The following is a 227,521-nucleotide window of genomic DNA, read 5'->3' on the forward strand; positions in this document are numbered from 1 at the left end:
AGCCGTCAGCGTGGTCTTGCCATGGTCGACGTGACCGATCGTGCCCACGTTGACGTGGGGCTTGGTACGGGTGAACTTACCTTTTGCCATTTTTCGACTCCGAAAAAAACGTTTTCAACGTATGCAGATGGGCTGCAATGCTGCATTTGCAACCCCCAAAAACTGGTGCCCTTTGCGGGAATCGGACCCGCGACCTCTCCCTTACCAAGGGAGTGCTCTACCACTGAGCCAAAAGGGCTTTTGTAACAAAGTTACGTATTCACATCGCCTCAACAACGAACCGAGTCTCTGGAGCGGGAGACGGGAATCGAACCCGCGTCATCAGCTTGGAAGGCTGGGGTTCTACCATTGAACTACTCCCGCATCGGGGGCACTTCAAGGCACCCAAAGCGCTAGATCCAATCGCTCTTAGAAACCAAATTCATCGCTGGTGGAGAGGGCTGGATTCGAACCAGCGTACTCGTAAGAGGGCAGATTTACAGTCTGCTGCCATTAACCACTCGGCCACCTCTCCGGCGAACCTCGAAATATAGCACGTTTTTGTGACTACTCAGAAATCCGTGCATCACAAAGATGCGGGAAAACTGCTCGAGGAGCGAATCCTCCGATTATCCAACAACTTCAGCCCTCGTTTCGCCGAGCCTCCCGCCAAGCACGCGCTTCTCCGAAATGTCCGCATCCGATGAACGGAACCGGCGGGCGCAACGCGGAAAGCGGCGACGGATGATTCGACATCAGCACCTTATGGCGCTCAATATCGATCAACGCACGCTTACTTTGGGCATGAGAACCCCATAGCATAAAAACAACAGGTTTCGCGCCGCCCGAAACATGGCGAATCACCGCATCCGTCAGCACTTCCCAGCCCTTGCCGGCGTGGCTGGCCGGCTGGGCTTCCTCGACCGTCAGGCAGGTGTTGAGCAGCAGCACGCCATGGGTCGCCCACTTCACGAGGCTGCCGCCCGGATTCGGGAACGGCGGCGGCGCTTCGCCGAGGTCGCGCTGCAACTCCTTGAAGATGTTGCGCAGCGACGGCGGCAGGGCCACGCCGGGCGCCACCGAGAACGCCAGCCCCTCCGCCTGCCCACGCCCGTGATACGGGTCCTGCCCCAGGATCACCACGCGCACGTCTTCAGGCGGCGTCAGTTCGAGCGCACGCAACGGCTGCGGCGGAAAGATCACCGCACCGGCATCGAGGCGTTCGCGCAGAAAGCCCTGCAGCTTCCCGCCCACAGCACTGCCGAAGAACTCGTCGACCAGCGGTTGCCAGCCCGGCGCCACCGGCCAGTCGGCAGGATCGCTGCTCGACAGCTGATCGGGCCGGCTCATTGGAACAACGCAGCGAGGGCCTCGCCGGGTTCCTTGGCGCGCATGAACGCCTCGCCGACCAGGAAGGCGTTGACGCCCGCCGCGCGCAATGTGGCCACGTCCTCGCGCGTGCCGATGCCCGACTCGGTCACCGGCAAGCGGTCCGAAGGCAGCTTCGGCAGCAGGTCGATGGTCGCCTGGATCGACACCTCGAAGTTGCGCAGGTTGCGGTTGTTCACGCCGATCAGCGCCGTCTTCAGCTTCAGCGCGCGGTCGAGCTCGGCCGCGTCGTGCACCTCCACCAGCACCGCCATGCCCAGGCCGCGTGCAATGGCTTCGTAGTCCTTCATCTGCGCGTCGTCGAGGCAGGCGGCGATCAGCAGGATCGCATCGGCGCCCATCGCGCGCGACTCGTACACCTGGTACGCATCGATGATGAAGTCCTTGCGCAGCACCGGCAGGTCGCACGACGCACGCGCCTGCTTCAGGTAGTCCACGCCGCCCTGGAAGAACTGCTTGTCGGTCAGCACCGAGAGGCAGGCCGCGCTGACGGTGCCGTCGCCCTCGGCATAGCTCTGCGCAATGTCGGCGGGAATGAAGTCTTCGCGCAGCACGCCCTTGCTCGGGCTGGCCTTCTTCACTTCGGCGATCACCGCGGCGTGGCCGGCGGCGATCTTGGCGCGCAGCGCGGCTTCGAAGTCGCGCGTCAGCACACGGCTTTCGGCGTCGAAGCGAACGGCTTCGAGCGGTGCGCGCTTCAGGGCCGCGGCCACTTCCTGGCGCTTGACGGCAACGATCTTGTCGAGGATGTCGGACATAACTTCTGGTGTTTCTTTTGCTTGGACTCAGACGGTGGAGGAGGCCTTGACCAGCTCCGCCAGCTTGGCTTTCGCGGCACCCGATGCGACGGCGCTGCGCGAGCGCTCCACGCCCGCCGCCACCGAGTCGACCACGTTGGCCGCATACAGCGCCGCGCCGGCGTTCAGCAGCACGATGTCGAGCGCCGGGCCGGCCTGATTGTCGAGCACCCCCAGCAGCATCGCCTTCGACTGCTCGGGCGTCTCCACGCGCAGCGTGCGGTTGCTCGACATCTGGAAGCCGAAGTCCTCGGGGTGCAGTTCGTACTCGCGGATCTCGCCGTCCTTCAGCTCGCCCACCATGGTGGCCGCGCCGAGCGAGATCTCGTCCATGCCGTCGCGCCCGTAGACCACCATCGCATGCTCGGCGCCAAGGCGCTGCAACGCACGTACCTGGATGCCCACGAGGTCGGCGTGGAACACGCCCATCAGGATGTTCGGCGCGCCGGCCGGGTTGGTCAGCGGGCCGAGGATGTTGAAGATCGTCTTGATGCCGAGTTCCTTGCGCACCGGCGCCACGTTCTTCATGGCCGGATGGTGGTTCGGCGCGAACATGAAGCCGATACCGCACTCTTCGATGGAGCGCGCGATCTGCTCGGGCTTCAGATTGATGTTGATGCCCAGCGACTCCAGCACGTCGGCACTGCCCGACTTGCTCGACACGCTGCGCCCGCCATGCTTGCTCACCTTGGCGCCCGCCGCGGCCGCGACGAACATCGAGCAGGTCGAGATGTTGAAGGTGTGCGAGCCGTCGCCACCGGTGCCGACGATGTCCACCAGGTGCGTGGTGTCCTTCACCGGCACCTTGGTCGACACCTCGCGCATCACCTGCGCGGCGGCGGTGATCTCGCCGATGGTTTCCTTCTTCACGCGCAGGCCGGTGATCAGCGCGGCCATCATCACCGGCGAGCACTCGCCGCTCATGATGAGGCGCACGATGTGCAGCATCTCGTCGTGGAAGACTTCGCGGTGTTCGATGGTGCGCTGCAGCGCTTCCTGGGGGGTGATCATGAGAGAGGTCTCCTCGAAAAGTGGATCAGCGGCCGATGCGAACGGCGGGCGCGTCGGTGAACGCGAGCTTGAGGCCGAAGCCGATGAAAAGAACGCCGGCTGCGCGGTCGAGCCAGTGCATGCCCTTGCGCACGGCGCCGCGCCGCGCCATCCATCCGGCGGCCAGGGCCCAGCCGACGTTGACGGGAATGGCGTTGAGGTTGAACAGCACACCCAGCAACACGAAGTACAGGGCCGTGTGATCGGTGCCGGCTGCGATGAACTGCGGCACGAAGGCCAGGAAGAACAGCGCGACCTTGGGGTTCAGCACATTGGTCCAGAAGCCGCCGAGAAAGATCGCCTGGAGGCTGCGCTCGCCGGCGGCCTCGCCCAAATCGGCGGGCGGCGCCGGTCGCGACAGCACCATGCGCACGCCCAGGTACAGCAGGTAGGCCGCGCCGATGTACTTGAGCACCGTGAAGGCCGCCGCCGACGTGGCCATCAGCGTGCCGACGCCGACCGCGGCCGCGAAGATGTGGACGAAGCAACCGGCCGTGATGCCCAGCCCCGCGACGATGCCGGCGCGCACGCCGCTGCGCAGCGAGTTCGTCACGACGTACAGCACGTCGGGCCCGGGCGTGAGGTTCAGCAGCCAGCCGGCGGCGATGAAAGCGAGCAGATGGGGAAGATCAGGCATCGCGTCCTCGCGGCGTTCAGGACTTGAAGAAGGCGCGGATCGCGGCAACAGCCCGATCGACGCCGGCGGCATCGACATCGAGGTGGGTCACGAAGCGCAGCCGGTACAGCCCGGTCGCCAGGATGCCCTGCTGGTTGAGGCTTGCGATCAGTTCCGAAGAACGCGCCTGCGCGGCGCCCGTGAGATCGGCGAACACGATGTTCGTGTGCGGCGCCTCGACCGTCAGGCCTTCGATGCCTTCGAGCCCCTGTGCCAGCCGCTGCGCGAGCGCGTGGTCGTCGGCCAGGCGATCGACGTGGTGATCGAGCGCATGCGACGCAGCCGCCGCCAGCAGGCCGGCCTGGCGCATGCCGCCGCCCGCCATCTTGCGGATGCGGTGCGCGCGCGCGATGAACTCGCGCGAACCCACCAGCGCCGAGCCGACCGGCGCGCCCAGGCCCTTGCTGAAGCACACCGACACGCTGTCGAAGCACTGCGCGATGCGGCGCGCTTCGGCGCGGATGTCGCTGCGCTTGTCCAGCGCCGCCTGCGCGGTGGCCGCATTGAAGAGGCGAGCCCCGTCCAGGTGCCGCTGCAGGCCCTTGCCCTTGGCCAGGTCGGTCGCGGCCTGCACGTACGCGAAAGGCAGCAGCTTGCCGCCCAGCGTGTTCTCCAGCGCGAGCAGGCGAGTGCGCGCAAAGTGCGCGTCGTCGGGCTTGATGGACGCCTCGATCTGCGCAAGCGGCAAGGTGCCGTCGGGCGCATGGTCCAGCGGCTGCGGCTGCACGCTGCCGAACACCGCCGCGCCGCCGCCTTCCCAGCGGTAGCTGTGCGCTTGCTGGCCGACGATGTACTCGTCGCCGCGCCCGCAGTGCGACAGGATCGCGCACAGGTTGCTCTGCGTGCCGGTGGGCACGAACATGGCGGCCTCGAAGCCCAGCATGGCCGCGATCTTTTCCTGCAGCGCGTTCACGCTCGGGTCGGTGCCGAAGACGTCGTCGCCCAGCGGCGCCGCCATCATGGCCTCGCGCATCGCGGGCGTGGGTTGCGTGACGGTGTCGCTGCGCAGGTCGACGAGGGAGAGGCGGTCGGTCATGGTGAGCTAGTCCAGGAAGTTCTTGAGCATGGCGTGGCCGTGCTCGGTGAGGATCGATTCGGGGTGGAACTGCACGCCTTCGATGCGCACGTCGTGCGCGAACCCGGTGTGCCGCACCCCCATGATCTCGCCGTCGTCGGTCCAGGCGGTGACAGCCAGGGCCTTGGGGCAGCTCTCGCGCTCGATCGAGAGCGAGTGGTAACGGTTGACGGTAAAGCGCTGCGGCAGGCCCGCGAACACGCCCTCCTGCGTGGTCGTGATCTCGCTGGTCTTGCCGTGCATGAGCTGTTGCGCGCGCACGATCTTGCCGCCGAAGGCCGCGCCGATGGCCTGGTGGCCGAGGCACACACCCAGGATGGGCAGCTTGCCCGCGAAGGCCTCGATGGCCGCCACCGACACGCCCGCCTCCGCCGGCGAGCACGGCCCCGGCGACACCACCAGCCGCGTGACGCCGGAGGCGATCAGCTCGCCGATCTGCGCCACCGTGATCTCGTCGTTGCGGTGCACCTGCACATCCGCACCCAGCTCGCCGAAGTACTGGACGATGTTGTAGGTGAAGCTGTCGTAGTTGTCGATCATCAGCAGTTTCATGGCTTGCTCACAATCCGGTGCACGCCCTTCACGACGGGGAACACGTTGAAGTTGATCAACAGGCCCAGCTTGAGGCCGGACAGCCGCAGCGCGGCCAGCACCTGCGCGCGGTGCAGGTCGGTCAGCACGTCGACCGCCTTGAGCTCGACGATGACCGACTGCTCGATCACGAAGCCCGCGCGGTATACCTCGCCCAGCGAGCGGCCCTTGTAGCTGGCCGACAGCGCCACGTCGCGCGTGAAGCCGATCTCGCGCTCGGCCAGCTCGATGGCCAGCGCCGCGGCGTAGGCTGCTTCGTCGAGCCCCGTGCCGAGCACGCGCTGCACTTCGACGGCCGCGCCGATGATCTCGTGCGAGAAGTCGTTCTGAATATCGGGTGCGGTGCTCATGTTCACTCCAGGCCTTCCTCGACCAGTTCGGCGGCACGCAGCAGCGCGCGCGCCTTGGCTTCTGTTTCCTTCCACTCCAGCTCGGGCACCGAGTCGGCCACCACGCCGGCCGCGGCCTGCACGTGCAGCATCTGGTCCTTCACGATGCCGGTGCGGATGGCAATGGCCACGTCCATGTCGCCCGCATAGCTGATGTAGCCGCAGGCGCCGCCGTAGATGCCGCGCTTGGTGGGCTCCAGCTGGTCGATGAGCTCCATCGCATGCACCTTGGGCGCACCGGTCAGCGTGCCGGCCGGGAAGGTGGCCTTCAGCACGTCGATGGCGGTCATGCCGTCCTTCAGCGTGCCTTCGACGTTGCTCACGATGTGCATCACGTGGCTGTAGCGCTCCACCGCGAAGGCCTCGGTCACCTTCACGGTGCCGGTCTTGGCGATGCGCCCGATGTCGTTGCGCGCCAGGTCGATCAGCATCACGTGCTCGGCGCGCTCCTTCGGGTCGCTGATGAGTTCCGCCTCGGCCGCCTTGTCGAGCTCGATCGACGCGCCGCGCGGGCGCGTGCCGGCCAGCGGGCGGATGGTGATCTTCTGCTCGCCGTCGCCCGTGTTCTCCTGGCGCACCAGGATCTCGGGCGAGGCGCCCACCACGTGGAAGTCGCCCAGGTTGTAGTAGTACATGTAGGGCGAGGGGTTCAGCGAACGCAGCGCGCGGTACAGCGACAGCGGCGACTCGGTGTAGCGCTTGCTGATGCGCTGGCCCACCTGCACCTGCATGAAGTCGCCCGCGGCAATCATTTCCTTGGCGCGCTCCACGGCCGCGAGGTAGTCGCCCTTGGCGAAGCTGCGCTCGGGCGGGTGCGCCTGCGTGGGCTTCACGATGGGCGCGCTCACCGAGTACTTGAGCTTGTCCTTCAGCTCGCGCAGGCGGCGCTTGCCCACGGCATAGGCCTCGGGCTGCTTCGGATCGGCATAGACGATGAGGTACAGCTTGCCCGACAGGTTGTCGATGACCGCCAGTTCCTCGCACTGCAGCAGCAGGATGTCGGGGCAGCGCAGCGTGTCGGGCGGGCAGCTGTGTTCGAGCTTGCGCTCGATGTGGCGCACGGTGTCGTAGCCGAAGTAGCCCGCAAGGCCGCCGCAGAACCGCGGCAGGCCCGGCCGCAGCGCGACCTTGAAGCGCTTCTGGTACTCGGCGACGAAGTCCAGCGGATTGCCCTTGTGGGTCTCGACGACGACGCCGTCGGTCACCACTTCGGTGGCGGCTTCGGCGCCGAAGCCCGAGGCACGCAGCAGCGTGCGGGCAGGCAGGCCGATGAAGCTGTAGCGCCCAAAGCGCTCGCCGCCCACCACCGATTCGAGCAGGAAGCTGTGCTTGCCGCCGCCCTGCGAATGGGCCAGCTTGAGGTAGAGGGAAAGGGGCGTCTCGAGGTCGGCAAAGGCCTCGGCCATCAGCGGAATACGGTTGTAGCCCTGGGCGCTGAGGCTCTTGAATTCAAGTTCGGTGATCACGGATTCGTTCTCCAATTGCCTGCCGGCGCTCCTTTGGCCGGTGGCAAGGTCATTCACGGGTGGTCCGGCGTCGGTGGGTGTGTCGACTCGGAACCTCGGGCGCACGGCGTGCGCCGTGCAATCAAACAGTCAGCGATGTATGGCGACGCCAGGGCCAGGCTCCCCGGCTGCCTTCACCTGTTTGAATGATGTGATGAACGAACATGGAGCGCGGAGTTTAGCCCACGAAAACGCCGAACGCGTGCAATACGGCTGCCAACGGCGTTCTTCAGGGTTCCCCCGATGGTCCGTGCGTAAAACGAAAAGATACATTCGCACGACCGTTCGCAAATTCCAAGGAGACACCCAGTGCCTGCTCTGCCCGCTCTATCGCTCTCGGCCGCGTGCGTCCGTCTCGGCCTCCTGGCCTGCCTCGCCACCGCCCTCGGCGCCTCCGCCGCGACCGTCGACGTGGCCGGCGTCAAGCTCGAAGACCGCATGGACCTGCGCGGCACCGCCTTGCAACTGAACGGCGCGGGCGTGCGCTACAAGGCCATCTTCAAGGTCTACACGGCCGGCCTGTACGTCGGCCAGAAGGTGTCGACACCCGAGGAAGCACTGGCCGCGCCGGGCCCCAAGCGCGTGGCGATCACGATGCTGCGCGACATCGACGCCAACGAGCTGGGCAAGCTCTTCACCAAGGGCGTGGAAGAAAACTCGCCCAAGAGCGAAATGCTCAACCTCATTCCCGGCCTGCTGCGCATGGGCCAGATGTTCGCCGACCAGAAGCAGCTGAAGACCGGCGACACCTTCACCATCGACTGGCTGCCGGGCACCGGCACGCTCATCACCGTGCGCGGCGTGCCGCAGCCCGACCCGGTGAAGGAACCGGCCTTCTTCAACGCGCTGCTGCGCATCTGGCTCGGACCGACCCCGGCCGACTGGAAACTGAAGGACGCGCTGCTGGGAAAGCAGTGAGCGCCTGAAAGCCCAGGCGGCCTGCGTCAGTCAGGCCAGTCAGGCCAGTCAGGCCAGTCAGGCCAGCTCGGCCAGCGAATCCACGAAGCCGTCCGCGTCCACCCCGCGCACCGGCTCGCCGTGGTTGTAGCCGTAGCTCACGAGCACCACCGGGCAGCCGGCCGCGCGCGCGGCACGCGCGTCGTTGCTGGAGTCGCCGATCATCAGCGTGCGCGCCGGTGACGTGCCCAGCGCCTCGCAGGTCTTCAGGAGCGGCAGCGGGTCGGGCTTCTTGCGCTCGAAGGCGTCGCCGCCGAACACGAATTCGAAGAAACCGTCGAGCCCCTTCGCGGCCAGCAGCGGCGTGGCGAACGAGCCCGGCTTGTTGGTGAGGCAGGCCAGCCGCAGGCCCCTCGCGCGCAACGCCTTCAGCCCCTCGGCCACGCCTGCATACACCGCGGAGTGCTGCCCGTTGATGGCCAGGTAGTGGTGCTGGTACCGCTCCCAGGCGCGGTCGAACAGCGCGCGGGTCTTTGCCTCGGCACCCGCGCCCTCCGACGGCGCCATCACGTGCACCAGCGCCGAATGAATCAGGTGCTCCGAGCCCTTGCCCACCATCAGCTCGATGGCGGCGGGCGCCACGGGCGGCAGCGCCAGGTCGCGCAGCATGCGGTTCAGGGCCTCGGCGAAGTCGCCGAGCGTGTCGACCATCGTGCCGTCGAGGTCGACGATGGCCGCGTCGAAGCGGGTGGGATCGAAGCTGAAAGAGGTCAAGACAAGCCTTCCGGAGAGATGCGCCGATTCTCCCGGAAGGCTCGCCCCCGCTCTCTCTTTCTGTCCTTCTCTCGTTCTCTCCTTCAGCGCCGCGCCACGTCCACCACCGCGGCCGCGAAGGCCTCCGGCGCTTCCTGCGGCAGGTTGTGCCCGATGCCGCCGCTGGCCAAACGGTGCTCGTACGGGCCCGAAAACTTCTTCGCGTAGGCGCTCGGTTCCGGGTGCGGCGCGCCGTTGGCGTCGCCTTCCAGCGTGATCGTCGGCACCGTGATCACCGGTGCCTTGGCCAGCCGGTTCTCCAACTCTTGGTACTTCGCCTCGCCCTCGGCCAGGCCCAGGCGCCAGCGGTAGTTGTGCACCGTGATGGCCACGTGGTCGGGGTTCTCGAACGCCACGGCGCTGCGGTCGAAGGTGGCGGCATCGAAGTTCCACTTCGGCGATGCGAGCTGCCAGATCAGCTTGGCGAAGTCGTGGCGGTTCTTCTCGTACCCGGCGCGGCCGCGCTCGGTCGCAAAGTAGTACTGGTACCACCACTGCAGCTCGGCTTGCGGCGGCAGCGGAACCTTGCCGGCCTCCTGGCTGCCGATGAGGTAGCCGCTGACCGACACCAGCGCCTTCACGCGCTGGGGCCACAGCGCCGCCATGATGCAGGCGGTGCGCGCGCCCCAGTCGCAGCCGGCGATGGTGGCGGTCTGGATCTTCAGCGCGTCCATCAGCGCGATCATGTCCACGGCAATCGCCGCCTGCTGGCCGTTGCGCGGGGTGTCGGCCGAAAGGAAGCGCGTGGCGCCGTAGCCGCGCAGGTACGGAACGATCACGCGAAAGCCCGCCGCGGCAAGCAGCGGCGCCACGTCGGCGTAGGTGTGGATGTCGTACGGCCAGCCGTGCAGCAGGATCACCGGCGCGCCGTCGGCGGGGCCGGCCTCGAAGTAGCCCACGTTGAGCACGCCGGCGTCGATGGTCTTCAGCGGCTCCAGGCGCTTGAGCGGGCCTGTGCTGCGAGTGCCGGTGGACTGGGCGAAGGCGGGAAGGACGGCGGCGAACTGAGCGGCCGCGACGCCGATGGCCGCGGTGCCGAGAAACGAGCGGCGGGGCATGTGGACTGGGGCAGACATGGGAGGCTCCTTGCGAATCGGGGGTGCGAGGTTGAAAGAGGGAAATCGATGCAGCCGCGAGCGACTGGCGGCCCGGATCTTCACGGCGGGGGTACGGATCGCGCCGGCGCACCGTATCGCTGTGTATCCGCGCGTACTTTTTCAACAATAAATTTCGTTCCGGCCCCTTCCGAGGGCCTTGCAACGCCCTTTTTGCCCTGTACGGCCGCCAATGTCGAAAACCCGCCGAAAACCGCGCCGGAAACTTTTGGCGACCTTTCGGACACTCACACCGGCTACCTGCCCCGCGCCAGCCGCCGGGCAGCCCTTCACCCGGCATTGCCCCGCAATGCACATTCACGAGGAACACTCCATGCGTCTGACGACGAAGGGCGGCTTCGCCCTGACCGCCATGATCGATGTCGCGCTGCGCGAGCGGGACGGCCCCGTGCCCCTGGCGTCGATCAGCAAGCGCCAGCACATCGCGCGCTCGTCGCTCGAGCTGCTTTTCAGCAAGCTGCGCCAGCACGCCCTCATCAAGGCCACGCGCGGCCCGGGCGGCGGCTACACGCTGACCCGCAAGGCCTCCGAGATCACCGTGGCGGACATCCTGGCCTCGGTGGACGGCCAGGCCCCGGCCGAGCCGGAAACCGAAACCAGAACCGAGGCCCCGGCCGTCGCGAAGGCGGCCCGGCGCGAAAGCACCGCCGAGATCGGCTGCTACTCCACCGAAGCCCTCTGGGCCTCCGCCAAGCACCACGTGATGGAGTTCCTCGGCTCCGTCACCCTGCAAAGCCTGGTCGACGACCAGCTGGCCAAGGGCGTGCGCGTCGACGAAGAGCCCGTGCGCAAGAAGGAACCGGCCCTGCGCCCGACCGCGAGCCTGCGCCATGTGAACGCGCCGAACTCGGTGTTCGCCTGGAACGGCGTGTTCGCCAAGCGCTGAAGCGCCCTCCCCCTCCCCCTCGCACCCGACTCAGCGCAGCGTCGCGTGCGGGTGCAGCGGATGCGCCAGCGTGTCCGCGATGAGCCTCAGCGCCTGGTCGCACTGCTCGCGCGACATCGGCCCGCCCAGGCAGATGCGCACCGCGTCGGGCGGGTCGCCGTCGGTGGAAAACGCGGCGCTGGCCACCACGCCCACGTTCTGCGTGCGCAGGTAAGAGGCGAACTCCACCGGGCTCCAGCCCGGCGTGAGCGGCAGCCATGCATGAAAGCCCTCGGGGTGCGCCTGCAGGCCGCTGTCGCCCAGGTAGCGCATGGCCAGCAGCTGGCGCGCCACCGACTCCGCGCGCACCGCCTGCAGCATGGCCTCGGTGGTGCCGTCTTCCACCCACAGCGTGGTCAGCGCATTGGTGATCGGCGAGGCCATCACCGTGGTCGCGCGCATCGCGCCGGCCAGCCGCTGCGACTGCACCACCGTCGGTGAACACACATAGGCGCTGCGCAGCCCCGCGCCGAAACACTTCGAGAAACCGCTCACGTAGTAGGTGAGCCCCGGCGCCAGCGTGGCCAGCGACGCGGGCGCCTGGCGCGGCAGCATGCCGTAGGCGTCGTCCTCGATGATCGGCACCGCGTAGCGCAGCGCCACGTCGGCCAGCGCCTCGCGCCGCGCCCGCGACACGGTGGCCGCCGTCGGGTTCAGCAGCGTCGGGTTGCAGTACAGCGCCTTGGGCTTGAGCGTCTTGCAGGCGTGCTCGAAGGCGTCGGCAATGGGCCCGTCGTCGTCCATCTGCAGCGCATGCAGCTGCACGCCCAGCTGCGCCGCGATGGCCTTCACGCCCGGGTAGGTGAGCGACTCCACGCACACCAGCTCGCCCGGGCGCGCCAGCTGCGAGAACAGCGCGGTCAGCACGGCATGGATGCCGGGGCACACCAGGATGCGGTCGACGCTCGCGTGGGGCACGAAGGGCCGCAACCACTGCATGGCCACCTCGCGGTCGTGCACGGTGCCGCCGAAGTCCTGGTAGCGCAGCAGGTCGTGAAAGTCGAGCTGCGCGAAGGCCCGGCTGGCGCTGTCGTGCAGCCGCGCCATCAGGTGCTCGTCGTCGGGCTCGGGCGGCATGTTCATCGTCATCTCGGCACCGCTGCCGCCGCGCAGCCGCAGGCTCGGGCTGCCCGAGCGAATGAAGGTGCCGGTGCCCGCGCGCGAGTCGATCAGCCCGCGCTTGCGCGCCTCGGCATAGCCGCGCGCCACGGTCGTGTAGTTCAGTTCCAGGTCGGTGGCCAGCTCGCGCAGCGTGGGCAGGCGGTCGCGCACGCCCAGGCGGCCGGTCTTGATGTCGTCGGCGATCAGGTCGGCCAGCAGCAGGTAGGCCGGCTTGGCGGTGGTGCGCAGCTGCTTGCGCCAGTGGGCGGTGATCGTGGTCATGAGGCGTTCCCGGCGAAGTTGATCGCATCCATTGATTGCATCGGCATGCCGATCAACACGCAGGAATCACGCCCGTGCCAGAGGGAGTGAATGCTTCGATCAGGTGCGATCAACGCCATTTATCGGGTGCATTGATCGCATGCCGCGTGCGTCGTCACGGTGCGAAACCGACGTGGCCGGCGACCTGCATGGCCGCGATTCCGGGTGCCCGAAGAATTTTTATCGCCACGCAGCCCGCACCGCTGCGCATTGATCGCGACTTGATCGCACGCCCGCCGCCCGGCGCTGGCACATCGCCTGCGAAGAGAAAGGCACGCAAGACCTGCGTACCCACCACCCCAACCGGAGTACCCCATGCCCAAAGTCACCCGCCCCCGCAACGAAAAAGGCGAGTTCCTTGTCGACTACGAAGAGAAGGTGTTCGAGGACGTCAAGGCCGAGCCCGGCGAGAAGGCGCTCGTCACCTTCCACACCGTGGCCTTCGAAGGCTCGATCGGCTTCGTCAACCTGCTGCAGGCCACGCGCCTGCGCCGCAAGGGCTACGAGACCTCCGTGCTGCTGTACGGCCCCGGCGTGACGCTGGGCGTGCAGCGCGGCTTTCCCACGCTGGGCGACGAGGCCTTCCCGGGCCACCAGAACTTCAACAAGCAGATCGTCAAGTTCATGGAAGAAGGCGGCAAGGTCTACGCCTGCCGCTTCGCGCTGCAGGCGCTGTACGGCCACGGCGAAGGCGCGCTGATCGAGGGCATCAAGCCGATCAACCCGCTCGACGTGCTGGACATCGTGCTGCTGCACAAGAAGGCCGGCGCCGTCATCCTCGACACCTGGACCCTGTAAGGCGGCACGAGCGATGGCTTCCCCACCCCGCATCGTGCGTGCCGCGGCGATCCAGATCGCGCCCGACTTCGACCGCCCCGACGGCACGCTCGAGCGGGTGTGCAGCGCCATCGACGAGGCCGCAGCCAAGGGCGCGCAGCTCGCGGTCTTCCCCGAGACCTTCGTGCCCTACTACCCCTACTTCAGCTTCGTGCTGCCGCCGGTGCTGCAGGGTGCGCCGCACCTGCGGCTGGCGGAGCGCGCGGTGGTGGTGCCCGGCCCCGTCACGCAGGCGGTGGCCGAGCGGGCCCGCGCGCGCCACATGGTGGTGGTGCTCGGCGTGAACGAGCGCGACCACGGCAGCCTCTACAACACGCAGCTGGTGTTCGACGCCGACGGCACGCTCGCGCTCAAGCGCCGCAAGATCACGCCCACGTACCACGAGCGCATGGTCTGGGGCATGGGCGACGGCGCGGGCCTGAAGGTGGTCGACACCGCCGTCGGCCGCGTCGGCGCGCTGGCCTGCTGGGAGCACTACAACCCGCTCGCGCGCTACGCCCTGATGGCGCAGCACGAAGAGATCCATTGCGCGCAGTTTCCCGGCTCGCTGGTCGGGCCGATCTTCGCGGAGCAGATGGAAGTGACCATCCGCCACCACGCGCTGGAGTCGGGCTGCTTCGTGGTGAACGCCACCGGCTGGCTCAGCGACGAGCAGATCCGCAGCGTCACGCCCGACGCCCAACTGCAGAAGGCGCTGCGCGGCGGCTGCCACACGGCCATCGTGTCGCCCGAGGGCAAGCACCTCGCGCCGCCGCTCACCGAGGGCGAAGGCATGGTAGTGGCCGACCTCGACATGGCACTCATCGCCAAGCGCAAGCGAATGATGGATTCGGTCGGCCACTACGCGCGGCCCGAACTGCTGTCGCTCGCCATCAACGACCGGCCGGCGCAGACCACCGTGCCGATGCACCTCACGCAACCCCACACCTCACCGCTTACACCACGGAGCACCGACCATGACCACCACGACAACGATGCCACCCGCGAGCCGGCAGCTGATGACCGAGCTCCAGTCCTTCGGGTTGCGGCTGGTTGACCCGTCGGCCGGTGTGTCGAGCCGGCGCGGCGGCGCGGGCCCGTCCGACCACAAGGCCGTGACGGTCGACGGCCACACGATCATGGTGCCGGTGCACACCTCCACCGCGTGGCACTCGCCCTTCACCGCCGAAGCGCCCGACGCGCACGGCATGAGCCGCGTGATGCGCGGCAGCATTCCCATTGCGAGCATCAGCTTTCCGAAGCAGCCGCGCTTCTACGCCATGCAGACCTTCGACGGCGTGCCCTACTCGCACATTGCCACGCTGCACGGCAGCGACGTGCTCGCCACCACCGTGCTGCAGACCTGCATCCGCTACGAGAGCCGCAAGAAGAGCTGCAAGTTCTGCGCAATCGGCCAGTCGCTCGCGGCCGGGCGCACCGTGGCGCGCAAGACGCCCGAGCAGCTGGCCGAGGTGGCGCGCGCCGCCGTGCTGCTCGACGGCGTGAAGCACATGGTGATGACCACCGGCACGCCCAACGCCACCGACCGCGGCGCGGCCGTGCTGTGCGAGAGCGCCTTCGCCATCAAGGCGGCGGTCGACATTCCCATCCAGGGCCAGTGCGAGCCGCCAGACGACGACCAGTGGTTCCACCGCATGAAGGCCGCCGGCATCGACACGCTGGGCATGCACCTGGAAGTGGTCACGCCCGAGCTGCGCGAACGCATCATGCCGGGCAAGGCCAGCGTGCCCGTGTCGCGCTACATGAGCGCCTTCGAGGCGGCCGTGGGCGTGTTCGGGCGCGGACAGGTCAGCACCTACATATTGGCCGGACTGGGCGACACGCGCGAAGCGATTCTGGACACCTGCGACCAGCTGCTGGCGCGCGGCGTGTACCCCTTCGTCGTGCCCTTCGTGCCGATCAGCGGCACGCCGCTCGAAGACCACCCCGCGCCCACGCCCGACTTCATGAAGTCGCTGCTGGCGCCGCTGGGCGAGCGCGTGGTGGCGGCGGGCCTGCGCTCGGCCGACATCAAGGCCGGCTGCGGCAAGTGCGGCGCCTGCTCGTCGCTGTCGATCTACGAAAAAGAAAGCGAAAGCTGACCATGCTGTGCATCGACGACCTCTGCGAAATGGCGGACGCCTACGCGCCCGTCGAATACCTGGTGCGCGAAGCCGCGCAACAGTGGGAGCGCGACGAAGCCATGGCGCTGCGCCGCGCGGTGTTCTGCATCGAGCAGGGCATCTTCGCGCGCGACGACCGCGATGCCATCGACGACCATGCCCGGCTGCTGGTGGCCATGTCGTGCAACGCCGGCATGCCCGACCAGGTGGTGGGCACGGTGCGCATCCACCGCGGCAAGGCAGAGGGCGAGTGGTGGGGGTCACGGCTGGCGGTGCACCCCGCGTTCCGCAGCCAGGGACACCTGGGCGCCACGCTGATCCGGCTGGCCGTGTCGCGCGCCAACGCGCTGGGCTGCGAGACCTTCCTGGCACAGGTGCAGATGCAGAACGTGCCGTTGTTCAGGAAGCTTGGCTGGCGGATGCTCGAAGAGACCCGCGTGCACGGCCGCCCGCACGCGCGCATGCAGGCCGACCTGGCCTGGTACCCGCCCTGCCACGACCCGGTGAGCGGCTTCGTCACGCGCGCGAAGGTGATGGCATGACCGATGCTCATGGCGTCCATGCCATTGCCGAAGCCCTGCGCGCCACACGCGGCTTCGCCCACAAGCGCGACATCAGCGACGTGGTGGCCGCGCTCGGCCGCTCGCTGCCCGGCGGCCATGCCGCGCTGGCGCAGGCCGTGCCCATCGGCGACGACTGCGCGGCCATTCCCGACGGCCACGGCGGCTACCTGCTGTTCGCCATCGAAGGGCTGGTGGAAGACTTCATCGTGCGCATGCCCTGGTTCGCCGGCTACTGCGGCGTGATGGTCAACGTGAGCGACATCTACGCCATGGGCGGGCGCCCCACAGCCGTGGTCGACGCGCTGTGGAGCAGCGGCATGAGCCCGGCCGACGACGTGTTGCGCGGCCTGGCCGAAGCCGCGGTGCGCTACGGCGTGCCCATCGTGGGCGGGCATAGCAACAACCGCAGCGAGCGGCCGCAGTTGGCCGTGGCCATCCTGGGCCATGCGCGGCGGCTGCTCACCAGCTTCGACGCGCAACCCGGCCACCTGCTCGTGATGGCGGCCGACCTTCGCGGCGCCTACGAGGAGCCCTTTCCGTACTGGAACGCCTCCACCCGCGCGCCCGCCGCGCGGCTGCGCGCCGACCTCGAGCTGCTGCCCTCGCTCGCCGAAGACGGCCTGTGCGGCGCCGGCAAGGACATCAGCATGGCCGGCGCCGTGGGCACGGCCCTGATGCTGCTCGAATGCTCGGGCGTGGGCGCGCGCATCGACCTCGACGCGCTGCCCAGGCCCGACGGCGTGCCGCTGATGCGCTGGCTCTCGTCGTTCCCCAGCTACGGCTTCGTGCTGAGCGTGGCGCCCGCGCAGGTGGCATCGGTGCTGGCGCGCTTCGCCGCGCGCGACATCGCCTGCGCCGTGGTCGGCGAGGTCGACGCCACGCGGCGGGTGCGCTTGCGCGCCAAGGGCGAAGAAGCGCTGCTGTGGGACTTCGGCAGCGACGCTTTCATCCAGCCGCCCGGCCTGCAACCGGAGGCCGCCCCATGCCTGTGACGCACTTCCGCGTGCGCTGGCCCGACGCCAGCGAAACCCGCTGCTACTCGCCCTCCAGCGTGGTGCGCGAACACCTCGTGCCCGGCGAGCCCTACGCCCTCGGCGAGTTCATGCGGCACGCGCGCGAGGCATTGGGCCTGGCCTCCGAACGCGTGCGCGCGAAGTACGGCTTTGCCTGCTCGCAGGCGATGGACCAGCTCGCGGAAATCGAACACATCGCTGCGCGCTTCGCGGAAACCGCGGACGCGCAGGTCACCGTCGTCGCCTTCGACTGACGCCCCCCACATCCAGAAGAGAGAAAGAAGGACCCCATGTCACACCCCTACGGCGGACGCAGCCACTACAGCGTCGTCATCGTCGGCGGCGGCCAGGCCGGCCTGTCGCTGAGCCACTGCCTGCAGCAGCGCGGCATCGACCACCTGGTGATCGAGAAGCGCAGCCTCGTGCACAGCTGGCGCACGCAGCGCTGGGACTCGTTCTGCCTCGTCACGCCCAACTGGCAGTGCCAGCTGCCGGGCTGGGGCTACACGGGCAACGATCCGCACGGCTTCATGGTGAAGGAGCAGATCAACGAATGGCTCGCGGGCTTCGTCGGCCATGTGAAGCCGCCGGCCATCGAGGGCGTGACGGTGGAGCGCGTCTCGCGCGCGCCAAGTGCCCCAAGTGCGCCAAGTGCGTCCGGTGCGTCCGGTGCGCCCGGTGCCGGCGAGCGCGACCGCTTCAACGTGCAGACCGACACCGGCCTCTACACCGCCGACCAGGTGGTGGTGGCCTCGGGCGGCTACCACCGCCCCATCGTGCCGCGCCTGGCCGAGAAGCTGCCCGCGCACGTGGCGCAGTTCCATTCGGCGCAGTACCGCAACGCGGCGCAGCTCCCCGAAGGCGCGGTGCTGGTGGTGGGCTGCGGCCAGTCGGGCGCGCAGATCGCCGAAGACCTGCACCTGGCCGGGCGCAAGGTGCACCTGGCCACGGGCCATGCGCCGCGCTGCGCGCGCTTCTACCGCGGCCGCGAAGTGGTCGACTGGCTGGCCGACATGAAGTACTACGACATGCCCGTCACCGAGCACCCGCTGCGCGAAGGCGTGCGCGACAACACCAACCACTACGTGACCGGCCGCGACGGCGGGCGCGACATCGACCTGCGTCGCTTCGCGCTCGAAGGCATGGCGTTGTATGGGCTGCTGAACGGGTTCGACAACGGCAACTTCGAGCTGCAGCCCAACCTGCGCGACAACCTCGATGCGGCGGACGACACCTACAACCGCATCAACAAGTCGATCGACCGGCACATTGCGGCGCAAGGCATCGAAGCGCCGCCGCCCTCGGTCTACACGCCGGTGTGGGAACCGCGGGAAGAACGCACGCGGCTCGACCTGGCTGCCGCGGGCATCACCAGCGTGGTGTGGTGCATCGGCTTCTCGCCGGACTTCGCGTGGGTCGATGCGCCGGTGTTCAACGGGCGCGGCGCGCCGGTGCACCTGCGCGGCGTGACGAACGAGCCGGGGCTCTACTTCCTGGGCCTGCCCTGGCTGCACACCTGGGGGTCGGGGCGCTTCTCGGGCGTGGCGCGCGACGCGGAGTTCCTGGCGCAAGCCATCGCGCAAAGAAAAGAGGGGTTGCGCAGCGCCAGCGATCTCGGGGACGGCGGCGATGGCGGCGATGGCGGCGACAGCGTCACGGCCGAACCGTTGCCGGCCCTGCGCGCCGCCTAGCCGCGGCAAGCGCGGCAGGCTTCGGGGCCTCGGGACTTCAGGCCTGCGCCTCGGTCAGCGCCTGCGCCGCCACCACCGCCTCGGTGCGATTGCGCACGTTCAGCGCACGGAAGATCGCGGCCAGGTGGATCTTCACGGTGCCTTCGCTGATGCCCAGGCTGCGCCCGATCAGCTTGTTGGGCTTGCCCTGCGACAGCAGCTGCAGCACCTCGACCTGGCGCTCGGTCAGCACGTTGCGCAGGTGCTCCAGCGTCTGGCCGCTACCCGAGCCACCGCCGCCGTTCCCGCCGCGCGCGAAGGCCTCGGTCGCCGCCTGCTGCGACACGCCGGCCACGATGCCCGGCGGCAGCGCCGTGAGCATCATCGGCGGCACGTACACGCCGCCGGCCAGCACCAGCCGCACGGCGGACAGCATCACCTCGGGTGAATAGGCCTTGGGAATGAAGCCCAGCACGCCGCGCTCGAGCGCGCTGCGCATGATGGCGGGGTCTTCGTAGCCCGACAGCACGATGACCGGTACCGCCGGATGGCGGCGGCGGATGTCGTCGATGTGGGCCTGCCCGTCGGCGCCGGGCATGTTCAGGTCGATCAGGGCCAGGTCGAGGTCGTCGGTTGCCCCGGCAAGCAATTCGTCGACGCTCATCGCCAGAACGAATTCGATGCCAGGCTCCAGCTCCGACAACTTGGCTTTGACCGCCTCGATGACGAGCCTGTGGTCGTCGGCGATCAGGATTTTCATGGCATTTTCCCGTGTCCCAGCATGCAGAGATCTTTGCAGACGCTGAAGATAACGGCGAATGCCCGGCGCAGCAAGACCGCCGGCCCTACCAACGGCATAGACCCCAAGCGGTATGGCGCACGGCGGCCCTTCGGGAAGAATGAACCACCACTCGAAGGAACCGGGGACATGGGCATGTGCCATCGCTGCAGACGCCGGTGCAAGGCATCCTTCGCAACGCACGACTGAGCGGGCCCGCCCATGGCCCATCTTTTCGACCACTTCTGCGCCCTCGTCTCGTTCGGCCTCGCGCTGGACGCGTCGATCGCGGCCGGCGCACCGATGCTCGCGCACGAGGCGGCCCAGCAGCAGGCGCGCCGGCTGCTGGACGGCGCGCGCGCCGCCGCCGACGCCGAGGGCACGCCCGCGGCGCAGGTCGAGTCGGCAGCCTTCGCCATGGTGGCGTGGATCGACGAGATCCTGGCGCGCCACCCGCGCGCCAACGGCACCCCGGCGCTGCAGGTGCAGCTCTTCAACTCGAACAACGCGCACAGCGAGTTCTTCCACCACCTCTCGGCCCTGGGCCCCGAGGACGACGATGTGCGCGAGGTCTACTGGCACGCGCTGGCGCTCGGCTTCAAGGGCCAGTACTACTTCGAGGAAGGCGACCAGGGCGAGCTCGGCAAGCTGAAGGACCTGCACGGCCAGCAGCTGCGGATGCGCCCGCTGCCGCTCGCCACGCTCGCGCAGGACCGCATCACGCCGCAACCCTACGGCGTGGCCGACCCGCGCGGCCCCAACGACACGCGCCGGCGCGACCGCACCCTGCTGCGCAGCAGCGCCGCGCTGGCGCTCACGCTGCCGCTGCTGTACCTGCTGTGGCTGTGGTCGACCGGCCCGCCGGCGGTGGCCACGGGCCTGGGCCAGCGCGTGGAGCAGCACCTGCAGAGCTTCGCCTGCGCCGACCTTTCCGCGGCGGTGGAGCCCGACGGCCGCACCCGCGTGAGCGGCTACGTCTCGGTGCCCGGCGACCTGCCGCGCGTGGAGCGCGAGGTGAGCGCCATGCCCGGCGTGCGCTCGCCGCGCTTCGACATCGGCCTGCGCGTGTGGCCGCATTGCGAGGTGTTCTCCATCCTCAAGCCCTACCAGGCACGCAACGTCGAGAAGGCCTACGGCCTCGACGTGGACGCGCCCTTTGCGCACGACGGCAAGCTGCGCGAGGGCGACACCGTGCGCGTGCAGGTGGTGGCGCCGCGTCACGACAGCTACATCTGGGTCGACTACTACACGGCCGACGGTTCCGTGATGCACCTCAACCCCGGCCCGGCGCCGCTCGCGCTGCGCGCCGGCCAGTCGCTGGAGCTGGGCCGCGACATTCCTTCGAGCTGGCTGGTGAGCCCGCCCTTCGGCAGCGTGCTGATCACGGTGCTGTCGGCGCCGATGCCGTTCAGCGAAACCTCCAACCGGCCGCCCTTCGAGCTGGCCTCGGCCTACCTGCTGCGCCTGCGCGAGGCGCTGGCGGCCAGCAAGAACAGCGAGCGGCTGATCGCCGACTTCGTGTTCTTCGAAACGACGCCGCGCTGACATGACCGCCCTGCTTTCCCCCGCCCACCGCTTCTGGCTGCTGCTGTCGCTGTGCGTGCTCGGCTTCGGCCTGCTGTACGCGGTGGTGCGCGACGCCGGCTGCGGCGCGCGCCGGCGCGGGCTGGTGCGGCGAATCGCGGCCATGGGCGCACCGCCGGCCGAGGCCGACCAGGCGGCGGTCGACGCCCTGCGCGACGGCATGTCGCAGGCGCAGCAGACCCTGCGCCGCACCTTGCGCTCGAAGTCCGCGGCCCTGGTGCCGTGGTTCCTCTTCTTCGGCGGCACGCAGGCCCGCGTGCCGGCGCTGCTGGCCACGGCACGCGGCGAGCGGGCGCCGGCCGGCGACGATGCCGGTGCGCATGCCGCCGCCTCGGGCGATCCGTTCGGCGGCGCCTGGTGGCACTGGTGGCTGACCGGCGCGGCCATGGCCGTGGAAACCCATCCGGGCCTGGCGGGCGACACCGGCGGCACGCCCGCCATGCGCGGGCTGTGGCTGCAGTCGCTGCTTGCGCTGGCCGAGCGGCGCAACCGCCTGCCGCTCAACGGCCTGGTGGTGTGCGTGGGCGCGCACGAGCTGCTGCACGACGACGCCACCGAGCTCCGGCCGAAGGCCGCGCGCCTGCGCCACCTGCTCGACGAGACCAGCGACACGCTGCGCCTGCAGCTGCCCACCTACCTGGTGGTGACCGGGCTGGAGCAACTCGCGGGCTATGCGGTGCTGCGCGGCGCACTCGCGCCCGAGGTGCTGGCACAGGCCATCGGCCACCGGTTGACCGACCCGTCGGCCTTCATCGAGACGCCGGCGGGCGCGCGCTTCGACGCGGTGTTCGAGCCCATCGTGCAGCAGCTCCACGGCCTGCGCATGGCGCTGCTGCGCGAGCAGCCCAGCGCGGCGGCGCGGCTGGCCGTTCATTCGTTCGTGGAAGACGTGCGCGCGCTGCAGCCGGGCCTGCGGCAGTTCGCCGAGGTGCTGTTCGAAAGCCACGGCAAGGGCACGCGCATGCCGCGCTGGCGCGGCCTCTACCTCACGGCCTCCGCGTCGCAGGCGCACGCAGACGATGCGGCCGACAGCGGCGGTGCCTTCGTGAGCGACCTGTTCGGTCACTTCCTGCCGGCCGACCAGCCGCTGGTGCGGCCGGGGCGGCCCTCTTCCGCCACGTCGAACACGCCAAGCACGCAACTCGCGCCGCTGTGACACGGGCTGGCAGGCGCTGGCAGACGCTGGCAGACGCGCGCCGCGCAGGCTACTTGCTGTCGATGCGGATCTGCCTGGCGCCGAAGGCCACATCGAGCGTGTGCGCCTTGCCCGTGGTCACGGGGCGCACCTCGCGCCAGCGCGCGCGGTCGAGGTCGCGAAACGCCGCCATCACGCCGATGGCCTTGGCGTCGGGCGGCAGGTTGAACTCGAGCTTCTTGCTCTCGCCGGGCCGCAGCAGCACTTCTTCGCGCTGCACGAGTTCGGCGCCGAGCGTGGCCTGGTCCTTCTCGAACAGCGAGAAGAAGTCGGCGCCCTCGAACGGACCGGGCGACTTCAGCGCGTACACGCGCACCGTGAGCGGCGAGGCGCGCCCGCGCGCGTCGGGGTTGGCGTCGGCGCCCGCCGTGAGGTTCACCGACACCGTGGTGACCACGGGCTTGGCCGCGCAGCCGGCGATCAGGAGACCCGCTGCAGCAAGGCCAAGAACGGCGATGCGGCGCCGCGTGGCAGCGCCAAGGAAGCCTTCATAGGACGAATGGTGTGTACCCAGCGTGCGCATGCTATTCCCTTCGTTGCATTGACCGGTTCAGGTGCTTCTTTGATTATCACCAGCCAACTCGAACAGGCAACATGCTGACCAACGAACTTGCAGCCACACTGCTCGCGCCCATCGGCGAGGCCTCGCCATGCGGGGACGATCTCGAATACGACGCGGACTTCACGGCCCTCGTCGCCGCTGCGCAAGGCAAGCCCGAGCAGCAGTTCGGCGACACCGTGATCCCCGCGGTCGAGCCCGAGTGGCGCGAGGTGGGCGAGCAGGCCGAATCGATCCTCCGGCGCAGCAAGGACGTGCGCGCCGCCGTGCTGCTGCTGCGCGCATCGGCACGCACGCAGGGCGTGATGGGCTTCGCCGCCGGGCTGCAGTTGCTCAACGGATTGCTCGACACGTTTTGGGAAGGCATACATCCAAAGCTCGATGCCGACGACGGCAACGACCCGACGATGCGCCTGAACGCGCTCGCGCCGCTGACCGACGAGGCCATGGGCCTGCGCGACCTGTACGAGGCGCAGGTCGGCATCGCGCGCGGCGTGGGCCCGATCCGCGTGCGCGACATCGCCATTGCGCACAACGCGCTCACGGCCGTCGGCGGCGAAGCCACCTATTCGATGGCGCAGGTGCACGGCGGCCTCGAGGCGATCCAGGCCGAGCGGCCCGAGGCCATCCAGGCCGCCGTCGGCATGCCCGCGCTGATCGACCGGTTGCACAAGCTCATCGTCGAGCGCACCGGCCGTGCCGATGCCGTCGACCTCGATCCGTTGCGTGCCATCGGCCGCGTGCTGCACAAGGCCAGCGCGGCGGCCAGCGGCGCACCGGCCGATGCAACCGCCGAAGCCGGTGACGACGCAGGCGCCGACGCGCAATCCGCAGGCACGTCCGGCGCGCGCCCCGCCGCGCTGCGCGGCGAGATCCAGAACCGCCAGGACGCCGTGCAGATGCTCGACCGCGTGATCCGCTACCTCGAGCAGGCCGAGCCGGGCAACCCCGCGCCGCTGCTGATCGAGCGCGCCAAGAAGCTCATCGGCGTGAGCTTCCTCGAGATCATGGCCAACCTCGCGCCCAACGCGATGGACACGATCGAGACGGTCACGGGCCGCCGCCCGTCCGAATAGCGCCCGCACCCTTTCCAGACCAACGCATCCGTTCGCCATCCACACCGCAAGGAGCACCCTCATGGCCAAGAGCAGTCAGAAATTCATCGCCCGCAACCGGGCGCCCCGGGTCCAGATCGAGTACGACGTGGAGCTCTACGGGGCCGAGAAGAAGGTGCAGCTGCCCTTCGTGATGGGCGTGCTGGCCGACCTGTCGGGCAAGCCGGCCGACCCGCTCGCAGCGGTGGCCGAGCGCAAGTTCCTGGAGATCGACGTCGACAACTTCGACTCGCGCATGAAGGCCATGAAGCCGCGCGCGGCGTTCGCGGTGGAGAACTCGCTCACCGGCGAAGGCGACCTGAAGGTCGAGCTCACCTTCGAGAACATGGAAGACTTTTCGCCCGCCGCCGTGGCCCGCAAGGTGGGCGCGCTCAACAAGCTGCTGGAAGCACGCACGCAGCTGTCGAACCTGGTGACCTACATGGACGGCAAGGGCGGCGCCGAAGAACTGCTGGCCAAGGTGCTCGAAGACCCGGCCCTGCTGCAGACGCTGGCCGCCAGCAAGAAGCCCGAGGACGGCAGCGCGCCGGCCGCCTGATCGCCAGATCGCCTGACCCCCATTCGCCTGAACCACCGGTACACGAGGAGTAACCCACCATGGCCGAAGCACTCGAACAGAGCGCGCTGAAAGATGTCGCGTACGCGGGCAGCGACTTTTCGTCGCTGCTGCAAAAGGAATTCAAGCCGCGCAGCGACGAAGCCAAGAGCGCCGTCGAAGCCGCGGTGCTCACACTGGCGCAGCAGGCGCTGAGCAACAGCACCGTCATCGGCAAGGACGTGACCAAGTCGATCCAGGCCATGATCGCCGCGATCGACGCCAAGCTCACCGACCAGGTGAACAAGATCATTCACCACCCCGACTACCAGAAGCTCGAGAGTGCATGGCGCGGCCTGCACTACATGGTGAACAACACCGAGACCGACGAGCACCTGAAGATCCGCGTGATGGACATCTCGAAGGTGGAACTGGCCAAGAACCTGAAGAAGTTCAAGGGCGCGGCCTGGGACCAGAGCCCGATGTTCAAGAAGATCTACGAGCAGGAGTACGGCCAGTTCGGCGGCGAGCCCTTCGGCGCGCTGGTGGGCGACTACCACTTCGACCAGAGCCCGCCCGATGTGGAACTGCTCGGCGAGATGGCCAAGATCGCGGCCTCTGCGCACGCGCCCTTCATCACCGGCGCCAGCCCCAACCTGATGCAGATGGAGTCGTGGCAGGAGCTCGCGAACCCGCGCGACCTGACCAAGATCTTCCTCACGCCCGAGTACGCCGGCTGGCGCTCGCTGCGCGAATCGGACGACGCCAAGTACCTGGGCCTGTGCATGCCGCGCTTCCTGGCGCGCACGCCCTACGGCGCCAACACCAACCCGGTGGAGGAGTTCGACTTCGAGGAAGACACCGCCGGCGCCGACCACGGCAAGTACGCCTGGGCCAACGCGGCCTACGCCATGGCCACCAACATCAACCGCTCGTACAAGCTGTACGGCTGGGGTTCGCGCATTCGCGGCATCGAGTCGGGCGGCGCGGTGGAGAACCTGCCGCTGCACACCTTCCCGAGCGACGACGGCGGCGTGGACCAGAAGTGCCCCACCGAGATCGCCATCAGCGACCGGCGCGAGGCCGAGCTGTCCAAGGCCGGGCTGCTGTCGCTCATCCACCGCAAGAACTCCGACTTCGCGGCCTTCATCGGCGCGCAGTCGCTGCACAAGCCGGCCGAGTACGACGACCCCGACGCCACGGCCAACGCCAACCTGGCCGCGCGCCTGCCCTACCTGTTCGCCTGCAACCGCTTTGCGCACTACCTGAAGTGCATCGTGCGCGACAAGGTCGGCAGCTTCAAGGAGCGCGAGGAAATGCAGCGCTGGCTCAACAAATGGATCATGAACTACGTGGACGGCGACCCCGTCAACTCGTCGGAGACCACCAAGGCGCAGAAGCCCCTGGCCGCCGCCGAGGTGGTGGTGGAAGAGGTCGAGGGCAACCCCGGCTACTACACCTCCAAGTTCTTCCTGCGCCCGCACTACCAGCTCGAAGGCCTCACGGTCTCGCTGCGGCTGGTGTCGAAGCTGCCGTCCGCCAAGGGCGGCAAGTAAGCGGCGTGCAGGCAGCCGGCAAGACAGCAGATTTTTTCGGAAGACATGCCGCGAATCCTTTGAAACCCGCGCGGCGTCTTCGTTCTAGAGACAGCCGGCGACAGGACGTCGCCCGGCACCCACAGGCAAGAGTCCGGGCAGGCCCGGAGCGCTTTTTCAACCACCCGGCCGCATCGCAAGGCCATCCAGGAGAAAGAACATGATCGACTGCCATTTCAAGATCGACGGCGTCAAGGGCGAAGCCGCGCACAAGGACCACAAGGACGAGATCGAGCTCATGAGCTGGAGCTGGAACGTGCACAACGCCACCTGCACGGTCGGCGGCGGTTCGTCGGTCGGCAAGGGCTCGCCCGGCATGGTCACCTTGACGAAGAAGTTCGACAGCTCCTCGCCCACGCTGGCCAAGGCCTGCGCCAACGGCAAGCACTTCGACAAGGCCACGCTCGTGATGGCCAAGTCGGGCGAAGGCCAGCAGACCTTCATGACCGTGACCTTCAAGGAAGTGCGCATTGCCGACTTCAACGTGAGCGCGGCGCAAGGCGGCGAAGTGCACGAGAGCGTGGCCGTGTCCTACGGTGACATCGAGATCGCCTACAAGCCGCAGAAGGCCGACGGCACCATGGGCGGCGACATCAAGTTCGGCTGGGACACGCGCTCGACCGAGACGCGCTGAACGCACGGTGGCAGCAGCCACCGCTGCGGCATCTTCACACCACCCGGGTCCCGGCGACGTGCCGGCCCGGACGTGGTGTGGAACCCGGCCCGCACAAAGAAGGCGGCGGTTCGCACACGGCCGGCGAGGCTCGCCGCCGTCGCTGCCCTCACCGCCTTCACCTTCTTCTGCTTCCCTGGCCTCAAGGAGAACACACCATGGCCGACATCTCGCCCGCCATCGCCACGCTGATGACCGTGCTGAAGGACGAGTTCCCCGGCGTCAAGCTGGACGCGGGCAACAACATCCAGCCCGGCACGCGGCACACCTCCGGCATCGCGCTGGACATCATGCTGAACTACAAGAAGGACGCCGACGCGCGCATCGGCCGGCGCATCATGGCCGGCCTGGTGAAGAACTTCGACGCCATGCAGTGGTCGGCGTTCATCTTCACCGTGCGCAACGCAACCACCAACTCCCCGGTGCACTTCTGGGTGCGCGGCGCCGACGGCACCGGCTACGGCGGGCGCAAGCTCGAGGCCGGCAAGTACACCGCCGACACCCGCCACGAAGACCACATCCACATCGACTGGGTGAACTTCAGCATGAAGAACACCGGCGCCACCTACGCCGTCAACCCGTACAGGCAACCGCCGTCGTCGCAGCTCACGGGCTTCGAGGCCGCGCTCAAGATCTTCCTGAAGACCGCGACCGACGCGCAGGTCGACACCATCCTGGACGGCATGTTCGCCAGCCTGCCCGTGAACGCCCCCAAGACACCCACGCCCGCATGGGCACGCGGATGGTGGCGCGTGCAGCAGGAAGGCCAGACCTACTACTACCTGATCGACGACACGAGCGGGGCGAGCTGGACCTACACGCGCCCCATGTCGCAGAACACGCCCATGAGCAACCGGCAGAACGGCGGCAGCTGCACCTTCGGCAACGCCGGCGACATGAAGATCAGCTGGGCGCCGCTCACCTCGAACGTGGGCACCGTCGAAACCTTCAAGGGCCCCGGCAATGCGTTGACCGGCAGCTCCAACCGCGGCGGCGCACTCAGCGCAGTAAAGGTCTGACCATGAGCAACACAGGCATGACGGCATTTTGCGGAACCGAGGGCTGCCGCACGTTCGACAGCCTCGGCAGTTCCGCCGGCACCGTGCTGGGGCTGAGCGCCGCGGTCGGTTCCGCCGCGCGCTGCCGCAACACGCCGGCCGACGTGCGCAAGGTGCAGACGGCGCTCAACCGTTTCACGCCCCTCGAAGGCGGCCCCAGCCCCGCGCTGGTGGTGGACGGCAAGTTCGGGCCGCTGACGCTGAAGGGCATCACCGGCTTCCAGAAAAAGCACTTCGGCCTCGAAGGCGCCGACGGCGTGGTCGACCCCGACAAGCGCACCGACAAGGCGCTGTGCACCGCCGCGGGCACCTACGCCGACCTGCCCGCCGAGATGCAGAAGCACCGCGCACGCGCGATGCACATCATCAACCTGGCGCGCATGTCGGTCGACCGCGCGCGCTACTTCAAGACCGGCAAGCCCAACACCTGGGGCATCGGCAAGTCCGACTGGGAAAAGGCCGCGAAGCACTTCCAGATCGACAAGTTCCCGGGGGCCAGCGGCTGGAGCACCGCGCTGGGCTTTGTCGACAGCATCTACCTCAACATGCAGACGGCGCTCGGCTACGTGCCGCGCGGGCTGGTGCTGGCAACGGACGAGCCGCTCGGCAGCAACGAAGGCGCCTACGCCTTCACTTTCTCCGGCGGCTACGACCTTTCGCAACGCAACCTGAAATGGAACGGCATGCCCCGCGGCAGCATCTACCTGTGCGCGCGCATGCAGAACCTCGACAGCGACGCTTTCTCCTATGTGCTGATCCACGAGACGGCGCACTACGTCGGCCCGGTCGCGGAGACGCAGAACAGCATCACCGACTACGGCTACGCGCACCGCAAGGACGGCAAATACCAGAAGCTGTTGCCCTGGCAGCGCACGCACAACGCCGATTGCTATGCGCAGCATGCCTTCGATGCGGCCGGCATCCCGTTCGACCTGAACGCGCACCTGCTGGTGAGCGCCTGACGCGCGGCACCTGACGCCCGCAGCGGGTGCCGGGGTTCAGTCGCCCGGCGCCGGCTCGGCCATCGGCTCCATCAGCCGTGTCGCGTCGGCGTCCTCGTCGATCACCCACAGCGTGAGCGCCGTGTAGTTGTCGTGGCCTGGCTTGGCGTTGGCCTTCACCTGCGCGTCGATCAACTCGGTCCACTGGCTGGGCGTGCGCGAGGCGTGCAGCGTGTCGATCAGGCGCTCGTCGCCCAGCGGCTCCCACACGCCGTCGCTGCACAGCAGCAGCACGTCGCCGGGCAGCAGGCGCATGCGGTCGGACACCGCGATGTCGGGCGCCTCCTCGATGGAGCCGAGCGCCGACAGCAGCATGTTGCGTTGCGGATGCAGCCGCGCGCCCTCTTCGTCGAGCATGCCGCCGGCCACCATCTGCTGCACCAGGCTGTGGTCGGTGGTGCGCGCCACGATGGCGCCGCCACGGAACAGGTAGGCGCGGCTGTCGCCGCTGTGCACCCAGGCCAGCGCCTGGCTCTCCAGGTCGATGGCCGCGAACACCACCGTCGAGCGCATGCCCGCGAGCTTGCCGCCTTCGGCCTGGCGCGCCACCACGTCGAGGTTGGCCTGCTCCACCAGCCGGCGCAGCGTGGGCTCGTCCAGCCCCGGCGCGGCCGAGAAGCCGCCCAGCATGCTGCTGCGCGCGGTGGCCGCGGCCACGTCGCCGCCGCCGTGGCCGCCCGCGCCGTCGGCCACCAGGCAGGCGACGTAGCGCTCGTCGTGCCAGTGGCCGTGCACGTCCTCGTTGTAGGTGCGGCCGCCCTGCCGGGAGAGCGTGACGATTTCGATTTCCAAGCGGGGTGCCTCTCGCGTGTGCAGGTGCTGCTGCTGTTGTTGCCGTCGTTGCCGTTCGGTGCGCCCGGGCCGTCTCAGGCGTCGGACTTCAGGCGCGCCATCTGCTCTTCGTAGGCCTGGAGAAAGGCCTTGCCGAAGAGGCTGTGGAAGTCGTCCTCCGCCTCGCTCGCGATGCCGCCGTACAGCGACACGAACTGGTCCCACAGCTTGGCCTTGCGGTTGGCGCTGAAGAGCGAGTCGAGCGCCGTCTTCGCGCTGATCTTCTTCTCCAGCTCCGCGGGCTCGAAGCGCGCGATGACATGGGCCAGCGCCGCGCGCATGCCCACCATCACGCCGAACTGGTGCGCGCGCAGGTCGTTGAAGGCGTCGCGCATCGCGGCCTCGGGCGGCATGAAGCCGCGCACGCCGGGCCCCAGCAGGTGCGCGAGCGCCACCTCCACCGTGGGCGAGAACTTCAGCGGGTTGTTGGCCTGCGCCGCGATCATCGTGACCTCGGCGCGCACCTCGCGCTTGAACTCCTGGCGCGTGAGCAGCAGCTGCAGCGTGCCTTCGGTGGCGCTGCGCAGCATCGCGCCGATGCGCTCCATCAGGCCGGGCGTGAGCATCTCGGGCGGCTGGTGCGTGCTGGCGAGGCCGCGCAGGAAGGCTGCGAGCAGCTCGTCGTCGGTGGCGGTGCGCTCGACGGGGGCGGCGCGCTGTACAGGCGCCGGCGCCGGTGGTGGCGCGTGGACCGGGGGGGCCGGAGGGGGCGACGGGGGCATCGGCTCGAGAGCGCGGCCGGAATTCTCGGGCCCGCTGATGCGGATCGGCTGGCCCGTCATGTCGTCGAAGTTCGGCAGCGGGGCAGCGGCCACGGGTGCGGGTGCGGGCGCCGGAGCGGGAGCAGCCGCGGGCACAGGTGCCGGTGGCGTCACGGCCTTCGGCGGCATGAAGCCGAACTGGTCGATCGGCAGGTGGTCGGAGCGCGGCGTCGGCGTGGCGGGCGCCGCGCGTTGCAGCGCGGCCAGCGGGTCGGCGTCGGAGGCCGTGTTGGGCTGCAGCAGCGGATCGGCCAGCGGCGACAGCGCGAGCGGGTCGCCGCCGATGCCGCCACCTGCGCTGTTGCCCATGCCGCCGAACAGCTCGTCGATGCCAGCCGCCTTGCCGTGCGCGGGCGCGCCCAGGTCGGAAAAGTCGTCGAGCGCGCCGAGCCCCGTCGCGGGCGCGGACGACGACGCGGGGCCGAGCAGGTCAGCGAACGGATCGATCTTCGCGGCTTGCGCGTTGCGCGAGCCGCTTTCCATCGGGTCGGGGAACAGCAGCGAATCGCGTTGCGCGGCGGCGGCAGGGGCCGAGGTCGGAGCGGAAGCCGGTGCGGCCGGCGGTGCGAGGCCCGCGAGCAGGTCGGCGAAGGGGTCGTCGCTCGGCGGCGCTGCCGCGGCCGCCCCGGTGGACATGCCCAGCACCGTGTTCGGAATGACCGGCGGCGAGGTCGACGCAGCCGCGGCGCCCGCGGCCTTGGCGCTCACCGTGAGCTCGAAGCTGCCGATGACCAGCCGCGCGCCGTCGCTCAGCGCGGCCTCCTTGCCCGAGCCCAGCGACACGCCGTTGCACTGCATCGGGTTGCTGCCGCGGTCGATGACGAAGTACTGCCCGTCGCGGCACAGCACCTGCGCGTGCACGCGCGACACCGTGCGGTCGGGGTCGTCGAGCACGAGCGTGTTGGTGTCGGCCCGCCCGATGGTGCCGCCCTGGGGCCCGAAGTCCGCGGCGATGGAATGCCCCGCCGGAGCGCCCTGCCGGGTGATGACAGCGATATGGATCATGAATCGGCCCCCGAAGGCTCTGTGCCTGAATGCGCCTGAACAGGCTCGCAAGGAGTATTCATTCCGTGGTGCATGTTGGCAATCTCGCCTTAAGAGGTATGCCATTGCAGCCAGGCGGCGACAGTGGTGAAGATGAGGGCGATGAGGAGCCAGGTGCGCGCCGCCGCATCCATCGCGCCGCGCCCGCGCATGCAGCGCCTGCCCGCCGCCACGAGGAAGGCGAGTGCGAGCGCGGCGAGAACGTACGTCGCGGCCATCGGCGGGCCTGCTTCATTCCTCGGACATCTGCACCAGCCAGCGCGCCTGCCGCCATGCGGGTGCGCCCGTCGGAAAGAGCTGCGTGCCGGGCCGCAGCAGGCACAGGTACGCCGCCGCCGCCGCGCGCTGGCGCTGGCAGCCCATGCGCAGCACCCGCAGGCAGTGCGGCCACGAAGGCGGCTGTCCCATGAAACAGCGCTCGCCGGCCGCGGGGTAGCGCGCGGCGTTGGCCTCCCACCAATGCAGCAGCCGGCCGGGGTCGGGCCACGGCAGGCCCTCGTCGTCGTCCATCGCGACGTCCGCGGCCTCGGGGTCGTCCGCGTCCGGAGCGCGCATGTCTTGCGACGGCTTGCACTCCAGGTCGTTCCAAGCCAGGTCGACCCCTGTGATGGTCGTGAAGGCTTCTCCCGCCAGCCGCGCGAGCGCGGGCTCGGCCATCTGTTCGGCGAGCCACGGCACGGCCTGCACGTCGCCCACGACACCCACCGCGCGGATCGCGTCACGCATGCCCCCGGGCTGCGCGGCCAGCGTGCGCAGCAGCGGCGCGGCGCGCGCCGCCCCCGCGAGCTTCAGCAGCAGTGCCAGCGCCTGCGTTCGATAAGGTCCGCCAGGCACGCGCGCCACCTCCAGCAGCGCGGGCACGGGCCTGTGGCGTTCACCCAGCAGCACCGCCGAACGTGCGGCCCAGAAGCGGCAAGCCGCGTCCTCGTCCTCGAGCGCGGCGATGCAGCCCGCCACCAGGTCCTGCCGGCCGCAGTCGCCCGCGGCCTGCAAGGCTTGCGCGCGCAGCAGCACACTGGCATCCGCCATCGCGTCGGCCAGCATGCCGCCCGGGTCGACGCGATGGAAGTCGCAGGCGGCAATCCCGATGGCGCGGCGCAGCGGCTCGCGCGACACCAGCAGGTCGCCGACGATGCCGCGCAGCGACTGCGCGGAGACCCAGCCCACCGCCAACGCCGCGGCCTCGCGCGCGTCCGCGACGGCCTCGGCCAGCGCCAGCACGTGCGCGATGCGGCGGTCGTCGCGGTTGTCGAGCGCGAGCGCGAACGAGGCGAACACCTCGCCGGGCCCCAGGTTCGCAAGCGCCTCGTCGGTGGCCTGGCGGCCGGCGTCGCCCGCCACGCCAAGCCCGTCGAGGTGCGCCGCCAGCCGGTCGTCGAGCCGGCGCAGATGGTGCAGCCTGACGTGCCCCGCGCGCACGAGAAAGAAGCGCTGGCCGCAGAGCAGGGCCGCTTCCTCCGCGTGGCGCGACACGACGGTTGGAATGGATGCGCAGACGAGCGGATCGGCCACGGCGTTCATGGGCGGCGCTCCCGGCTCCGTCGAAGGTTCGCCGTACGGCTCAGTCGGAAGTTCGCCATACGGCTCAGTCGAAGGTTCGCCATACCGCCCCGTCGAACGACGCCACGTGCGCGCGCCCCACCGACCACAGCACGCCTTCGGCCACCGAGAGGCTGTAGCAGGTGGCCGGCCCGGTGCCGCCGAAATCGACCGGCACCAGCACGTCGCGGTCGAGGGTGTAGAGCGCCGACATGGTCGCCACATAGAGCCGGTCCTGGAACCAGCACAGGTCCCACAGGTCGGCGGAGACCTCGTCCTGCCATGGCACCAGCGACCATGCATCGTGGCGGCCGCGCAGCATCACGCCGCCCTGCCCCGCCGCATAGACAAGGCCGTCGCCCGCGCAGCACACGGCCGTGAGGATCACGTTGGTGGGACTCGCGCGCTGCACCCACGCCGCGGCGTCGTACTGCCAGACCTCGCCGCCCCATCCCACGGCGTAGATCTCGTCCCTGGCGAAACCGTCGATGGCCTCGAAGCCGTACTTCTCCGTGTCGCCGGCGCGCGGCGCGCTGCGGTCCACCCATTGCCCGTCGAGCCGCTGGAACACCTGCCGTTTCATGCCGCAGGCGTACACGCGCCCGGCAATGTCGCGCGCGTTGCGGATCATCGCGGGCGGCGGCACGATCGCCTCCTCGCTCGAAGTGCCGCCCACGTAGGTCACGACATCGCCGTCCTCGCCGACGAGCACCACGCACTCCTCGGGGCCGCGCGCGATGGCGATGGCGCTCGCGTCCCAGTCGGTATCGACGGCGTCGCTCCACAGCCCCTGGTCGACGGCCGCCAGGCTGGTGTGCGCGATGTCCTGCGCCACCAGCGAGCGGGCCTTGGTGATGACGTAGACCAGATCGTGGAAGCGCGCGGCGCCTCGCACGAATTCGCGTGTTTCGGAAGCTCGGGTGGCCATGGAAAGCTCCTTCTGAGGGTCAGCGCGCCGCCCGGCCGAACTTGGCCAGTGCGGCGGCAATGGTCTTTTTCAACTCGGCGAACTTCGACATTTCGTTCTTGCCGGTGGGCGAGTACTTCACGGCCTTGCGCTGGTCGCCCATGCCCTTGTGGCCCTGCCGCAGCTGCGCCTCGATGCATTCCTTGCTGCATTGCGGCGCCACCTCCTTGGCACCCGCGGCGCAGTGCGCGACCTCCGCGTTGAACGAACGGTGGTCCCCGGGCGACACGCCCGGCCCCGCCGTCGTCTTGTGGTGCGCGTGCCGCAACCCGTGCGTTCCGGAGCAGCTCCCGCCCTCGGTGCACATGCAGGGCGCCTTGCCGATGTCGTACTTCTCCCAGCCCGGCATCTTCGTGCCGCTCTTCACGGAGCTCACGAAGAACGAACTCTTGGGCACGATGTGATCGCCGGTCTGCGCGGGGCAGCAACCGCTGATGCCGTCCCTGGGCTCGGCGTCGTACGGCGCGAGCCGGCAGCGGCGCGCGGCCGAGCACGGGTTCTCGCTGGCGTTGCGCGCGCGGGTGGTGGTCGCGCCCTTGCTGCGCGTGAACGCGCTGCCGAGCCCGGCCTCCTCGCACACGTCCTTTCCGGGGCCTCCCGCCTTCTTCTTGTAGCCCTGGCAGGCGGTTTTCTCCTGCTCGCGGTCCTTGTCGCACAGGGCCTTGATCTCGGCGTCGGCCATCGAGTCGACGAAGGGCCACGGGATCGACTCGTTGGCGGTCGGGCTGCCGTGGTTGTTGGTGGTCTTGTCGAGGTGCCGCACGGCGTTCTCGCCCTCGAACTTCACGTCCATCGACCAGTCGATGAAATAGACCTTGCCCTTGTTCTTGCTCGAGACCACACCCTTCTTCGCGGCGCAGCCGGCCTCGTCGCCGGTCGAGGTCTTGAAGTACGACTTGTTCTTCAGCATGACCTCCTGCCCCGATATCTGCACCGTGCGGCTGCCGTCGGTGGTGTCCGAGGCGAGGCCGGTGTTCGGGTAGGGCACGGGCACGCCGGGCGGCGTGGCCGGATTCTCGGGCGGCGTCATGCAGACGTCGGGCGTCGCGCAGATGGTCTTGCCCGCGCCGGCCTTGCAGGCGACCTCCCGGCCGTTGGCGAACACCTGGTTGGCCATGCCGTTCAGCCCCCACCGCCCGCACCGCCCACCCCGTCCGCATGCCAGGAGAACACCATGGCCGCGCGCCGGCCATCGTCGTTGCCCAGGTGCAGCAATGCATTGGCGCCTCGCGCATAGGCTTTCTCGCAAGCGGCCTTCAGCACCGCGATCATCACCGCGCCGATCGGCGCGCCGACCTCGCCGATGCAATCGGCCGGGTGCCACACGTCGAACTCGCTGCGCTTGGTGCGGTCCAGGCGGCCGAACGCGAGCGTGGCCTCCTTGAACGCGTACTGCCCGCCCGAGGCGTCGATGATCTTGAAGTCGAGAATGCTCTCGCCACAGGCCGCTTCACGCAGCGACTGCCGGATCGCTTCGGTGAGGCCGTCCGCGCGCAGCGGCTCCTCGGAATCGATGTGCGCATGCTCCAGCGCGAAACCCAGTCCCCGGCACACCAGCTGCGGCCCCGCCTGCGCGTGCAGCGGCTGCACGAGCAACGCCGCGGCGCCCTCGCCGGCAATGAAGCCGTCGGAGTTCTCGCTCGTCAGCAGCCGGTCGCGCGCCTCGCAGTCGGCCAGCGTGGCGCCCGACAACATGCTGTCGGCGGCCACCACCAGCACGCGCGGCATGCGCGCTGCGTCGATCAGCTGGCGGGCCTGCAGCAGCGCGACGGCCACCGACACGTGGCCCTGCGCCACGAGCGACGAGCGTTCGTGAAAGCGCAGGCCGAGCTCGTCTTCCAGCGCCTCGAAGAAGCGCGCATCGTCCGGCACCAGCCGGCCGGGGCGTTCGGCCTCGGGCAGGCACAGCAGCAGCGGCATCTCCTCGCAGGCCGCGCGGTCCAGCCCGGCCAGGCATTGGGAGACGGCCCGCGCGGCCATCTTCACCAGCTTCTTCTCACCGCGCCAGGCCTGCGGCAGCGCAACCTCGCAGCCCATGAGCCATTCGCCGGCCGTGTCCCTGAAGCCAGTCTGCTGGAAGTTGTCGATGGCACCGCGAATGGCGGCGCAGCTGGCCGCCGTGTCCAGCCCCACGCCGGTGACGAGGCCCGCGCGAGCGATGGCGATGGGCACCGCGCTCATGGGCCTGCCGGCGCTCACGCCTCGTCCTCCATCGCTTCGCGCCGGCTGCGCACGAGGCCGGCGAGCGACGGGTGCCATTCCTTGCCCAGTTCGCGCGCGCGCCACCAGCCGCTGGACATGCGCCCGGCGAGGATGTTGGACACCTCGAAGATGCTTTTCTTCAGCGGCAGCGTGGCGCGCCACGCGAGCGTGAGAAAGCCCTGCTCGGCGTCGATCGCGACCGTGTCGAGCGTGGCCATGATCTCGTCGTGGCCGCCCTTTCGCCGGAAGAAGGTCACCGGGACTTCGCGTCGGGGCAGGCGAAAGCGGGTCTGTCCCTCGGGCCCGAGGTTCATCAGCACGACTTCTTCACCGCCGAGCGGGAACGCGATCTGCTGGTCGGGCGGTGCGGCCTGGTAGTAGGCCTCGTCGAAGTCGGCCGGCAGGAACGGAAAGGTATGGTCGATCCACGCCTGGTCGTAGGTGCCCGCATGCGGCAGCCGCCCGGCCCAGTGCCGCCCGATGGGGCCGAGCGCCATGGGCGCGAACGCTCCGTCGGGCGCGTCCACGGGACGATCGATCTCCTCCGTATGGGGCAGCGGCGCACCATCGACGTAGCGGGCCTGCAGGTGGCGATGCCAGCCACGCCCCACGGGATTGCGCATGCAGGCGCCGTGTTGCGCGGGGTCTTCATGGCGCGCGTCGACGCCCCCGAAGGCCACGTCGTAGGAGATGCGCCGCGTGACGAAGGGCTCGGGCGTCGAGACCCTGGTGCCGGACAGGCCGCACAGCCACTGCCGGTCACCCACCACAGCGAAGGCCTTGCGCCAGTTGCCGATCCGCACGCCGACCAGCACACGCCCGGCAGACTCGCCATGCGGTGCGTGCGCGGCGCCGGAGACGAGCACGTCGCAGCGGTGCTTGCGCGGCGCGAAGTCCACTTCCTCGGCCGGCGCCGAAAGGCCGGGCTCGCCCGTGAAGGTGTCCGCCACGATCAGCGGCCGTTGCACCGCATGCGGCTGCGCCACCGCATCGGCGCCGTCGGACGGCCCGGGAATGGCGAAGGTGCCTTTCACCACGACCACCAGCAGTTCGCGCCCCGAAGGCTCGACGCCCTGCGTGTAGCCCACCGTCATGCCTGTTGCGTTGACGACTTCCATGGTCCGCGCCCGGTCAGTTGATCTGCACGGCGCCGCCCTTGAGCCGGTTGACGCCCGTCGAGCGGCTCAGCACATAGCTGCCCTGGATCAACACCTTTCCCGCGCGCGTCAGCGTGATGCTGGCCTTGCCGCAACGCAACACCATCTGCGTGCGCGCGCTGACGAGCAGGCGCTCGCCGTCGGCATCGACCTCGACCTGCGCGGGCGCGGGCACTTCGGCCTGGGGCCAACCGGCCCCGCCTCGCAGCACACCCATCACGATGGGCCTGGCAGGATCGGCCTGCTCGAACATCAGCACCACCGCGCGCCCGATGTGCGCGCCGTGCAGGTCGACCACGCTGCGCGCGCGCAGCGCCGCCGTGCCGGGCTGCCCCGCGAACACGACCAGGGGGGTGCTGCCTTCATCGGCGATGGCCACCAGTTCGCCGACGGCGGCAGCCTGCCATGGCCCCGCTGCTTCCGGCGTGGCGTTGGCCGCCAGTTGCGCTTCGATCAAGTCCCTGCCGCTCATGGTCGATCTCCTTGGTGAATCAGTTCTGCAGAATCTTCGAACCCTTCATCACGATGTCGCTGCTCGCCTTCGCGTTGATCTTTCCGGAGGCGTCGATCGTGATGTCTTTTCCCTTGATGACGATGGTCCCGTCCTTCTTCATCGTGATGCTCGCGCTACCCGTGGTGATGGAGATGGAGTCGCCCGCCGTGATGACGAGGTTCTTGCCCACCGACAGCGAATCGTCCTTGCCCACGCTGCTCGTGCGCCCCTCGCTCACGCTGCGCGTCTCGTTCTTGCCCACGTTCGTCGACAGGTTCGCCCCCACGTCCACCGACCGGTTCGCACCGATGCTGCTCGACTGGTTGGCCCCCACGCTGATCGTCTGGCTCGCCCCCACCGTCACCGCCTGCATCGCCCCCACCGTGATCTCCTGCGCCGCGCCCACGGTGATGGTCTCGTTCACGCCCACCGTGTGGGTGCGCTGCAGCGCCACCGTCGCGGTCTCGCTCGCGCCCACGGTGATCGTGCGGTTCTGGCCGATGGAGATGGTCTCGTTCTGGTCCACCGTCTCCGTGCGGTTCTGGTGGATGGTGATGGTCTCGTTCTTGTCCACGGTTTCCGTGCGCTGCCCGTGCACGGTGATGGTCTCGTCGTGGTCCACCGTCTCGGTGCGGTCGTGCTTCACGTGCACGGTCTCGTCGTGGTCGACGGTCTTGGTGCGGTCGTGGCCGACCCAGTGCGTCTCGTCGTTCTCGACCTCGATGTCCTGGTTCTTCTCGGCGTGCAGGTACACCTGCTCCGAGCCCTTCTTGTCCTCGAAGCGGAACTCGTTGCAGTTGGCCGCGCTGCCCTTGGGCGTGGAGCGCGTGCGAAAGCCGCTCTGGGTGTGGGTGCCGAAGGGTATGGGCTGGTCGTCGTTGTAGACACGGCCCACGATCAGCGGCCGGTCGGGGTCGCCGTTCAGGAAGTCGACGATCACCTCCTGGCCGATGCGCGGGCAGAAGTAGCCGCCCCAGCCCTTGCCGGCCCACGGCTGGGACACGCGCACCCAGCAGGTCGATTTCTCGTCGCTCTTGTCGTAGCGGTCCCAGTGAAAGTGCACCTTCACGCGGCCGAAGTCGTCGGCATGGATCTCCTCGCCCGCCGGCCCGACGACGATGGCCGACTGCGGCCCCGGCATGACCACGCGCGGCGTGAGGCGCGGCGGACGAAACGGCATGTCGACCGGGAACACGGTGAGCAGGAACGCCGTGGCGCCCACTCCGCCAGCTTGCAGCGCCGGCGTGCGCGCGAGCACGGCCTCGAACGCGCCGAGCGTGTCGGCCAGCACGGCGTCGTCCTCCAGCGCCTCGCGCAGCAGCTCGTTGACCGGCACGCGCGTTTCCTCGGCGTCGGCACCTTCGTAGCCCGGATGGCTGGCCACGAAGGTGCAGGCCGCAATGACGTAGTCGCTGTCGCGCGTGCCGTCGGGGTCGTTCTCCAGCTTGAAGCTGCGCCCCGCCGCCACGTCCGGCCACGGCGTGAGCGCCCAGTGGCGCTGGCGGCGCGCGCCGATTTCCTCGCCGCGCAGCTTGCCCTTGTCGTCGGCGTCGCCGCCGCTGAAGTAGCCGCCCGCGAACTCGAAGGCCTCGAACTCGGCCAGCTCGTGCTTGTCGGGTGTGCCGCCGGAGGCCTCCAGCTTCTTCTTGATGGCCTTGAAGTCGCTGTCGGTGGAGGCGTACTTGCCGGTGTCGAACTGGCGCTCGCTGACCCAGCGCGACACTTCGTTGAAACGCGCCTCGGCCGCGTCGCCCGGCACGTAGCGCAGCGTGTCGGCCACGGGCAGCTTGTCGTGCGCCATGTCGCTGGCGTCCGACAGGTGCATGGTGCCGGGCGCGTCGTGCGCGTCGAACCAGTAGTAGATGCCCTCGTCTTCCAGCAACCGCGATAGGAACCGGTAGTCGCTCTCCTGGTGCTGCACGCAGTAGCGGCGCGGCTTGTGGGTGCCGATGACGTTGTCGGCCTTGGTCTTCTTGAAGCGCTTGATGGGGCTGTCCTCGAACACCGCGTCGAGCACCTCGAGCACCTTCTTCTCCTGCAGGATGCGCGAGTTGCTGCGCTTGGTGAGCAGCCAGAACCACGAGCGCAGCGTGAAACGGTATTCGAAGTAGCGGCCCACGTGGCCGGCGCGCACGAAGCGCACCGCGTGGCCCTGGCAGTGCCGCTCGTGCCTGCCGCCGTCGGCGTCCTCGAAGCCGATGACCACGTCGAAGGCCCGCCCCAGGATGTCCTTGGCGTCGATGGCCTTGTTCTCCGACAGCACGGTGAGCTCGTAGGTGGACGCGCGCGCCAGCGCCTCGTGCCCCACGATGCGCCAGAACATCAGCTCGTCCTTGGCGGGCGAATCGCTCTCGATGCGGAACTCCTGCTCGGCCATGTGTGGCTTCTCCCTTTCTCTGTGCACACGGCGCCCGCTCGCGGCGGCGCCCAGGCTCGGTACAAGCGCCGCTACGGCGCCAGCAACAGCACCAGCGGCTGGCTCGGCACGATGCGCACGCCGGGACAGTTGGTGCTGTTCTGCAGCGACACGCTGGTCAGGCGCGACGCGGGCATGCCCATCCACAACACGGTGAAGGCGCCCATGAGGTGACGGCTCGGCCCCATCACGGTGCCCGAGGCCACGCCCATCATCACGCCGGCGTTGTCGCCGTTGGTCATCGGGATGGTCGTGGCGAGGTTGTGGACCGGCCCGCCCATGATCAGGATCGTGGGGCAGTTCGGAATCGCCATCGGGCCCATGGCGATGTTGGGGTATGGCACCGGTATCGGCGACGGCGCGGCGGGCGTGATGCAGACATCGGGAAAACCCATGTCGGTGCCCATCAGCTGGCAGTTGGCGAACATGTTCGGCGGCTCCGGTGTCGCTTCAGCCGAAGTGGATCTGCGCGCCGCGCGCCTTGACGAGCTCGCGGCCGTTCACCAGCGTGTGCTCGCCTTCCAGGCGCAGCAGCTGCTTCGCCTCGCATTCGAGGTGCGTGGCGGCCACGCGGTCGATGCCGTCGGTGGTGCGCAGGTAGTGGCGGCTGAAGTGCTGCACGCGCTCCATCACCGACGACAGCACCGAGCCCACCACCTTGATGGTGGTACCGATCAGGTGCAGCTCGCGCCCCACCACGTCGGCGGTGTCGGTGGCCACGCGGGTCTTCTGCGTTGCGACGTCGAGTTCGTCGGCACGCAGGCCGACGCGCGCGGCCTGCAGTTCGAGCGCGCCGCCGTCCACCGCGATGCGCAGGTTGCCGGGGCAGCTGACGACGTTGGCGGTGTTCTCCTCGCGCTGCAGCACGGCCATGATCCAGACCTCGGCGGGTGCGATGCGCAGGCAGGCCACGCTGTCGCCGGCCGCGGGTTCGAGCAGGCAGCTCGCCGCGCGTTGCGCGTGCAGCCGCAGCCCGCCGCTCGCCACGACCTGCCCGCCCAGCGCATCGGTGCCGAGGATGCCCACGCACCACTCGCCGGTGATGGGCTTCGCGGGCTGGCGCCGGCGGGTGGCTGATCTGGGTGTGGCTTCGTTGGTCATGGCGTGGTCCTCTCTGTGTTCGTGCGTGGTTTCGTCCGCGCGTGGGTTCAGGCAACCAGCGGCTGCCAGCGCTCCGACTCGGCCAGGTCGGCGTCGGACTCGAGCGCGCGTGCGCGGTCGGTCATCTGCGCGTTGGCGGTGTTCGCGCCGTGCAGCACGGTGCGCATCAGGGTGGCGCGGCGCAGGTCGGCCGTGTCGAGGTCGGCATGGCGAAAGTCGGCATAGGTCAGCTCGGCGCCGGTGAAGTTCGCGCCGCGCAGCCTGGCGCCCGCGAAGTGCGTCTGGCAAAGGTCGCAGGCCGAGAAGTCGGCCTTGGGCAGCACCGCGCCCGTGAACAGTGCCTGGCGCATGCGCGCGCCCGAGAAGTCGACGCCCTGGCCGGTGGCGTCGCAGAAGACGGCCGAGGGCGCCACCGCCTTCGCGAAGCGCGCGCCGTCGAGCTTCGCGCCCTGGAAGTTGCACTGCGGCAGCGCGACGCCGCTGAAGTCGGCGCCGCTCAGGTCGGCACCCGCGAACTGGCAACCGTCGAGCGCCAGGCCCGCGAACGACATGCCCTTGAGCGAGGTCTTGCAGAACGCGCTGCGCTGCATGCGCGCGCCGGCCCAGCTCAGGTGCGACAGATCGCATTCGTTCACGGTGACATAGCGCCAGAACGTGCCGTCGGCGCACACGTCGAGCAGCACCGACTGGGTGAGCACGGCCGAGTCGAGCTGGGCGTTGCGCAGGTTCGCATGGTCGAGCCGGCACTTGTTGACGGTGGCCATGGTCAGCGCGGCGCCCTCGAGCTGGGCGTGCATCAGGTCGCACTCGGTGAAGACGGCGCCGTGCAGGTTGGCCTGGCGCAGGTCGGCGTGGTCGAGCTGGCAGCGGTTGAACACGGCCTTGCGCAGGTTGGCGCCCGAGGCGATCGCGCCGCGCAGGTCGCATTGGTCGAACACGGTCTCGCGCAGGTCGGCGTTGCGCAGGTCGGCTTCGGCCAGGCGCACCTGCGAGAACACGCCGCCGCCGAGCGCCACGCCGGTGTACCGGCCTTTGCCGAGGTCGAGCCGATGCAGGGTCTCGCCCATCTGCACGGCAAGGGTCAGCAGCGCGGGTGTCATCGGGGTCGCCGGGGTCGTCGGGGTCGTCGGCTTCATGGCGCGGCCTGCTGTTCGGGCGTGAGGCGGGGCCAGGTGCGCGCGCGCTTGAGCAGCGCCCCGTCGAACAGGGTGTCGCCGTCCAGCCGCACGCGGCCGAGGTCGGCGCCGAAGAGGTTGCTGCGGCGCAGGTCGGCACCGCGCAGGTCGGCCTTCTGCAGCACGGCGTCGCTGAAGTTCACGCCGGACAGCAGCGCGCCGGCGCAACGGCTCATGCGCATCAATGCGCCCTTGGCGCTCGCGAGCCGCAGGTCCGCGCCTTCGAGCCGCACCTCGCCGAGGTTGGCGCCGTCGAGCATCGCGCGGACCATCTTCGCGCCGCGCAGGTCGCTGGCGCCGAAGTTGAAGCGGCGCAGGTCGGCGCCGCTCAGGTCGGCATTGGCCATGTGCGTGTTCTGCACCGCCACGGCGCCGGCGCAGCGCGCCATCTTCAGGTCGACGCCGTCGAGGTTGGCGGTGATGAAGGTCGCGCTCTCGAGCGTTGCACCGTGCAGGTCGACGCCCGACAGGTCGCATTCCAGGAACGTGGCGCCCGACAGGTCGGCCTCGGGCAGGCGCATGCCCCGCAGGTCGCGCTTGTGGAAGACCAGGCCCGCCAGCTTCGCGCCCTGCCAGTCCGCATTGCCCCAGGTGGTCTCCAACAGGTTGGCGCCGGTGAACACGGCGCGGCGCATCTGGGTGCCGGCGAAGGCACAGCCCATGAGCGTGGCCCCCGAGAGGTCGGCGTCGTCGAACACGGCGCCGGCCAGCGCCGCCTTGCCGAGGTTGGCCTTGCAGAACTTCGCGCCGATGGCGATCGCGCCGTCGAGCCGGGCATGCGCCAGCACCGCGCTGCAGAGGTTGGCGCCCGAGAGGTTGGCATTGCGCAGGTCGGCGCCCTCGAGCCAGGCGCCCTCGAAATTCACCTCGCGCAGGTCGAGGCCCGAGAGGTCGGCGCCCGTGAAGTCGATGCCCGCGAACAGGCGGAGGCCGGCCGGCACGGCGCGCGCCATCTCGCTGCGCAGCTTCGCGGCCTCGGCGGCCGGCATCGGGTCGACCCGCGGCTGCATGTGCGCCGTGTCGAGGTAGCCCTGGCGGTGCGTGTCTTCCAGCTGGTAGAGCTTGGGCAGCAGCGGCGCCAGGTCGATCGGGCGGGTGCCCATGGCCACCAGCGCGCGCATCTCGGCCAGGTGCTTGTCGGCGCGGTAGACGGGCGGGCCGCGGTGCTGCAGCTTCGCGATGTCCATTTTTCCGGGCGGCAGCGCAAGGGCTTTCTCGAGCACGGTCACGGCGTCTTCGACGGCCGCCCACTGCTGCGCCTGGGCCAGCTTCATCTGCTTTTCGAGGTACGGCGGCAGCGCGTCGCCGGTGGGCACTTTCTCTTGCGGCGGCATGCGGATGCCCAGCGCGTCGGGGTCCAGTCCCGCCTGCTCGGCCTTGCCGCGGGCGATCGCAACGTCGGCCTTCGCCCGGCGGCGCTGGCCCTCGGCCTGCAGGTTGTCGCTGCCGAAGGGCGCCTTCGCGGCCTCGACGTCCGGGTCGGCGGTGGAGACGCCTTCGGGCAGCAGGTCGCTGTCGACCAGCGCGTAGATCGAGCCCATCTTCGGGTCGGCGCGCCTGGCGGCTGCGTCGAGGTAGTACGGGTCGCTGCGCGCCTCGCCGAGGCGCTCGACGGCACCCATGAGGCTCAGCACGTCGCAGCCGTCGTCGGTGCCGACCTCCGCCAGCCCCTGGAAGATCGCGATGCAGCGCTCGGCATGCGGAAAGAACCACACGGTGGTCAGGCGCAGCGGCACTTCGCGGATCTTGGGCTCGGCATCGGGCATGCGGTAGCCGGCGAACACGCGCACCCGCATGCCGGGCAGGCGGCCTTCGACCAGCGGCTTGCCGGGGTGCATGTTCTCGAAGGCGAACGCTTCGTCGCCGGCGAGCGCGCCGCCCATCCACTGGTCGGGCTGCGCGAGGTTGAAGTGGCGCCAGTCGGTGTCGGGCGCGAAGCCGGGCGCGTGCTGCCTGAGGTAGTCGGCGTCGTAGGTGCCGCGGTACTGCGCGCGCTGCGGGTGCATCAGGTCGAGCGCGCCGAAGCCGGCAGGCACGATGGCCTGGTCGGGCCGCAGCAGCCGGTCGGTCGGCAGCTCGACGTTGGGCAGCCAGGTCACGCCGGCCTTCGCCTCGCGGCCGCGGCCCTGGGGGTTGCCGGCAAAGTCGGCGCCGCCATAGGCAGCGGACCAGCCGAGCGGCATGGCTTCGAAGGGCTGCGGCGCGCTCGGCCGGTTGCCGTCCCAGTAGCGGTCGCCGAACACCAGCAGTGTCTTTTCGCGGTCGCCCAAGCGTGCGCGCACCGCGCAGGCCGACGGCCGCTCCTTCGTTGGAAACGCCTTGCCGTGCACGAGGAATTCGGGCGTGAGCTTGGCCACGCCTTCGTCGATCAGCGGCTGCGCCATCTCCTGCGACAGAAAGCCCCACATCGATTGCTCGGCCCACAGGCAGCCGCGCTCACCCTGCGCGAACGGCAGGTGCAGGTACGCACTGACGTTGAGTCCGAAGCGCTTGCGGAACTCGACGGGCCGGGTGGACAGGCCGAGCGCCTGGGGTTTGATGACTTGCATGGCGGGATCGCGATGTCGTGACCGTCAAATGCCGCCGCCGGAACCACCGCCGGCGCCGCCAGCTCCACCGGCGCCGCCCGCACCGCTCGAGCCTCCGCCCGAACTGCCGCCACTGCCACCGCCATCTCCGCCCGCGCCACCGGCGCCGCCAGCCCCACTTCCTCCACTTCCTCCACTTCCTCCACTTCCGCCCCCGCTTCCACCGCTGGAACCACCGGACCCGGCCGGCGCGCCGCCCGAATCACCGCCGGCCCCTCCCGCGCCGCCGCCATCGGCAGGTGGCTGCCAGGCTTGCGTCGGCTCGATCTCGCCCTTCTTCGGCGGCGGCGCGGCGGCCGAGTCGTCCGCGTTGCGCGACTGGTCCTTGGCCAGCGCATCGCTTCCCTGCGACTCGCCGCCGGAGAACACCTCGAGGAACACCTCCAGCCCGGTGCCGAGCACGGGCACCGCGCCCATGATTCCCTGGTTCTTGCGCATGCGGGCGATGAGCGCCAGGCTCGACAGCCGCCCTTCCAGGCCGGGCAGCCCGGCTGCCTTGGCCTCGGCGGCCGCGATCGTCAGCTGCTCCTCGGCCCCCGCGTACTGGTCCAGCGTGGCATTGATGTCCACGAAGGCACTGCCCGCGCCGGCGACCGCGCCCAGCGCCGCGCCCGCGGAGGCCGCGCCCGCTCCGCCGCCTCCGGCACCGGGGATGAAGGTCTTCAGCGCGTGCGCTTCCACCGCCTGGGGCGAGGCCTCGTACTCCAGCCCGGCCACGCCGACCAGCTTGACGGCCAGCGTGTTCTCGATCTGCACGCCGACAAAGTTCGACATGCTCAGCGCAAGCGCGCTGTCCACGGACATGCCCATGAAGGTCGACCGGCTGATGCCCAGGTTGGCCTCGCTGTTGATGCCGATGTAGCCGCTCGAGTTCGGGCCGAGCACCGTGGTGTTGGAGCCGATGGAGGTCGCGTCGATGTTGCCCACCGCCATCATCTGGATGCCGGTGTTGCTCATCAGCTTGATCTTGTTGGCCATCAGGTGCAGCGGGCCGGTGGGCACGGTGATGTACTTCGAACTCGCGCCCGTCACCATCCAGTCGATGTGCGCGGCCTCGAAGCTCATCTTGGCGGCCTTGTAGGTCAGGCTGCCGCTCACGGTGATGGTCTGGTTGCCGGTCACGCTGCGGGTTTCGCCGGCGCGCGAGATGTCGCTGCGCACGCCCACCACCTCGTGCGTGCTGGTGCCCTTCACCTTCAGCGAATCGTTGCTGTCGACGAAGCTGTCGCGGTTGCCCACCACCTGGTTGTTCTGCTTGCCCTTGACGGTGTTCTTCTGGTCGACCACCACCATGTTGGTGTCGTTGCGCGTCACCGTGCTCTTGCGGTCGCGGTCCACGTGGTTGGCCTGGTCGCGCTTGACGGTGACGCTCTGGTCGCGGTCCACCGTGGTGCCGTCGTCGCGCTCCACGCTGCGGCTCATGTCGAGCTCGGCGTGGATGTTGATGTTCTCCTCGCCCTTCTTGTCCTCGAACATGATCTCGTTGTAGTTCGCGGGACCGCCGCCGGGCGTGGAGCGGGTCTTGAAGCCGCTCTGCGTGGGCGACTTGTAGGGAATGGGCTGCTCGTCGTTGTACACGCGGCCTACGATGATCGGGCGGTCGGGGTCGCCGTTCAGGAAGTCGACGATCACCTCCTGCCCGATGCGCGGAATGAAGTACCCGCCCCAGCCCTTGCCGCCCCACGGCTGCGACACGCGCACCCAGCAGGTCGACTTCTCGTTGCTCTCGTCGTAGCGGTCCCAGTGAAAGTGCACCTTCACGCGGCCGTGGTCGTCCACGTGCAGCTCGTCGCCCTTGGGGCCGACCACGATGGCGGTCTGCGGGCCCGGCATGGTCACGCGCGGCGTGAGGCGCGGCGCGCGGAACAGGCGCTGCGCCGGCATCACGGTGAGCAGGAAGACGCTGCTGCCGGCCTGCGCGGCGGCCAGCGCGGGCGTGGCGGCCATGAGCTCCTCGAGCACCGGCAGCGTGTCGGCGTTCACCGCGTCGTCGCGCAGCACGTCGGCCAGCGCCTGCTGCACGGGCCGCGCCGCGGCGCCGGCGCTCACGCCTTCGTAGCCGCGGTGGCTGGCGACGAAGGTGCAGGCCGCGATCACGTAGTCGCCGTTGCGCGTGCCGTCGGGGTCGCCCTCGAACTTGAAGCTGCGCCCGGCCGTCACGTCGGGCCACGGCGTCACGGCCCAGTGGCGGTCGCGCCGCGCGCCCAGTTCCTCGCCGCGCAGCTTGGCGCGGGTCTCGCCGTCGTCGCCGGTGAAGTAGCCGCCGGGGAACTCGAACATCTCGAGGTTGGCCAGCTCGTGGTCGTCCGACGCGTCCATGTCCGCGCCCAGCTTCTTCTTGATGGCCTTGAAGTCGCTGTCGCGCGACGCGTGCCTGCCGGTGCCGAACTGCCGCCCGCTCACCCAGCGCGAGACCTCGTTGAAGCGCGGCTCCGACGCATTGGCGGCCATGTGGCGCAGCGTGTCGGCGGCGGGCAGCTTGTCGTGCGCCATGTCGCTGGCGTCCGACAGGTGCATGGTGCCGGGCGCGTCGTGCGCGTCGAACCAGTAATAGATGCCCTCGTCCTCCAGCAGCCGCGACAGGAAGCCGTAGTCGCTTTCCTGATGCTGCACGCAGTAGCGGCGCGGGTTGTGCGTGCCGATGACGTTGTCGGCCTTGGTCTTCTTGAAGCGCTTGATCGGGCTGTCCTCGAACACCGCGTCGAGCACCTCGAGCACCTTCTTCTCCTGCAGGATGCGCGAGTTGGCGCGCTTGGTGAGCAGCCAGAACCACGAGCGCAGCGTGATGCGGTATTCGTGGTGGCGGCCCATGTGCCCTGCGCGCACGAAACGCACCGCATGGCCCTGGCAGTGCCGCTCGTGCTTGCCGCCGTCGGCGTCCTGGAACTCGATGACCACGTCGAACGCATGACCGAGGATGTCCTTGGCGTCGAGCGCCTTGTTCTTCGACAGCACCGTGAGCTCGTAGGCCGACGCACGCGCCAGCGCCTCGTGCCCCACGATGCGCCAGAACATCAGGTCGTCCTTGGCGGGGGAATCGCTCTCGATGCGGAACTCGTGGTCGGCCATCTTTTCTTCTTCTCAGTTCGTCAGGCGTTCGGGGTGTTGTGGGTGTTGTGGTTCGACGCGAACGCAAGGGCTCGCGCCCATGTCAGTCGAACGCGTAGGTGAAGTCCGCGTCCTTCACGTCCAGCGCCACGCGGCGGATTTCCCCGCCCGACGCCAGGCGCTGCAGGTACTCGACGGAAATCGTCGGCAGCACGGTGTTGGTCAGGATCGCGTCGATCACGCGGCCGCCCGACTCCGGGTCCTGGCAGCGCGCCACCACCTGGTCGACCACCGCGTCGCTGTACTCGAAGGGCACGCCGTGGTTGGTCTCCACGCGCTTCTTGATGCGGCCCAGCTGCAGCCGAACGATCTTCTTCATCATGTCCGGCGACAGCGGGTAGTAGGGAATGGTCACGATGCGGCCCAGCAGCGCCGGCGGGAACACCTTCATGAGCGGCGCCTTCAGCGCATCGGCCAGCGCGTTGGAGTCGGGCAGCAGCTCGGGGTCGCGGCACATGCTCATCACCAGCTCGCTGCCGGCGTTGGTGGTCAGCAGGATGATGGTGTTCTTGAAGTCGATCATGCGGCCCTCGCCGTCTTCCATCCAGCCCTTGTCGAACACCTGGAAGAAGATCTCGTGCACGTCGGGGTGCGCCTTCTCGACCTCGTCGAGCAGCACCACGCTGTAGGGCCGGCGGCGCACCGCCTCGGTCAGGATGCCGCCCTCGCCGTAGCCCACGTAGCCCGGTGGCGCGCCCTTGAGCGTGGAGACGGTGTGCGCCTCCTGGAACTCGCTCATGTTGATGGTGATGATGTTCTGCTCGCCGCCGTACAGCGCCTCGGCCAGTGCCAGCGCGGTCTCGGTCTTGCCCACGCCCGACGTGCCGCACAGCATGAACACGCCGATGGGCTTTTGCGGGTTGTCCAGCCGCGCACGCGAGGTCTGAATGCGCCGCGCGATCATCTCCAGCCCGTGCTTCTGGCCGATCACGCGCTGGTTGAGCGTGTCGGCGAGCTTGAGCACCGCCTCGACCTCGTTCTTCACCATGCGCCCGACCGGAATGCCCGTCCAGTCGGCCACGACCGAGGCCACGGCCTGCTCGTCGACCGACGGCAGGATCAGCGGCGACTCGCCCTGCACCGCGTGGATCCTGGCCTGCAGCTCGTGCAGCTCCGCGAGCAGGGCCGAGCGGTCGGGCGAAGCCTCGGTGGCGGGCGGCGCCTCCTTGTCGACCGGCTGGCTGCCCTTGCGCAGTTGCGCGCGCAGTTCGAGCAGGCGATCGACCAGGCCCTTCTCTTCCTTCCAGCGCGCGTTGAGCGCCTCGAGCTGCACGTTCGACTCGGCCAGCAGCACCGCCACCTGCGCCGCGCGCTTGGTCACGTCGATGCCGATGGCTTCCTCGCGCCCGATGATTTCCTGCTCGACCGTGAGCCCTTCGATGCGGCGCATGCAGTCTTCCACTTCGGGCGGCGTGGCGTGCTGCGACACGGCCACGCGCGCGCAGGCCGTGTCGAGCAGGCTCACGGCCTTGTCGGGCAACTGGCGCGCGGGAATGTAGCGGTGGCTCAGCTTCACGGCCGCTTCGATGGCCTCGTCGAGCAGCTGCACGCGGTGGTGCTTTTCCAGCACGCTGGCCACGCCGCGCAGCATCAGGATGGCCTTGGTCTCGTCGGGCTCGGGCACCTGCACCACCTGGAAGCGGCGGGTGAGCGCCGGGTCTTTCTCGATGTACTTCTTGTACTCGGCCCAGGTGGTGGCGCCGATGGTGCGCAGGTTGCCGCGTGCCAGCGCCGGCTTCAGCAGGTTGGCCGCATCGCCGGTGCCGGCCGCGCCGCCCGCGCCCACCAGCGTGTGGATCTCGTCGATGAACAAAATGATGGGCGTGGGCGAGCTCTGCACCTCGTCGATCACCTGGCGCAGGCGCTGTTCGAACTCGCCCTTCATGCTGGCGCCGGCCTGCAGCAGGCCGATGTCGAGCGTGAGCAGCTTCACGTCCTTCAGCTGCGGCGGCACGTCGCCGCGCGCCAGGCGCTGCGCAAAGCCCTCCACCACGGCCGTCTTGCCGACGCCGGCCTCGCCGGTCAGCAGCGGGTTGTTCTGGCGGCGGCGCATGAGGATGTCGACGATCTGGCGGATTTCCTCGTCCCGCCCGGTCACCGGGTCCATCTCTCCCTTCTTGGCCTTTTCCGTGAGGTCGACAGCAAATTTCTTCAGCGCGTCGCCCTTGCCCATGGCGGCCGGCGCCATCGCGCCCGTGTCTTCGCCGGGCGCGCCGCTGCCCATGCCGGTGCCGTCCTGCGCGCGCATCTGCGCTTCGGGCGAGGCGTCGCAGATCCTGGCGAAGTTGTCGGCCAGGTCCTCGACCTTGACCTTCTCGAACTGCTTCGAAAGGCCGAACAGCGGGTTGCGCAGGCTCTGCGTCTTCAGCATGCCCACCAGCAGGTAGCCGGTGCGCACCTGCGCCTCGCCGAACTGCAGCGTGGCGTAGGTCCACGCGCGCTCGATGGCGTTCTCGATGTGCGGCGAGAAGTCGCTGATGGCGGTGGCGCCGCGCGGCAGGCGGTCGAGCGCGGCGGTCATGTCCTTGGCGATGACCGACATGTCCAGCCCGTAGTGCTGGATCACGCGGTGCAGGTCGGAGTCTTGCGCCTGCAGCAGCTGGGCGAACCAGTGCTCCAGTTCCACGTACGGATTGCCCCGCATCTTGCAGAACACCGTGGCGCCTTCGATGGCCTTGTAGGCCAGCGCGTTGAGTTTTCCGAAAAGGGCGGTGCGGCTGATTTCACTCATGGAGGACTCCGTATCTCTTCTGAACGAATGAAGATGGGTTTATTGAAAGACGCTCTGGCTGCCGATGCGCACGTCGGCCGCATCCCTGGAGCGCGCTCGCTCGCCGAGCCACGAGACCCAGCCCAGGCGCGGACCGTTGCCCTTGGCATTTCCCAGCCGGGTGAGCGGCACCTGCTTTTTCTCGAGCACGAGTTCGGCGTCCCACTCGAGCTCGTCGCCGAGCAGCTGCTGCATCCAGCGCTGCAGCACGGGGCGGGCGTTGCCCACCTCGGCGATCGGCAGGAACATGCGGTACTGCGCGAGCGTGAGCGGCCCCAGGTGCAGCCGCACGCGGTGCTGGCGGTCCCATGCGCGCGTGCCGAGCATCGCGCCCATGCCCATCGAGCGCGAGCTCTCGCCCTGCCCCAGCCGCGTGAGTTCTTCCACCGGCAGGCGCATCCAGTGGCCGACCCAGCGCTCCAGCCGCACGGGCACGCCGAAGTAGCTACACAGCACGCGCTCCACGCTCTCCACGTTGTGCACGCGGCGCGCGAGCCAGCCCGAGAAGTGCAGGCGCGCGTCGTCATGGATCTCGTCGCGCCCCGTGCGCCCCGGCGTTCCGATGCCCACCAGCGCGCCCACCTGCAGGCGAAAGCGGTCTTCGCCCGGACGGTCGAGCGCCACGGCCGGCCGCGCCTGCGCCCACGCGCGGTAGAAGTGCAGCGAGAAGCGGTGCGCGAAGCTGTCGAGGAACGCAAGCCAGGTCGGGTCGCCGTGGTTCAGGCTGCGCTCGCGGATGAAGTCGCTCAGGTGCACCGGCAGCGGACCGTTGGGGCCGATGTAGCCGAAGAACTGCTGGCGCAGGCGCGGCGGCGAATGCGCGGTGGCGGGCTCGAAGCGGCTGAAGCTCGCGGGCGCGAACGAGAGCGAAGGCTCCTGCCCCACGCGCACCGGCTCGGCGCCAGGCAGCAAGGCGCGGCCCCAGCGCGGCGTGGTCGCAGCGACCGACTCCAGCCGGCGCATCACCGCGAAGTAGTCGAACGCCCACGGCTGCGCGGACCACTCGCGCAGCGCCGCGTCGACCCGCGTGCTCACAGAATCTGGCGCGTTCCGCACAGCGGCCTCCAGCGCATGGTCTCGCCCTTGCCCGCCACGCGCAGCACGGTCTCGACGAAATGGTTCACCTCCACATGGCGCGAAAGAAAGCGCGCGAGCACCGCGCCGAACAGGAACGCGCTGTGGCCGTGAAAGGCGTCCCTGTCGACTTCGAGCGTCACCTCGAGCCCGCGGCCGAAGGCGATCGGGCCCTTCAGCGGCAGGCGCCGCGCCACGGGCTTGCTCTTCACCGAGAGCAGGCCGCGCACCTGGCCCTGGCGCATCTCGTCGGCATGCACGGCGTAGAGCATCAGCGTTTCGCGCAAGGCGGCGGCGCCCTGCTCGGGCGTGCTGTCGGACAGCGAGAGGTAGTTGAGCGCCAGGTGGTCGACCACGCGCCAGCCGAGCCCCTGGCTCACCACCGGCGACACCGGCCGCGAGGGCCCGCGCACCATGCGCACGCGCTGCACGGGGAAGGAATCGACGCAGTCGAAATCGTTCTCGCGGCCCAGCGGCATCAACAGCGGCAGGTCGCGGTTGGTGCACAGCGCCGTCACCGCCAGCTGCCGCAGCGTGGCCGCGTACGGCGCCTGCTGCGGATCGACGATCTGCATGTAGACCTCCGAGCCGATGTGGCTGCTGCGGTTGCCCTCGGTGCGCTGGCGCACCGACAGCATGCGCGGCTCGCGCGTGGTCGTGAAGTAGGCCGGGTGGCTGGTGCGGCTGCCGTGAAAGGCCGAGTAGAACGGGCGAAACGGCTGTTCGGCCGCCGCCGCGTCGGCGCCCGGCACGCCGTGGCCGATGACCTCGGTGACGGTGTGCACCTCGAAGTCCTGCGGGCGCGTGCGGTCGGGCACCAGGTGGAACTGGCTCACGCCCTCGGTCATGGGCACGCGGTCGAGCCGTTTGGTGAACAGGTTGACGGCCGGCACGCAGTGCAGCTGCACGTTGTCGGCGCTCACGAGCTTCTCCAGCGCCGCGTCGCCGCGGGAGAACAGCAGCACGATCTCCACGTCGCTCACCGGCATGGCCGCGAGCAGCGCCTTGAGCCCGCCGATGCGCACGAACTGGAAGCGCTGCGGGAACGCGAAGTACTCCTGCAGCAGGCGAAAGCCCGAGAAGCCGGTGGCCGTGACGGGCAGCAGCGCCTCGTCGTCCTCGAAGCCGACCGCACCGATGGCGCTGGCCGGCAGGCTCTGTGCAGTGCCTTGCAAGGCACCGCTGGGCGCGAGCGGCCGCACCAGCACGCCGATGGGCTGGCCCAGCGCGCATTCATGCAGTTGCCATGCGACGTCTTCCGCGCCACCGAAATGCAGCACGAGATCGTCGAGCGCGATCTGGCTGAAGTTCAGGCCGGCCGTGGCGCGCAACGCGATGCGCAGGCCGCCGCGGATGGCGCGCGACTGCGGGTGCGTGTTCAGCGGCAGGTCGGGGGCGTAGGTGAAGTACTGCGCGCGCTGCACCTCGACGGGCCAGACGCGCAATGCACTGGCCGTGCGGAACTCGCAGTGCGTGTTCTGCCCCACCGCCTGCCGCGCGCGCAGGCCGCTGCCGCGCGGCAGCGTGGGGCCGGCCGCGAGGTTGGCGTCGTCGGGGTCGGGCACGAAGGACACCACCACCATCGCCGGCGTGGGCGCAAGGAAGTGCGGATAGACGATGTCCAGCAGGTGGCCCGTAAAGCGCGGGTACTCGGCGTCGAGCTTGAGGCCCACGCGCGCCGACAGGAAGGCCGTGGCCTCGATGAGCCGTTCCACGTACGGGTCGGCCACTTCCTGGCCTTCGATGCCCAGGCGGTGTGCGATCTTCGGGAACGCGCGCGCGAACTCGGCGGAGCTTTCGCGGAAGTAGCGCAGTTCCTGTTCATACAGGCTCAGCAGCCGAGGGTCCATGGCATTACTCCGGAAAGGCGGCCGCCGCCGGGCCGCCCCAAGGCGAGCCGCGCCTCCCCCTCGGGGGGTGGCGAATTGCACGAAGCGCAGCGAAGTGAAAAGCCGGGGGGCTCATAGCTTCGCCATGTCCACGATCTCTATGCGGCCTTCTTCCAGATCAACGCGGCTTCGCATCAGGAACTCGAGCGGCACGGGCTGCGCCCACAGCATGCCGCGTATCTGCAGGCCGATGCTGTTGTGGGAGTCCAGTGCCGGGCCTTCCATGACGAGTTCTACTTCGAGGGTGCGGGACAAAATGCGCGGCTCGAACTGCAGGATTGCGTTCTTCAAAGCCTGTTCCATGCTGACACGCTGCACCGACGAGGTGAACTGGCCAGACAGCATAGGCAATCCGTAATTGATGACCGAGCGCGCCGCGTTCGGGTATTGCTTGTCGTCCATCGAGAGGCCGTGGCCCGTCGCATTGAAGAGCCATCCGAGGTCGCGCAGCACGGCCTGGCGCAGCGCCTGCTTGGTCAGCGTGCGCTTCTCGTCGCCCTCGCGTTTCTCGTCGGGCGCGTTGTCGACGAGGCGGTCGAGCAGCGAGGGCTGCAGCCGCTCCTGCGCCGTGAGCTCAGCCATCGACGGCACCCTCTTCGGCATGGCCCGTTGCAGCGGCCGCGGTCTGCGCGGCCTGCGTGAACAGGATCTCGCGCACGTCCATCAGCGCGTACTCGCCCGCGTCGCTGCCGAGCACGCGCTGGCCGTGGCCGGCCCACACCTCGGGCCGCAGCTCGCGCCACTCGGTCTTGCGCGCCAGGCGCAGTTCGCCGTCCTCGGTCTTCTCGGTGCCTTCGTAGCGCGTGGGAATCAGCGCGAGCGTTTCGCCGCCGTTCTCGAACTGCAGGTGCGCGGGCATCCACACGCAGTCGCGCAGGTCTTCGGGCGGCTCGATCTTGATGTGCGCGAGGCGCGCATACGGAATCCAGTAGTACTTGCCGTTGACGAAGGCCTCCAGCACGGGGCCCAGGCGCATGTCGGCATCGGCCAGCCATTCGAAGGGCGTGCCGTCGATGGTGCCGCCGATGGCCGGCGCGCCGTCGAAGGCGCGCTGGCGCAGGTCTTCGGCCAGTTCGCTTTCGCCGCGGCCCTGGCGCAGCAGCGACTCGATGAGCAGTGCCAGCCATTCGTCGGGCTGGCCGAAGATCATCGGCGTGCGCGTGCCGGCGAACACCTCGGCGCGCAGGCCTTCGCAGCGCACGGCCTCGCCGTAGACCTGCTTCATGGGCACGGCGAGCGCGTCGAGCTCGGCCGCGACCGTCAGCTGGTTCAGCGCGCGCTCCCATTGGCCGAGCACGCACAGCAGCTGCGCCATGAAGACACGGTGCTTGCTGTCGGCGGGCTTGGCGCGCACGTCGTCGCTCAGGGCCTTGAGGGCGGCCGCGGGGTCGGCGGCCTTGAGGAATTCGACGGCGGTCGTCATGGTGCGTGTTCCTTGAAAGTAAGCAGGCTGAACGTGGGCGAACCGAGGGTGCTCAGGCGCGCGTGAACTGGCATTCGCGCACCGCGCCGCGCGCGCCGGTGGCCTTCTGCGGGGCCGACTTGACCTTCGCCGTGCGGTAGCTGATGGAGATCAGCTCCGAAGGCACGCCCCAGTTGCCGCCGGTGTTGAGCACCAGCCGGCAGATGCGCGCGTTCTCCAGCGCAAGTTCGAAGGTGGCCTGCGCGTCGGTCGAGAGCTGGTCGCCGCCGGCCCTGAAGACGCTGATGACAACCTTCAGGTCTTTCTCCTGCGCGCGCAGCAGGCTGGCGATGGTGGCGGTGGCCGCGTCGCTGCGGCGCGCGACGATCAGGTTGTTGGGCACCACCTGGTTCTGCGCGGACGACTCGGGCACCTGCACCGACCAGTAGTAGCCGCCGATGCTCAGGCGCGCCTTACCGTCGTCGAAGGCGCGTGCAAGCTCGCCTTCGACCGGCGAGCCCTTGCTCTCGATCATCATGACCAGGTCGACCTCGGCCGAGCCCGCGCCGATCAGGTCGTAGAACTGCCGCGCGTCTTCGGGGCTCCAGGAGCCGTCTTCTAGAAATGCCATATCACCTCCGGTGTTCGGAAAAAAGACTGCAAGGGATCGCGCACGCGCACTTCATGGCCGCGCCACGCTGTTGTCGGTAGCCGCGCCGCGCCGCAGCAGCGCGGCAAACACCTGGCGCTCCGCGTTGTCGGCCGGCGGCTGGCCGCCGCGCACGCGCACCTCCGACACGTCGGCCTGCGCGTAGGCCACGCCGAACAGGCGCGGCGCGCTGTAGGGCGTGGCGGGCACGGCCATGACGAGCAGGCGCGCGTCGCCGGCGGCGTCGAGCCATGGCAGGTCGAAGCGGCGCGCCGAGGGCTGCTCGGGCGTGCCGCGCTTGAAGCGGTTGGTCTCGCCGAGCTCGTCGGGGTAGACCGACTGCAGCGTGCCGCGCGCGTCGATGCCGGCGATGACGAGGTCCAGCGAACGGCCGCTGGTGTTGCGCACGCTCAGGCGCAGGCGCTCGCCCGGGCGAGGCGCGGGCAACGCGCTGGCCGGTTGAGCCTGGCCGAGCGGCACGCTGCGCACGAGGCGCTCGGCGCTCCACGTTTCCAGCACGGCCTCGAAGCCGTCGAGCTGGCCGTCCTTGCCGTAGGCCTGCAGCTGCGCGAGCCACTTGAGCTGCGCGAGCGCCTGCAGGCGGCGGCGCAACGCGGCCGCGTCGGGCACCACGACGGTGGACACGCTCGCGCCGAACACCGGTGCGAGCAGTTCGAGGCGATGGCCCGCGGGGCCGAGGTCGGTCCAGCGCACGTCGGCCGCCGATGCGTCGTCGGTGGCGCGGATCGCGGCCGGATAGTCGAGGCTCAGGCCGGCCGGCAGGGCCTTGTCGGCGCGCACGCGCAGCGCGGTGGCGGCCGGCTCGGTCATCGGCGTGACGCTCCAGAAGGCGCTGCCCGACACGTCCTTCAATGCCGCGGGCACCGCGAGCCACGCGCCGCCGAGCTTGATCTGCGCAACGGTGGCCGGCGCGCCGCGCACCGCGCCGTCGTCGAGCGTGGCGAGCACGCGCACTTCCTGCTGCGGCGCGAGGCCGTCGAGCAGGCCGGCCTTGACGGCGAGGCTGTCGCCGCTGCGCTGCGCGCGCCACACCGGCCGCGTGGACGCGGGCGCGCTGCTGTTGGCGAACAGCGGCGCGTCGAGGTTGCCTTCGGCCACGGGCGACGGCAGCTCGCGCGTGGGAAAGCGCTGCGCGAGTTCGTCGATGACCGGCGGGTACAGCGCGAGCACACCGTCGAACAGGTCGCGCCAGGTGGCCGGCCTGCGCGACAGCGCCTCCACCACGGCCCAGGTCAGCAGGCCCTGCGGACGGGCGTCGCGCGCCTTGCGGGGCAGCCGCAGTTCGGGCGTGATCTGGTGGCTCTCGGACGCGAAGAAGGCGACGTAGCGTGCGCGCGGCACGGCTTCGGCAGGCGTGGGCGGCACCGGTGCGCGCGCGGGCGGCGCGCCGGGCGCCAGCTGCGTCGGACGCAGGCCGCGCCAGCGCACCTCGTCCTCGGGCGGCCCTTCGGCGGTGGCGGGCGTGTCGGCCGTGCCGCGCGTCATGGAGTTGGCCGAGCAGGTGTCGAACACCGAGGCGATGAAGACGTTGCGGGCCAGGAAGGACTGGATCCACGCGTCGAAGTCGACGTCGCGCAGGTCGCCCGTGAGCACGGTGTCGCTGCCGAGCGTGCCGCGCACGTCGCGCGCGAGGAAGTTCTCCGACAGGCCGTCGGCCTCCTGGTAGCGCTTGGCGATGTCGCGCAGGCGGGTGCCGTGGCCGGAAAAGTACAGCAGCACGAAGTCGCCGCTCTTCGACTGGGCGAGCAGCCGCGCCAGCGCGTCGTGGATGGCCTGCGACTCGGGCAGCGCGGCACCGTTCACGCCGTCGGCCAGCACGGTGATGTCGGCGGCGCCGAAGCCCTGCTTGAGCAGCGCGTCGCGCATCAGCATCACGTCGTTGCGCGGCGCCTGCAGCCACAGCGCCTGCGGCTGGTTGACGAGTTCGGAGACGCCCACCAGCAGCGCGCGCTGCGTGGCGAAGGCAAGGCTGCCGCAGGCGAGCAGCCAGAGGACGAGCATGGCCTGCAACAGGCGCAGTTGCCTTGCTCCTTGCCCCTTTGGGGGAAGGCTGCGATGGGGGCAGGCAGTGCGCCCGATGGATACGCCGCTTGCCCCCACCCCAGCCCTCCCCCGCGAGGGGAGGGAGCAAGTCCCGAAGTCCCGTGTTGCCTCTGCGCCTTCCCCCTCTGGGGGAAGGCCGGGATGGGGGCAGGCAGAGCGCCTGTCGAATGCGCCGCTTGCCCCCTCCCCCGTTCCCCCCTGGAAGGACAGCGAGAAAGACCGATACAGCTCGGCGCGCCTCATGGCCGCTGCTCCGTTGCGGGACCCGCCGACTCGACCAGCGGCGAGGCCGCCAGCACCGCCAGCGCGTCCACCGGCTCCGGCACGCGCAGGCGCCATGCGCCGTTGCCGCCCGGTCCGCCCACCACGTCGGCCGAGATCGACTGCAGCAGCCGGTCGGCCTCGTCCATGCGCACACCCGCCTTCCAGCGCACGACCAGGTCGGCCCGCGTCGGTGCGGGTGCCGTGGGCACGGCGCGAAAGCGCACGTCGTCGTCTTCGGTTGCGTCGTGCCCGCCGAGCAGGCCGACGTTCTGGATCACCACGCACAGCGCCAGCACCGCGAAGGCCGGGCGCGCCCAGCCCTCGGCGCCGAACCAGCGGCGGATGCTGCCCCACCAGCCGCCCTCGGGCCCGGCCTGGGGCCGCGCACGCGGCGACGGCGAGGCACCGGCTGCATCGGCCGCATCGCCCGCATCTCCCGCATCGCCCGCATCGCCCGCATCTCCCTGTGGCGCCATCAGCGCCCGGCCCAGCTGCAGGCCGGCGTCGCGGTACAGCGCCTGGTAGTCGGTGCGCGGATCCTGCGGGCCCAGCGGCGTGCCCGACAGCACCGAGAACACGCCGCCCACGCTGCGCAGCGCGATGTGGCCGGGCTCGGGCGCGATGGCCAGCGTGGCGTGCGCGGCCCATTCGTCGTGCACCGCGCGGATCGCGGCCAGCCGCGTGGCCGACACCTCGCCGAGCACGCGCGCGCACAGCTGCGGGCTGGGCTCGAGCGTGAGCACGTTCCACGCCTGGATCACGCCGAACATCGGTTCGAAGGGCTCGTCGCCGGGCTCCAGCAGCACGTCGAAGGCGCTGGCCCAGTCGGGCTCGCCCGCGGCCATCCAGCCCTGCCAGAGCTCGCCGTGGATGCAGCGATCGAGCAGCACGCCGAGCAGCCGCCCCTCGTGCACCACGCTGACGAGGCGGCCCGGCGCCCAGCGGGCCGGAAAGGCGCGCTGGGCAACCGCCTCGCGGCGCCGGGCCAGCTCGGTGAGGGGCAGCAGCAGGTCGTGCGGCGGCGCGTCCGGCGCTGCGGGTTCGACGCCCGTTTCGGCGGCCGAACCGGGCATGGCCACGACGGCCGTCTGGCCCGGGGGGTCGTTCGCCGCTTCAGCGTCGGGCACGGGCGCGCGGGTTTCTGGCGCGCGGGTTTCGAGCGCGTTGCGGATCACGCTGAGCGGGGGCCAGAGGTCGGTGGTCATGGCGTCTGTTCCTGAATGGCTATGTCTTCAGGCATAAGACGCTTCAGCCCCCAGGATTTTGAAAACCTGCAGGATCGCGGCCATGTTGCCGGGCTCGATGGCGATGCCCAGCGTCTGCTGGATCCAGCCGCCGAGCCGGGTCCGGGCGTAGTCCGCCGTGAGCCCCTCGCGCTTGTGCACGAGGCCCAGGCGCCCCGCGCGGTAGTGGTACGACGCGATCGCGTGGCGCGAGGCGATGCCCGACAGCCCGCCCTCGGCCTCCTTGCCGAAGCCCTCGCACAGCAGCAGCCGCTCGGGCTCGGGCAGCTCGGCGATGAAGGCGCGCGCGGCCAGCTGCACGCGCTGCGCGCTCAGGCCGTGCTCGGCCAGGCAGCCGTCGAGGTCTTCGTCGGCGCCGACCGCGTCCTCGAGCTGGGCCTCGGTGACCTGGTCGCCGATGGACAGCTTGCGGCGGAACGCGCTCGCGCGCGTGCAGTCGATGAGGTAGCGGCGAAAGTAAGCGCACAGCGCAAAGGCCGTCGAAGGCGCGCTGTGGCCCGCGCGCTCTTCGGCCTCGTCGGGGTCGGCGTCGAGCCGCAGCACCTTCACGTAGATGAACTGCGCCACCAGCTCCTGGCGGCCTTCGCCGAGCACCTGCAGCTCGGGCGGGTTGCAGGCCACCAGCGCATCGCCCACGATGCGGTACATGGCGCCCATGTCGTTCGGGGACAGCGTCTGCCGGCGCCGCCAGAGGCGGACGAGCTCGCTGCTTTGCGCGGACGACAGCGTTTCCTGCATGAAAGGTCGAGGCGCCCGATCGGTCAGTCGTCGACGCAGCTGCCTTCGGAAGGCACCAGGCACTGCGGCAGGTCCGCGCCCACCGGGCCGCCGCGCGTGCGGATGGTCGACGACGCCGCCGCCTGCGCCACGGCCAGGCCGCGCGGCAACAGGATCCACAGCTGGCCGCGCTCCTTCATGCGGCGCGCGTTGGTCGCGGCCTGCTGGCCGTTGCCGAAGAAATAGTCGGCCCGCACCGCGCCGCGGATGGCGCCGCCGGTGTCCTGCGCGATGGTCAGGCGCTGCATGGGCGCGCCGCTGCCGGGCGTGCGCGTCGACACGAACACCGGATAGCCCAGCGGCGTGCTGCGCGGATCGACCGCAATGGAGCGCCCCGCCGACAGCGGCACGCCGAACGCGCCCACCGGCCCGCCGACGGGCGAGGTGGCTTCCTTGAAGAACACGTAGCTCGGGTCCTTGATGCCCGAGCCCATCACCCCACCGGCCCCGCCGGCCGCGCGCCGCCCCGGCACCACCACCGGCCCGCTGGCCGCGGGCCGCGCGAGCGTGAAGCCGCGCGTGCGGATGGCGCCGCTGTCGACAGCGCCGGCCGCGCCGGCATCGTCGTCGTCGCCGTCGTCCAGCTGCAGCTCGATGGACGAGCCGCGCACCTTCACCGGGCTGCGCGGCTTGCCGTTGGCGGCCTGCGCCAGCGTCGGGCGGAAGGGCTGGCCGTTCTGCTCGGCGTAGGCCACGCGAATGATCTCGCCGCTGGCCAGCTTGATGCGGCCCGAGCCCTGGATCTGCATCTCGTACAGCGCGGTGGCGCTGCTCACGAAGGCCAGCACCTTGGCGTTGGGCGCGCCCTTGGTCTCGATCTCCTCGCGCGTGTAGTAAGGCAGCAGCTGCTTGCCCTCGACCCGCAGGCGCACCTTGCGGTCGAGCGTGTCGCGCGCGATGCCCGAGAGGTCGAGCGCGTAGAGCCCCGGCGCGCCCATGTCGCGCGTGCTCAGCCCGGTCTGCACCACCACGTTGCGCCCGTCCACGCGCGCGGCCACCGTGCCGTTGCCCGCGGGCAGCTTGCGCGCGTCGGCGAACAGCATGTCTTCCGGCTGGCCGTACACGGGGTAGATGAACGGCGCGCCGTACTGGCGGGCGCCCGCGATCTCGGGCTCGAAGTAGCCGGTGACCACGCCGTCGGGCCGGCGGTCGTCGTCGCGGATCTGGTAGGCCGAGAACTCGCTTTCGAAGAAGCCCCGGATGGTGTTGGTGTTCTTGCCGTCCACGCGCAGCGCGCGGGCGCACACGTCCTTCCATTCGGCGCCGCGACCGGTGAGCACCTTGCAGCTGCCGAGAAAGGCGGGCCAGCTTTCGGAGAAGTCGTCGCGCGCCCAGCCCGGCACCGCGTCGAAGCTCACCGAGGTGTAGGTGGCGAGCTGCGTGGAGAAGGTGCGCGCCTGGCCGGCCACGCTGGCACCGGCCGGCGGCGGTGTGCGCGGCGTGGCGGCCGTGGTGTCGGGCGCGGCGGCGGCGGTGCCGGTCGAAGCCGGCGGCGGCACGGCGCAGCCCGCGAGCGAGGCGGCGGCGGCCGCCACGGCCCAGCGAAGCGCGATGGCGTGGAACTGCGGCTGCAGCGGCGAGGATGAGGCGGTCATGAAAGTCTCCTTGTCCGGAAAAGGGGCGGCGCGCGGGCCGGCGCTCTACAGACGATTACTTCTCGACGATTTTGAAATTGGCGACGCCATAGGCGTCGTTGCACGGGGTGTTGGGCGCGCACACGGGCTTGCCCAGGAGCGGCGACGGCCCGGTGCCGCGCGTGGCCTCCAGCGCGGCCAGCACCGGCAGCGGGAACACGGGGAACACGCCGTCGTTCTGCACGCCGGCGGCGCTGAAGTCGCGCTCATGCTCGCTCACGAGCACCGCGAACTGGTCGGTGCCGGCGGGCCCGCCCGCGTCCATCGGCCACGAGGCGCGCGGCAGCGAGAGCGTGCCGCCGGCGGTGATCTTGTTGTACTTGTCCAGCAGGTTGGGGAACAGCAGGAACATCTCGCCGCCGCTGGACAGCAGGAACACGTAGACGAAGCCCTCGCGCTTGCTGCGGACCTCGAAGGCCAGGCGGTCCTTGCCGATGGCCACCTCCGGCTTCTTCGGCGCGGCCGTCACGTCGAAGCCGGGCGCGGCGCCGGCGGCGAGGGACTGGATGGATTCGGTGGGGGTGCGCGGCGCGGGTGCGGGCGGCGGTGGTGGTGGAGGCGGTGGCGGCTGTGTCTCTGCCACCTTGGTGTCGGGTGGCGGAGCGGGCGTCGCGGTCGCGGTCGCGGTCGTTGTCGTTCTCGTTGTCGTGGTGGTGGCCTGCCGGGTGCCGGTGTCCGCTTCGTTGCTGCCCGCGCGGCCCTGCAGCCACCACCAGCCGCCACCGGCTGCGGCGGCGAGCACGGCGATCGATGCGAGGGCGACGACGGTCTTGCTGCCCTTGCCCTTGCCGGCATCGGGCGCTGGCTGCGCTTTACCGGCGCCCTTGCTGGTGGCCTTGTTGACACCGGCGATGACCGTGGCCGCATCGGCATTGGCCGTGCCGGCGCTGCGCGGCGGCTGCGTGCGCGGTGTCGGCGCGATGCTGTGGCCCACCTCGAGGCCGAGCGCGTCGCGCAACTCGCCCATCGACTGCGGCCGCTGCTCGGGCCGCACGCCGAGGCCCGCGTCGATCGCCTCGAGCAGGCGCGTGCTGTAGCGCTCGCGCAGGATCTCGTTGCCCGCGAGCGGCACGTAGCTGTCGGACAGCAGGCGCGCCACCGAGGGCGGCGGCGCGCGGCCGCACACGGCCACGTGCATCACCGCGGCCAGCGCGTAGACGTCGGTCCACGCGCCCTGCGACATGTCGGGCATCTCGGCGTACTGCTCGATGGGCGCGTAGCCGGGCTTGAGGATGACGGTGATGGCCTGCGTCTTGTCGGTGATCACGCGGCGCGCGGCGCCGAAGTCGAGCACCACCGGGCGGCCCGAGCCTTCGAGCAGGATGATGTTGTCGGGCGCGATGTCGCGGTGGTAGCAATGGGCGTTGTGCATCACCGCCAGCGCCTGCGTGATGCCGTCCATGATGCGGAGGAGCCAGGCTTCGTCCACGCCCGCGGGGATGGCCACCAGTGCCTCCCTCAGCGTCTCGCCCCGGTAGAAGGGCATGACCATGTAGGTGGTGCCCTTTTCCTGCCAGAAGCGGTAGACCTTGAGCAGCGACGGGTGGTCGAACTGGGCGAGCAGGCGGGCTTCGTTGATGAAGCTGCGCATGCCGAGGTCGAAGGTTTCCCTGTGCCGTTCGGACAGGGGGACGACGGTGCCGTCCTGTTGTCTTGTCGACAAGGAAGTCGGGAGGTACTCCTTGATGGCGACGACGCGCTCGAGCGTGTGGTCCCAGGCTTCGTAGACGACGCCGAAGCCGCCCTGGCCTATGACGCGGGTGACTTCGAATTCTGCGAGGCGGCTGGCTACGGGGAGGAGGCCGGCTTCCGTTGTGCCGGTGGCGGGGGCGGTGACGCGGGTTCCTGCCGTGATGACCGTGGCGGAGGTGTCGCCTGTCGTTGTCGGCTGGATTTGTTTGGGGACTACTCGGGTGCGGTCGTCTTCTGGAGGGGAGTCGGTCATGGACGGGCTCCTTCTTTTTGGACGCTGCAATCGTTTTTTGTTCCGGGGCCGGGTCTCGCCCCGGCAGGCGACCTACTTTTCTTTGCTTCGCCAAAGAAACGTAGGCAAAAGAAAGGCGACCCCACTGTCTGCGACCCCTGCGCTTCGCTACGGGGCAACCTGCGGTGCTCACGTTTCGCGGGGGCCCACCCAAACTCGCTTCGCTCAAACAAGGGTGGGCCCTGATCCGCGAAACGCTCCGCTCCTCGGCGCAGCCAGAGGGGAGGAGAAACCACACAGGCCATCGCTACGCTCGGCCCCCATGCGGCTGCAGGCGCTGCGCGCCTGCAGCCGTTCGTGCCGAGCGAAGTGATGGCGCGTACGGTTCCCGCTCCCCAAGCCCTTCTGGCTGCGCCGAGGAGCGGAGCGTTTCGCGGATCAGGGCTCGCAGCTGTTTGAGCGCAGCGAGTTCTGCGAGACCCCGCGAAACGTGAGCACCGCAGGTTGCCCGCAGCGAAGCGAAGGGACGCAGACAGCAGGGTCGCCTTTTCTTTGCTTACTTTCTTTTGGCGAAGCAAAAGAAAGTGAGTCGCCTGCCGGGGCGAGACCCGGCCTCGGAAAGCAAGACAGGAGAAGAAGCTCATCTCACCCCTCCGCCGCAAAGCCAAGAAACAAGGCATCAAACTGCGCATCCACAGGCAACCCGACGCTCGGCATCCGAATCCCTTCAGCAACCGCAGGATCACCCAGCCAAAGAGAAGCCCCCGCCGCCGGCAAATCAAGCGACTCGACAACGCTCCCATCGCCCGCCGTACAGGCCACAAACAACCGCTGCAGCACCGCATCGAACCGCAGCGCATCCAGATCTCCCTCGAGCCCTTCAAGCGCAGCCTGAATCCCCCGAGCCCACCACTGCAGCGCCGCAACCAGCGCCTCCCCGCGAAGCTCGGTCCCGACGGACGAATCCAGCTCGACCGCCAGCGTGAACGGAAAGTACCGCCCCACCCCGTCGACAGAAGGCATCAACACCCCAATCCACGCACCGTCGCCCACCACACGGGCCCCGAGCGCAAAGCACCAGATCGGCGCTTCCAGATACCGCTCGGTCCAGTCCGCATGCCGGTCCCGCAGCCGCGCCATCCCCCTCTGCAGCCACTGATCCCACACCGAGCGAAAGCCCTCGGGCAGGCGGCGATGCGCGAAGTCCCCCATGCCCGGCAACTTGCCGAACCACCCCGGCAACGCCGCCGAAGCAAAGAGCGCTGAAGAAGAGGAAACAGAAGAAGCCACGCTCACAGCCCCTCCGGACAGGAAAACTCCCGCAGCTCGCGCAACCGGATCGGATGCTGCACGCTGTTCGTCGTCACCTCGAAGCGCGTCTTGCGCGCACCCACCTGGAAGGTGATGAAGAACTTCTCCGGCGCGTCGCCCGCCTCGAGCTGCCCGTCGTCCAGCGCGCGGAACAGCGCCCAGGGCCCGTCCACCGCCGCGCCCGAACTGCCGGTGGTCGAAGGCGGGCTCACCTGGATGCGCACCTGGTTGCTGCCCTTGGGCCCCGGCCACTGCACCGCCATCGGCACCACCGGCCCGTGCGCGTACTTCACGAGCTGGCCGTCGACGTCGAGGATGAACTGCGTGATGCCCGCGTCCATCTCCACCGGCTTGAAGTCCAGCCGCATCGACGGGCCGCGCCCGCCCCCGCGAAAGAAGATCTCCTTGATGCGCGCGGCGCGCTCGAACTGCGCCAGCGCCTGCGCGGTGATGGCGCCGCGCTCGGCCACGGGCTTGTAGCGCCACGGCCGGGTGCTGGTGTCGACCAGCGCGGCCAGCCGCTTCTGGAAGAAGTCGTCCATCAGGCCGCCGGGGCCGAACATCTGGCCGAAGTCCTCGGGCAGCACGTCGCGCTTGCTGCCCTGCACGAAGGGGTAGCGCCCGGCAATGGCGCGCGCGCAGAACTCGGCCACGGGGCGCAGGTCCTGGCTCAGGTTGCCGCGCTCGGCCACCTGCGCCTGCGCCGCGCCGGCCTGGCTCAGGTTCTCGACCATCGAGCGCACCGGCTCGGGCAGGCGGCCCGCGTCCGACTTGAGCTTGCCGGCCACGTCGCCGGGCGGCGGCGAGGTGCGGCCCTTCACGGCCGTGTCGACCGCGTTGAGGTACACATACACCTCGTTGAAGAGCTTGAGCGCATCGTCGATGGGCGCGGGCTGGTTCGGGCCGCCCGCGGTGACGAGCCGGCGCAGCGACTCGAAGCGGTCGTCCACGATGCTCTCGATGCGCTTGCCCGGCGCCACCTGGCGGCCGGGGTCGCCGCCGAACAGGTCTTCGAGGCCCTTGCGCGTGTTGCGCACGGTCTCGGTGGCCTTGCTGACCACGTCCTTGTTGGCGTCGGCCGCCGGTATCAGCGTGGTCTGCTTGACCACCGCGCGCAGGAAGTTCGCCAGCGGCGAATCGACGCCCGAGAGAATGCGCGCGCTCTCGATGTTCTTGTCGAGCCCGCTCACGCGGATGAGGCGCACGTCGGCCAGCAGCGCTTCCCACTGCTTGACGTACTCCTCGAGGTACAGGCGGCGCACGCGGTCGGTCAGCGCGCCGAGCGCGGCCACGTCGCGCAGGCGGTCGGCGGCGCTGCGGTCCTGGCCCAGCACCCACGGATCTTCGTTGGCGAGCAGGCCGGTGAGCACGGTCACCTCGTTCTGGAAGCGCTTGTGATAGCCGTCGTAGGTGAACATGCCCGGCACGCCGTCGCTCAGCGGCTTGCCGCTGATGCGCTCGAACACCAGCGGGCCCGAGGGGCCGGTGGCCGTGGCCACGCTGAAGGCCGGAATGTCCTTGGTGGCGCGCTGGCGCTTCAGGCGGCTGAACACGCGCTGCTCCAGCGGGTAGCTCGCGAGCACGGCGCGCACGCTGCGCACCAGGTTCTCGTCCATCTTCAGCGGCGAGCGCGGCGGGCCCTGCGCGATGAGCACGTCGAGCTGGTCTTCGAGCGCCTTGCGCTGGTCTTCGGGAATGCCGCGGTCGAGGTTGCGCGACCAGTCGAGCGTGATCCAGGCTTTCAGCGCCTCGGGGTCGAAGTGCTCGGGCTGGTAGAGCATCAGGTAGCTCTTGAGCGCCTCGTAGGTGAACTCGAGGTTGTCTTTCTGCGCGGTGCGCAGCTGGTCCTCGATGCGCTTGGCAATCTGCGGCAGGAAGGCGTCGTTGAGCGCGCGCTGGTGCGTGAGCATGGCGGCGGCGTCGAGCTTGTCGCCCTGGTAGAGGCCCAGCGTCATCGACAACGGCTCGTCGCCCTGCCGGTTGTCGGGCGTCTTCCAGATGTCGCGCAGGCTCTGCAGCACGGGCGCGACCTCGACCAGGTTCTGCACGCGCGCGGGCAGCGCCGCAAGGTTCTGCCTGGCCGGGTCGACGCGCGCCTCGACCGACTTCAGGTAGTTCATGTTCTGCAGCGTGCTGTAGCCCCAGGCCGCCAGCAGGCCGACGGTGACCAGCGTCATCGCGGCGACGCCGATCACGCGCAGCGTGTGGCGGCGGCGCTCCAGCTTCACGTCGGCGCCGGCCAGGCGCTGCTCGGGGAACACCACCTCGCGCAGCAGCGCGGTCAGGAAGTAGCTGCGCCCGCTGCTCTTTTGCGGCGCGAGCATCGCGCGCTCGATGCCGAAGCTGCGCGCGAGGCTGCCCATGACACGGTCGATCGGGCTGCCCTCCTGCGTGCCGCTGGTGAAGTACACGCCGCGCACCCACGGCGGCTGCGCGAAGCGCGAGCCGGTGAACACCTGGTCGAGCAGGTCGGACAGCAGCGAGCCGATGGAGCCGAACTGCGCGGGGAAGCCGAAGATCGCCGCGCGGCGCGTGCCGTCGGTCTCGCGCTGCATGCGCGCGATGAGGCCGTCGTTCACGCGGTTGTGCAGCAGCGCGAACTCGCGGTGGAAAGCGGCCGACAGGCCCTTCTCCTCGAGCTGCACGTTCTCGTCGGCCGGCAGCGTGAAGCCGAAGACCTGTGCGCGCTGTTCCTTGCCCAGGTCGTCGAAGTAGTCGGTGAAGCCGTAGAGCAAATCGCTCTTGGTGACCAGCACGTACACCGGCAGGCGCGTGGTGAGCTTGGAATCGAGCTCCAGCAGGCGCGCGCGGATCGATGCCGCGAGCTGCGTGCGCGCCTCGGGGCCCTGGCTCAGCAGGTCGGCCACGCTCACCGTGAGGAACACGCCGTTGAGCGGCCGGCGCGGGCGCGCCTTCTTCAGCAGGCCCAGGAAGCCTTCCCACGCGCTCTTGTCCTCCGACTGGTGGCTGTCCTGCGTGGTGTAGCGACCGGCGGTGTCGATCAGCACGGCCTCGTCGGTGAACCACCAGTCGCAGTTGCGCGTGCCGCCCACGCCGCGGATGGCGCCGGGGCCGAACTTCTCGGCCAGCGGAAAGCTCAGGCCCGAGTTGACCAGCGCCGTGGTCTTGCCCGCGCCCGGTGCGCCGATGAACACGTACCACGGCAGGTCGTACAGGTAGCTGCCGCCCGAGATCGACATCCAGTCGCGCCAGCCCGGCTTCTTGCCGGCGGCGTGCAGGCGCATCTGCTTGAGCGTGGCGACGGCTTCGCTGAAGCGCGTGTCGAGAATCTGCTGCTCGCCGTTGACCGGCGCGCCGGTCTTCGCGGCGGGCGCCTTCATGAGCCCTTCGGTCAGGTGCTGGCTTGCACGGCGCGCGCGCCAGCGGCGGTACAACGCGCGCAACAGCACCACCAGCACGATGACGCCGATGACGACGGCACGCACCGTTTCGCTTTCGAGCGGCGCGAGCGACCCGATCTTCACCAGCGGGCCGACCCACCAGATCAGCAGCGCGACGATGAGCAGGGCGAGCAGCGTCAGCAGCAGCGGGCTGAACAGGAAGCCGAAGATTTTCTTGATCATTTCGTCGCTCCCGTGGCCGGCGCAGCTGGCGCGGCCTGGGCTGCCTGAGTCGCCTGGGCCGCCGGACCCACACCCGCGACGCGGTCGGGTTCCGTGAGCAGCACGATGTCGACCCGGCGGTTCTTCGCGCGGTTGGCGGGCGTGTCGTTGGCGGCCACCGGCTCGGCGTCGGCCTTGCCGTCGGAGCGCATGCGCGCGGGATCGACCAGCGTGGTGAGCGCGCCCTTCACCGCGTCGGCGCGCGCGGCCGACAGGTGCCAGTTCGACGGATAGCGCAGCGAGCGGATCGGCTGGTTGTCGGAGTGGCCGGTGATCAGCACCTCGCCCTTCACCTCGGCCAGCGCCTGGCCGATGCGGCGAAGCACGGGCAGCGACTGCGCCATGGGCTCGGCGCTGCCGGAGCCGAAGAACGAGTCGCCGCGCAGGCGCACCACGCTGCGGTCGGCCTCGTCGGTCACCGTGACCAGGCCCTGCTTGATCTCGGGTTCGAGGAAGCGCGCGAGGCGCGGCGTCTTCGCCGGCAAGGCCGGTGGCGCGATCTGGATGTTGGGCGCGCGCAGGCTGGACACCGCCGCATAGGTGGTGTCGGAGCGGTAGTTGAGCGTGAGCCGCAGGCCGAACCAGGCGAGCGCGAGCAGCAACGCGAAGCCGGCCGCGAACACCCACAGCGGCAGCGACTCGCGCAGGCGCACCGTGCCCGCGCCCTGGCCGCGCCAGTGCGGCGAGAGCTCGGGCTCGACGGCGGGCCGGTCCTTGGCGATGAGGTCGGCCAGGCGCTGGCGCACCGAGTCGAGCTGCGCGCGGCCGTTGTCGACCACGCGGTAGCGGCCCTCGAAGCCGAGCGCGAGCACGCTGTAGATCAGCTCGAGCAGCTGGCGGTGCGCGGGCACGTCCTGCGCGAGCTTGGCCAGCAGCTGGAACACTTTCTCGCCGCCCCAGGTCTCGTTGTGGAACTGCACCAGCAGGCTCTGCTTGTTCCAGCCGGCCTGCACGCCCCAGGGCGTGTTGGCCACCGCCTCGTCGAGCGCGGTGCACAGCACGTAGCGCGCGGCCAGCACCGATTCGTTGCTGACACCGGCGCGGCGCGCGCCGGCGTCGAACTGGTTCACCGCGTCGGCGGTGGAGGCGCGCAGTGCCGGCACGTTGGGCGGCTGCGCGAGGTTGCGCAGCTTGCCGATCAGCACCAGCAGCTTGCCGGCGGCGGACACGAGCGGGTTGAGCAGGCCGAGCTCACCCACGTCTGCCGCGGGCGTCGGATCGGCGCCGCCGAAGAACGGCGCCGGGGCCGGCGCGGGCGGCATGCCGCCCGGCGTGCGTGGCTTGGGCTTGATGACCGTGCGTTCGGACTCGAAGGCGGCGAAGGGATCGGGAGGTGTGCTCATGATGGCTCCACACGGACGGCGCCCATTCGTGCGACGCCGCACAACCGGCTTTGCCGCGCCGCTGGCGTCGCCCCCTGGAAGGAGGTTGGCGTGGCGACACGAAGTGCGCGAACTGCGCAAGGAAGGGAGGTCATGCGCGTATCGCCCAGAAGGCGAGGTCCAGGCCGGGGAAGTCGCCGGCGATGTGCATCGCGATGCCGCCCGATTGCTCGAGCTGGCGCCACAGGTCGCTGTTGCGCGTCTCGAGTTCGAAGTAGTTGGCGCCCGAGTGGAACGGAATCTGGCGCGGCGCCACGGGCATCGGCATGAGCGTGACACCGGGCAACGCGAGGTTGACGAGGTCGCGGATGCGCTCGACCGGGCCGATCTTCACCTGCGTGGGAAAGCGCGCGCGCAGCGCTTCGGAAGGCATGTGCGCGTTGACCGCCAGCACGAAGGTGGCGTTGCGCTGCAGCTCCACGTCGGTGACCATCGCCACGCGCACGCCATGCTTGCGGTCGTGCAGCTCGATGCGGATCGCCGACTGCTCCAGCACCATCGACAGGCTGCGGCGCAGGTCGTCCATGACCGGGCGGAAACTGAGCGCGAGGTCGTCGTGGATGTAGGGGCCGAAGCGCGCCACGCGGCGCGAATCGCGGAAGCTGGCGAGCTCGCCGGCCAGGCCCAGCGCGTGCTCGAAGAAATGCTGCGGATGCAGCACCGCGCTCTTGGCCAGGTGCGCGAAGATGGCCTCATTGCGATTGACGGCCTGCAGCAGCATGAAATCGGCGATCTCGGCCACGCCGCCGGTGCCGCCTTGCGTCATGCGGCCGGCCAGCGCCTCGCCGCGCTGGCGCAGCAGGCCCAGCAGTTCGTCGAGCCAGGCGCGAATGACCGCATGGCCGGCCACGTCGAGCAGCGGCGGCAGCATCGCGCGATCGAGCTGCACCTGGTTGTCGACGCGGCGTTCGACCACGCGCGCCACGCCGACGGTCGTCCAGGCGTCGGTCGCTTCGCTGGCACGCATCAGGCGCGTGTGGAGCTGGCCGAGTTGCAGCATCGCGGTGCGTTCGCCGGCGGTGTTCGAATCGGGCACTTCGGATTCGAGCACGCGGTGACGCACCAGCTCTTCATAGTCTTCGGCGTCGGCCTCGCGCGCACCGGCGCGGCGCAGCGGCAGCGCGAGCACCACGGCTTCGTCGCGCATGGAAGAAGGAATGTCGATGGGGTCGGGCAGCGGATCGACCGCCGGCATGTCGAACACCGTGCCGTCGCCGAAGACGCCGACCGCGCGCACCAGCGCCAGCTTGCCCAGCGTGAGCGCGGCCGGGTCGATCTCGAGCTCGGCAAAGCCCCAGGCGTAGGGGGTGGTCGAACGCAACAGCACATGCCGCGCGTGATCGGCATGACGCTCGCTTTGCTGCAGGTGCTGAGGCTGCAACAGCATCCCCTCGCTCCAGACCACTTTTGTTCGCCAACTCATCCGCGCTCCGTCAACGGCAAGGGTGCCGGGAAGAAAGAAACACGAAGTTTCCGGCGCGGTGGGCGGGAGGCAAATCCGCCTTAAGGCCTAGCTAATGGCCTAGGCGAGGGGGATTGGAGGTACGGCGAAGGGAGTAGATGGAGGCCGCTCCGTGCGGTGGCGGGGTTGCCTACGGCGCGATGGGCCCCTGAATCATCCGTGGAACGAGCCGCCCCGGAGCGCCCCGCCGTCGGAGCGGGCGGCGTGGATTTGCAAGGCTGCCGCTGCGTTGCCGGCCTCGACAGTTCCGGCGCACACATACCCTTTGCGGATCTGCCAGCGCGCGCGCAGCGAGTTGCCGATGCTTCCGAGGACGAGGCTGTTCAGGAGGCCGAACAGAACCATCGCACCCAAAGTGGCCTCGCCGGCGCCTCCGATCGCCTTCGCGGCGTGGGCAACCAGCATGCCAAGCGCCAGAACGCCAAGCGCGAGTGGCCACACGCCGTGGCACAGCGCCCATATCCACCCGAAGAGGAAGGCCGTCCAGCTCCAGTCTTCCTTGATGGCTGTCACGTCACCCGAGGGGTGCTCGAATATCTTGTAGCTTTTCATTTTTTGTTTACTCCCATTTTTCTCTTTTGATCGCGGCGGTTTCTTCCGCCCAACACACCGGCACGTCTGGCCTGACGACCTCCTTTCCTTTCCGCCGCAACGGCGTTTCGAATCACATTTCAGGTGCGGGACCGGGCCGCAGCCTGCGATATGCGTCGGTGCGCAGGTCCTGCTCGGTGATCAAGGGGCCGATGGCATCGACGATCTGCTGTGGCCATTCCACCTGCTGCGCGGTCCACACGGTCAGGCGGTTGAAGAACAGCCACAGCACATACAGCGGCACGGTGACAGGCATGCCGAGGTATTGGAAAAAAGTCTTCCAGGGTTGTTCGCGCCAGCGTTTTGCGGGCTGGTCCAGAAATGGCACCACGCCACCGAAATCGCTCCACGGCTTGTACACACCCATCGTCGACTGCGGCGGGAACTCGCCGACCGCCAGCGGGGCTTCGTCTTCTTCCATGTAGCGACGGATGTACTCCCACAGCGCCGAGACGATTTCGACGTTGGTGAACTCGAAGTGATCGACGATGGTGGGATCGCCGCTGCTCTTGCGCACCAGGAATACCAGGTGATGGTTGCGCTGCGCCGTTGCAGTCGATATCTGAACGGTGACGTGATGCTCGGCATCAATCAGGCTCCATTCATAGGCCTTCAGGACGGCCTTGCGCAGTCCAATGCAGCCCCAGCGCCGGGGACCGACGGAGATGACTTTGTAGACCTTGCGGTGCTTGCGGTCGAAATAGATGGGGCGGTCGGCTGGGGAGAAAAGCTCGAGATGCGCAAACAACATGAAGAGCAACCATGTCATGGTCTGCCAGAAAACGATCGACACATAGGCCCTGAGTTCGAGAAAACCAGGAACAACCAGTAGTTGCAAAAAAACTGTGCCCAGCACTCCTGCCACGAATCCATAGGTCACCCAATAACCCCCAGCTCCCAGGAACAGCATGCGTTGAAACTCAATGGCGTTTGCATAGACACCGGTCAGGCGCCCCCAATGGTCGACGGGCCCTGCTATCGGTGCCTTCTTCTTGTAGCGTTGGAACAGCCCAGGCGAGGTGGCCTCCGACCTTTCCTTGTCGGTGCTGCGGCCCGTGACGTTAAGACCAACCATCGCATCAGCCCCAAGTGCCAGGAGCGTCGAGAGAAAGTGATGGCGGCGCATTCCAGGACGCGCCAATCCTGTTTGCCTTGCGTTTCACCCCGCTCGCCTCGAAGTCCATACTCCCGTAGGAAAGCACACGGCCTTTTCCAAAATAGCTGCGACGCGCCCGACGCTGAAGCCCTCTGCGCTCCGATGCGACACCGATCACGGCCATTGCTATTGCGACTTCAATAGCCAGGAGGTCCCGGGGCACTGGATCCGACATCAGGCGTTCCTCCCCGTGTTCTCGATTTTCTTGAGAAACCGTGCTTGCCATGTCAGGCATTGGCCGACGGAGCTTCCAATGAACATCAGCGCTGTCAAAGGGAATATCAGCCAAGTGATGCCGCCACCAATTTTTCCAACACCGCCCTTCTGTTGCAGTACCGGGTACCACTGAGTGACGCTGATCCAAGCCTCCCTGAGGCTGGGGCCATGACCCAATCGTCGTCATCGAGAAGATGCAAGTGGCCACGCGCCATGGCACAGCGCCGATATCCATCCGAAGAGGAAGGCCCGTCCAATTCCAGTCTTTCTTGATGGTCGTCACGTCACCCGAGGGGTGCTTGAATAGCTTGTAGCTCTTCATTTTTCTACTCCCTTTTTTGTCTTTTGATCAACTCACTTTCGCGCTCAACACACCGGTGTACTCACGCTTGGCCACACTCTCCCTTTTTTGTTCGCTCCTTTTGCGACGATGCTGCGGGTCACAACACGGGCGGGGGTCCGGGTCGGAGGCTGCGATACGTACCGGTACGCAAGTCCAGCTCGTCGATCAGCCGTCCCAGGTCGTTCGTGATGTCGTTGGGCCATTCGACCTTCTGCGCGGTCCACACGGTCAGGCGGTTGAAGAACAGCCACAGCACATACAGCGGCACGGTGACAGGCATGCCGATGTATTTGAAGAGCGTCTTCCATGGCTGCTCCTTCCAGCGTCGTCCCGGTTGATCGAGAAACGGCACCACGGCGCCGAAATCGCTCCAAGGCACATACGCGCCCATGTTCGACACCGGAGGAAATTCGTTTTGCACGAGCGGTGCCGCGCCGTTCTCCATATAGCGCCGGATGTACTCCCACAGCTCAGGCACGAAGTCGACGCCAGCGAAGGTGAAGTGATCGACGATGGTGGCATCGTCTTCGCTTTTTCGCACCAGGAAGACGAGGTGATGCACACGGCTGGCCGTGGCCGTGCTGGCCTGCAGGGTGGTGTGATGCTCGGCGTCGACCAGGTCCCAGTCGTAGGCAACCAGCCTGGATCTGCGCGGCCCGAAGAAACCCCAGCGGCGAGCGCCGGACTGAAGAACCTTGTACACCTTGCGATGCTTGCGGTCGAAGTAGATGGGGCTGTCAGCGGGGGCGAAGAGTTCGAGGTAAGCGAAAAAGATGAAGAACATCCAGGAGCCGACGTAGGCGAAGGCCATCGCCCCATAGGCTCCATTTCTGATGGCACCTTCCAATGCGAACGTTGTAAACAGATAGGTACCGATCACACCGATCAAGAAGCAGTCCGCCAAGTAGTACCCTCCCGCGCCCGTAAGGTACATCCTCTGAAACTCGATGGCATCGGGATACACGCCTGTGAGATTTCCACCATGACCAACCGAACCTCCGGCGCTTCGCCTCTTGGTATACCGCTTCACGAGGCCGGCGACTTTGCCGCCACTGCGATCTTCATCCGTACTGCGTCCCCTGGTGTTGACGCCGCCGATCATCGAGAGCGGCCCCAGCCATCGTTCATGGGATCCCAGGGGTCAAGCGTTGGTTGCGGCAGCAACGGCACAGCAGGCGGCGGTGAATGCGCTTTGAGCAGGCGTGCGGTTTCCCGGCTGGCCATGGGTTTGTGCACGAGCTCCATCAGAAGCTCATATTCCAGCAGTTCCCTTTCCATATCCTTGAAGCGCCCCTCAGCGTTATTGCCGAAATAGCCCCGCGCGACCCATCGCTGCAATTCGGTACGCTCCGCAAGAGCAGCCCCCACGGTGGCGACCACACCGATGATCAACAACGCCAGTGCCGCACCGCTGATCACACTGGCGACTCCGAGCATCAGCGCTCCCGCCTCCATCGAGACGATTACCGTCAAAAAGACTCCCTGCAAACCCTTTCTTATCAGCGTTCTTGCCACGTCTTGAGCGATCGCTCCCAGTGCCAGGTTGGTTGCCCCGCGGGTCACGATGTTCCTGTAGACAAGGGCCATGGCGGCACCGTTCAGTGCGAAGGCGGCGCCAGCAATCAGGTGCGCGCTGTAAGCGGCCTTATCCCCGTTCTGATCCGCCTCCTGCGCCTTTCGAAACGACATCACCATGTTCAGCATTCCCCCAGCCATCCCCGCCATCGCTGCACCGGCCTTGAGGTTGCTCAGCGAACTGCTGACACGGCTCATCGCCGTACCCGCCGCGGCGCCGTGTTCCGCCACCATCTGCATCTGAAGACCCGCCGCCCGGAATTCCAGCAACCCACCGAAGACGCCCGCACTTCCATCCGCCACGCTGAGAAACCTGTCGAGAAGCTTGCTGTTCTCACCCTTGTCCAGGTCTTTAAGGAGATCGCGCAGCGACCAGATAAGACCCAGGCCTTGCACGATCATTACCGCGCCTGCAAGCATCTGATCGGTTCTGAACGCCTTCGACTGCTCGTGAACCGCCTCATTGGTGATGTAGCTCTTGATATTCTTGAGTGCGCTCCTGTCATGGGTCTGCATGTCCTGGGATTTGACGAACTCTTCGAACTGCGCACCGGTCAATCCGCCAAAGGTTCGGGATGAGGCGGCTGGAAAAACCGGAGCCTCGCTGGGAATCAGGTTGAAATTGCCGGTCGCGGCTTCCAGCATGGCCATCTGCCTGACGACGATCTTGCTGCCCACGCGCTTGTCGCGTACTGCGCGACGGTCCGCCTCGGAGTAGTCGAACGGATTCTTCTCCATGTACGCCAGCGCTTCCTCCATCAGCCACTCGAATCGGATGACGACGGGGATACTGGGTTTGCCGCCTTCCAAGGCTGTGCGCATGGCGCCGAGCAAGGTCTGCTCGGCCACCGCCAGCGCCGGCAGCCGCTTCAGGAATCTCTGGGCTTTCTCCGGGATCGACAGGCCGTCCGACCATTTGAGACTGACGCCGAGCTGGAAGGCTGCGGCGGCGATGGCACTCAACTGGCCGGCGCACAGCCCCATCACGAGAGCAGTCATCCAGCTGTACTTCGGCCCCCATTCGGCGGTGACCAGTCCCTTGAAGATGTCCAACGCCTTGTCGCGCATGTTGTTCTCGTTGTCGCGATCGGCGTCGCCGATCAGCATTGCGTGCACCTTGTCGATTGCGCTTTTCTGGTTGGCAAACATGGCGCGCAAAGCCACCGACGCCGGATCGGTGATCGGCTTTCCGAGCAGATCTTCCAGGTAGCGCTCATGGCAATCGACCTTGCTCAATGGCTGGGGGTAGTGGATCCGGTGGCTTTCCGCCGCGTAGATGGCCCCCGGACTCACAGGAGCTGTGCGCTTGTTGAGATCGCTCTCGTCGAAATGCCCCGCGAAGTAAGCCTTCGTTTCCGGCGCGTGCGCAGCGGCGAGCCAGTCGTTTTCGAAGAGCTCCAGCCGATCGGCCGTTGCGCGGCTTCGTGCGTCGAATTTCCGCTTCCACGCCTGACGCTTCTTTTCATCGATCTGGCTGGCAATTCCTCTCCAACGAACGGCGGCCTCCGCACGTCCGTTGAAGCCGGCACGCCCCTCGCGCGCGACGCGATCGGGGCCGATCAGTTCGCCATTGGGACTGCCGTCCGAGGCCGTGCCCCCCGAAGGCATCCAGGTATAGCCATGCTCTCGGATGCTCGGCGTCGAGGTCACGATTTCGGTCCAGCGTGTTTTCGACATTCGGCCTCCGATGGTCGCCCGCGCGTCGGCCATCGCGCCGGCCTCGATGGATGTCTTGAGACTGCTCAACAGCTGGTGAGTCATCAGCGGCCATGCCGTCTCGGGCACCAGAAGTTGTTCCTTGTCTCTCCTGTCCCGCGCCAGCCGGATGCCATTGAGATCGGCCGCAAGACCGACCGGATCGGGAACGGCCACCACCATCGGCTGGCCTGGGTGGCCTTCGCTCTGCTTGCGCATGACCTCGGCCATCGCACGAGCCGCCTGCATGGCCGCGACGTTGCCAGCCGGGTAGAACGGCGTGGCCTCGTCGTCGAAACCGCCGTGCTTCAAGTGCTGCACCGCATAGTCGGCCACGTGCGCGTTGAGCATCGATGCTTCGGCCGCGAAGCCGTGCGCCGGTGGCTTGCCGCTCAGGCTCAGCTCGACCATGCCTGACGCTTTCAGGCTCCGCGCCACACGGGCCTTGATCGCGTCGCTCCACCAGTTCATGCTGAAGCCGACCCACACCGTGGCAATACGCTCCGAGTCCGCGATGCAGATCGTGCGCACGTCGTGCGGGTGCGTGATCTTCTTGTCGCAGGCGAAGCTGCTGTCTTCGAAGGCAAATTCGCCCTGCTGGATCAGCGCTGCCTTGTCGTGCACCCGGTAAGCCAGCCAGCGTCCGACCTGGCCCGCCGGCTTCTCGCCCGGAAAGAAGACGTAGGCATAGCCTTCGCGGCGCAACAGGCGCAGCGCGTACTTCGACTTCGCCTCGAGATCGGGCAGGCCGAATGCCGTGACGGTGTCGGCAGGGGTGCGCAGCGCGGCGCTGCCTTGGGGCGCGATCTCGGAGTCGGTGGCGACGGCCGTGGGCCGCACCAGCAGGATCGACAAGCCGCTCTTCTCGCATTTCTTGCAGGTCATGGTGTTCGGTTAGAAAAGCGTGCAGAGATGGATCGTTTGAATCAGGACCAATGGCAGCGAAGGGCTCGCAACCTGTCGGCCAACGACTGCCGCGTCAGAAGGGCCCGGTCGATGCGGCCCTGCAGTTCCGGGAACTGCTCGAAGGCCGGAAACCGAAGCGTCTCGACCACATAGGCAGCAAGGTCCTCCGGTTCGCGCAAGCCGCGCAGGCGGGCGCGTTCGAGCGCCACGAGCACCTGCGCCAGCGCGTCGTCCGGCAAGGGATGGCGAAAGCCTTGCCATGCCATCAGGCTTCGATTGACGGCCTCTGCGTCGGCGACGAGCCGCCAATGCGCCACGTTCAGCCGCAACGATTTGCTTGCAGCCAGCCCCGGCCGGCCGTGCAACAACCGCAGCTTGAAGTTGGTGTCGAGATAGATCCAGCGTGCGATGCCTGTCAGTTGCTGCGCCCAGTCGATGGCGGATGCCTCGGCCGACAGTTGGGGCGGATCCAGCAGCGCCAGCACACGGCGATCGGCCAACCGCAGGTAGCGACCGGTGCGAGCGCTGTCGCTCGCCACGAGCAATGCGCCCAGTTGTCGCGCCAGGGCCGGGCCACCGTTCTCGGCATGCGGCTGGAGCCACCCGCCGATGCGGTAGGCACCGCTGCCGTTGATGCAGGCGCACAGGTGCTCATGGGCGGCCCACTCGATGCTCCGGGCCAGCAGCGGGTCTTGCGCACCCTTGAGTTCGATCAGGTAGGGCCACTGCGCGGCGGGCACTTGCGTTCCGCCGTTCGGCAGCGGATGGCGCGGGTGAGTGTCGATCTGCGGTTCCACGTCGCCCAGGAAGGGATCGATCAGCAGATACACGGCGCCGTCGTGCAGTTGGTCCCGCAGGGACGTTTCGAGGGCCTCCAGAAGTGCCTGCGGCACGTCGCTCCATGGCCATGCGGGAACGGTCTCGCTCGAAGGTGTTTGCATTGCCGACGACATCTCAGATCGTCCCCGTGCCGCCGGCCACCGCCTTGCCGTCCGAAGGCGAGCAGCCTTTGTAGCTTTGCGGACTCAACGGGGCACTGGCCGGCCCCACCTTGGCATGGCTCGCCGCATGCTCCACCCACCCGCCCAAGGTGCCGTGCAGGATGCCCGCGCTGCTCCACTCCGTGAAGCTGCCTGCGCCGTTGACCACCACCTTCACCGGTGCCGAGATGCGAACCTCGGTGGTGGTGCTGGTGATGCGCACCGCTTTCTTAGCGGTTAGGTCGATCCTGTCCTTGTGTGCCTCGATCTGCACCTTGCCGTTGCCGGCGATCCACTTCATGCCGCTCTTGAGCGCGAACAGCCGAATGCCGTCCTTGGCGCTGACCAGCAGGCGCTTGGCGGCGCTGAAGCTCGCGTGGCCTTCGCTGGTGAGCGCGACGTGTTCTCCGGCTTGCAGATGCAGGCTGCCCGTCGTGGTGGCAGCGATGCCCGCGGCGCTGGCAAGCACCAGCTGCGGTTCTTCCAGTTCGGGGAAGCGGCCTCCGGATGCATGCCCACCGCTGCCTTCGATGGCGTTCGCCTGCGCCTCGAGTGCCTTGGCGACAAGGGCCTGATCCTGTCCACCATCTTGCAGCTTCGCAGCCGCCGCCGCCTCGGCCAGCCCGTCGTGCTGCCCGCATGCAGCTTTCAATCGGCTGGCCGTCTCGCCCATGTCCTTGGCATGGCGGGCCGCCCCCGGCCGCGCTTCGGTGGTGATGAGCAAGCCGTCCTGCGCGCGCAGCACGCCGTGCCCGTCGGTGCGCAGCTCGAACCCTTCGCCCCTGGGGTCCTTGCGCCCCGCGTTGTCCTCCACCCGCGCGATGAAGCCCAGGCTCAGGCTCGAGCTCTGGTGGTCGCTCTTGAGCTGCGCCTGGATCCGGCCGTCGGTGTCGTCCAGCAGCAGGTGGTTGGCGCGGCCCGCCGCGCCGTTGCCGCCGCCCTTGGTCAGCTCCCGGCTTCGAAAGCCACTCAACGCACTCTGGCCGGGCAACTCCCACGGCGGCATGTTCACGCGGTTGTGCACGCGGCCCGTGCAGATCGGCAGGTCCGGGTCGCCGGAGAGGAAGTCGACGATGACCTCCTGGCCGACGCGGGGAAGGTGGATGCCGCCCAGCTGGTTGCCCGCCCACGGTGAACTCACGCGCAGCCAGCAGCTGCTGTGCGGGTCTGTGTTGCCGATGCGATCCCAGGGGAACTGAACCTTGATGCGCCCGAGCGCGTCGGTCCAGATGTTCTCTCCGGCAGGCCCGACCACGAGCGCCACTTGCGAGCCACCCGCGCGCGGCTTGGGCTGGGTGAGTGCGGGGCGAAGGGCTTCGGTGACGGGGTGGGCCGTGAAGTCCACGCGGACCTGCCACTGCTGCTTGCGCTCGATCGCTTCCTTGGCCTGGCTGTCCTGGGCCACGTCTTCGATCAGCAAGCGGGTGGAGAGGAGCAGGTACTCGGTGTTGGCGGATTCTCTTGGATGCTTCTGCAGCTTGAAGGTGCGTCCGGGCACCATGCCTCGGAGGTTGCCGCTGGCTTCGGCCCTGGCACCGTGCGTGCGAAGCGCCTGCATGCGCAACACCGCCAGCAGGTTGCCTTCACCCCGAGGATCGTTGCCGGCAGCACTGCCCGCGTTGGGTTGAACGCAGTGGCTGCCGGAATTGGAAGCGTGCCATTCGTAGACCTCGCCATCGGCATGCCCTGTGGGCCGGGGATCCTTTCGATGCACACCCAGATCGGCTCTCGGCCGGGTGTAGTCGTAGTCCCGTGTCGCATACCTCCCGCTTGTCAGATGATGCTCAGGCACGAAGCTGTGGATGTACTCCGCATCGATCTTCCAGCCTGGGGCGTGGTACTCGACCTCTCGATAGGCCGCACTGTCGGCCTGCCCATACGCCCCCATCGCATCGCAGAGCACCAGCCGGTGCTTGCCCTGCGAATGTTCGAAGTGGTAGCTGATGCCCCATTCCTGGCACAGCCGGCTGAAGAACGCGAAGTCGCTCTCGTTGAACTGGGTCTGGTAGTCGCGCACCGGGTAGGTCTCGACCAGCCGCTTGTCGACCGGGAACGCGTAGTCCGCCAGCAGCGCATCGAGGGTCTGCACCACCGTCTGGTTCTGGAAGATCCGGCAGTCGGTGCTCAGCGTGGCCAGGTGCAGCCAGGGCCGCAGGGTGAGCTTGTACTGAACGTGTCGGCCTTCTTCACCCCAGAGCGCCGCATCGGTGATCAGCGCGTTGATCTGACGAAAGCCCGAGACGCCGTCGTCGAGTGCGATCTCGCAGCCGATCTCGCGGCCGACGAATGCATCGAGATCGAAGTCCGCAGCCATCGATGCATCGAGGTTCAATGCATCCGGCGTCTTGAGCAGCAGCTCGTACTCGAAGAGGTGGTTCAGCCCCTCATGGCCCGAGAGGCGAACGGGTGCCAGCGCCGGACGGCCAAGAACAACAGGGATTGCAGGAGAGTGAACCAGCAGCGTGCGCGACATCGACGACTTCCATCTCGGAAACACAGTCGCGGCAGTTTGCGGGGCCCTCGCCGCGCGCACTGCAAACAATGGTCACACCAGCCGGCTTGCGGTCACAGAGGCTGAAAAAACGCGGGATATGTCATGGCCACGTCGTCACCGGCCGGCGCGCAACACCTCGACCTGCTCCGCATAGGTCTTCTCGATGCGCTGCAGCCGCTGCTCGCGGGCGGCCTCGTTGACCCACGACGCGGCCATCGCGCGCTGCCGGCCCAGCTCGTGCTCCAGCCGCGCTTCGGGCAGCAGGGCGCTGTCGTCGGCGGCAACGTAGCCGTACGCCGCGCGCAAGGTCTTCAGCACTTCTCGCTCGGCGTTCACGCGCGTGCCCTTGCCTTTTCCGTAGCCGGTCAGGAAGCCCTGCAGCCGCGCCTGGAACTCGGGCGGGTAGTCGCGCCGCACCACCATCGGCGCGCCGGGCGGCGGCTCGGACTGCCAGATCACTTGGAGCCGCTCGGCCTCGACCGGGAACTGCTGGCGGAAGCGCTCGAAGTCGGTGGTGTTGTTGGTGGCAACGTCGGCGTCGCCGTTCGCCACGGCCAGCGCGGTGGCCTGGTGGGTGCCGACGAACTCGCTGCGAAAGCGCGTCTCCATCTCGATGTTGTGCGGCAGGAAGAGCTGGCTCTGCGGCACGACGAACCCGGTGACCGAGCGGCTGTCGCCACGCGCGAGTCGCCATTTCTCGGGCTGCGCGAGCAGGCCTTCGAGCGTGTTGAGCGGGCCGGCCTTGCGCGCCAGCAGCACGGCGCGGTGCTCGGGCACGTCCGGGTGCCGCGCGATCTGCGCCACCACCTTCATGCGACGCTGCATCACGGCGTCGAGCGCCATCTTGGCCGACAGGAAGGCCATGTCGATCTCGTCGCGGCCGATGGCGCGGTCCAGTTCTTCGTACGACGGCACCGAGTAGGCGCTCACCGGAATGCCCAGGGTGCGGCTCATGTCGGCCATGAGCGGCGTCCACAGCGCGCGCGACTCGACGGTGCCGCCCAGCGGCAGCACGCCGAAGCGGATCAGCTTGACGGAGGCGGTCCCCGCCTTTTCGGCTTTGTCGGCTTTGTCGACTTTCTCCGGCAGCACGATCACGCCCTGGGCCGCCGCCGTCACGTGCCCCGCCAGCAAGGCGCCCGCGAGCGCAAGGGCCTGCAGCAAGGCCGGCAGGCAAGACCCGCGCTTCAAGGCGACACGTCCTTCAGCACGCCGACCTGCTCCGCATACCCGCTTTCGATGCGCTGCAGCCGGGCCTCGCGCGCGGCGTCGTTCACCCACTGCGCGGTCATGGCGTTCTGCCTGGCCAGCTGGTAGGCCAGCCTGGCGGCGGGCTGCAGCGAGCTGTTGTCGGCGGCAACGAAGCCCGCCAGGTCGTGCAGCGACTTGAGCACCACGCGCTCGGCGTCGCCGCGCGCGCCCTTGGCGCGGCCGTAGCCGGTCAGGAAGGCCTGCACGCGCTTGCGCAGGTCGGCCGGGTACTCGCGCCGCACCACGATCTGCGCATGCGGGATCAGCTCCGACTGCCACAGCACCTGCAGCCGCTCGGCCTCGGCCGGAAAGCGCAGCCTGAAGCGCTCGAAGTCGGCGGTGTTGTTGGTGGCCACGTCGGCCTCGCTGTTGGCCACGGCCAGCGCGGTGGTCTGGTGGGTGCCCACGATCTCGCTGCTGAAGCGGGTCTCCATCGCGATGTGGTTCGGCAGGAAGAACTGCAGCTGCGGCACGATGAAGCCCGACACCGACTGCCGCTCGCCGCGCGCCAGCCGCCAGTGCTCGGGCTGCTCCAGCAGGTTCTTCAGCGAGTTCAGCGGCGGCGCCTTGCGCGCCAGCAGCAGCGCCCGGTAACCGGGCAGGCCGTCGTGGCGCACCACCTGGGCCACCACCTTCATGCGGCGCTGGGTCACGGCGTCGAGCGCCATCTTTCCGGACAGGAAGGCCATGTCGACCTCGTCGCGCTGGATGGCCTGCTCCAGCGCCTCATAGGAGTTGACCGACAGCACGCTCACCGGCCGGTTGATGGCGCGGCTGAGTTCGGTCAGCAGCGGGTCCCAGTCGCTGCGCGACTCGAAGGCGCCGCCCAGCGGCAGGATGCCGAAGCGCACCGGCCCGTCCAGCGGGCTGACCTGGGCCGTCGCCCACAGCGGCAGCCCCATGAACAATGCGGTCGCCAGCGCGCGCAAGGCGGCGGGCAGATCGGTAAACCGGCGCAAGAAAGCCTGCATTTGTGAACCGAAAGACATAGAGCCGTTGCGCATCGGCGGGTCTAACATGGCGGCGCGGACGTCATTAGATATCAATTGCTAACAATCTTCGTGATGTTTTTCCTGTCTTCCCCGTTCAGAAAGAGACTCCCAAGCTCGGCCTCCACCCGCCGCCGCCGCCGTCCGCCGCCCTCATGAACTGGAACTTCCGCGTCCTTCGCAGCCTGGCCCGCCTGACCTTCGCCCAGCAGCTGATCCTGCTGGCGCTGGTGCCGGCCACGTTGGCAACGCTGGCGGCCATCGCGGTGCTGACGCGCCAACACCTGGGCAACCTCACCGAGCTGATGCGCGCCAATGCGCAGACGGTGGCGCTGCAGGTGGCCACGGTGGCGCAGGCGCCGCTGGCGCGCATGGACCGCCGCGCCCTGCAGCGCACCGCCCAGTCGGGCACCTACCAGCCGAACGTGCAGCAGGTGCAGATCTGGACGGAAGACGGCGAGATCGTCGCCAACTCCGAGACCATGGACCGCGCCCGCGGCGAAGGCCTGCAGGTGGTGGTGCCCATCGTGAGCGACGACGGCCGCCACAACGGCAAGGTGATGGTCGAGATGAGCCTGGCGGCGGTGCAGAACGCGCGCCGCTCGGTGTGGTTCAACGTGGGCCTGGTGCTGGCGATCAGCATGATCGGCGTGGGCCTGGCGGGCTGGTGGGCGGCCCGGCGCATCAGCGAGCCGATCCGCGCGCTGGGCCAGGCGGTCGACCGCCTGGGCGCGGGCGAGGACGCCAGCGTGGCCATCGAGGGCACGTCGGAGGTGCGCCACCTGCAGCACGGCTTCAACCAGGCCGCGCGCGCGCTCGCGGAAAGCCACCGGCTGCTGCAAAGCCGCATCAACGACGCCACGGCCGAGCTGGCGCGCAAGAACGCGCAGCTCGAGGTGGCCAGCCAGGCCAAGACCCGCCTGCTGGCCGCCGCCAGCCACGACCTGCGCCAGCCGCTGCATGCGCTCACGCTGTTCTCCGACGGGCTGGCCAACGGCGAGACCGACCCGGTGAAGCTGCAGCGCATCGGCCACATCCGCGAGTGCGTCGATTCGCTCGACCGGCTGTTCTCCGAGCTGCTGAACCTGTCGCAGCTCGACGCGGGCGTGCTGCAGCCGCAGTGGATCGACTTTCCGCTGGACCGCCTGTTCGACGAGATCAGCCGCAACTTCCGCCCGGTGGCCGAGCAGCAGGGCCTGCGGCTGGTGGTGCGCAAGACCGAGCTGTGGGTGCGCTGCGACTACGTGATGCTCTCGCGCATCCTGAACAACCTGGTGTCGAACTCGCTGCGCCACACCATCGAGGGCGGCGTGCTGATCGGCGCGCGCCGGCGCGGCAAGGGCGTGCGCATCGACGTGGTCGACACCGGCGTGGGCATCGCCCGGCAGCACCAGGCGCGCGTGTTCGAGGAGTTCTACCAGGTGGAGCCCACCGGCCGGCAGGCGGCGCGCGACAGCCGCGGCACGCGCGGCATGGGCCTGGGCCTGGCCACGGTGCAGCGGCTGGCCGAGCTGCTGAACACCCGCGTGGAGCTCAGCTCGCGCGTCAACAAGGGCACCTGCGTGCGGGTGCTGGTGCGTTCGGCACCGGCCGCGTTGCCGCCGTCGGCGGTGTCGCCCGCGGTCGCCGCCATCGAGGAAGAGGAAAGCCTGGCCGGCGTGCGCATCCTGGTGATCGACGACGAGCGCACCATCCTCGAAGGGCTCACGGTGGTGCTCGGCAACTGGGGCGCGCAGGTGATGCCCGCGCAGACGCGCGCCGAGGCGCTGTCGCTGGCCGACGGCTGGGCGCAGCCGCCCGACGTGGTCATCAGCGACCTGCTGCTGCAGGGCGGCGACAACGGCCTGGACGTGATCGGCGCGCTCGAGCGCCACCCGCGCGGCATCGGCGCCGGCACCGCGCGGCTGCTGGTGACGGGCGAGACCAAGCCCGACCGGTTGCGCGAAGTGGCGAGCGCGGGCATCACCGTGCTCTACAAACCGGTGTCGCCGCGCGTGCTGCGCCAGGCGATCCAGGCGCAGCGCGCGGCCGCGGCGCTGGCGGTAGGTGTGTAGGTAGTGCGTCGGAGATAGGCCGAGCGGCTGCCAGCATGTGAAATTCGTCACGCTGGCAGGCCTTGGCCGACGTTGACATAAGCCCTCCGCCTTATCGCGCGAAGCGGGGCCCGTCCTTACATTGGATCATCGCCCCTCGCTGCGGACGCAGTCCATGTTTTTTGCCGTGAAACCCACCTTACAGCCCCTCTTCGGAAGGTTGTGCCAAGCTGCCCGCGCCATGCCGGTGGTGCTGGTGCTGGGTGTCGCAGGCTTCGGCGGGAGCGCCTCTGCCGCCAGCCTCACGGTGCTGATGGGCGACGACGCCGCGGCGTCCTCGGAGTTCGTGCAGCAGCTGCGCGCGGACCAGGAGCCCGGCGGCAAGTTCGAGCTGGTGCGGCTGGCGCCCGGCGGCACCGACGCACAGCCGCAACAGCAGCAGACCGCCGAAGCGGCCGGCACCGACACCGAGCGCGCCGCCAACGCAGGCGTGCGAACGCGCAGCCTGCGCAGCGCCGCCGACGCACCGATCACCATGGCCGTGGGCCCCGCCGCCGCGCGCGCCGCCGTCGAGCGCCCGGGCCAGGAGCCGCTGGTGCTGGCGATGCTCAGCCGGCTCGAGTACGAGTCGCTCAAGGCCGCCAGCCCCGCCCTGCGCCGCAGCGACCGCCGCGTGGGCGTGCTGCTGCGCGATCCGGCCATGGCCGACCAGCTGGCGCTGATCAACGCGGTGCTGCCGCAGAAGCGCCGCATCGGCGTGATCGCCACCTCCGAGTCGGAGCCGCTGGTGCGCGAACTGCAACGCGCGGCCCAGGGCGCCAACCCGGCCTGGGACGTGCGCGTGGAATACGCGCCCGACGCCACCTCGCTGGCCACGGCCCTGCGCCAGGTGGTGCCGCTGAGCGACGCGCTGATGGTGCTGCCCGACCTGATCGGCGACAACCAGGCGGCCACGCTGTCGGTGCTGCGCGCCGGCGCGAGCGCGGGCCTGCCGGTGTTCGGCGCCAGCGAGGGGCTGGTGCGTTCGGGCGGTCTCGCCGCGGCCGTTTCGACACCGTCGCAGCTCGCGCAGCAGGCGCGGCTGCTCGGCCAGAAGGTGGCCAGCGCCAGCGCCAGCGCCGGCACCGCAAGCAGCAACAACGCGCCGCTGGTGGAAGCGGCCACACCCGCCACCGTGCGCGTCAACGCCACCGTGGCACGCGGGCTCGGCCTGCGGGTGCCGGAGGAACGGGAGCTCACCGAGCGGATTGCGGCGCCGCGATGAGCACCGTGCCGCCCTCCCACGGGCCGGCAGCCGCCGGGGCGAACGGCGCCGGCACGCCCGTGCCCACCCCGGTCATGTCCCCAGCGATCTCGCCGGGCCTGTCGCCCGCCCCGGCGCAGTCGCCCCACACCCTCATCGTGCGGGGCAACCTGCAGCGCGACCTGTTCCGCCTGGGCGTGGTGCCGTGCGCCGCGGTCGCGCTGGCGCTCACCGGCTGGTTCACGCACAACCGGCTGCAGACGCTCGAAGCCGCCTTCGACGCCGAAGGCCAGGCGGTGGCGCGGCAAGTGGCGGCCATGTCCGACCTGAGCCTCTACGCGGGCGACCTGCCGGCGCTGCAGAACGTGGCCAATGCCGCGCTGCGCGGCGGGCAGGTGACGCGCGTGGAGATCAGCAACAGCGCCGGCGTGTACGTCACGGCCGGGCCCAAGACCACATCCCTCGCCCAGCTGCGCATGTTCACCTCGCCGGTCACGCTGCGCGAAGCCTCGCGCGCCAGCGCCTTCGCGCCCGCGGGCTCCACCGCGGCGGGCGACACGCCCATCGGGCTGGTGCAGACCTTTCGCGACACCACCGCCTACGCGCGCGAGCGCAGCCGCTCGCTGTTCGCGGGCGTCGGCATCGCGCTGGTCGCGCTGATGGCGGCGTGGGCCTCGGTGCGCCACATGGCGCGCACGGTGGCGCGGCCGCTGAGGCGCGTGTCGCGCACCGTGGCCGCGCTGGAAGCCGGCCACTTCGAGGTGCGCTGCGACGTGGTCGAGGGCGGCACGCGCGGCACGCACGAGCTCGCGGTGCTCGCGCACGACATCGACCGCCTGGCCGAGCGGCTGCAGAGCAACCGCCAGATCAGCGAAGACCGCGTGCGCGAGGCCACCGCCGTGGCCCTGCAGCGCATGGCCGAGGCCGAGCAGGCCGCGCTCTCGCGCGCGCGTTTCCTGGCCGCGGCCAGCCACGACCTGCGCCAGCCGCTGCACGCCATGGGCCTGTTCATCGACGGCCTGCTGCCGGGCGCCTCCCCCGCGCAGCGCCCGGCCGTGCTGCGGCTGCAGGAGAGCACCGAGTTCATGGGCGTGCTGCTCGACGACCTGCTGGAAATTTCGCGGCTCGACGCGCAGGTGCTCACGCCGTCGATCGCCAAGGTGTCGCTGGCGTCGCTCTTCGACCAGCTCGACGCGCAGCACGCCGCCACCGCCGCCGAGGCCCGCGTGCGGCTGCGCTGGAGCGACCGCGGCCTGGCGGTGCGCACCGACGCGTCGATGCTGCAGCGCATCGTCGGCAACCTGGTGGCCAATGCGCTGCGCCATGCGCCCGAGGGCGGCACCGTGCTGGTGGCCGCGCGGCGCAGCCCGGCCGGCGTGCGCATCGAGGTGCGCGACAACGGCGTGGGCATCGCGCCCATCCACCAGGGCCGCATCTTCGAGGAGTTCTACCAGGTGGCCAACACCGAGCGCGACCGCCGCCGCGGCTTCGGCCTGGGGCTGGCCATCTGCGCGCGCATTGCCGCGCTGCTGGGCACGCGCATCACCGTGCGCTCGGCGCTGCAGGCGGGCAGCACCTTCGCGTTCACGCTGCCGGCCGCGCGGCTGGCCGACGTGGTGCCGCCCGAGCCGCCGCCGCTGGCACCGGCGCCGCTGGCCGGGCTGCGCTGCCTGGTGGTGGACGACGACCCGGCCATCCTCGACGGCAGCCGCAACTTGCTGGCGCAATGGGGCTGCGAGGTCGAATGCGTGACCACCGGCGCCGAGGCCATCGCGCGGCTGGGCACCGGCGACCTGCATTACGACGCCGTGCTGTGCGACCTGCAACTGGCGGGCGACGGCGACGGTGTCGACGTGATCGACGCGGCCAAGCGCCTGCAGCCCGACGCGCTCGCGGTGCTGGTGTCGGGCGCCACCGGGCCCGAGGTGCTGCAGCGCCTGCGCCATGGCGGCGTGATGCTGCTGACCAAGCCGGTCGCGCCGGCCAAGCTGCGCGCGCTGCTCACCACGCGGCGGCAGTTGCACGTCGGCTGAACGAGCCGCTCAAGTCGCTCGCGCCGCTCGCGCCGATCACGCCGATCACGCCGATCACGCCGCTCAGGCCGCTCAGGCCGGCGCGTCGGCCCGCGAGAACTGCCGGCGGTACGCCGTGGGCGACACCTTGAACGCCGACATGAAATGCTTGCGCAGCGACACCGCCGAGCCGAAGCCCGCGCCGGTCGCCACCTGCTCGACCGCGTGGTCGGTGGTCTCCAGCAGCCGCTGCGCCAGCGCCAGGCGCTGGTTCTGCACCCACTGGCCGACGGTGGTGCCGGTGGATTCGCGAAAGCGCCGCGTGAAGGTGCGCCGGCTCATGAGCGCGCGGCGCGCAAGCGCGTCGAGCTCGTGCGGCGTGTCCAGATGCCGGCCCAGCCACTCGAGCAGCGGCGCGAGGCGGTCGCGCTCGGCCGCAACGGGCACGGGCTGCTCGATGTACTGCGCCTGCCCGCCCTGGCGGTGCGGCGCGACCACCATGCGGCGCGCGGCGCGGTTGGCGGTTTCAGCGCCGTAGCGCACGCGCAGCAGGTGCAGGCAGCAGTCGATGCCCGCGGCCGTGCCGGCCGACGTGAGCACGCTGCCGTCGTCCACGTACAGCACCTCGGGCTGCAGCTGCACCTGCGGGTACTGCCTGGCGAAGGCCGGCGCCAGCTTCCAGTGCGTGGTGGCCGGGCGGCCGTCGAGCAGGCCGGCCTCGGCCAGCACGAAGGCGCCCAGGCACAGGCCCACCACGGTGGCGCCGCGCCGGTGGGCCGCCTGCAGCGCGCGGATGAGCGCGGGCGGCGCCGCGCTGCCGTCGTCGCGCCACGAAGGCACCACCACGATCTGCGCGCGGCGGATGGCCTCCAGCCCGTGCGGCACCACCAGCGTGAAGCCCGCGTTGGTCTGCAGCGCGCCGGGCTCCGGCGCGCACACGCGCATGCGAAAGCGCGGCGCGCCGCTCTCGGTGCGGTCTTCGCCGAACACCATGCAGGGCACGGACAGGTGGAAGGGGCTGATGCCGTCGAAGGCGACGACGGCAATGGTTTCGATGGCCGGAGTGCGCATGGCCCGATCTTATCGATGAATGGCTTTCGGGCCACTGTCAAGAACCGGGGCGAAGGCGAAGAATCGAGGCATCCGAACCCCACAGAGAAGGAGCCCTCCATGAGCAACGACAACACCGCCCCGCGCCGCGCCCTCGTCGTGATCGACGTGCAGAACGAGTACTTCGAAGGCGGCGGCCTGCCCATCGAGTACCCGCCCATCGACCGCACCCTGCCCAACGTGACCAAGGCCATGGATGCCGCCCGCGCCGCCGGCACGCCGGTCGTGGTGGTGCGCCACCATGCGCCCAAAGGCGCGCCGGTGTTCCAGGCCGACACGCACAACGGCCAGCTGCACCCCGAAGTCGCGAAGCGGCCGCACGACCACCTCGTGACCAAGGCCTTCCCGAGCGTGTTCACCGGCACCGACTTCGCCGACTGGCTTGCAAGCCACGGCATCGACACGCTGAGCGTGGCCGGCTACATGACGCAGAACTGCAACGCCTCCACCGTGTTCGAGGCGATGCACCGCGGCCTGAGCGTGGAGTTCCTGGCCGACGCCAGCGGCGCGCTGCCTTACGAGAACGCCGCGGGCAAGGTCAGCGCCGAGGAAATCCATCGCGTCTTCAGCGTGGTGTTCCACAGCAACTTCGCCGCGGTGACCACCACCGACGCGTGGATCTCCGCGATGCGCGAAGGCCAGATGATCCCGAAGGACAACGTGGTCATGTCCAACCGCCGGGCGCGCGGCCTCTGAGCTGTCTCTGAGCCTCTTCAGAAGTCCGCGCAGCCGTTGCGCTTCTCGGTGTCCACGCAACTCGAGAGGTTGGGCCGCGAGCGCACGCGCGACCATTCGCGCGCGAGCACGTCGGCGCCCTGCACCGCGCGGTCGCCTTCCAGCGGCCCCGTGGCAAAGCAGATCGGCGGCGGGCCGATGTTGCGGTCGTACACCCAGGTGGCCGGCAGGTCGCGCAGCGTGTCGGGCCGCGGCAGGTTGGGCAGCCCGGCGACGAACAGGTTGCCGGGCACCACGTTCACCGCATAGCCCTCGGCCGAGGTGAACATGCCGTTGATCGGGTACGCGCCCTGCGGGCTCGACTGCAGCGCCGGCGAGAACAGGAAGCCGGCAAAGCCCGCGCCCGTGTCGCCCAGGATCAGCCCGCCGACGAGGTAGCTGAACAGCGGATTCGGATAACCGAAGGGCCGGCTCGCGCTGCCGATGAGCACCGTGGCCACCGGCTGCTGCGCATAGATGAAGTGGTTGGCGCCCGCCGGAATGCCCACCGTGCACAGGCCCGAGTAGGCGCAGTGGTACAGGTTGGGGTAGATCCCCGAGCCCTGCAGCCCGCCGCGCGTCTCGCCCACCCAGGTGTCGGCCCACACGCGCCACGGCGCGCCGCCGATCGAATAGGCGCCCAGGTTCTGAAAGCGCGAGCCCGCCACCAGGTCCACGCCGTTGGTGCTGCTCACGTTGGTGCCCAGCAGCAGGTCGCCGCTGAGGGTGCGCACGAACACCGTGTCGGCCGCCATCGAAGTGGCCGACTCGGCCTGCGGGGCATTGCCCGCGGCGTCGTATCCGGTGACCGACACCGAGCCCAGCTGCACCGTGTCGACATCGACGTAGCGGAACGCCCCTGCCGCGCCGCCGCCGACGGTGGCCGCGCTGACGTTGTTCGCCGCTTGGTCGAGCAGCACGCTGCCGCCGGTGGAGCGTGCCATCAGCGTGCCCGCGATGATCGGCGCGCCGGCCGTCTGCGTGATGTTGCCGCCCGAGAGCAAGCCGATCTTCGCCGCCGTGAGCGCGCCGCCGAGCTGGATGTTGCCGCCACCGCCGTTCTGCAGCGTGAGCGCGCCGGGCACGGTGAGCGGACCCACAACGTCGATGTCGGCCGCGTGCGCGTTGCTGCCGGCCACGATGGTGGGCGCGTCGAGCCGCGCGAACTCGGCGCCCGACACCGCGAAGCCCGTGGCCGCCGTGCCGCCCAGCGTGATGGGGTTGGCGGTGCGGTCCACGGCGTTGCCCGCGGCGTCCACGCCGCCGGGACGCAGGTTCAGCACGTTGCCCGCGCGCACGTTGCCGGCGATCGCCAATGCGTCGGTGGTGCCGTTGTTGCTGGCGCGCAGCACGACGTTGTTGTTGCCGTCGACCCGCCCGCCCGTGGCGATGGTCACGCCCGTGCCGTTGGCCTGCGACTCGCCTGCGATGTCGATGCTGCCCACGCCCAGCGTGGTCACCAGCGCGTTGTTGGCGATCAGCACGCCGCCCGACGTGGCGCTGGCAACGCCGGGTGTCACGAGCCCGCGGATGCCGATGTTGCCGTCGACGCTGCGCACCGTCGTGTTGCCGAGGTTCACGGCCTGCACGGAGGTCGCTCCCGTGCTGGTGTCCGTCACGCCACTGCCGATGCCCACGATCTGGATGTCGCCGCTGGTGGTGAGGATCTGGCTGTTCCCGGTGCCCGCGCCGATGCGCACGCCGATGCCGGTCGGCGCCTTGCCCGAGATCGACACGTCGCCGGTACTCGTCTGGATGCTGACGCCGTTGAGGTTCACCGTGGCGCCGAAGCTCGATGTGGCGGGCACGCTGCTCGTGCCCGCGATCTGCACGGAGCCGCCCGGGCCGGCATCGCCCTGCGCCGTGGTCCGCGTATCGATCCTGGCGTTGGTCATCTGGATGACGGAACCGGCGCCCAGCGAGTCGGCTGTCATCGAGACATTGCCGCCGTTGGTGTTGATCACCCCGTTGTACGTGATCGTGCCGCCCTGCCCGCCCACGCCGGCGTTGAACACCACGTTCAGCGCACCGGAGTTCGACTGGATCTGCGTGGTGCCGTTGAAGGCGTTGATGCTGTGCGCCGCGTCGAGCTCGAAGGTCAGCGGCGCGGCGCCCTTGCTGCGCACGATGGACGCGTCCGCCGCGAACGTGATGTTCCCGTCGACCGCATTGCCGCCCGTGCCGGTGGTGATGGTCACGCTGGTGCCGCCGTCGAGCGCGTTGTTGATGTCGCCGTCCTGCACGGTCGAGTTGGCCAGCGGGTCGAAGGGGTTGCCCGTGAGGCTGCCCGACGCGACGCCGTGCGCGATGTTCACGTTGAACGGGTCGATCACCCAGCGCCCCGCCGTGCCCACGGCCGCCGAGGCGTCCACCCGCAGTCCCAGCAGCGCGAAATGGGGCGACGAGGTCTCGATGGTGCCGCCGTTGCCTCCGGCGCTGCCGCCGCGCGCCGACAGGCTGCCGTAGCCGCGCAGCGTGTCGCCCGCGATCACGTTGATGGTGCCGCCGTTGCCCGTGGCCGACTTGGCGTCGGCGCGCAGGCTGGCGCCGGCACCGATGGCGATGGTCTGCGTGGCCCGCACGTCGATGGTGCCGGACTGCGCCGCGCCGCCAGCGTCGATCGTGGGCAGCGTGTCGTAGGCATCGTCCAGCAGCACGTTGCGCCCGCGCAGGGCAACGGTGCCGCCCGCGCCGCCGGTGCTGGAGACGTCGAGCACGGCATCGGAAGCCCTCGCGCCCCCCAGCCCCAGCCCCGGCCCCGAAGGGCGGCTCAGCACGCGCGCCACGCGCACGTCGCCGCCGCGCCCGTCGAGCGTCACACTGCCGCCTTCGGCGCGCACCGACTCGCCCGCCTCCATCGTGAGCTGCACGGCGTTCACGTCGTTGCCCTGGGTCACGGTGCCGCCGTTGTCGACGACGAAGCTGCTGCCCCCCGCCGTGCCCGAGATCGAAACGTCGCGCCCCTTGCCGGCCGAGATGTTGCCGCCCGCGATGGACACGCCGTCGCCCGCGCCGAAACCCAGGCCGGTGCCGCCGTTGGCCGCCGCCGCCGAGGTGACGAAGGCCGTGCTGGCAAGCAGCCCCTGCGTGTCGCTGCCGGTGCCGTCGATGCTCACGCGCCCGCCCGCCGCGATGGTGGCGCTGCGCAGCATGACGCCCGCGGTGTTCGCCGCCGTCACGTTGGGTGCGCCGCTGCTGCTGGGCACGATGGTGTCCGCGTACACCGCCACGGGGTCGTCGGTGGTCCAGCTGCGCGAGCTGCCGGTGATGTTGACGTCGCCGGTGCCCGTGCGCAGCGTGGTGTCGCCGGCCTCGGTGCTGCCGAACAGCACGCCGTTGGCGCGGATGCCGCCCCGGCCCTCGATGCCGATGTTGCCCGCGCCGGTGGTCAGCGCGCTGCCGAGCACCACCACGCCGTCGGAGCTGATGCGGTAGTTGGGGTCCGCGCCCGTGTCCTGGCTCACGCCCTGCCCGCGCAGGGTGATCGCGCCCGTGCCGCCGCATGCGCCGCCGGCCGTTGCACAGGTCGACAGCGAACTGCCGCTCAGCGTGATGCCGGCCTGCCCGGTGTAGAAGGTGTCGTCGAGGTTGATGACGCCGCCCGTGGCATAGCCCGTGTCGGCATTGCCCTGGCCGTAGAAGCGGATGTTGCCGCCGTTGGTGGCAATGGAGGCGGAGTCCAGCTGGATCGAGCCGCCGAGTTCGGTGTTGCCCGCATTGGCGTCGAAGTCGACATGCAGCGCGCCCGCGGTCGAACGGATCGAGGAGTCGTTCAGCATGCGAATGTCGTGCAGCGAGTCCACCGTGAGGCGCGCGTCGCGCCCCTGCGACTTGACCACCGCCGCGCCGTACTGGAACACCACGTCGTGCGTCTCGCCCTCGATCGAACCGGTGGTCAGCCTGACGTCGGTGGCGCGCCCGAGCGCATCGCCCAGCGCCGCCGCGCTGACGCGCGTGCCGTCGACGGTGCTGCCGTAGCCCACCGCGTCGTACGCGGGCACGGTGCTGTCGACGTTGAGGTCGCTGCGCGCGCTCACGTTCCATTTGCCGTTGGCTCCCGTGGCGCCGCCCGCCGCGTCGATGCGCGCGCTGTCGCTCACTTCGAGCACGTTGCCCGAGGTGCCGATGGTGCCGCCCGCACCGCTGCCCGCGCCACGCGCCGCGATCTCGCCCGAGATGTGCGTGTGGCGCGAATCGATGTCCACGGTGCCGCCGGCGCCATTCGCACCCGCCGTACCTGTGGCGTTGGCACCGATCTTCGCGTCCGGCGCCATGTTGACGGCGGCCACGCCCTTCACGGACACCGTGCCGCCGCTGCTGCCGCTGGCGTCCGCGCTCAGGTCGCTCATGCGGATGTAGTCGCCGCGCGCGGTGATCGAGCCGCCCGCCGCACCCGCCTCGCCGGCACTCGCATCGAGCGTGCCGCCCAGCAGCATCTCGCTGGTTTCCAGCGCCGAGCGGCCGGTGTCCAGCACGATCTCGCCGTTGCGCGAGCTCAGCGAGCGCGCCCGGATCACGCCGGTCTGGCTCACCACGAGCTGGCGCGCATCCACGTCGGACGCGGCCATCAGCACCACGCGCCCGCCGTCGGCCGCGATCCTGCCGCTGCCGCTGTTCATGACCTGCGCGGTCGCGCTCTTGTCCACCGCCTGCAGCTCCGCGAGCTTGAAGGTGGTCTGCCCGTCGGCCGGGATCTTGAAGGTGGTGAGGCCGTCGCCGTCGAAGTCGAGGTTCAGCGTGACCTTGCTGGCCGACACCAGGCCGACCGAGCCGCGCGCCACGTTGATGTCGCCTTCGTTGCGCACCGCGCCGCCGAGCAGCGCCACGGTGCCGCCGGGCGAGGTGGTGGTGATCGACGCGCCGCCTTCCACCTTCACCTGCGCCACGCTGCCCGAGGACCCGACGAAGACCAGCTCGTCGTTCCTGCCGAAGGCCTTGTCCATCGAGCCGGCCGGCATGAACCTGTCGTCGGCGATGTCGAGCGTCGAGGCCACCAGCCCGCCCACGCTGACCGACGCGCCCTTGCCGAACACGATGCCGCTCGGGTTGATGAGGAACACACTGCCGCCCGGCAGGTTCGGATTGCTTGCCAGCGAGGTCCTCAGCGTGCCGTCGATGCGCGAGGCGAGGATGGTGCCGCCGTCGCCCACCACGCGGTTGAGCAGCACGGCGCGCGTGCTCGGCTGCGCGATGTTGACCGTGCCGCCGGCGCCGATCGAGAAGGTCTGCCAGTTGACGATGCCGCGCTGGAACGGCTGGTTGATGTTCATCACGCCGGCGCCTTGCGTCATCGTGACGCCGCCCGCGACCGGCATGAAGCCCGACGGCAGCACCTGCGCCATGGCGGGCGCCACGCCCGCGCAGATCAGCGAGAACGCGATGGGGCGCAGCTGCAGGCGCCGCGGCAGCCGCCGCGCGGGTTGCTGGAGAGTTTGCTTGCGTTGCTTCATGGTCAGAACGCCTTGATGAGCTGCACGTAGAGCCGGGGGTTGCGGCCGCCGCCGTCGGTGAGCGCGGGGGCGGTGCCGTCGCGCCAGGCGAGCGTGGCGTTGATCGAGAAGTTGCCCGGCCGCGACCAGCTCAGGCCCACGCCGTAGCCGCGCAGGCTGTGGCTGTTGATGCCGTCGAAGGCCGTCGGGTTGCGCACGATCTTTCCGTGCGCCGCGTCGTAGAACAGGAAGGGCGTGAGCTCTTCGTTCACCGACCAGCGCCACTCGGCCGTGCCGATCAGGCCCTGGTCGACCAGCAGTTCGCCCGAGGGGTAGGCGCGCACCGCGCGCGCGCCGCCGAGCGCGAGCTTTTCAGAGGCGTCCAGGTTCTTGCTGGCCCACTGGCCGCCCACCGACAGGTACAGCGAGTGGCGCGGCACGATCGACTGCAGCCGCGAGAACTGGAAGCTCAGCTTGGTGAAGCCGCCTTCGGTGCGGTGGCCCGTGATGCTGCGGTCGAAGTCGCGGCTCTCGGCGTCCTTGATCGACAGGTTGCCATGGTACAGCGTGCCCGAGCTGGCCCAGTAGCCGCCGCCCAGCAGCTCGTCGCGCCGCTCCCAGCTCCAGCCCGCGCTCAGTCCGTTGACGCGCTTCTTCGAGGTGAACTCGGCCGCGCGCAGCTCGTCGGTGAGGTCCTTCACGTCGATGCCCAGGCGCAGGAACAGGTTCTGCTGGCGCTGGCGGATCAGCGGGTAGTTCAGCGAGAAGTCGAGCACGTTGGCGCGACCGCGCGCATCGAGGTCGACGAACTGCCCGCCCAGCTCGTAGCTCACGCGCGACAGGCCGATGCCCGCGCGCAGGCCGCTGGTGCCGATGGGCGCCTCGTAGGCGATGCGGCCGAACTGCAGCGCGTTGCTGTCGGAGACCATCACGCGCATGTCGAGGTTGTCGCCGATGCCGAAGGGGCTGAGCCAGCGCGCCGTGCCGCCCACGCGGTAGCGGCCCGACTCCTTGGTGCCGTGGTTGTCGGCTTCGGCCGTGAAGGCCCAGCGCGGCGCGGCCGCCACCTCGACCGACAGGTCCGTGGTGCCGGCCTGTGCGCCTTCCTGCAGGCCCGAGGACACCTTCACGCCCGGCTGGTCCGACAGCAGCAGCATCGCGCGTTCGTACGCGGGCGCGCTCACGGCCTCGCCGGGCTGCAGCGGCGCCAGGAAGCCGCGCACGCGCGACTCGGCCATCGGCGCGTCGGGCGCGACCACCACGTCGACCTTGCCGAGGCGGCCTTCGATCACGCTGATCTCGACGATGCCGTCGCGCACCGTCTGCACCGGCACCACGGCCTGCGCGAGAAAGTAGCCGCGCTCCTTGTAGCGCGCGGTGATCGCCTTCGCGAGTTCCTCGAGTTCAGTGAGCGTGACGTCGCGCCCGATGTAGGGCGCGGTGATGGCCTGCAGCTCTTCGTTGCTCAGCGCCTTCACGCCGTTGAGACGCAGGTCGGTGAGCTTGAACGAGGCGCCCGTGGGGCGTGGCGGCGCGGGCAGGCTCTGCGGGGCGACGGCGCCAGCCTGGGCCAACGGCCTGTCGCACGTGCCGCACGGGTCCTTGGTGGGGAGCAGCGCGGTAGTGTCTGCCGTGTCGGTGGCTCCCGCCTCCGCTGCATGCGTGCGCGGGGCGGTGAGCAGCATCGTCGCACCCACCAGGGCCGTGACGGCCAGGGCGATCTGCGTGGACCGTTGGCGGGCGCGCGTGTCAGTGACCATGGCAGTCGTTCTTTTCAGTGAGGGCCGCAACATCTCAGCCTCCCACCGTCAGGCGCCAGTTGCCGATCAGGTTGAACGGCGCCCAGAAAAAGGGATGGGACATCTTGGGATCCTTCAACACCGCGAGTTGCCCCGCCTGCATGGCCTTCTGGATGTCGCGGCCCTTGGCCAGCTCGCCGTACAGCGTGCCCATGAGCACGGCGGTGGCGTCGTCCGACACCGGCCACAGCGAAGCGATCAGGCTCGAGCTGCCGGCCGAGAGGAACGAGCGCGTGAAGCCCAGCACCTCGTCGCCCTGCGCGATGCGCCCCAGCCCCGATTCGCAGGCCGACAGCGTCACCAGCGCGGTGCCGTCCATCGGCAACCCGAGGATCTCGTGCGCCTCCAGGAAGTTCTGCTTGCCGCCTTCGTTGGCCAGCAGGATGCGCGAGTACAGCGGATCGACCGCGTCGGCCTCGGCATGCGCCGCCACGTGCATCAGCGGCGAGCGCGCGGCCACTTCGCGGAACTGCGTCTTGGTGGCGGCCGCGCCCATGTACAGCGTGCTGCGCGGGAACAGCTGCGCGAGCTGCTTCACTTCGGTCTCGGCGCCGGGCAGGTCGTACTTGTCCTCGATGCGCGGGTTGCCGAACGCGACGAGCGACGCGTTCACGCGCGGCGTGCGCTGCGCCAGCTGCACCGCGATGCTGATCGACGGCGCCACCGCCACCGGATGCGTCTCGATGACGTAGCGGCCGTCCAGCCGCAGCGCCTGGAACGGCAGGTAGTGCAGCGGCCCGTGCGGCACGATCACCAGGCGCTGCCCCGGCGCGAGCCCGAGCGGGCCGAGCAGCGCGGCACCGAGCTTGTCGGCATTGGTGATGGCCGTGCGGCGCCCGCGCACGATCGAGTTGCGGAAGGTCTCGACCAGCTCGTTGAGCTCGTCGCGCTTGACCGCCACCGTCTTCTCGGAAATGTTGTCGGGGCCCACGACCCACACCACGAGGCGGTCGGGCAGCGAGTGGAACTGCACCACGCGCTCGTCGGCCGCCAGCGTGCGCTGCAGCGTGGCAAGGTCGACGGTGTTGGCGGCCTGGTCGTTGATCTTCGCGCGGCCGCGCACCGCGTCGAGCAGCGCGCGCGAGCGGCTGTGCTCGCTCACCTCGAAGGCCTGGCGCGCGTCGCCCGCGTCGCTGTAGATGGCCACGCCGCGCTCGAACACCGTCTGCAGGTCCGAGAACAGACCCATCTTGAATTCCTCGCTGCGGAACTTGGCGCGCACCTTGTCGACGTCGCCCAGCGCGCGGCCCACGGCTTCGGCCGCGGCCTGCTTCTGGCCCAGCGCCAGTTCGCTGCGCGCCACGCCGTCCCAGGCCCAGAGGCGGTAGTACTCGGTGTCGGCGCCGACCTGGCGCGCGGTGAGCGCGCGGTACATGTCGCGCGCCTCGCCCGGCTTGTTCTCGGCCAGCAGCAGGCGTGCGCGCGTGCGGTCGAGCTGCGCGGTGAGTGGCGCGTCCTTCGGCGGGGCCATGGTGCCGAGCACCTCGCGAGCACGCACGGGGTTGCCCGATTCGATCAGCGCGTTCACCAGCGAGGCCTGCACCAGCGGCGAATAGCGCGGCGAGCTGTTGGCCAGCGCCTCGTCGTAGCTGAGCACCGCGCCGGCAAAGTCGCCGCGGCGCGTGCGCACGTCGCCGATCACCTTCTGCACCGGGCCGACCACCAGCTTGGGGTCGCGCGCCTGGTGGCGCAATGCTTCGCGGGCGAACTCCTCGGCCTTCTCGAGCTGGCCCGAGTAGCTGTAGACGATGGCCAGGTCGCGGTTGGCCATGGCCATCAGGTTCGGGTCGTTGGTGGCGTTGGCGAGGTGCAGCGCCTTGCTCGCGGCGCGCACGCTCTGGCGAAACTCGCCGGCCTCGGCCAATGCGACGGCCTGGCTGCAGTACTGGTAGCCCGACAGCTTCACCGCGTCCTGCCCGTAGAGCACGGCGCCTTCGCTGGTCAGCGCCAGCAGCGTGTCGGTGTCGTCGAGCCGGGCCTGCTCCATCTTGCTGGCCGCGGCCTCGGCGTTCGACTCCGCCTGTGCCGGCGCCTGGCGGGGCCGTGACTGCTGTTGCTGCTGCGCCGATGCCGAAGGACCGAAGCCCAGCAGAAGAATGCCTGCCAGGCCGAGCGCGCCTGCCGCAGCCGCACGGCGACGTGCAGGGCGCTCCCATCCCCATCTTGAAAACCAAGCCATTGGACCCCCGCATGCGGCCCATGGAAGCCCGCCGGAAGCGGGCCGTCGGCGCTGCAGAAGTGCGCGCCGTTCAGGCCTCGTGGGGAAAGTCTAGGAGCGGGGCTGGAGCGCGCCTATTCGCAATACGGTCTAGCGCGAATGGACTACGGGGTGCACGTGGCGCGTGGAACAGCGCGCTGAATACGTCGCGGATCTGCCCTCGGGGGCTGCACGAGTGACGATTGTTTGCAGTGCGTGCGGGACGCTCCTCGCAAACTGCCGCGACCTCCTCTCCTGTCAAGGAAGTCGTCGATGTCGCGCACGCTCTCGGTCCAGTCTCCTGCGATTCCCGTTGTTCTTGGTTGCCCGGCGTTGGAGCCTGTGCGGCTGTCGGGGCACGAGGGGCTCAACAGCCTCTTCGCGTATGAACTGCTGCTCAAGACGCCCGATGGCTTGAACCTCGGGGCCTCGGGCGCAGCGGACTTCGATCTCGATGCGTTCATCGGCCGCGAGCTGAGCTGCGAGATCGAACTCGAAGGCTCGCCGCCTCGCCAGATCAACACCTTGATCACCGATGCGGCCATGTGGGGCGAGGAAGGCCGACACGTCCAGTACAAGCTCACGTTGCGGCCCTGGCTGCACCTGGCCACGCTGCGCACCGACTGCCGGATCTTCCAGGACCAGACCGTCGTCGAGATCCTCGACGAACTGCTCGCCGGCTATGCGTTCCCGGTCGACAAGCGCCTGTTCGAGACCTACCCGACGCGCGACTACCAGACCCAGTTCAACGAGAGCGACTTCGCCTTCTTCAGCCGGCTGTGCCAGGAATGGGGCATCAGCTACCACTTCGAACATTCGCAGGGGAAGCACCGGCTGGTGCTTTGCGACGCGATGGCGGCGTATGGTCAGGCAGACAGTGCGGCTTACCGGGAGGTCGAGTACCACGCGCCGGGCTGGAAGCTCGATGCCGAGTACATCCACAGCTTCGTGCCCGCGAGCCGCCTGACGAGTGGCCGCTACGCCACCAGCGACTACGACTACACCCGGCCCCGGGCGGACCTGAGCGCGGGTCGCAAAGATCCCCGCCCCACGGGCCAGGCCGATGGCGAGGTCTACCAATGGCACTCGCAAGCTGGCGGCAGCCACTGCGCCCAGCCCCAGGCCGGCAGCGGTGGCGCTGGCGCTGGCGCCGGTGCCGGTGCCGGTGCCAACAACCCGCAAGAGGAAAGCCGCCACCTCACCCTGCTCCGGATGCAGGCCCTGCGCACCCACGGCAACCGGGCGCAAGCCAGCGGCAACCTGCGCGCCATGGTGCCCGGCTGCACCTTCAGGCTGGCCAGGCACCCGCGCGAGAAAGCCAACACCGAGTACCTCGTCCTCGACACCCGCTTCCTCATCGAAGACATCGGCGAGAACAGCCAGACGAAGGAGTCCTCCGACAGAAAGCAGCAATGGCGGGTCGAGGTCGACTTCACCGCGCACCCGGCCACCGAGCCGCTGCGCCCTGCCCTGACCCAGCCCAAGCCCGTCTGCGAAGGTCCGCAGATCGCGCTGGTCGTCGGCCCCGAAGGCCAGAACCTCTGGACCGATGCATACGGGCGCATCAAGGTGCAGTTCCCCTGGGACCGGCGGGGCCGGAACAACCAGCACAGCACCTGCTGGCTGAGGGTGAGTTCGCCGTGGGCGGACAACCAGTTGGGCGGCATGCACTTGCCGCGCATCGGACAGGAGGTCATCGTCAGCTTCATCGGCGGCGATCCGGACCTGCCGCTGTGCTCGGGGCGGGTCCACAACCAGAACAACCGGCCGTCGTGGGCGTTGCCGGACGAATCCGCGCTCAGCGGCTTCCGGTCCCGGGAGCTGACGAGCGAAGGCGGCAACGCCGCGATGGGGCGCAGCAACCACCTGATCCTGGACGACACGGAGGGCAGGATCCAGGCACAGCTGCGGAGCGATCACCGCCACAGCCAGCTCAGCCTCGGGTCGATCACGCGGATCGAGGACAACGCGGGGCGCAAGGACCCCAGGGGTGAAGGCTTCGAACTGCGCACGGACGGCCACGGCGTCGTGAGGGCCCGCGACGGCGTGCTTATCAGCTCGGAAGCGCGGGGCAACGCGGCGAACCACGCCAAGGACATGGGAGAGACCGTCGCCCGGCTGACGGCGGCGCAGGACCAGCATGACGCGCTGGCCGAGGCGGCGCAGGTGCACAAGGCGCAGGACAAGGGGGCGGACCAGGACGAGGTGCAGCAGGCCCTTGCGGCGCAGAACGACGCGATCAAAGGCAGGGGCGGTCCATTCCCCGAGCTGGACAAGCCCCATGTGGTGCTCGCAAGCCCGGCGGGCATCCAAGCCTCCACGCCAGCGAACATCCACTTCCACACCGGCAAGCACGCGGCCTTCACGAGCCAGGGCCACACCTCTCTCAGCGCAGCCAGGCGCTGGCTCGCGAGCGCCGCCGACGGCATCCGGGCCTTCACGCACAAGAAGGGCATCCAGCTCATCGCGAGCGAAGACCCCATCGAGCTCCAGGCGCACAAGGACGAGCTGGTCCTGATCGCGCACAAGGACCTCGTGATGAAGAGCGTCGAGGGGCAGCTGCACATCAACGCGAAGAAGAAGGTCGTGATCATCGGCGGGGGCAGCTACACGGAGTGGAGTGCGCAGGGCATCACGCACGGCACCGCGGGCACGTGGCAGGAGCATGCCGCGCTGCATGCGCAGGTCGGGCCGATGAGCCTCGACGCGCTGTACCCCCTGCTCTCCGAAACCGTCATGACCGACAGGCAGAGCTTGCTCGAAGAACATTTCGTGCTGGTCGAACATGCCAGCGGCCTGCGGCTTCCACTGCAGAAATACCGAATCTCGTTCCAAGGCGGGCGAACCATCGAAGGCAAGACCAACGATCAAGGCGAAACCCAGGTCGTGCAAAGCACGGTTCACCAGATCGCGTCCGTGGAGGTGCTGCGCAATGCGGAGGATGGTTTGCTGGCCAGCTATACGCCATTCGTGCGGACGCCGGCCGAACGGACATATCAGGGCCTGGACGTCACAGCGCAAAAGCGCGCGCAGCCTGTCGGCAACAGAAGATTCGCAGTCAACGCCGACAAAGCCACCAGCAGCGACAAGGCGCCGACGCATACCAGTTGCGATCCGAACAACTGGGGAATGCGAAAGAGCGAGCCAGGATCGGGTGACGCGACGCGGTGGGACTACCCGGTGGCCAGCGAGTATGTGAAGGGCATCAAAAAGGCCTTGACGGCACCCGAATGGGCGAAAGCGACTTGGCCACTGGACGACACCGATTCGAAACGCCTGCTTGCGGATCTGAAGACCAGCATCGAAGGCGCGCTCGCAAGAACGGCATTCGCACTTCCTTCGGAAGGTGTTCCGACAATCCTCGTTCCGACCGATGCAGGTGCCAGGCAGCTTGGCATCAACCCTGAGGACAAGGATCTGAAAGGGCTCATGCGCGCAAACGACTGGCTGCTGATTGCCACCAAGGCCGGAGTCATGTCGATCATCAACGCTGCGCGCAGAAGCGACATCGAACTTCAAGACCCGCTCTGCGCGTTCGCCAGCACGCTGTATCACGAGGCCAGGCATGCACAGCAGTTCTTCTGGGTGTTGGCAACGATGCAGCAATTTCCGGCTGACTACGACGATCTACCCAACATCCGGCGCTTCTGGAAAGCCGTCGTTCCGGCACGGATTTTTCAGCTGGCAGCAGTGACGCCAGTGCCCGACGAACCGAGTGCCCGCGCAGGATTGAAGCGCATGGTTGTGGGCATGTACTACTGGCAATTGAGCCGCGCCGATGCTGCGAACAAGCGCAACCCCGACAAACCGGCCTATCTCGCTGACGTTCTCCCGACTGAAATTCCTTTGGCACGAAAGGCCGCGTATGACCTCCTTCAGAACGTGGGCCTGGGTGGCTTGTCCATCGATGTGGATGCGATGGCCAAGGGGGACGCGGGCAGCGCGGGCTATCGCATGCCACCTTGGAAAGAAGACAGCTTCGTGTGCGAAGAGGTGGTCAAGCGCCTTTGGCGTGGTGATTCTGGCAATTTCTTGCCCACCCCCGGGTTCTGCACAGCCGCGCTCGAATACGGCGTCAAGTTCCGCAACAGCGCAGCTCGAGGAGAAACCGGCAATGCAAACCAGGACTGAAAGGAAGGCTTCGAACGAAGCGTATGAAGTGCGGGCCAGCGCCCTCCAGGCGGTCTACGACAACTTTCACTACACCGACGCGCAGCACGAGCGAACCATTCAATTCGTCGCGGCAGCCATGACGGTGATTCGAGGCGAGGCGGCGTTCGACAGTCTCGAGCAACTCCTGCCGGTGCGCCGGCTGGATGTCGGGCAGCAACCAAGCAACAGTGTCAGCCATGCATTCGATGCAAGGTTCCTGAACGAATGGACCAGCATCTACGTGAACGCCGTTCCCAAGCGCGATGGCACGAAGAGTTTCGAACCCATGCTGTTCCAGATCGACTTCCGCCCCGAAATGACCGTTTCGCGCGAGCGCCTTGAACAACAGCTCCAGCTCAAGGTCGTGCCTGGATGGACGGCAGACGGCGGCAACCTGCGATGGGAAATGGCGCCTCTGGAAGGGCTCGCCGCTTTCAACGGCGGCGTGTTCGTCTATTCGCCGCTCAAGCAGCCAAGGACCGGCTTCAATGTAGAGGTCGTCCTCACGTACCTGAACGGTCCCGACCATGACCCCTGCACGGCCAATCGACTCAGCACGATCACGATCAGCCGGACGTACTGACGTTCGAGCCGATCAGGCAGCGTGACGGCCAAAAGCCTGTTGCCAGCGCTGAAGCGCCAAGCGCTCCAAACGCTGCCGTTCCATCAAGCCGGCACCGCATCCACATTCGCCCGGTCCCAATGCCGGTGCTTCGCAATGGCCGCGATGAAGTCGCTCGCCACCTGCGCCGCCGCACTCGCGTCGCCCATGTTGGTGACCGGCGTCGCCGCCACCACCACGCCGGCCGGCGCATCGGCCGGCTGCGTGTCCGCCGCGATGCCCAGCGTGGACAGCAGCTGCACGCCCTCGCCCACGGTGCAGATGGCCTTGCAGTGCTTGTAGGCCTCCAGCACGAAATGCACCGCATCGCCGATGGCCGCCATGGCCGCGGCGCTGTCGCTGCCGGCCGGCACCAGCACCGCGTCGAACATCACCGACGGCGTGTTGGCGAAGGTCATGTCGATGTCGATCTGGCGCTTCGATGCGCTGGCGACGGTGCCCAGGCGCGGGCCGACCACCTTGCACTGCGCGCCGGCCTGTTCGAGCGCGTCGCGGATCGGCTTGAGCGAGGCCGAATCGACGCCGTCGGCCACCAGGATCGCGACCTTGCGGGTGCGAATGGAGCCGTCGCCGGTGTCGGCCATGCTCAGCGCCGGCGACTCGTCGATGGGCAGCTGGATGCGGTGTTCGCGAAAGCCCGCGCGGCCCGCCGCGGCCTTGGCATCGGGCTCGCCGATGCCCAGCGGCTCGGCCACGCGGCGTGCGAGCTTCTCGTCCACGTGCGCGAGGTTGTCGACCATGCGCTGGCGGATGGCGGGCACCTCGAGCTTGGAGAGTTCGAAGCGGAAGGCCGCGATGATGTGCTCCTTCTCGGCCGCGCTCTGGCTGTTGAAGAACAGCCGCGCCTGCGTGAAGTGGTCGTCGAACGACGGGCTGCGGCGGCGCACCTTGGGCGGGTCGAGTTCTTCGGGGAACGACTGGAAGCCGGTGCTGCCGCCGTCCACGCGGAACTCCGCGCCGCTGCCCAGCGTGTTGGGCTCGTAGGCGACCTGGCCGCGCGCAATGGTCTGGCGGTGCATGCCGTCGCGCTGCATGTTGTGGAAGGGGCACACGGCCTTGTTGATGGGCAGCTCATGGAAGTTGGCGCCGCCCAGCCGCGAGATCTGCGTGTCGGTGTACGAGAACAGGCGCCCCTGCAGCAGCGGGTCGTTGCTGAAGTCGATGCCGGGCACCACGTGGCCCGGGTGGAAGGCCACCTGCTCGGTCTCGGCGAAGAAGTTGTCGGGGTTGCGGTTGAGCACCAGCCGGCCGATCTTCTGCACGGGCACCATCTCTTCGGGAATGAGCTTGGTGGGGTCGAGCAGGTCGAAGCCGAGCGAGTGTTCCTTGTCGGCCGGGATCATCTGCACGCCGAGCTCCCATTCGGGGAAGTCGCCGTTCTCGATGGCTTCCCAGAGGTCGCGGCGGTGGAAGTCGGCGTCTTTCCCGGCGATCTTCTGTGCCTCGTCCCACACCAGGCCGTGGATGCCGAGCTTGGGCTTCCAGTGGAACTTCACGAAGTGGCTCTCGCCGCGGCTGTTGATGAAGCGGAAGGTATGAACACCGAAGCCTTCCATCATGCGCAGGCTGCGCGGAATGGCGCGGTCGCTCATGGCCCACATCAGCATGTGGGTGCTCTCGGGCATCAGCGAGGCGAAGTCCCAGAAGGTGTCGTGCGCGCTCGCGGCCTGCGGCATCTCGTGGTGCGGCTCGGGCTTGACGGCGTGGATGAGGTCGGGGAACTTCATCGCGTCCTGGATGAAGAACACCGGAATGTTGTTGCCCACGAGGTCGTAGTTGCCTTCGCGGGTATAGAACTTGACGGCGAAGCCGCGCACGTCGCGCACCGTGTCGGCCGAGCCGCGCGAGCCGGCCACGGTGGAGAAGCGCACGAACACGGGCGTCTTCGCGTCGGGGTCCTGCAGGAAATCGGCGCAGGTGAACTGCGACATCGACTTGTAGACCTGGAAGTAGCCGTGCGCCGCGGAGCCGCGCGCATGCACGGCGCGCTCGGGAATGCGCTCGTGGTCGAAGTGCGTGATCTTCTCGCGCAGGATGAAGTCTTCGAGCAGCGTGGGGCCGCGCACGCCGGCCTTCAGCGAGTTGTGGTTGTCCGGTATCTGCAGACCCTGGTTGGTGGTGAGGGTCGTGGGGTGCTCGACGGTGAAGCCCTCGAGCTGCTGCTGCTTGGCATTGGCGCCGTCGCCTGCCTTGGCGGCGCCGGCGCGGCGGCCGGCGGCGGCCTTGTTCTGTGGCGTCATCGTGGACCTGGAGTCTTTCATGGGGAGGGCGCTCAGCCCATTTCGTTGTTGTCGAGGAACATGTCGAGCACGTTGACCACGGCAATGAGGCAGATGCTGCCCGCGACGGCCGCCACGGCCCACACCAGGATCTCGTCGCCCCAGCCGGTGGCGAGCGAGTCGAAAAGCGAAGAAAACTCCATGATTCCCTCCAAGGAAGCAGACTGAACACGAGACGGCGAGACGCGGGTCGGCTTGCAGCGAGGCCTGTGCATGGGCACGCGGCTCGCCTGCAAGCGAAATGCAAGGTTATGTTTCGCGCGGCCCGCGACCCGTAGTGGCCGCCCTCCCCCGCCTGTGGGAGAAAGAGTGCGCCCGCGGTAGGAGCGCGCCGACAGCGCATCGCCCCCGCCTACGCGGGGTCGCGCGTCCTGGCCGTGGGGCCTGCGAACCTTCGTCGCATAGCATGGGCGCGAAGGTGGCATCCATCGTGCTTGCCTCCAGTTGCCTCGCGCACCGGCCGCACCGCCCGGATCACCCAGGGAAGAAAGCACCCATGCAGATCAGGATCGGTTTCGACATCGAATTGGGCGTCACCGCCCCCACCGCGTTGATCTACATGCTGCAGGTGCACCCGTCGCGCTCGCAGGACGTGCAGGGCAGCGAGAACATCACCCTCAGCCCACCGCTGGCCACCGATTTCTACCAGGACGGTTTCGGCAACCACTGCGCGCGGGTGCACATTCCGCAGGGCGTGAGCAGCGTGCGCCTGCGCAACAACGCCGTGGTGTACGACACCGGCTGGCCCGACCCGGTGGACTACGGCGCGGTGGAGCACGCGGCGGCCGACCTGCCGGTTGCCGCGCTGCCCTTCGTGCTGCCGAGCCGCTACTGCGAGGTCGACAGCGAGCTGCTGCAGTTCGCCTGGGCCAACTTCCTGAACGTGACGCCGGGCTGGTCGCGCGTGCAGGCCATTTGCGACTTCGTGCACCGCCACCTGCGCTTCGACTACCAGAACGCGCGCGCCACGCGCACCGCTTTGGAGGGCTTTCGCGAGGGAACGGGCGTGTGTCGCGACTTTGCGCACCTGGCGATCACGCTGTGCCGGTGCATGAACATTCCGGCGCGCTACGTGACGGGCTACCTCGGCGACATCGGCATTCCGCCGGTGCGCTACCCGATGGACTTCAGCGCGTGGTTCGAGGTGTACCTGGGCAACCGCTGGCACACCTTCGACGCGCGCCACAACACGCCGCGCATCGGCCGCATCGTGATTGCGCGCGGACGCGACGCGGCGGACGTGCCGATCACGATGGTGTTCGGGGAAAACACCTTGCAGCGCTTCGATGTGACGACGGAGGAAGTGCTGCAGTAGGCCCGGTCTTGCTCCTTCCCCTTCCGGGGGAAGGATGGCATCGGGGCAAGCGGCGCTTGCGTGGCGCGGTGCTTCATCCGAAGCCGCGAGCCCCCACCCCCCGCCCTCCCCCGGGAGCGGAGGGAGCAATGCGGGGAAGGCGGCTACCTGGCGACCTGGTAGCCCAGCAGCTTCATCGCAGCGGCCAGGCCCTTGCGGCTGCGCTCCATCGCAGCCCACGGCTCGTTGCCGATCTCGAAGCGCTCCGCCGCATTCGCAACGGTCCACTGCGACGCGCTCGTGAGGTCCGGCAGCTCTTCCCACGCCAGCGGCACCGACACCCCGAGCCCCGGCCGCGAGCGCGCGGACCACGCGCTCACCGTGGTCGCGCCGAAGCCGTTGCGCAGGTAGTCCACGAACACCTTGCCCACGCGGTTGCGCGGCCCGCTCCTGGCGACGAAGCGCTGCGGAATGGTCTGCGCCAGGTGCACCACCACGGCCTGCGAGAAGCCCTTGACGGCGTCCCAGTCGTACTGGCGGCGCACCGGCACCACCACGTGCAGGCCCTTGCCGCCGCTGGTCTTCAGGAACGAGGGCAGGCCGAGCTCGTCGAGCAGCGTGCGCACCAGCATCGCCGCCTCCTGGATCTGCGGCCAGCTCACGCCTTCGCCGGGGTCGAGGTCGAAGGTCATGCGGTCGGGCTTGCCGATGGCGCGCGAGGTGGCGTTCCAGGTGTGCAGCTCGATGACGTTCATCTGCGCGGCGCCCAGCAGCCCGGTCTTGCTGTCGATCTGCAGCAGCGGCTCGTGGCCCGGGTCGAGCGCGGGGTCGAGCTGGCGCACGCCGGGAATCTCGCGGTTCTGCACGTGCTTCTGGAAGAACAGCTCGCCGCCCACGCCTTCGGGCGCACGCACCAGCGACACCGGCCGTCCGCGCAGGTGCGCCAGCATGAGCGTGGCCACGCTGTCGTAGTAGGCTGCGAGCTCGCCCTTGGTGATGCCGCTGTGCGTGTCGATCACGCGGTCGGCGTGGCTGATCTTGAGGGCCATGGGCTGTGTCGCTCCTTGCTTCTTCGGCGCAGTTGCAGTTGCAGTTGCGGATTCGCCAGCGGCCTGCGGCCGTTCGCGGCGGATGTCGCGCGCGGGCTTGTCGGCGCGCAGCCCCTGGAACACCGAATGGCGCACACGGTCTTCGCGCGTCCACTCGCCGAACGACACCTCGGCCACCAGCGTGGGCTTGACCCACGTGGCTTTCGCGTTCACGCCGCCCGGCCTGGGCTCGAAGGGGCAGTCGCCGGTGGCCAGCTTGTCGAGCCTGGCCTTGATGTCGGCGAGGCGGTCGGCGTCGAAGCCCGTGCCCACGTTGCCGCAATAGCGCAGCCGGCCGGTGGCCTCGTCGTGCACGCCCAGCAGCAAGGCGCCGAAGCCGGTGCGCGCGCCCTTGGGCGCGGTGTAGCCGCCGATCACGAACTCCTGGCGCTGCTGGTTCTTGAGCTTGATCCAGTCGGGCGAGCGGCGCGACACGTAGGGCGAGCCCTTGCGCTTGCCGACGATGCCCTCGAAGCCGATGCGCGCCGACGACGCCAGCAGGTCGCGCGGCGCGGCGTCGAAGGCCTCGCTCAGGCGCAGCGGCGCGGGCGGCTTCTTGCCGAGCAGCCTGGCGAGGCGCGCGCGGCGCTCCTCCACAGGCAGCTCGCGCAGGTCTTCGCCATCGAGGAAGGGCGCATCGAACAGCCAGTAGGCGATGCGCGAGGTGGCGCCGCTGTCGAAGGCGTTCTGCAGCGCCTGGAAGTCGGGCGCGCCGTTCTCGCCTTCGACCGTGATCTCGCCGTCGAGCCAGGCCGAGGCGCTGGGCAGTCTCGCCAGCGCCTGGGCGAGCGCGGGCAGCTTCGCGGTCCAGTCGTGGCCGTTGCGCGTGAAGCAGCGGACCTTGCCCTTGTCGATGCGCGCAAGCATGCGGTAGCCGTCGAACTTGAGCTCGTAGAGCCAGTCGCCGGCCGGCGACGGTGGTGAGGCCGCGAGGGTGGCGAGCTGGGGCTGGAAGGCGGCGGGCAGCGCGACCTTCCTGAGCGCCTTGCCGGCGGCCTTCCTTGCAGCGGCGTTTTTTGCAGCGACCTTCTTTGCCGGCGCCTTGGCAGCCACCGTCTTCGCCGGCTGGTTTACTTCGTCGACGCCAAGGCCGGTGATCACGCTCGCGGGTTGCTCTTCGAGAACGTCGTAGTCATCCAGCGGCCGCGCTTCACCGTCGCGCTCCTTGATGAGCAGCCAGGGCTCGTGCGATTCGTCGCCCTTGCCGTGCATGCGCACCAGCGTCCAGTGGCCGTGCAGCTTCTCGCCGCGCAACTCGAACTTGAGCTTGCCGGCCGCGAGCGACTTGCGCGCGTCGCCCACGGGCAGCCAATCGCCGCGGTCCCAGACGATGACGGAGCCCGCGCCGTACTGCTTGGGCGGAATGGTGCCCTCGAAGCCGGCGTACGAAAGGGGGTGGTCTTCCACGTGCACCGCCATGCGCTTCACGCTCGGATCGAGGCACGGCCCCTTGGGCACCGCCCAGCTCTTCAGCGTGCCGTCGAGCTCCAGCCGGAAGTCGTAGTGCAGGTGGCTCGCGTGGTGCTTCTGGATCACGAAGGACAGCGTTCCCTTGCCGCGCGTGCCGCCCGTCCTGGGCTCGGGCGTGCGCGTGAAATCGCGCTTGCCGTGGTAACGCTCGAGCGCCTTGCGCGCGGTGGATGCGGCCGTGCCCATCGCAGCGTCCGGCATCAGGCGGCACGGCGGGCGCGGGCGGGCGCCTTGCGAGCGGCAGCCCTCGCGGGGGCTTTCGCGGCCGGCTTGCGTTTCTTCGCGGCGGCCTTGGGCGCGGGTGCTTCTTCGTCTTCGTCGCTGTCGTCTCGAGAGGCCGCGGGCTTCGACTTGCCGCCGCCCTTGCGCAGGCTGCGCTGCAGCAGCTCGGTGAGGTCGATGATCTTGGCGCCACGGCCTTCGCCCGAGGCGTCTTCCTCGGGCTCGGGCTGCGTCACGGTCTCGGTCTGGCCGGCCTTCACCTTGCGGTCCACCAGCCGCAGGATCTCGTCCTTGAATTCGTCCTTGAACTCGTCGGGGTCCCAGTCGCCGCTCATGTCGTCCACGAGCTGGCGGGCCATGGTGAGCTCGCGCTCGCTCAGGCCGGCCTTCTTCACGTCCTCGGACGGCAGCGGCAGGTCGGCCCACGGGCGGATGTCGGTGCCCCAGCGCAGCAGGTTCAGCACCAGGCCGGGCCCCACGGGCACCAGCGCCGCCAGGTGCTGCCTGGTCTGGATGACGACGCGGGCCACGCCCACGCGCCCGCTGCGCTGCAGGGTCTCGCGCAGCAGCGCGTACACCTTGGCGCCGCGGTTGATCGGCGCCACGTAGTAGGGCCGCTCCAGGAACACGAAGGGAATGCCGTTGGCCGGCACGAAGGTCTCGATCTCGATGGTCTGCGTGGTCTTGGGGTAGGCCGCCGCAATTTCCTTGTCGCTGAGCACCACGTACTCGCCGGCCTCGTACGCGATGCCCTTCACGATCTGCTCGCGCGCGATCTCCTTGCCGGTCTTCTTGTTGATGCGCTTGTAGCCCACCGGGTCCATGGTGCGCTTGTCGAGCCAGTCGAAGTCGATGCCGTGGTTGGTGGTGCCCGAATAGAGCGCCACCGGAATGTGGACGAGGCCGAAGCTGATGGCGCCCTTCCACAGGACGCGCGGCGCGGAGGCTTTTGCAGAGACGGGCATGGGCACACTCCTTCAGGCTGGCAATGTGCGCCGCCCGCGGGCCGGGGCGGTGTAGGAGCGCGGCCCCAGGCGTGGTCAGGGCGCGCCGGTCGTTCTCTACGAGTTCTTCACCGGCCCCAGCCGCCGCTCGCTCGGCCGCGCGAAGTAGAACCACTCCGCGCCGGGCAGCGCCACCGCGTTGGGAAACACGATGAAGCCGTCGTCGGGGGCGCTCAGCAGCGTGCCGTCGTGGCGCATGCCGATGGGCTCGCCGCGCTGCACCTCGTCGAAGGTGGCCCAGTCGCGCACGAAGCTGTCTTCCTCGTGCAGCCGGTCGGTCACGCCCGCCAGGCGCAGCAGCCGCGGCGGCTGCGCGGGTCCGCCGGCCAGGCCGTCGGGCAGCGCCGCCATGCCCAGCAGCGCCAGCGTGCGGCGAATGGCGCGCCACGCCACTTCGGGCGCCTGCGGGTCCTGGTGCTGGCCGCATTCGAGCGTGACGCCGTAGCCGCCGCAGCTGCGGATGTATTCGTTGGTGCCGCGGCCGAAGTCGAGCGCGGCTTCGTCGGCCGGCGTGCCGCCCGCGCGCTGCGCGAGGCCGGCGGCGTAGATGTCGAGCCAGCCTTCCACCACGACAGGCGTGCCGATGTGCAGCGCGAGCTGGCCTTCCTCGTACGAGCGGGCGAAGGGCTCCAGCGTGCCGGTGTTGTCGCGCGGGCCGATCATCGAGAAGGCTTCGCCCTCGCTCTGGAAGGAGTGCAGGTCGAGCAGCACCTCGTGGCGCGCGATGAGCGGAGCCAGCACGTTGGTGATGCGGGCTTCGTAGTCGGCGGGGTCGGCGCTGGGGCGAAACAGCCGGTTGAGGTTGCGCTCGCCTTCGCGCTGCAGGCGGCGGCGCGCCAGCGGGTTGGCGACCGGCACCAGCGTGAGCTCGCCGCGCAGCAGCTGCAGCGCGCCGGCGTCGAGTTCGGCCAGCACGCGCTCGATGCCCAGGGTGCCGGAGATTTCATCGCCATGCACCCCGCCCACCACGAGCAGGCGCGGTCCGGGGGTCAGCGAGGCGAAGGCGTGGATGCGCAGGCTGTCGGTGGCCGCGCCGGAAAAGGGATCGGAGGACATGCGCCGGATTATTGCGGACCCGCATGGCTCCGCGCAAAGCCGCTACGCATTTCATAGCACCTCGTCACCGCGCACGGCCGCCGAGCGCACGCCTACAGGGGCCGCCTCGCCTGTCCTACCGCGCGCGCCACGCGGGCGCGGCAGGCTTCCTGCCATTGCAAGGAGCACCGCCATGAACACGAAGACCGCAAAGACAGAGAAGGCCACGACGGCCACGACCGCCAAGACCCAGCCCGGCGACCCCGCCAGCGACGCGGGCGGCGGCAAGACCAAGGTCGCGCAAGGCGGCGAATCGGCCCCGCGCCTGCCGCACGAGCGCGACCAGTCGTCGGACAGCCAGCAGACCCAGGACGGCCAGCCGCCCGAGGTGGGCCGCAAGGCGCATGACGACGTGGAGCGCGGCGTGGTCGACACCGACCGCGGCCCGGAAGCCGACCGCGTCTACAACGACAAGGTCAAGCGCTGAGAAAAACCGAGGCTCAGGCGCCCGGAACGCCGGCGAGCTGCTTGCGCATGTCGCCGATCACCGCGCCGTAGTCCTTGGCATTGAAGATCGCGCTGCCGGCCACGAAGGTGTCGGCACCGGCCGAGGCCACGCGCGCGATGTTGTCGACCTTGATGCCGCCGTCGACCTCGAGGCGGATGTCGCGACCGCTCTGCTCGATGCGCTTGCGCGCGAGTTCGATCTTGCGCAGCGCCGAGTCGATGAAGCTCTGGCCGCCGAAGCCGGGGTTCACGCTCATGATCAGGATCAGGTCGATGTCGTCGATCGCCCAGTCCAGCGCCTCCAGGCCCAGGCCCGGGTTGAACACGAGGCCGGCCTTGCAGCCCGCGGCCTTGATGGCCTGGATGCTGCGGTGCGTGTGCGGCGATGCGTCGGGGTGGAAGCTGATGTAGTCGGCGCCGGCTTCGGCGAACGACGCGGCCAGTGCGTCGACCGGCTGGATCATCAGGTGCACGTCGATCGGCACGGGCGTGCCGTCGGCGGTCTTGGCGTAGGGCTTGAGGGCGTGGCAGATCATCGGGCCGAAGGTCAGGTTCGGCACGTAATGGTTGTCCATCACGTCGAAATGGATCCAGTCGGCGCCGGCCGCGATCACGTCGGTCAGTTCTTTGCCGAGGTGCGCGAAGTCGGCGGACAGGATGGAAGGCGCGATGCGAAACGGGGTGCTCATGCCGCCGATTGTCGCTTCAGCCTCGCCCGCTTGTCCTTGGAGCGCGGCGTACTTCCCGATACATTTGCGTGGCGCCGCAGGCGCATCCGCACACAACAAGGCACACAACAAGACCGGAACGGGGAGATCCCATGGACGAGGGCTGGTGGTACGCACAGGGCGAAGACAAGGGCGGTCCGCTGTCGATCGCGCAGGTTCACGCGCTGGTGCGCGCCGGCACCATCGGCGCGCAGACGCTGGTCTGGCGGCCGGGGCGGCTGACCTGGAATCCGTTGCACGAGGTGGCCGAGCTGATGCAGCCCGGCTTGCGCATGGAGCCGGTGCTGCTGGACTTCGGGCCCGCCACTGCGCACTCGACGCGCCCGGCGCCGCCGTTGCCTGAGCTGGACGCCGAGCCGGTTTTTGCGCCGCGCGCCGCACGAACGGACGCCGACCCGTGGTTGTCCGACGCCCCGCTCGAAACACCCGCGCCCCGCCAGCGCGCCCCCGGCTTGCCGCCGGCCGGCCCGTGGCGCCGCTTCTTCGCCCGCCTCTTCGACGTCTGGACGATGGCGATTCCCGCCGGCTTCTTCCTGGGCGCGGTGGTCGCGCGCATCTGGCCGGCCTTCGGGCTGTGGATGGAAAGCCCGTCGTCCACGCCGGCGCTCGGGGTCATCATCCTGCCGCTGGCGCTGGTGTTCGAGGCCGTCTTCTTCGGCCTGTTCGGCACCACGCTGGGCAAGCTGATGTTCGGCATCCGCGTGACGCTGCGCGACGGCGGACGGCCCAACTTCCTGCAGTACCTCGGGCGCGCGGCGTGGGTGTACCTGTCGGGGCTGGGGCTGGGCATTCCGTTCGTCACGCTGATCACCATGGGCCGCCAGTTCTTCGAGGTGAAGGACGGCCGGCCCGCCACCTACGACCAGAACCGCTACCTGGTGCAGGCGTCTGGCACGGGCGTGCTGCGCACCGGCCTGGCCACGCTGGCGCTGGCCGGGCTCACGGCCGGCCTGGTCTTCGTCAACCAGCGCGAGACCGCGCGCAGCGTGCGCTACTACGCCGGCTTCGAGTGGACCAACCCCGCCACGCAGCTGCGCGCGGACATTCCGCGCGGCTGGCAATACCGGCAGGAGGCCAACGACACCGGCGACGTGGTCCACACCTTCTACTCGGACACCGTGATCGCGGTCTTCGCCTTCGAGGGCGGCATGGAGCGCGTGAGCCTGGACGACTACCAGCGCGTCTGGACGATGGCGGTGCGCCCGTCGATGGAACTGGACCAGCGTGCGCGCCCCATCAACGTCAAGGGCCGCCTGGGCCTGCAGATGAAGGGCGCGATGGCCAAGGACGCCTCGCAGCACGTGGATGCCACGCTGCTGAAAAGCGGCGCCCAGGTGTGGCGCATGGTGATGGTCGGCACCTCGGGACGCGACCCGGACACGGCCGCCACCACGGCTTTGCGCGAATTGCTGTTCCAGACCGTGCCCGCGGCCGCGCCCGACAGCGCGCCCAGGGGCAACACGATCTGACATCCGCCGCGCGCGCGCGGAGGGCATCCGGTCGTAATACAGAGGTAATGCACGGGTGGTGCAGGGGAAAGCCCTGCAGTTACCATCGCGCCCATGTCAAACAGCCCCTTCAGCGTCCAGGTCGAACCGCGCTACCTGGCCGACCAGTCCTCCGCCAAGGACCACATCTACACCTTTTCGTACACGGTGACCGTCACGAACACGGGGTCTGTGGCAGCCCAGCTGATTGCCCGGCACTGGCTCATCAACGACGCCTCGGGCCATGCGCAGGAGGTCAAGGGCCTCGGCGTGATCGGGCAGCAGCCGCTGCTGGCGCCCGGTGAATCGTTCCGTTACACGAGCGGCTGCCGCTTGCAGGCGCCCAGCGGCACGATGCACGGCAGCTACTTCGTGGTGACCGAGGAAGGCGAGCGCTTCGACGTGCCGATCCCCATGTTCGTGCTCGAAGCCGACGTCGGCGGCGCGCCGGTCTCGCGCGTGCTGCACTAGGCGCGGCTTCAGGCTTCGCGCCGCCTTCCTCGCTCCTTTCGCTTTTTCGCTTCCCCCGCTTTCTTCGCCCTCTCCACCGGGGGCCCACCGCGGCACCGGCCAGGCCGGCTGCGCGGTGTTCACCGCACCGAACCCCCTCACCCTCACTCCATGGCTGCCGCTTCGCGCGACCTGCAGGGGCTGCTTGCCGGCCTCGACCCCAAGGCCGATGTGGCGCAGCGCCACATCTGGCTCATCGACCTCTTCGACTGGCTGCGCGGCGACCGTGCCTCGCCCCAGGCGGCCCTGGGCCGCGTGCGGCTGCTGCTCGACGCGATCGAGGCGCGGCCCGAGCTGCGCGAGCGCCTGCGCGCCTGGTGGCGCGCCTTCACCGGCGCGGTCGACCTGACCGCGCTGCTGGCCGACCACGGCTTCGCGCCACGCACGGCGTTCGCCAGCGAGCTGGCCGAGCGCCTGCGCCGCAAGATCCTGCCGGGCACGCCCGAGACCACCGACGCATCGGACCTGTTCCGCATGGTGCTGCCGGGCGCGTTCGACGCCGGCTGGATCGCGCTGCTCGACGAGACGCAGCTTGCGCGCATCGGCGCGCTGCTGGCCGACGCCGCGCTCGACGACGACGGCACGCCACGCTGGCGCCACACGGTGATGGACGCCGTGACCTACTGCGCCAGCCAGGTGGTGGCGGCCGGCTTCTCGCCCGAGCTGCGCCTGCGCATGAGCGCCGAGCTGGGCGCGGCGCGCCCTTTTCACGCGCTGATGGCCGACCTGGACCACCTGCGCGAGCAGATGTTCCTGCAGCCGCGCAACGAAGACGCGCTGCAGGGGGCCTTCGTCGCCTTCCGCGACCGGCTCGACGCCTGCCGCGCGGTGACCTCGTCGGTCTACACGCACCTGGAGGACAACGGCATCTCCGTGGGCCTGGTGTTCCGGCTGCGCCAGCTGCGCGAGCGCGTGCTGCGCATCCGCGAGCTGCTCGACTGCCTGATGGCGTCCAGCCCCACGCCCGGCGCGGGGCCCAGCGTGGCGCGGCTGGTCGGCAAGCTGGTGCTGGCGGGCGGCGAGCGCAACAGCATCCGCGCGCTGATCGCCTCGAACTCGTCGATGCTGGCCGCCAAGGTGACCGAGCGCAGCGCCGAGACCGGCGAGCACTACATCACTCGCGACCGCGCCAGCTATGCGCGGATGGTGAAGAAGGCCGCCGGCGGCGGTGCGCTCACGTCCATCACCGTGCTGCTGAAATTCAGCATCTACGCGCTGGGCCTGTCGGCCTTCTGGAGCGGGCTGGCGGCCGGCCTCATGTACGCGGCCAGCTTCGTGGCGATCCAGCTGCTGCACCTGACGCTGGCCACCAAGCAGCCCGCCATGACGGCGCCGGCGCTGGCGGCGCGGCTGCGCGACATCAAGTCGGACGGCGCGGTGAGCGATTTCGTCGACGAGGTCGCCAACCTCGTGCGTTCGCAGGTGGCGGCCGTGCTGGGCAACGTGCTGGTGGTGGTGCCGGCCATGCTGGGCGTCGCGCTGCTGGTGCAGCTGGCGCTCGGGCGGCCGCTGCTCGACGCCGCGCATGCCGCGGCCACGCTGAAGTCGCTCTCGCTGGCCGGCCCGACCGCGCTTTATGCGGCAATCACCGGCATCCTGCTGTTTTCGGCCAGCATCATCGCCGGTTGGACAGAAAACGCCTTTGTCCTGCATCGGCTGGACTCCGCCATGCGTTACAACCCCCGCATCGGCGCTTTTCTCGGCGCCGCCCGGGCCCGCCGCTGGGCCGACTTCATGCGCACGCACATCTCAGGCTTCGCCTCCAACATTTCGCTCGGACTCATGCTCGGACTGCTGCCCGCGTTCGCGGGTTTCTTCGGGCTCGGGCTGGATGTGCGCCACGTGACACTGTCGGCCGGGCAGATTGCCGCGGCCGCGGCCTCCACGGGCCTGGCGGTGCTGCAGCAGCCCGCGCTGTGGTGGGCGGTGGCGGCCATCCCGGTCATCGGCGCGCTCAATGTGAGCGTGAGTTTCTATTTCGCTTTCCGGCTGGCGCTTCGCGCGCACAGCGTGAGCCTCGGTGACCGCGCCCGCATCCGCAGCGCGATCTGGGCACGCTGGCGCAGCCGGCCGGTGAGCTTCTTCCTACCTGCATGAATCTGACGAGCTTCTTCACCGATCTGCTGGGCTTCTGGTCCGAATGGGTGCGCCCCTCGGCCGGCCTGCCCACCGTGCTGTGGTCGCTGCTGCTGGCCGCGGCCGCGGCGTCCGGCCACCTGGTGCAGCGCTATCTGGGCCTGCCCAAGGTCATCGGCTACTCGCTGGTGGGCGCCGTGGTCGGCTTCGCCGGCTTCGAGGGCGCCATCTGGCCGCTGCGCGGCATCAGCCTCTTCCTGCTCGAGCTGGGCGTGGCCGTGGTGCTGTTCGAGGCCGGCGGCCGGCTGCCGCTGCGCTGGTTCCGCCACAACCCGATGGTGCTGGTGCAGAGCCTGCTCGAAGCCACGCTCACCTACTTCGGCGTGTACTGGGTGCTCACGCTGCTGGGCCTGCCCGAGCCGGTGGCCAACCCGATCGCGCTGATGGCCATCGTCGCCTCGCCAGCCGTGCTGAGCCGCGTGATCATCGACACCCGCGCCGCCGGCCCCGTGACCGAGCGCGCCATGACGCTGGCCACGCTCAACACCTTCTACGCGCTGGCGCTGGGCTACGCGCAGGCCGGCCTGATCGAGCGCGCGCCGCAGACGCTGCTGCAGAAGCTCTACCCGGTGGGCGTGGTGCTGGGCCTGTCGTTCGTGGTGGGCGCCATCATGGCGCTGGCGCTGCGCTCGGCGCTGCGGGTGATGAGCCCGACCAGCGAGAACACCTCCATCCTGCTGCTGGCCATCATCGCGGCCGGCGCGGCGCTCACCGCGCACGTCGGCGGCTCGGCGCCGCTGGCCGCGCTGATCGGCGGCGTGCTGCTGAAGACGCTCAACCCCAAGCCCTGGGCCTGGCAACGGCAGCTGGGCACCGCGGCCTCGCTGCTCACCATGCTGATGTTCGTGCTGGTGTCGATCGTGGCGGCCCAGGCCGACTGGACGCTGCCCGTGGCCAGCGTGGTGCTGGCGGTGATCGGCGTGCGCCTGGTCACCAAGATCGCGGGCGTGGCCATTGCCAACCCGGGCAGCGGCGCCAGCTGGAAGCAGGCCTTCTGGGTCGGCTGCGCGATGTCGCCGCTGTCGTCCATCGCGCTGCTCATCGCCTCCAATTTCGCCACCGCCTCGCCGCTGCTGGGCACCATGATCACGCAGGTCGCGCTGCCTTCCATCCTGCTGATGGAGGTGGTGGGCGCGATGCTCGCCACCGTGGCCATCCACGCGGTCGGCGAGAGTTCGGTGCCCTGGGCGCCCCAGGCCTTCAGCACCACAGAGGACACGCAGCGATGAGCACCGCCGTCACCCCCCCCTTCGATCCGGACAGCGACGACTTCCGCTCGGCCCCGCTGCCGCCCGATCCCGAGAGCCGCACCGTCAAGCTCGAGCCCTTCAACAAGTCGGAGGCCCTGTCGCTGGGCGTGGAGCTGGAGCTGCAGCTCGTCAACACGCACGACTACGACCTCGCGCCCTACGCGGAGGACATGCTGCGCCTGATGGCGCAGACCCCGCTGCCCGGCAGCGTGGTGCCCGAGATGACCTCGAGCATGATCGAGATCTCCACCGACATCTGCCATTCGGCGCAGGACGTGATCACGCAGCTGTCGCCGATCCGCGAGGCGCTGATCCGCAATGCCGACAAGCTCAACATCGCGGTGGTCGGCGGCGGCACGCACGCGTTCCAGCAGTGGCACGAGCGGCGCATCTATGACAAACCGCGCTTTCGCGAACTGTCGGAGCTGTACGGCTACCTGAGCAAGCAGTTCACCATCTTCGGCCAGCACGTGCACATCGGCTGCCCCGATGCCGACGCGGCGCTGCTCATGCTGCACCGCATGTCGCGCTACATCCCGCACTTCATCGCGCTGTCGGCGTCCTCGCCTTTCGTGCAGGGGCAGGACACGCAGTTCGACTCGGCGCGGCTGAACTCGGTGTTCGCCTTCCCGCTGTCGGGCCGCGCGCCCTTCACCACCAGCTGGAAGGAGTTCGAGGCCTACTTCGAGCGCATGACCCGCACCGGTGTCGTGCGCAGCATGAAGGACTTCTACTGGGACATCCGCCCCAAGCCCGAGTTCGGCACCATCGAGATCCGCGTGTTCGACACGCCGCTCACCGTGGAGCGCGCCGCCGCGCTGGCGGGCTACGTGCAGTCGCTGGCCGCGTGGTTCCTGCAGGAGCAGCCCTTCGAGCCGAGCGAGGACGACTACCTCGTGTACACCTACAACCGCTTCCAGGCCTGCCGCTTCGGGCTCGACGCGGTGTACGTCGACCCGGCCACCGGCCAGCACATGCCGCTGCGCGACCACATCCTGATGACGATGACCCAGCTCGAATGGCACAGCGAGGCGCTCAACGCCACGCAGGCATTGGGCGAGCTGCGCACCAGCGTGGAGGCCAACCGCAACGATGCGCGCTGGCTGCGCGAGAAGCAGGGCAAGGAACGGCTGCTGGCGGAGGTGGTGCGGCAGGCGGCGTTGAGGTTTCGCGGGAAGGCCTGAGTCAGGCTTCGTCGTCCAGGAACGGCGCGGCGACCGTCCTGCATTGCGGCAGCAGCGCCGGGAGTTCGTTGCGCACGAATGCGAGGGCGGCCGCTTCGTCCTCGCAGTCGATGAGCAGGTGGTCGAGCCGGTAGCCGAACGCCACCGCGGGCTCGGACAGCTCCTCGCCCATGCAGCCGCGCGCAGCCCAGTGGGCGAAGGCCAGCGCCGACACCGGCGAGTCGAGTTCCGTCTCGATGCCACGAACGCAGAACTGCTGCAGGTAGCTCATCCGTGCAGGCCGTGGAGAAAAATCGTGCCGGGCCCGCTTCAGGCATTGCTCGGGACCGTAGGTGATCAGCTCGAAAAGCTCCTGCCTGGAGTCATCGGGCATATCGGGCCTGGCAACGGCCATGCCGGCCCAGTCGACAATCGCCTGCGACGATCGCAGACCCGAAGCCCAGAGGCCGAGCATGTTCTCGATCGATCGCATCAACGAAGTCCTGTTTCGGGCATGGCGCGTTTGTAGCATTGCACCCCGCCTGCCCACTCCGACCACTCCGACCACTCGGCCCAGCCCCACCCCTTATGCTCGCTCCCCATGGGTGAATTCGACCTGATCACACGCTACTTCAAGCGCCCCGCCACGCGTTCCCCGCTCGGCGTGGGCGACGACTGCGCCTTGCTTGCGCCGGCGCCGGGCATGCAGCTCGCCGTCTCTTCCGACATGCTGGTCGAGGGGCGGCACTTTCTGTCCACCGTCGAGCCGGCGCGGCTCGGCCACAAGGCGCTGGCGGTGAACCTCAGCGACCTGGCGGCCTGCGGCGCGAAGCCGCTGGCGTTCACGCTCGCGCTGGCGCTGCCGGGTGTCGACGAGCACTGGCTCGAAGGCTTCTCGCGCGGCCTGTTCGCGCTGGCCGACGCGCACGGCTGCGAACTGGTGGGCGGCGACACCACACGCGGCCCGCTCAACATCTGCATCACCGTGTTCGGCGAGGTGCCGGCCGGCGCCGCGCTGCTGCGCTCGGGCGCGGGCGCGGGCGACGACATCTGGGTGAGCGGCACGCTGGGCGACGCGCGGCTGGCGCTGGAGGTGTTCCGCGGCACCGTCGCGCTGTCGGCCGAGGCCTTCGAATCGGCCCGCGCCCGCATGGAGCAACCGGCGCCGCGCGTGGCGCTCGGGCAGGCCCTGCGCGGCATCGCCACGTCGGCGGTGGACGTGAGCGACGGACTGATCGGCGACCTGGGCCACATCCTCGCGGCCAGCCGCGTGGGTGCCACGCTCGACGCCGACGCAACCACGGCGCTGATCGCCGCCGAGGCGCCGGGCCTGAGCACCGAGATCCTGCGCACCTGCGCGCTCTCGGGCGGCGACGACTACGAGCTGGTCTTCACCGCACCGGCCTCGGCGCGCGATGCGGTCGAAGCGGCCGGCTCACGCAGCGCCACGCGCGTCACGCGCATCGGCCGCATCGAGGCCGATGCCGGCCTGCGCATCGTCGACGCGGCCGGCGCGCCGGTGTCGCAGCGCTTCGGCTCGTTCGACCACTTCGTCTGAGAAGCCTGGCGCGCGAAGCTGAGAGGCGAACAGAGACGAACCTCGGTTAGCCGCGCACCATCGCCTGCATCTTGCGCTGCGCGGCGTTGATGGCGGCCGACTGGCCGTTGAGCTGCTGCAGCATCTTGTTGAGTTCCGCCTGCACGGCCGGATCGCTCACGGTCACGCTGCTGCCCGAGATCTGGATCTTCGACTTGTTCTTCTCGAGGAAGTCGCCGATGGCCAGCGCGCTGTCGAACACGGTGTCGAGCGCGGGGAACACTTCCTTGAAGGTGGTGGACGGCGCGGTCACGGTCTTGTCGTAGGCCTTGTCGTAGACCTGCTTCAGGTCGTCGGGCTGCTTGAGTTGCGCGTGCGCGGCGTCGGCCTTGGCGGTCTGCTGGTCGAGCGCGGTGCGCAGGCCGCCCAGCCCTTCCTTGGCGGCCTTGAGGTCGTCGCGGCGCGAAGACAGGTCGGCAATGGAACGCAGCGCGCCCTTGGCCATGATCTGCGTCATGGGCTGGCTCACCGACTGGTTCATGCCTTCGTTGAAATCGGTGATCACCGCGTAGTGCTGGGCGTAGTCGCCGAACGAGGTCTTCTCTTCGGCCGTGGGCGTGGGCACGCGCAGGCCGGGCTTGTCGAGCACGCGGGTCTGCAGGAACGAGATGAAGGCCTTGCGCTGCTCGGCCTCCTTGTTGCCGCAGCCCGCCAGCGCGAAGCTGAAAGCCACGAGGAGCGACAGGGCCCCGAGACGTTGAATGAAAGTTCTCATGGAGCGAAGCCTCCCGTATGTTGTGAATCGAAAAATTATAGGGAGCGCTTCAGTGCGTCGATGAAGGCGCGCGCCGCGGCCGAGAGCGAGTGGCCGCGCTTGGTGACGATGGAAATGTCGCGCGCCACGCGCGGCGAACTCAGCATCTTGATGACCAGCGACGGATCGGCCTCGGCGCGCGCGAAGGCCGAGGGCATGATCGACGCGCCCATGCCGGCCGCGGTCATCCAGATGGCGGTGGACAGGAACGACACCTCGTTCACCACGTCCAGTGCCACGCCCGCCTCCGCGGCGGTGCCGTCGATGAGCGGGCGCACGCCGTAGCCCGGGCGCACGGTGATGACGGGGTGGTGCGCAAGGTCGGTCCAGCGCACCACGCGCGCCTTGGCCAGCGGATGGTCTTCGCGGCACACCAGCGCGAGGTGGTCGCGCATGAGCCGCTGCACCTCGACCTCGGCGCCGGGGCGTTCGGGCGTGCCGATGCCGAAGTCGACGTGCTCGCCGAGGATGCGCGAGATGAACTGGTCGGGCGCGCAGTCGTTCACCAGGATGCGCACGCCGGGATGCTGTTCGGTGAACGCGCGCACGGCGTCGGGCAGCAGGAAGCCCGCGAGCGTGGGCGTGATGGCCAGCGTGACGCGCCCGCGCTCCAGCGTGGCGAGCTCGCGGAAGTCCGCCGACAGCGAATCGACGTCGCGCAGGATGCGCTCGACCGTCACCATCATCTGCTCGCCCGCGGCCGTGGCCTTCAGCGAACGCGTGGTGCGGTCGAACAGCCGCGTGTCCAGCCCGTCCTCGAGCTGGCGGATCAGCATGCTCACCGCCGACTGCGTGACGAACAGCTTCTGCGCCGCCGCGCTGAGCTTCTTCAGCTGGTAGACGGCGAGGAACGCACGCAGCTGGCGGATCGTAGGACTGAAGTTCGCATTCATCAGGAAAGATGATATTTCATTAGAAATTTCTTGATTTACGAATGAATCGGCGCATCGTTCAATCTTCGCCGGAACCGACCACGGCACCACGGCACCATGGCACCACGCAAGACGCGCACGACACGCAAGGAGTCTCGATGACCGCACCCCTGGCTGGCGGGACGAACGCACGCCGCCGGCAGCTGACGCTGGCCGCCGCGTGCACGCTGCTCGGCGGCGCGGCCTTCGCGCAAGCACCTTCGCCGTCGGTGGTCGACTTCCCGAACCGGCCGATCCGCCTGGTCGTCACCTTCCCGCCCGGCGGCAGCGCCGACGCGGTGGTGCGCCTGCTGGTGCCGCGGCTCAACGAGAAGCTGGGCCAGCCCGTGGTGGTCGACAACAGGCCCGGTGCCGGCGGCAACGTGGGCCTCTCGCTGGTGGCCAAGACGCCGGGCGACGGCTACACGCTGGGCCTGGGCGCGGCCGGTGCGCTCACCGCCAACGTGAACCTCTACGCGCAGATGCCCTTCGACCCGGTGAAGGACTTCAGGCCCGTGGGCATGGTCGCGGCCACGCCCTTCGTGATCGTGGGGCATCCGTCGATCGGCGCGCGCACGCAGCGCGAGCTGATCGCGCTGGCCAAGGCGAAGCCGGGCACGCTGTCGATCGGCCACGGCGGCAACGGCACGGCCATGCACCTGTCGGCGGCGCTGTTCGCGCAGATGGCCGACGTGAAGCTGGTCGAGGTGCCGTACCGCGGCTCGGGCCCCGCCGCGCTCGACGCCATGGCGGGGCAGATTCCGCTCGCGCTGGTCGACCTGCCCGCCTCGCTGCAGCAGATCAAGGCCGGCAAGCTGGTGGCCTTCGCGGTGACGAGCGCGCAGCGCGTGCCGATGCTGCCCGACGTGCCCACGGTGGCCGAGGCCGGCCTGCCCGGCTACGACTCCACCGGCTGGTTCGGCGTGGTGGCGCCGGCCGGCACGCCCGCACCCGTCGTGGCGCGGCTCAACGCAGAGATCAACGCCGCGCTGGGCGACGAGCAGATCAAGGCGTCGATCCGCAACCTGGGCGCGGAGCCCGCGCCGACCTCGAGCGAGGCCTTCGAGGCCTACATGCAGTCCGAGACGAAGAAGTGGGCCAAGGTGATCCAGGCGGCGCACATCCGCCTCGACTGACGCACGCCCTCCGTACCTCCCACCGTCCTCCTGCGTTCCTGCGCCCGTGCATTGCCACCTTTCGACATGACCGACAACACCGCCACCACACTGAAGGCCGACGTGCTGATCGTCGGCGCGGGCCCCGTGGGCCTCACCCTGGCCATGGACCTCGCCTCGCGCGGCGTGTCGGTGGTCATCTGCGAAACGCGCCGCTTCGCCGAGCCGCCGAACGTCAAGTGCAACCACGTGGCCTCGCGCACCATGGAGCAGTTCCGCCGCCTGGGGGTGGCGCAGAAGCTGCGCGACGCGGGCCTGCCGGCGGACCATCCAAACGACGTGGTGTTCCGCACCAGCGTGACGGGCATCGAGCTCACGCGCATTCCCATTCCGTGCCGCCGCGACCGCTACACCGAAACCGAAGGCCCCGACGCCTGGTGGCCCACGCCCGAGCCGCCGCACCGCATCAACCAGATCTACCTGGAGCCGATTCTCTTGAAGCACACGGCCGCGCTGCCGGGCGTGCAGCTGCTCAACCGCACGCGCTTCGAGGCCTTCACCCAGGACGCCGACGGCGTGTGCGCGGTGGTGAGCAACCTGGACGACAGCAGGATGCGCACCGTGCGCTGCCGCTACATGGTGGGCTGCGACGGCGGCAGCTCGGTGGTGCGCAAGCAGATCGGCGCGAAGCTCGAGGGCACGGCGGTGATCCAGCGCGTGCAGTCGACCTTCATCCGCGCCCCGCAACTGCGCGGCATGATTCCCGGCAAGCCGGCGTGGTCGTACTACTCGATGAACCCGCGCCGCTGCGGCACGATGTTCGCCATCGACGGGCACGAGACCTGGCTGGTGCACAACCACCTGAACGCCGAGGAGCCCGAGTTCGATTCGGTCGACCGCGACCAGTCGCTGCGCAGCATCCTCGGCGTGGGCCCCGACTTCGCGTACGAGGTCATCAGCAAGGAAGACTGGGTCGGCCGGCGGCTGGTGGCCAACCGCTTCCGCGAAGGCCGCGTGTTCCTCGCCGGCGACGCGGCGCACCTGTGGGTGCCCTACGCGGGCTACGGCATGAACGCCGGCATTGCCGACGCGCTCAACCTCTCGTGGCTGCTGGGCGCCGCGGTGCAGGGCTGGGGCGACGAAGCCATCCTGGACGCCTACGAGGCCGAGCGGCAACCGATCACCGAGCAGGTGTCGAACTTCGCGATGGACCATGCGCAGAAGATGATCCGCGCACGCCGCGCGGTGCCGCCCGACATCGAGGAACCCGGCCCGGCCGGCGACGCGCTGCGCGCCGACATCGGGCGCGAGGCCTACGAGCTCAACGTGCAGCAGTTCTGCTGCGGCGGCCTGAACTTCGGTTATTTCTACAGCGGGTCGCCGATCATCGTGGCCGACGGCGAGCACACGGCGCCGCCCTATTCGATGGGCGATTTCACGCCCTCGACCGTGCCGGGCTGCCGCGCGCCGCACTTCTGGCTGGCGGACGGCCGCTCGCTCTACGACGCCTTCGGCCCCGGCTACACGCTGCTGCGCTTCGACCGCAGCGTGGACGTGCGCCCGCTGGAGCGCGCCGCGGCCGCCTACAGCATGCCGCTCACGCTGCTGGACATCGAGACCGAGGACGTGCCCAAGGCCTACACCCACGCGCTGGTGCTGTGCCGCGCCGACCAGCACGTGGCCTGGCGCGGCGCGCACCTGCCGGCCGAGGTCTACGACCTGGTGGGCCTGCTGCGCGGCGAAGGCCTGCGGCTGCGGGCACGCCGGCGGGCGCTGGCCTGGGAGGGCGTGGTGGCCTGAACCTGATGCGGCTGGTGAATCTGGTGGACCCGGCGGTTCAGCCGGTTCACCAGCCGCGCCGTGCCACGGCCCGGTACGCGAGCCACACCGCCACGGCGGGTGCGAGCGCAAAGCTCGCGAACAGCCACACCGCGGCCGACTGCGCACCCGCCACGCCGCCCGGCGCGGTGAGCCCGGCCGCGTTCGCCACCAGCCCCGCCACCGCCGCGCCCACGGCCATGCCGTAGAGCTGCACGGTGGTGATGGAGGCCGACGCCAGGCCCTCTTCGCCCTTGGGCGCCAGCGACATCACGCGCGTGAGCAGGTGCGGCCAGCCGATGCCCACGCCGAGCCCCACGGCGGCCAAGGCGATGGCGACGATCGAGGTCTCGACGCCAGCACCGAGCACGCCCGGCGACGGCAACAGCCACGCCAGCGCCACGAGCCCCAGCGTGCAGATCACCGGCCCGGCGCGCAGCATGCGGTCGGCGCCGGCGCCGCTGCGTCCCGACGACAGCAGCGACCCCGCGCTCCAGCCGCCCGCCATCGCGGCCGTGAGGTAGCCCGCCGCCAGCGGCGAATGGCCGTGCAGCAGCTGCAGGAAGTACGGCACGAAGATCTCTGTGGTGGTGCCGACCAGCAGCAGCGCCACGCTCGCATAGATGGCGCCCAGCGGCGCGCTCATCGAATACGCGCCGCTGGGCAGCACGCGCACGGTGGCGTGGCTGTCGATGCGGGTGGCGGCGAAGCCGATGGCCAGCCCCAGCACCACGCCGGCGGCCTGCCAGCGCAGGTCGGGCCACAGGCCGCTGGCCGCGATCACCAGCACCGACAGCGCGAGCAGGCCGATCTGCGGGCCCGGCACGCGCGGCAGGACCGCGGGCCGCGCGTGCGTCACGCCGGCCGAGGGCCGCAGCTGCACCAGCACCAGCAGCGCCTGCGCCGCGGCCACGGGCAGCAGGAACCAGAAGGCCCAGCGCCAGTGCCCGGCCTGCGCGAACAGGCCGCCCACGGCCGGCCCGCAGAGCGTGGCGACGCCCCACATGCCCGAGACCAGTGCCACCGCGCGCGGCCACAGCCGCTGCGCGAACACCAGCTGGATCAGGCCGTAGCTCAGCGCCGCGAGCAGGCCGCCGCCCAGCCCCTGCACCGTGCGGCCCGCGAGCATCCAGGGCATGGACGACGCCATCGCGCAGCCGATGGAGCCGGCGCTGAACACCGCCAGCGCGGCCAGGCAGGCGCCGCGCGGCCCGAGCACGGCGAGCAGCCGCACCGACAGCGTGGCGCCCAGGATCGAGCCGACCACGAACAGCGTGGTGCTCCAGGCGTACCAGTCGAGCCCGCCGATCTCGCGCACCACCGACGGCAGCACGGTGGTCACGATGTGCACGTTGACGGCGTGCAGCGCGACGCCGCCGGTGAGCGCGAGCGCGCGCCAGCCGTTGCGGCCGGTGAAGAGTTCGCGCCAGGCTGCGGGGGCGGGAGGGGCGGCAGGAGCGGCAGGGGGCGAAGAAGCGGGCCGCAGGGCGGCGCAAGGCGAAGACATGACGAGATGCAGGAAGCGGAAAGAAGCTCGGATACTAGGCGGCGGGCGTTAATTAAACAAGCTATTGCTTTGATTAATAAAGCCATGGCCACGCGGGCGCGACACGGGCGCCGCCGCAGAATGCGCGACACTCCTGCCCCTGATGCACGCTGCTTCTTCCTCTCCTTCTTCCGCCGCCACCACATCCGCTTCCGGCGCCATGCCCCAACCCTCGATGCGCCGCCCCACGCTGCGCTTCATGCTCTCGCACCCCGCGCACTTCATCGCGCTGGGCTTCGGCTCGGGCCTGCCGCGCATCGCGCCGGGCACCGTGGGCACGCTGTGGGCCTGGGTGGCCTTCGTGGTGATGCAGCTGTGGTTCACGCCGGCCACCATCGGCTGGATCATCCTGGCGTCACTGCCCATCGGCTGGTGGGCCTGCACCGTGACCGCGCGCGACATGAACATCGCCGACCCCGGCGCGGTGGTGTGGGACGAAGTGGTCGCCTTCTGGATCGTGCTCTGGCTGGTCACGCCGGCCGGGCTGCTGGCGCAGGCCATCGCCTTCGGGCTGTTCCGTTACTTCGATGCCGCCAAGCCCGGCCCCGTGGCCTGGGCCGATGGCCTCTTCAAGCAGCGCGACGCGGCGCAGGTGCGCTGGTGGCACGCCGGCTTCGGCATCATCCTCGACGACCTGGTGGCGGCCTTCTGCACGCTGCTGGTCATTGCGCTGTGGCGCGCCTGGTGAACACGATGGCTTCCTTTTCGACGACCCCCTCGACGCCCCCCGCGACGACTCCCTCGACATCCGCTGCGTCACCGGCCCTGGCCGATCTCGACACCCCCGACCTCGTCGCCGCGCTGGCCGCCCTGCTGCAGCGCAAGGGCTGGATGCTGGCCACCGCCGAAAGCTGCACGGGCGGGCTGATCGGCGCGGCCTGCACCGAGCTCGCGGGCTCTAGCGTGTGGTTCGAACGCGGCTTCATCACCTATTCGAACGAAGCCAAGACCCAGCTGCTGGGCGTGGACGCGGCAACCATCGCGGCGCACGGCGCGGTCAGCGAGCCGGTGGCGCGCGCCATGGCCACGGGTGCCATCGCGCATTCGGCGCCGTCGCGGGTGGCCCTGGCCGTCACCGGCGTGGCCGGCCCGACCGGTGGCACCAGCGAGAAGCCGGTGGGCACGGTGTGGTTCGGCTGGTCGGTCGACGGCGACGTGCGCACCGAGCGACGCCGCTTCGACGGCGACCGCGCCACCGTGCGCGCGGCCACGGTGCGCCACGCACTGCAGACGCTGGTCGAGTTGCTCGGCCGCTGACCCGATTTTTCACAACCCCAGAGGCCTCATGACCGCAGCCACCAACGCACAGACCATCGAGCGCTTCTACAGCGCCTTCGCGAAGCTCGACGCCGCCACCATGCAAGCCTGCTACGCCAGCGACGCGGTGTTCGACGACGAGGCCTTCTCGCTGCGCGGGCGCCGCGAGGTCGGTGGCATGTGGCGCATGCTGTCGGAAGCCACCAAGGCCAAGGGCGCCGACGTGTGGCGCCTGACCTGGCGCGACGCGAAGGCCGACGACACCACGGGCAGCGCCCACTGGGACGCGCACTACCGCTTCAGCGCCACTGGCCGCATCGTGGACAACAGCGTCGACGCGCGCTTCACCTTCACGCCCGACGGGCTCATTGCGACGCACCGCGACACCTTCCCGTTCTGGACCTGGTCGCGCCAGGCGCTGGGCACGCCGGGCCTGCTGCTCGGCTGGACGCCGGTGCTGCGCAAGAAGGTCCGCGCCACCGCGGCCGCCAACCTCGCCAACTACCTCGCACGCCAACCATGAGCAACGACATCGCCCTCGCCTTTTCCAGCAACGACGCGCTGCACCGCTACGAGGCCGCGCTCGACGGCAAGCTCGCGGCCTATGCCGAATACAACCTGCTGACCGACGCCATCATGTTCACGCACACCGAGGTGCTGCCCGCGTACGAAGGCAAGGGCGTGGGCTCGGCCATTGCGCGGCACGTGCTCGACGAGGCCCGCGCGAAGGGGCTGCATGTGATTCCGGTGTGCCAGTTCATCGCGGGCTACATCCGCAAGCACCGCGAGTACGCGGACCTGGTGCGCCCCGACATCCAACGCGCCTTCAAGATCTAGACAAGGCTCGCCCCCAGGCTTCGCGCACTTCGTGTCGCGTCTCCAACCCCCTGCCGGGGGCAACACCAGCGGCCCGGCAAGGCCGGCTGCGCGGTGTTCCTTGATCAGACAGCCGTCGACTTCGGCGCGGGCAGCCAGGCGAAGGCCGCGATGCCCACCACCAGCAGCACGGCGATGGTGGCCAGCACGGCCGTGAGCGGGTCGCCGCCATGCGCCGAGGCCACCGAGGCGGCCACGCCGGTGCCCCACTGCATGAGCGCCACGCCCAGGAACATCGCCATCGTGAACACCGCCATCGCGCGGCCGGTGAGGGTGGTCGGGTAGGCGCCGCGCACGTCGGCGTACTGCCACACGATGAAGCCCGAGAGCACGCCGATCAGCACCATGCCGGTGATGTCGAGCCAGGCCGAGTGCAGCACCGCGATGAGCGCGAAGAGCGCCGCGTAGCCGAGCGCGCAAATGACGATCCAGCGGCGGCGCCCGGCGCCGTCGCGGTCGAGGCGGCCGAACAGCGGCGCGCCGAACAGCGAGATCACCGACACCGCCAGCGCGACGTTGCCGCTCTGCACCAGTGAATAACCATGGCGCTCCATCATCAGCGGGCCGAGCCACAGGCCGCGCAGCGAGATGAAGGCCGCATACGTGACCGCGCCCAGCACGATGATGCCGAGCGTGTGCGGCATGGCGAACAGCGCGCCGAACTGCCGGATGGCCTCGGGAATCGATTCCTTGGTCTGCGGCACGGCGGAAGCGGGCTCGTGCACCCAGCGCCAGATAGCCAGCCAGGCCAGCGCCGCGGCCACCGCCAGCACCACGAAGCCCGCGCGCCACGAGTACGCCTGCACCAGCCACGCGAGCGGCGTGCCGGTGACCAGCATGCCGAGGCCGCCGATGGCCAGCACCATGCCCGAGACGGTGGCGAAGCGCGCCGCCGGAAAGTGCCGCGCGATGAACACGGTGCACACCAGGAAGGCCGGCGCGCAGCCCACGCCGATCAGCGCCTGCCCGGCCACCAGCATGAGGTAGCTGGACGACACCGCCGACAGCAGCGCGCCCGCGATGGCAATGGGGAACGCCACCAGCACCGTGCGGCGCACGCCGTGCAGGTCGATGCCGATGCCCATGAAGAGCTGCATTGCGCCGAACGCAAAGTGAAAAGCCCCCGAGAAGATCCCGAGGGCCTGGGCGGACAGGTGGAAGTCGGCCTGCAGCGGGCTGGCCATGATGGCGCCGACCGTGCGAAAGGCCTGGCTGAGCGCCACCCCGGCGCACAGCGCCAGGACCATGACCCACGCCGAGCGCAGCGTCAGCGGCGTGGCATCACTGTCCGGACCGGTGCTAGCCGGCACCGTGGCACTTCTTGTACTTCTTGCCGCTACCGCAGGGGCAGGGGTCGTTGCGGCCGGGCTCGGCTTCCTTGCGGATCGTCTCGACCTTCGGGCCCAGGCTCTTCCAGAGCTGGCGCAGGTCGTACACGGCCCAGATGGCGGCGCCGAAGTCGTCCAGCCGCTGCTGGCTCACGCTGGGCGGCGCGTCGTCGCTGTACATCGACAGCGTGGGCTTGGCCTTGTCGTCCTCGGTGAGCGCGACGATGTTGTCGAGCGCGTCGTCCAGCATCTGCGCGGCGTCCTTGTCGCGCGGCGTGGCCCAGTCTTCGGGCCAGTTTTCCACGGCGTACATGAAGCCCAGCGCCCAGACCTGCGCGAACGAGGGAATCTCCTCGCCGGCGATCTCGGCACGTTCTTCTTCCGGCAGGGAGGCGATGGCGCCGCGGGTGTCGAGCACCTCGGGCTGCCAGCTGCGTTCGTCGTCGAGGGTCTCGACCGGGGCGTCCAGGCCTTCCTCGATCTCGATCCAGCGGCGCTTCCAGTTCCAGACGAACTCCATGTGCTGGGCCGACGAGAAGCTGTCGCCCAGCAGCACGGGCCAGTATTCGGAGGGCAGGATGGGGCGGCGGGTGCAGATCAGCGCGGCCATGAAGCCTTCGCAGAACTCCCACTGGGGAATTTCCTCGTCGTGCTCGCGCATGGCGTCCAGCGCCTGGTCGAGGGCGTCGAAGTCATCGGGGCCGAGGGGCGTCTGGGCGGATGTGGCTTCGGCAGGGGTGTCAGGGGTGGCTTCAGGAGCCGGAATGGGGTCGGGAATGGTCGTCATGGCAAGTTCGGGGCAGCCCTCTATGATGCAGCAGGCTTCGGTCGACACTATTTCTATGCCCACGATTATTCCGTTTCCGGCGCGCTACAGCGCTTTCGCCCTGTGCGTGGCCGGTCTGGTGGCCTGCCTTGCCTTCGTGCTGGTGTCACCGCACCTGTGGCTCGCCTGGATCGGCGTGGTCGCTTTCGCGGTACTTTCAGGTACCGGCATCCACGACCTGCGGCAGGCCCGGCACGCCATTCTGCGCAACTACCCGGTCATCGGGCACCTGCGCTTCCTGCTGGAGTTCATCCGCCCGGAAATGCGGCAGTACTTCATCGAGAGCGACTCCGAGGCAGCCCCCTTCTCCCGCGCGCAGCGCTCGCTGGTCTACCAGCGCGCCAAGGGCGACCCCGACAACCGGCCCTTCGGCACCCAGCTGAACGTGACCATCGCGGGCTACGAGTGGATCAACCACTCGATGCAGCCGACCAAACTCGCGAACCACGATTTCCGCATCGTGATCGGCGGCACGCCGCAGCCGGCCGGCGCCAACCCGGCGCAGGTCTGCACGCAGCCCTACAGCGCCAGCGTGTTCAACATTTCCGCCATGAGCTTCGGCGCGCTGTCGGCCAACGCCATCCTCGCGCTCAACCAGGGCGCCAAGATGGGCGGCTTCGCGCACGACACCGGCGAAGGCTCGATCTCGCAGCACCACCGGGTGCACGGCGGCGACCTGATCTGGGAAATCGGCTCGGGCTACTTCGGCTGCCGCAACGACGACGGCAGCTTCAACCCCGAGCGCTTTGCCGCCAACGCGCGCGATCCGCAGGTCAAGATGATCGAGGTCAAGCTGAGCCAGGGCGCCAAGCCCGGGCACGGCGGCGTGCTGCCGGCGCCCAAGGTCACGCCCGAGATCGCGGCGGCGCGCGGCGTGCCGGTGGGCGTGGACTGCATCTCGCCCTCGTCGCACAGCGCGTTCTCCACGCCGACCGAGATGATGCATTTCATCGCCAAGCTGCGCGAGCTGTCGGGCGGCAAGCCGACCGGCTTCAAGTTCTGCCTGGGCCACCCGTGGGAATGGTTCGGCATCGTCAAGGCGATGCAGGCCACCGGCATCACGCCCGACTTCATCGTGGTCGACGGCGCCGAGGGCGGCACCGGCGCGGCGCCGGTCGAGTTCAGCGACCACGTGGGCGCGCCGCTGCAGGAAGGCCTGCTGCTGGTGCACAACACGCTGGTGGGCGTCAACTTGCGGCACCGCATCAAGATCGGCTGCGCCGCCAAGGTCATCACCGCCTTCGACGTGGCCCGCATGATGGCGCTGGGCGCCGACTGGTGCAACGCGGCGCGCGGCTTCATGATGGCGCTGGGCTGCATCCAGGCGCAGAGCTGCCACACCGGCCACTGCCCCACCGGCGTGACCACGCAGGACCCGCTGCGCCAGCAGGCGCTGGTGGTGCCCACCAAGGCCGACCGCGTGCGCAACTTCCACCGCAGCACGCTGCATGCGCTGCAGGAGCTGGTGCAGGCCGCCGGCCTGGACCATCCGCAGCAGATCACCGCGCACCACATCGTGCGCCGCATTTCCGACACCGAAGTGCGCCTGTTGAGCAACCTGGTGATGCAGGTGCAGCCGGGCGCCTTGCTCGGCCCGCTCGACGAGCAGCACAATGTCTTTCGCACCTACTGGCCGCTGGCCAGTGCGGAGAGTTTCCAGCCCTTGACACAGGGCCCGCAAGGGCTGGTGGCGGGCTTTGCAATGGCCGCATGAACCCACTGAGACGAGGAGGCGCCAACGGGCGCCTGCAATCGCGCAAGGGCGCCGCTTCGGCGCCCGCGCCCCTGGACGCGCTGGCGCGCACGCCGGCGCCCGGCGACTACGCCGAGTTCCTGCGCACCACCCTGCCCCGGCAGGAGAAGAACGTGGCCAGCCACCGCTTCGGCAGCGAACGCGTGTGGCTCAAGAAGGCCGGCCCGCGCCACGGCAAATGGGGCTACCGCGTGATGGCGGCCGTGGCGCGCATGGCGCGGCTGGACATCATCAAGCCCGTGCCCAACCCGGGCGGCGAAGCGGCCATCGCCACCGAGGCGCGGCGGCTGAAGCAGTTGGCCGCCGCCGGCCTGCGCGTGCCGACGGTGCTGGCGCAACAGGCCGACGGCCTGCTGATCTCGGACCTGGGCGAAAGCGGCCGCGCCACCGTGGTGCTGCAGGAGCGCATCGACCAGGCCGCCGCCGCCGGCCCCGCCGCGCTGCTGGCGGTGTGGCGCGAAGGCCTGACCGCCATCGCGGCCGTGCACGTGTGCGGCCAGCACCTGAGCCAGGCCTTCGACCGCAACCTGGTGCAGTGCCCCGACGGCGTGATCGGCTACATCGATTTCGAGGACGACCCCGCCGAGGTCATGACGCTGGCCGAATGCCAGGCGCGCGACTGGCTGAGCTACCTGCACTCCACGGCCATGATGCTCGAGGCCGCCGCACCGCAGGCGGCGGGCCAGCACTGGCATGCCGCGCTGAGCGGCGTGAGCGACGAGGTGCGCGAGCGCATCCAGAACGCGGCGCGGCGCATGAAGTGGGCGCAGAAGCTGCCGGCCAGCCGGCGCTGGGGGCGCGACACGCAGCGGGTGCGCGCCGTGGCGCGGTTGCTGGGGCAGTGGCACCTGGCCACCACCTGAGCCCACACCATCTGAACTCACTACGGCTTGCGCCTCACTGCCACTTCAGCACGCCCAGCAGGTTGCTGAAGTCGTCCGTCCACAGCGCCGCACGGGCGCCGCTGGCTGCTTCCATGGGTTCGGCACGCTCCCGCACCATCGGGTCCGCCAGGAAGCGCGCGTCGCGCGTGAGCAGCACGTAGTCCGAGGTGTGCTCCAGCGTGACGTTGCCGCGCTCGGGCTCGAAGCGCACACGCAGCGCCTGCAGGCCCGCATCGTCCCCCAGGCGCTTCAGCACGGGCGCCAGGTCCAGGTGCCGGTTGCTGATGTGGAACGCGATCACGCCGGTGGGCTTCAGGTGCCGCAGGTACAGCGCCAGCGCTTCGCGCGTCATCAGGTGCATGGGAATCGCATCGCCGGAGAACGCATCGACCACCAGCACGTCGAAACGCTGCGGCCCTTGCGCGTCGAGCTCCTGCTGCAGCAGCAGCCGCGCGTCACCCGGCACCACCTCGACATGCGCAGCCGAGTCCGCAAGAAACGTGAAGTGCGCGCGCGCCGCCGCCGTCACCAGCGGGTTGATCTCGTAGAAGCGCATCGTGTCGCCCGCGCGCCCGTAGGCCGCGAGCGTGCCCACGCCCAGGCCGATGACACCCACGCGCTGCGGCGCGGCCCGGTTCGCGCGCAGCGCCACGCCGGCGCCCGACTGGGGTCCGTAGTAGGTCGTCGGCAGCCGCCGGTAGATGGCGCCCATCACCTGCTCGCCGTGCGAGATCACGCCGTGCATCAGCCGGCGCGACGAGGTCAGCGCACCCGGAATGCCGAACTGTTCCACGCGCAGCGCACCGTAGAAATTGCGCACGCGCAGCAGGGTCCGGTTGTCGGCTTCGAGCACGCTGGACACCGACAGCCACGCCACGGCCGCCGCAGCCAGCGCACCGGCCAGCCCCGCGCCCGCGGCCCATGCGCGCGCGCGCCATGCGGTGTAACCGGCCGCGAAGCAGGCCAGCGCGACCACCGCCGCATGAAAGACGTTCAGCGACACCGCGACCGCATCCATCTTCAGGAAGGCGCCGAAGCCCAGCACCACCGCGAAGGCGAACACCAGCCATACCCACTGCTGGCGCGCACGCGCGAGCCACAGCATGACCAGCCCCGGCAACGCCAGGCTCGCCGGCAGCTCCCAGTAGCCGTTGAAGAAGTGCGGCGCGAACACGCCCGCGAAGAGGCCGCCCACGGCACCGCCGAGCGCCAGCAGCAGGTAGAAGCGCGTGAGCCGCGCGGGCCCGGGCCGCGCCCGCGCAAGCTCGCCGTTCGCGAACATGCAGATCGCGAACAGCCCCGCGCAGTACAGCCCGATGGCCGCGGCGATCGGCAGCGAGCGCTGCGGCGTGTTCAGGTACCAGCCCATCACCGGCGTGAGCAGCAGCACCGCGGGCCAGAAGAGCCAGCGCCGGTACCAGAAGTCGCTGTCGAAGCACAGCACGAAGCTCAGCAGGTACAGCGCGAGCGGCACGATCCACAGCATCGGCACCGAGGCGATGTCCTGGGTGATGAAGGCCGACACCGCGAGCAGCGCGACCGTGCCGAGCGCGGCCAGCACCAGCCACAGGAGCTGGTCGCGCCACGACAGCGGCGCCGCGGGTGCAGCCGATGCCGCCGCGGCTTCGGCGCCGGCCTGTGCTGGCCGCGCCTTCCCCACCGCCACCACCGACGCGATCGCCAGCACCGCGAACAACCCGAAGCCCGCCGACCACGCCACGGCCTGCACGCGCAGCGCGAACACCGGCTCCAGCACGAAGGGGTACACCACCAGCGCCGCCAGCGCCGCGAGGTTCGACAGCGCGAACAGCCGGTAGACCTTCGCCTGGCGCAACTCGGCGCCCGCGTGCAGCCGCGCGACCCAGCTCTGCACCAGCGGCCCGGTGGTGCACACGGCGAGGTACGGCAGCCCGACGGTGGCGGCCAGCACCGCGAGCACGCCCGCCGCGGGGTCGCCCTGGCCGGTCGGCTTCCATGCGGCATCGGGGATCACCGGCAGCATGGCGCAGGCCGCGAGCAGCAGCAGCGCATGCACCACGGCCTGCGTGCGCAGCGGCCGGCGCGACAGCCGGTCGGCATAGAAGTAGCCCAGCAGCAGCACCACCTGGAAGAACACCAGGCACAGCGTCCACACCGCGGCCGAGCCGCCGAACCACGGCAGGATCTGCCGCGCGATCAGCGGCTGCACCAGGAACAGCAGGAAGGCCGAGACGAAGATCGTGGAGGCACACAGCGCCAGCGCGCCCCCACCGCGTGCAGCGTTCGCCGCCTTGCGCATCAGGGGGCGGTGCCCGGGTTCGGCACCTTGTCGAGCTGGCCCTTCACCGAGCCGTCCCAGATGGCCGGGCAGAAGGAATTGCCATCGCCGATCTTGTCGGCCGCCGCGTCGACGCCCTTGGCCAGCAGCTGCGAGGCCCACTCGGTGCTGTTGTTGCGCACGAAGGCGAAGATGTTGGTCATGGCGTCCTGCGGCTTTTCCAGCACGTTGATGCCGGCGTTGTTGCTCCACGCCGGGTCCCACTGCAGGTCGATGCTGCGGTCGCTCTTGGGCCCGAACGAATAGAACGGGTGCCAGTACATCGGCGACTCCATGCCCGCCACGCCGTCGGCGGCCAGCGGGATCTTGCCGTTGGCGATGTAGTAGGCGTCGAGCTGGTTCAGGCGGAAGTCGGTGCCCGGCGCGCTGGCGCCGTCGGTCGACAGCAGCTTGAACCATGCCTCGGCCGCGAACTGGTAGCCCTTGAGCGCCGTCAGGATGATCCTGTTGGCCACCGGAATCCCGAGGCGGTAGCCGTAGTGCACGCGCAGGTGCAGCACGCTGGATTCACCGAGCGTCTTGTTCGACACGTTGCCGCGCAGCTCCGCGTCGGGCGGCAGCGGATCGTCGATGCCCACGGTGGTGCTCATGGCCTTGGCCTTGAAGTCGTAGGGCAGCGGCTTGCGGTAGCGCATGGTGTCGTTGGGGATCTGCATGATCCAGCGGTTCTCGCCGAAGTTCTCGATGAAGGCCCAGTCGACGAAGGCGGTCTGCGTCGGGTTCAGGTACTCGATGCAGGCCGACTCGATCAGGTCGGTGTTGGTGTCGATCCATCCCTTGAACATGCCGCCCACGCTGGCGTCGCGCACGTTCAGCGGCATCATGCCCTTGACCAGCCCCTGCCACACGCTGCCGCGCGTGAGCGCGTTGGTGGTGAGCTCGAGCGCGGCGCTGTTGAGCGTGCTCAGGCCCGGCGTGGTCGAGTTGCCGATGCGAAAGACGAAGGGCAGCGGCATGCCGTTGTTGAGCGAGCCGGCGCGCGCGGCCTCGTGCGCGGCGTACTCCAGCGTGAGGCGCGCGCGGTAGATCAGGCCGAACTGCACCACGCACATCACGAAGAGGATCAGCAGCGGCAGCGCGATCATCGTCTCGGTCATGGAGGCGCCGCGCTGCGCACGCGCCAGGCGATGCCCGCGAAGCTTGTGAGGGGTGGAATGCATGGCCTTCTCCTTCGAGTGTGTTCACCAGCCCGACAACTGCAACCCCGGACTCAGCGCCAGCCGGCGCGCCTGGCCCGCGGCCAGCTCGAGCACGCTGGCCGCGCCCAGGCACATGGCCATGCGCATCGGGCGCAGGCTCTCGACCACGCGCGCGATGCCGCCGTGCCGGTCCAGAAAGACGACGTCGATCGGATAGCGCATGCCCACCGTGTGCACCGAGCTGCAGCGCATGATCAGCAGGCCTTCGCAGGCGGCGAGCTTCGGCCGGCCGAGCAGCCCGCGCGTGCGGTCCCAGCCGCGCTCGGCCACGCGCACGGGACCGAAGGGCTGGGCCTGGGGGGATCGGGATCGGAGGGAGACAATGCGCATCGGCTTTTTTTCTCGGCGGTTTCAGCGGTTCTGGGTTTCGAGGAACTGCATCACCAGCGGGAAGAAGATGATGATGAAGGTCACCGGAAAGATGAAGATCACCAGCGGCCCGATCATCTTCACGGGCGCTTCCATGGCGAGCTTCTCGGCCATCTGGAAGCGCTCGGTGCGGCGCTGGTCCGAGATGGCGGAGAGCGTGTCGGCCAGGCTCGCACCCAGCGACTCGGCCTGCGTGAGGTTCGACACCAGGCTCTTGATGTGCTTGTTGTCCAGGCGGTCGGCCAGCGCGTTGAGCGCGTCCATGCGGCTCGCGCCGGTGCGCATCTCGCGCATCATGCGGTCGAACTCCTGGCCCAGCGCGCCGCCCGGGCCCTTCTGCACCGCCTGCGCGATCGCGCCGGTGAGGCTCAGGCCGGCCTGGCAACACAGCGTGATCATGTCCAGGTAGCCCGGCAGCGTGCGCAGGATGTCCTTCTCGCGCTTCTTGCGGCGGTCCCGCATCCACATCACCGGGTACAGCCACCCCGCCACGCACGACGACAGCGTGACCCACACCTTGGTGGCGGCCATCGCGTCGAGCAGCCCGGCGGTCCACAGGCCGAGCGCGGCCACCACGATCAGCGACACCACCTGCACCGCGATGAACTCCTCGGCCTTCAGCACGAACTCCAGGCCCGCGAGCTGCAGCTGGCGCTTGCGCTTGACCAGCATCGAGGTGGGCGCGATCTCCGACACGTGGAACTGCAGGATGTTCACCACCGGCCACACCAGCCGCAGCATGCGCGGCAGCGGGTCCATGTGCGTGCGCTCCGAAGGCCTGGCCTTGCGGATCAGCGAGATCATGTACAGCAGCAGGATCACGCCCGTGGTCGCGCACAGGAAGATGATGGCCAGGAGGATCAGCGAGCGCATGGTCTGGTGCCTCCGGCCTCAAATGTCGATGGCCACGATCTTGCGGATCATCGCGTAGCCCAAGAGCAGCATCACGGCGACCACCGTCAGCACGACCCAGCCGATGGTCGTGGTGAACAGCAGGCTCATGGTGGGCTGCATCAGGTAGAGCACGCCCATCAGCAGCAGCGGAAAGAGCGTCATCACCAGGCCCTGGATGCGGCCCTGCGCCGTCAGCGCCTTGATGCGGCCTTCCAGGATGGCCTTGCGGCGCAGCGTCTCGGCCAGCACCTGCAGCGGCTCCGACAGGTTGCCGCCCACCTCCTTGGACACGCGCAGCGCCACCACCACCAGCACGAAGTCGGGAATGCCCAGGCGCTGCGACATCTTCTGGATGGCGTCGTCGAAGCTCACGCCCAGGCGCTGCTCCTTGAGCACCAGGCCGAACTCCTGCCCCAGCGGACCCACCTGGTCGCGCACCAGCACCTGGATGGCGACCGACAGCGCGCTGCCGGCACGCAAGGCGCTCGCTATGAAGAGCAGCGCGTCGGGCAGCTCCGATTCGATCTGCTGCCTGCGTTTCTTGCGCTGCCACGCGAACCAGCGCGCGGGCAGCAGGTACAGCACGACGGCCGCCACCACGCCGCCGATGAGGTTGCCCGAGATGAGCCATCCGACGGCGCCGCACAGCGCCACCAGGAAGGCATGGCCCGACGCGAACGCCACCGCGTGCTGCGCCTGGAACTCCGACAGGTTCAGCGTGCGCCGGCCGCTGGCCTGCAGTTTGGCCATGACCTTGCCGACCAGCTCCGGCGAGCGCTGCAGCAGCAGATAGCCGCACAGCGTGATGAAGCCCATGCCGCAGAGCACGGAGGCCAGCAGGATCATTCCCTTCATGGCACGGTCTCCCCGAAGAGATATTCCAGGTCGAGCTTCAGGCCGTGCTCCTGCAGGCGCGTGAAGAACTCGGGCACGGTGCCCGCGGCGGTGAAGTGGCCCACGGTCTTGAAGGTGTCGTCCACGCCGGTCTTGCGGAAGGCGTACACGTCCTGCATCTGGATCACGCCGTCGGCGAAGCCGGTGATCTCGGTGATCTGCGTGACCTTGCGGCTGCCGCACGGAAAGCGCGTGAGCTGCACGATCAGGTCGACCGCCGAGGCGATCTGCTCGCGGATGGCCGCCACCGGGATGTTCATGCCCGCCATGGTCACCAGCACCTCCAGCCGCGACATCGCGTCGCGCGGCGAGTTCGAGTGCAGCGTGGTCAGCGAGCCGTCGTGGCCGGTGTTCATGGCCTGCAGCATGTCCAGCGCCTCGCCGCCGCGGCACTCGCCCACCACGATGCGGTCGGGCCGCATCCGCAGCGAGTTGCGCACCAGGTCGCGAATGGCGATGGCGCCCTTGCCTTCGATGTTGGCCGGGCGCGATTCCAGCGACACCAGGTTGGGCTGGCCCAGCGAGAGCTCGGCCGCGTCCTCGATGGTCACGATGCGCTCGTTGGGCGGGATGAAGTTCGACACCATGTTCAGCAGCGTCGTCTTGCCGGTGCCGGTGCCGCCCGAGACGATGATGTTGAGCTTTTCCTCCACCGCGATGCGCATGAATTCCACCATCTGCGCGGTGATCGAGCCGGTGCGGATCATGCCCTCGTGGCCCATGCGGTTCTTCGGGAACTTCCGGATCGTGACGCTGGGCCCGCGCAGCGCCAGCGGCGGAATGATGGCGTTCACGCGCGAGCCGTCCTTCAGCCGCGCGTCCACCATCGGCGAGCTCTCGTCGATGCGCCGGCCCAGCGGCGTCACGATGCGCTCGATGGCCCCCAGCACCGCGATGTTGCTGGTGAAGGCGACGTTGGTGCGCTCCAGCCGGCCCGCGCGCTCGATCCAGATCTCGTCGAAGCGGTTGACCATCACTTCGGTCACGCTCTCGTCCTTCAGCAGCACCTCCAGCGGGCCCAGGCCGATGGCTTCGTCCAGCAGCTGCTGGCTCAGCAGCGCGCGGTCGAGCTCCGCCGGCATGTCGCGCGTGTCGCGGATGATCTCGCTGATCAGCGCGCGGATGTTGGAGCGCAGCTCCTCGTCCTTCATCTGCGCGGTGTCGATGCGGCGGTTGTCCAGCTGCTGCAGCAGCGTGCGGTGCAGCGAACGGCGCCATTGCAGCAGCGGGTCTTCGATGGCCAGCGAGGTCTCGGCCATCTGCGTGGCGTCGGCCGCGTCCTGCGGTTCGGTGCCCGCGGGCCGCAGCGCCGTGTCCAGCGACACCACCAGCGTGTGGCCGCCGATGATGATCTCTTCTCCGCCCTTCATGGGCCCGAAGCGCGTGACGCGGTTGCCGTCGACCCAGGTGCCGAAGAGGCTGCCCAGGTCCTGCACGAACACCTCCTCGTCGTGCAGCACGAACTGGGCGTGCAGCTTCGCGACGTTCCAGCCCGACAGCACGATGTGGCTGCCGCTGTCCTTGCCGACCTGGAGTTCCGCGATGTCGATCGGGACCTCGCGCACGGCCTGCTGCGGGGAATTGACGAAGACCTTGTGCATGGCTGCGGGCCTCAGGGAGCAACGGGCTGGCCGGGCGTGCCGACCGGCGTGGCGCCGATGCCGCCGATGTCACCGTTCGTGGCCGGCGGGCGGGCACCGCCGGGGTCCGACTTGTCCTCGGTCAGGGTGCCGAAGTTGCGGCCCACGTCCTGCTGCAGCTGGCGCGCGCGCTCGATGCGCGGCTGGCCGTAGGCCGGGTCGACCACGCGCGGCGTGATGAACACCACCACTTCCTGTTCCTTGTCGGTGTCGTTGTCGGCGCGGAAGGCGCGCCCGATGATCGGCGCCTTGCGCAGGCCCGGCACGCCGTCGCTGGAGCGCGTGGACTCGCGGCTGAGCAGGCCCGACAGCACGATGGTCTCGCCGGCCTTCACGTTGAACTCGGTGTCGGTGCGCCGGATCAGGAGGCCCGGAATGCCCTGCACCGCCACGCTGCGGTCGATGCTGCTGACCTCGGTGAGGATGCTGCCCGAGATGTTGCCCTCGCCGTCGGCGATGGGCTTGATGTTCAGCCGCACGCCGTAGGGCTTGAACTCGACCGAGCCCGCGCCCTGCGTGCTGAGCGCGGGCAGCGGGATCTCGCCGCCGGCCAGGAACTTGGCCTCGCCGCCGCTGCGCGTGGACAGGTTGGGCGAGGCCAGCAGGAAGGCGTTGCCGCGCTGCACCAGCAGGTTGATGCGCGAGCTCAGCGTGAGGCCGATGCCGAAATAGGCCTCGGGCATGCGGCGGTTCTGGGTCAGCAGGTTCGGGGTGTTGGCGCTGTTGAAGGCGGTGCCGTCGGGCAGCACACGGTAGCTGCCGCTGGAGGCGATGTCCGAGAACAGGCCGAAGTTGAAGCCGTCGCCCGAGCTCTGCCAGCGCACGCCCAGGTCGTCCAGCGCGGTCTTGCTGAACTCGACGATGCGCACCTGGATGTCCACCATGCGGTCCACGCGGATGCGCTCCGCCGTGGCCAGCGACACCACCGCGGGCGCATACAGCTGCGCCACCGTGTTCAGGCGCTCGACCGCGGCGGGGTCGAGGCTGTTGCCGTCCATGATGATGCGCTCGCCGATGCGGCGGATGTTCACGCCCGAGATGCCGTGCGTGATCTCGCGCAGCTCGTCGGCGATGCGGTCGAGGTCGACCACGTTCACGCGCACCTTGAGCTTGCGCACGGTGCCGTTCTTGTCCCAGACGTGCAGGGTGCTGTCGCCCGCGTCCTGCGCGGTGATGAGCATGTTGGCGCCGTCGAGCACGCGCGCCTCCAGCACCTTGCCGCTGCCGATCGCCACGCGGGCCACGCCCGGCATCTTGACCAGCACCATCTGCCCGACGTACAGCGTGAGCGTGTCGGGCAGCCGCTGCAGCACGGTGGCGCGCGCGGCGATGCGCTGCAGTTCACCCTCGGTGATGGAAGCCTGCTGCGGTGGCGGTGCGGGCGCGCGGATGCCCGGCGAGGTTTCGGGGGCGCGGGACACCGGCACGCCGGAGGGCCTCGCCGGGAACGACGATGCACCCGAAGGCACTGCCGAGGCACCTGTACCCGAAGGCACCACCGCGCCGAGGGGCACCGGCGAGGCCGCCGCGCCGGGGTACGGACCCTGGGCCTGGGCCGGGAAAACAAGACACAGCGCCGTCGCTGCCAAGGTGCATCGCTTGAGATTCATCGAACTTTTCTGGAGATCAGGAAAACGCACGCGCCTGGGGGGGCGGGAAGACTTCAGCGCACCGGCAGTTCTGCCGGCGGCAGCGCGGCGCCCAGGCCCGCGCCACCGGCCCGGCTCTGGTTGCCGGCGCCGCCCACGATGTATTCGACGCCGGGCCGCGCGGGTGCGCTGGACACCGCCATCGGGCGCGCGCGCTGCGGCCTGAAGCCGCTCACGATGGCGTCGAGGTCGACCGCGTCGACCCCGCTGGTCATGGTGGCGCGGTCGTCCGGGTTGCGCAGCGTGGCGATGATCTTGCCCAGGCGCTGGGCCAGGATGAGCTTCTGCGCGTCCTGCGGCTGGATCGCCACGGTGACGGTGGAATAGCGTTGCTGCGCGTACGGGTCGGTGTCGGCCGAGACGTCGGAGCGCTTGCGCATCGCGGCGAACTGCTCCGAGGTGATCTGGCCGGTGGCGCGCACCTCCACGTCCTGCAGCAGCGGGATCACCACCGAAGGATCGTTGGCGGCGTTCTTGTCGACCATGTACATGAAGTCGATGCGGTCGCCCGCGCGCAGCATGCCCGAGATGGAGCTGATCTCGTCCACCGGGATGGTGATGGCGCGCACGCCCTGCTCGATCTCCTGCGCGAACACCTTTCGCGGCGCCGAGAAGAACGAGGCCAGCAGCGGCTTGCCCGCGGCCACCGGCACGGAGAGCTGGCGGCCCGCGAACTGCGCGAAGGTCTCGGGCGTGAGCGCGTCGTTGTGCACGTACTCGTTGGGCACCGAGCGCTTGGCCACCATGCCGGGCAGCACCGTGGTGCCGTCGCCCAGCGCCTGGCGCGCCACCACCACGTCGCGGCGCTGGCTGTCGGCGTCCTTCTCGAGGCTGGCGGCGATCTCTCGCTCGCTGGCCCGCAGGTAATACCAGCCCAGGCCCGCGGCCAGCAGGCCCAGCATCAGGGCACCGATCAGGGGGGACAGCCGTTTGACGCTTTGCTTGAACTTGAGAAGTCCCGGAGATGATTTCATGCCTGGCTACAGAGGATAGGAAAGGGTGTACGAGTAGGTCGACCAGGCATCGCGGAAGGCCTTGATGAGCAGGCCGATCACGGAACGGTCGGCGCCCGGGAAGGTGGCGAACAGCATCACGGCCAGGATGCCGGCGACGATCACGTACTCGGCGATGACCTGGCCGCGCTGGGCGCCGCGGGAAGAAGAACGACGGTGACTGCCGTGAAGGCGGCGGTGGCGTGGGCGCATGGCGGTCGCTCTCATTCCGGCGTGGTCTGGCTGGCGACGATGAAGTAGCCGTCGTCGCGCTTGGAGATGGTCACGACCATCTCCTCGCTGTTGCGGCGGAACACCAGCGCCGAGCGCGTGCCGCCCTCCACGGTGCGGTCCTGCAGCAGGGTCCAGCCCAGGCGGATCATCTGTTCGCGCAGGTAGAGCGCATTGGTCTCCACGCTCACGCCGTTGGTGACGACGATGGTGCGGTTGCGCTGGCCCTCGTCGAAGGAGAGCGTGTCCGACACCACCTGCGAGCCGGCCGGGCGCGGAAAGCCCTTGCCGATGCGCTCGGCACGCTCCTGCATGCGCTGCTCGCTCTGCACCTCGTCGTAGACCCTGGCGGCCACCAGCCGCCCCGCCGTGCCCTCGGGCCGTGCGCGCAGCTGCACAGTGACCTGGTACATGCCCAAACGCGCGCCGAGCACGCGCAAGGCGCCGACGGTGCTCACGCCGTAGCCGGCCTTGTCGGCCAGCCACTTCTCGTAGTAGCGCGACACGGCCTCCATGGACTCCGTGGACTCGATGCCGCGGATCTGCATGGGAACGGTGTTCTGCTCGATGTACTCGGCGATCCAGAAGGTCTTGGCGCCCGAGGGCGACGGAATCGCCGGCCAGTCCAGTTGCGGCGGTGCCGCGGCGGCCACCTGGGGGGCACCGCACAGGCAAAGCCAGGCGGCGGCGAGCATCCATCGCAGGAACGGCGCGGGCACGGTCATCAGGGCAGCGTGTTGACCACGGGGGTCGGCGGAAAGGCGCGGTAGTAGCGGAAGTGGTCCTTGACGCTGCCGCCGTTCGCCTCGCCGTCGCCGCCGGTCTCGCCGGTCGCTCCGGGCGGAATGCGCTCGAAGCGGTCCAGCGGGGTCTTCTCCAGGGCGTCGCCCGGCGTGAAACCCATGGTGAGGTTGTTCATGTCGAAGGCCGGAAAGATCTGCTTGATCTGGTAGGCCGTCTGGTGCATGCCGCCGCGCAGCTGCTGGTAGAACGCACCGTCGAGCAGCTTCAGCGGCACCAGGCCCTGGATCTTGGATTCCTCGCGGTTCGTGCCGCCGGCGTTCCAGGCTTCGGTGAGCATGGTGACCTGCTCGCTCATGTCCAGCGCGGGCACCAGCGTGAACTTCGTGTTGGTCTGGCTCACCTTCACCTCGTGGCGCAGGTAGCCGCTGCTCACCATCTGGAACTTGCCCAGCGGCCCGGTGATTGCGTTGCCCCCCAGCGCGGCCTGCGCCACGCGGATGCCGTCGAACACCACGTCGCTGGCATTGAGCAGCGACGGCATGGGCGCGGCCGTGCTCGACGCGGTGACCGCCGTGGTGCGCGGATCGATCGCCGGCAGCGTCGGCTCGAACTCCGCGATGTCGGCGGCGTGGATGGAGATGCCGGGCTCGGTGCGATCGCGAAAGATGTGGCGGCGCAGGTCGCGCGTGATTTCCGCATCGGTCTTCTTGATGGCACCCGACGCACCCTTGGCTTCGGTGGCGGCGATGCCCTGCTCTTCCGGCATCCACACGGTGCGCTGCCAGGCCACCAGCTTGGCCGCGGCCACGGTCTGCATGCGCTTGGTGCCGTACTCGGCAATGGCCGGAATCGCGGCCAGCGTGATGGCGGCGAAGCTCACGATGAGCAGGGTCTCGACCATCGCATGGCCGGCAGTGGCAGTGCGCGAAGGATGGCGAACGCGAGGCAGGCATCCGGACGGGCGCCGAGGCGAGCATCGAGGTGGGCGGGTCATGCGCGGGCGTCCTTCATCAGTTGCCGTTGTCTTCGTCGGGCGAGCCGCCGACGGCCGCGCCGCCCATGGCGATGGCACGCGCCCACAGCGAGGGCTCCACGTTGTGCACGTGCCAGTAGGGGCTGAAGAGGCTGCGGTGCTCGATGTAGCCGCCCGCGAAGCCCACGTTGTATTTGCCCACTTTCGAAGGATCGGCGACCGCGTTGTCGCGGCGCGCCCAGCGGTCCTGCGGACGGCGGAAGTAGACCTGCGAGGTCGACACCGCCTTGATCTCCCGGCCCTGGAAGTTGTCGCGCAGGCCGGCCTTGCCGTCGGCCGCCGAGTTGCCGAAGCCGGCGACCTCGCCCGTGCGCACCTTGTCGCCGCCCTTTTGCACCACGAGCGTGAAGGCCGGGCCCTTGTCGGTGTTCTTGCCCCACTTCAGCGGGTTGGCGCCCTTGAAGCCGTTCTGCGCGAGCCAGTTGTCCGACTCGTTGGCCACCATCGGCGGGTGGTCCTTGATCTCGGTGAAGCGGGGCATGGCCCAGCTCTTGGTGACGGTGCCGATGTCGGTGCGCGGGCTGTAGTGCAGCTTGGCGTTGAACACGAGCACCGCCATCGGGGCCAGCAATATCTCGCCGTTGCTGTCGCGGCCGGCCCGCTCGAAGGATTCGCGCTCCATGTACGCGGTGTCGCCGATCTCGCCGTTCAGACCGCCGTAGGTGCGGCCCTCGCGGGCGTAGCTGCGCAGCGTGAGGCGCTGGCCTTCCCAGCTTTTCATGTAGTTGGGGCCGCCCGCGGCGGCCGCGCCGGCGCCCAGGCCGAAGCGACCGCGCAGGATGTCGTCCCAGCCGCCGATGAGGTCGGTGTAGAGCACGCCGATGGGCAGCTTGATCTCGATCGAATCGGCCGACTGCCAGCGGATGCGCCCGGTCTCGTCGCCCACGATGCCTTCTGTCGCGACCAGTTCGGTGCCGCCCTTCCACTCGAGCAGCCCGCCCATCATGTCGCCGGTGACATCGCCGAAGCCCGGCGGCGTGACCGGGCTGCTGGAAATCATGCCCTGCATGGCGCCGGACATGCCCGAAGCAACCCAGCCGAGCACGTTGGGCAGGAAGCGGCGGTTCTTGGTCCAGTCGTCGCGCGTGGCCTGCGCGGCATGCGCGAAGCGCAGCACCTCGTTGAACTCGTCGTCGTCGAACGCGAGGCTGCCCGACTGGTGGTAGCTCTTGAGATAGGTGCCCACGTCGGCCACGAACTTGATGACGAAGATCGCGGTCTCCGCCGGCGGCACCGACGCATCGGGGTCGTTCGAGTTGACGACGTCCTTCACCAGCTGCGGCAACTGCGCCGTCGTGCCCACGAGCATCGCGACCTGGCTGGCCGAGATGCCCTGGTTGAACGCGCGAAGGATGTCGGCCCCGATCTGCAGCGGCTTGGCCGAGGGCTCGACGAAGCCGGCAATGCGGTCCGCCGTGCGCTGCAGGCGCTGTGCCTTGGCGAGGTTGCCCAGGTACTGCAGGAAGAAGATGGGGCCCACGATGGGGATGCGGCTGCGCTCCAGGTTGCGCACGCCCTTCAGCGCCTCGGCGACGACCAGCCCCTCCTGGATGTTGGCCGCGCTCGTGATGAGCATGGCCATCGAGGTCTGCACGCTCGCCAGCGTCGCGATGCTCGCCTCGTTGGCGGCCATCGCGCGGTTGGTATAGGCCAGGTAGTTGAGGCTGCGCGCGGTGAGCACGCTGGCGCTGTAGGTGGTCGCGTCGGCCGTGTTCTGCAGCTTCATCTTCTCGCGCGTGGAGGTGGCGGTGTTGTAGACCACCAGCACGCTGAGAAAGATGATCGGCAGCATCGCCACCAGGTACACGATCGCCTGGCCCGACTGGCGCCGGCGCGCACCGGCAGTGGCCGGACAGAGGGAGCGGGAGAGCGAAGCGGCCGCCGGGAGCATCACGCGATCTGGTTCAGGACGTGATGTGTGCGAGGCTTACTTCGCGCCGTCCGCGCCGCCCTTGGTGTAGGTGCTCATGTTCATGTTCACGTCGGCGTTGGTGGACGCCTTGCCGGCCGCGGTCTGTGCCTTGGTGACTTCGGCCGAGCCGGTCTTGCCGCCCACTTCCTGCGCCATGCCGGCGACCTGGTTGCGCATGGTCTGGCCGAAGAAGCTGAACACGGCGATGGCGGCGATGGCGATGAGCCCGAGGATCACCAGGTACTCCGTCATGCCCTGTCCGCGAATCTTGATCTTCGAGGCAACGAGACGGCTCAGAGGGGTCAGGCGATTGATTTGCATGAAAGAGGTTCCTGAATGATGTGACTGAAGAAGCAGCCGGATCGTAGGGACGCTCGTGCATTGCGTTCGATACACTTTTTGCGATTGCCAATACAAATTGACGTTTTGATAATGGTGTCGCAATAAGCCGTGGTCTTTAGTTCTCCGAACTCATCGCGCCTTCCAATCGCAGCTGGCTCTGCCTGCGAAATTCGGTCGGCGTGAGGCCCTTGATCTCCAGGAACTTTCGATTGAAGTTGGAGACGTTGTTGAAGCCGACCTCGTAGCAGATCGAGGTCACGTAGCGGTCGCTGTGCATCAGCATGAGGCAGGCCTTGTTCACGCGCACCTGGTTCACGTAGCTCAGGAAGCTGTGGCCCGTGGCGCGACGAAAGAGCCTGCTGAAGCGCCCCGCATGCATGCCGAGCTCGGCGGCGATGTCGGCCGCGCACACGTCCTTCGAAGGCTCGTTGGCGATGCGAGTGACCACGTCGTTGATGCTCTCCAGGTGCGGGTCGCCGTCGGTCTGCATGCCCGACAGCAGCCGGTAGTCGTCGCATTGCGCCATGTCGGCGAGGAAGTCGCAGAACAGGCTGAAGCGCTTGAGTCCACGCGCGGCCTTCACGCGGCGAAAGTGCTGCTCGGCGCGTTCGGCCATGCCGAAGAACTCGATGCCGAAGCGCGCGCGCTCGAGCATGCGCACCGCTTCGAGCAATTCGGGAATGCGCTGCGCGGCCTCGAAGATGGGGTCGTGCAGGAACTGGATCACCAGGTCGCGCTGCGCGACGCCCTCCGCTGGTGCATCGAGCGAGATCCAGTTGTGCGGCAGCTTCGGCCCGCACAGCACGAGGTGGCCCGGATCGAAGGAGCCGATCCAGTCGCCGACGAAGGCCTGCCCCGACGTGGCCACGATGAGATGCAGCTCGTACTCCTCGTGGCAATGCCAGCGCGCCAGCGGCGTGGGAAACCCGTGCTCGAGGCAACGCACGAGGCCGACTTCTTCGGCAGGCTCGTAGCCCAGGTCGGTGGAGCGTGCGAGCTCTACCTCGAGTTCGGGCAACAGATGACGCGGCGATCGCAGATGAGGACTCGGCATGGCTTTGCTTGAAGGACTGAAAGCATTTCCCGCAACCGGCCGCACCGCGCACGGAGTGCGCGGCGGCGGTGAACGATCGCGGTCTTCGAAGTCGGCATGGTTCGCTTCAGGCACGCCCGCGTGGGGGCCGTGCGAACCGCTTCGGCGCGCCGGAAGATAGTGGGGAGCCCTTGCAAATGCCAGACCCTATGCGGTCGACGGCAGACGATATGCGCGCATGGCAAGCACCCCGGGCAGGTGCGATGCACACCCGCCGGGTTTGTCTATACAGCTGAGACAACGGCAACTCCCTCCGTGATTTGCCGATCAGTAGACCCGAGAGGGCCGGTTGTCTAGAAGTCGAAGCGATGCCGTCGCGAAGTAAGCCTTTTTCGCGCGGCGACGAAGGTTCACATCGCGGCGAGCACCGCCTGCACCACGACGCCTTGCGCGGCCAAACGTTTGCGCATGGTGAGCACCGCCTGGTCCTTGCTGATGAGGCGCGCGCGCTGCGCCACCGCGAGGTCGATGAAGACCTGGTCGTCGGGGTCCTTGCACACGCACGGTGCACGCGGCGGCGTGTCGGCCAGCAGGTGCACGCGCGCATCGAAGGCCGCGAGCACGCTGGCCGCTTCCATCTGCCGCTGCGCGAGCCGCTTCACGATGAGCGGGTAGCCGAGCACGCGCGCGAGTTCGTTGCGCATCGGCGCGGTGGCGAGCCAGCGCAGTTCGCCGGCGGCGAGCGCACTGGCCAGGGGCGCGCAGTCGGGGTTGTCGAACACGAACAGGTCGAGCGCGATGTTGGTGTCGATGACGACGGGGCCAGCTTGCTGCGAGGGTTCTGTCAACGTCATGGGATGTGTGGGGTATTTCGCCGATGTTGCACCATGCGGGCTCACGTCAGCCTCGCGTCGGTTGGGCGCGGGACAATGCCGCCTCCGCTGCGCCTTCACGTCCTTTGCCTTCTTCCTTCATGAAACGATTTCCGCTGCTCTGCCTGGCCCTGCTCGTCTGCGCGGGTGCGCGGGCCGAGTGGCTGACCCTCGCGGGCTCGGCCGGCGACGCCGGCAACGACTACGTGCAGGTCGATCCGACCAGCGTCGAAGCCGAGGGAACGCACCGCATCGTGAAGTTGCGCCTGAGCCTGGCGCAGCCGCGCACCACGCGCGACGGCATCATGTTCCGTTCGTTCGATGCCAAGGTCGATGCCGATTGCGCGGCGCGCAATGCACGCTATGTGAGCGCTACCTACTTCGCGCAGCCCAACTTCGTGGGCGAACCGATGGCCGTGCGGCACTTCGCCGAAGACGATGTGCGCCCGATGACGCTGGGCGGCGCGCCGCGCGAACTGGCCACGCGGACCATCAATGCGGCGTGCAGCGTGCGGCCGAAGGAAGCCAGGGAGTCCAGGGAGTCCAGGGAGTCCGCCGAGCCCCGGGACCCGCCTCCGCCCGAAGGCGAGCTACTTCCGCGCTGAGCCGGCCACCATGTCGAAGCGGAACAGCCGGCATTCGATCGGGCCGTTCCACATCGGCACGCGGCGCGACTCCTTCAGGCGCATCTGCTTGGGCAGCTTGAGGTCGGGCGTGAGCACCCAGGCGGTCCAGCCGGCATAGTTCTTCTTCCAGTGGGTGGCCAGCTGCGGGAAGAATTCACCGCTGTCGCCTCCTTCACCTCCTTCACCTTCCGCGCCTCGTTCGACCTGCGCCGATTCGCGCGCACCGAAACGGCCCGTGCCCGCCACGCCGCCCACCTCGATGCGCTCGCCGTAGGGCGGGTTGAGCATGATCACGCCGCTCTCGACCGGCGGCATGCGCTGCAGCGCGTCGCCGCCGCGGAACTCGATGGCCTGCGCCACGCCGGCACGCTCTGCGTTGCGTTCGGCGAAGTCGACCATGCGGTGCGACACGTCGGAGCCGAAGATGGCCACGCTGCGGTCGCTGGCGGCCGCCTCGGCCTCCTGCTTGATGGCGGCCCACACATGCGCCTGGAACGGCAGCAGCTTCTCGAAACCGAAGCGCCGCAGCGCGCCGGCCGCCATGCCGCGCGCGATCTGCGCGGCCTCGATGGCGATGGTGCCGCTGCCGCAGCACGGGTCGTACAGCGGCTGCTCCGACACGGTGCCCGTTTCGGGGTTCCACCAGCCGCTGGCGGCCAGCATGGCGGCGGCCAGGGTTTCCTTCAGCGGCGCATCGCCCTTGTCCTGGCGCCAGCCGCGCTTGAACAGCGGCTCGCCCGAGGTGTCGATGTACAGCGTGCAGCTGTCGGTGGTCAGGTGGGCGAACACGCGGCAGTCGGGCCACTGCGTCTCGATGCTCGGGCGCACGCCGTTGGCCTTGGCCCGGAAGCGGTCGGCCACGGCGTCCTTGATGCGCAGGGTGGCGAAGTTCAGGCTCTGCAGCGGGCTGTGCTGGGCGGTGGTCTCGATCTTGAAGGTCTGCTTCGGGGTGAACCAGATCTCCCAGGCCACGCCGCTGGCAATGGCATAGAGGTCGTTCTCGTTGCGGTAGGGCGCATGGGCCAGCTCGACCAGCACGCGCTGCGCGAGGCGGCTGTGCAGGTTGAGCTTCAGGGCGTCGCGCCAGTCGGCGCGCACGCGCACGCCGCCGCGCAGGGTGAGCAGGTCCTGGCCGGCGCGGCCGGTCAGGGCGTGCACCTCCTGGGCTAGGAATTCCTCGACGCCGGCGGCGCAAGGCAGGAAAAAGGAGAGATCGTTCACGGAAAGTTGGCCATCGGGAAGCCCGACTAGGGGACTCCATTGTCGCCGCGTCACGCACCTTCTCTATATAGTCGATTCGCCGATGAATCCCACCCCACCCGCCCCTTCGTCTTTGCCATCGGTACCGCAGGAGGCCGCCGGCAGCGACGGCTTCGCGATCCAGTGCGAGGTGCTGCGGCTGTCGATCCGCCCCATCGGCCCCGTGCTGCTGGTGCAGTACCTGCTGAATTGCGGCGTGGCGGCGCTCTTTGCCTGGCAGTACTCGCCGGTGCGCGCGCTGCTCTGGATCGCGCTGGTGACCGGGGTGACGCTCATGCGCGGCTTCTTCCCGCAACGGCTGCCCGAGCCGTTCACGCCCGGGACGCTGCGCGCGGCGCAGCGCACCCACACGCTGCGCACCGCCGTCTGGGAGCTGGCGCACGGGCTGGCCGGCGTGCTGCTGTTCAACCCCGAGCGCGCCGACCTGCAGCTGCTGCTGGGCCTGATCCTGATGGGCATGACGCTGTCGTCGGCCTTCTCGGTGTCGTTCTACACGCCGGCCACGCAGCTGGCGATCACGCTGCTGCTGGCGCCGGTGATCGTCACAGGGCTCTGGCTGGGCGCGCCGGTGATGATGGCCGTGGCGGTCATCGGCATCGGCCTCACGGCCATGATGTGGAAGCTGGTGGCCGAGCGCTCGCGCCAGCTCGAGGAAAACATCGGCCTGCGGCTCAACGAGCGCACGCTGCGCGAACAGGCGCTGGCCGGCCTGCGCGCCTCCGAGCATGCGCAGGCCGAGCGGCTGCGCTTCTTCTCGGCCGCCAACCACGACCTGCGCCAGCCGGTGATGGCCATCGGGCTGCAGGCCGAGGTGCTGCGCCAGCAGCTGAATAGCGGCGCCGACATGGCCGCGGTGCAGCACACGGTCGGCTCGCTGGCGCGCGCGCAGCAGGCGCTCGAAGGGCTGACCAACCAGTTGCTCGAAATCGGCCGCATCGAGGCCGCCGTCGATCCGCTGCGCCCCGCGGCGGTGGCGCTGGCGCCGCTGCTGCAGGAGCTGGCGCGGCAGGCGGGCGACGCCCGCGTGGGCGTGCGCTGCCCGCCGGGTGCCGTGGCCTGGACCGACACCGTGTCGCTGCGCCGCGTGCTGGCCAACCTGGTGGACAACGCCGTGAAGTTCACGCCGCGCGGCCGGGTGCTGTTGGCGGTGCGCGCGCGCCGGCGCGCCAACGGGCCGGCCTGGCGCGTCGAGGTGCGCGACAACGGCATCGGCATTGCGGCGGATGCGCAGGCGCGCGTGTTCAACGACTTCGAGCAGATCGGCAACGTGGAGCGCAACCTGCAGCGCGGCCACGGCCTGGGGCTGGCGATCGTGCGGCGGCTGGCCACGCAGCTCGGCATTGCGGTGTCGCTGCGTTCGGCGCCGGGGCGCGGGTCGGTGTTCAGTTTCGAATTGCCGGCGGCGGCGCCCGATGCGGCGCTGGCCGTGCCCGCCGCGGCACCGGCCAAGGACGATGCCGGAACCGGCGCGCTGCGCCCCGGCATGGCCGTGCTGGTGGTGGAAGACAACGCGGTGGTGGCCGACAGCCTGGCCGCGCTGTTGCGCCAGTGGTCGGTGGAACCGCGCGTGTACGCCAGCGCGGCCGAGGCGCTGGCGCTGGCCGACCTGCGCGCGCTCGACGCGGCGCTGTGCGACATCCGCCTGCCGGGCGCGCTCGACGGCATCGCGCTGGCCGAGCGGCTGCAGCGGCAGAAGCCCTCGCTGGCGATCGCACTGATCTCGGCCGACATCAACGAAGCCACGCACCGGCTCGCCGTCGAGCGCGGCTGGCATGCGTTGCGCAAGCCGGTGCAGCCGGAAGAGCTGCGCGGCGTGCTGCTGAGGGCGCAGCAGCGCGGCTGAGCGAGCGAGCGAGCGGGCGAGCGAGCGGGCGGGCGGGCACGGGCGCGCCGATGTGCCGATGTGCCGGCGCACTTGGCACGAGACTTGGCACGAGGCTTGGCACGGGACTTGGCACGGGCCGTGCAGTGCTGTCACGGCTTCCGATATATGCTCCGCGCACAGGCCGCAGGTCCTGCCCCCGATGTCCGCCGACACCCCCCCCGCCTTCTCTTCTCCCCTCGCCACCGCACCGCGCAGCCAGCGCTACGACCCGTTCGCGATGGCGCTGCACTGGTTGCTGGCGACGCTGATCGTCGGCTCGCTCGGCGTCGGGCTCTACATGACGGGGCTGCCGTTTTCGCCGCTGCGCCTGAAGGTCTACAGCTGGCACAAGTGGGCCGGCCTCACGATCCTCGCGCTGTCGGCGCTGCGGCTGCTGTGGCGGCTCGGGCACCGGCCGCCGGCGCTGCCGCCGGGCATGTCGCGCCTGCAGCTGTCGGGCTACCGCGTGAGCCACGCGCTGATGTACCTGCTGTTCTTCGCGGTGCCGCTGACCGGCTGGGCCTACAGCTCGGCCATGGGGATGCCGGTGGCGTGGTTCGGCGTGCTCGCGCTGCCCGACTTCGTGGCGGTCGACCAGCCCTTTGCCGAGGCGGTGCTGCAGCCGCTGCACCGCAACTGCGCCTTTGCGCTGGCGGGCGTCGCGCTGCTGCACGTGGCGGCGGTGCTCAAGCACCACTGGATCGACCGCGACGGTCTTCTGAAACGCATGTGGCCCGCGCCACGCAAGGAATCTGCCCGATGAAGCCCCATCTTTTGCGCCTGCAGCCCTTTTCGGCACCGGCCATCTCGGCGTCGGCCATCTCGTCGGCCATCTCGTCGGCCTTCGTGGCGCTGGCCTTCGCCGCGGCGCTGCCGGCGCTCGCCGAACCCGCGGCCACCAGGCTGGTGGCCGACAAGAGCCAGATCGTCTTCGTCAGCAAGCAGATGGGCGTGCCGGTGGAAGGCAGCTTCAAGAAGTTCGAGGCCCAGGTCGCCTTCGATCCGAAGAAGCCCGAAGGCGGCACCGTCGCGCTGCAGATCGACACGGCCAGCGCCGGCTTCGGCATTCCGATGAGCGACGCCGAGCTGCCCAAGGCGCCGTGGTTCGACGCCGCGCATTTCCCGCAGGCCAGCTTCCAGTCGGGCGCCATCAAGGCATTGGGCGACGGCAAGTTCGAGATGGCCGGCAAGCTCACGCTCAAGGGCACGACGAAGCCGGTGACGGTGCCGCTGGCCATCACCGCGTCCGGCGGCTACGCGGTGGCCACCGGAAGCTTTACGATCCAGCGGCTCGACTACAAGGTGGGCGACGGCGAATGGACCGACACCTCGATGGTCGGCAACGACGTGCAGGTTCGCTTCAAGTTCACGCTCTCCGGGCTGGGCCCGCTGTGAGCCGCGCGCCTTCCCCGTCGACCCCAGACGCATTCACGATCCACAGCTCCCAGCAGCACAGAACGCACGCCATGAAGAAGCTCCTTTTCGCCGCCACGCTGTGTGCCGCGGCCCTCGCCTGCGCGAGCGCCTCGGCCCAGGACTACACGGCGCCGGCGGTGGCCGCCAAGCCATCGGGCGGGCCGGTGAAGAACGCCAGCTACGTGGTCGACCCGACCCACACCTTCGTGATGTACGAGATGGGCCACTACGGCACCACCACCAACCGCGGGCGCTTCAGCACGAAGGACGGCTCGGTGAAGATCGACGGCGCCGGCAACAGCGGCTCGGTCGACATCACGATGGACATCAGCTCCATCAACACTGGCGTCGACCTGCTCAACCGGCATGTGCAGAGCAAGGATTTCTTCAACGTGGCTGAGTTTCCGACCGGGCGCTTCGTGGCCGAGCGCATCGAGTTCAGCGGCGACAAGGTGGTCGACGTGCCCGGCAAGCTCACGCTGATGGGCCAGACCCGTCCGGTGACGCTGAAGGCGGTGCGCTTCAACTGCTACCTGAGCCCGCTCATCAACCGCCAGGTGTGCGGCGGCGACTTCGAGACCACGGTGGAGCGCAGCGACTGGGGAATCACCTGGGGACTGAACTTCGGCTTCGAGAACAAGGTGAAATTGCTGGTCCAGGTGGAAGCGGTGAACATCCAGCCCTGAACCAGGCCCGGCCACAGCCGGCGCGCCCCGCCCGGCTCAGCGCGCGACCGGCTTGTGCGAATCGGCGGCGCCCAGGTGCTCTTCGGCGTCCTTGGGCGATTTCAGCCAGTTGCGCGCGGCGATGATGGCGCGCGGAAGATTCAGCAGGGCGAGCATCCAGGCACCGGTGGCGACAGTCATCAACGCGCCGAACAGCAGCTGCTCGGCGACGGGGGCGTCGCTCCAGTAGAAGAAACTGAGCAAAAACGCCAGCACTGCTGCCCAAACGGCCAGAAGAAGTAGGTTTTTCATGTTTTGCATCGTTGTTACCTCGATGGACAAAATGTAAACCAAAAGTTATCCGTGTACTACTTAGAGTTTACTTTTCAATCTCCGATGAACGTGCGTTTGTGCACGTTGTTCGGCAATTCGTAACAAGAACAGGAGACAAGACCCGATGAACAGCACCCTTTCCCTGCTCGGCATTGCCGGCGCGATGGCCGTGGGCGCCATGAGCCCGGGCCCCAGTTTCGTGATGGTCGCCCGCACGGCGGTGGCCTCGCGCACCGAGGGGCTGGCAGCCGCGCTGGGCATGGGCGCGGGCGGGCTGGTCTTTGCGATCGCCGCGCTGGCCGGCCTGCAGGCGGCATTCCTGGCGGTACCCGGGCTGTACCTGGCGATCAAGGGATTCGGCGGTGCCTACCTGGTGTACCTGGGGGTACGCATCTGGCGCGGCGCCCGCCAGCCGCTGCCGGTGGCGCAGGAAGCAGGTAACCCGCGCGCCGGCCAGGGCCGCGGCGGGCGTACCTTCCGTACCTTTCTTTTCGGCTTGGCCACCCAGGTCAGCAACCCGAAGACGGCGGTGGTCTACGCCAGCATCTTTGCCGCCTTCCTGCCGCACGACGTGCCGCTCGCCTTGGCATTGGCGGTGCCGGCCGTCATCTTCTGCATCGAGACCGGCTGGTACACCGTGGTGGCGCTGGCCCTGTCGTCGGCGGCGCCGCGCTCGGCCTACCTGCACTACAAGGTCTGGATCGACCGCGTGGCCGGCGGCGTGATGGGGCTGCTGGGCGTCCGGCTGGTGTGGTCGGCGGTTCGCGGCAACTAGCGCCGGCCCGGACCGCGCAGCCTAGAGCAGGCTCTCCGGCGTCAGCGGCGCCAGGATCTCGAGCATGGTGCGGTCCCAGAAGCCCGAGTCGGGCTCCTCGGTCAGCACGGTGAGCTTGCCGGCCTCCTCGCTGGTCCATTCGATGCGCGACTCGTTGCTGCCCTCGGCAAAGCGCAGCCGGTAGGCGCCCTGCTGCTTGAGCACGTCGAGCAGCTTGAGCATCTGCTGCGCCATTTCGGGGCTGTGGATGATCAGGCCGATCTCGGTATTGGCCGACTCCGAGCGCGGATCGAAATTCATCGACCCCACGAACAGCGTGCGCCGGTCGATCACCGCCGACTTGGCGTGCAGCCGGCCCACCGAGGTGCCGAACAGCCCCAGCCGCACGCTGCGCCGGGTGCGCGTGGAGCTCAGCTCGTACAGGTCGGCGCCCAGCTTGAGCATGTCCGGGCGGTAGCGCCGGTAGGCGGTGTGCACCAGCGGCTCGTCGGTGGCGGCCAGCGAATTGGTGACCACGCTGATCTTCACGTCGCGCCGGCGGATCTCGCGCATCACTTCCAGCCCCGTGGCGCCCGGGATCAGGTACGGCGAGACGATGGTCACCTCGGCGCGCGCACGGCGCATCTGCTCGACCACGTTGTAGCGCACGCTGTCCACGTCCAGCAGCGGCACGCCGCCGTACGAGGCGGTCTTGCCGATCACGCGGTCGGGCGAATCGGCGTAGGCCTCGGCCAGGGTCCAGATCAGGTTGAGCTTGCCGCTGTCCAGGTCGTCGGCCATCGGGCTGTAGCCCAGCAGGTCGTTGGGCGCGGGCGGCGGCGGGGGTGGCGTGGTGCCGGGCGCGGTGGCGGCCTCGAAGCGGCGCTGCAGCTCCTCGCGCGACAGGTCGCTGGCCACGACCGACGCCACCGGCCGCACGTAGACGCTGTTCCAGTACTGGTCGAACAGGCTGCCCAGCCGCGGCATCAGCGCGCCGGTGACGAAGGTGTCCAGGTCGAGGAAGTTCTCGCCCGCGGTGCGCCGGAAGTACTGGTTGCCGATGTTGCGTCCGCCCGCCACCGCCATCGCGCCGTCGGCGATGAACAGCTTGTTGTGCATGCGCCGGTTCACGCGGCTGAAGTCGAACAGCGACGCGGTGAAGCGCTTCAGGATGCTGCCGCGTCCGGCCGGGAACGGGTTGAACAGGCGCAGCTCCACGTTGGGCGTGGCGGCGAAGCCGCGCAGCAGCTCGTCCTCGCCCGAGGTGTAGAGGTCGTCCATGAGCAGCCGCACGCGCACGCCGCGCAGCGCGGCGTCGCGCAGGGTGCGCAGCAGGTAGCGGCCGGTCTCGTCGTTCTCGATCTGGTAGTACTGCACGTCGAGCGTGCGCTGCGCGCGGCGGGCCAGCTGGATGCGGGTGTCGAAGGCGAAGTCGCCGCCGGGCATCAGGCGAAAGCCGCTCAGGTCGGGGTCGGGCTGGGCAGCCAGCGCGATCTTGCCCAGCGCGGTGTCGGCCGACGCGGCCATGGCCTTGGTGGGCGGGCGCGGGGCCTCGTCGGGCAAGGTGGCGCAGCCGGAAAAAAACAGCACGGCAAGCAAAGCCGACATCCAATGCCCCCAGCGCGACATCGGGCGACGGCTCATCGGCGGCTTTCTACAGCGCCTTGCGCAGGTTGGCGGGGGCGATGCGCAGCGCTTCGCGGTACTTGGCCACGGTGCGGCGCGCGCACTCGATGCCCTGCTCCTTCAGCATCTCGGAGATCTGGCTGTCCGACAGCGGCTTCTTGATGCTCTCGGAGCTCACGAACTGCTTGATCAGCGCGCGCACCGCGGTGCTCGACGCGTTGCCGCCGGTCTCGGTGCCCAGCGCCGAGCCGAAGAAGTACTTGAGCTCGACCGTGCCGTACGGCGTGGACATGTACTTGGCGGTGGTCACGCGCGAGATGGTCGACTCGTGCAGGCCCAGCTCGTCGGCGATCTCGCGCAGCACCAGCGGGCGCATGGCGAGCTCGCCGTGCACGAAGTAGCTCTTCTGCCGCTCGACGATGGCGTTGCTCACGCGCAGGATGGTGTCGAAGCGCTGCTGGATGTTCTTGATGAACCAGCGCGCCTCCTGCAGCCGCTGCGACAGCGCCTGGCTGCCCTCGCCCTTGTGCGCTTTGAGCGCGCCGGCGTAGATGTCGTGCACGCGCAGGCGCGGCATGACCTCGGGGTTCAGCATGACGCGGAACTTGATGTTGGTGCCGCGGCCCGTCTTGGTGACGATCACGTCGGGAATGACGATGTTGCGCTCGACGTCCACGAAGCGCCGGCCTGGCTTGGGCTCCAGGCGCGCGATGATCTGCAGCGCCGAGCGCACCAGCTCCTCGTTGGTGCGGGTGAGCGTGGCCAGCCGCTTGAAGTCGCGCCGCGCGAGCAGCTCCATCGGCAGCTTGCAGATGGCGATGGCGGTCTTGCGGACCAGCGCTTGGTCGTCGCTCTCGTCCTCGCTGGCCAGCGCGCGCAGCTGGATGCTCAGGCATTCGCCCAGGTCGCGCGCGCCGACGCCGGCGGGCTCCAGGCTCTGCAGCAGGCCCAGCGCCACCTGGAAGTGGTGCACGAGGTCGTCGAACTGGTCGTTGTCGTCGCCGGCCAGGCCCGAGGCCAGCGCGGGCAGCGAGTCTTCGAGGTAGCCGTCGTCGTTGAGCGATTCGATCAGGAAGCGCAGCGCGGCGTTGTCGTTCTCGTTCAGCCGCAGGCTCAGCGCCTGGCGGTGCAGGAACGACTGCAGCGACTCCTGGCTGCGCGCGAGCTCGGTGGCGTCGGCGCGTTCGTCGTCGCCCAGGTTGTTCTGGCGCGCGGGCGCGTCGCTGCCCCACTCGCTGTCGTCGGGCGCCGCCATGTCGACGGTGCCGTCGCCTTCCCAGTCGGGCTCGCGCTCGGTGATTTCGGCGGCCGGGCCGTCGGACTCCGTGCTGCTGGTGCTGGTTTCCGTGGACGTGCTGGAGGTGCTTGCGGATGGAGTGAAGTCGCCCTCGCCGCCATCGGCGCTGTCGCCTGCGTCATCGCGCGGCACCGGCGCATCGGCCGTGTCGAGCCCGAACTCCTCGCGCGCCGCCTCTTCCGCGGTGCGCTCCAGGAACGGGTTCTCGTCCAGCATCTGCTCCACCTCCTGGCTCAGTTCGAGCGTGGAGAGTTGCAGCAGCCGAATGGACTGCTGGAGCTGGGGCGTCAGCGCAAGATGCTGCGAGACGCGAAGGGACAGCCCTTGCTTCATGGAGAACCCGACCCTCCCTTACATCCGGAAGTGCTCGCCGAGGTACACCCTGCGTACTTCGGCGTTGTCGACGATCTCCGAAGGCGTGCCTTGTGCCAGCACGTGCCCGTCGCTGATGATGAACGCGTGGTCGCAGATGCCCAGCGTCTCACGCACGTTGTGGTCGGTGATGAGCACGCCGATGCCACGTTCCTTCAGGAAACTGATGATCCGCTGGATCTCGATCACCGCGATCGGGTCGATACCGGCAAAGGGCTCGTCCAGCAGGATGAAGCGCGGCTGGGTGGCCAGCGCGCGCGCGATCTCGACGCGGCGGCGCTCGCCGCCCGACAGCGCCAGCGCGGGCGAATCGCGCAGATGGTCCACGCGCAGGTCGGCCAGCAGCTCGGACAGGCGCTCTTCGATGTGCTGCTTGGACAGCGCCGCCATCTTGCCGTTGGCGTCGGGCTCCTGCTGCAGCTCGAGCACGGCGCGCACGTTTTCCTCGACCGTGAGCTTGCGGAAGATCGAGGCTTCCTGCGGCAGGTAGCTCAGGCCCATGCGGGCGCGGCGGTGGATCGGCATGTGGGCGATCGGCTCGCCGTCGATGGTGATGTCGCCCGCGTCGGCACGCACCAGCCCGACGATCATGTAGAACGAAGTGGTCTTGCCCGCGCCGTTCGGCCCGAGCAGCCCGACGACTTCGCCCTTCTGCACGTCGAGAGAGACGTCCTTCACGACCGTGCGGCTGCCGTAGCTCTTCTTCAGGCCGCGCGCGACCAGGCGGCTGCCCGGCGTGCCGTTGGCGTCCTGCGTTCCAGCGGTTTCGATCACTTGCGGGTTTCTCCCTCGTCACTGAGCGTGGTGCTCGGGCGCAGGCCCTTGCCGGGCGCCGGGGTGGGTGCCGGCGGCGGCGCCTTGGCACCGGCCGGAGCGCCCGGAACGGCAGCGCCGGGCGCGGTCGCGGCCTTGGGGGTCAGGATGGTCTTCACGCGGCCACCCGGGGTGGACGCGTTGACGGCGGTGTTCGGCGGCACGGTGGAACCGTTGACCGTGTAGGTGTCGTTGCTCTGGTCGTAGACGATCAGCGCGCCCTGGCTCTCGTCGTTCGGCGTGGCGCCGAGCAGGCGGCGCATCACGGCGTTGCGGATGAACTTGACGTTGTCGGCGCGGCTGTCGTACTCGATGACTTCCGACTCGCCCTCGATCCACTCGTCGGGCGCGTTGCGCTTCTGCTTGTAGTAAGCGCGCTTGCCGGGTGCCGCGGTGACCACGCCGTACTGGTAGCCCTCGGCGTCCTGGCGCACGTCCAGGCGTGCGCCGCGGATGATGATCGTGCCCTTGGTGACCAGCACGTTGCCCGTGAACACGCTGGTCTGCTTCAGGTCGTCGTAACGCATGGCGTCCGACTCGATGTTCATCGGCTTGGTACGGTCGGCGGTCTCGGCCAGCGCGCCCGAAGCGAAGCCGGCCAGCAGGAGCGCGGCGGCGGCCAGGCGGCCGACGCGACGCAGGAGGGGAGTGGTGGGGTAAGAGTGCAATGTCATAGAGGCACGAAACTTGCTCGGCATTGTATGCGGCTGATTGCGTCAGCCCCGCACGCACAGATGAAAAAGCCCGCCGAGGCGGGCCAGGTATCCCTTGCAAAAAGGGAGAAGGCAGCGGCAGGAAATGCGCGCGGCCTCGGGCGTCAGCCCTTCTTTGCTTCGGTCAGCCCTTCTTTGCTTCGCCGACCAGATAGTTCACGACCTGAAGCACCTTGGTCATGTTACCGGCGGTCTCGCCATCCACATACCAACGGCCGGCCACTGCCATCGCGGGAACGCCGGCCACCTTGTAGGCGTCGGTCATCTGCGTGGCGCGCTTGGCCTTGCTGGCCACGCCGAACGAGGTGAAGGTTTCCTTGAACTTGGCGCCGTCCAAGCCGTTGGCCGAGGCCCAGGCAATGATGTTGGCGTCGCCGTTCACGTTCTGGCGCTGCGCGTGGATCGCGCTGAACACCTTCGGCTGGAACTCGTCGACCTTGCCCATGGCTTCCAGCGCGTAGTACAGGCGCTGCTTGGCTTCGACGTCGTTGCCCACGAACGGCACGGGAATGCGGCGGAACGCGACTTCCTTCGGCAGCGTCTTGACCCAGGCTTCGAGGGACGGTTCGAAGTCGTTGCAATGCGGGCAGTTGTACGAGAAGAACTCGACCACTTCGATCTTGCCGGCCGGTGCGTCGACCGGTGCGCGCTTGTCGAGCACCAGGTACTCGGTGCCGGCCTTGGGCACGCGCGCCTGGGCGTGAGCCGGGTTGGCGGCCAGGGACAACAGCCCGAGCGAAGTGGCGGCCAGCGAAAAGTCACGACGTTTCATTGAAAGGGTTCTCCAGTTGGTACGGCAGACTGAGCCGGCGCGCGGCGGGGAGTTCCCCCGCCCACGGTGCGCACAGGGCTTAGAGCGATGAATGGTGGCGGCAAACGCCGCCGCGCGAAGCTTAAGGGCTATTCGTGTCGGCCGCCGGCTCAGCGCTGCACGCGGACCAGCGCCGATTCCATGCCGCCGCCGTCGAGACGGTCCTTCAGGCGGTCGGCGTCGTCCTTCTTGTTGAACGGGCCGGCGCGCACGCGGTAGACGGTGCGGCCCGCCTGCTCGCGCTCGGTGACCTTGGCTTCCACGCCCATCAGCGAGAGCTTGGCGCGCTGCGCCTCGGCGTCGTCGGTGGTGCGGAAGGCGCCGGCCTGCACGAAGTACATGAACGGATCGGCGCCCGAGCTGCTGGCGGCGCTGCTGTTGTTGCTGCTGCTCGGCGCGGCAGAAGCGGTGGTCGTGCTGCCCGAGCGCGCCCGCGCGAGGTCGCCCAGCGGATCGTTCGACGGCGGCAGCGCGTTGGCTTCGGCCGGTACCGGTGCCGTGCGCGGCGGCTTGGGCGTCACCACCACGGGCACCGGCGGCGCGGTCGTGGGCGGCGGGGTGCCGGGGGCCACGGCGGCGGTGGCCGGCTCGCCGGTGATCGGGTTGACCGGGCCGGTCGCGGCCGGCGCCGGCTTGGCCGCGCCCGCCTTGCCGGCCAACGGCGCGTTCGGGTCCCAGTCGCGGTTCTTGCGGGCCTCGGCCTCGTCCTGCTCGGCGCCGCCGCGCTGCGTCTTGGTCACGAACGGGATCGGCACCTTGGTCACGTAGACCGCAATGCCCAGCGCGACGCCCAGGCCGAGCACCAGCCCGATGATCAGGCCGATGACGATGTTGCCGCGTTGTCTGGTTGTCTTCTTCATGTTGAGGTGGTTCACATCTTGCTCGGCGCACTGACGCCGAGAATCGCGAGGCCATTGTGCAGCACCTGCGCGGTCGCGGCGACGAGCGCCAGGCGGGCCAGCTTGACCTGTTCGTCGTCGACCAGGATGCGCTCGGCGTCGTAGTAGCTGTGGTAGCTGGCGGCCAGTTCGCGCAGGTAGAAAGTGACGTCGTGCGGGGCGAAATCCTTGGACGCGGCCGTGAGCATGGCCGGGTACTTGGCCAGCAGCAGCATCAGCGCCTGGGCGGCCGGGCTTTCCAGCGGCGACAGGTCGACGTCCTTCAGCGTGGCGGCGTCGCCGCCCCAGCCGGCCAGCACCGAGCAGATGCGCGCATGCGCGTACTGCACGTAGTACACCGGGTTGTCGTTGTTCTTGGTGACGGCCAGGTCGACGTCGAAGGTGTACTCGGTGTCGGGCTTGCGGCTCAGCAGGAAGAAGCGCACGGCGTCGGTGCTGGTCCACTCGATCAGGTCGCGCAGCGTGACGTAGCTGCCGGCGCGCTTGCTGATCTTGACCTCTTCGCCGCCCTTCATGACGCGCACCATGGTGTGCAGCACGTAGTCGGGGTAGCCCTCGGGAATGCCTTCTCCGGCGGCCTGCAGCCCGGCGCGCACCCGCGCGATGGTGCCGTGGTGGTCGGTGCCCTGGATGTTGATGACCTTGTGGAAGCCGCGCTCCCACTTGGCGATGTGGTACGCGACGTCGGGCACGAAGTACGTGTACGTACCGTCCTGCTTCTTCATCACGCGGTCCTTATCGTCGCCGTAGTCGGTCGACTTCAGCCACAGCGCGCCGTCCTGCTCGTAGGTCTTGCCGGCGGCCACGAGCTTGCGCACCGCGGCCTCGACGCGCCCGCTGGTGTACAGGCTGGACTCCAGGTAGTACTGGTCAAAACGCACGCGGAAGGCCTGCAGGTCCAGGTCCTGCTCGCGGCGCAGGTAGGCCACGGCGAACTCGCGGATGGCCTCGATGTCCTCGATGTCGCCGGTGCCGGTGACTTCGCGGTCTTCCGACTTGACGGTCTTCTTGGCCTTGAAGTCGGCGGCGATCTCGGCGATGTAGTCGCCGTTGTACGCCGGCGCCTTCTCGCCGCTGGGCCATTCGGCGTCGCCGGGCTTGAAGCCGCGCGCGCGCAGTTGCGTGCTGTTGGCCAGCGTCTGGATCTGCACGCCGGCGTCGTTGTAGTAGTACTCGCGCCACACGCTCTCGCCCTGCGAGGCGCGCAGGTTGCAGATGGCATCGCCCAGGGCGGCCTGGCGGCCGTGGCCCACGTGCAGCGGGCCGGTCGGGTTGGCCGAGACGAACTCGACCAGCACCTTCTCGCCCGTGGCAGGCTGCTGGCCGAAGCCGCCGCCCGCGGCCAGCACTTCGCGCACGATCTGCTGCTTGGCGGCCGTCTTGAGACGGATGTTGAGAAAACCGGGACCGGCGATCTCGATCGCCTCCACCCATTGGGTGAAAGCGGGGGTGGCGAGCAGCGCGGTGCTCAGGCGCTCGGCCAGGTCGCGGGGCTTCTGGCCCAGCGGTTTGGCGAGCTGCATGGCGGCCGTGCTGGCGAAATCGCCATGGGCAGCCACCTTGGGCGACTCGAACGCGGCTTTGGAGCCAGCGCCGGGCGAGAGGGATTCGAGCGTGTTCGCGAGCGCCGCGAGCAGCTCCTGTTTGACCAATAGCATCCGCAAATTTTACCGGGGGCAAACCCGGGAGCTGTTGACGATCGTCATCCAACCGGCAACTTCGACCGTTGAGGTGGTCGGCCCCGGGGCGGGGCAACCGTCAGATAACCCAACCTTGCAAGGACATATCCATCATGAAGAAGCTCCTTTCCCTGGTCGCGTCCACCGTCGCGCTCGGCGCCTGCCTGTCGTTCAGCGCCTACGCGCAGGACAAGGCCGCCGCCCCCGCGGCAGCCCCCGCCATGGCCGCACCGGCTGCCGGCGCCACCTGTGACGCCAAGGCCGTCGACAAGAACGGCAAGGCTTTGGCCGGCGCCGCCAAGGCCAGCTCCATCAAGAAGTGCGAGAAGGAAACCAAGGCCGCCGCGGCACCCGCCTGCGCGACCAAGGCGGTCGACAAGAACGGCAAGGCCCTGGCCGGTGCCGCGAAGAACAGCTTCATGAAGAAGTGCGAAGCCGACGCCGCCAAGGGCTGAGCGCCTTCGTCGGCGAGCGGCCGAAGCCGCTGACATAGCCGACATGGCTGACATTTGTGAAAAGAGGCCCGCCGCGTGCGGGCCTTTTTCGTGGCCGCGCCACCAAGCTGGCTCCTGGACCCTGGACCCTGGACCCTGGACCCTGAACCCTGAACCCTGAACCCTGAAGCTACTTCAACGCGCCAAGCAGATTGTTGAAGTCGTCGGTCCAGGGCCGCTGGCCGGGCTCGGTGGCAATCGGCGCCGCCGCCGCGCGCACCGGCTCGCGCGCCAGCACCTGCGGGTTGCGCGCCACCAGCACCCAGTCGGTGCGCCGCAGCCAGCCGGCCTGGGCGGCATCGTCGTGCACCAGCACCGCGTGCAGCCCGCGCACCTCGGCCACCTTGGCGATCACCGGCGCCAGCGCCAGGAAGCGGTTGGTCACGTGGAAGGCGATCACGCCGTCGGGCCGCATGTGGCGCAGGTAGGTGTCCATCGCCTCGGCCGTGAGCAGGTGCACCGGCACCGAGTCGCCCGAGAAGGCGTCCACCGCGAGCACGTCGAAACCCTGCACCGGTTCGCGCTCCAGCGCCAGCCGGGCGTCGCCGAGCACGCGCTCGATGCGGGCGCGGCTGTCGCGCAGGAAGGTGAACTCCTCGTCCGCCAGCGCGAACACCTGCGGATTGATCTCGTAGATGCGGTAGACGTCGCCGCCGCGGCCGTAGGTGGCCAGCGTGCCGGTGCCCAGCCCGATCAGCCCCACGCGGCGCGGCCCGGCCGGCGCGGCGGCAATCGCGCGGCCGATGCCCGAGGTCTCGCCGTAGTAGGTGGTCGGCTCACGCCGGCGCGCCGGGTCGAGGAACTGCGCGCCGTGCTTGACCGAGCCGTGCGCCAGCTCGCGCACGCTGTCGGACGGCGGCGTGGCCGGGGTGTCGTACGCCAGCAGCGCGCCGTAGAAGTTGCGCTGCAGGCTGCGCGCGCCCGCGCGGTCGCTGCCCACCTGCACCAGCAGGAACAGCGTGCAGCAGGCCGCCAGCGCCACGCAGCACACCCGCAGGCGCACCTGCCGGCGCAGCACGAACGCCGCCGCCAGCGCGGTCAGCATCAGGCCGAGCCCCAGCTCGTAATACGCCGCCAGCACATGCGGCGCCACCAGCCCCACCGTCACCCCGCCCAGCGCGCCGCCGAGCGACAGCATCAGGTAGAAGCGCGTCAGGTAGCGCGGCCCCGGCCGCAGCTTCGCGGTTTCGCCGTGCAGGAACATGCACAGCACGAACAGCCCCGCCACGTACAACGGCAGCGCCACGCGCACCTCGGCGACGAAGTGGCGCTGCAGGCCGAAGGCGCACAGCAGCAGCATGGCGGCGGCCAGCGGCAGGAACACGCCGCGCCGGTACCAGCGGTCGCTCTCGAAGCACAGCACGAAGGTCAGCAAGTAAAGCGACAGCGGCAGCACCCACAGGAACGGCACCGCGGCAACGTTCTGGGTGATGTGGTTCGTCACGGCCAACAGCAGCCACGAGGCCAGCGCCGGCAGCGCGAGCCACAACAGGTAGTCGGCCATGCGCGGCGGCGTGTCGGGCACGCCCGCCTGGCTGGGCGCCGGGGAAGGCAGGGGCATCGCGCCAGCGGGCCAGCGCCGGGCCATGTACAGCGTGGTGCCCGCGCACAGCAGCACGAACGCCGCGTAGCCCCACGACCAGCCGTTGGCCTGCTGCAGCAGCGAGCTGCGCGGCTCGATCAGCACCGGGTAGCTCAGCAGCGACAGCAGCGAGGCCAGGTTCGACAGCGAGAAATAGCGGTACACCTGCGCGCCCCAGGGCGTGCGCGCCACCCACGACTGCACCAGCGGCCCGGTGGTCGAGAGCAGGAAGTACGGCAGGCCGATGGTGCCGAACAGCAGGCCCAGGATCCGCCAGGCCGGGTCTTCGGTGCCCGTGGGCTTCCACTGGGCGCTCACCACGATCGGCAGCAGCGCCAGGCTCGCGAGCAGCAGCGCCACGTGCAGCACGGCCTGCGCCCGCATGCGCAGGTGGCGTGTGACCCAGTCGGCGTACGCGTAGCCCGCGAGCAGCACGACCTGGAAGAACACCATGCAGATCGACCACACCGCGGCCGAGCCGCCGAACCACGGCAGGATCTGCTTGGCGATCAGCGGCTGGACCAGGAACAGCAGGAACGCGCTGCTGAAGATGGTGCCGGCAAACAGGAGCTGGATGCCGGGGTGTCCCATGTGACGGGTTGCCTGCTTGCGCTTACTTGCCGAAGCCGCGTGCCAGGAACACCGCCACCAGCGGAATCAGCGCGATCAGGTGCGCCTGCACCATCACCAGCTTGCGCGTCTTCTTCACGTCGGCCTCGGCCGGCAGCTTGCCGGTGGCGCGCAGCGTCTTGCGCCAGCGGAAGTAGGTGAGCGTCGGGAAGATCGACACCACGCCCACGATGATGAAGAGCCCCAGCTTCACGTGCAGCAGCGGGTTGGTCCAGTACCAGGCCGTGCCCTTCACGCCCCACCAGGTGCGCGCGATGCCGGTGGCGAGCACCGCGATGGCCGCGATGCCGTAGACCATGTCGAGCTTCGCCAGCCGCTCCACCACCGCGGCGTTGAGCCACTGCACGCGGCACAGCGCGGCCTCGCTGGAAATGAACACGACCATCGTGAGGATGGCCAGCAAGTGCAGGTACGCGAGGATGGCTTCGAGGGTCATCGATGGCTTTCTTCTCAGGAGCGGCGGATTTGCAGATGGGAGCGTTGAACGGATTCTGCCGCCGCTCCCCCGCCCTCAGGCCCTTCCACCCCAGAATTCCGGATTCCCGTACTGCTCCTTGAGGAAATCAAGCCACAGTCGCACCCGCAGCGGCAGGTGCTTGGCGCCGGCGAACACCGCATAGATGCCGTTGGGCGGCGCGGCGAACTCGTCGAGCAGCGGCACCAGCAGGCCGGCATCGATCTCGGCCTCGACCTCCCAGGTGCTGCGCCAGGCGATGCCGTGGCCGGCCAGGCACCAGTCGTGCAGCACCTGGCCGTCGGAGCAGTCGAGCGGACCGCTGGGGCGCAGGTGGATCAGCTCCTGCGCGCCGGCCTCGGTGGTAATGCGAAAGGCCCAGCCGCGCGTTTGCGAGGCGTCGCTCGACAGCGTGAGGCAGGCGAAGCGCGACAACTCGCCCGGGTGCCTGGGCTTGCCGTGCCGGCGCACGAACTCCGGCGTGGCGACGCAGCGGCGGCGGTTGTCGGCCAGCCGCACGCTCACCAGCGACGAGTCGGGCAGGTCGCCCACGCGCACCGCGCAGTCGAAGCTCTCGCCGGTGACGTCGACCACGCGGTCGCTGAGGTTCAGCGAGATCGTCACTTCCGGGTGCAGCGCATGAAAGCGCGGCACCAGCGGCGCGACGTGGCGGCGGCCGAAGCCGGCCGGCGCGGTCACGCGCAGGTGGCCGCTGGCCTTGACGCCGCCGGCGCTCACGCTGGCTTCGGCGTTGGCGAACTCGGTGAGCAGGCGCTGGCAGTCTTCCAGGAAGGCGCTGCCTTCGTGCGTGAGCGTGATGCGTCGCGTGGTGCGCACCAGCAGCTTCACGCCCAGGCGTTCTTCCAGGGCGTCGAGCCGGCGGCCCATGATGGCCGGCGCCACGCCCTCGGCCTTGGCCGCGGCCGTGAGCCCGCCCCGGGTCGCGACCGAGACGAAGGATTCGAGCTGCTTGAGACGGTCCATGGGGCGGAAACTATAGCCCGCCCCCGCCTTCCGCCGCCCTCCTACCCTCGCAAGCAGCGGCCGTTATTCGGGCCGCACCCCGGCCTCGCGCACCGCCGCACCCCAGCGCGCGTGCTCCGCCTTGATGTACTGCGCCGCCTTCTCGGCGCTGCCGCCGACCGGCGTGCTGCCTTCGGCCAGCAGCTGCGAGATGGTCGCGGGCTTGGCCAGCGCCTTGTCGACGGCGGCGTTGAGCTTCTTCACGATGTCGGCGGGCGTGCCGGCCGGCACCACCAGCGCCTTCCAGTCCACCGCCTCGAAGCCCTTGTAGCTCTCGCCCACGGTCGGCACGTCGGCCATCACCGGCAGGCGCTTGGCCGAGGTGACGGCCAGCGCGCGCAGCTTGCCGCCCTTCACCATGGCCAGCGCGCCCTGCGGCGTGGCGAACATGTAGTCGGTCTGGCCGCCGAGCAGGTCGGTGATGGCAGGCGCGGCGCCCTTGTACGGCACGTTCAGCACCTTGAAGCCCGCGCGCCTGGCCAGCACCTCGCCGGCCATGTGGCCCAGCGTGCCGGTGCCGGCCAGCGCCTGCTTGATCTCGCCGGGCTGGGCCTTGGCGGCCGCGACCAGGTCGGCCAGCGACTTGTAGGGCGCGTCCGCGCGCACCACCAGCACCACCGGCTGCGAGGCCACCACCGCCACCGGCACCAGGTCCTTCAGCGCGTCGTAGGGCATCTTGGGGAACAGCGTCGGGTTGATCGCCAGGTTGGCGGTCTGGCCCAGGCCGACGGTGTAGCCGTCGGGCTTGGACTTGGCCACCACGTCCATGCCGATGTTGCCGTTGCCGCCCGCGCGGTTGTCGACGATGAAGGTCCAGTGGGTGTCGTCGATGAGCTTCTGCGCGATCAGCCGCGCCACGATGTCGGTGGCGCCGCCGGGCGTGTAGGGCACGACCAGGCGCACCGGCTTGTCGGGCCAGGCGGTGTCGGCCAGGGCGAGGGAGGGAGCGGCGCTCAGGCATGCGGCGGCCGCGGCGCACGCCAGCAAGGCGCGCCGTGAAGTGAAAAACATGGTGTCAGTCTCCGAGGGTGATGTGTCGTGTCTCGAGCGCAGCGATTGCTTCATCGCTGTAGCCCACTTCTTTCAGCAGCTCGCGGCTGTGCTCGCCGATGTGCGGCGGCTGAAGGCGGATGCCGGGGCGTTCGCCGCCCAGCGTGAACGGCGCCAGCGGCACCTTGGCCATGCTGCCGTCGTTCATGCGCACCGGCGCCAGGCCGCCGGTGGCGTTCAGGTGCGGGTCGTCGAACAGCTCCTGCGGCCTGGTGATGGGCGCGAACGGCAGCTCGTTCTTCTCGAACACCGCCGCGAGCTCGCCCGCGCTGTGGTTCGCCAGGTGCGAGCGCAGGATCGGCATCATCCATTCGCGCGCGCGCACGCGGTCGTTGTTGGTCTTCAGGCGCGGGTCGGCCAGCATGTCTTCCAGGCCGAAGGCCTTGCAGAAGATGAGCCACTGCTTGTCGCTCACGGCGGCCAGGAAGATCTGCTCGCCGTCCTTCACCGTGAACACGTCGTACACGGCCCAGGCCGAGATGCGGCTGGGCATCGGGTCGGCCGCCTTGCCGGTGGCGGCGAACTGCATCATGTGCTGCGCCACCAGGAACACGTTGTTCTCGAACAGCGCGGACTGCACCTCGCAGCCCTTGCCGGTGAGCTCGCGCTGGCGCAGCGCGGCCATGGCGCCGATGGCGCCGAACATGCCGCCCATGATGTCGTTCACGCTGGTGCCCGCGCGCAGCGGGTCTCCGGAGCGCCCGGTCATGTAGGCCAGCCCGCCCATCATCTGCACCACCTCGTCGAGCGCGGTGCGGTGGTCGTAGGGGCCGGGCAGGAAACCCTTGTGGCTCACGTAGATCAGGCGCGGGTTGAGCTTGGCCAGCGTCTCGTAGTCGAGCCCCAGCTTCTTCATGGTGCCGGGCTTGAAGTTCTCGCTCACGATGTCGGCCGTGGCGATGAGCCGCAGCGCGGCCTCCACGCCTTCGGGCTGCTTCAGGTCGAGCGCGATGCTCTTCTTGTTGCGGTTGAAGGTCGGGAAGAAGCCCGAGCCCGAGCCCAGCAGGCGGCGCGTGTTGTCGCCCTCGATGGGCTCGACCTTGATGACCTCGGCGCCCAGGTCGGCCAGCAGCAGGCCGCAGGTCGGGCCCATGACCATGTGGGTGAACTCGACGACGCGGATGCCGGCGTAGGGCAAGGGATTCGGCGGTGGATTGGCTTCAGACATGTGCGGTGTTTTCCTGGGCAAGGCCCTGAACGAAACCCTTGGGCAGGCCGGCCTCGGGCGTCATGCCGTAGACCGGTTCGCCGGGCAGGCCGGCCATGAGCGGCGCGCGCGCCGCGATGAGTTTGAGGATGTCGATGCCCGTGCGCACGCCCATCGCCTCGAACATGAACACGAGGTCTTCGGTGACCGCGTTGCCCGAGGCGCCGGGCGCGTACGGGCAGCCGCCCAGGCCGCCGAGCGAAGCGTCGAAGGTGCGCACGCCCTCGTCCCATGCCGCCAGGCAGTTGGCGATGCCCAGGCCGCGCGTGTTGTGCATGTGGGCCGCGCCGGCATGCCTGCCGACCTCGGCGCGCAGGCGCTTGAACAGGCGGCGCACCTGCGCGGGGTTGGCGTAGCCCACGGTGTCTGAAAGACCCGACTCGTCGGCACCGGCCTCGATGCATTGCGCGGCCAGGCGGATCACGTCGTCTTCCGGCACCAGGCCCTGCAGCGTGCAGCCGAAGGCGGTGGAAATGCCCGCCTCGAGCTTCACCTGCGGCGCGATGGCGCGGCGCAGTTCGGAGATGGCGCGCACCTCGTCCACCATCTCGGTGGGCGTCTTGCGCACGTTGGCCAGCGAATGCGCCACGCTGGCCGACACCGGCATGGTGAGCTTGTGCACGCCGGCTTCCAGCGCGGCCTGCGCGCCCTTGCGGTTGGGCACCAGCGCCATCACCACCAGGCCGGGCAGCGTGACGGCGTGGCGCACCACGTCGGCGGCATCGGCCATCTGCGGCAGCAGCTTGGCGGGCACGAAGGACGCGACCTCGATCTCGCGCACGCCGGCGGCGTAGAGCGCGTCGATCCAGCGCAGCTTGTCGGCCGTGGGCATGGTGGCCTTGACCGATTGCAGGCCGTCGCGCGGGCCGACCTCGCTGATGAGGACGTCGGGGGGTGTCATCGAGGGTGTCTCCTGGAGTGGAAGCTTTCTTGAAGCTTCGCTTGACAGTTCTATTAGACAGAACTAAATTCCGTTAAACAGAATTAGACCGTCGAACGCATCGACTGTCAAGCCGAGCCATTCCCCCACTCCGCCACTGCCTCACCCCATGCCCCGCAAAGCCCAGACCGAATCGGTGTCCGACCTCAACGCAGCCCCCGGCGGCGCCGCCGCGGTCGACCGCGCGCTGAGCCTGCTCTCGGCCTTCCGGGCGGGCGACGAGGCGCTCACGCTCGCGCAGTTCGCCGAGCGCACGCAGCTCTACAAGAGCACGGTGCTGCGGCTGCTGGCGTCGCTGGAACACGCACGGCTGATTCGCCGGCAGGACGACGGGCGCTACGCGCTGGGCATGGAGATCGCGCGGCTGCACGGGCTCTATGCGGCGTCGCAGTCGCTGGACCGCATCGTGCTGCCGGTGCTGCGCGCACTGGCCGCCGACACGGGCGAGAGCGCGGCCTACCACGTGCGGCAGGACCAGGGCGAAAGCTGGGTGCGCCTGTGCCAGTTCCGGGTCGATTCGTCGCACGTGGTGCGCGACCACGTGCGCGCGGGCGACCTGCTGCCCAACGACCGGGGCGCCGGGGCGCGCGTGCTGATCGCCTTCGGGCCCGAGGCCGAGCGGCCGCGCGGCGCGAAGGAACGCAAGCTGTACGACGCGATCCGCGCGCAGGGCTACTGCGCGCTGGTGGGCGACCGCACGGCCGAACTCGCGGGCATCTCCGCGCCGGTGTTCCACGCGGACGGCCGCCTGGCCGCGGCGGTCACGCTGACGATGCCGGCGCACCGGTACGACGCGGCCTACATCGAACCTGTGCGCGCCGCGGCGAAGGACCTCAGCGCGCAGGTGTGAGGCACCAGCGCCGCGTCGGCGGTCTTGCTCCTTCCCCTCCCGGGGGAAGGCCGGGATGGGGGCACGCGGCCTTCAACGCCGCGCGCGCTCAAAGGTTGCCGGCCCCCACCCCGCCCTCCCCCGGAAGGGGAGGGAGAAATACCAGGCTCAGGACTCGGCCTTGAATCCCGAGTTCCTGATCGGCATCTCCCAGCGCTTCAGGTGCGCCGCCTGGACCGCCGCCAGTTCGGCCGGCCCGGCATGCGTGGGCACGAGCCCCAGCGAATGGATCTTTTCCTGCACGTCGGGCATGCGCAGCGCATCGGCCACCGACCGGTCGATGCGCGCGACCAGTTCGGGCGGCATGCCCGGCGGCCCGTACAGCCCGAAGAAGGCGTCGGCCGTCACGTCGATGCCCGCCTCCTTCAGCGTCGGCACCTCGGGCAGCGCGCGGCTGCGCTGCTCGCCCGTCACCGCGAGGATGCGGACCTTGCCAGCGCGGTGGTGCTCGATGGTTTCCGAGGCCGTGTCGACCATCAGCGGCACCTGCCCGCCGATGAGGTCCTGCGCGGCGGGCGCGCCGCCGCGGTAGGCCACGTGCGTCATCGGCACGCCGGCCGCCTGCGCGATCAGCTGCCCCGCGAAGTGCGGCACCGTGCCCGCGCCCGAGGTGGCGTAGTTGGCCTTGCCGGGGTTGGCCTTCATCCAGGCCAGCACCGTCTTCAGGTCGCCCGCGGGCGCGCCGGGGCCGGCCGTCACCGCGAAGTCGAAGGTGCTGCCGAGCGCGATCGGCGTGAAGTCCTTCGCCGGGTCGTAGCCGAGGTTCGGATAGAGCCAAGGGTGGATCACCATCGCGCCGCTGGGCGAGAACGCCAGCGTGGCCCCGTCCGGCGCGGCGCGCCTGAGTTCGCCCAGCGCAAGCCGGCCGGCCGCGCCGGGCTTGTTGTCGATGATCACGTTCTGCCCCAGCGACACGCGCATCTTCTCGGCGAGCACCCGCGCCACCACGTCCGCCGACCCGCCCGGCGGAAAGCCGACCAGGATCCGCACCGTGCGGTCTTGCGCGAACACCCACGGCGCGGCGGCCGTGGCGGCCGTGGCGGCAAAGGCGGCAGCGGTGCGCGCTGCGAACTGACGGCGTTTCATGGTTCTTGTCTCCTCGGAGGGTTGTCGGAAAAAACAGTCACGCGCGCGAAGTCCGCCTCGGCCTGGCTCGACCTGGCCCAGCCCGGCCCGCCCGGGTCAGCGCAGCGCGGCCAGCACCGCGCGGTTCTGCTCGGGCAGCCCGATGCTGATGCGCAGCCACTCGCCCAGCCCGTAGTTGCCGAGCAGCGAAACCTCGATGCCCGCCGCCAGCAGGCGCGTGTGCACGGCCTGCGCGTCGCCGACCTGCACCATCAGGAAGTTGCCCGACGAGGGCACGTACGGCAGGCCGAGCTCGGTGAAGCCCGCCGCGAGCTGCTCGCGGCCGGCCGTGTTGAGCGCATAGGTGCGCGCCAGGTAGTCCGTGTCGCCCAGCGCGGCCACCGCGGCGGCCTGCGCCGGCGTGGTCACGTTGAAGCGCGGGCGCTGCGCGTTCATGCGCAGGGCCAGCGCCGGCTGCGACACGCCGTAGCCGATGCGCAGCCCCGCCAGCCCGAAGGCCTTGGAGAAGGTGCGCGCCACGATCAGGTTCGGCAGGCGCCGCACCCACTCGATGCTGTTGTAGCGCTGCGCGGGCGACAGGTACTCGGTGTAGGCCTCGTCCAGCAGCACCGTCACGTGCGAAGGCACCGACTGCAGGAAGGCCAGCAGCGGCGCGGCGTCGATGAAGGTGCCGGTCGGGTTGTTCGGGTTGGCGACGAACACCAGCTGGGTGTCGTCGCCGATGGCGGCGCGCATGGCCCCGAGGTCGTGGCCGTGTTCGCGCGCCGGCACGACGGTGGCGCGCGCATGGGCGTGGGCCGCGGCCTGTGCATAGACCACGAAGCCGTACTGGGAGTAGACGACGCCCTCGCCCGGCTTCAGACTCACCTGCGCCGCGAGTTCGAGGATCTCGCTCGAGCCGCTGCCGAGCGTGAGCCAGTCCGGCGGCACATCGAGCCGGGCGGCCAGCGCGTTCTTCAGCGCGGTGCCGTTGCTGTCGGGGTAGTTGCCGGCGCCTTCGAGCACCGCGGCCGCCGCGCGGCGGGCCGACTCGGGCATGCCGAGCGGGTTTTCATTGGAAGCCAGGAGGATCATGGGAACAGGCCGGATTTATTTAAGAAGTTAAATATATCCCTCGCCTCCGGTGCCCTTATCAGTGCCTACCCTTGGCACGCCGGGCGCCCGCGCGCTGCATTACCTTCATTTTTGTCACAGATAAATCCCGCCAGCGGCTCTTACTGGCCATCGAGGTATCGAATAAAGTTCGTCCCAAGACTGCATCTTTCTCAAGGAGAACCCCCATGACCGCCCGCACCACCGCCCACGGACTCCAGGTCGCGACCGAGCTCCACCGTTTCATCGAGGACAAGGTCCTGCCCGCCACCGGCGTGGCCAGCGACGTCTTCTGGAAGGGCTTCGACGCCATCGTCCACGACCTCGCGCCGAAGAACATCGCCCTGCTGGCCGAACGCGACCGCCTGCAGGCCGAGCTCGACGCCTGGCACGAGAAGAACCCCGGCCCGATCGCCGACATGCCGGCCTACCGCGCCTTCCTGGAAAAGATAGGCTATCTGCTGCCGCAACCCCAGGGCACGAAGGCCACCACCACCAACGTCGACTCCGAGCTCGCGCTGCAGGCCGGCCCGCAGCTGGTGGTGCCCATCCTGAACGCGCGCTACGCACTGAACGCCGCCAACGCGCGCTGGGGCTCGCTGTACGACGCGCTGTACGGCACCGACGCCATCCCCGAGTCCGGCGGCGCCGAAAAGGGCAAGGGCTACAACCCCGTGCGCGGCGCCAAGGTCATCGAGTTCGCGCGCAACGTGCTCGACCAGGCCGCACCGCTGGAAAACGGTTCGCACAAGATGGCCACCGGCTACAGCGTGAAGGACGGCAAGCTCGTCGTCGCGCTGCAAAGCAGCAGCACCGGCCTGGCCGATGCCTCGCAGTTCATCGGCTACCAGGGCGACGCCGCCGCGCCGTCGTCGGTGCTGCTCAAGCACAACGGCATCCACCTGGACATCCGCATCGACCGCAGCACGCCCATCGGCAAGACCGACGCGGCCGGCGTGAGCGACCTGGTGCTGGAAGCCGCGCTTTCCACCATCCTCGACCTCGAAGACTCGGTGGCCGTGGTGGACGCGGCCGACAAGGTGGTGGCGTACGCGAACTGGCTCGGCATCGTCGAAGGCTCGCTCACCGAAGAAGTCGCCAAGGGCGGCAAGACCTTCACGCGCGGCCTGAACCCCGACCGCGAATACACCGGCGCCAACGGCCAGCCCGTGAAGCTGCACGGCCGCTCGCTCATGTTCCTGCGCAACGTGGGCCACCTGATGACCAACCCGGCCGTGCTGTACGAAGCCGGCAAGGAAATCCCCGAAGGCATCCTGGACGCCGTGGTGACCACCACCATCGCCACCATCGACCTGAAGCGCAAGGGCAACTCGCGCACCGGCAGCATCTACATCGTCAAGCCGAAGATGCACGGCCCCGCCGAAGTGGCGTTCGCCAGCGAGCTGTTCGGCCGCGTCGAGCAGCTGCTCGGCCTGCCCGCCAACACCGTGAAGCTCGGCATCATGGACGAGGAGCGCCGCACCAGCGTGAACCTGAAGGCCTGCATTGCCGAGGCCGCCGCGCGCGTGGCCTTCATCAACACCGGCTTCCTCGACCGCACCGGCGACGAGATGCACACCGCCATGCAGGGCGGCCCGATGATCCGCAAGGGCGACATGAAGTCCAGCGCGTGGATCGGCGCGTACGAGAAGAACAACGTGCTGGTGGGCCTGTCCAGCGGCCTGCGCGGCAAGGCGCAGATCGGCAAGGGCATGTGGGCCATGCCCGACCTGATGGCCGCGATGCTCGAGCAGAAGATCGCCCACCCCAAGGCCGGCGCCAACACCGCCTGGGTGCCCTCGCCCACCGCCGCCACGCTGCATGCGCTGCACTACCACCAGGTCAGCGTGACCGCGGTGCAGCAGGAGCTGGAGAAGATCGACGCCGACGGCGAACGCGACAACATCCTCAACGCCCTGCTGCAGGTGCCCATCGCGGCCGAAGCGAAGTGGACCGACGCCGAGAAGCAGCAGGAGATCGACAACAACGTTCAGGGCATCCTGGGCTACGTGGTGCGCTGGATCGACCAGGGCGTGGGCTGCTCGAAGGTGCCCGACATCCACAACGTCGGCCTGATGGAAGACCGCGCCACGCTGCGCATCTCCAGCCAGCACATCGCCAACTGGCTGCTGCACGGCGTGGTGACCAGGGCGCAGGTCGACGAGACCTTCCAGCGCATGGCCAAGGTGGTCGACGAACAGAACGCGGGCGACGCGCAGTACCTGCCCATGGCCGGCCACTTCGACACCTCGGCCGCCTACAAGGCCGCGCAGGACCTGGTGTTCAAGGGCATCGAGCAGCCGAGCGGGTACACGGAGCCGCTGCTGCACGCGTGGCGGCTGAAGGTGAAGGGCGAGGCTTGAGCCTCGGCACCAGCGAATGAATGAAAGCCGGGCTCTTGCAGCCCGGCTTTTTTTCTGGCGGCGCGCAACCGGCGCTCCTATCATGCGCGGTCGCACACCCGCGTGTCTTCGCCCGCGTGAGCCAGGACCGTCGCACACCGCAATGAAATCGACCACCTTGATCCTTGCAGGAACGGCGCTGGGCGCCGTCATCGGGTTTCTCATGGGCGCGGGCCCGCGTGTTGCCGGTAGCGGTGCGGTCATCGGCGGACTCGCCGCACCGGTCCATGCGTCGATGGGCGCGGGCGTCGGCCTGCTGTGCGGCGCGGTGGCCGCGATGCTCCGGTCGGCCGTGCGGGAAGCATCGCCCACCGACGCGCCCCACCCACCAGACCCGAGGCCTTAGCCATGGACCCGCGCATTCAAGACGCCCTCACGCGCTGCATCCGCGCGATCGAACTCGACGATGCGATCGGCTACCACCCCAGCGACGAACAGCGGGCGCAACTCGATGCGCTGGCCGCACAGGTGCAGCCGCTGATCGATGCCCTTGCCGGCGAACCGTACACAGGCAGGGGCCTGGGCTGCGGCTACCTGGGGCACCGCGGCTACCGCACGCCGTGGGCCGACATGATGAAGCGGCTGCGCGGAAACCGCAGCGGCCACGGCCTGGGCTGGATGGAGCGCATCGAAGTGCTGTTCGACACGGCCGGCCTCGGCGCGGACGAGATGCTGGCGTGGACGCTGCAGGTGCCCGACGAGATCCTGCGCGGCCACCTGCTGCTGCACATCGCCGCGGACCTCGCCATGCAGGGCGAGATGGCACGCGTCGACCAGGACATCGCGCCGCGCCTGCGCTCCGGCATGGCGCATCGCGCGGACCGCGTGCTGCTGATGCAGCACGCGCGAAACGGCGACGCCGCGGGCTTCCTCGCGAAGCACAAGAAGGCCGACCAGCGCCCGGAGCGGCACACGCTGCTCGATGCGCGCGAGTTGCTGGTCGAGCAGGTCGCCGCGCGGCACGGGCTCGACGCGGCACTGCAGCTGTGCGACACGGCCAAGGGCTTCGGCGACAACTACCGCGCGACGGCGCTGCGCGCCTACGCCGGCACGGCGGACCTCGCCACGCTGCGCGCGTGGATCGCCACGCACCGCGGCATGTTCACCGCAGCCACGGGGCTCGAAGAAGAACTGCTGGTGCGCGCGTACGCCAAGGCCCCCCGGCCTGCCGCCGACGTGGCCGGCGACGGCAGCGATGCCTTCGACGAACTGCTGGCCAGGGTCGACGCCCTCGACAAATCGCTGCGCCATGGCGACGCTCGCTTGCGCGACGCCCTGCTGCTCGACCTCGGCATGGCCGCCGGGCCCGGGGCGCGCCGGATGCTGTGCCGCAAGAAGATCGGCAACGCCTCGCTCAAGCGCGAACTCGACGGCTAGCGGCTGCACGCTGCGCGTCGATCCATTAGCATTCAGGCCGCTCCCATCCTTCCCGGCCTCCTCTCTCATGAACCCGAACGCGGCACCCAAGCCCGCGCAGCGCAGCGGCGACACCGCGCCGCGCTCACGCACCTCCCGCTTTTTCCGCTTTTTCCGTTTCTCGCATGGGTCGGCTTCCGCCGCCGCCATGCTGGTTGCACTGGCCTCGGCCTTCGCGCTGAGCCAGGCCTTCCGCACGGTCGGCGCCATGATGGCCACGCCGCTCACCGGCTACTTCGGCCTGACGCCCCAGCAGCTCGGCATCTGGGCGGGCACCTTTCATTTCGCCTTCGGCATCATGCAGCTCGCGATGGGCGTGTCGATCGACATGTTCGGCGTGCGCCGCACGGTGCTCACCGCCTTTCCGCTCGCCGTGGCGGGCGCCGTGCTGTGCGCCATGGCACCGAACTACCACGCGCTGCTGCTGGGGCAGGCACTGATCGGCGTGGGCTGCGCGCCGGCGTTCCTGGCCTGCACGGTGTTCATCGCGCGGCACTTCGACGCCTCTCGCTTCACCGCCATGTCGGGGCTGGTGATGAGCATGGCCGGACTGGGCATCGTGTTCACCGGCACGCCGCTGGCGCTGCTGATCGAAGCCGCCTCGTGGCGCGCCGGCTATGCGGTGCTGGCTGGCTTCGCGGTGCTCTCGTGGCTGGTCATCTTCTGGCGCGTGCGCGAGCCCGCGCGCGCGGTCGATCCTGAAAGCGCGCAGGCTGCACCGGCCGAGCGCCAGTCGCTGCGCAAGGCCGTGCGCGAGTTGCTGCCGCTGTTCGCGATGCCGCACACGCTGGGCCTGATCTGCTTCGCATGCGTGTCGTACGCGGCGTTCATCACGCTGCGCGGCCTGTGGCTCGGGCCCGTGCTGCACGACCGCCATGGCCTGTCGCTGGTGTCCAGCGGCAACGTGGCGCTGGTGATGACGGTCGCCGGCATGATCAGCCCGGCGCTGTTCGGGCGCATGGACCCGGGCGGTGCGCGGCGCGCCCGCTGGATGATGGGCTGCGCACTGGCCGCCGCGCTGATGTTCGCCGCCATGGCGCTCACGCATTCGAGCGCGGTGGACATCGGCCTGCCGATTGCCTACGGCCTGCTCTCGGGCTACAGCGTGCTGCAGTACGCGTACACGAAGACCTCCTACCCGGCGGCGATGACGGGCCGCGCGATGGCGCTGCTGAACATGGCGATGTTCCTGGGCGTGTCGCTCATGCAGTGGACCACCGGCGTGGCCGCGTCGTGGGCCGTGGCGCACGGCACGGAACCGTTTCGCGCGGTCTTCCTCACCATCGCGGGCATGCTGGCCGCGGGCACCTTCGCCTTTCTGGTGCTGCCTCGGGCGCACGTGCCGGCACGTCCCGGCGCATGACCGCCGCCGTGGCGCCGGCCTCGGCCCTCAGCTGGCGAAGCGCTCCCGCACCTCCCGCACCTCCCGCACCTCCCGCACCTCCCGCTGGCTGAGCCTTCGCATGGCGGCGGCATACACGTGATCGCGTCCGTACATCTCGCGGTCGTCGGCTGAGCCGAACGCCGGCTTCTCGCAACCGCCGCGCCGTGTCACGGCACAGCGGCGCAGCACATCGTGGTAGGTCACGTCGAGCATGGTTCGCCGCAACTCGGGCAGCGCGGCGAGCGTGATCTCGAACCAGCAGCCGTCGACCCGGTGCCATTGCGTGACGTCGTCGATCACGTGAAAGACCTGCGGCGTGCCGGCCGTCCTGCTTCTGGCGAAAGCCTCGCGGCGGGCCTGCTCGCGCACCGCGCGCGCCTCGCGCGCCTCGCGCAGACGCCGGTTGGGCAGCAGGATGCCGGTGACCGGATGCACGAACAACTCGACGTGCACCGCTTCGCGCAATGGCACGCACGGGCCGTTGTTGCACCGGCGCGAGGGCACCCGCACCTCGCCATTGCGCAGCACGGCCGCGCGTTCGACGAAGTTGCCGATGTGCTCGAAGACGTGCGCCTGCACGGTGCTGCGCCGGTCGATGCCGCTGCACAGGTCCGCGTACACCTTGTCCCACGGCCGATGCACCTGCTTGTGCAGCCAGCGCTTGAGCGGCGCGAGGTTCTCGCTGAGCCACTTCGGATGGCCGTAGCCACGCTTCATGCCCAGGTGCGAGCCCCGCTCCCTGCTGTTGCGCCACTGGCGCCCGTCGCCCTGCACGCGCCAGCCGCCTCGCGGCCGCTCGACGATGACCTTGTCCATGTCCATGTCGTCACGCATCGTCGCCCCCCCTTCGCAGGCCGTGCGCTGCCTTCTGCAACGCCACCTTCTGCGCGCGCCGCTCCGCGCGGTGCGTGCGCAGGTGACGGCCTGCGCCCTGGCTGGATTCGCCGCGTGCCATTGCGGCCACCACGGGATTGCGCGGTGCCGCGCCGGGCACCGAAAAGTAAAACCGGCCCAGACGCTTGTCGTCGTCGCGGGCCCTTCGTTGAGCACTCATATGTGCGCACACTCCAGAAACAAAAAGGCCCCGGCGAATGGCTGCGCGGGGCCTTTGTCGATGGGCCTCGGCGGATGCGTGGATGCACCTCCGGCCGGGGCGGTCGGTGTGCGGGTCAGGTGTTCAGGAAACGGTTCATTGATGAGTTGAGGCGCCCGGGAGGTCGATCGTCACCAGGCGCGGTGAAAAGAAACTGTTGCTGAAAAACGAAGGGCGGATTCTGTCGAGCGCGCGTGCGATGCGCAAGCGCGGCGCGCGCGGCTGTGGCGCAAAGCCGACGCGCAACAAATCTGAAACCGGGTGCGAATCCAAACACGCGCAGGCCCCGTATTCGACTCAAGCGCAACGCGCCTCCGAGCTGTTGGCGGTTTCCACAGACACCTTCCAAGAACCATTTCTTTTCAGGAGCCTTCAATGAAAAAACTCGTGATTGCACTCGGCGTTTCGGTCCTGCTCGGCGCCTGCGCTGGCGGCATGGGCATGAGCGGCAGCGGCAGCAGCGCCATGGCGTCGAACCCGATGGTCGGCGGCGCCGCGATGTACCCGACGAAGGACATCGTCGACAACGCGGTGAATTCGAAGGACCACACGACGCTGGTCGCCGCGGTGAAGGCGGCGGGCCTGGTCGACACGCTGAAGAGCCCTGGCCCGTTCACCGTGTTCGCACCGACCAACGCGGCCTTTGCCGCGCTGCCGGCCGGCACCGTCGACACGCTGCTCAAGCCCGAGAACAAGCCCACGCTGACCAAGGTGCTCACGTACCACGTGGTGCCGGGCAAGATGGACGGCGCCGCGCTGATGAGCGCCATCAACGCAGGCGGCGGCAAGGCCACGCTGAAGACCGCCAGCGGCGGCACGCTGACCGCGACGATGAGCGGCGGCAACGTCATGGTGACCGATGCCAAGGGCGGCACGGCGATGGTGACGATCGCCAACGTGTACCAGTCGAACGGCGTGATCCACGTCGTGAACAAGGTGCTGCTGCCGGGTTGATGCGCCCGGGTTGAGCAGACAGCGGTACCTCCGGCGCGGCGGGCCTTTCAGGCTCGCTGCGCCGTTTCCATCTGCTCGGCCTCGTCGCGCAGCCATTGCGCGAACTCCAGCGCGTCGCGGTTGCCTGCGGCGCGCCTCGCGGTCTCGACGAAATAGCCGCGGCGCGACGCCGCGCCCTCGCCCAGCGGCGCCACCAGCCGCCCTTCGCGCAGCAGTTCGCGAAGCAGCGGCAGCCGCCCGATGACCACGCCCTGCCCCGCCACCGCGGCGGCCACGGCGTCGGCGTATTGCGTGAAGCGCAGCGTGCTCTTCATGCGCAGGTCGTCCAGCCCCATCACCTTGAGCCACGGCTCCCAGTCGGCCGTGGGCGCTTCGCTGTGATCGGGGTAGTCGACCGTCAGCAGCGTGAGCCTGGCCAGGTCGGCGGGCACGCGCAGGGCATGGGCCAGCGCGGGCGAGCACAGCGGCACCACCGTTTCCTCGAACAGCGCGGGGCCCACGCCCCTGGCGATCGGCATGAGCCGCACGGCGACGTCGATGCGGCTGCGCTCCAGGTCGAGCACGTCGAGCGTGGCCGACACGCGCACGTCGACCTGCGGATGGTTGCCGGTGAAGCGCGCGAGCCGCGGAATGAGCCACAGCGATGCGAAGCCCGGCGTGGTGGTGATGGCCACCTGGCGCGGCGCGGAACTCGCGCGCACGCGCGCCGTGGCGTCGCGCAACCGCTCCAGGCTGTCGGTGACGGCACGCTGCAGCACGCCGCCGGCCTCGGTGAGCGACAGCGCGCGGTGGCGGCGCTCGAACAGCAGAACGCCCAGGTGGGCCTCGAGCTGCTGGATCTGCCGGCTCACGGCGGATTGCGTGAGGTGCAGCTCGCCGGCCGCCAGCGTGAAGCTCAGCCGGCGCGCGGCCGCCTCGAAGCTGCGCAGCAGCTCGAGCGGCGGCAGCTCACCGCCGCTGCCGCCAGCTGCGCCGGGGGCGCCAAGCGCTTTCGCATTCTCTGGGTGCATGCAACGAGTTCCGAATGACCGCGTGTAAAGAGGGCGTCGGCTCACTATATTCATTCGTATCACGAATGCAATGGAGCTTGCCATGAGCACCGCCACCCTCTCTTCCTGCCCGTCTTACCCGTCCTCGGATGCCTCCCGCTTCCACGTGAGCCTGCCCACGCGCGCCGTCTTCGCCGTGCCCGACGGCGCCGGCGTGGGCATCGAGTGCCGCAGCGGTTCGGTCTGGGTCACGCTGGACCGCGATCCGCGCGACATCGTGCTGGCACCGGGCGAGCGCTTCGAAAGCACCGACCACCGGCGCGTGCTGGTGTCGGCGCTGGAAGCCTCGTGCATCACCGTGTCGGACGCGCAACCGGCTGCGATCCCGCTGGCGCGGCGCGCACGCGCGCGGTCGCCTTGGCGACTTCTGCCCCACGGGTTGTCCCCGGCTTGACCCGGCTCCATGGGCGTCGAACCATCGATGCCCATGAGCTCCCTCGCATCGCTGGCCGCCGTTGTTCGTGACGGGCGGCTTTTTTGCGTCCGGACCTCCCCGATTTCCCTTTCGTGAAGGACATGAAGATGGCAGAGGCATACATCGTGGCCGCGGCGCGCACGGCCGGCGGCCGGCGCGGCGGCAAGCTCGCGGGCTGGCACCCGGCGGACCTGGCGGCACAGGTGATCGACGCGCTGCTGGCGCGCAGCGGCATCGACCCCGCGGCGGTGGAGGACGTGATCCTCGGCTGCGTGAGCCAGGTGGGCGAACAGGCCACCAACATCGCGCGCAACGCGGTGCTGGCCTCGAAGCTGCCCGAGTCGGTGCCGGGCACCTCGGTCGACCGGCAATGCGGCTCGTCGCAGCAGGCGCTGCACTTCGCGGCGCAGGCCGTGATGTCGGGCGCCATGGACGCGGTGATCGCGGGCGGCGTCGAGAGCATGACGCGCGTGCCCATGTTCACGCCCAACGTGCTGCCGGCCAAGGCGGGCCTGGGCAGCTACATGAGCCCGGCCATGAAGGCGCGCTACCCCGGCGTGGAGTTCAGCCAGTTCACCGGCGCGGAGATGATCGCGCAGAACTACGGCATCCAGAAAGACGCGCTCGACCGCTATGCGCTCGAGAGCCACCACCGCGCCATCGCCGCGACCCGTGCGGGCGTCTTCAACGACGAGATCGTGCCCATCGACGTGCTGCTGGCCGACGGCACGCGCAGCGGCGAACAGCACACGGTGGACGAAGGCATCCGCTTCGAGGCCACGCTGGAAGGCATCGCGGGCGTGAAGCTCATCGCCGAGGGCGGACGCTGCACGGCGGCCACCGCGAGCCAGATCTGCGACGGCGCCAGCGGCGTGCTGGTGGTGAACGAGCGCGGCCTGAAGGCGCTGGGCGTGAAGCCGCTCGCGCGCATCCACCACATGAGCGTGATGGGGCACGACCCGGTCATCATGCTGGAGGCCCCGCTGCCGGCCACGCAGCGTGCGCTGAAGAAGGCCGGCATGAGCATCGGCGACATCGACCTGCACGAAGTGAACGAAGCCTTCGCGCCCGTGCCCATCGCGTGGCTGCAGGCGCTGGACGCCGACCCGGCGCGCCTGAACGTGAACGGCGGCGCCATCGCGCTGGGCCATCCGCTGGGCGCCTCGGGCACCAAGCTGATGACCACGCTGATTCATGCCCTGGGCCAGCGCGGCAAGCGCTACGGCCTGCAGACCATGTGCGAAGGCGGCGGCATGGCCAACGTGACCATCGTCGAAAGGCTCTGAAGATGACGCCGAAGACGAGCGACCAGCCCTTCGTCCTCTGCGAGCTGAACGACGGCATCGCGACACTCACGCTGAACCTGCCCGCCAAGCTCAACCCCATCGCGCGCGACCTGCAGGTCGAGTTGCGCGACACGCTGGAGCGCATCCGCGACGACCGCGCGGTGCGCGCCGTGATCCTCACGGGCGCGGGCAAGGCCTTCTGCGTGGGCGCGGACCTGAGCGCGATGTCACCGGGAGAAGAAGGCAAGTCGCTGGGCACGCAGACGGCCGAGTGGATGCAGACGCTCAGCAACCCGCTGATCGAAACGCTGCGCACGCTGCCGGTGCCGGTGGTGGCTGCCGTGAACGGCCCGGCGGCCGGCGCGGGCGTGGGCCTGGCGCTGGCGGCCGACGTGACCATCGCGGCGCGCAGCGCGTACTTCTACCTGCCCTTCCTGCCCAAGCTGGGCATCGTGCCCGACCTGGGCTGCACCTGGGCCATTCCGCGCCGCGCGGGCCGCGCGCGCGCCATGGGCATGGCGCTGCTCGACGAGCGCGTGGGCGCGGGGCGTGCCGTGCAGTGGGGCCTGATCTGGGCCTGCGTGGACGACGAGCAGCTGCTGGAGGAAGCCAGGGGCATCGCGCTGCGCCTGGCGCGCCTGCCGGCGCACGCGGTGGTCGAGGCGCGCGAAGCCTTCGAGGCCTCGGAGCGCCACACGCTGAAGGAGCAGCTGCACTACGAGAGCGAGCGCCAGCGCGAGCTGATCGACAGCCCGAGCTTCCGCGAGGGCGTGAGCGCGTTCCTGCAGAAGCGCGCGCCCGAGTTTCCGGGCCGCTGAGCGACAGGCTCGCCGGGCCGGGCTTGCATGGCCCGGGCGCCGTCTCAGTGGGGCCGCTGCCCGATCTCGTCGGCGCCGATCATCTCGGCCACCATCACCGTGCCGGGGCCGTCGAGAAAGTACTCGGTCTCGGCCGGCGCGCGCAGCCGCATGAAGCGGTCCTCGCCCACCTGCATGGTGTGGCCCGCCCCCATTTCCGCACCGCTGTCGACCAGGTAGCGCAGGACGTTGCCGAACAGCTGGAAGTAGGTCTGGCCCTCGTGGTGGCCCTCGGCCAGCACGGCGAAGTCGGGATGGCCGAAGCGGTCGGCGCCATGGGTGCGCATCCACACGCCCTGGACGCCTTCGACCTCGTACTTGACGAATCCGCAGTACAGCGCGGGCAGGTCGAGCTCGCGCAGCAGCTCGATGCTGTCGCCCCCGTTTCCGGCGTCGGCGTCGAACACGGCCGCCGGCATCGAGGTGCGGGCCGCCTCGTTCACCACCGCCAGTGCCCCGAGGCGGGCCAGCGCGCCGGCCACGGTGGCCAGCGCGACGTACTGCTCGAGCACCGAGGCTTCGCGCCCGGCGTAGTAGAGGATCACGTGGCCGCGGTGGGCGCGCACCTGCGCCTTGAGTTCCTGCGGGTAGTGCGCCGGTGCGACGCAGGCCTCGAGCGCGTCGGCCGGCATCGGCGCATCGAAGCCGACCAGCCGCACCACGTGCTTTCGCCAGCCCACCAGCGCGATGAAGGCGCCCGGGTCGGGCGAGACCTCGCAACGCGCGTCGCCGGTCGACCGGTGGTAGGCGCGCAGCGCCTGGCCGAGCGCGGCGATGTCGATCTTCTGCGCATCGGGGAACAGGACCGTCAGCGCGACGGGATCTTCCAGGTCGGGGTTGGCCACCAGCGCGCCAGCGTCGGCCGGTTCGTCCTTGCGGCCGAAGAAACGGGAAAAGATGCTCACTGAAGGACTCCTTGGATGGCTCTGCGGCGCCAGTGCACGGCGCCCAAGGAAAGGAACTGTAATCGCGGCCGAATCGCCGGCTTGGCGGTTGGCCCCGCGGTTGGCCTGACGGAGGCGATTGCGCCAGAATGGCCCTCCCCGCGCGCGAAGGAATTCCATGTCCACCCATCTCACCAATGCCTTCTACGCCCAGTCGGGCGGCGTCACCTCGGTCATCAACGCGTCGGCCTGCGGCGTGATCGAGACGGCACGCCGGCACCCGGACCGCATCGGCAAGCTCTATGCCGGGCGCAACGGCATCATCGGCGCGCTCGCCGAAGAGCTGATCGACACCGGCGCCGAATCGGCCGAGGCCATTGCGGCGCTGCGCAGCACGCCGTCGGGCGCGTTCGGCTCGTGCCGCTACAAGCTCAAGTCGCTCGAGAAGAACCGCCGCGAGTACGAACGGCTCATCGAGGTGTTCAAGGCGCACGGCATCGGCTACTTCTTCTACAACGGGGGCGGCGACTCGGCCGACACCTGCTTCAAGGTGAGCCAGCTGTCGCAGTCGATGGGCTACCCGCTGCAGGCCATCCACGTGCCCAAGACCATCGACAACGACCTGCCGCTGACCGACTGCTGCCCGGGCTTCGGCTCGGTCGCGAAGTACGTGGCGGTATCGACCATCGAGGCCTCGTTCGATGTGCGCTCGATGGCGGCCACGTCCACCAAGGTGTTCGTGCTCGAGGTGATGGGGCGGCACGCGGGCTGGATCGCGGCGGCCGGCGGCCTCGCGGCGGACCAGGGCATTCCGGTGGTGGTGCTGTTCCCGGAGATCGCGTTCGACAAGGCGCGCTTCATCGCGCGGGTCGACGAACTGGTGAAGCAGCACGGCTACTGCTCGGTGGTGGTGTCCGAAGGCTGCCACCACCCCGACGGCACCTTCCTGGCCGAGCAGGGCACGCGCGATGCGTTCGGCCATGCGCAGCTCGGCGGCGCGGCGCCGGTGGTGGCGCAGATGGTGAAGGACGCGCTGGGCCACAAGTTCCACTGGGCCGTGGCCGACTACCTGCAGCGCGCGGCGCGCCACATTGCCTCGGCCACCGACGTGAAGCAGGCCTACGAGCTGGGCCAGCGCGCGGTCGAGCTCGCACTGGAAGGCCGCAACGCGGTGATGCCGACCATCGAGCGCACGTCCGACCTGCCCTATGCCTACACCCTGGGCAGCGCGCCGCTCGAATCGGTGGCCAATGTCGAGAAGCCGATGCCGCGCGATTTCATCTCGGACGACGGCTACGGCATCACCGAGAAATGCCGGCGCTACCTGCTGCCGCTGATCGAAGGCGAGGACTATCCGGCCTACCGCGGCGGCCTGCCGGTGTACGTGACGCTGCGCAACGTGGCCGTCGCGAAGAAGCTGCCGGCCTTCGAGATCGCATGACCATGGCCACCGCGGGCCCCGGCCTGATCGACGCCACGCGCTGCCCGCTGTGCGGCGAACAGAACCGCTGTGCGATGGAGATCGAACGCGAGACCGGCCAGGCGCAGCCGCCGTGCTGGTGCATGCAGGTCGACTTCAGCAAGGCACCGCTGACGAACCTGCCGGAGTCGATGCGCGGGCTGGCGTGCATCTGCCAGCGCTGCGCAACAGGCACGACGGGCACGCCCTTGCCTCAGGACTGAACGAACCCCTGCGACTGGGATTGCGATTGCGATTGCGATTGCGATTGCGACTGGGATTGCGCCTGCGCCGGCTCTGCCGCCTGTTCGGGCACGGCTGCCGCCACCTCGCTGGCCACCACCATCGTCGGCGCATCGCCCGGCCTCTGCTGCGTGACCACCTGGTGGATGAACTGCAGCTTGCCCACCGCCGCGCGCGGCAGCACGAAGGGGTAGTAGTCGGGCTGGCCCATGCTGCGCGACAGCTCGTTGAGCACGTTGGTCAGCCGCACCCAGCCGTTGATGAAGTCCAGGAACTTGCCGGCGTCCGCATGGCCGGGCTGCCACAGGTCGTCGGGCGTGAAGAGGTCGCTGGTGAGTTCGACGTTGGTGGCGTCGACGCCGAAGCTCATCGCCGTGTCGGCCGTGTCGGCCATGTGCAGGTAGTGGGCCCAGGTCTCGGCCCAGTCCTCCCACGGGTGCGTGCTGGCGTAGCTGCTCACGAAGCGGTCGGCCCAGTCGGGCGGCGGACCCTGGTCGTAGTGGGTCTGCAGCGCGGCGGCGTAGTCGGCGCGGTCGTCGCCGAAGAGCGCGCGGAAGTCGTCGATCCACGGCGTGGGCAGCACCAGCAAGTCCCAGTAGTAGTGGCCGATCTCGTGGCGGAAGTGGCCCAGCAGCGTGCGGTAGGGCTCGCGCATCTCGGCGCGGATGCGCTCGCGCACGGCGTCCTCGGCCTCCTCGGCGTTCAGCGTGATCACGCCGTCGTCGTGGCCCGTCATCACGTGCGGGCCGCCGGGCATGTTGCTGAGGAAGTCGAAGGCCAGGCCGTGCACCGGGTCGGCATGGCGGCTCACCACCGGCAGGCCCAGCGCCAGCAGCTGCGAGATGAGGCGGCGCTTGGCCTGCTCGAGCTTGCCCCAGAACACGCCGTTGACCTCCTGCGACAGGTCGGGAATGGTGCGCGTCACGCTGCACGCGAGGCAGTAGCCCGGCGCGAGGCCGTGCACGTCGGCGGGCGGCGCCTCGCCGTCGCGCGCGGCGGGCACCATCCAGCTGCAGGCCGCGGGGGTCATGAGGTTCGCGCAGCGGCGGTAGGTGGGGCCGTTCGGGTCGCCGAACACGGTGAAGGTGTCGGGCTGCGCGCCGCCGCCTTCGGCCGGTGCGAGCGGCATCACGCCCAGGCGGTCGATCACGTAGCCCAGCGGCGTGTGGCAGGCCAGGCACTGGCTGTTGCGCAGGAACACCGGGCGCCCGCACTGGCAGCGGTAGGACCGCGTGACCGTCGGCGCGGCCAGTTCCGTGGCGAGCGTGGGGGCGCCTTCGGGAGAGGGCGGCATGCCGGCGGGGTCGTTCACGGGTGAGTTCATTTGTTGTATGGGTCTTGACGCGGAGGAGACAGCCGCTGCATTGTGCGATTCGCCGCCCCGCCTTCCGCCATGCAATCGCCGATATGCTTGTAGGACGACGGACCCGAGACATTCCGCCGCCCCATGACACCCCCACAGACACCTGAAGCCGCGACCACGCCGGCCACGCCGCCCATCCCCGGCATCCCCGGCACCCCCGGCATCCCCACCATCGGCACCCTGCGCGAGCGCTACGGCGAGCGCTACCGCTGGTACCTGCTGCTCTCGGTCATGGTGGGGACAATGGCGTCGATCATGTCCTCGACCATCGTCAACGTGGCGATCCCCGGCATGAGCCACCACTTCTCGCTGGGCCAGGAGCGCGCGCAGTGGGTGAGCTCGGGCTTCATGGTGGCGATGACGGTGTCGATGCTCACCACGCCGTGGCTGCTGTCGCGCTACGGCTACCGCCGCACCTACGTGGGCACGATGCTGTTGCTGCTGGTGGGCGGCATCGTGGGCGGGCTGGCCAACAACTTCTCGCTGGTGCTGTTCGCGCGCGTGGCCGAAGGGCTGGCCGCGGGCGTGGTGCAGCCCATTCCGGCCATCATCATCCTGCGCGCCTTCGAGCCGCACGAGCAGGGACGCGCGAGCGGCATCTTCGGCATGGGCGTGGTGCTGGCGCCGGCCATCGGACCGAGCATCGGCGGGGTGCTGGTCGACCTGTTCGGCTGGCGCTCGATCTTCTTCATGGTGGTGCCGTTCTGCCTGGCCTCGATCTGGCTGGCCTACAAGTTCGTGCCCAAGACCGCGCCCGGCGGCGTGGCCGCGGTGCGCGGCAGCGGCCTCGACGCGCGCGGCCTCGCGCTGGGCACGGTGGGCACGCTGTGCCTGCTGAACGGGCTGGTCGAGCTGCGCGGCGATTCACCGCTGCAGGCCGCGCTGCTGTTGGCCGGCGCGCTGGCTTCGTTCGCCGCCTTCGTGTGGTGGCAGCGCCGGCTGGCGGCCGCGGGCGGCACGCCGCTGATGAACCTGGCGCTCTTCAAGTACCGGCAGTTCGCCATGGGCAGCGTGGTGGCCTTCATCTACGGCACGGCGCTGTTCGGCTCGACCTACCTGCTGCCGGTGTACATGCAGGTGGGGCTGCAGCTGTCGGCCTCGCACGTGGGCACCATCCTGCTGCCGGCGGGCCTGGTGCTGGCGCTGACCATCGCCGGCGTGGGCCGGCTGGCCGACAGGCACCCGACCTGGCTGCTGGTGACCATCGGCCTGGCGCTGCTGGCCGCCTCGTTCGCGCTGATGATGGTGCTGCGGCTGGACAGCGCGCTGTGGCTGCTGGTGGCCTTTGCCGTGATCGGGCGCATCGGGCTGGGCTTCATCCTGCCCTCGCTCAACCTGGGCTCGATGCGGCCGCTGGCCAAGCCGCTCATTCCGCAGGGCGCGAGCGCCATCAACTTCGTGCGCATGCTGGGCGGCGCGGCCGGCGTGAGCCTGTGCGCCATCGTGCTCGAGTGGCGGCTGGCGGCCCATGGCGACTCGCTGGCCAACCCGATGACCAGCCCGGCGCGGCTGGCCGCGTTCGACGAGGTGTTCGCGATGCTGGCGGGGCTGTGCGCCTTGGCGATCTGCGCGGCATGGCAACTGCGCCAGCAGCCGAGCACGCCGAACGGGCCGGCGCGCAACACGGGGTAAACACCGGCGGCGGAAGGCGGGGCTTTCGCATTCAATTGTTTTCAGTTGTATCTCGGCGCCCGCCCATCCCCCATGCATCGCAGAAATTTCATTGCCGCCTCGGCTGCGGCCGTGGCCAGTCTTGGCCCTCTGTCTTCCGTTCATGCCTCGGAGAGCGGTGTCAGCGACAGCGAGATCGTGCTCGGTCACACCGGCATCCTGAGCGGCCCGCTGGGCGCGCCCATCAAGGTGGTGATGGCCGGCGCGGGGCTGGCTTTCGACACCGTCAATGCACAGGGCGGGCTCGCGGGCCGCAAGATCAGGCTGGTGTCGCTCGACGACGAACTCGTGCCCGAGAAGGCCGTGGCCAACTACGAGAAGCTGCTGGGCGAGCACCGCGCCTTCGCCTTCTTCGGCTGCGTGGGCTCGGGCACCACCGCGGCGGCGGCCAAGGTGCTGAACCAGAGCGGCGCGCCGATGGTGGGCGGCTATGCCGTGTCGGATTCGGCGCGCGAGAAGGTCGCGGGCTCCGGCTACTTCGTGCGCGCCACCTTCGCGCGCGAGGCGCAGGCGCTGGTGCAGCACCTGACGACCATCGGCGTCTCGCGCATCGCGGTGGCCTACCTGGACAACCCGGGCGGCGCGGAAGTCGCCAAGCTGGTCGACACCGCGCTGACCGCGCTGCAACTCAAGCCCGCGGCCGCCGTGCCGGTGAAAGGCGACGGCTCGACCAACGAAAGCGCCGGCAAGACGCTGGCCGACAGCAAGGCGCAGGCCGTGATCATGTACCTGGGCGGCGGCATCGGCGGCGAGGTGATGAAGAGCGCCTGGGCCGCGGGCGGGCGCCAGATGTTCTACGGCATGTCGATCGTGCCGGGCGACGTCACGGCCAGGCTGGTGGGCGACAAGACCAGCGGGCTGGCCATTTCGCAGATCGTGCCGTACCCGTGGAGCGAGGTCGATGCCGGCACCAAGGAATACCGCCAGCTGGCCGAGCGCGCCAAGGTCGACATCGGCTACCTGAGCTACGAGGGCTATGTGAACGCGATGGTGATGATCGAGGCGCTGCGCCGCACCGGGCGCGACCTCACGCGCGCCAGGCTGCACGCCACGCTCAAGACCATGAAGCTGCGCGTGAGCAACATGGAGGTCGACTTCACCGGCGCGAGCAACACGGGTTCGCGCTTCATCGAGATGGTGCGGGTGACGAAGGAAGGCAAGTTCCTGCGCTGAACACCCGAGCTGAACTGCCGAGCTGAACGCCCGCGCCGAACCAGGGACGCGCCGAATCGCGTTCTAATGGCACCCATGTGCCAATTGCTAGGGATGAACTGCAACACGCCGACCGACGTGACCTTCAGCTTCACGGGGTTCGCGCAACGCGGCGGCCGCACCGACCACCATGCCGACGGATGGGGCATCGCGTTCTTCGAGGACCGCGGGCTGCGCCATTTCGTCGACCACCAGCCGGCGTGCGAATCGCCGGTGGCGGAGCTGATTCGCCGCTACCCCATTCAAAGCCGCAACGTCATCGCGCACATCCGCAAGGCGACGCAGGGCGAGGTGAACCTGCAGAACTGCCACCCCTTCGTGCGCGAGCTGTGGGGCCGCTACTGGGTGTTCGCCCACAACGGCGACCTGAAGGACTTTCGCCCGCGCCTGCACGGCAACTTCCACCCGGTGGGCAACACCGACAGCGAGCACGCCTTCTGCTGGATCATGCAGGAGCTGGCCAAGTCGCACGCCGGCGTGCCGAGCATCGAGGAGCTGACGCTCACGCTGCGCGAACTGGCGCCGCAGCTCGCGAGCCACGGCACCTTCAACTTCATGCTGTCCAACGGCCAGGCGCTGTGGGCGCATGCCTCCACCAACCTCTGGTACGTGGAGCGCCGCCACCCGTTCGTGACGGCGCAGCTGTCGGACGAAGACCTCGCCATCGACTTCGCGCAGCACACCACGCCCACCGACCGCGTGGCCGTGGTGGTGACCGCGCCGCTCACCACCAACGAGACGTGGACGCAGTTCGCGCCGGGCGAGCTGCATGTGTTCGTGGACGGGCAGTTGGCGGGGCGCTGATTGCAAACAAAAGTGCGAGCTTTTTACTGACACATTTTCGCAACAGCGCAACAAAGTATCAGTGGGCGGGTGCAAACAGATGAACAATAACGGTTCTCATTTGCATTTTTCGAACCGTCCATGCCCGCTCCTCACTTCTATCTCCGGCCGACCGTGGTCGCAACGCTGCTCGCGCTCAACGCCGTCGCAGCACTGGCACAAAGCACCGCTGCAAAGCCGGCTGTGGGCGCGGCATCGAGCGGGACGCTTTCCACGGTCACCGTCGAGGCGAGCGCTGACGCATCGGCTGAAGGCCTGACCAAACCTTTCGCTGGCGGTCAGGTGGCCCGCGGCGGACGCGTCGGGATCTTGGGCAACCAAGACATGATGGATTCGCCGTTTTCGAGCACCAGCTATACCAACGAGCTGATCCAGAACCAGCAGGCCCGCAGCGTCGGCGACGTGCTTCAGAACGACCCTTCGGTGCGGGTGGCACGCGGCTTCGGCAACTTCCAGGAGTCGTACTTCATCCGCGGCTTCGTGGTGAATTCGGACGACATCGCTTACAACGGCCTCTACGGCCTGCTGCCGCGCCAGTACATCTCATCGGAGCTGTTCGAGCGCGTCGAGGTGCTGCGCGGCGCCAGCGCCTTCCTGAACGGCGCCACGCCCACCGGCGGCGGCATCGGCGGCAACATCAACCTGCTGCCCAAGCGCGCGCCGAACGACCCGCTCACGCAAGTCAGCATCGGCACGGCCAGCGGTTCGCAAAGCTACGTGGCCACCGACATCGCGCGCCGCTTCGGCCCCGACCAGAGCCTGGGCATCCGCCTGAATGCCGCGCACCGCGACGGCGGCACGGGCGTCGATGCCGAGCAGGTCAAGCTCGACGTGGCCTCGGTGGGCTTCGACTGGCGCGGCCGCAACGCCCGCATCTCGGCAGATATCGGCCACCAGGAACACCGGCTCACTCGCACGCGCCCCAACGTCACGCTCGGCAGCGACGTCAGCTTCGTGCCTTCCGCGCCCGACAACAAAACGAACTACGCCCAGCCCTGGACCTACTCCAATGAGCGCGACACCTTCGGCTCGGTTCGCGGCGAATACGACATCACCGACAACGTGACCGCCTGGATCGCGGGCGGCGCACGCCAGAGCCACGAGGGCAACGCCCTGGCCGGCATCACGGTGACCAACAACTTCGGCGCCGGCAACATGTCGCGCTTCGAGAACCAGCGCCAAGACAGCACGCGCACCGCCGAGACCGGCGTGCGCGGCAAGTTCACGACGGGCCCCGTCAATCACACGGTCGTGGCTTCATATTCGTACTACGAGCTCAAGGAAAAGAACGCCTACCAGTGGGACTTCTTCAACAACCTGCAAAGCAGCATCTACACGCCTACGGGCTACGCCATTCCGCCGTTCACGGCGAGCGCCCTCCGCGGCAACGACCTGAACAACCCCTCGCTGCTGACGCAGACGAAGCTCAGCAGTCTGGCCATCGGCGACACGCTCTCGTTCATGAACGATCGCGCCCAGCTCACGCTCGGCGTGCGCCGCCAAAAGCTTGAGAGCACCGACTTCGCCTACGACACCGGCACGCCCACGGGCTACGAGAAGAGCCGCACCAGTCCGATGGCTGGCTTCGTGTTCAAGCTGCAGCCGCAGGTCTCGCTCTACGCCAACTACATCGAAGGCCTGAGCAAGGGCGAGACGGCACCGTCGACCTCCACAGCAGGCGCGGTGCTCAATGCCGGCGCGCAGCTCGCCCCGTATGTGTCGAAGCAGAAGGAAATCGGCGTCAAGTACGACGGCGGCACCATCGGCGGCGCGCTGGCGTTCTTCTCGACCGATAAGCCGCGCGCGCTGGTCACCAGCGCAGGCTACTACGCGGCCGAAGGCAAGGACCGCCACCAGGGCATGGAGCTCACCGCGTTCGGCGAGATCACCAAGGGCCTGCGCGTGCTGGGCGGCATTACCTTCCTGGACGCCAAGCAGCGCTCCACGGGCGACGCGACGACCGACGGCAAGAACGTGATCGGCGTGCCCAAGACTCAGGCCAGCATCGGCCTGGACTGGGACGTACCCGGCGTGCGCGGCCTGTCGCTGGACGGCCGTGTCGTGAACACTGGCCACAGCTACGCCGATGCAGCCAATAAGCTGAGCGTGCCCGGCTGGACGCGCGTGGATATCGGCGCGCGCTACGTGACCGAAGTGGCCGGCAAGCTGGTGACGCTGCGTGCGCGCATCGACAACTTGGCCAACCGCAACTACTGGGCTTCGGTGGGCGGCTACCCGAACAACGGCTACCTGGTGCTGGGGGCTCCCCGCACCTTCACGCTGTCGGCACAGCTGGACTTCTGATCGTTCCCCGGCCCTGGCTTCGCCTAGGCGCCGGCCAAATGCGCTTCCAGCGCATCGATGAACATCTTCGGCACGTCGAAGCCGGTCTGCTCGGTGATTTCCTGGAAGCAGGTCGGGCTGGTCACGTTGATCTCGGTGACCGAGTCGCCGATCACGTCGAGCCCGATCAGCAGCAGCCCGCGCGGCGCCAGCGCGCGGCCCACGGCCTCGGCGATCTCGCGGTTGCGCGCGGTGAGCGGCTGGGCCACGCCCTTGCCGCCGGCGGCCAGGTTGCCGCGCACCTCGGTGCCCTGCGGAATGCGCGCCAGCACGAAGGGCGCCGGCTCGCCCGCGATGATCAGGATGCGCTTGTCGCCCTGCACCACTTCCGGCACGAAGCGCTGAACCATGATGGTCTCGGCGCCGTCCTTGTTGAGCGTCTCGACGATGGAGCCCAGGTTCAGCGCGTCCTGCTTCACGCGGAAGATGCCCATGCCGCCCATGCCGTCGAGCGGCTTGAGGATGATGTCGCCGTGCTCCGCGTGGAAGTCGCGCACGGCCTGCGCGCTGCGCGTGACCAGCGTGGGCGTGACGAACTGCGGAAACTCCATGATCGCGAGCTTCTCGGGGTGGTCGCGCAGCGCGCGCGGCGAGTTCACCACCTGCGCGCCCTCGCGCTCGGCCTGCTGCAGCAGGTGCGTGGCGTAGATGTACTCGGCGTCGAAGGGCGGGTCCTTGCGCATCAGCACGGCGTCGAAGTCCTTCAGCGCCTTCGACTCGGCGATGTCGACCGTGTACCAGTCCTTCGCGTCGCCCGTGAGCGTGATCTGCTGCACGTTGGCCGTCACCTGACCGCCCGATTTCCACTGGATGTCCTGCGGCAGGCAGGCCGCGATGCGATGGCCGCGGCGCTGCGCCTCGCGCATCATCGAGAAGGTCGTGTCCTTGTAGATCTTGAACTGGTCGAGCGGATCGGCGACGAAGAGGATGTTTTTCATCAGGTGTTCTTTCCGGCGCCGGGAACGGCAGCCTCAGGGGTATCGGGCGCGATGTTGCCGGAAGCGGCGATGTCCTTGCCGGCAGGGGCCTTTTCAGGCTGTCTTTCCAGATGCCGCGGATGTCGCTCGCGGCCGATCTGCTGCACCGCCAGCGCCACCGCCCCGGCCACCACGCCCCAGAAGGCCGAGCCGATGCCCGCCAGCGTGACGCCCGAAAGCGTCACCAGGAAGGTGATGAGCGCCGCCTCGCGGTGCGATTCGTCGCGCACCGCGGCCGCCAGCCCGCCGCCGATGGTGCCCAGCAGCGCCAGCCCGGCGATGGCCGCGACCAGTTCCTTGGGGAACGCGGTGAGCAGGCCCGTGACGGCCGCGCCGAACAGCCCGATCACCACATAGATGGCGCCGCAGCTCACGGCCGCCGTGTAGCGCCGCGCCGGGTCTTCGTGCGCCTCGCGGCCCATGCAGATGGCCGCGGTGATGGCGCTCAGGTTCAGCGCGAAGGCGCCGAAGGGCGCCAGCACCAGCGTGGTCAGCCCGCTGATGGTGATGAGCTTGCTGACCGGCAGCTCGCCATAGCCCGCCGCGCGAATGGCCGCCACGCCCGGCAGGTTCTGCGAGGCCATGGTCACCACGAACAGCGGCAGCGCCAGGCTCACGATGGCCTGCCAGCTGAAGACCGGCATCGTGAACACCGGCCAGGTGAGCGAGAAATGCACCGCCGACCACGCCAGCTGGCCGCGCGCCGCCACGTAGACGATGGCCACCCCCAGCGTGAGCGGCACCGCGTAGCGCGGCAGCAGCCGCTTGGTGACGAGGTAGGTGCCCAGCATCAGCAGCACCAGCGGCAGCGCGGTTTGCGCCGCGATGAAGGCGCCCAGCCCGAAACGCGCCAGCACGCCCGCGAGCAGCGCGGAGGCGATGGCCATGGGAATCCTGTTCATCACGCGCTCGAACCAGCCGGTGGCGCCCGCCAGCACCATCAGCACCGCGCAGACGATGAAGGCGCCCACCGCCTCGTTCATGCTGTAGCCCATGCCGGCCACCGCCAGCACGGCCGCGCCGGGCGTGCTCCAGGCGATCATCACGGGCTTGCGCCACCACAGCGAGGGCAGCGCCGACGCCAGCCCCATGCCGATGCCCAGCGCCCACATCCACGAGGCCGCCATCTCCGGCGTGGCGCCGAAGGCCTGGGCGGCCTGGAACACGATGGCCACCGAACTCGTGAAACCCACGAGCACGGCGACGAAGCCCGCGGTGAAAGCCGAGAGGCTCAGATCCTTGAAAAAACGCATCGCGCGATTGTGCCGGGAGGCCGGCACAGCCGCATCGGGCGGCTTCAGGGGCTCAATCAGCGCTCAATCGGCGCTCAGCCGGCGCCCAGGTAAGCCTTGGCCAAGGCACCGTCCGCGGCGATTTCGGCCGCGCTGCCCTGCGCCACGATGCGCCCGCCTTCCATCACATAGGCGCGGTCGCACAGCGCCAGCGCCAGCGCCGCCATCTGGTCGACCAGCAGCACGGTGAGGCCTTCGGTGCGCAGCGCGTCGAGCGCCTCGAACAGCTCCGCGATGATCTTCGGCGCCAGCCCCAGCGAGGGCTCGTCGAGCAGCAGCACGCGCGGCCGAGACATCAGCCCGCGCGCAATGGCCAGCATCTGCTGCTCGCCGCCCGACAGCAGCCCCGCGCGCTGGTGCAGCCGCTCGCGCAGGCGCGGGAAGCGCCCGAGCATCGCCTCGGTGCGCGCGTCGATGTCGCGGCCGTCGAGGAACGCGCCCAGGCGGATGTTGTCGCGCACGCTGAGCTCGGGGAACACCTGGCGTCCTTCGGGCACCAGCACCAGCCCGCGCGCCACGATGCGTTCGGCCGGCAGGCCCGCGAGCTCGGTGCCTTCGAGGTGGATGCCGCCCTGCACCGGCCGGTGCAGCCCGGCCAGCGAGCGCATCAGCGTCGACTTGCCCGCGCCGTTGGCACCCAGCAGCGCCACCAGTTCGCCGCGCCGCACGCGCAGGTCGATGCCGTGCAGCACCGGCTCGGCACCGTAGCCCGCCACCAGCGCGCCGATGCCGAGCACCTCGGGCGCGTCCGCCGCCAAGGCGGGGCGCGGGGCCTTGGTGGACGCGCCGGCCGTCAGCGCTTCGCCCAGGTAGGCCTTGCGCACCGCCGGGTCGGCCTGGATCGCGGCGACGTCGCCCACGGCCAGCCGTTGCCCCGCGTCGAGCACCACGAGGTGGTTGGAGATGCCCATGACCAGCTCCATGTCGTGCTCGACCAGCAGCACGCCGATGCCAGCCGCCGCGATGCGCTGCAGCAGCGCAGCGAGCTGCGTCTTGTCTTCGCGCGAGAGGCCGGCCGCGGGCTCGTCGAGCAGCAGGGCCTGCGGCGACGTGGCCAGCGCGCGTGCGATCTCCACGAGCCGGCGGTCGACGTGCGCGAGGTCCGCCGCCGGCGTGTCGGGCGAACCGGCATAGCCGCAGAAGGCCAGCAGCTGCCGCGCCTGCGCGCGCGCTGCGCCCGAGCGGTAGCGCCGCGCGCCGAGCAGCGGCCCGAGCGTGCCGCGCCCCAGCGCAAGCGCCACGTTGTCTTCCACGCTCAGGCTGCCGAAGAGCTGCGAGGTCTGGTAGGTGCGCGCCACGCCGGCGCGCGCGATGCGAAAGGCGCGCAGCCCCTGCAGCGGCGCCTCGCCCAGCCGGAAGCCGCCGCCCGTGGGCCTGTAGAAGCCGCTCAGCATGTTCAGCACGGTCGTCTTGCCCGCGCCGTTCGGCCCGATCAGGCTGGTGATGCCGCCCGCGTGCGTGCCGAAGGCCAGGTCGCTCACGGCGCGCACGCCGCCGAACTGCATCGTGAGGCCGTCGGTTCGGATCGGTGCGCCGGCCTGGCGCGACGGCAGGCCGGTGCCGTCGGCTTGCAGCGGCACCGCCGGCGGACGCTTCGCGAACCGCGCCGTCACGCGCCGCCACAACCCTGCGGCACCGTCCGGTGCCGCCCACAGCACGACCAGCAGCAGCAGGCCGAAGAACAGCAGCCGGTATTCCTCCAGGCTCGCCAGCACCTCGGGCAGCAACGCCACCACCAGCGCGCCCACCACCGGCCCGGCGACCGAGCCGGCGCCGCCGATCATCACGACCAGCACGAACAGGATCGATTGCCCGAAGCCGAAGGTGTGCGGCGTGACGAAGCCCGACAGCGGCGCGAACAGCCCGCCCGCCGCGCCCGCGCACAGCGCCGACAGCGCGAAGGCCACCGTCTTGATGCGCAGCGGGTCGAGCCCGACCGACTCGGCCGCCGTCTCGCTGTCGCGCACCGCGCGCATCGCCGCGCCCCAGCCGCCGCGCGACAGCAGCGCGAAGGCCACGAGCGCCACGCCGGCCGTGAGCACCGCCAGCATCGCCGCGGCGCGCTCGCCCTGCGCCAGGCCGAAGAGCGACGGGCCGGCGATGCCCATGATGCCGTTCTGCCCGCCCGTGAGGTCGCGCGCCTCGACGATGGCGTGCTCCACGATGAAGCCGAAGGCGATGGTGATCATCGCGAGGTAAGGCCCCTTCGCGCGCAATGCAGGCAGCGCCAGCAAGGCGCCCATCGCGCCCGCGATGAGCGCGCCCACCGGCCATGCGGCCCAGAAGCTCCAGCCGGCCTTGCTCGTGAGGATGGCGACCGCGTACGCGCCGATCGCATAGAAGCCCACGTGCCCGAACGACATCTGCCCCGTGAGGCCGAGCAGCACATTGAGCCCGATGCCCACGATCGCGAACAGCGCGACGTTGGCGAGCACGAAGACGTAGTAGCCGTTGACCGTGGCCGCGAGCGCCACGCCCGCCGCCATGGTCAGCACGAGCCCGATCAGCGCGGGCCAGCGCATGCCGGCGGCGCTCATACCTTCTTCACCGCCGCGCGGCCGAAGAGCCCTTGCGGCCGCAGCGCCAGCACCACGATCACCAGGCCGAAGGTCAGTATCTGCGTGTAGCCCGAGCCCAGCGTGGCGGTGATGAGCGCCTCGGCCAGGCCGAACAGCAGCCCCGCGCCCATCACGCCCCACGCGCTGGTGATGCCGCCCAGGATGGCGACCGCGAAGGCCTTCAGGCCGAACAGCGTGCCCATGTCGGCCTGCACGTTGAACAGCGGCGCGATCAGCACGCCCGCCACGCCCGCGAACACGGCCGACAGCGCAAAGGCCGCGGCCACCGCGCGCCGGATCGGAATGCCCATGAGCCGCGCGGCCGCCGGGTTCTGCACCACGGCCAGCATGCCCACGCCCCAGCGCGTGCGCCGCGCCACCACGTGCAGCGCGGCAGCCAGTGCCAGCCCCGCCACCGGAATCAGCAACTGCAGCGGGTACACGCCCAGCCCCACGTCGCCGACCTGCAGCGGCGTGACCGCCAGCGGCGACGGCAGGCTGCGCGGCTCCTTGCCGAAGGTGAACATCACGAGGTTGTCGACCACGATGCCGAGCGCCACCGTGGCCATGAGCCAGGCCTCGGAGCCTCGGCTCGCGAACGGGCGCACCGCCACGAACTCGACCACCAGTCCGTACACGCCGCACAGCGCGAGCGCCACCGCGATGGCCAGCGGCATCGGCCAGCCCAGCGTCCGCGCGAGCCAGAAGGTGAAGACCGCGCCCAGCATCATCGCGCTGCCCTGCGCGAAGTTGACGGTGCCCGAAACGGCGTAGGTGACGTAGAAGCCCAGGGCGATCAGCCCGTACATGCTCCCCAGCCCCAACCCGCTGATCCATGCGGAAAGCAGCATTGCGCGCGGTCCTCTTCTTTCTCTTTCTTGTTTACTTCGACGCGACCATGCCCACGGGCAGGATGCGGTTGTCGATGAACTGCGCCCACACGTAGTCGCTGGCGGTCACGGCGTCGTGCACCGCGGGCGAGAAGGGCTTGTCGTAGGTCTTGATGAGGCCTTCGTACCTGCCGATCTTGTAGAAGCCCTGGCGCACCGCGTCGCCGTCGGTGGAGCCCGCGGCGGCGATGGCCAGCGCGGCCAACTGCATGCCGTCGTAGGCGTTGGCCACGCCCACGGCGGGCGTGATGTCGTCCGGGCCCTTGATGGCCGGGTACTTGGCCTTGAGCGCGGCGATCACCCGCTCGCCCACCGGCGACTGCTTGCCGAAGAAGCTGTAGGTCTGCACGAAGTGCACGCTCTTGCCGTTGGGGCCGGCCAGCTCGGTGAAGCGGCCGCCCGCCGGGCCCCAGTGCGACACGATGGGCACCTGCCAGCCCATGCGGTCGAGCGACTTCACCACCTGCGCCGACGGCCCGACGTTGCCGACCATGAAGAGCATGTCGGCGCCCGCGGCCTTCAGGCGCGTGAGCTGCGGCACCACGTCGACGTCGTTGCCGTCGAACTTCTCCACGCCCACGGCCTTCAGGCCCTTGGCGGCGAGCGCGGCGTGCAGGCCCTTCTCGTTCGATTCGCCCCACGGGTTGTTCACCAGGATCATGCCGAACTTGCTCGACTTGAACGTCTTCTGCGCGTAGTCGAGCATGCCCACGTTGACGATCTCGTCGACCGCCGATACGCGGAAGGCGTAGTTGGGGTTGGCGCCGTTCTTGGTGATGGGCGTGCCCGCGGCCCAGGGGCCCATGAAGGGCGTCCTCTCCTGGTTGGCAACGGGCACGATGGCCATCGACACCGGCGTGTCGAGCCCGCCGAACAGCACGGCCACCTTCTCCTTGAAGATCAGTTCGCGCGCGGCCACCACGCCCTTGGCGGGGTTGGCCTCGTCGTCGCGGCGCACCAGCTCGAGCTTGCGCCCGCCCAGCAGGCCGCCCTTGGCGTTGATCTCGTCGATGGCCACCGCGAGGCCGCGCGTGATGGCTTCGCCGGCCAGCGCCGACTGGCCCGACAGCGCCGTGACCAGGCCGATCTTGATGGGCTCGGCGGCGAACGAGGCGCCGTGCGAAAGGCAGGCGGCGGCAACGGCTGCAAGGCACAGCGTGCGGCGGTGGAAGCGAAGCGGGTGGGTCATTGACGGGCTCCTGGTTCGAAAGAAAGAGGGAAAGACGGTGGAGGGACAGTGGAGGGACAGCGGCGACGCACCCATCGAGGTGCATCGGAATGCGCCGAAGCGACCGACTCGAACCGGATGCAAGCGGCATGCCAAGTTAACAATTTGAATTAGAAATTGTCGACAATCTGAAATTCATCGTGTCGACAATCAGGCACGGGAATTGCACGATTCCCGCCACAGCAGCCGCCATGCACCGCCATGGCCCACAAAGACCGGAGAACCTCATGGACACGCCCGCTTCGCAAGACACCCCCCTGCTCGACCCCGCCGCGGTGGTCGACGAGTTCCTTCGCCTGGTGATGATTCCCGACCCGCAGTCGGCCTCGCGCTTCACCGCGCCCGGCATCCGCATCCGCTTCACCGGCAACCGGCCGATGAGCGCGCCGGGCGACACCTCGGCCTTCAATGCCAAGCGCTATGCGTGGGTCAAGAAGAAGATCGAGCGCACCGAGACGGTGGCCGGCGGCACGCCCGAGGAAACCGTGGTCTACAGCCTCGGCACGCTGTACGGCGCATGGCCCGACGGCACCGCCTTCGAGGACAACCGCTACGTCGACCGCTACGTGGTGCGCCACGGCCTCATCGTGCAGATGGACGTGTGGAACGACAGCGCCGAATGGCTGCTGGTGCGCGCCGGCCTCGCGGTGCTGTGAGGCCGCGGGCATGACGACGCGCTGGCCCGAGCGGCTTCCCACGCACGACCGCTTCGACTACCGCCCCATCACGCGGCGGCCCGACTACGTGTGGCCCAACGGCGCGCGGCTGGCGGTGTACCTGGGCTTCAACGTCGAGCACTTCGCCTTCGGCGACGGGCTGGGCGCCTGCATCGGCCCGGCTTCGCCGCAGCCCGACGTGCTCAACCACGGCTGGCGCGAGTACGGCAACCGCGTGGGCGCGTGGCGCTGCCTGGAGCTGTTCGACGCGCTCGCGCTGCCGACCGGCGCGCTGGTCAACACCGCGCTGTACGACCACTGCCCGGAACTGGTGCAGGCACTGGTGGCGCGCGGCGACGAGCTCATCGGCCACGGCCACAGCAACGCCGAACGCCAGGGCGTGCTCGACGAAACGCACGAGCGCGCGCTGCTGCAGCGCTGCCGCGAACGCATGGTGCGCGAGAGCGGCCAGGCGCCCGCGGGGTGGCTCTCGCCCTGGATCTCGGAGAGCGCCGTCACGCCCGACCTGCTGGCCGAAACGGGCTACGGCTACACGCTCAACTGGTGCCATGACGACCAGCCGATTCGCATGCGCACGCGCGGCGGCGGCTCGCTGTGGTCGGTGCCGTACCCGCAGGAGCTCAACGACATCCCGATGATCGTCGGGCGCCTGATGGACGCGAAGGACTTCAGCGCGATGGTGGTAGACAACTTCGAGGAGATGCTCGGCCAGTCGCGCGCGCAGCCGCTGGTGATGGGCCTTGCGCTGCATCCGTACATCGTGGGCCAGCCCTACCGGCTGCGCCACCTGCGCACCGCGCTGGCGCACCTGGCGCATGCGCGCGACCGCGGCGACATCTGGTTCACCACGCCGGGCGAGATCGCCTCGCACATGGCGCGGCTCGCGCAGGAACGGCCGGGCGCGTTCGACTGAGACGCTCGCAGCGCGTGGCAGGCGGAGGCGCTCGATAATCGGCGCGTTCCCCACCGCCTGCCTTCCATTCCATGGCCCGTTCCCCCTCGCCGCCGAAGCCCGCCGCAAGGCCAGCCAGCAAGCCCGCCACCAGGCCTGCCACCAAGGGCAAACCGTCTTCCCTTGCCGATGACGGCGACATCGAGGAGCGCATCTACCGCTCGGTGTTCGAAGGCGTGACGCGCCAGCGCCTGGCGCCCGGCACCAAGCTGCCCGAGGCCTCGCTGTGCGAGCTGTTCGGCGTGAGCCGCGCGCTGGTGCGCAAGGTGCTGCAGCGGCTCGCGCACGACCACATCGTGGAGCTGCGGCCCAACCGCGGCGCCATCGTCGCCATGCCTTCGCCGGAGGAAACGCGGCAGATCTTCGAGGCGCGCCGCGCCCTGGAGGCCGCGCTGGTGCGCATGGCGGTGCGCAACGCGACCAAGGCCGAAGTGGCCGAGCTGCGGCGGCACCTGAAGGAAGAGCACGCGGCGATGCACCGCTACACGCAGCCCGACTGGGCGCGGCTCGCGAGTTCGTTCCACCTGCGCGTGGCGCGGCTCGCGCGCAACCCGATCCTGGAGCGCTATTTGAGCGAGCTCATGTCGCGCTGCTCGCTGATCGTGGCGCTGTACGAGCCGCCCGGCAATGCCTCGTGCGAACACGACGAGCATGCGGTGGTGGTCGATGCGATCGCGCGGGGCGACGAAGACACCGCGGTGCGCGCGATGGAAGAGCACCTGCTGGTGCTCGAACGGAACATTGCGCTGGACCGGCCGGCGTCGCAGCGCAGCCTGGGGCAGATGCTGGGGCTGGGCTGAGCCAGGCCCCAGGGCCCAGGGCCGCGCCTCAGATCTCGATCTTCGAGCCCAGCTCCACCACCGCGTTGTTCGGCAGCCCCAGGAAGGCCGCCGCGCCGCTGGCGTTGTGGTGCATCTGCGCGAACAGCTTCTCGCGCCACGGTGCCATGCCGCTGCCCAGCGTGGGAATCACAACGTCGCGCGACAGGAAGTAGCTGGTGGTCATCGGCTCCAGCTGGCAGCCGCGCATGCGCGCGTTCTCCAGCGCGCGCGGCAGGTCGATGTCGTTCTTGAAGCCGTAGTGCACGATCACCTGCCAGCAGTGGTTGCCCAGCGCGTCGATCTCGATGCGCTTGTCCATCGGGATCCAGGGCACCTCGTGGTTGCGCACGGTGACGAACATGTTCTGCTCGTGCAGCACCTTGTTGTGCTTGAGGTTGTGCAGCAGCGCGTTGGGCACGGTGCCGGGCTCGGCCGTGAGGAACACAGCCGTGCCTTCCACGCGCACCGGCGGGCTCACGAACACGGAGTCGAGGAAGGACTTGAGGTCGATCGCGTCGGCATGCTGCGCCTCGCCCATCAGCCGGCGGCCTTCCTTCCACGTGATCATCAGCGTGAAGACGAAGCCGCCGATCATCAGCGGGAACCAGCCGCCCTCGAACAGCTTGAGCAGGTTCGAGGCGAAGAACATGAAGTCGACGAAGAAGAACACGGCCGTGGAACCGACGCACAGCAGCAGCGGCAGCTTCCACGCGTAGCGGATCACGAAGAAGGTCAGCACCGTGGTGATCAGCATGTCGGTGGTCACGGCGATGCCGTAGGCCGCGGCCAGGCTGCTCGACGAGCGGAACATCACCACCGCCAGCACGATGGCCACGAACAGGCCCCAGTTGACCAGCGGAATGTAGATCTGGCCGGCCGTGCGCACGCTGGTGTGCTCGATGTTCAGGCGCGGCAGGTAACCCAGCTGGATGACCTGGCGCGTGACGCTGAAGGCGCCGGTGATGAGGGCCTGCGACGCGATCACCGTGGCCGCGGTGGCCAGCAGCACCAGCGGCACCAGCGCCCATTCGGGGGCCATCATGAAGAACGGGTTCTTCACCGCCTCGGGGTTCTCCAGCAGCAGCGCGCCCTGGCCGAAGTAGTTCAGCGTGAGCGCGGGCATCACGACCGAGAACCACGCCACGCGGATCGGGCGCTTGCCGAAGTGGCCCAGGTCGGCGTACAGCGCCTCGGCGCCGGTCACGCACAGCACCGTGGCGCCCAGCAGGATGAAGCTGGTGCCGGGGTTGTCCCAGATGAACTTCAGCGCATAGAACGGGTTCAGCGCCTTCAGGATTTCAGGGTGGTGCAGGATCTGCGACACGCCGAGCACGGCAATGGCCAGGAACCACACCAGCGTGACCGGCCCGAAGAACTTGCCGATGCCCGCCGTGCCGCGCTTCTGCACCACGAAGAGGCAGAACAGCACGACCAGCGTGAGCGGAATGACGTAGTGCGAGAAGTGCGGCGACACCACCTCCAGGCCCTCGACCGCGGAGAGCACCGAGATCGCCGGGGTGATGACCCCGTCGCCATAGAAAAGAGAGGTGCCGAAGATGCCGACCACCAGCAGCACGTGGCGCAGCCTGGGTTTGTCGGCCACCGCGCGGGACGCCAGCGCGAGCATGGCCACGAGGCCGCCCTCGCCTTCGTTGTCCGCGCGCAGCACGAGCACGACGTACTTGATGGAGACGATGACGGTCAGTGTCCAGAAGAACATCGACAGGATGCCGTAGACGTTCTCGACGGTGAACGGCACATGGCCGTGACCGAACACTTCCTTGACGGCGTACAGCACGCTGGTGCCGATGTCGCCATAGACGACGCCGATGGCGCCGACGATGAGGCCGGCTGAGAGAGATTTGGGGGCTGACACGAAGTCGATGGGAAAAGGGCAGGCTGCTGGTGTCGGCGCGTCAGACGCGCCGGGGTGCGATGGAGGCGAACTTTAGTTCACCTCGGTGCCCCTCCCGCCCTTTTTTTTCCGTTGCTGTGGGGCCGCTATTCTGCCGTTGCCTGGGGGCGGCGCAAGTCGCCGCAGCCCGGCCCCACAATCATTCGTAGATTTCGGCGTCCGGGTCGGTCGCTTCCATCTCGTAGCTGGCGGCCACCATGGCCAGCCGCCCGACCACGCCGTACATGTAGAAGCGGTTGGGTGCACTGGCGCCAGGCTTGGCGCCGGGCTGAGGCAAGTGCGCACTCTCGGAGAACGCCAGCGGCACGAAGCTCGCGCCCGGCAGCTTGAGGTTCTCGTCGGCCGCCTGCTCGGCGTGCACGCGGTAGAAGCCGCCGACCACGTAGCGGTCCATCATGTAGACGACCGGCTCGGCCACGCCGTTGTGCACGCGCTCGTTGGTGAGCACGCCTTCCTGCACGATCAGTTCGGTGGGTTCGCGCAGATCGCGCGGTTCACGCGACAGGCTCGCCCGGATGGTCGCGGCGGGCGCGCTGCTGGCGCCGCGCGACTTGCCGATCAGCAATTCGACGTCCTTGGCATCGCGCACCGTCACCACGCCCGGACTGCCGCTGCCGCTGTGGCCGCCCTTGACGACCACGAACGGCTTCTCGTTGATGCCGTATTCCTTGTACTTGCGGCGCACCTTGGTGAGCACCGCGTCCACGTGGCTGGTCAGCACGTCGATGCCGCGGCCTTCGGCCACGTCCACGCCTTCGGCGCGCGCATAGATCGGGTTGATGAGCCAGGGGTCGATGCCCAGCAGCTTGCCGAAGCGCTTGGACAGCTCTTCGTAGCTGTGCAGGTGGTTGCTCTTGCGGCGCACCGACCAGCCCGCGTGCAGCGGCGGCAGCAGGTACTGCTCGTGCAGGTCCTCGAGGATGCCGGGCGTTCCCGCGGAAAGTTCGTTGTTGAGCAGAATTGTGCAGGGATCGAAGTTCTTCAGGCCCAATCGGCGCTTGGTGCGCACCACCGGCTCGAGCATCACGGTGTCGCCGTTGGGCAATTCGATCTTCTTGGGCGACTTGATGGCCGGGTCGATCGACCCGATGCGCACGTTGAGCCCCGCCATATGGAAGATGCGCACCAGTTGCGCGACGTTGGCCAGATAGAAGGTGTTTTTCGAGTGGTTCTCGGGAATGACGAGCAGGTTGCGCGCTTCCGGACAGATCTTCTCGATGGCGGCCTGCGCGGCTTGCACGGCCAGCGGCAGCATTTCCTTGGTGAGGTTGTTCCAGCCGCCCGGGAACAGGTTGGTGTCCACCGGCGCGAGCTTGAAGCCCGCGTTGCGGATGTCCACGGCGCTGTAGAACGGCGGCGTGTGCTCCATCCACTCGAGCCGGAACCAGCGCTCGATGGCGGGCATCGAGTCGAGCACCCGCTGCTCCAGTTCGTTGATCGGGCCGGTCAGGGCGGTGACGAGATGCGGAACCATGCGGCGGCCTTGTTGGTTTTGTGCTTAAAGGTGGAGCGGAATTGTAGGATTTGGGGATGGCCGCCCCAATGACAAGACCGGACAGGGCGGACTTGGTTCAACCCGTCCGCCTTGCACGGCAACGCCTCAGCTGCGGACTTCGCCTTGCCCGAGCACCACGTACTTGAGCGAGGTCAGTCCTTCGATGCCCACCGGGCCCCGGGCGTGGAACTTGTCGGTGCTGATGCCGATTTCGGCACCCAGCCCGAACTCGAAGCCGTCCGCGAAGCGCGTGCTCGCATTGACCATCACGCTGGCCGAATCGACCTCGCGCAGGAAGCGCTGTGCGTGCACGTGGTCGCGCGTGACGATCGCGTCGGTGTGGTGGCTCGAATAGCGGTTGATGTGGGCGATGGCCTCGTCCACACCCGACACCACCTTGATGCTGATGACCGCGGCGAGGTATTCCTCGGACCAGTCGGACTCCACGGCGTCGAGCACCTTCGCCTGCGGGCTGGCCGCGCCGTCGGCGCGCAGGATGGCGGCGGCGGCCGGGTCGCAGCGCATTTCCACGCCCTTGGCCGCGAAGATGGCGGCGATCTCGGGCAGGAAGTCTTCCGCCACCGTGGCCGACACCAGCAGGCCTTCGGCGGCGTTGCAGGGGCTGTACTTCTGGGTCTTGGCGTTGTCGACGATGCGCAGCGCCATGTCGAACTCGGCCGTGTCGTCCACGTAGACGTGGCAGTTGCCGTCCAGGTGCTTGATGACCGGCACCTTGGCGTCGCGGCTGATGCGCTCGATCAGGCCCTTGCCGCCGCGCGGAATGATCACGTCGACGAATTCGGGCATGGCGATCAGCTGGCCGACGGCTTCGCGGTCGGTGGTCTGCACCAGCTGCACCGCATCGACCGGCAGGCCGGCTTCGGCCAGCGCCTCGGACACCAGCAGCGCCAGCGCCTTGTTCGACTCGATGGCTTCCGAGCCGCCGCGCAGGATGGCCGCGTTGCCGCTCTTGACGGCCAGGCTCGCCGCCTCGATGGTCACGTTGGGGCGGCTCTCGTAGATCATGCCGAAGACGCCGATCGGCACGCGCATCTGGCCCACGCGGATGCCGCTGGGCTGTTGCTTCATGCCGATGATCTCGCCGATCACGTCGGCCATGCCCGCGAGCTGCTCGCAGCCCAGGGCCACGGTCTCGACGACCTTGGGCGTGAGCTTGAGGCGGTCGACCATCGGCGCCGAGAGGCCGGCGGCCGTGGCGCGCTCCAGGTCCTTCTGGTTGGCGGCGGCCAGCACCGGGCCGGCGTCGCGAAGGCGCCGGGCGAGGGCCTTCAGTGCTATGTTTTTGGTAGCTGCATCCGCACGGGCCATGAGGAATGCAGCGGCTTTGGCTTGCAGACCCAGGGTCTGCATGTGCTCGCTGACGTTGAACGCGTTCATGCGCGGCATTTTCCCACGCCGATACGTCGTCCGGCTGACAGAGGCTTTTTGATGCCTCGAGCCATCCGGAGGGTCAGGCCCTGCGCGGCGCCGCCGCGCTGCTGCAGGCACGGCACAGCATCAACGCCAGACGCTGCAAGGCCTGCCAGCCGCTGGCGGGCCAGTCGGGCTGCTTCAAGCCCTTGACGATGCCGTCCACCAGGTGGGCGGCGCGCAGCAGGCGCGCCAGCATGCGGTCGTCCAGCCGCGGCAGCACGCGTTCGAAGGCGCGCTCGCGCGGGCCCCAGATGCGGTTCTCGCGCAGCGCCATCGGCAGCGGGCGGCCCGACGCCATCGCGTCCTTCACGCGCTTGAGCGCACGGATGTCCTCGGCGATCGTGTAGTGCACCAGCACCTCGGCCTCGCCCTCGGCCTGCAGGCCGTCGAGCATGCGCGCCACGCGCTGCGGGTTGCCGGCCAGCACCGCCTCGGACAGCTTGAACACGTCGTAGCGCGCCACGTTGTTGACGGCGCCTTCGACCTGCTCCCAGCTCAGCTCACCGGCCGGATGCAGCAGCGCGAGCTTCTGGATTTCCTGGTGCGCGGCCAGCAGGTTGCCCTCCACGCGGTCGGCGAAGAACTGCAGCGTGCGCTGGCCTTCGTCGCCGGGCATCACGCGCTGGCCTTGCTGGCCCAGGCGCTGCGCGATCCATTGCGGCAGCGCGTTGCGCTCGATCGGGTCGACCTGGATGCTCGCGCCGTTGTTCTCCAGCGCCGAGAACCAGGCGCCCGTGCGCGTGGCCTTGTCCAGGCGCGGCAGCATCACCAGCGTGAGCGTGCTGTCGTTGCCGGGCGCGGCCTCGGCCAGGTGCTGCAGCGCGGCGCTGCCGTCCTTGCCGGGCTTGCCCGAGGGAATGCGGATCTCGACGATCTGCTTGTCCGCGAACAGCGAGAGCGAGCCGCCCGCGGCGAGCACCGCGCTCCAGTCGAAATGCGCGCCGGCAGCGGTGTACGAGCTGCGCTCGGTGTAGCCCTGCGCGCGCGCGGTGGCGCGGATGGCGTCGGCCGCTTCCTGCGCGAGCAACGGCTCGTCGCCGTGGATCGTGTAGAGCGGCTTGAGGCCCTTCTGCAGGTGGGCCCCGAGTTGGGCGCTGGCAAGTTGCATGGAGATGGAATGGCCGGAGCGCGCGGGCTCAGAGTTCCTTGACGGCGGCCAGGCGGCGCATCAGCTGCTGCGCGATGTCCGACTGCATGTCGCGGAACAGCAGGTCGGCTTCGCCTTCCTTGGCCAGCGCGTTGGTTTCGTTGAAGCTCAGGTCGCGCGTCTGCGAGACCTCGGTGGCCGGCAGCAGGTCCTTGCCGCCCGGGGTGCGCAGGCGAAAGCGCACGCGCAGTTGCAGCTGCAGTTCGCGCACCAGGCCGGCGGAATTGGTCGAGATGACGAATCGGTTGCGGTCCTCGCCCAGGATCTCGAGCACCACGTCGGCCATGGAAGCCGGGGCCGGACTGCCGGCAACCGGCGCGTCGGTGGACACCAGCGTCACGGTGCCGGTCGCCCGCAGTTCGCGCCGGATCTGGTTGATCATGGCCGAGTTGCCCGACACCGACAGCGTCTTGAACGCGAAAACCGGCGCCTTGCGCAGCTCGAAGCCGCAACCGGCCAGGCCGAGCGAGGCGCCCGCCGCCGTCAGACCGAGGAGAAAGCCGCGGCGCGGCAGCGAGACATTGCGAGTGTTCATGCTTGAGTCGTTCAAATGACCACGTTGACCAGGCGGCCGGGAACCACGATCACGCGCTTGGGCTGCGCGCCCTCGGCGAAGGTGACGAAGTCGTCGCAGGCCAGCGCGAGCTTCTCGATCTCGTCCTTGGAGGCACCGGCCGGCACCAGCAGCTTGCCGCGCAGCTTGCCGTTGACCTGCAGCATCAGCTCGATCTCGTCCTGCACCAGCGCGCCCACGTCGACCGTCGGCCAGGCCGCGTCGAGCAGGCCGCCCAGGCCGCTGTCGTAGCCGAGTTCGTTCCACAGCTGCTGGGCGATGTGCGGCGTGGCCGGGTACATGCAACGCAGCAGGATGCCGAAGCCTTCGCGCAGCGCGGCCGCATCGCCCTTGCTGCCGTCGGGCTTGAAGCCTTCCAGCGCGTTGAGCAGCTTCATGGCGCCCGACACCACGGTGTTGTATTGCATGCGCTGGTAGTCGTAGTCGACCTGGCGCAGCACGGTGTGCACCTCGCGGCGCAGCGCCTGGGCGCCCTTGCCGAAGGTCTGGCCGGCCAGCGCGACCGGGGCCACGTCCGCCTGCGCGGCGCCGAAGTTCCACACCCGGCGCAGGAAGCGGTAGCTGCCTTCGACGGCCGCATCGTTCCACTCGAGCGTGGCTTCGGGCGGCGCGGTGAACATGGTGTACAGGCGGGCCGTGTCGGCGCCGTACTTCTCGATCAGGTCCTGCGGGTCGACGCCGTTGCGCTCGCTCTTGCCCATCTTGCCCACGCCGCCGTACTCGACCTTGGTGCCGTCGGCGGTGGTGCCGCCGACGATGCGGCCCTGCGCGTCGAGCACGGTCGTGACCTCGGTGGGCGGAAAGTAGTCCTTGCCGCCCTTCTCGTTGCGCTTGTAGAAGATGTGGTTGAGCACCATGCCCTGCGTGAGCAGCTTGCTGAAGGGCTCGTCGGCCTTCACCAGGCCCAGGTCGCGCATGACCTTGGTCCAGAAGCGTGCGTACAGCAGGTGAAGAATGGCGTGCTCGATGCCGCCGATGTACTGGTCCATCGGCATCCAGTAGTTTGCGCCGCCGGCCACCATGGCCTCGTCGTTCTTCGGGTCGCAGTAGCGCATGAAGTACCACGAGCTGTCCACGAAGGTGTCCATCGTGTCGGTCTCGCGCCGCGCGGCCTTGCCGCACACCGGGCAGACCACGCCGGCATGGAAGCCTTCGTGCTTGTTCAGCGGGTTGCCGGAACCGTCGGGCACGCAGTCGGTGGGCAGCACCACCGGCAGGTCCTTCTCGGGCACCGGCACCGCGCCGTGTTCGTCGCAATGGATGATCGGGATCGGCGTGCCCCAGTAGCGCTGGCGGCTCACGCCCCAGTCGCGCAGGCGCCAGGTGGTCTGCAGCTCGCCCAGGCCCTTCTGGCCCAGCGCATGCGCCACGGCGGCCACGGCCTCCTTGTAGGTCATGCCGCTGAAGTTGTCGGAGTTGATGGTCACGCCGCGCGTCTTGTCGCCGTACCAGTCCTGCCACTTGTGATAGTCGAAGTGCGGCTCGTCGTCCACCAGCACCACCTGGATGATCTCGATGCCGTACTTGTTGGCGAAGGCGAAGTCGCGCTCGTCGTGCGCGGGCACGCCCATCACGGCGCCGTCGCCGTAATTGATCAGCACGTAGTTGCCGACCCACACCGGCACCTGCTCCTCGGTGATCGGGTGCGTCACGGTGAGGCCGGTGGGCACGCCCTTCTTTTCCTGCGTGGCCAGTTCGGCCTCGGTGGTGCCGCCGTTCTTGCACTCCTCGATGAAGGCCGCGACCTTCGGGTCGAGCGTGGCGGCGTGGGCGGCCAGCGGGTGCTCGGGCGCCACGGCGCAGAAGGTGACGCCCATGATGGTGTCGGCACGCGTGGTGAACACGTACATGCGGCCGTCCTGGATCGGCTTGCCGCTCGCGTCCTTGATGTCATGCGTGAAAGCGAAGCGCAGGCCTTCGCTCTTGCCGATCCAGTTCTCCTGCATCAGCTTGACGCGCTCGGGCCAGCCCGGCAGCTTGTGCTGGGTGTGCTCGAGCAGTTCTTCGGCGTAGTCGCTGATCTTCAGGTAGTAGCCCGGGATCTCGCGGCGCTCGACCGTGGCGCCGGTGCGCCAGCCCTTGCCGTCGATCACCTGCTCGTTGGCCAGCACGGTCTGGTCGACCGGGTCCCAGTTCACGACCTGGGTCTTGCGGTAGGCAATGCCCTTTTCGAGCATCTTCAGGAACAGCCACTGGTTCCACTTGTAGTAGCTCGGGTCGCAGGTGGCGATCTCGCGGCTCCAGTCGATCGCCAGGCCCATGGCCTGGAGCTGGCCCTTCATGTAGGCGATGTTCTCGTAGGTCCACTTGGCCGGCGGCACGCCGTTCTTCAGCGCCGCGTTCTCGGCCGGCAGGCCGAAGGCGTCCCAGCCCATGGGCATCAGCACGTTGTAGCCGCTCATGCGCAGGTAGCGCGTGAGCATGTCGTTGATCGTGTAGTTGCGCACGTGGCCCATGTGCAGCTTGCCGCTGGGGTACGGCAGCATCGAGCAGGCGTAGTACTTCTTGCGGCTCGCGTCCTCGGTGACGCGGTAGGCATCGGCGGCGCTCCATTGCGCCTGGGCAGCGGACTCGACGTCGCTGGGTTTGTAGCTGGGATTCATGGCGGTTCGGCAAGAGCCCGGCGCAAGGCGGCCGGGAACGCGGGATTATCGCGCCCGGGAGAAAGCCCCGGAGCGCAGACTCTAGACTTGGGGCTCGTAACCCGCGTGTTGCGCGAGTAACGCCTGCCGCCCGGCAGGTTTTCGCACCGGCTGGAACACCATGACACTGCGCCTGAAACACCTCGCCCTGGCCCTCGCGGCTGCCGCCGGCCTTGCCGCAACGCCCCTGTGGGCCCAGCAGAACGACAAGCCCCTGCGCATCGTGGTGCCCTTCGCCACCGGCGGCGCGCAGGACGTGATCGCCCGCTACCTGGGCGCCAAGCTGACCGACAAGCTGGGCCAGCCGGTCATCATCGACAACAAGGCCGGCGCCGGCGGCATCGTGGCCGCCGACGCGGTGGCCAAGGCGACCGACGGGGCCACGGTGCTGCTGGCCACCGGCGGCGCGGTCACCATCGCGCCCCACCTGCAGCCCAGGCTGCCCTACGACCCGGTGCACGAACTGGTGCCGGTGGCGCTGGTGGCCGACACGCCCATGACGCTGTCCGTGCGCACCGAAAGCCCCTACAAGACGGTGGCCGACGTGCTGCGCGACGCCAAGGCCCGCCCGGGCCTCGTCACTTACGCCTCGACCGGCAACGGCACCGTCTCGCACCTGACCGGCGCGTTGCTGGCACAGGCCAGCGGCGTGGAGCTGCTGCACGTGCCCTACCGGGGCGCCGCCCCCGCCATGACCGACCTGCTGGGCGGGCAGGTGGCAACCATCGTGACCAGCGTGGCGTCCATCGAGCCGATGGTCGCCAGCGGCAAGGCGCGCGTGCTCGGCACCTTCTCGCGGGTGTCGCTGCCCAGCATGGGCTCGGCGCCCACCATCGGCGAGGCCACGAAGCTGCCGGGCATGGAAGTGCCGGTCTGGGTCGGCGTGATGGCGCCGGCGCGCATGCCGGCCGCCAGCGTCGAAAAACTGTCGGCCGCCCTGGTCGAGGTGTGCAACCTGCCCGAGACGAAGCAGCGCTTCGCCCAGCTGGGCGCGGTCAACACCTGCGGCGGCCCGGCGGCGCTGGGCAAGGTCGTGGCGGAAGACAGCCAGCGCTGGGCCAAGGTGATCAAGCAGGGCGGGATCAAGGTTGACTGAAGTTCAAGGCAGGAAATACCGCGTCGGCATCGCCGGCGCCGGCGCCATTGCGCTGGCCAGCGCGGCCTGGCTGCGGCGGGCGGGCCACGGTGTCACCGTGTGGTCGCCGGGCGGCCGGGGCGCCGACGAATTGCGCACGCAGCCGCTGGAAGCCGGCGGCCTGCAGTCTTTTTCGGTGAGCGTCGAGGTCGCCGGCGACGCGGCCGGGCTCTGCGCCGCTTCCGACGTGCTGCTGCTGGCCCTGCCCGTCAACGGCCACAGGCGCGTGATGGACGCGCTGCTGCCCTTCCTGCGCGACGGCCAGACGGTGATCGTCAGCTCGATGGCGTCGCTGTCGTCGCTCTACCTGCACGAGGCGGCGCTGCGCGCCGGCCGGCAGGTCACGGTCGCCAGCTTCGGCACGACCGTGCTGACCGCGCGCCGCGAGTCCGGCACGCAGGTCAGGGTGATGACGCGGCGCAAGGCCGTCGGCGTCTCCGCCCTGCCCGCGGCCAGGGCGCACGAGGCGGTCGCGCTGTGCACCGCGCTGTTCGGCGACGGCTTCTCGGTGCAAGGCAGTGCGTTGGCCAGCGCGCTGGCCAACGTCAACCCGCAGTCGCACGGCCCGCTCGCGGTCTTCAACTGGACCCGCATCGAGCGCGCCGAGAACTGGCCGCAGTACCACTGCATGACGCCCGGCGTGTCGCGCGCGATCGAGGCGCTCGACCGGGAGCGGCGCGCCGTGGCGGCCGCCTTCGGCATCGAGGTCGGCCCCATCGAGGCGCATTTCGCGCGCTCCTTCGGCACCGCGTCGGAAAAGCTCGCGGACATCGCCGCCGAGCTGCACGCCAAGCGCGGCGGCCCGCCCGGCCCCACGCAGGTCGACACCCGCTACGTGACGGAAGACATGCCCTACGGCCTGGCGTTCGTCGAGGCGCTGGGCGCCATGGCCGGCGTGCCGACACCCGCGACCCGCACCATCGTGGATGCGGCCTCGCTGGTCAACGGCGTCGACTACCGGCGCGAGAACGACCTGCTCGAGCCGCTGGGCCTGGCCCGCGAGACCGTGGCCGGGCTGCTGGCCCGCCTGTGACTATGAAGCAGAGGCTTCGGGGAACACCGGTTCCCCGAGGTTGAGCATCAGCCGGTTGGCCCAGGCGAACAGGGCCACCGAATGGACCAGGTCGAGAATCTCGAGCTCGCCCAGCCCGGCCGCCTTCAGCGCCCGGATGTCCTCGGGCGACACCTTGTCGGGCTCGGCGCCCAGGCGGATCGAGAACGCGACGATGGCCTTCTCGCGCGGCGTGGTGCCGGCCGTGGCGGGCTCCTCGAACACCTGGGAAATCACGTCGTCGCGCCTGGCCAGCTGCGCGAAGCGCTGCGCATGTACCGACGCGCAATACACGCAGCCGTTCACGCGCGACTCGACCGTGGCGCCCAGTTCGCGCTCGGCACGCGGCAGGCCGCCCGGCGCGAACATGATCGCGTTGAAGGCGATGGAGCGCTGCAGCAGTATCTCGGGCTGGTGCGCCAGCACCAGGAAGTACGGCGAGGTGCGCGCCTGCGGGCTCATCTCGTCCAGCGCCGCCAGCTGGACCGGCGTGGCGGTGTCGACGTTCACCGTGTCGAGCCATGGCTTCCACTTGAGCACGTCGGTGGTGAAGCCGTTGATCCGGATCGGGGCGCTCATGCGCTCACCTCCGCGGCGGCCAGCGCCTGCAGGCCGGCGGCCAGGCGGATCTGGTACGACAGGAACGCGATCAGCTGGCTCATGGCGACGATGGCGGGCGTCGACAGGCCGCTGTCGGCCAGCGACTGCACCGCCGCCCGGTCGCCCTCGATGGGGCGCTGGATCAGCTTGCCGGTGAAGGCCAGCACGGCCTGCAGGCGCGCGTCGGCCACGGGCTCGCCGGCGTCCACCGCGGCGATCAACGGCTCGCCGGCGCCCTCGGCCACCAGCCGGTCACGGTACTGCGCGGCCAGGCTGTCGGCCTTCGACACGCGGCAGGCATGCAGCGCCACCAGCAGGCGCTCCTGCACCGTGAGGCCTTCGACGGCCGGGGAAAACATGGCGTCGTGGCTGCCTTGGGTGGCGGCCACGACCTTCTCGCGCTGGCGCCGCAGCGCCCAGGTGGGGTGGCCAGGCGCCAGCGCCACAGTTGCGTCGACCACGTCGATCACGTCGATCACGTCGGGAATGCTTGTCGTCATCGGTCAGCTTCTTTCTTGCGGCGGCAGCGCGGGCGTCCATTCGTCGCCGAACAGCTCCGGCTCGGCGTAGGCCTCGAGGTAGGCGTAGTGGTGGTCGAAGTCTTCGCGGTAGAACAGACTGGCGATGCCGCCGGCCAGGCGCCTGGCGCCTTCGCTGATGGCCGGGATGTCGCCCGACACCGTGCCGTGCGACAGCGCCGCCGGGTAGCAGAAGCAGTGGATGCGCGACAGCCCCGGGCAGTCGCCCGGCACGCGCTCCTGGAATTCGAACACCGGCCCGAGGTCGGGCGAATCGGCCAGCTCCTGGTCTTCGTCGCCGGGCGCGGGCGTGAAGCGGTCCTTCCAGGTGCGAACGAAGGGGGCGATGCCGGCGAACTCCGGGCGGTGTTCCCAGTCGACCTTGAAGCCGGTCGAGACGATCAGGAAGTCGAATTCGAAGTCGCCCTTGGGCGTGGACACGCGCATCGCCTCGCCCTGTTGCGCGACCGACAGCACCGGGCAGCCGAAGTTGAAGAAGGCATGGGGATGGCGCGACACCCGCAGCGTGCTGCCGTGCGGCGGCGGCACGTTCAGCACGTTGATGTAGTGGCGCACGCGCCACTTGAGCGCGTCCGGCAGGTCGTAGTGCCCCTGCGTGAGGCCGGGCACGCCCGCGCCCTTGCCCTTGTTGACGCGCGGCAGGTCGGCGCGGCGGATCAGCAGTTCCACGCTGCGCGCGCCGGCTTCCAGCGCGGTCGCCGCGCTGTCCATGGCCGAGGAGCCCGCGCCGATCACACCCACGCGCAGGCCCTTGAGCCGGCCGTAGTCCATCTCGTCGGACGAATGCGCCCACGTCGAGCGCGGCAGCGCGTCGACGAACGCCGGCACCGACGGCCCGCCGAGGCCGTCGCGCCCGGTGGCCAGCACGACGCGGCGCGCCAGCACGCTGCGTGGGCCTTGCGGCGTGCGCAGCGCGAGCCGCACGCCGGTGGCGTCGGGCAGCGGGTGAATGCCGGTCATCGTGGTGTCGTTGCGCACGTCCACGCCCATCACGCGGCGGTACCAGACCAGGTAGTCCATCCACTGCAGGCGCGGGATCTTGTCCATCGCCACCCAGGCCTCGCGCCCGAACTGGGCCTCGAACCACGCGCGGAAGGTGAGCGCGGGCAGCCCCATCGCCGGGCCGGTGAGTTCCTTGGGCGAGCGCAGCGTCTCCATGCGCGCCGTGGTCGCCCACGGGCCTTCGCTGCCGGCGGGCGAGCGGTCGAACACCACGGGGCGGATGCCCTGCTGCATCAGCGCGACCGAGGCGGCGAGGCCGGCCTGGCCGCCGCCGATGATGGCCACGTCGAGCACGGTCTCGCCATTCGCTTGCCGCGGCGGCATCCAGTTGCGGCCGGGCCAGCCGAGGTAGTCGAGGTCCTGGGCGAGCCGTGCTTCGAGCGCGGCGAGGGAAGAAACGGAATCTGAGGTCATGTAAAAAAACGGCAACGGCGCCCAGTGTAGAAAGCTTCACGGACCGCCGGCGCGCGACCGTGGCGCGCGCAAGCCGTATCACTGCGGCATCACTGGCCCGAATTTCGCATGCCACAATGATTTTCAGACCACAGGGACCGGCATGGGCAACACGAGCAACAGCGAATGGTGGCGCGGCGCGGTGATCTACCAGATCTACCCCCGCAGTTTCATGGACAGCAACGGCGACGGCATCGGCGACCTGCCGGGCATCACGTCCCGGCTCGAACATGTGGCCCGCCTCGGCGTCGATGCCATCTGGGTCTCTCCCTTCTTCCGCTCGCCGATGAAGGACTTCGGCTACGACGTGTCCGACTACCGCGCGGTCGACCCGATCTTCGGCACGCTGGCCGACTTCGACGCCATGCTGGCGCGCATGCACGCGCTGGGCCTGAAGCTCATCATCGACCAGGTGCTCTCGCACACCTCCGACCAGCACGCCTGGTTCGCCGAAAGCCGCAGCTCGCGCGACAACCCCAAGGCCGACTGGTACGTGTGGGCCGACCCCCGCCCCGACGGCACGCCGCCGACCAACTGGTTGTCGGTGTTCGGCGGCTCGGCCTGGCAATGGGACGCGCGCCGCAGGCAGTACTACCTGCACAGCTTCCTGGCCGAGCAGCCCGACCTGAACTTCCATTGCGCCGAGGTGCAGGAAGCACTGCTGGGCGAGGTGCGCTTCTGGTGCGAACGCGGCGTGGACGGCTTTCGCTTCGACGCCTGCAACCACCAGTTCCACGACGCGCTGCTGCGCGACAACCCGCCGGCCTCGCTCGCGTCGATCGACGAGGTCAGCACGGTGCGCGCCGACAACCCGTATGCGATGCAGCAGCACCTGTACGACAAGAGCCAGGTCGAGAACCTGGCCTTTCTCGAAAGCCTGCGCCGGCTGCTCGACGGCTACGGCGCGGTGGCGCTGGGCGAGGTCGGCGACGAGAACGCGCCGCCCGTCATGGCGCAGTACACCGAGCTCGGCAAGCGCCTGCACCTGGCCTACAGCTTCAGCCTGCTGACGGCCGACCACCGCCCCGCCCACCTGCGCCACCAGGTCGAGGCGCTCGACAGCGCGCTCGCCCCCACCGGCGGCTGGGGCTGCTGGGCGGTGTCGAACCACGACGTGCCGCGCGTCGCCACGCGCTGGAGCGGCGGCGGCCCGGCCGACACCCGGCGCGACCGCCTCTGGCTCGCGCTGCTGCTCACGCTGCGCGGCAGCGCCAGCATCTACCAGGGCGAAGAGCTGGGCCTGCCCGAGGCCGAGGTGCCCTTCGAACTGTTGCAAGACCCGTACGGCCGCGCCTTCTGGCCCGAGTTCAAGGGCCGCGACGGCTGCCGCACGCCCATCGCGTGGACCGCCGAGGCGCCGCACGGCGGCTTCACCACCGGAGCGCCGTGGCTGCCCGTGTACGGGCCGCACCTGCCGCTGGCCGTCGAGCGGCAGGCCGACGACCCGGCGTCGATGCTCGCTTTCAGCCGCGCCCTGCTGCACTGGCGACGCACGCAGCCGCTGCTGCACACGGGCAGCATCGACTTCATCGACGCGCCCGAGCCCCTGCTGCATTTCGCGCGGCGCAGCGCCAACCGGTCGCTGCAGGCGATCTTCAACTTCAGCGGCGAGCCGGTGTCGCTTGCCCTGCCCGACGGCCTGCAGCCCCTTGTCGGACAGCCGCTGGCGTCCACCGCCGTCGTGCAGGGCACGGGTGAAAAGCGCATGCTGGTGCTGGCGCCGTACGGCGTTTTCATCGGCGCGCCTGCCGGTGAAGAAGGACAAAGCTGATCACCATGCCCCTGAAGCCGCTGCCCGAATCCGAAGTCCACGCGCTGATGCGTGCCGAGCATGGCAACCCGTTCGCCGTGCTCGGGCCGCACGAGACGCCCGAGGGCCTGGTGGTGCGCGCCCTGCTGCCCGGCGCGCAACGCGTGGCCGTGGTGCATTCGCGCACCGGCTGGCCGCTGGCCATCCTGACGCGGCACGAGGGCTCCGACCTGTTCAGCGGCCTGGTGCCCGCCGCGGAAGCCCGCATGGGCTATTCGTTCCAGGTCGACTGGGACTCGCACACCTCGCGGCTCGAAGACCCCTACCGATTTGCCTTCGTGCTCGGCGAGACCGACGTGTGGCTGCTGGCCGAAGGCACGCACCTGCGGCCGTGGGAGCGGCTGGGCGCGCACCTGCGCGAGATCGACGGCGTGAAGGGCGTGGCCTTCGCGGTCTGGGCGCCGAATGCGCGGCGCGTGTCGGTGGTCGGCAACTTCAACAACTGGGACGGCCGGCGCCACGCGATGCGGCTGCGCCGCGAGTGCGGCGTGTGGGAAATCTTCGCGCCGCACGTGACGGTGGGTGACAGCTACGAGTTCGAGATTCTCTCGGCGCACGGCGAGGTGCTGCGCAAAGCCGACCCCTTCGCGTTCTCGGCACAACTGCGCCCCGACACCGCCTGCGTGGTGCAGCCCCTGCCGGCACCGGTGAAGATGCCCGAAGGCCGCGCCGCCGCCAACGAGCGCCATGCGCCCATCAGCATCTACGAGGTGCACCTGGGCTCATGGCGCCGCAAGAACGGCCACGAGTGGCTGGACTACCGCGAGCTGGCCGACACGCTGGTGCCGTATGTGCGCGACCTGGGCTTCACGCACATCGAGCTGCTGCCGATCACCGAGCACCCGTTCGACGGGTCGTGGGGCTACCAGCCGATCGGCCTGTACGCGCCGACCTCGCGCTTCGGCACGCCAGGCGACTTCCGGTATTTCGTGGAGGCCGCGCATGCGGCGGGGCTGGGCGTGATCCTCGACTGGGTGCCCGCGCACTTTCCGACCGACGCGCACGGCCTGGGCAACTTCGACGGCACCGCGCTGTACGAGTACGCCGACCCGCGCGAGGGTTTCCACAACGACTGGCAGACGCTGATCTTCAACTATGCGCGCACGGAGGTGCGCAACTACCTGGTCGGCAACGCGCTGTACTGGCTGGAGCGCTACGGCGTGGACGGCCTGCGCGTGGACGCGGTGGCGTCGATGCTGTACCGCGACTACAGCCGCAAGGCCGGCGAGTGGGTGCCGAACGCGCTCGGCGGGCGCGAGAACCTGGAGGCCATCGACTTCCTGCGGCGAATGAACCAGGTGGTGGGCGTCGAGCGGCCCGGTGCCGTGACGCTGGCCGAGGAGTCGACGAGCTTTCCGGGCGTGACGCGGCCGCCGGAGGACGGCGGGCTGGGGTTTCACTACAAGTGGAACATGGGGTGGATGAACGACACGCTGGCTTATGCCGGGACCGACCCGGTGTATCGCAAGCACCACCACCAGCAGATCACCTTCGGGCTGATGTACGCGCACAGCGAGAACTTCGTGCTGCCGCTGTCGCACGACGAGGTGGTGCACGGCAAGGGATCGATGATCGGGCGGATGCCCGGGGACGAGTGGCAGAAGTTCGCGGGCCTGCGCAACCTGTACGGGTACCTCTGGGCCTATCCGGGGAAGAAGCTGCTGTTCATGGGCGGGGAGTTTGCGCAGTACGCGGAGTGGAACGCGGACCGCGGGCTGGACTGGCACCTGCTGGAGCACGCGCCGCATCAAGGCGTGCGGCGGCTGGTGCGCGACCTGAACAACGTGTACCGGCACTTTCCTGCGTTGCACGAGCTCGACAACGACGGGGCGGGGTTCGAGTGGATCGTGCATGACGATGCGGACCAGTCGGTGTTCGCGTTCGTTCGCAAGGCGCGTGACGGGGCGTTCGTGATCGCGGTGTGCAACTTCACGCCGGTGCCTCGGCATGGGTATCGGCTGGGGGTGCCTTGCGCGGGGGCTTATCGGGAGATATTGAATACGGATGGGGTGGTTTATGGGGGGAGCGGGGTTGGGAACGGGGTTGTCGACAGCTCGGCTGTGGCTTGGCATGGGAAGGCGGACTCTGTTTGTGTCAGCGTGCCGCCGTTGGGGACTGTGATGTGGGTGTTGGCTTGAACTTCTTGGGTCTTGTTTGTGTTCCGAGGCCGGGTTTCGCCCCGGCGGGCGAGCTACTTTTCTTTGCTTCGCCAAGAAAACGTAGGCAAAAGAAAGGCGACCCTGTTGTCTGCGTCCCTTCGCTTCGCTACGGGCAACCTGCGGTGCTCACGTTTCGCGGGGTCTCGCAGAACTCGCTTCGCTCAAACAGCTGCGAGCCCTTGTCCGCGAAACGCTCCGCTCCTCGGCGCAGCCAGAAGGGCTTGGAGAGCGGAAACCGAACGCGCCATCGCTGCGCTCGGCGTGAACGGCTGCAGGCGCGCAGCGCCTGCAGCCGCATGGAGGCCGAGCGAAGCGAAGGCCCGACTTGTCTCCCCCTCCCCTCTGGCTGCGCCGAGGAGCGGAGCGTTTCGCGGATCAGGGCCCACCCTTGTTTGAGCGAAGCGAGTTTGGGTGGGACCCCGCGAAACGTGAGCACCGCAGGTTGCCCCGTAGCGAAGCGCAGGGGTCGCAGACAGTGGGGTCGCCTTTTCTTTGCTTACTTTCTTTTGGCGAAGCAAAAGAAAGTGAGTCCGCCGCCGGGCGGAATCCCGGCCTCGGGAAGCAACCCCACGGGGGAGCAACCAGCATGCTGAGCCCAGGCAAGCCCTTCCCCTTAGGCGCAACCCCCACGCAGCAGGGCGTCAACTTCGCCATAGCCGCCCCGACAGCAGTTTCAGTAGAGCTCTGCATCTTCGACAGCACAGGAAAGAGCGAACAGCAGCGCCTGCAACTCCAGTCCTTCACAGACGGCGTCTGGCACGGCCACCTCCCCAGCGCCAGCCCCGGCCTGGTCTACGGCTACCGGGTCCACGGTCCGTGGTCCCCCAAGGAGGGCCTTCGCTTCAACCCGAACAAGCTCCTCCTCGACCCCTACGCTCGAGAAATCCTCGGCACCTACGACGGCAGCGACCTGCACCTCGGTCACGTGCCGGCGAACCCCGCCGCGCAAGACCCGAGAGACAACGCCTCGACAGCCCTCAAGGCCCGCGTAGCCCCCACCCAAGAACACCCGCCAACCCCGGGCCACGCCCGCATCCCCTCCAGCGAGCGCATCCTCTACGAACTCCACCCCAAGGGCCAGACCAGGCGACACCCCGCAATCCCCGCCCCCCTCAGAGGCACCTACGCCGGCCTCGCGGAACCCGCCGCTCTCGACCACCTCCAGCGCCTGGGCATCACCACGCTGAGCCTCATGCCCGTGCAGCACCGCGCCGACGAGCAGCGTCTGCTGCACATGGGCCTGAGCAACTACTGGGGCTACACCACCATCGGCTGGTTCGCGCCCGAGTCGCGCTACTGGAGCGGCCGCCCCGGCACCAGCCCCGCCAGCGAATTCCGCGCCATGGCCGATGCCATCCACGCGCGCGGCATGGAACTGGTGATCGACGTCGTCTACAACCACAGCGCCGAGACCGACGAGCTCGGCCCCACGCTGTCGATGCGCGGCATCGACAACGCCCTGTACTACCACCTGCGCCCCGACGACCGCGCCCTCTACGAGAA

At 69.2% G+C, this 227,521-nt stretch carries 190 protein-coding genes and 3 tRNA genes (1 of these 193 cut by a window edge); 70 read left to right on the top strand and 123 right to left on the bottom strand.

What is annotated here, in order from left to right; genetic code table 11:
- From BM013_RS11625 to trpE, 12 genes are all read right to left on the bottom strand, one after another.
- Positions 1 to 90: GTP-binding protein (locus tag BM013_RS11625; RefSeq protein WP_038111923.1), on the bottom strand; the 90-nt coding region annotated here is incomplete at its 3' end.
- Positions 91 to 163: 73 nt separating this feature from the next.
- Positions 164 to 238 (bottom strand) — tRNA-Thr (locus tag BM013_RS11630).
- Between the two features lie 51 nt (positions 239 to 289).
- Positions 290 to 363, bottom strand: a tRNA-Gly gene (locus tag BM013_RS11635).
- A 65-nt stretch (positions 364 to 428) separates the two neighbouring features.
- A tRNA-Tyr gene (locus tag BM013_RS11640) sits at positions 429 to 514 on the bottom strand.
- A gap of 107 nt (positions 515 to 621) precedes the next feature.
- Complete coding sequence (locus BM013_RS11645) at positions 622 to 1,329, bottom strand: uracil-DNA glycosylase (protein ID WP_093126883.1); 708 nt, start codon at positions 1,327 to 1,329, stop codon at positions 622 to 624.
- The gene (gene trpC, locus BM013_RS11650) at positions 1,326 to 2,126 is read right to left on the bottom strand and encodes an indole-3-glycerol phosphate synthase TrpC (RefSeq protein WP_093126885.1); all 801 of its coding nucleotides are present in this window, start codon (positions 2,124 to 2,126) and stop codon (positions 1,326 to 1,328) included. Before trpC ends, BM013_RS11645 begins: the two co-directional genes overlap by 4 nt.
- Positions 2,127 to 2,153: 27 nt before the next feature.
- Positions 2,154 to 3,176 carry an anthranilate phosphoribosyltransferase gene (trpD, locus tag BM013_RS11655; protein WP_093126887.1) on the bottom strand — a complete coding sequence of 341 codons (1,023 nt, stop codon included), beginning with the start codon at positions 3,174 to 3,176 and terminating at the stop codon, positions 2,154 to 2,156.
- 25 nt (positions 3,177 to 3,201) lie between these two features.
- Positions 3,202 to 3,852, bottom strand: a complete 651-nt coding sequence (locus tag BM013_RS11660) for a LysE family translocator (protein WP_093126890.1) — start codon at positions 3,850 to 3,852, stop codon at positions 3,202 to 3,204.
- Positions 3,853 to 3,868: 16 nt separating this feature from the next.
- Positions 3,869 to 4,927, bottom strand: coding sequence for a low-specificity L-threonine aldolase (gene ltaE / locus BM013_RS11665; protein WP_093126892.1), 1,059 nt, complete (start codon positions 4,925 to 4,927; stop codon positions 3,869 to 3,871).
- A gap of 6 nt (positions 4,928 to 4,933) precedes the next feature.
- Positions 4,934 to 5,518, bottom strand: a complete 585-nt coding sequence (locus tag BM013_RS11670) for an anthranilate synthase component II (protein ID WP_093126895.1) — start codon at positions 5,516 to 5,518, stop codon at positions 4,934 to 4,936.
- The gene (locus BM013_RS11675; protein WP_093126897.1) at positions 5,515 to 5,907 is read right to left on the bottom strand and encodes a GxxExxY protein; all 393 of its coding nucleotides are present in this window, start codon (positions 5,905 to 5,907) and stop codon (positions 5,515 to 5,517) included. Before BM013_RS11675 ends, BM013_RS11670 begins: the two co-directional genes overlap by 4 nt.
- Before the next feature lie 2 nt (positions 5,908 to 5,909).
- Positions 5,910 to 7,412 (bottom strand): anthranilate synthase component I, encoded by a 1,503-nt coding sequence (gene trpE, locus BM013_RS11680; protein WP_093128063.1) that lies wholly within the window; start codon positions 7,410 to 7,412, stop codon positions 5,910 to 5,912.
- Between the two features lie 348 nt (positions 7,413 to 7,760).
- Here trpE and BM013_RS11685 point away from each other — a divergent pair, with 348 nt between their 5' ends.
- Positions 7,761 to 8,369: a chalcone isomerase family protein gene (locus BM013_RS11685; RefSeq protein WP_371271203.1), complete on the top strand. Its 609-nt coding sequence runs from the start codon at positions 7,761 to 7,763 to the stop codon at positions 8,367 to 8,369.
- A gap of 57 nt (positions 8,370 to 8,426) precedes the next feature.
- On the opposite strand, the gene gph is transcribed toward BM013_RS11685, so the two are convergent.
- Together gph and BM013_RS11695 are read right to left on the bottom strand one after the other, a co-directional pair.
- Positions 8,427 to 9,122: a phosphoglycolate phosphatase gene (gene gph, locus BM013_RS11690; RefSeq protein WP_093126900.1), complete on the bottom strand. Its 696-nt coding sequence runs from the start codon at positions 9,120 to 9,122 to the stop codon at positions 8,427 to 8,429.
- An 83-nt stretch (positions 9,123 to 9,205) separates the two neighbouring features.
- Positions 9,206 to 10,237 carry an alpha/beta fold hydrolase gene (locus BM013_RS11695; RefSeq protein WP_093126902.1) on the bottom strand — a complete coding sequence of 344 codons (1,032 nt, stop codon included), beginning with the start codon at positions 10,235 to 10,237 and terminating at the stop codon, positions 9,206 to 9,208.
- Between the two features lie 352 nt (positions 10,238 to 10,589).
- Here BM013_RS11695 and BM013_RS11700 point away from each other — a divergent pair, with 352 nt between their 5' ends.
- Positions 10,590 to 11,162 carry an Rrf2 family transcriptional regulator gene (locus tag BM013_RS11700; RefSeq protein ID WP_093126904.1) on the top strand — a complete coding sequence of 191 codons (573 nt, stop codon included), beginning with the start codon at positions 10,590 to 10,592 and terminating at the stop codon, positions 11,160 to 11,162.
- A gap of 30 nt (positions 11,163 to 11,192) precedes the next feature.
- Here the strand turns inward: BM013_RS11700 and BM013_RS11705 are convergent, their stop codons facing one another.
- Positions 11,193 to 12,584, bottom strand: coding sequence for an aminotransferase-like domain-containing protein (locus tag BM013_RS11705; RefSeq protein WP_093126906.1), 1,392 nt, complete (start codon positions 12,582 to 12,584; stop codon positions 11,193 to 11,195).
- A 354-nt stretch (positions 12,585 to 12,938) separates the two neighbouring features.
- Between BM013_RS11705 and BM013_RS11710 the strand changes: the two genes are divergently transcribed.
- The 7 genes from BM013_RS11710 to BM013_RS11740 are packed head-to-tail and all read left to right on the top strand — an operon-like array spanning position 12,939 to position 18,829.
- Positions 12,939 to 13,421, top strand: a complete 483-nt coding sequence (locus BM013_RS11710; protein WP_093126909.1) for an MSMEG_0572/Sll0783 family nitrogen starvation response protein — start codon at positions 12,939 to 12,941, stop codon at positions 13,419 to 13,421.
- 13 nt (positions 13,422 to 13,434) lie between these two features.
- Complete coding sequence (locus BM013_RS11715) at positions 13,435 to 14,496, top strand: Nit6803 family nitrilase (RefSeq protein WP_093126911.1); 1,062 nt, start codon at positions 13,435 to 13,437, stop codon at positions 14,494 to 14,496.
- A complete protein-coding gene (locus tag BM013_RS11720; RefSeq protein WP_093126914.1) occupies positions 14,459 to 15,541 on the top strand; it encodes an MSMEG_0568 family radical SAM protein in 1,083 nt (360 codons plus the stop codon). Before BM013_RS11715 ends, BM013_RS11720 begins: the two co-directional genes overlap by 38 nt.
- 2 nt (positions 15,542 to 15,543) lie before the next feature.
- Positions 15,544 to 16,104: an MSMEG_0567/Sll0786 family nitrogen starvation N-acetyltransferase gene (locus BM013_RS11725; protein ID WP_093126917.1), complete on the top strand. Its 561-nt coding sequence runs from the start codon at positions 15,544 to 15,546 to the stop codon at positions 16,102 to 16,104.
- Positions 16,101 to 17,117, top strand: a complete 1,017-nt coding sequence (locus tag BM013_RS11730; protein WP_093126919.1) for a sll0787 family AIR synthase-like protein — start codon at positions 16,101 to 16,103, stop codon at positions 17,115 to 17,117. The genes BM013_RS11725 and BM013_RS11730 overlap by 4 nt, the downstream gene beginning before the upstream one ends.
- Positions 17,108 to 17,392 (top strand): MSMEG_0570 family nitrogen starvation response protein, encoded by a 285-nt coding sequence (locus BM013_RS11735; RefSeq protein ID WP_093126922.1) that lies wholly within the window; start codon positions 17,108 to 17,110, stop codon positions 17,390 to 17,392. Before BM013_RS11730 ends, BM013_RS11735 begins: the two co-directional genes overlap by 10 nt.
- A 36-nt stretch (positions 17,393 to 17,428) precedes the next feature.
- A complete protein-coding gene (locus tag BM013_RS11740) occupies positions 17,429 to 18,829 on the top strand; it encodes an MSMEG_0569 family flavin-dependent oxidoreductase (protein ID WP_256221470.1) in 1,401 nt (466 codons plus the stop codon).
- Between the two features lie 37 nt (positions 18,830 to 18,866).
- Here BM013_RS11740 and BM013_RS11745 read toward each other — a convergent pair whose 3' ends face one another.
- Positions 18,867 to 19,568: a response regulator transcription factor gene (locus BM013_RS11745; protein WP_093126924.1), complete on the bottom strand. Its 702-nt coding sequence runs from the start codon at positions 19,566 to 19,568 to the stop codon at positions 18,867 to 18,869.
- 240 nt (positions 19,569 to 19,808) lie between these two features.
- Here BM013_RS11745 and BM013_RS11750 point away from each other — a divergent pair, with 240 nt between their 5' ends.
- Both BM013_RS11750 and BM013_RS11755 read left to right on the top strand, forming a co-directional pair.
- Positions 19,809 to 21,131, top strand: coding sequence for a DotU family type IV/VI secretion system protein (locus tag BM013_RS11750; RefSeq protein ID WP_093126926.1), 1,323 nt, complete (start codon positions 19,809 to 19,811; stop codon positions 21,129 to 21,131).
- Between the two features lies 1 nt (position 21,132).
- Positions 21,133 to 22,326, top strand: a complete 1,194-nt coding sequence (locus BM013_RS11755) for a type VI secretion system protein (protein ID WP_093126930.1) — start codon at positions 21,133 to 21,135, stop codon at positions 22,324 to 22,326.
- 49 nt (positions 22,327 to 22,375) lie between these two features.
- On the opposite strand, the gene tssJ is transcribed toward BM013_RS11755, so the two are convergent.
- A complete protein-coding gene (tssJ, locus tag BM013_RS11760) occupies positions 22,376 to 22,888 on the bottom strand; it encodes a type VI secretion system lipoprotein TssJ (RefSeq protein ID WP_093126932.1) in 513 nt (170 codons plus the stop codon).
- 71 nt (positions 22,889 to 22,959) lie between these two features.
- Between tssJ and tssA the strand changes: the two genes are divergently transcribed.
- The 6 genes from tssA (at position 22,960) to BM013_RS11785 (ending at position 28,862) form a co-directional block, all read left to right on the top strand.
- Positions 22,960 to 24,000, top strand: coding sequence for a type VI secretion system protein TssA (gene tssA / locus BM013_RS11765; protein ID WP_093126934.1), 1,041 nt, complete (start codon positions 22,960 to 22,962; stop codon positions 23,998 to 24,000).
- A 61-nt stretch (positions 24,001 to 24,061) separates the two neighbouring features.
- The gene (tssB, locus tag BM013_RS11770; RefSeq protein WP_093126937.1) at positions 24,062 to 24,577 is read left to right on the top strand and encodes a type VI secretion system contractile sheath small subunit; all 516 of its coding nucleotides are present in this window, start codon (positions 24,062 to 24,064) and stop codon (positions 24,575 to 24,577) included.
- A 59-nt stretch (positions 24,578 to 24,636) separates the two neighbouring features.
- Positions 24,637 to 26,130, top strand: a complete 1,494-nt coding sequence (gene tssC, locus BM013_RS11775) for a type VI secretion system contractile sheath large subunit (protein ID WP_093126939.1) — start codon at positions 24,637 to 24,639, stop codon at positions 26,128 to 26,130.
- A 199-nt stretch (positions 26,131 to 26,329) separates the two neighbouring features.
- Positions 26,330 to 26,803, top strand: coding sequence for an Hcp family type VI secretion system effector (locus BM013_RS11780; RefSeq protein ID WP_093126941.1), 474 nt, complete (start codon positions 26,330 to 26,332; stop codon positions 26,801 to 26,803).
- 197 nt (positions 26,804 to 27,000) lie between these two features.
- Positions 27,001 to 27,861 (top strand): hypothetical protein, encoded by an 861-nt coding sequence (locus BM013_RS41195; protein WP_177206742.1) that lies wholly within the window; start codon positions 27,001 to 27,003, stop codon positions 27,859 to 27,861.
- A gap of 2 nt (positions 27,862 to 27,863) precedes the next feature.
- The gene (locus tag BM013_RS11785; protein WP_177225464.1) at positions 27,864 to 28,862 is read left to right on the top strand and encodes a peptidoglycan-binding domain-containing protein; all 999 of its coding nucleotides are present in this window, start codon (positions 27,864 to 27,866) and stop codon (positions 28,860 to 28,862) included.
- 36 nt (positions 28,863 to 28,898) lie between these two features.
- Here the strand turns inward: BM013_RS11785 and BM013_RS11790 are convergent, their stop codons facing one another.
- The 39 genes from BM013_RS11790 to phnD (BM013_RS11970) form a co-directional block, all read right to left on the bottom strand.
- A complete protein-coding gene (locus tag BM013_RS11790; protein ID WP_093126947.1) occupies positions 28,899 to 29,693 on the bottom strand; it encodes a PP2C family protein-serine/threonine phosphatase in 795 nt (264 codons plus the stop codon).
- Positions 29,694 to 29,767: 74 nt separating this feature from the next.
- The gene (gene tagH / locus BM013_RS11795) at positions 29,768 to 31,498 is read right to left on the bottom strand and encodes a type VI secretion system-associated FHA domain protein TagH (protein WP_093126949.1); all 1,731 of its coding nucleotides are present in this window, start codon (positions 31,496 to 31,498) and stop codon (positions 29,768 to 29,770) included.
- An 89-nt stretch (positions 31,499 to 31,587) separates the two neighbouring features.
- Entirely contained in the window at positions 31,588 to 31,755 is a 168-nt protein-coding gene (locus BM013_RS41200) for a hypothetical protein (RefSeq protein WP_177225465.1), read from the bottom strand.
- Between the two features lie 13 nt (positions 31,756 to 31,768).
- Positions 31,769 to 33,058, bottom strand: a complete 1,290-nt coding sequence (locus tag BM013_RS11800) for a TIGR02270 family protein (protein ID WP_093126952.1) — start codon at positions 33,056 to 33,058, stop codon at positions 31,769 to 31,771.
- Between the two features lie 64 nt (positions 33,059 to 33,122).
- Complete coding sequence (locus BM013_RS11805) at positions 33,123 to 34,004, bottom strand: beta propeller repeat protein (protein WP_256221471.1); 882 nt, start codon at positions 34,002 to 34,004, stop codon at positions 33,123 to 33,125.
- 19 nt (positions 34,005 to 34,023) lie between these two features.
- Positions 34,024 to 35,160 carry a PAAR-like domain-containing protein gene (locus tag BM013_RS11810; RefSeq protein ID WP_093126955.1) on the bottom strand — a complete coding sequence of 379 codons (1,137 nt, stop codon included), beginning with the start codon at positions 35,158 to 35,160 and terminating at the stop codon, positions 34,024 to 34,026.
- A gap of 5 nt (positions 35,161 to 35,165) precedes the next feature.
- Entirely contained in the window at positions 35,166 to 36,242 is a 1,077-nt protein-coding gene (locus tag BM013_RS11815; protein ID WP_256221472.1) for a hypothetical protein, read from the bottom strand.
- Entirely contained in the window at positions 36,239 to 37,363 is a 1,125-nt protein-coding gene (locus BM013_RS11820; RefSeq protein WP_093126961.1) for a DUF2169 family type VI secretion system accessory protein, read from the bottom strand. The genes BM013_RS11815 and BM013_RS11820 overlap by 4 nt, the downstream gene beginning before the upstream one ends.
- A gap of 13 nt (positions 37,364 to 37,376) precedes the next feature.
- Entirely contained in the window at positions 37,377 to 37,874 is a 498-nt protein-coding gene (locus tag BM013_RS11825) for a DUF6484 domain-containing protein (RefSeq protein WP_093126964.1), read from the bottom strand.
- A 19-nt stretch (positions 37,875 to 37,893) separates the two neighbouring features.
- Complete coding sequence (locus BM013_RS11830; RefSeq protein WP_093126967.1) at positions 37,894 to 40,272, bottom strand: type VI secretion system Vgr family protein; 2,379 nt, start codon at positions 40,270 to 40,272, stop codon at positions 37,894 to 37,896.
- 71 nt (positions 40,273 to 40,343) lie between these two features.
- The gene (locus BM013_RS11835; protein ID WP_093126969.1) at positions 40,344 to 40,739 is read right to left on the bottom strand and encodes a DUF4150 domain-containing protein; all 396 of its coding nucleotides are present in this window, start codon (positions 40,737 to 40,739) and stop codon (positions 40,344 to 40,346) included.
- A gap of 22 nt (positions 40,740 to 40,761) precedes the next feature.
- Positions 40,762 to 41,412 carry a DUF3540 domain-containing protein gene (locus tag BM013_RS11840; protein WP_093126972.1) on the bottom strand — a complete coding sequence of 217 codons (651 nt, stop codon included), beginning with the start codon at positions 41,410 to 41,412 and terminating at the stop codon, positions 40,762 to 40,764.
- A gap of 47 nt (positions 41,413 to 41,459) precedes the next feature.
- Positions 41,460 to 42,548, bottom strand: coding sequence for a pentapeptide repeat-containing protein (locus tag BM013_RS11845; RefSeq protein ID WP_256221473.1), 1,089 nt, complete (start codon positions 42,546 to 42,548; stop codon positions 41,460 to 41,462).
- Positions 42,545 to 45,136 (bottom strand): DUF2169 family type VI secretion system accessory protein, encoded by a 2,592-nt coding sequence (locus BM013_RS11850; RefSeq protein ID WP_093126977.1) that lies wholly within the window; start codon positions 45,134 to 45,136, stop codon positions 42,545 to 42,547. The genes BM013_RS11845 and BM013_RS11850 overlap by 4 nt, the downstream gene beginning before the upstream one ends.
- A 24-nt stretch (positions 45,137 to 45,160) precedes the next feature.
- Entirely contained in the window at positions 45,161 to 48,244 is a 3,084-nt protein-coding gene (locus BM013_RS42135; RefSeq protein ID WP_305728014.1) for a type VI secretion system Vgr family protein, read from the bottom strand.
- A gap of 82 nt (positions 48,245 to 48,326) precedes the next feature.
- Positions 48,327 to 51,014, bottom strand: a complete 2,688-nt coding sequence (tssH, locus tag BM013_RS11860) for a type VI secretion system ATPase TssH (RefSeq protein ID WP_093126979.1) — start codon at positions 51,012 to 51,014, stop codon at positions 48,327 to 48,329.
- A gap of 39 nt (positions 51,015 to 51,053) precedes the next feature.
- On the bottom strand, positions 51,054 to 52,088 hold the full coding sequence (tssG, locus tag BM013_RS11865) for a type VI secretion system baseplate subunit TssG (protein WP_256221474.1): 1,035 nt from the start codon (positions 52,086 to 52,088) through the stop codon (positions 51,054 to 51,056).
- A complete protein-coding gene (gene tssF / locus BM013_RS11870) occupies positions 52,085 to 53,977 on the bottom strand; it encodes a type VI secretion system baseplate subunit TssF (protein WP_093126981.1) in 1,893 nt (630 codons plus the stop codon). The genes tssG and tssF overlap by 4 nt, the downstream gene beginning before the upstream one ends.
- A 111-nt stretch (positions 53,978 to 54,088) precedes the next feature.
- Positions 54,089 to 54,598, bottom strand: a complete 510-nt coding sequence (gene tssE, locus BM013_RS11875) for a type VI secretion system baseplate subunit TssE (protein ID WP_093126984.1) — start codon at positions 54,596 to 54,598, stop codon at positions 54,089 to 54,091.
- Positions 54,591 to 55,439 (bottom strand): type VI secretion system accessory protein TagJ, encoded by an 849-nt coding sequence (locus BM013_RS11880; protein ID WP_093126987.1) that lies wholly within the window; start codon positions 55,437 to 55,439, stop codon positions 54,591 to 54,593. Before BM013_RS11880 ends, tssE begins: the two co-directional genes overlap by 8 nt.
- A 52-nt stretch (positions 55,440 to 55,491) precedes the next feature.
- Entirely contained in the window at positions 55,492 to 56,049 is a 558-nt protein-coding gene (locus BM013_RS11885) for a type VI secretion system tube protein Hcp (protein ID WP_093126989.1), read from the bottom strand.
- Between the two features lie 51 nt (positions 56,050 to 56,100).
- Positions 56,101 to 58,089, bottom strand: coding sequence for a caspase family protein (locus BM013_RS11890; RefSeq protein WP_177225466.1), 1,989 nt, complete (start codon positions 58,087 to 58,089; stop codon positions 56,101 to 56,103).
- A 281-nt stretch (positions 58,090 to 58,370) separates the two neighbouring features.
- Positions 58,371 to 59,600 carry a hypothetical protein gene (locus tag BM013_RS11895; protein WP_093126995.1) on the bottom strand — a complete coding sequence of 410 codons (1,230 nt, stop codon included), beginning with the start codon at positions 59,598 to 59,600 and terminating at the stop codon, positions 58,371 to 58,373.
- Positions 59,601 to 59,627: 27 nt separating this feature from the next.
- Complete coding sequence (locus tag BM013_RS11900; protein WP_093126998.1) at positions 59,628 to 60,377, bottom strand: hypothetical protein; 750 nt, start codon at positions 60,375 to 60,377, stop codon at positions 59,628 to 59,630.
- Between the two features lie 23 nt (positions 60,378 to 60,400).
- Complete coding sequence (locus BM013_RS11905) at positions 60,401 to 62,011, bottom strand: murein transglycosylase A (protein ID WP_093127001.1); 1,611 nt, start codon at positions 62,009 to 62,011, stop codon at positions 60,401 to 60,403.
- Positions 62,012 to 62,066: 55 nt separating this feature from the next.
- Positions 62,067 to 63,995, bottom strand: a complete 1,929-nt coding sequence (locus tag BM013_RS11910; RefSeq protein ID WP_093127003.1) for a serine/threonine-protein kinase — start codon at positions 63,993 to 63,995, stop codon at positions 62,067 to 62,069.
- 624 nt (positions 63,996 to 64,619) lie between these two features.
- On the bottom strand, positions 64,620 to 65,264 hold the full coding sequence (gene tagF / locus BM013_RS11915) for a type VI secretion system-associated protein TagF (protein ID WP_371279942.1): 645 nt from the start codon (positions 65,262 to 65,264) through the stop codon (positions 64,620 to 64,622).
- Between the two features lie 2 nt (positions 65,265 to 65,266).
- Positions 65,267 to 68,869 carry a type VI secretion system membrane subunit TssM gene (gene tssM / locus BM013_RS11920; RefSeq protein WP_093127008.1) on the bottom strand — a complete coding sequence of 1,201 codons (3,603 nt, stop codon included), beginning with the start codon at positions 68,867 to 68,869 and terminating at the stop codon, positions 65,267 to 65,269.
- Entirely contained in the window at positions 68,866 to 70,251 is a 1,386-nt protein-coding gene (locus BM013_RS11925; RefSeq protein WP_093127011.1) for a DotU family type VI secretion system protein, read from the bottom strand. Before BM013_RS11925 ends, tssM begins: the two co-directional genes overlap by 4 nt.
- Positions 70,252 to 70,381: 130 nt before the next feature.
- A complete protein-coding gene (gene tssK, locus BM013_RS11930) occupies positions 70,382 to 71,713 on the bottom strand; it encodes a type VI secretion system baseplate subunit TssK (RefSeq protein WP_093127013.1) in 1,332 nt (443 codons plus the stop codon).
- Positions 71,714 to 71,905: 192 nt separating this feature from the next.
- Positions 71,906 to 72,304, bottom strand: coding sequence for a DUF2628 domain-containing protein (locus BM013_RS11935; protein WP_093127015.1), 399 nt, complete (start codon positions 72,302 to 72,304; stop codon positions 71,906 to 71,908).
- A 112-nt stretch (positions 72,305 to 72,416) separates the two neighbouring features.
- Positions 72,417 to 73,469: a DUF6708 domain-containing protein gene (locus BM013_RS11940; RefSeq protein ID WP_143098268.1), complete on the bottom strand. Its 1,053-nt coding sequence runs from the start codon at positions 73,467 to 73,469 to the stop codon at positions 72,417 to 72,419.
- Positions 73,423 to 74,037, bottom strand: coding sequence for a hypothetical protein (locus tag BM013_RS40470; RefSeq protein WP_143098269.1), 615 nt, complete (start codon positions 74,035 to 74,037; stop codon positions 73,423 to 73,425). Before BM013_RS40470 ends, BM013_RS11940 begins: the two co-directional genes overlap by 47 nt.
- A gap of 118 nt (positions 74,038 to 74,155) precedes the next feature.
- Positions 74,156 to 75,160, bottom strand: a complete 1,005-nt coding sequence (locus BM013_RS11945; RefSeq protein WP_143072632.1) for a DUF6708 domain-containing protein — start codon at positions 75,158 to 75,160, stop codon at positions 74,156 to 74,158.
- Complete coding sequence (locus BM013_RS11950; protein ID WP_093127022.1) at positions 75,157 to 78,213, bottom strand: T6SS effector BTH_I2691 family protein; 3,057 nt, start codon at positions 78,211 to 78,213, stop codon at positions 75,157 to 75,159. The genes BM013_RS11945 and BM013_RS11950 overlap by 4 nt, the downstream gene beginning before the upstream one ends.
- A 41-nt stretch (positions 78,214 to 78,254) precedes the next feature.
- Complete coding sequence (locus BM013_RS11955; protein WP_143098270.1) at positions 78,255 to 79,127, bottom strand: hypothetical protein; 873 nt, start codon at positions 79,125 to 79,127, stop codon at positions 78,255 to 78,257.
- 61 nt (positions 79,128 to 79,188) lie between these two features.
- Positions 79,189 to 81,687: a type VI secretion system Vgr family protein gene (locus BM013_RS11960; protein ID WP_093127027.1), complete on the bottom strand. Its 2,499-nt coding sequence runs from the start codon at positions 81,685 to 81,687 to the stop codon at positions 79,189 to 79,191.
- 135 nt (positions 81,688 to 81,822) lie between these two features.
- Positions 81,823 to 82,899, bottom strand: a complete 1,077-nt coding sequence (gene phnD, locus BM013_RS11965; protein ID WP_256221475.1) for a phosphate/phosphite/phosphonate ABC transporter substrate-binding protein — start codon at positions 82,897 to 82,899, stop codon at positions 81,823 to 81,825.
- Positions 82,896 to 83,930 carry a phosphate/phosphite/phosphonate ABC transporter substrate-binding protein gene (phnD, locus tag BM013_RS11970; protein WP_093127029.1) on the bottom strand — a complete coding sequence of 345 codons (1,035 nt, stop codon included), beginning with the start codon at positions 83,928 to 83,930 and terminating at the stop codon, positions 82,896 to 82,898. Before phnD (BM013_RS11970) ends, phnD (BM013_RS11965) begins: the two co-directional genes overlap by 4 nt.
- A 173-nt stretch (positions 83,931 to 84,103) precedes the next feature.
- Between phnD (BM013_RS11970) and BM013_RS11975 the strand changes: the two genes are divergently transcribed.
- From BM013_RS11975 to BM013_RS11985, 3 genes are all read left to right on the top strand, one after another.
- Positions 84,104 to 86,002 (top strand): ATP-binding response regulator, encoded by a 1,899-nt coding sequence (locus BM013_RS11975; RefSeq protein ID WP_093127031.1) that lies wholly within the window; start codon positions 84,104 to 84,106, stop codon positions 86,000 to 86,002.
- 220 nt (positions 86,003 to 86,222) lie between these two features.
- Positions 86,223 to 87,245, top strand: coding sequence for an ABC transporter substrate binding protein (locus BM013_RS11980; protein WP_256221476.1), 1,023 nt, complete (start codon positions 86,223 to 86,225; stop codon positions 87,243 to 87,245).
- Positions 87,242 to 89,257, top strand: coding sequence for a hybrid sensor histidine kinase/response regulator (locus tag BM013_RS11985; protein ID WP_093127036.1), 2,016 nt, complete (start codon positions 87,242 to 87,244; stop codon positions 89,255 to 89,257). The genes BM013_RS11980 and BM013_RS11985 overlap by 4 nt, the downstream gene beginning before the upstream one ends.
- Positions 89,258 to 89,329: 72 nt before the next feature.
- Here BM013_RS11985 and BM013_RS11990 read toward each other — a convergent pair whose 3' ends face one another.
- Positions 89,330 to 90,307 (bottom strand): GlxA family transcriptional regulator, encoded by a 978-nt coding sequence (locus tag BM013_RS11990; protein ID WP_093127039.1) that lies wholly within the window; start codon positions 90,305 to 90,307, stop codon positions 89,330 to 89,332.
- Between the two features lie 99 nt (positions 90,308 to 90,406).
- Between BM013_RS11990 and BM013_RS11995 the strand changes: the two genes are divergently transcribed.
- Positions 90,407 to 91,042 (top strand): cysteine hydrolase family protein, encoded by a 636-nt coding sequence (locus BM013_RS11995; protein ID WP_093127041.1) that lies wholly within the window; start codon positions 90,407 to 90,409, stop codon positions 91,040 to 91,042.
- Positions 91,043 to 91,059: 17 nt separating this feature from the next.
- Here BM013_RS11995 and BM013_RS12000 read toward each other — a convergent pair whose 3' ends face one another.
- From BM013_RS12000 to BM013_RS12010, 3 genes are read right to left on the bottom strand one after another with little or no spacing between them, the layout of a single operon-like run.
- Positions 91,060 to 96,510, bottom strand: coding sequence for a two-partner secretion domain-containing protein (locus BM013_RS12000; RefSeq protein WP_093127044.1), 5,451 nt, complete (start codon positions 96,508 to 96,510; stop codon positions 91,060 to 91,062).
- 2 nt (positions 96,511 to 96,512) lie between these two features.
- Positions 96,513 to 98,249 (bottom strand): ShlB/FhaC/HecB family hemolysin secretion/activation protein, encoded by a 1,737-nt coding sequence (locus tag BM013_RS12005; RefSeq protein WP_093127047.1) that lies wholly within the window; start codon positions 98,247 to 98,249, stop codon positions 96,513 to 96,515.
- 34 nt (positions 98,250 to 98,283) lie between these two features.
- Complete coding sequence (locus tag BM013_RS12010; protein WP_093127050.1) at positions 98,284 to 100,467, bottom strand: CHAT domain-containing protein; 2,184 nt, start codon at positions 100,465 to 100,467, stop codon at positions 98,284 to 98,286.
- A gap of 291 nt (positions 100,468 to 100,758) precedes the next feature.
- Here BM013_RS12010 and BM013_RS12015 point away from each other — a divergent pair, with 291 nt between their 5' ends.
- The gene (locus BM013_RS12015; RefSeq protein WP_093127052.1) at positions 100,759 to 104,616 is read left to right on the top strand and encodes a type VI secretion system Vgr family protein; all 3,858 of its coding nucleotides are present in this window, start codon (positions 100,759 to 100,761) and stop codon (positions 104,614 to 104,616) included.
- Positions 104,600 to 105,220 (top strand): hypothetical protein, encoded by a 621-nt coding sequence (locus BM013_RS12020; RefSeq protein WP_143098271.1) that lies wholly within the window; start codon positions 104,600 to 104,602, stop codon positions 105,218 to 105,220. The genes BM013_RS12015 and BM013_RS12020 overlap by 17 nt, the downstream gene beginning before the upstream one ends.
- 83 nt (positions 105,221 to 105,303) lie before the next feature.
- Here BM013_RS12020 and katE read toward each other — a convergent pair whose 3' ends face one another.
- Both katE and BM013_RS41205 read right to left on the bottom strand, forming a co-directional pair.
- The gene (gene katE, locus BM013_RS12025) at positions 105,304 to 107,499 is read right to left on the bottom strand and encodes a catalase HPII (RefSeq protein ID WP_256219915.1); all 2,196 of its coding nucleotides are present in this window, start codon (positions 107,497 to 107,499) and stop codon (positions 105,304 to 105,306) included.
- 32 nt (positions 107,500 to 107,531) lie between these two features.
- The gene (locus tag BM013_RS41205) at positions 107,532 to 107,681 is read right to left on the bottom strand and encodes a hypothetical protein (RefSeq protein ID WP_177206514.1); all 150 of its coding nucleotides are present in this window, start codon (positions 107,679 to 107,681) and stop codon (positions 107,532 to 107,534) included.
- Between the two features lie 353 nt (positions 107,682 to 108,034).
- Between BM013_RS41205 and BM013_RS12030 the strand changes: the two genes are divergently transcribed.
- A complete protein-coding gene (locus BM013_RS12030; protein WP_093127059.1) occupies positions 108,035 to 108,853 on the top strand; it encodes a transglutaminase-like domain-containing protein in 819 nt (272 codons plus the stop codon).
- Between the two features lie 143 nt (positions 108,854 to 108,996).
- Here BM013_RS12030 and ligD read toward each other — a convergent pair whose 3' ends face one another.
- The 3 genes from ligD to BM013_RS12045 all read right to left on the bottom strand — a co-directional run bounded on the left by ligD (position 108,997) and on the right by BM013_RS12045 (position 113,672).
- Positions 108,997 to 111,591, bottom strand: a complete 2,595-nt coding sequence (gene ligD / locus BM013_RS12035; protein ID WP_371279952.1) for a DNA ligase D — start codon at positions 111,589 to 111,591, stop codon at positions 108,997 to 108,999.
- The gene (locus tag BM013_RS12040; protein WP_093127062.1) at positions 111,591 to 112,577 is read right to left on the bottom strand and encodes a non-homologous end joining protein Ku; all 987 of its coding nucleotides are present in this window, start codon (positions 112,575 to 112,577) and stop codon (positions 111,591 to 111,593) included. Before BM013_RS12040 ends, ligD begins: the two co-directional genes overlap by 1 nt.
- Positions 112,578 to 112,673: 96 nt before the next feature.
- The gene (locus BM013_RS12045; protein ID WP_093127064.1) at positions 112,674 to 113,672 is read right to left on the bottom strand and encodes a succinylglutamate desuccinylase/aspartoacylase family protein; all 999 of its coding nucleotides are present in this window, start codon (positions 113,670 to 113,672) and stop codon (positions 112,674 to 112,676) included.
- A gap of 172 nt (positions 113,673 to 113,844) precedes the next feature.
- Between BM013_RS12045 and BM013_RS12050 the strand changes: the two genes are divergently transcribed.
- A complete protein-coding gene (locus tag BM013_RS12050; RefSeq protein WP_093127067.1) occupies positions 113,845 to 114,138 on the top strand; it encodes a hypothetical protein in 294 nt (97 codons plus the stop codon).
- Positions 114,139 to 114,151: 13 nt separating this feature from the next.
- Here the strand turns inward: BM013_RS12050 and rpe are convergent, their stop codons facing one another.
- Positions 114,152 to 114,847, bottom strand: a complete 696-nt coding sequence (gene rpe, locus BM013_RS12055; RefSeq protein ID WP_093127069.1) for a ribulose-phosphate 3-epimerase — start codon at positions 114,845 to 114,847, stop codon at positions 114,152 to 114,154.
- Positions 114,848 to 114,978: 131 nt separating this feature from the next.
- Here rpe and BM013_RS12060 point away from each other — a divergent pair, with 131 nt between their 5' ends.
- The 5 genes from BM013_RS12060 to BM013_RS12080 all read left to right on the top strand — a co-directional run bounded on the left by BM013_RS12060 (position 114,979) and on the right by BM013_RS12080 (position 121,453).
- Positions 114,979 to 116,355, top strand: coding sequence for an RDD family protein (locus tag BM013_RS12060; RefSeq protein WP_093127072.1), 1,377 nt, complete (start codon positions 114,979 to 114,981; stop codon positions 116,353 to 116,355).
- Positions 116,356 to 116,448: 93 nt separating this feature from the next.
- The gene (gene apaG / locus BM013_RS12065) at positions 116,449 to 116,844 is read left to right on the top strand and encodes a Co2+/Mg2+ efflux protein ApaG (protein ID WP_093127075.1); all 396 of its coding nucleotides are present in this window, start codon (positions 116,449 to 116,451) and stop codon (positions 116,842 to 116,844) included.
- A 150-nt stretch (positions 116,845 to 116,994) separates the two neighbouring features.
- Positions 116,995 to 118,980, top strand: coding sequence for a site-specific recombinase (locus tag BM013_RS12070; RefSeq protein WP_093127077.1), 1,986 nt, complete (start codon positions 116,995 to 116,997; stop codon positions 118,978 to 118,980).
- A complete protein-coding gene (locus BM013_RS12075; RefSeq protein WP_093127080.1) occupies positions 118,977 to 120,248 on the top strand; it encodes a cation:proton antiporter in 1,272 nt (423 codons plus the stop codon). Before BM013_RS12070 ends, BM013_RS12075 begins: the two co-directional genes overlap by 4 nt.
- Positions 120,245 to 121,453 carry a YbdK family carboxylate-amine ligase gene (locus tag BM013_RS12080; protein ID WP_093127082.1) on the top strand — a complete coding sequence of 403 codons (1,209 nt, stop codon included), beginning with the start codon at positions 120,245 to 120,247 and terminating at the stop codon, positions 121,451 to 121,453. The genes BM013_RS12075 and BM013_RS12080 overlap by 4 nt, the downstream gene beginning before the upstream one ends.
- 1 nt (position 121,454) lies before the next feature.
- On the opposite strand, the gene BM013_RS40475 is transcribed toward BM013_RS12080, so the two are convergent.
- The gene (locus BM013_RS40475) at positions 121,455 to 121,925 is read right to left on the bottom strand and encodes a hypothetical protein (protein ID WP_143098272.1); all 471 of its coding nucleotides are present in this window, start codon (positions 121,923 to 121,925) and stop codon (positions 121,455 to 121,457) included.
- Between the two features lie 108 nt (positions 121,926 to 122,033).
- On the opposite strand from BM013_RS40475, the gene thiL reads away from it, so the two are divergent.
- Positions 122,034 to 122,990, top strand: coding sequence for a thiamine-phosphate kinase (gene thiL, locus BM013_RS12090; protein WP_093127088.1), 957 nt, complete (start codon positions 122,034 to 122,036; stop codon positions 122,988 to 122,990).
- Between the two features lie 46 nt (positions 122,991 to 123,036).
- Here the strand turns inward: thiL and BM013_RS12095 are convergent, their stop codons facing one another.
- The gene (locus BM013_RS12095; protein ID WP_093127091.1) at positions 123,037 to 123,744 is read right to left on the bottom strand and encodes a DUF3053 domain-containing protein; all 708 of its coding nucleotides are present in this window, start codon (positions 123,742 to 123,744) and stop codon (positions 123,037 to 123,039) included.
- Positions 123,745 to 123,779: 35 nt separating this feature from the next.
- Positions 123,780 to 124,676: a LysR family transcriptional regulator gene (locus BM013_RS12100; RefSeq protein WP_093127093.1), complete on the bottom strand. Its 897-nt coding sequence runs from the start codon at positions 124,674 to 124,676 to the stop codon at positions 123,780 to 123,782.
- A gap of 137 nt (positions 124,677 to 124,813) precedes the next feature.
- Here BM013_RS12100 and BM013_RS12105 point away from each other — a divergent pair, with 137 nt between their 5' ends.
- A complete protein-coding gene (locus tag BM013_RS12105) occupies positions 124,814 to 125,830 on the top strand; it encodes a Bug family tripartite tricarboxylate transporter substrate binding protein (protein ID WP_093127096.1) in 1,017 nt (338 codons plus the stop codon).
- 66 nt (positions 125,831 to 125,896) lie between these two features.
- The gene (locus BM013_RS12110; RefSeq protein WP_093127099.1) at positions 125,897 to 127,609 is read left to right on the top strand and encodes an FAD-dependent oxidoreductase; all 1,713 of its coding nucleotides are present in this window, start codon (positions 125,897 to 125,899) and stop codon (positions 127,607 to 127,609) included.
- 46 nt (positions 127,610 to 127,655) lie between these two features.
- On the opposite strand, the gene BM013_RS12115 is transcribed toward BM013_RS12110, so the two are convergent.
- On the bottom strand, positions 127,656 to 129,134 hold the full coding sequence (locus BM013_RS12115; RefSeq protein ID WP_093127102.1) for an MFS transporter: 1,479 nt from the start codon (positions 129,132 to 129,134) through the stop codon (positions 127,656 to 127,658).
- 199 nt (positions 129,135 to 129,333) lie between these two features.
- Between BM013_RS12115 and BM013_RS12120 the strand changes: the two genes are divergently transcribed.
- The 4 genes from BM013_RS12120 to BM013_RS12135 are packed head-to-tail and all read left to right on the top strand — an operon-like array spanning position 129,334 to position 131,267.
- Positions 129,334 to 129,861, top strand: a complete 528-nt coding sequence (locus BM013_RS12120) for a phosphatidylglycerophosphatase A family protein (protein WP_093127104.1) — start codon at positions 129,334 to 129,336, stop codon at positions 129,859 to 129,861.
- Positions 129,862 to 129,866: 5 nt separating this feature from the next.
- Positions 129,867 to 130,430 carry a CinA family protein gene (locus tag BM013_RS12125; protein WP_256221478.1) on the top strand — a complete coding sequence of 188 codons (564 nt, stop codon included), beginning with the start codon at positions 129,867 to 129,869 and terminating at the stop codon, positions 130,428 to 130,430.
- A gap of 28 nt (positions 130,431 to 130,458) precedes the next feature.
- On the top strand, positions 130,459 to 130,953 hold the full coding sequence (locus BM013_RS12130; protein ID WP_093127107.1) for a nuclear transport factor 2 family protein: 495 nt from the start codon (positions 130,459 to 130,461) through the stop codon (positions 130,951 to 130,953).
- The gene (locus BM013_RS12135) at positions 130,950 to 131,267 is read left to right on the top strand and encodes a GNAT family N-acetyltransferase (RefSeq protein WP_093127109.1); all 318 of its coding nucleotides are present in this window, start codon (positions 130,950 to 130,952) and stop codon (positions 131,265 to 131,267) included. Before BM013_RS12130 ends, BM013_RS12135 begins: the two co-directional genes overlap by 4 nt.
- 104 nt (positions 131,268 to 131,371) lie before the next feature.
- Here BM013_RS12135 and BM013_RS12140 read toward each other — a convergent pair whose 3' ends face one another.
- A complete protein-coding gene (locus tag BM013_RS12140) occupies positions 131,372 to 132,553 on the bottom strand; it encodes an MFS transporter (protein ID WP_093128076.1) in 1,182 nt (393 codons plus the stop codon).
- A gap of 52 nt (positions 132,554 to 132,605) precedes the next feature.
- Entirely contained in the window at positions 132,606 to 133,421 is an 816-nt protein-coding gene (locus tag BM013_RS12145) for a YecA/YgfB family protein (protein ID WP_093127112.1), read from the bottom strand.
- A gap of 55 nt (positions 133,422 to 133,476) precedes the next feature.
- On the opposite strand from BM013_RS12145, the gene BM013_RS12150 reads away from it, so the two are divergent.
- The gene (locus BM013_RS12150; RefSeq protein WP_093127115.1) at positions 133,477 to 135,174 is read left to right on the top strand and encodes an FMN-binding glutamate synthase family protein; all 1,698 of its coding nucleotides are present in this window, start codon (positions 133,477 to 133,479) and stop codon (positions 135,172 to 135,174) included.
- Positions 135,171 to 136,076, top strand: a complete 906-nt coding sequence (locus BM013_RS12155; RefSeq protein ID WP_093127117.1) for a BUD32 family EKC/KEOPS complex subunit — start codon at positions 135,171 to 135,173, stop codon at positions 136,074 to 136,076. Before BM013_RS12150 ends, BM013_RS12155 begins: the two co-directional genes overlap by 4 nt.
- Before the next feature lie 34 nt (positions 136,077 to 136,110).
- Here BM013_RS12155 and BM013_RS12160 read toward each other — a convergent pair whose 3' ends face one another.
- From BM013_RS12160 to BM013_RS12230, 15 genes are all read right to left on the bottom strand, one after another.
- Positions 136,111 to 138,375 (bottom strand): spermidine synthase, encoded by a 2,265-nt coding sequence (locus tag BM013_RS12160; RefSeq protein ID WP_093127120.1) that lies wholly within the window; start codon positions 138,373 to 138,375, stop codon positions 136,111 to 136,113.
- Positions 138,375 to 139,574: a TadE/TadG family type IV pilus assembly protein gene (locus tag BM013_RS12165; protein ID WP_093127123.1), complete on the bottom strand. Its 1,200-nt coding sequence runs from the start codon at positions 139,572 to 139,574 to the stop codon at positions 138,375 to 138,377. Before BM013_RS12165 ends, BM013_RS12160 begins: the two co-directional genes overlap by 1 nt.
- A 21-nt stretch (positions 139,575 to 139,595) precedes the next feature.
- Positions 139,596 to 139,943, bottom strand: coding sequence for a DUF192 domain-containing protein (locus BM013_RS12170; RefSeq protein WP_093127125.1), 348 nt, complete (start codon positions 139,941 to 139,943; stop codon positions 139,596 to 139,598).
- 21 nt (positions 139,944 to 139,964) lie between these two features.
- The gene (locus BM013_RS12175) at positions 139,965 to 140,855 is read right to left on the bottom strand and encodes a type II secretion system F family protein (RefSeq protein WP_093127127.1); all 891 of its coding nucleotides are present in this window, start codon (positions 140,853 to 140,855) and stop codon (positions 139,965 to 139,967) included.
- A gap of 18 nt (positions 140,856 to 140,873) precedes the next feature.
- Positions 140,874 to 141,731 carry a type II secretion system F family protein gene (locus BM013_RS12180; protein WP_093127130.1) on the bottom strand — a complete coding sequence of 286 codons (858 nt, stop codon included), beginning with the start codon at positions 141,729 to 141,731 and terminating at the stop codon, positions 140,874 to 140,876.
- Positions 141,728 to 143,371 (bottom strand): TadA family conjugal transfer-associated ATPase, encoded by a 1,644-nt coding sequence (locus tag BM013_RS12185; protein WP_093127133.1) that lies wholly within the window; start codon positions 143,369 to 143,371, stop codon positions 141,728 to 141,730. The genes BM013_RS12180 and BM013_RS12185 overlap by 4 nt, the downstream gene beginning before the upstream one ends.
- Positions 143,372 to 143,382: 11 nt before the next feature.
- Positions 143,383 to 145,020: a type II and III secretion system protein family protein gene (locus tag BM013_RS12190; protein WP_093127136.1), complete on the bottom strand. Its 1,638-nt coding sequence runs from the start codon at positions 145,018 to 145,020 to the stop codon at positions 143,383 to 143,385.
- A 53-nt stretch (positions 145,021 to 145,073) separates the two neighbouring features.
- Positions 145,074 to 146,033, bottom strand: a complete 960-nt coding sequence (gene cpaB / locus BM013_RS12195) for a Flp pilus assembly protein CpaB (protein ID WP_093127139.1) — start codon at positions 146,031 to 146,033, stop codon at positions 145,074 to 145,076.
- Positions 146,034 to 146,039: 6 nt separating this feature from the next.
- Positions 146,040 to 146,264 (bottom strand): hypothetical protein, encoded by a 225-nt coding sequence (locus tag BM013_RS12200; protein WP_093127141.1) that lies wholly within the window; start codon positions 146,262 to 146,264, stop codon positions 146,040 to 146,042.
- An 11-nt stretch (positions 146,265 to 146,275) separates the two neighbouring features.
- On the bottom strand, positions 146,276 to 147,007 hold the full coding sequence (locus tag BM013_RS12205) for a hypothetical protein (RefSeq protein ID WP_093127144.1): 732 nt from the start codon (positions 147,005 to 147,007) through the stop codon (positions 146,276 to 146,278).
- A complete protein-coding gene (locus BM013_RS12210) occupies positions 147,007 to 147,927 on the bottom strand; it encodes a hypothetical protein (RefSeq protein WP_256221479.1) in 921 nt (306 codons plus the stop codon). The genes BM013_RS12205 and BM013_RS12210 overlap by 1 nt, the downstream gene beginning before the upstream one ends.
- Positions 147,928 to 148,036: 109 nt before the next feature.
- Positions 148,037 to 149,950 carry a pilus assembly protein TadG-related protein gene (locus BM013_RS12215; RefSeq protein WP_093127147.1) on the bottom strand — a complete coding sequence of 638 codons (1,914 nt, stop codon included), beginning with the start codon at positions 149,948 to 149,950 and terminating at the stop codon, positions 148,037 to 148,039.
- A gap of 36 nt (positions 149,951 to 149,986) precedes the next feature.
- Positions 149,987 to 150,292: a Flp family type IVb pilin gene (locus tag BM013_RS12220; protein ID WP_093127150.1), complete on the bottom strand. Its 306-nt coding sequence runs from the start codon at positions 150,290 to 150,292 to the stop codon at positions 149,987 to 149,989.
- Between the two features lie 136 nt (positions 150,293 to 150,428).
- Entirely contained in the window at positions 150,429 to 151,367 is a 939-nt protein-coding gene (locus BM013_RS12225) for an AraC family transcriptional regulator (protein ID WP_093127153.1), read from the bottom strand.
- 389 nt (positions 151,368 to 151,756) lie between these two features.
- Entirely contained in the window at positions 151,757 to 152,200 is a 444-nt protein-coding gene (locus BM013_RS12230; RefSeq protein ID WP_093127156.1) for a putative toxin-antitoxin system toxin component, PIN family, read from the bottom strand.
- 119 nt (positions 152,201 to 152,319) lie between these two features.
- Between BM013_RS12230 and BM013_RS12235 the strand changes: the two genes are divergently transcribed.
- Positions 152,320 to 152,823: a surface-adhesin E family protein gene (locus BM013_RS12235; protein ID WP_177225468.1), complete on the top strand. Its 504-nt coding sequence runs from the start codon at positions 152,320 to 152,322 to the stop codon at positions 152,821 to 152,823.
- Here BM013_RS12235 and BM013_RS12240 read toward each other — a convergent pair.
- Positions 152,809 to 154,065 (bottom strand): THUMP domain-containing class I SAM-dependent RNA methyltransferase, encoded by a 1,257-nt coding sequence (locus BM013_RS12240; RefSeq protein WP_093127158.1) that lies wholly within the window; start codon positions 154,063 to 154,065, stop codon positions 152,809 to 152,811. The genes BM013_RS12235 and BM013_RS12240 overlap by 15 nt on opposite strands.
- A gap of 82 nt (positions 154,066 to 154,147) precedes the next feature.
- On the opposite strand from BM013_RS12240, the gene BM013_RS12245 reads away from it, so the two are divergent.
- From BM013_RS12245 to BM013_RS12260, 4 genes are all read left to right on the top strand, one after another.
- Positions 154,148 to 155,947, top strand: coding sequence for an ATP-binding response regulator (locus BM013_RS12245; RefSeq protein ID WP_093127161.1), 1,800 nt, complete (start codon positions 154,148 to 154,150; stop codon positions 155,945 to 155,947).
- Positions 155,948 to 156,128: 181 nt separating this feature from the next.
- On the top strand, positions 156,129 to 156,731 hold the full coding sequence (locus BM013_RS12250) for a cytochrome b (protein ID WP_093127164.1): 603 nt from the start codon (positions 156,129 to 156,131) through the stop codon (positions 156,729 to 156,731).
- On the top strand, positions 156,728 to 157,363 hold the full coding sequence (locus tag BM013_RS12255; RefSeq protein WP_093127167.1) for a YceI family protein: 636 nt from the start codon (positions 156,728 to 156,730) through the stop codon (positions 157,361 to 157,363). Before BM013_RS12250 ends, BM013_RS12255 begins: the two co-directional genes overlap by 4 nt.
- A gap of 71 nt (positions 157,364 to 157,434) precedes the next feature.
- The gene (locus BM013_RS12260) at positions 157,435 to 158,070 is read left to right on the top strand and encodes a YceI family protein (RefSeq protein ID WP_093127169.1); all 636 of its coding nucleotides are present in this window, start codon (positions 157,435 to 157,437) and stop codon (positions 158,068 to 158,070) included.
- 36 nt (positions 158,071 to 158,106) lie between these two features.
- Here the strand turns inward: BM013_RS12260 and BM013_RS12265 are convergent, their stop codons facing one another.
- Positions 158,107 to 158,370, bottom strand: a complete 264-nt coding sequence (locus BM013_RS12265) for a hypothetical protein (protein ID WP_143072436.1) — start codon at positions 158,368 to 158,370, stop codon at positions 158,107 to 158,109.
- Between the two features lie 136 nt (positions 158,371 to 158,506).
- Between BM013_RS12265 and BM013_RS12270 the strand changes: the two genes are divergently transcribed.
- The gene (locus BM013_RS12270) at positions 158,507 to 159,157 is read left to right on the top strand and encodes a LysE family translocator (protein WP_093127174.1); all 651 of its coding nucleotides are present in this window, start codon (positions 158,507 to 158,509) and stop codon (positions 159,155 to 159,157) included.
- Positions 159,158 to 159,178: 21 nt separating this feature from the next.
- Here BM013_RS12270 and BM013_RS12275 read toward each other — a convergent pair whose 3' ends face one another.
- The 7 genes from BM013_RS12275 to argS all read right to left on the bottom strand — a co-directional run bounded on the left by BM013_RS12275 (position 159,179) and on the right by argS (position 167,325).
- Complete coding sequence (locus BM013_RS12275) at positions 159,179 to 160,780, bottom strand: phospholipase D family protein (protein ID WP_093127176.1); 1,602 nt, start codon at positions 160,778 to 160,780, stop codon at positions 159,179 to 159,181.
- Positions 160,781 to 160,790: 10 nt separating this feature from the next.
- Positions 160,791 to 162,392 carry an RNA polymerase factor sigma-54 gene (rpoN, locus tag BM013_RS12280; protein ID WP_093127179.1) on the bottom strand — a complete coding sequence of 534 codons (1,602 nt, stop codon included), beginning with the start codon at positions 162,390 to 162,392 and terminating at the stop codon, positions 160,791 to 160,793.
- An 18-nt stretch (positions 162,393 to 162,410) separates the two neighbouring features.
- On the bottom strand, positions 162,411 to 163,205 hold the full coding sequence (gene lptB, locus BM013_RS12285; RefSeq protein WP_093127181.1) for an LPS export ABC transporter ATP-binding protein: 795 nt from the start codon (positions 163,203 to 163,205) through the stop codon (positions 162,411 to 162,413).
- A complete protein-coding gene (gene lptA, locus BM013_RS12290) occupies positions 163,202 to 163,918 on the bottom strand; it encodes a lipopolysaccharide transport periplasmic protein LptA (RefSeq protein ID WP_093127184.1) in 717 nt (238 codons plus the stop codon). Before lptA ends, lptB begins: the two co-directional genes overlap by 4 nt.
- 163 nt (positions 163,919 to 164,081) lie before the next feature.
- The gene (locus BM013_RS12295; RefSeq protein WP_093127187.1) at positions 164,082 to 164,729 is read right to left on the bottom strand and encodes a thiol:disulfide interchange protein DsbA/DsbL; all 648 of its coding nucleotides are present in this window, start codon (positions 164,727 to 164,729) and stop codon (positions 164,082 to 164,084) included.
- Between the two features lie 149 nt (positions 164,730 to 164,878).
- Positions 164,879 to 165,628 (bottom strand): SPOR domain-containing protein, encoded by a 750-nt coding sequence (locus BM013_RS12300; RefSeq protein ID WP_093128080.1) that lies wholly within the window; start codon positions 165,626 to 165,628, stop codon positions 164,879 to 164,881.
- Positions 165,629 to 165,639: 11 nt separating this feature from the next.
- A complete protein-coding gene (gene argS, locus BM013_RS12305; RefSeq protein ID WP_093127190.1) occupies positions 165,640 to 167,325 on the bottom strand; it encodes an arginine--tRNA ligase in 1,686 nt (561 codons plus the stop codon).
- A gap of 134 nt (positions 167,326 to 167,459) precedes the next feature.
- Between argS and BM013_RS12310 the strand changes: the two genes are divergently transcribed.
- Entirely contained in the window at positions 167,460 to 167,801 is a 342-nt protein-coding gene (locus BM013_RS12310) for a hypothetical protein (protein WP_093127192.1), read from the top strand.
- 169 nt (positions 167,802 to 167,970) lie between these two features.
- Here the strand turns inward: BM013_RS12310 and BM013_RS12315 are convergent, their stop codons facing one another.
- The 6 genes from BM013_RS12315 to BM013_RS12340 all read right to left on the bottom strand — a co-directional run bounded on the left by BM013_RS12315 (position 167,971) and on the right by BM013_RS12340 (position 174,687).
- The gene (locus BM013_RS12315; RefSeq protein ID WP_093127195.1) at positions 167,971 to 170,013 is read right to left on the bottom strand and encodes a fused MFS/spermidine synthase; all 2,043 of its coding nucleotides are present in this window, start codon (positions 170,011 to 170,013) and stop codon (positions 167,971 to 167,973) included.
- Between the two features lie 22 nt (positions 170,014 to 170,035).
- Positions 170,036 to 170,488 (bottom strand): DUF2214 family protein, encoded by a 453-nt coding sequence (locus BM013_RS12320; protein ID WP_093127197.1) that lies wholly within the window; start codon positions 170,486 to 170,488, stop codon positions 170,036 to 170,038.
- A gap of 75 nt (positions 170,489 to 170,563) precedes the next feature.
- Positions 170,564 to 171,490, bottom strand: coding sequence for a LysR family transcriptional regulator (locus BM013_RS12325; protein ID WP_093127199.1), 927 nt, complete (start codon positions 171,488 to 171,490; stop codon positions 170,564 to 170,566).
- Between the two features lie 63 nt (positions 171,491 to 171,553).
- Entirely contained in the window at positions 171,554 to 172,540 is a 987-nt protein-coding gene (locus BM013_RS12330; protein WP_093127201.1) for a Bug family tripartite tricarboxylate transporter substrate binding protein, read from the bottom strand.
- A gap of 4 nt (positions 172,541 to 172,544) precedes the next feature.
- The gene (locus BM013_RS12335; RefSeq protein WP_093127203.1) at positions 172,545 to 173,747 is read right to left on the bottom strand and encodes a CaiB/BaiF CoA transferase family protein; all 1,203 of its coding nucleotides are present in this window, start codon (positions 173,745 to 173,747) and stop codon (positions 172,545 to 172,547) included.
- On the bottom strand, positions 173,740 to 174,687 hold the full coding sequence (locus BM013_RS12340) for a hydroxymethylglutaryl-CoA lyase (RefSeq protein ID WP_093127205.1): 948 nt from the start codon (positions 174,685 to 174,687) through the stop codon (positions 173,740 to 173,742). Before BM013_RS12340 ends, BM013_RS12335 begins: the two co-directional genes overlap by 8 nt.
- Positions 174,688 to 174,835: 148 nt before the next feature.
- Here BM013_RS12340 and BM013_RS12345 point away from each other — a divergent pair, with 148 nt between their 5' ends.
- Positions 174,836 to 175,576, top strand: a complete 741-nt coding sequence (locus BM013_RS12345) for an IclR family transcriptional regulator (RefSeq protein ID WP_093127208.1) — start codon at positions 174,836 to 174,838, stop codon at positions 175,574 to 175,576.
- 147 nt (positions 175,577 to 175,723) lie between these two features.
- Here the strand turns inward: BM013_RS12345 and BM013_RS12350 are convergent, their stop codons facing one another.
- Both BM013_RS12350 and hisC read right to left on the bottom strand, forming a co-directional pair.
- Positions 175,724 to 176,701, bottom strand: a complete 978-nt coding sequence (locus BM013_RS12350) for a Bug family tripartite tricarboxylate transporter substrate binding protein (protein WP_093127210.1) — start codon at positions 176,699 to 176,701, stop codon at positions 175,724 to 175,726.
- Positions 176,702 to 176,797: 96 nt separating this feature from the next.
- On the bottom strand, positions 176,798 to 177,775 hold the full coding sequence (hisC, locus tag BM013_RS12355; RefSeq protein WP_093127213.1) for a histidinol-phosphate transaminase: 978 nt from the start codon (positions 177,773 to 177,775) through the stop codon (positions 176,798 to 176,800).
- Positions 177,776 to 177,981: 206 nt separating this feature from the next.
- Here hisC and BM013_RS12360 point away from each other — a divergent pair, with 206 nt between their 5' ends.
- The 4 genes from BM013_RS12360 (at position 177,982) to BM013_RS12375 (ending at position 182,974) form a co-directional block, all read left to right on the top strand.
- The gene (locus tag BM013_RS12360; protein ID WP_093127216.1) at positions 177,982 to 180,156 is read left to right on the top strand and encodes a malate synthase G; all 2,175 of its coding nucleotides are present in this window, start codon (positions 177,982 to 177,984) and stop codon (positions 180,154 to 180,156) included.
- A gap of 142 nt (positions 180,157 to 180,298) precedes the next feature.
- A complete protein-coding gene (locus tag BM013_RS12365; RefSeq protein ID WP_093127219.1) occupies positions 180,299 to 180,541 on the top strand; it encodes a hypothetical protein in 243 nt (80 codons plus the stop codon).
- 2 nt (positions 180,542 to 180,543) lie between these two features.
- Entirely contained in the window at positions 180,544 to 181,572 is a 1,029-nt protein-coding gene (locus BM013_RS12370) for a hypothetical protein (protein ID WP_093127221.1), read from the top strand.
- A 67-nt stretch (positions 181,573 to 181,639) separates the two neighbouring features.
- On the top strand, positions 181,640 to 182,974 hold the full coding sequence (locus tag BM013_RS12375) for an MFS transporter (RefSeq protein ID WP_093127224.1): 1,335 nt from the start codon (positions 181,640 to 181,642) through the stop codon (positions 182,972 to 182,974).
- 27 nt (positions 182,975 to 183,001) lie between these two features.
- On the opposite strand, the gene BM013_RS12380 is transcribed toward BM013_RS12375, so the two are convergent.
- Together BM013_RS12380 and BM013_RS12385 are read right to left on the bottom strand one after the other, a co-directional pair.
- Entirely contained in the window at positions 183,002 to 183,811 is an 810-nt protein-coding gene (locus tag BM013_RS12380) for a hypothetical protein (RefSeq protein WP_256221480.1), read from the bottom strand.
- Positions 183,812 to 183,821: 10 nt separating this feature from the next.
- Positions 183,822 to 184,049, bottom strand: a complete 228-nt coding sequence (locus tag BM013_RS12385; protein ID WP_093127230.1) for a hypothetical protein — start codon at positions 184,047 to 184,049, stop codon at positions 183,822 to 183,824.
- A gap of 196 nt (positions 184,050 to 184,245) precedes the next feature.
- Between BM013_RS12385 and BM013_RS40480 the strand changes: the two genes are divergently transcribed.
- Both BM013_RS40480 and BM013_RS12390 read left to right on the top strand, forming a co-directional pair.
- Positions 184,246 to 184,467 (top strand): hypothetical protein, encoded by a 222-nt coding sequence (locus BM013_RS40480; RefSeq protein WP_143098273.1) that lies wholly within the window; start codon positions 184,246 to 184,248, stop codon positions 184,465 to 184,467.
- Positions 184,468 to 184,523: 56 nt separating this feature from the next.
- Entirely contained in the window at positions 184,524 to 185,042 is a 519-nt protein-coding gene (locus BM013_RS12390) for a fasciclin domain-containing protein (RefSeq protein WP_256221497.1), read from the top strand.
- A 47-nt stretch (positions 185,043 to 185,089) separates the two neighbouring features.
- Here BM013_RS12390 and BM013_RS12395 read toward each other — a convergent pair whose 3' ends face one another.
- Positions 185,090 to 186,052, bottom strand: a complete 963-nt coding sequence (locus BM013_RS12395; protein WP_093127234.1) for a LysR substrate-binding domain-containing protein — start codon at positions 186,050 to 186,052, stop codon at positions 185,090 to 185,092.
- An 82-nt stretch (positions 186,053 to 186,134) separates the two neighbouring features.
- On the opposite strand from BM013_RS12395, the gene BM013_RS12400 reads away from it, so the two are divergent.
- From BM013_RS12400 to BM013_RS12410, 3 genes are all read left to right on the top strand, one after another.
- Complete coding sequence (locus tag BM013_RS12400; RefSeq protein WP_256219913.1) at positions 186,135 to 186,485, top strand: DUF2917 domain-containing protein; 351 nt, start codon at positions 186,135 to 186,137, stop codon at positions 186,483 to 186,485.
- A 128-nt stretch (positions 186,486 to 186,613) separates the two neighbouring features.
- Entirely contained in the window at positions 186,614 to 187,792 is a 1,179-nt protein-coding gene (locus BM013_RS12405) for an acetyl-CoA C-acetyltransferase (RefSeq protein WP_093128082.1), read from the top strand.
- Between the two features lie 2 nt (positions 187,793 to 187,794).
- Positions 187,795 to 188,610 (top strand): enoyl-CoA hydratase-related protein, encoded by an 816-nt coding sequence (locus BM013_RS12410; protein ID WP_093127241.1) that lies wholly within the window; start codon positions 187,795 to 187,797, stop codon positions 188,608 to 188,610.
- Positions 188,611 to 188,654: 44 nt separating this feature from the next.
- On the opposite strand, the gene BM013_RS12415 is transcribed toward BM013_RS12410, so the two are convergent.
- Entirely contained in the window at positions 188,655 to 189,554 is a 900-nt protein-coding gene (locus tag BM013_RS12415) for a DUF4261 domain-containing protein (RefSeq protein WP_093127244.1), read from the bottom strand.
- 157 nt (positions 189,555 to 189,711) lie between these two features.
- On the opposite strand from BM013_RS12415, the gene BM013_RS12420 reads away from it, so the two are divergent.
- Positions 189,712 to 190,974: a 6-phosphofructokinase gene (locus BM013_RS12420; RefSeq protein WP_093127247.1), complete on the top strand. Its 1,263-nt coding sequence runs from the start codon at positions 189,712 to 189,714 to the stop codon at positions 190,972 to 190,974.
- A complete protein-coding gene (locus BM013_RS12425; RefSeq protein ID WP_093127249.1) occupies positions 190,971 to 191,216 on the top strand; it encodes a cysteine-rich CWC family protein in 246 nt (81 codons plus the stop codon). Before BM013_RS12420 ends, BM013_RS12425 begins: the two co-directional genes overlap by 4 nt.
- Here BM013_RS12425 and BM013_RS12430 read toward each other — a convergent pair.
- Entirely contained in the window at positions 191,207 to 192,559 is a 1,353-nt protein-coding gene (locus tag BM013_RS12430; RefSeq protein ID WP_093127251.1) for a zinc-binding metallopeptidase family protein, read from the bottom strand. The two genes, BM013_RS12425 and BM013_RS12430, sit on opposite strands and share 10 nt — an antisense overlap.
- A gap of 123 nt (positions 192,560 to 192,682) precedes the next feature.
- Between BM013_RS12430 and BM013_RS12435 the strand changes: the two genes are divergently transcribed.
- The 4 genes from BM013_RS12435 to BM013_RS12450 all read left to right on the top strand — a co-directional run bounded on the left by BM013_RS12435 (position 192,683) and on the right by BM013_RS12450 (position 198,628).
- Positions 192,683 to 194,230, top strand: coding sequence for a DHA2 family efflux MFS transporter permease subunit (locus BM013_RS12435; protein WP_177225469.1), 1,548 nt, complete (start codon positions 192,683 to 192,685; stop codon positions 194,228 to 194,230).
- Positions 194,231 to 194,302: 72 nt separating this feature from the next.
- Entirely contained in the window at positions 194,303 to 195,442 is a 1,140-nt protein-coding gene (locus BM013_RS12440; protein ID WP_093127254.1) for an ABC transporter substrate-binding protein, read from the top strand.
- A gap of 75 nt (positions 195,443 to 195,517) precedes the next feature.
- A complete protein-coding gene (locus BM013_RS12445) occupies positions 195,518 to 196,285 on the top strand; it encodes a class II glutamine amidotransferase (RefSeq protein ID WP_093127256.1) in 768 nt (255 codons plus the stop codon).
- Between the two features lie 120 nt (positions 196,286 to 196,405).
- Complete coding sequence (locus BM013_RS12450) at positions 196,406 to 198,628, top strand: TonB-dependent receptor (RefSeq protein WP_093127258.1); 2,223 nt, start codon at positions 196,406 to 196,408, stop codon at positions 198,626 to 198,628.
- A 23-nt stretch (positions 198,629 to 198,651) separates the two neighbouring features.
- On the opposite strand, the gene gshB is transcribed toward BM013_RS12450, so the two are convergent.
- From gshB to BM013_RS12475, 5 genes are all read right to left on the bottom strand, one after another.
- Positions 198,652 to 199,605 (bottom strand): glutathione synthase, encoded by a 954-nt coding sequence (gene gshB / locus BM013_RS12455; RefSeq protein WP_093127261.1) that lies wholly within the window; start codon positions 199,603 to 199,605, stop codon positions 198,652 to 198,654.
- Positions 199,605 to 200,897 carry a benzoate/H(+) symporter BenE family transporter gene (locus tag BM013_RS12460; protein ID WP_093127264.1) on the bottom strand — a complete coding sequence of 431 codons (1,293 nt, stop codon included), beginning with the start codon at positions 200,895 to 200,897 and terminating at the stop codon, positions 199,605 to 199,607. Before BM013_RS12460 ends, gshB begins: the two co-directional genes overlap by 1 nt.
- A 74-nt stretch (positions 200,898 to 200,971) precedes the next feature.
- Positions 200,972 to 203,473 carry a branched-chain amino acid ABC transporter ATP-binding protein/permease gene (locus BM013_RS12465; protein ID WP_218153655.1) on the bottom strand — a complete coding sequence of 834 codons (2,502 nt, stop codon included), beginning with the start codon at positions 203,471 to 203,473 and terminating at the stop codon, positions 200,972 to 200,974.
- On the bottom strand, positions 203,470 to 204,345 hold the full coding sequence (locus tag BM013_RS12470; RefSeq protein ID WP_093127266.1) for a branched-chain amino acid ABC transporter permease: 876 nt from the start codon (positions 204,343 to 204,345) through the stop codon (positions 203,470 to 203,472). The genes BM013_RS12465 and BM013_RS12470 overlap by 4 nt, the downstream gene beginning before the upstream one ends.
- A 31-nt stretch (positions 204,346 to 204,376) precedes the next feature.
- Positions 204,377 to 205,573 (bottom strand): ABC transporter substrate-binding protein, encoded by a 1,197-nt coding sequence (locus BM013_RS12475; protein ID WP_093127268.1) that lies wholly within the window; start codon positions 205,571 to 205,573, stop codon positions 204,377 to 204,379.
- 266 nt (positions 205,574 to 205,839) lie between these two features.
- Here BM013_RS12475 and BM013_RS12480 point away from each other — a divergent pair, with 266 nt between their 5' ends.
- The 3 genes from BM013_RS12480 to BM013_RS12490 all read left to right on the top strand — a co-directional run bounded on the left by BM013_RS12480 (position 205,840) and on the right by BM013_RS12490 (position 208,041).
- Complete coding sequence (locus BM013_RS12480; protein WP_093127270.1) at positions 205,840 to 206,268, top strand: hypothetical protein; 429 nt, start codon at positions 205,840 to 205,842, stop codon at positions 206,266 to 206,268.
- A 10-nt stretch (positions 206,269 to 206,278) separates the two neighbouring features.
- Positions 206,279 to 207,202, top strand: coding sequence for a polysaccharide deacetylase family protein (locus BM013_RS12485; protein ID WP_093127273.1), 924 nt, complete (start codon positions 206,279 to 206,281; stop codon positions 207,200 to 207,202).
- Between the two features lie 71 nt (positions 207,203 to 207,273).
- On the top strand, positions 207,274 to 208,041 hold the full coding sequence (locus BM013_RS12490) for a GntR family transcriptional regulator (protein ID WP_093127275.1): 768 nt from the start codon (positions 207,274 to 207,276) through the stop codon (positions 208,039 to 208,041).
- Between the two features lie 28 nt (positions 208,042 to 208,069).
- Here BM013_RS12490 and BM013_RS12495 read toward each other — a convergent pair whose 3' ends face one another.
- The 6 genes from BM013_RS12495 to leuS form a co-directional block, all read right to left on the bottom strand.
- Positions 208,070 to 209,938, bottom strand: coding sequence for a potassium transporter Kup (locus tag BM013_RS12495; RefSeq protein WP_093127278.1), 1,869 nt, complete (start codon positions 209,936 to 209,938; stop codon positions 208,070 to 208,072).
- Between the two features lie 178 nt (positions 209,939 to 210,116).
- The gene (gene gshA, locus BM013_RS12500; RefSeq protein ID WP_093127280.1) at positions 210,117 to 211,451 is read right to left on the bottom strand and encodes a glutamate--cysteine ligase; all 1,335 of its coding nucleotides are present in this window, start codon (positions 211,449 to 211,451) and stop codon (positions 210,117 to 210,119) included.
- A gap of 126 nt (positions 211,452 to 211,577) precedes the next feature.
- Positions 211,578 to 212,870: a glutamate-5-semialdehyde dehydrogenase gene (locus BM013_RS12505; protein WP_093128088.1), complete on the bottom strand. Its 1,293-nt coding sequence runs from the start codon at positions 212,868 to 212,870 to the stop codon at positions 211,578 to 211,580.
- 73 nt (positions 212,871 to 212,943) lie between these two features.
- Positions 212,944 to 214,014, bottom strand: coding sequence for a DNA polymerase III subunit delta (gene holA / locus BM013_RS12510; protein ID WP_093127283.1), 1,071 nt, complete (start codon positions 214,012 to 214,014; stop codon positions 212,944 to 212,946).
- 28 nt (positions 214,015 to 214,042) lie between these two features.
- On the bottom strand, positions 214,043 to 214,588 hold the full coding sequence (gene lptE, locus BM013_RS12515; RefSeq protein WP_093127285.1) for an LPS-assembly lipoprotein LptE: 546 nt from the start codon (positions 214,586 to 214,588) through the stop codon (positions 214,043 to 214,045).
- A gap of 11 nt (positions 214,589 to 214,599) precedes the next feature.
- Complete coding sequence (gene leuS, locus BM013_RS12520) at positions 214,600 to 217,230, bottom strand: leucine--tRNA ligase (RefSeq protein ID WP_093127288.1); 2,631 nt, start codon at positions 217,228 to 217,230, stop codon at positions 214,600 to 214,602.
- 160 nt (positions 217,231 to 217,390) lie between these two features.
- Here leuS and BM013_RS12525 point away from each other — a divergent pair, with 160 nt between their 5' ends.
- Positions 217,391 to 218,365, top strand: coding sequence for a Bug family tripartite tricarboxylate transporter substrate binding protein (locus BM013_RS12525; protein WP_093127290.1), 975 nt, complete (start codon positions 217,391 to 217,393; stop codon positions 218,363 to 218,365).
- On the top strand, positions 218,358 to 219,437 hold the full coding sequence (locus BM013_RS12530; RefSeq protein ID WP_093127292.1) for an NAD/NADP octopine/nopaline dehydrogenase family protein: 1,080 nt from the start codon (positions 218,358 to 218,360) through the stop codon (positions 219,435 to 219,437). Before BM013_RS12525 ends, BM013_RS12530 begins: the two co-directional genes overlap by 8 nt.
- Here the strand turns inward: BM013_RS12530 and BM013_RS41760 are convergent, their stop codons facing one another.
- The 3 genes from BM013_RS41760 to BM013_RS12545 are packed head-to-tail and all read right to left on the bottom strand — an operon-like array spanning position 219,438 to position 222,010.
- On the bottom strand, positions 219,438 to 220,034 hold the full coding sequence (locus BM013_RS41760; RefSeq protein ID WP_093127294.1) for a peroxidase-related enzyme: 597 nt from the start codon (positions 220,032 to 220,034) through the stop codon (positions 219,438 to 219,440).
- Positions 220,031 to 220,555 carry a CMD domain-containing protein gene (locus BM013_RS41765; RefSeq protein ID WP_093127296.1) on the bottom strand — a complete coding sequence of 175 codons (525 nt, stop codon included), beginning with the start codon at positions 220,553 to 220,555 and terminating at the stop codon, positions 220,031 to 220,033. The genes BM013_RS41760 and BM013_RS41765 overlap by 4 nt, the downstream gene beginning before the upstream one ends.
- 3 nt (positions 220,556 to 220,558) lie before the next feature.
- Positions 220,559 to 222,010, bottom strand: a complete 1,452-nt coding sequence (locus tag BM013_RS12545) for an NAD(P)-binding domain-containing protein (protein ID WP_093127300.1) — start codon at positions 222,008 to 222,010, stop codon at positions 220,559 to 220,561.
- 142 nt (positions 222,011 to 222,152) lie between these two features.
- On the opposite strand from BM013_RS12545, the gene BM013_RS12550 reads away from it, so the two are divergent.
- From BM013_RS12550 to glgX, 3 genes are all read left to right on the top strand, one after another.
- Positions 222,153 to 223,820, top strand: coding sequence for an alpha-glucosidase (locus BM013_RS12550; protein ID WP_093127303.1), 1,668 nt, complete (start codon positions 222,153 to 222,155; stop codon positions 223,818 to 223,820).
- A gap of 5 nt (positions 223,821 to 223,825) precedes the next feature.
- Positions 223,826 to 225,997, top strand: a complete 2,172-nt coding sequence (gene glgB, locus BM013_RS12555; RefSeq protein WP_093127306.1) for a 1,4-alpha-glucan branching protein GlgB — start codon at positions 223,826 to 223,828, stop codon at positions 225,995 to 225,997.
- A gap of 607 nt (positions 225,998 to 226,604) precedes the next feature.
- Positions 226,605 to 227,521 carry the start of a glycogen debranching protein GlgX gene (glgX, locus tag BM013_RS12565; protein WP_093127308.1) on the top strand. 1,246 nt of this gene lie beyond the right edge of the window, so 917 of the gene's 2,163 nt are visible here — the first part of the coding sequence; it begins with the start codon at positions 226,605 to 226,607; the stop codon falls past the right edge of the window.

Source organism: Variovorax sp. OK605 (genome assembly GCF_900115445.1).
Lineage (GTDB): Bacteria > Pseudomonadota > Gammaproteobacteria > Burkholderiales > Burkholderiaceae_C > Variovorax.

What these genes read in the sequence shown, in the direction of transcription:
- BM013_RS11645 (WP_093126883.1), bottom strand. Translation starts at nt 1,329, where the DNA reads ATGAGCCGGCCCGATCAGCTGTCGAGCAGCGATCCTGCCGACTGGCCG.
- trpC (WP_093126885.1), bottom strand. Translation starts at nt 2,126, where the DNA reads ATGTCCGACATCCTCGACAAGATCGTTGCCGTCAAGCGCCAGGAAGTG.
- trpD (WP_093126887.1), bottom strand. Translation starts at nt 3,176, where the DNA reads ATGATCACCCCCCAGGAAGCGCTGCAGCGCACCATCGAACACCGCGAA.
- BM013_RS11660 (WP_093126890.1), bottom strand. Translation starts at nt 3,852, where the DNA reads ATGCCTGATCTTCCCCATCTGCTCGCTTTCATCGCCGCCGGCTGGCTG.
- ltaE (WP_093126892.1), bottom strand. Translation starts at nt 4,927, where the DNA reads ATGACCGACCGCCTCTCCCTCGTCGACCTGCGCAGCGACACCGTCACG.
- BM013_RS11670 (WP_093126895.1), bottom strand. Translation starts at nt 5,518, where the DNA reads ATGAAACTGCTGATGATCGACAACTACGACAGCTTCACCTACAACATC.
- BM013_RS11675 (WP_093126897.1), bottom strand. Translation starts at nt 5,907, where the DNA reads ATGAGCACCGCACCCGATATTCAGAACGACTTCTCGCACGAGATCATC.
- BM013_RS11695 (WP_093126902.1), bottom strand. Translation starts at nt 10,237, where the DNA reads ATGTCTGCCCCAGTCCACATGCCCCGCCGCTCGTTTCTCGGCACCGCG.
- BM013_RS11700 (WP_093126904.1), top strand. Translation starts at nt 10,590, where the DNA reads ATGCGTCTGACGACGAAGGGCGGCTTCGCCCTGACCGCCATGATCGAT.
- BM013_RS11705 (WP_093126906.1), bottom strand. Translation starts at nt 12,584, where the DNA reads ATGACCACGATCACCGCCCACTGGCGCAAGCAGCTGCGCACCACCGCC.
- BM013_RS11710 (WP_093126909.1), top strand. Translation starts at nt 12,939, where the DNA reads ATGCCCAAAGTCACCCGCCCCCGCAACGAAAAAGGCGAGTTCCTTGTC.
- BM013_RS11715 (WP_093126911.1), top strand. Translation starts at nt 13,435, where the DNA reads ATGGCTTCCCCACCCCGCATCGTGCGTGCCGCGGCGATCCAGATCGCG.
- BM013_RS11720 (WP_093126914.1), top strand. Translation starts at nt 14,459, where the DNA reads ATGACCGAGCTCCAGTCCTTCGGGTTGCGGCTGGTTGACCCGTCGGCC.
- BM013_RS11725 (WP_093126917.1), top strand. Translation starts at nt 15,544, where the DNA reads ATGCTGTGCATCGACGACCTCTGCGAAATGGCGGACGCCTACGCGCCC.
- BM013_RS11730 (WP_093126919.1), top strand. Translation starts at nt 16,101, where the DNA reads ATGACCGATGCTCATGGCGTCCATGCCATTGCCGAAGCCCTGCGCGCC.
- BM013_RS11735 (WP_093126922.1), top strand. Translation starts at nt 17,108, where the DNA reads ATGCCTGTGACGCACTTCCGCGTGCGCTGGCCCGACGCCAGCGAAACC.
- BM013_RS11740 (WP_256221470.1), top strand. Translation starts at nt 17,429, where the DNA reads ATGTCACACCCCTACGGCGGACGCAGCCACTACAGCGTCGTCATCGTC.
- BM013_RS11745 (WP_093126924.1), bottom strand. Translation starts at nt 19,568, where the DNA reads ATGAAAATCCTGATCGCCGACGACCACAGGCTCGTCATCGAGGCGGTC.
- BM013_RS11750 (WP_093126926.1), top strand. Translation starts at nt 19,809, where the DNA reads ATGGCCCATCTTTTCGACCACTTCTGCGCCCTCGTCTCGTTCGGCCTC.
- BM013_RS11755 (WP_093126930.1), top strand. Translation starts at nt 21,133, where the DNA reads ATGACCGCCCTGCTTTCCCCCGCCCACCGCTTCTGGCTGCTGCTGTCG.
- tssJ (WP_093126932.1), bottom strand. Translation starts at nt 22,888, where the DNA reads ATGCGCACGCTGGGTACACACCATTCGTCCTATGAAGGCTTCCTTGGC.
- tssA (WP_093126934.1), top strand. Translation starts at nt 22,960, where the DNA reads ATGCTGACCAACGAACTTGCAGCCACACTGCTCGCGCCCATCGGCGAG.
- tssB (WP_093126937.1), top strand. Translation starts at nt 24,062, where the DNA reads ATGGCCAAGAGCAGTCAGAAATTCATCGCCCGCAACCGGGCGCCCCGG.
- tssC (WP_093126939.1), top strand. Translation starts at nt 24,637, where the DNA reads ATGGCCGAAGCACTCGAACAGAGCGCGCTGAAAGATGTCGCGTACGCG.
- BM013_RS11780 (WP_093126941.1), top strand. Translation starts at nt 26,330, where the DNA reads ATGATCGACTGCCATTTCAAGATCGACGGCGTCAAGGGCGAAGCCGCG.
- BM013_RS41195 (WP_177206742.1), top strand. Translation starts at nt 27,001, where the DNA reads ATGGCCGACATCTCGCCCGCCATCGCCACGCTGATGACCGTGCTGAAG.
- BM013_RS11785 (WP_177225464.1), top strand. Translation starts at nt 27,864, where the DNA reads ATGAGCAACACAGGCATGACGGCATTTTGCGGAACCGAGGGCTGCCGC.
- tagH (WP_093126949.1), bottom strand. Translation starts at nt 31,498, where the DNA reads ATGATCCATATCGCTGTCATCACCCGGCAGGGCGCTCCGGCGGGGCAT.
- BM013_RS41200 (WP_177225465.1), bottom strand. Translation starts at nt 31,755, where the DNA reads ATGGCCGCGACGTACGTTCTCGCCGCGCTCGCACTCGCCTTCCTCGTG.
- BM013_RS11800 (WP_093126952.1), bottom strand. Translation starts at nt 33,058, where the DNA reads ATGAACGCCGTGGCCGATCCGCTCGTCTGCGCATCCATTCCAACCGTC.
- BM013_RS11805 (WP_256221471.1), bottom strand. Translation starts at nt 34,004, where the DNA reads ATGGCCACCCGAGCTTCCGAAACACGCGAATTCGTGCGAGGCGCCGCG.
- BM013_RS11810 (WP_093126955.1), bottom strand. Translation starts at nt 35,160, where the DNA reads ATGGCCAACCAGGTGTTCGCCAACGGCCGGGAGGTCGCCTGCAAGGCC.
- BM013_RS11820 (WP_093126961.1), bottom strand. Translation starts at nt 37,363, where the DNA reads ATGGAAGTCGTCAACGCAACAGGCATGACGGTGGGCTACACGCAGGGC.
- BM013_RS11825 (WP_093126964.1), bottom strand. Translation starts at nt 37,874, where the DNA reads ATGAGCGGCAGGGACTTGATCGAAGCGCAACTGGCGGCCAACGCCACG.
- BM013_RS11830 (WP_093126967.1), bottom strand. Translation starts at nt 40,272, where the DNA reads ATGGCCGAGCAGGAGTTCCGCATCGAGAGCGATTCGCCCGCCAAGGAC.
- BM013_RS11835 (WP_093126969.1), bottom strand. Translation starts at nt 40,739, where the DNA reads ATGTTCGCCAACTGCCAGCTGATGGGCACCGACATGGGTTTTCCCGAT.
- BM013_RS11840 (WP_093126972.1), bottom strand. Translation starts at nt 41,412, where the DNA reads ATGACCAACGAAGCCACACCCAGATCAGCCACCCGCCGGCGCCAGCCC.
- BM013_RS11845 (WP_256221473.1), bottom strand. Translation starts at nt 42,548, where the DNA reads ATGAAGCCGACGACCCCGACGACCCCGGCGACCCCGATGACACCCGCG.
- BM013_RS11850 (WP_093126977.1), bottom strand. Translation starts at nt 45,136, where the DNA reads ATGCAAGTCATCAAACCCCAGGCGCTCGGCCTGTCCACCCGGCCCGTC.
- BM013_RS42135 (WP_305728014.1), bottom strand. Translation starts at nt 48,244, where the DNA reads ATGGCCGACCACGAGTTCCGCATCGAGAGCGATTCCCCCGCCAAGGAC.
- tssH (WP_093126979.1), bottom strand. Translation starts at nt 51,014, where the DNA reads ATGAGTGAAATCAGCCGCACCGCCCTTTTCGGAAAACTCAACGCGCTG.
- tssF (WP_093126981.1), bottom strand. Translation starts at nt 53,977, where the DNA reads ATGGACCCTCGGCTGCTGAGCCTGTATGAACAGGAACTGCGCTACTTC.
- tssE (WP_093126984.1), bottom strand. Translation starts at nt 54,598, where the DNA reads ATGGCTGAGCTCACGGCGCAGGAGCGGCTGCAGCCCTCGCTGCTCGAC.
- BM013_RS11880 (WP_093126987.1), bottom strand. Translation starts at nt 55,439, where the DNA reads ATGACGACCGCCGTCGAATTCCTCAAGGCCGCCGACCCCGCGGCCGCC.
- BM013_RS11885 (WP_093126989.1), bottom strand. Translation starts at nt 56,049, where the DNA reads ATGGCATTTCTAGAAGACGGCTCCTGGAGCCCCGAAGACGCGCGGCAG.
- BM013_RS11890 (WP_177225466.1), bottom strand. Translation starts at nt 58,089, where the DNA reads ATGCTCGTCCTCTGGCTGCTCGCCTGCGGCAGCCTTGCCTTCGCCACG.
- BM013_RS11895 (WP_093126995.1), bottom strand. Translation starts at nt 59,600, where the DNA reads ATGACCACCGACCTCTGGCCCCCGCTCAGCGTGATCCGCAACGCGCTC.
- BM013_RS11900 (WP_093126998.1), bottom strand. Translation starts at nt 60,377, where the DNA reads ATGCAGGAAACGCTGTCGTCCGCGCAAAGCAGCGAGCTCGTCCGCCTC.
- BM013_RS11905 (WP_093127001.1), bottom strand. Translation starts at nt 62,011, where the DNA reads ATGACCGCCTCATCCTCGCCGCTGCAGCCGCAGTTCCACGCCATCGCG.
- BM013_RS11910 (WP_093127003.1), bottom strand. Translation starts at nt 63,995, where the DNA reads ATGACCGACTCCCCTCCAGAAGACGACCGCACCCGAGTAGTCCCCAAA.
- tssM (WP_093127008.1), bottom strand. Translation starts at nt 68,869, where the DNA reads ATGATCAAGAAAATCTTCGGCTTCCTGTTCAGCCCGCTGCTGCTGACG.
- BM013_RS11925 (WP_093127011.1), bottom strand. Translation starts at nt 70,251, where the DNA reads ATGAGCACACCTCCCGATCCCTTCGCCGCCTTCGAGTCCGAACGCACG.
- tssK (WP_093127013.1), bottom strand. Translation starts at nt 71,713, where the DNA reads ATGAGTTGGCGAACAAAAGTGGTCTGGAGCGAGGGGATGCTGTTGCAG.
- BM013_RS11935 (WP_093127015.1), bottom strand. Translation starts at nt 72,304, where the DNA reads ATGAAAAGCTACAAGATATTCGAGCACCCCTCGGGTGACGTGACAGCC.
- BM013_RS11940 (WP_143098268.1), bottom strand. Translation starts at nt 73,469, where the DNA reads ATGCGCCGCCATCACTTTCTCTCGACGCTCCTGGCACTTGGGGCTGAT.
- BM013_RS40470 (WP_143098269.1), bottom strand. Translation starts at nt 74,037, where the DNA reads ATGAAGAGCTACAAGCTATTCAAGCACCCCTCGGGTGACGTGACGACC.
- BM013_RS11945 (WP_143072632.1), bottom strand. Translation starts at nt 75,160, where the DNA reads ATGATCGGCGGCGTCAACACCAGGGGACGCAGTACGGATGAAGATCGC.
- BM013_RS11950 (WP_093127022.1), bottom strand. Translation starts at nt 78,213, where the DNA reads ATGACCTGCAAGAAATGCGAGAAGAGCGGCTTGTCGATCCTGCTGGTG.
- BM013_RS11960 (WP_093127027.1), bottom strand. Translation starts at nt 81,687, where the DNA reads ATGTCGCGCACGCTGCTGGTTCACTCTCCTGCAATCCCTGTTGTTCTT.
- phnD (WP_093127029.1), bottom strand. Translation starts at nt 83,930, where the DNA reads ATGCAGGCTTTCTTGCGCCGGTTTACCGATCTGCCCGCCGCCTTGCGC.
- BM013_RS11975 (WP_093127031.1), top strand. Translation starts at nt 84,104, where the DNA reads ATGAACTGGAACTTCCGCGTCCTTCGCAGCCTGGCCCGCCTGACCTTC.
- BM013_RS11980 (WP_256221476.1), top strand. Translation starts at nt 86,223, where the DNA reads ATGCCGGTGGTGCTGGTGCTGGGTGTCGCAGGCTTCGGCGGGAGCGCC.
- BM013_RS11985 (WP_093127036.1), top strand. Translation starts at nt 87,242, where the DNA reads ATGAGCACCGTGCCGCCCTCCCACGGGCCGGCAGCCGCCGGGGCGAAC.
- BM013_RS11990 (WP_093127039.1), bottom strand. Translation starts at nt 90,307, where the DNA reads ATGCGCACTCCGGCCATCGAAACCATTGCCGTCGTCGCCTTCGACGGC.
- BM013_RS11995 (WP_093127041.1), top strand. Translation starts at nt 90,407, where the DNA reads ATGAGCAACGACAACACCGCCCCGCGCCGCGCCCTCGTCGTGATCGAC.
- BM013_RS12000 (WP_093127044.1), bottom strand. Translation starts at nt 96,510, where the DNA reads ATGAAGCAACGCAAGCAAACTCTCCAGCAACCCGCGCGGCGGCTGCCG.
- BM013_RS12005 (WP_093127047.1), bottom strand. Translation starts at nt 98,249, where the DNA reads ATGGTCACTGACACGCGCGCCCGCCAACGGTCCACGCAGATCGCCCTG.
- BM013_RS12010 (WP_093127050.1), bottom strand. Translation starts at nt 100,467, where the DNA reads ATGGCTTGGTTTTCAAGATGGGGATGGGAGCGCCCTGCACGTCGCCGT.
- BM013_RS12015 (WP_093127052.1), top strand. Translation starts at nt 100,759, where the DNA reads ATGTCGCGCACGCTCTCGGTCCAGTCTCCTGCGATTCCCGTTGTTCTT.
- BM013_RS12020 (WP_143098271.1), top strand. Translation starts at nt 104,600, where the DNA reads ATGCAAACCAGGACTGAAAGGAAGGCTTCGAACGAAGCGTATGAAGTG.
- katE (WP_256219915.1), bottom strand. Translation starts at nt 107,499, where the DNA reads ATGACGCCACAGAACAAGGCCGCCGCCGGCCGCCGCGCCGGCGCCGCC.
- BM013_RS41205 (WP_177206514.1), bottom strand. Translation starts at nt 107,681, where the DNA reads ATGGAGTTTTCTTCGCTTTTCGACTCGCTCGCCACCGGCTGGGGCGAC.
- BM013_RS12030 (WP_093127059.1), top strand. Translation starts at nt 108,035, where the DNA reads ATGCAGATCAGGATCGGTTTCGACATCGAATTGGGCGTCACCGCCCCC.
- ligD (WP_371279952.1), bottom strand. Translation starts at nt 111,591, where the DNA reads ATGCCGGACGCTGCGATGGGCACGGCCGCATCCACCGCGCGCAAGGCG.
- BM013_RS12040 (WP_093127062.1), bottom strand. Translation starts at nt 112,577, where the DNA reads ATGCCCGTCTCTGCAAAAGCCTCCGCGCCGCGCGTCCTGTGGAAGGGC.
- BM013_RS12045 (WP_093127064.1), bottom strand. Translation starts at nt 113,672, where the DNA reads ATGTCCTCCGATCCCTTTTCCGGCGCGGCCACCGACAGCCTGCGCATC.
- BM013_RS12050 (WP_093127067.1), top strand. Translation starts at nt 113,845, where the DNA reads ATGAACACGAAGACCGCAAAGACAGAGAAGGCCACGACGGCCACGACC.
- rpe (WP_093127069.1), bottom strand. Translation starts at nt 114,847, where the DNA reads ATGAGCACCCCGTTTCGCATCGCGCCTTCCATCCTGTCCGCCGACTTC.
- BM013_RS12060 (WP_093127072.1), top strand. Translation starts at nt 114,979, where the DNA reads ATGGACGAGGGCTGGTGGTACGCACAGGGCGAAGACAAGGGCGGTCCG.
- apaG (WP_093127075.1), top strand. Translation starts at nt 116,449, where the DNA reads ATGTCAAACAGCCCCTTCAGCGTCCAGGTCGAACCGCGCTACCTGGCC.
- BM013_RS12070 (WP_093127077.1), top strand. Translation starts at nt 116,995, where the DNA reads ATGGCTGCCGCTTCGCGCGACCTGCAGGGGCTGCTTGCCGGCCTCGAC.
- BM013_RS12075 (WP_093127080.1), top strand. Translation starts at nt 118,977, where the DNA reads ATGAATCTGACGAGCTTCTTCACCGATCTGCTGGGCTTCTGGTCCGAA.
- BM013_RS12080 (WP_093127082.1), top strand. Translation starts at nt 120,245, where the DNA reads ATGAGCACCGCCGTCACCCCCCCCTTCGATCCGGACAGCGACGACTTC.
- BM013_RS40475 (WP_143098272.1), bottom strand. Translation starts at nt 121,925, where the DNA reads ATGCGATCGATCGAGAACATGCTCGGCCTCTGGGCTTCGGGTCTGCGA.
- thiL (WP_093127088.1), top strand. Translation starts at nt 122,034, where the DNA reads ATGGGTGAATTCGACCTGATCACACGCTACTTCAAGCGCCCCGCCACG.
- BM013_RS12095 (WP_093127091.1), bottom strand. Translation starts at nt 123,744, where the DNA reads ATGAGAACTTTCATTCAACGTCTCGGGGCCCTGTCGCTCCTCGTGGCT.
- BM013_RS12100 (WP_093127093.1), bottom strand. Translation starts at nt 124,676, where the DNA reads ATGAATGCGAACTTCAGTCCTACGATCCGCCAGCTGCGTGCGTTCCTC.
- BM013_RS12105 (WP_093127096.1), top strand. Translation starts at nt 124,814, where the DNA reads ATGACCGCACCCCTGGCTGGCGGGACGAACGCACGCCGCCGGCAGCTG.
- BM013_RS12110 (WP_093127099.1), top strand. Translation starts at nt 125,897, where the DNA reads ATGACCGACAACACCGCCACCACACTGAAGGCCGACGTGCTGATCGTC.
- BM013_RS12115 (WP_093127102.1), bottom strand. Translation starts at nt 129,134, where the DNA reads ATGTCTTCGCCTTGCGCCGCCCTGCGGCCCGCTTCTTCGCCCCCTGCC.
- BM013_RS12120 (WP_093127104.1), top strand. Translation starts at nt 129,334, where the DNA reads ATGCCCCAACCCTCGATGCGCCGCCCCACGCTGCGCTTCATGCTCTCG.
- BM013_RS12125 (WP_256221478.1), top strand. Translation starts at nt 129,867, where the DNA reads ATGGCTTCCTTTTCGACGACCCCCTCGACGCCCCCCGCGACGACTCCC.
- BM013_RS12130 (WP_093127107.1), top strand. Translation starts at nt 130,459, where the DNA reads ATGACCGCAGCCACCAACGCACAGACCATCGAGCGCTTCTACAGCGCC.
- BM013_RS12135 (WP_093127109.1), top strand. Translation starts at nt 130,950, where the DNA reads ATGAGCAACGACATCGCCCTCGCCTTTTCCAGCAACGACGCGCTGCAC.
- BM013_RS12140 (WP_093128076.1), bottom strand. Translation starts at nt 132,553, where the DNA reads ATGGTCCTGGCGCTGTGCGCCGGGGTGGCGCTCAGCCAGGCCTTTCGC.
- BM013_RS12145 (WP_093127112.1), bottom strand. Translation starts at nt 133,421, where the DNA reads ATGACGACCATTCCCGACCCCATTCCGGCTCCTGAAGCCACCCCTGAC.
- BM013_RS12150 (WP_093127115.1), top strand. Translation starts at nt 133,477, where the DNA reads ATGCCCACGATTATTCCGTTTCCGGCGCGCTACAGCGCTTTCGCCCTG.
- BM013_RS12155 (WP_093127117.1), top strand. Translation starts at nt 135,171, where the DNA reads ATGAACCCACTGAGACGAGGAGGCGCCAACGGGCGCCTGCAATCGCGC.
- BM013_RS12160 (WP_093127120.1), bottom strand. Translation starts at nt 138,375, where the DNA reads ATGCGCAAGGCGGCGAACGCTGCACGCGGTGGGGGCGCGCTGGCGCTG.
- BM013_RS12165 (WP_093127123.1), bottom strand. Translation starts at nt 139,574, where the DNA reads ATGCATTCCACCCCTCACAAGCTTCGCGGGCATCGCCTGGCGCGTGCG.
- BM013_RS12170 (WP_093127125.1), bottom strand. Translation starts at nt 139,943, where the DNA reads ATGCGCATTGTCTCCCTCCGATCCCGATCCCCCCAGGCCCAGCCCTTC.
- BM013_RS12175 (WP_093127127.1), bottom strand. Translation starts at nt 140,855, where the DNA reads ATGCGCTCGCTGATCCTCCTGGCCATCATCTTCCTGTGCGCGACCACG.
- BM013_RS12180 (WP_093127130.1), bottom strand. Translation starts at nt 141,731, where the DNA reads ATGAAGGGAATGATCCTGCTGGCCTCCGTGCTCTGCGGCATGGGCTTC.
- BM013_RS12185 (WP_093127133.1), bottom strand. Translation starts at nt 143,371, where the DNA reads ATGCACAAGGTCTTCGTCAATTCCCCGCAGCAGGCCGTGCGCGAGGTC.
- BM013_RS12190 (WP_093127136.1), bottom strand. Translation starts at nt 145,020, where the DNA reads ATGAATCTCAAGCGATGCACCTTGGCAGCGACGGCGCTGTGTCTTGTT.
- cpaB (WP_093127139.1), bottom strand. Translation starts at nt 146,033, where the DNA reads ATGAAATCATCTCCGGGACTTCTCAAGTTCAAGCAAAGCGTCAAACGG.
- BM013_RS12200 (WP_093127141.1), bottom strand. Translation starts at nt 146,264, where the DNA reads ATGCGCCCACGCCACCGCCGCCTTCACGGCAGTCACCGTCGTTCTTCT.
- BM013_RS12205 (WP_093127144.1), bottom strand. Translation starts at nt 147,007, where the DNA reads ATGACCGTGCCCGCGCCGTTCCTGCGATGGATGCTCGCCGCCGCCTGG.
- BM013_RS12210 (WP_256221479.1), bottom strand. Translation starts at nt 147,927, where the DNA reads ATGGTCGAGACCCTGCTCATCGTGAGCTTCGCCGCCATCACGCTGGCC.
- BM013_RS12215 (WP_093127147.1), bottom strand. Translation starts at nt 149,950, where the DNA reads ATGCTCCCGGCGGCCGCTTCGCTCTCCCGCTCCCTCTGTCCGGCCACT.
- BM013_RS12220 (WP_093127150.1), bottom strand. Translation starts at nt 150,292, where the DNA reads ATGCAAATCAATCGCCTGACCCCTCTGAGCCGTCTCGTTGCCTCGAAG.
- BM013_RS12225 (WP_093127153.1), bottom strand. Translation starts at nt 151,367, where the DNA reads ATGCCGAGTCCTCATCTGCGATCGCCGCGTCATCTGTTGCCCGAACTC.
- BM013_RS12230 (WP_093127156.1), bottom strand. Translation starts at nt 152,200, where the DNA reads ATGACGTTGACAGAACCCTCGCAGCAAGCTGGCCCCGTCGTCATCGAC.
- BM013_RS12235 (WP_177225468.1), top strand. Translation starts at nt 152,320, where the DNA reads ATGAAACGATTTCCGCTGCTCTGCCTGGCCCTGCTCGTCTGCGCGGGT.
- BM013_RS12245 (WP_093127161.1), top strand. Translation starts at nt 154,148, where the DNA reads ATGAATCCCACCCCACCCGCCCCTTCGTCTTTGCCATCGGTACCGCAG.
- BM013_RS12250 (WP_093127164.1), top strand. Translation starts at nt 156,129, where the DNA reads ATGTCCGCCGACACCCCCCCCGCCTTCTCTTCTCCCCTCGCCACCGCA.
- BM013_RS12255 (WP_093127167.1), top strand. Translation starts at nt 156,728, where the DNA reads ATGAAGCCCCATCTTTTGCGCCTGCAGCCCTTTTCGGCACCGGCCATC.
- BM013_RS12260 (WP_093127169.1), top strand. Translation starts at nt 157,435, where the DNA reads ATGAAGAAGCTCCTTTTCGCCGCCACGCTGTGTGCCGCGGCCCTCGCC.
- BM013_RS12265 (WP_143072436.1), bottom strand. Translation starts at nt 158,370, where the DNA reads ATGCAAAACATGAAAAACCTACTTCTTCTGGCCGTTTGGGCAGCAGTG.
- BM013_RS12270 (WP_093127174.1), top strand. Translation starts at nt 158,507, where the DNA reads ATGAACAGCACCCTTTCCCTGCTCGGCATTGCCGGCGCGATGGCCGTG.
- BM013_RS12275 (WP_093127176.1), bottom strand. Translation starts at nt 160,780, where the DNA reads ATGAGCCGTCGCCCGATGTCGCGCTGGGGGCATTGGATGTCGGCTTTG.
- rpoN (WP_093127179.1), bottom strand. Translation starts at nt 162,392, where the DNA reads ATGAAGCAAGGGCTGTCCCTTCGCGTCTCGCAGCATCTTGCGCTGACG.
- lptA (WP_093127184.1), bottom strand. Translation starts at nt 163,918, where the DNA reads ATGACATTGCACTCTTACCCCACCACTCCCCTCCTGCGTCGCGTCGGC.
- BM013_RS12295 (WP_093127187.1), bottom strand. Translation starts at nt 164,729, where the DNA reads ATGAAACGTCGTGACTTTTCGCTGGCCGCCACTTCGCTCGGGCTGTTG.
- BM013_RS12300 (WP_093128080.1), bottom strand. Translation starts at nt 165,628, where the DNA reads ATGAAGAAGACAACCAGACAACGCGGCAACATCGTCATCGGCCTGATC.
- argS (WP_093127190.1), bottom strand. Translation starts at nt 167,325, where the DNA reads ATGCTATTGGTCAAACAGGAGCTGCTCGCGGCGCTCGCGAACACGCTC.
- BM013_RS12310 (WP_093127192.1), top strand. Translation starts at nt 167,460, where the DNA reads ATGAAGAAGCTCCTTTCCCTGGTCGCGTCCACCGTCGCGCTCGGCGCC.
- BM013_RS12315 (WP_093127195.1), bottom strand. Translation starts at nt 170,013, where the DNA reads ATGGGACACCCCGGCATCCAGCTCCTGTTTGCCGGCACCATCTTCAGC.
- BM013_RS12320 (WP_093127197.1), bottom strand. Translation starts at nt 170,488, where the DNA reads ATGACCCTCGAAGCCATCCTCGCGTACCTGCACTTGCTGGCCATCCTC.
- BM013_RS12325 (WP_093127199.1), bottom strand. Translation starts at nt 171,490, where the DNA reads ATGGACCGTCTCAAGCAGCTCGAATCCTTCGTCTCGGTCGCGACCCGG.
- BM013_RS12330 (WP_093127201.1), bottom strand. Translation starts at nt 172,540, where the DNA reads ATGTTTTTCACTTCACGGCGCGCCTTGCTGGCGTGCGCCGCGGCCGCC.
- BM013_RS12335 (WP_093127203.1), bottom strand. Translation starts at nt 173,747, where the DNA reads ATGTCTGAAGCCAATCCACCGCCGAATCCCTTGCCCTACGCCGGCATC.
- BM013_RS12340 (WP_093127205.1), bottom strand. Translation starts at nt 174,687, where the DNA reads ATGACACCCCCCGACGTCCTCATCAGCGAGGTCGGCCCGCGCGACGGC.
- BM013_RS12345 (WP_093127208.1), top strand. Translation starts at nt 174,836, where the DNA reads ATGCCCCGCAAAGCCCAGACCGAATCGGTGTCCGACCTCAACGCAGCC.
- BM013_RS12350 (WP_093127210.1), bottom strand. Translation starts at nt 176,701, where the DNA reads ATGAAACGCCGTCAGTTCGCAGCGCGCACCGCTGCCGCCTTTGCCGCC.
- hisC (WP_093127213.1), bottom strand. Translation starts at nt 177,775, where the DNA reads ATGATCCTCCTGGCTTCCAATGAAAACCCGCTCGGCATGCCCGAGTCG.
- BM013_RS12360 (WP_093127216.1), top strand. Translation starts at nt 177,982, where the DNA reads ATGACCGCCCGCACCACCGCCCACGGACTCCAGGTCGCGACCGAGCTC.
- BM013_RS12365 (WP_093127219.1), top strand. Translation starts at nt 180,299, where the DNA reads ATGAAATCGACCACCTTGATCCTTGCAGGAACGGCGCTGGGCGCCGTC.
- BM013_RS12370 (WP_093127221.1), top strand. Translation starts at nt 180,544, where the DNA reads ATGGACCCGCGCATTCAAGACGCCCTCACGCGCTGCATCCGCGCGATC.
- BM013_RS12375 (WP_093127224.1), top strand. Translation starts at nt 181,640, where the DNA reads ATGAACCCGAACGCGGCACCCAAGCCCGCGCAGCGCAGCGGCGACACC.
- BM013_RS12380 (WP_256221480.1), bottom strand. Translation starts at nt 183,811, where the DNA reads ATGGACAAGGTCATCGTCGAGCGGCCGCGAGGCGGCTGGCGCGTGCAG.
- BM013_RS12385 (WP_093127230.1), bottom strand. Translation starts at nt 184,049, where the DNA reads ATGAGTGCTCAACGAAGGGCCCGCGACGACGACAAGCGTCTGGGCCGG.
- BM013_RS12390 (WP_256221497.1), top strand. Translation starts at nt 184,524, where the DNA reads ATGGGCATGAGCGGCAGCGGCAGCAGCGCCATGGCGTCGAACCCGATG.
- BM013_RS12395 (WP_093127234.1), bottom strand. Translation starts at nt 186,052, where the DNA reads ATGCACCCAGAGAATGCGAAAGCGCTTGGCGCCCCCGGCGCAGCTGGC.
- BM013_RS12400 (WP_256219913.1), top strand. Translation starts at nt 186,135, where the DNA reads ATGAGCACCGCCACCCTCTCTTCCTGCCCGTCTTACCCGTCCTCGGAT.
- BM013_RS12405 (WP_093128082.1), top strand. Translation starts at nt 186,614, where the DNA reads ATGGCAGAGGCATACATCGTGGCCGCGGCGCGCACGGCCGGCGGCCGG.
- BM013_RS12410 (WP_093127241.1), top strand. Translation starts at nt 187,795, where the DNA reads ATGACGCCGAAGACGAGCGACCAGCCCTTCGTCCTCTGCGAGCTGAAC.
- BM013_RS12420 (WP_093127247.1), top strand. Translation starts at nt 189,712, where the DNA reads ATGTCCACCCATCTCACCAATGCCTTCTACGCCCAGTCGGGCGGCGTC.
- BM013_RS12425 (WP_093127249.1), top strand. Translation starts at nt 190,971, where the DNA reads ATGACCATGGCCACCGCGGGCCCCGGCCTGATCGACGCCACGCGCTGC.
- BM013_RS12430 (WP_093127251.1), bottom strand. Translation starts at nt 192,559, where the DNA reads ATGAACTCACCCGTGAACGACCCCGCCGGCATGCCGCCCTCTCCCGAA.
- BM013_RS12435 (WP_177225469.1), top strand. Translation starts at nt 192,683, where the DNA reads ATGACACCCCCACAGACACCTGAAGCCGCGACCACGCCGGCCACGCCG.
- BM013_RS12440 (WP_093127254.1), top strand. Translation starts at nt 194,303, where the DNA reads ATGCATCGCAGAAATTTCATTGCCGCCTCGGCTGCGGCCGTGGCCAGT.
- BM013_RS12445 (WP_093127256.1), top strand. Translation starts at nt 195,518, where the DNA reads ATGTGCCAATTGCTAGGGATGAACTGCAACACGCCGACCGACGTGACC.
- BM013_RS12450 (WP_093127258.1), top strand. Translation starts at nt 196,406, where the DNA reads ATGCCCGCTCCTCACTTCTATCTCCGGCCGACCGTGGTCGCAACGCTG.
- gshB (WP_093127261.1), bottom strand. Translation starts at nt 199,605, where the DNA reads ATGAAAAACATCCTCTTCGTCGCCGATCCGCTCGACCAGTTCAAGATC.
- BM013_RS12460 (WP_093127264.1), bottom strand. Translation starts at nt 200,897, where the DNA reads ATGCGTTTTTTCAAGGATCTGAGCCTCTCGGCTTTCACCGCGGGCTTC.
- BM013_RS12465 (WP_218153655.1), bottom strand. Translation starts at nt 203,473, where the DNA reads ATGAGCGCCGCCGGCATGCGCTGGCCCGCGCTGATCGGGCTCGTGCTG.
- BM013_RS12470 (WP_093127266.1), bottom strand. Translation starts at nt 204,345, where the DNA reads ATGCTGCTTTCCGCATGGATCAGCGGGTTGGGGCTGGGGAGCATGTAC.
- BM013_RS12475 (WP_093127268.1), bottom strand. Translation starts at nt 205,573, where the DNA reads ATGACCCACCCGCTTCGCTTCCACCGCCGCACGCTGTGCCTTGCAGCC.
- BM013_RS12480 (WP_093127270.1), top strand. Translation starts at nt 205,840, where the DNA reads ATGGACACGCCCGCTTCGCAAGACACCCCCCTGCTCGACCCCGCCGCG.
- BM013_RS12485 (WP_093127273.1), top strand. Translation starts at nt 206,279, where the DNA reads ATGACGACGCGCTGGCCCGAGCGGCTTCCCACGCACGACCGCTTCGAC.
- BM013_RS12490 (WP_093127275.1), top strand. Translation starts at nt 207,274, where the DNA reads ATGGCCCGTTCCCCCTCGCCGCCGAAGCCCGCCGCAAGGCCAGCCAGC.
- gshA (WP_093127280.1), bottom strand. Translation starts at nt 211,451, where the DNA reads ATGGTTCCGCATCTCGTCACCGCCCTGACCGGCCCGATCAACGAACTG.
- BM013_RS12505 (WP_093128088.1), bottom strand. Translation starts at nt 212,870, where the DNA reads ATGAACGCGTTCAACGTCAGCGAGCACATGCAGACCCTGGGTCTGCAA.
- holA (WP_093127283.1), bottom strand. Translation starts at nt 214,014, where the DNA reads ATGCAACTTGCCAGCGCCCAACTCGGGGCCCACCTGCAGAAGGGCCTC.
- lptE (WP_093127285.1), bottom strand. Translation starts at nt 214,588, where the DNA reads ATGAACACTCGCAATGTCTCGCTGCCGCGCCGCGGCTTTCTCCTCGGT.
- leuS (WP_093127288.1), bottom strand. Translation starts at nt 217,230, where the DNA reads ATGAATCCCAGCTACAAACCCAGCGACGTCGAGTCCGCTGCCCAGGCG.
- BM013_RS12525 (WP_093127290.1), top strand. Translation starts at nt 217,391, where the DNA reads ATGACACTGCGCCTGAAACACCTCGCCCTGGCCCTCGCGGCTGCCGCC.
- BM013_RS41760 (WP_093127294.1), bottom strand. Translation starts at nt 220,034, where the DNA reads ATGAGCGCCCCGATCCGGATCAACGGCTTCACCACCGACGTGCTCAAG.
- BM013_RS41765 (WP_093127296.1), bottom strand. Translation starts at nt 220,555, where the DNA reads ATGACGACAAGCATTCCCGACGTGATCGACGTGATCGACGTGGTCGAC.
- BM013_RS12545 (WP_093127300.1), bottom strand. Translation starts at nt 222,010, where the DNA reads ATGACCTCAGATTCCGTTTCTTCCCTCGCCGCGCTCGAAGCACGGCTC.
- BM013_RS12550 (WP_093127303.1), top strand. Translation starts at nt 222,153, where the DNA reads ATGGGCAACACGAGCAACAGCGAATGGTGGCGCGGCGCGGTGATCTAC.
- glgB (WP_093127306.1), top strand. Translation starts at nt 223,826, where the DNA reads ATGCCCCTGAAGCCGCTGCCCGAATCCGAAGTCCACGCGCTGATGCGT.